Annotated in this window: 218 protein-coding genes, 5 pseudogenes, 3 riboswitches and 1 other annotated feature (2 of these 227 only partly in view); of the genes and pseudogenes, 168 read left to right on the top strand and 55 right to left on the bottom strand. The window is 33.2% G+C overall.

Going from position 1 to position 230,686, the window contains the following annotated elements:
* From JK636_RS02525 to JK636_RS02515, 3 genes are all read left to right on the top strand, one after another.
* On the top strand, positions 1-457 hold the 3' end of the coding sequence (locus tag JK636_RS02525; protein ID WP_202747257.1) for a glutathionylspermidine synthase family protein. Its footprint begins 1,988 nt before the window's first position; 457 of the gene's 2,445 nt are visible here — the last part of the coding sequence; its start codon lies off the left edge, out of view; its stop codon occupies positions 455-457.
* 12 nt (positions 458-469) lie between these two features.
* The gene (locus JK636_RS02520; RefSeq protein WP_202747256.1) at positions 470-1,063 is read left to right on the top strand and encodes a hypothetical protein; all 594 of its coding nucleotides are present in this window, start codon (positions 470-472) and stop codon (positions 1,061-1,063) included.
* A 244-nt stretch (positions 1,064-1,307) separates the two neighbouring features.
* Positions 1,308-2,318 carry a WG repeat-containing protein gene (locus tag JK636_RS02515; RefSeq protein ID WP_202747255.1) on the top strand — a complete coding sequence of 337 codons (1,011 nt, stop codon included), beginning with the start codon at positions 1,308-1,310 and terminating at the stop codon, positions 2,316-2,318.
* 91 nt (positions 2,319-2,409) lie between these two features.
* Here the strand turns inward: JK636_RS02515 and JK636_RS02510 are convergent, their stop codons facing one another.
* The 3 genes from JK636_RS02510 to JK636_RS02500 form a co-directional block, all read right to left on the bottom strand.
* A complete protein-coding gene (locus JK636_RS02510) occupies positions 2,410-3,702 on the bottom strand; it encodes a PHP domain-containing protein (protein WP_202747254.1) in 1,293 nt (430 codons plus the stop codon).
* Between the two features lie 139 nt (positions 3,703-3,841).
* Positions 3,842-5,074 (bottom strand): MFS transporter, encoded by a 1,233-nt coding sequence (locus JK636_RS02505; protein WP_202747253.1) that lies wholly within the window; start codon positions 5,072-5,074, stop codon positions 3,842-3,844.
* A 241-nt stretch (positions 5,075-5,315) separates the two neighbouring features.
* The gene (locus JK636_RS02500; protein ID WP_202747252.1) at positions 5,316-6,080 is read right to left on the bottom strand and encodes a DeoR/GlpR family DNA-binding transcription regulator; all 765 of its coding nucleotides are present in this window, start codon (positions 6,078-6,080) and stop codon (positions 5,316-5,318) included.
* Between the two features lie 191 nt (positions 6,081-6,271).
* On the opposite strand from JK636_RS02500, the gene JK636_RS02495 reads away from it, so the two are divergent.
* Positions 6,272-6,535 carry a hypothetical protein gene (locus tag JK636_RS02495; protein ID WP_202747251.1) on the top strand — a complete coding sequence of 88 codons (264 nt, stop codon included), beginning with the start codon at positions 6,272-6,274 and terminating at the stop codon, positions 6,533-6,535.
* Positions 6,536-6,592: 57 nt separating this feature from the next.
* Here JK636_RS02495 and JK636_RS02490 read toward each other — a convergent pair whose 3' ends face one another.
* The gene (locus JK636_RS02490; protein WP_202747250.1) at positions 6,593-8,968 is read right to left on the bottom strand and encodes an AraC family transcriptional regulator; all 2,376 of its coding nucleotides are present in this window, start codon (positions 8,966-8,968) and stop codon (positions 6,593-6,595) included.
* Between the two features lie 310 nt (positions 8,969-9,278).
* Between JK636_RS02490 and JK636_RS02485 the strand changes: the two genes are divergently transcribed.
* From JK636_RS02485 to JK636_RS02450, 8 genes are all read left to right on the top strand, one after another.
* Complete coding sequence (locus JK636_RS02485) at positions 9,279-10,265, top strand: ABC transporter permease (protein WP_202747249.1); 987 nt, start codon at positions 9,279-9,281, stop codon at positions 10,263-10,265.
* A gap of 12 nt (positions 10,266-10,277) precedes the next feature.
* Positions 10,278-11,165: a carbohydrate ABC transporter permease gene (locus tag JK636_RS02480; RefSeq protein WP_202747248.1), complete on the top strand. Its 888-nt coding sequence runs from the start codon at positions 10,278-10,280 to the stop codon at positions 11,163-11,165.
* A 57-nt stretch (positions 11,166-11,222) separates the two neighbouring features.
* Positions 11,223-12,764 carry an ABC transporter substrate-binding protein gene (locus tag JK636_RS02475; protein ID WP_202747247.1) on the top strand — a complete coding sequence of 514 codons (1,542 nt, stop codon included), beginning with the start codon at positions 11,223-11,225 and terminating at the stop codon, positions 12,762-12,764.
* A 136-nt stretch (positions 12,765-12,900) separates the two neighbouring features.
* Complete coding sequence (locus JK636_RS02470) at positions 12,901-14,178, top strand: Gfo/Idh/MocA family protein (RefSeq protein WP_202747246.1); 1,278 nt, start codon at positions 12,901-12,903, stop codon at positions 14,176-14,178.
* Between the two features lie 347 nt (positions 14,179-14,525).
* A complete protein-coding gene (gene gnpA, locus JK636_RS02465) occupies positions 14,526-16,706 on the top strand; it encodes a 1,3-beta-galactosyl-N-acetylhexosamine phosphorylase (RefSeq protein WP_274601581.1) in 2,181 nt (726 codons plus the stop codon).
* Between the two features lie 88 nt (positions 16,707-16,794).
* On the top strand, positions 16,795-19,188 hold the full coding sequence (locus tag JK636_RS02460; RefSeq protein ID WP_202747244.1) for a glycoside hydrolase family 38 N-terminal domain-containing protein: 2,394 nt from the start codon (positions 16,795-16,797) through the stop codon (positions 19,186-19,188).
* 12 nt (positions 19,189-19,200) lie between these two features.
* Positions 19,201-21,501 carry a YyaL domain-containing protein gene (locus JK636_RS02455; protein ID WP_202747243.1) on the top strand — a complete coding sequence of 767 codons (2,301 nt, stop codon included), beginning with the start codon at positions 19,201-19,203 and terminating at the stop codon, positions 21,499-21,501.
* 11 nt (positions 21,502-21,512) lie between these two features.
* Positions 21,513-23,015: a GH39 family glycosyl hydrolase gene (locus tag JK636_RS02450; RefSeq protein WP_202747242.1), complete on the top strand. Its 1,503-nt coding sequence runs from the start codon at positions 21,513-21,515 to the stop codon at positions 23,013-23,015.
* Positions 23,016-23,336: 321 nt separating this feature from the next.
* Here JK636_RS02450 and JK636_RS02445 read toward each other — a convergent pair whose 3' ends face one another.
* Positions 23,337-26,138, bottom strand: a complete 2,802-nt coding sequence (locus JK636_RS02445) for a glycoside hydrolase family 2 TIM barrel-domain containing protein (protein ID WP_202747241.1) — start codon at positions 26,136-26,138, stop codon at positions 23,337-23,339.
* 344 nt (positions 26,139-26,482) lie between these two features.
* On the opposite strand from JK636_RS02445, the gene JK636_RS02440 reads away from it, so the two are divergent.
* From JK636_RS02440 to JK636_RS02375, 14 genes are all read left to right on the top strand, one after another.
* A complete protein-coding gene (locus tag JK636_RS02440) occupies positions 26,483-27,328 on the top strand; it encodes an AraC family transcriptional regulator (protein ID WP_202747240.1) in 846 nt (281 codons plus the stop codon).
* A gap of 256 nt (positions 27,329-27,584) precedes the next feature.
* Positions 27,585-28,904 carry a xylose isomerase gene (gene xylA / locus JK636_RS02435; protein WP_202747239.1) on the top strand — a complete coding sequence of 440 codons (1,320 nt, stop codon included), beginning with the start codon at positions 27,585-27,587 and terminating at the stop codon, positions 28,902-28,904.
* A gap of 62 nt (positions 28,905-28,966) precedes the next feature.
* Positions 28,967-30,127, top strand: coding sequence for an ROK family transcriptional regulator (locus tag JK636_RS02430; RefSeq protein WP_202747238.1), 1,161 nt, complete (start codon positions 28,967-28,969; stop codon positions 30,125-30,127).
* 28 nt (positions 30,128-30,155) lie between these two features.
* Positions 30,156-31,643: a xylulokinase gene (xylB, locus tag JK636_RS02425; RefSeq protein WP_202747237.1), complete on the top strand. Its 1,488-nt coding sequence runs from the start codon at positions 30,156-30,158 to the stop codon at positions 31,641-31,643.
* Positions 31,644-31,747: 104 nt separating this feature from the next.
* Positions 31,748-34,030 (top strand): glycosyl hydrolase family 95 catalytic domain-containing protein, encoded by a 2,283-nt coding sequence (locus JK636_RS02420; RefSeq protein WP_202747236.1) that lies wholly within the window; start codon positions 31,748-31,750, stop codon positions 34,028-34,030.
* Positions 34,031-34,173: 143 nt separating this feature from the next.
* The gene (locus JK636_RS02415; RefSeq protein ID WP_202747235.1) at positions 34,174-35,178 is read left to right on the top strand and encodes a LacI family DNA-binding transcriptional regulator; all 1,005 of its coding nucleotides are present in this window, start codon (positions 34,174-34,176) and stop codon (positions 35,176-35,178) included.
* Positions 35,179-35,318: 140 nt separating this feature from the next.
* Positions 35,319-35,744, top strand: coding sequence for an RbsD/FucU family protein (locus JK636_RS02410; RefSeq protein ID WP_202747234.1), 426 nt, complete (start codon positions 35,319-35,321; stop codon positions 35,742-35,744).
* 16 nt (positions 35,745-35,760) lie between these two features.
* Positions 35,761-37,554, top strand: a complete 1,794-nt coding sequence (locus JK636_RS02405) for an L-fucose isomerase (protein WP_202747233.1) — start codon at positions 35,761-35,763, stop codon at positions 37,552-37,554.
* The gene (locus tag JK636_RS02400; RefSeq protein WP_338025713.1) at positions 37,514-39,040 is read left to right on the top strand and encodes a rhamnulokinase; all 1,527 of its coding nucleotides are present in this window, start codon (positions 37,514-37,516) and stop codon (positions 39,038-39,040) included. The genes JK636_RS02405 and JK636_RS02400 overlap by 41 nt, the downstream gene beginning before the upstream one ends.
* A gap of 258 nt (positions 39,041-39,298) precedes the next feature.
* Positions 39,299-39,994 carry a class II aldolase/adducin family protein gene (locus JK636_RS02395; protein ID WP_202747232.1) on the top strand — a complete coding sequence of 232 codons (696 nt, stop codon included), beginning with the start codon at positions 39,299-39,301 and terminating at the stop codon, positions 39,992-39,994.
* 255 nt (positions 39,995-40,249) lie between these two features.
* The gene (locus tag JK636_RS02390) at positions 40,250-41,638 is read left to right on the top strand and encodes an NAD(P)/FAD-dependent oxidoreductase (protein WP_202747231.1); all 1,389 of its coding nucleotides are present in this window, start codon (positions 40,250-40,252) and stop codon (positions 41,636-41,638) included.
* A gap of 1 nt (position 41,639) precedes the next feature.
* On the top strand, positions 41,640-42,926 hold the full coding sequence (locus tag JK636_RS02385; protein ID WP_202747230.1) for an adenylosuccinate synthase: 1,287 nt from the start codon (positions 41,640-41,642) through the stop codon (positions 42,924-42,926).
* Between the two features lie 14 nt (positions 42,927-42,940).
* Positions 42,941-44,371, top strand: a complete 1,431-nt coding sequence (purB, locus tag JK636_RS02380; RefSeq protein WP_202747229.1) for an adenylosuccinate lyase — start codon at positions 42,941-42,943, stop codon at positions 44,369-44,371.
* A 46-nt stretch (positions 44,372-44,417) separates the two neighbouring features.
* Positions 44,418-44,593, top strand: a riboswitch (cobalamin riboswitch).
* Positions 44,594-44,785: 192 nt separating this feature from the next.
* Entirely contained in the window at positions 44,786-45,640 is an 855-nt protein-coding gene (locus JK636_RS02375; RefSeq protein WP_202747228.1) for a YitT family protein, read from the top strand.
* Positions 45,641-45,702: 62 nt separating this feature from the next.
* Here the strand turns inward: JK636_RS02375 and JK636_RS02370 are convergent, their stop codons facing one another.
* Positions 45,703-46,161, bottom strand: coding sequence for a spore coat protein (locus JK636_RS02370; protein WP_021655937.1), 459 nt, complete (start codon positions 46,159-46,161; stop codon positions 45,703-45,705).
* 895 nt (positions 46,162-47,056) lie between these two features.
* Here JK636_RS02370 and JK636_RS02365 point away from each other — a divergent pair.
* The 3 genes from JK636_RS02365 (at position 47,057) to JK636_RS02355 (ending at position 49,952) form a co-directional block, all read left to right on the top strand.
* Complete coding sequence (locus JK636_RS02365; RefSeq protein ID WP_202747227.1) at positions 47,057-48,814, top strand: bifunctional 3'-5' exonuclease/DNA polymerase; 1,758 nt, start codon at positions 47,057-47,059, stop codon at positions 48,812-48,814.
* 19 nt (positions 48,815-48,833) lie between these two features.
* Complete coding sequence (locus JK636_RS02360) at positions 48,834-49,250, top strand: acyl-CoA thioesterase (RefSeq protein ID WP_202747226.1); 417 nt, start codon at positions 48,834-48,836, stop codon at positions 49,248-49,250.
* A 150-nt stretch (positions 49,251-49,400) separates the two neighbouring features.
* Positions 49,401-49,952 carry a manganese efflux pump MntP gene (locus JK636_RS02355; RefSeq protein WP_202747225.1) on the top strand — a complete coding sequence of 184 codons (552 nt, stop codon included), beginning with the start codon at positions 49,401-49,403 and terminating at the stop codon, positions 49,950-49,952.
* 137 nt (positions 49,953-50,089) lie between these two features.
* Here JK636_RS02355 and JK636_RS02350 read toward each other — a convergent pair whose 3' ends face one another.
* Positions 50,090-51,040, bottom strand: a complete 951-nt coding sequence (locus JK636_RS02350; RefSeq protein WP_202747224.1) for a TRM11 family SAM-dependent methyltransferase — start codon at positions 51,038-51,040, stop codon at positions 50,090-50,092.
* 375 nt (positions 51,041-51,415) lie between these two features.
* On the opposite strand from JK636_RS02350, the pseudogene JK636_RS02345 reads away from it, so the two are divergent.
* From JK636_RS02345 to JK636_RS02300, 10 genes and pseudogenes are all read left to right on the top strand, one after another.
* Positions 51,416-51,724 (top strand): annotated as a pseudogene (locus JK636_RS02345) (glycine radical domain-containing protein); the annotation flags it as partial.
* A gap of 439 nt (positions 51,725-52,163) precedes the next feature.
* Positions 52,164-53,180, top strand: coding sequence for a LacI family DNA-binding transcriptional regulator (locus JK636_RS02340; RefSeq protein ID WP_202747223.1), 1,017 nt, complete (start codon positions 52,164-52,166; stop codon positions 53,178-53,180).
* Positions 53,181-53,264: 84 nt separating this feature from the next.
* Positions 53,265-54,980 (top strand): ABC transporter substrate-binding protein, encoded by a 1,716-nt coding sequence (locus JK636_RS02335; RefSeq protein ID WP_202747222.1) that lies wholly within the window; start codon positions 53,265-53,267, stop codon positions 54,978-54,980.
* Between the two features lie 114 nt (positions 54,981-55,094).
* Positions 55,095-56,093, top strand: a complete 999-nt coding sequence (locus JK636_RS02330; protein ID WP_202747221.1) for an ABC transporter permease — start codon at positions 55,095-55,097, stop codon at positions 56,091-56,093.
* Positions 56,094-56,194: 101 nt separating this feature from the next.
* A complete protein-coding gene (locus tag JK636_RS02325) occupies positions 56,195-57,148 on the top strand; it encodes an ABC transporter permease (protein ID WP_202747220.1) in 954 nt (317 codons plus the stop codon).
* Between the two features lie 2 nt (positions 57,149-57,150).
* Positions 57,151-58,116, top strand: a complete 966-nt coding sequence (locus JK636_RS02320) for an ABC transporter ATP-binding protein (protein WP_202747219.1) — start codon at positions 57,151-57,153, stop codon at positions 58,114-58,116.
* 13 nt (positions 58,117-58,129) lie between these two features.
* The gene (locus tag JK636_RS02315) at positions 58,130-59,119 is read left to right on the top strand and encodes an ABC transporter ATP-binding protein (protein ID WP_202747218.1); all 990 of its coding nucleotides are present in this window, start codon (positions 58,130-58,132) and stop codon (positions 59,117-59,119) included.
* A gap of 208 nt (positions 59,120-59,327) precedes the next feature.
* The gene (locus tag JK636_RS02310) at positions 59,328-62,081 is read left to right on the top strand and encodes a glycoside hydrolase family 3 protein (RefSeq protein WP_202747217.1); all 2,754 of its coding nucleotides are present in this window, start codon (positions 59,328-59,330) and stop codon (positions 62,079-62,081) included.
* Positions 62,082-62,279: 198 nt separating this feature from the next.
* Entirely contained in the window at positions 62,280-63,026 is a 747-nt protein-coding gene (locus JK636_RS02305) for a DUF434 domain-containing protein (RefSeq protein WP_202747216.1), read from the top strand.
* Positions 63,027-63,100: 74 nt separating this feature from the next.
* The gene (locus JK636_RS02300) at positions 63,101-64,102 is read left to right on the top strand and encodes a M42 family metallopeptidase (RefSeq protein WP_202747215.1); all 1,002 of its coding nucleotides are present in this window, start codon (positions 63,101-63,103) and stop codon (positions 64,100-64,102) included.
* A 72-nt stretch (positions 64,103-64,174) separates the two neighbouring features.
* Here the strand turns inward: JK636_RS02300 and JK636_RS02295 are convergent, their stop codons facing one another.
* A complete protein-coding gene (locus JK636_RS02295) occupies positions 64,175-64,732 on the bottom strand; it encodes a nitroreductase family protein (protein WP_202747214.1) in 558 nt (185 codons plus the stop codon).
* A 144-nt stretch (positions 64,733-64,876) separates the two neighbouring features.
* Here JK636_RS02295 and JK636_RS02290 point away from each other — a divergent pair, with 144 nt between their 5' ends.
* A complete protein-coding gene (locus tag JK636_RS02290; protein ID WP_202747213.1) occupies positions 64,877-65,359 on the top strand; it encodes a staygreen family protein in 483 nt (160 codons plus the stop codon).
* Between the two features lie 78 nt (positions 65,360-65,437).
* Here the strand turns inward: JK636_RS02290 and JK636_RS02285 are convergent, their stop codons facing one another.
* Both JK636_RS02285 and JK636_RS02280 read right to left on the bottom strand, forming a co-directional pair.
* Positions 65,438-66,610, bottom strand: a complete 1,173-nt coding sequence (locus tag JK636_RS02285; RefSeq protein WP_202747212.1) for a TraB/GumN family protein — start codon at positions 66,608-66,610, stop codon at positions 65,438-65,440.
* A gap of 160 nt (positions 66,611-66,770) precedes the next feature.
* Positions 66,771-67,868, bottom strand: coding sequence for a GerMN domain-containing protein (locus tag JK636_RS02280; protein ID WP_202747211.1), 1,098 nt, complete (start codon positions 67,866-67,868; stop codon positions 66,771-66,773).
* Between the two features lie 127 nt (positions 67,869-67,995).
* Between JK636_RS02280 and JK636_RS02275 the strand changes: the two genes are divergently transcribed.
* The 11 genes from JK636_RS02275 to JK636_RS02225 all read left to right on the top strand — a co-directional run bounded on the left by JK636_RS02275 (position 67,996) and on the right by JK636_RS02225 (position 75,448).
* Positions 67,996-69,021 (top strand): homoserine dehydrogenase, encoded by a 1,026-nt coding sequence (locus tag JK636_RS02275; RefSeq protein ID WP_202747210.1) that lies wholly within the window; start codon positions 67,996-67,998, stop codon positions 69,019-69,021.
* A gap of 21 nt (positions 69,022-69,042) precedes the next feature.
* A complete protein-coding gene (locus JK636_RS02270) occupies positions 69,043-70,014 on the top strand; it encodes an alpha/beta fold hydrolase (protein ID WP_202747209.1) in 972 nt (323 codons plus the stop codon).
* A 131-nt stretch (positions 70,015-70,145) separates the two neighbouring features.
* Positions 70,146-70,436, top strand: a complete 291-nt coding sequence (locus JK636_RS02265; protein ID WP_202747208.1) for a YciI family protein — start codon at positions 70,146-70,148, stop codon at positions 70,434-70,436.
* A 358-nt stretch (positions 70,437-70,794) separates the two neighbouring features.
* On the top strand, positions 70,795-71,310 hold the full coding sequence (locus tag JK636_RS02260) for a GNAT family N-acetyltransferase (RefSeq protein WP_202747207.1): 516 nt from the start codon (positions 70,795-70,797) through the stop codon (positions 71,308-71,310).
* Positions 71,311-71,383: 73 nt separating this feature from the next.
* Entirely contained in the window at positions 71,384-71,746 is a 363-nt protein-coding gene (locus JK636_RS02255) for a DUF550 domain-containing protein (protein ID WP_202747206.1), read from the top strand.
* A gap of 82 nt (positions 71,747-71,828) precedes the next feature.
* A complete protein-coding gene (locus JK636_RS02250) occupies positions 71,829-72,581 on the top strand; it encodes a methyltransferase domain-containing protein (protein ID WP_202747205.1) in 753 nt (250 codons plus the stop codon).
* A 63-nt stretch (positions 72,582-72,644) separates the two neighbouring features.
* A complete protein-coding gene (locus JK636_RS02245; RefSeq protein ID WP_202747204.1) occupies positions 72,645-73,232 on the top strand; it encodes a GrpB family protein in 588 nt (195 codons plus the stop codon).
* Between the two features lie 179 nt (positions 73,233-73,411).
* Positions 73,412-74,170: a DUF4304 domain-containing protein gene (locus tag JK636_RS02240; protein ID WP_202747203.1), complete on the top strand. Its 759-nt coding sequence runs from the start codon at positions 73,412-73,414 to the stop codon at positions 74,168-74,170.
* A gap of 74 nt (positions 74,171-74,244) precedes the next feature.
* On the top strand, positions 74,245-74,787 hold the full coding sequence (locus JK636_RS02235) for a GNAT family N-acetyltransferase (RefSeq protein ID WP_202747202.1): 543 nt from the start codon (positions 74,245-74,247) through the stop codon (positions 74,785-74,787).
* A gap of 99 nt (positions 74,788-74,886) precedes the next feature.
* Entirely contained in the window at positions 74,887-75,075 is a 189-nt protein-coding gene (locus JK636_RS02230; RefSeq protein WP_202747201.1) for a hypothetical protein, read from the top strand.
* Between the two features lie 85 nt (positions 75,076-75,160).
* Positions 75,161-75,448: a YciI family protein gene (locus tag JK636_RS02225; RefSeq protein WP_202747200.1), complete on the top strand. Its 288-nt coding sequence runs from the start codon at positions 75,161-75,163 to the stop codon at positions 75,446-75,448.
* A gap of 72 nt (positions 75,449-75,520) precedes the next feature.
* Here the strand turns inward: JK636_RS02225 and JK636_RS02220 are convergent, their stop codons facing one another.
* The gene (locus JK636_RS02220) at positions 75,521-76,861 is read right to left on the bottom strand and encodes a metallophosphoesterase (RefSeq protein WP_202747199.1); all 1,341 of its coding nucleotides are present in this window, start codon (positions 76,859-76,861) and stop codon (positions 75,521-75,523) included.
* A gap of 153 nt (positions 76,862-77,014) precedes the next feature.
* Between JK636_RS02220 and JK636_RS02215 the strand changes: the two genes are divergently transcribed.
* The 8 genes from JK636_RS02215 (at position 77,015) to JK636_RS02180 (ending at position 82,999) form a co-directional block, all read left to right on the top strand.
* Positions 77,015-77,413, top strand: a complete 399-nt coding sequence (locus JK636_RS02215) for a hypothetical protein (protein WP_202747198.1) — start codon at positions 77,015-77,017, stop codon at positions 77,411-77,413.
* Positions 77,414-77,660: 247 nt separating this feature from the next.
* Positions 77,661-77,755, top strand: a riboswitch (guanidine-I (ykkC/yxkD leader).
* A gap of 207 nt (positions 77,756-77,962) precedes the next feature.
* Entirely contained in the window at positions 77,963-78,670 is a 708-nt protein-coding gene (locus JK636_RS02210) for a B3/B4 domain-containing protein (protein ID WP_202747197.1), read from the top strand.
* Between the two features lie 17 nt (positions 78,671-78,687).
* A complete protein-coding gene (locus JK636_RS02205; protein WP_202747196.1) occupies positions 78,688-79,374 on the top strand; it encodes a radical SAM protein in 687 nt (228 codons plus the stop codon).
* A gap of 81 nt (positions 79,375-79,455) precedes the next feature.
* Positions 79,456-79,659 (top strand): GNAT family N-acetyltransferase, encoded by a 204-nt coding sequence (locus JK636_RS02200; protein WP_243428090.1) that lies wholly within the window; start codon positions 79,456-79,458, stop codon positions 79,657-79,659.
* Positions 79,660-79,890: 231 nt separating this feature from the next.
* Positions 79,891-80,520 (top strand): TVP38/TMEM64 family protein, encoded by a 630-nt coding sequence (locus JK636_RS02195; RefSeq protein ID WP_202747195.1) that lies wholly within the window; start codon positions 79,891-79,893, stop codon positions 80,518-80,520.
* Positions 80,521-80,646: 126 nt separating this feature from the next.
* On the top strand, positions 80,647-81,207 hold the full coding sequence (locus tag JK636_RS02190; protein WP_202747194.1) for a class I SAM-dependent methyltransferase: 561 nt from the start codon (positions 80,647-80,649) through the stop codon (positions 81,205-81,207).
* A gap of 17 nt (positions 81,208-81,224) precedes the next feature.
* Positions 81,225-81,911: a response regulator transcription factor gene (locus JK636_RS02185; protein WP_202747193.1), complete on the top strand. Its 687-nt coding sequence runs from the start codon at positions 81,225-81,227 to the stop codon at positions 81,909-81,911.
* The gene (locus JK636_RS02180) at positions 81,908-82,999 is read left to right on the top strand and encodes a HAMP domain-containing sensor histidine kinase (protein WP_202747192.1); all 1,092 of its coding nucleotides are present in this window, start codon (positions 81,908-81,910) and stop codon (positions 82,997-82,999) included. Before JK636_RS02185 ends, JK636_RS02180 begins: the two co-directional genes overlap by 4 nt.
* Positions 83,000-83,061: 62 nt before the next feature.
* Here the strand turns inward: JK636_RS02180 and JK636_RS02175 are convergent, their stop codons facing one another.
* Genes JK636_RS02175 through JK636_RS02165 form a run of 3 tightly spaced genes read right to left on the bottom strand, consistent with a single transcriptional unit; the run spans position 83,062 to position 85,787 of the window.
* The gene (locus JK636_RS02175) at positions 83,062-83,307 is read right to left on the bottom strand and encodes a hypothetical protein (protein ID WP_202747191.1); all 246 of its coding nucleotides are present in this window, start codon (positions 83,305-83,307) and stop codon (positions 83,062-83,064) included.
* Positions 83,297-84,535: an MFS transporter gene (locus tag JK636_RS02170; protein ID WP_202747190.1), complete on the bottom strand. Its 1,239-nt coding sequence runs from the start codon at positions 84,533-84,535 to the stop codon at positions 83,297-83,299. Before JK636_RS02170 ends, JK636_RS02175 begins: the two co-directional genes overlap by 11 nt.
* Before the next feature lie 4 nt (positions 84,536-84,539).
* Entirely contained in the window at positions 84,540-85,787 is a 1,248-nt protein-coding gene (locus JK636_RS02165) for a glycosyltransferase (RefSeq protein WP_202747189.1), read from the bottom strand.
* Between the two features lie 146 nt (positions 85,788-85,933).
* Here JK636_RS02165 and JK636_RS02160 point away from each other — a divergent pair, with 146 nt between their 5' ends.
* Positions 85,934-86,497: a TetR/AcrR family transcriptional regulator gene (locus JK636_RS02160; protein ID WP_202747188.1), complete on the top strand. Its 564-nt coding sequence runs from the start codon at positions 85,934-85,936 to the stop codon at positions 86,495-86,497.
* Positions 86,498-86,790: 293 nt separating this feature from the next.
* Positions 86,791-86,949: riboswitch (yybP-ykoY riboswitch) on the top strand.
* Positions 86,950-87,073: 124 nt separating this feature from the next.
* Complete coding sequence (locus JK636_RS02155; RefSeq protein WP_202747187.1) at positions 87,074-87,805, top strand: TMEM165/GDT1 family protein; 732 nt, start codon at positions 87,074-87,076, stop codon at positions 87,803-87,805.
* Positions 87,806-87,853: 48 nt separating this feature from the next.
* Here JK636_RS02155 and JK636_RS02150 read toward each other — a convergent pair whose 3' ends face one another.
* A complete protein-coding gene (locus JK636_RS02150) occupies positions 87,854-88,309 on the bottom strand; it encodes an acetylglutamate kinase (RefSeq protein ID WP_202747186.1) in 456 nt (151 codons plus the stop codon).
* 310 nt (positions 88,310-88,619) lie between these two features.
* On the opposite strand from JK636_RS02150, the gene JK636_RS23510 reads away from it, so the two are divergent.
* On the top strand, positions 88,620-88,859 hold the full coding sequence (locus JK636_RS23510; RefSeq protein WP_338025721.1) for an FAD-dependent oxidoreductase: 240 nt from the start codon (positions 88,620-88,622) through the stop codon (positions 88,857-88,859).
* A gap of 105 nt (positions 88,860-88,964) precedes the next feature.
* A pseudogene (locus tag JK636_RS23505) lies at positions 88,965-89,213 on the top strand (Rieske 2Fe-2S domain-containing protein); the annotation flags it as partial.
* Between the two features lie 63 nt (positions 89,214-89,276).
* Here the strand turns inward: JK636_RS23505 and JK636_RS02140 are convergent.
* Positions 89,277-89,552, bottom strand: a complete 276-nt coding sequence (locus JK636_RS02140; protein ID WP_202747185.1) for a YmaF family protein — start codon at positions 89,550-89,552, stop codon at positions 89,277-89,279.
* Positions 89,553-89,757: 205 nt separating this feature from the next.
* Between JK636_RS02140 and JK636_RS02135 the strand changes: the two genes are divergently transcribed.
* Together JK636_RS02135 and JK636_RS24095 are read left to right on the top strand one after the other, a co-directional pair.
* Positions 89,758-90,186 (top strand): LSm family protein, encoded by a 429-nt coding sequence (locus JK636_RS02135; RefSeq protein ID WP_202747184.1) that lies wholly within the window; start codon positions 89,758-89,760, stop codon positions 90,184-90,186.
* 166 nt (positions 90,187-90,352) lie between these two features.
* A complete protein-coding gene (locus JK636_RS24095) occupies positions 90,353-90,469 on the top strand; it encodes a DUF1540 domain-containing protein (RefSeq protein WP_202747183.1) in 117 nt (38 codons plus the stop codon).
* A 40-nt stretch (positions 90,470-90,509) separates the two neighbouring features.
* Here the strand turns inward: JK636_RS24095 and JK636_RS02125 are convergent, their stop codons facing one another.
* Positions 90,510-90,845, bottom strand: coding sequence for a YnfA family protein (locus JK636_RS02125; protein WP_202747182.1), 336 nt, complete (start codon positions 90,843-90,845; stop codon positions 90,510-90,512).
* 128 nt (positions 90,846-90,973) lie between these two features.
* Positions 90,974-91,221: a binding site (T-box leader), on the top strand.
* Between the two features lie 100 nt (positions 91,222-91,321).
* On the opposite strand from JK636_RS02125, the gene JK636_RS02120 reads away from it, so the two are divergent.
* The 12 genes from JK636_RS02120 to JK636_RS02065 all read left to right on the top strand — a co-directional run bounded on the left by JK636_RS02120 (position 91,322) and on the right by JK636_RS02065 (position 104,629).
* Positions 91,322-92,467: a trans-sulfuration enzyme family protein gene (locus tag JK636_RS02120; RefSeq protein WP_202747181.1), complete on the top strand. Its 1,146-nt coding sequence runs from the start codon at positions 91,322-91,324 to the stop codon at positions 92,465-92,467.
* A 21-nt stretch (positions 92,468-92,488) separates the two neighbouring features.
* Positions 92,489-93,307, top strand: coding sequence for an amino acid ABC transporter substrate-binding protein (locus tag JK636_RS02115; RefSeq protein WP_202747180.1), 819 nt, complete (start codon positions 92,489-92,491; stop codon positions 93,305-93,307).
* A 12-nt stretch (positions 93,308-93,319) separates the two neighbouring features.
* Positions 93,320-94,003, top strand: coding sequence for an amino acid ABC transporter permease (locus tag JK636_RS02110; protein ID WP_202747179.1), 684 nt, complete (start codon positions 93,320-93,322; stop codon positions 94,001-94,003).
* Positions 94,004-94,101: 98 nt separating this feature from the next.
* Positions 94,102-94,842: an ATP-binding cassette domain-containing protein gene (locus JK636_RS02105; RefSeq protein WP_202747178.1), complete on the top strand. Its 741-nt coding sequence runs from the start codon at positions 94,102-94,104 to the stop codon at positions 94,840-94,842.
* A gap of 188 nt (positions 94,843-95,030) precedes the next feature.
* Positions 95,031-95,963, top strand: a complete 933-nt coding sequence (locus tag JK636_RS02100; protein ID WP_202747177.1) for a DUF2935 domain-containing protein — start codon at positions 95,031-95,033, stop codon at positions 95,961-95,963.
* A 326-nt stretch (positions 95,964-96,289) separates the two neighbouring features.
* Positions 96,290-98,902 (top strand): phosphoenolpyruvate synthase, encoded by a 2,613-nt coding sequence (gene ppsA / locus JK636_RS02095; protein WP_202747176.1) that lies wholly within the window; start codon positions 96,290-96,292, stop codon positions 98,900-98,902.
* 300 nt (positions 98,903-99,202) lie between these two features.
* On the top strand, positions 99,203-99,415 hold the full coding sequence (locus JK636_RS02090; RefSeq protein WP_202747175.1) for a hypothetical protein: 213 nt from the start codon (positions 99,203-99,205) through the stop codon (positions 99,413-99,415).
* A 296-nt stretch (positions 99,416-99,711) separates the two neighbouring features.
* A complete protein-coding gene (locus JK636_RS02085) occupies positions 99,712-100,392 on the top strand; it encodes a response regulator transcription factor (protein WP_202747174.1) in 681 nt (226 codons plus the stop codon).
* Positions 100,373-101,782, top strand: coding sequence for a HAMP domain-containing sensor histidine kinase (locus JK636_RS02080; RefSeq protein WP_202747173.1), 1,410 nt, complete (start codon positions 100,373-100,375; stop codon positions 101,780-101,782). The genes JK636_RS02085 and JK636_RS02080 overlap by 20 nt, the downstream gene beginning before the upstream one ends.
* Positions 101,783-102,014: 232 nt before the next feature.
* Entirely contained in the window at positions 102,015-102,587 is a 573-nt protein-coding gene (locus JK636_RS02075) for an undecaprenyl-diphosphatase (RefSeq protein ID WP_202747172.1), read from the top strand.
* Between the two features lie 20 nt (positions 102,588-102,607).
* Positions 102,608-103,009: a hypothetical protein gene (locus JK636_RS02070; RefSeq protein WP_202747171.1), complete on the top strand. Its 402-nt coding sequence runs from the start codon at positions 102,608-102,610 to the stop codon at positions 103,007-103,009.
* A 345-nt stretch (positions 103,010-103,354) separates the two neighbouring features.
* On the top strand, positions 103,355-104,629 hold the full coding sequence (locus JK636_RS02065; protein ID WP_202747170.1) for a VTT domain-containing protein: 1,275 nt from the start codon (positions 103,355-103,357) through the stop codon (positions 104,627-104,629).
* A 76-nt stretch (positions 104,630-104,705) separates the two neighbouring features.
* Here the strand turns inward: JK636_RS02065 and JK636_RS02060 are convergent, their stop codons facing one another.
* Positions 104,706-105,149, bottom strand: coding sequence for a helix-turn-helix domain-containing protein (locus JK636_RS02060; protein WP_202747169.1), 444 nt, complete (start codon positions 105,147-105,149; stop codon positions 104,706-104,708).
* Between the two features lie 202 nt (positions 105,150-105,351).
* Here JK636_RS02060 and JK636_RS02055 point away from each other — a divergent pair, with 202 nt between their 5' ends.
* The 6 genes from JK636_RS02055 (at position 105,352) to nagZ (ending at position 112,066) form a co-directional block, all read left to right on the top strand.
* Complete coding sequence (locus JK636_RS02055; RefSeq protein ID WP_202747168.1) at positions 105,352-107,097, top strand: ABC transporter ATP-binding protein; 1,746 nt, start codon at positions 105,352-105,354, stop codon at positions 107,095-107,097.
* Positions 107,087-108,832 carry an ABC transporter ATP-binding protein gene (locus JK636_RS02050; protein WP_202747167.1) on the top strand — a complete coding sequence of 582 codons (1,746 nt, stop codon included), beginning with the start codon at positions 107,087-107,089 and terminating at the stop codon, positions 108,830-108,832. The genes JK636_RS02055 and JK636_RS02050 overlap by 11 nt, the downstream gene beginning before the upstream one ends.
* Positions 108,833-109,067: 235 nt before the next feature.
* Positions 109,068-109,484 (top strand): SRPBCC family protein, encoded by a 417-nt coding sequence (locus tag JK636_RS02045; protein WP_202747166.1) that lies wholly within the window; start codon positions 109,068-109,070, stop codon positions 109,482-109,484.
* 218 nt (positions 109,485-109,702) lie between these two features.
* Positions 109,703-110,200, top strand: a complete 498-nt coding sequence (locus JK636_RS02040; protein ID WP_202747165.1) for a helix-turn-helix domain-containing protein — start codon at positions 109,703-109,705, stop codon at positions 110,198-110,200.
* Positions 110,197-110,562: a DUF4180 domain-containing protein gene (locus tag JK636_RS02035; protein ID WP_202747164.1), complete on the top strand. Its 366-nt coding sequence runs from the start codon at positions 110,197-110,199 to the stop codon at positions 110,560-110,562. Before JK636_RS02040 ends, JK636_RS02035 begins: the two co-directional genes overlap by 4 nt.
* Before the next feature lie 151 nt (positions 110,563-110,713).
* Entirely contained in the window at positions 110,714-112,066 is a 1,353-nt protein-coding gene (nagZ, locus tag JK636_RS02030) for a beta-N-acetylhexosaminidase (protein WP_243428088.1), read from the top strand.
* Positions 112,067-112,240: 174 nt separating this feature from the next.
* Here the strand turns inward: nagZ and JK636_RS02025 are convergent, their stop codons facing one another.
* The gene (locus tag JK636_RS02025; RefSeq protein WP_202747163.1) at positions 112,241-112,978 is read right to left on the bottom strand and encodes an alpha/beta hydrolase fold domain-containing protein; all 738 of its coding nucleotides are present in this window, start codon (positions 112,976-112,978) and stop codon (positions 112,241-112,243) included.
* Between the two features lie 262 nt (positions 112,979-113,240).
* On the opposite strand from JK636_RS02025, the gene JK636_RS02020 reads away from it, so the two are divergent.
* The 6 genes and pseudogenes from JK636_RS02020 to JK636_RS02000 all read left to right on the top strand — a co-directional run bounded on the left by JK636_RS02020 (position 113,241) and on the right by JK636_RS02000 (position 116,911).
* Entirely contained in the window at positions 113,241-113,714 is a 474-nt protein-coding gene (locus JK636_RS02020) for a flavodoxin (protein WP_202747162.1), read from the top strand.
* A gap of 104 nt (positions 113,715-113,818) precedes the next feature.
* On the top strand, positions 113,819-114,694 hold the full coding sequence (locus JK636_RS02015) for an AraC family transcriptional regulator (protein WP_202747161.1): 876 nt from the start codon (positions 113,819-113,821) through the stop codon (positions 114,692-114,694).
* A gap of 282 nt (positions 114,695-114,976) precedes the next feature.
* Entirely contained in the window at positions 114,977-115,108 is a 132-nt protein-coding gene (locus JK636_RS24200; RefSeq protein WP_274601580.1) for a thioredoxin domain-containing protein, read from the top strand.
* Between the two features lie 12 nt (positions 115,109-115,120).
* A pseudogene (locus JK636_RS02010) lies at positions 115,121-115,438 on the top strand (peroxiredoxin family protein); the annotation flags it as partial.
* Positions 115,439-115,551: 113 nt separating this feature from the next.
* Positions 115,552-115,917, top strand: coding sequence for a MarR family winged helix-turn-helix transcriptional regulator (locus tag JK636_RS02005; protein WP_243428087.1), 366 nt, complete (start codon positions 115,552-115,554; stop codon positions 115,915-115,917).
* A gap of 109 nt (positions 115,918-116,026) precedes the next feature.
* A complete protein-coding gene (locus JK636_RS02000) occupies positions 116,027-116,911 on the top strand; it encodes a VIT1/CCC1 transporter family protein (RefSeq protein WP_202747159.1) in 885 nt (294 codons plus the stop codon).
* 502 nt (positions 116,912-117,413) lie between these two features.
* Here JK636_RS02000 and JK636_RS01995 read toward each other — a convergent pair.
* The 9 genes from JK636_RS01995 to JK636_RS01955 form a co-directional block, all read right to left on the bottom strand.
* Positions 117,414-117,737, bottom strand: coding sequence for a hypothetical protein (locus JK636_RS01995; RefSeq protein ID WP_202747158.1), 324 nt, complete (start codon positions 117,735-117,737; stop codon positions 117,414-117,416).
* Positions 117,738-117,948: 211 nt separating this feature from the next.
* On the bottom strand, positions 117,949-118,377 hold the full coding sequence (locus tag JK636_RS01990; RefSeq protein ID WP_202747157.1) for a GNAT family N-acetyltransferase: 429 nt from the start codon (positions 118,375-118,377) through the stop codon (positions 117,949-117,951).
* Between the two features lie 151 nt (positions 118,378-118,528).
* Entirely contained in the window at positions 118,529-119,032 is a 504-nt protein-coding gene (locus JK636_RS01985; RefSeq protein ID WP_207751677.1) for an NUDIX hydrolase, read from the bottom strand.
* Positions 119,033-119,182: 150 nt separating this feature from the next.
* Complete coding sequence (locus tag JK636_RS01980; protein WP_202747156.1) at positions 119,183-119,596, bottom strand: hypothetical protein; 414 nt, start codon at positions 119,594-119,596, stop codon at positions 119,183-119,185.
* A gap of 640 nt (positions 119,597-120,236) precedes the next feature.
* A complete protein-coding gene (locus JK636_RS01975) occupies positions 120,237-120,629 on the bottom strand; it encodes a VOC family protein (RefSeq protein WP_202747155.1) in 393 nt (130 codons plus the stop codon).
* 60 nt (positions 120,630-120,689) lie between these two features.
* Positions 120,690-121,439 (bottom strand): DUF5694 domain-containing protein, encoded by a 750-nt coding sequence (locus tag JK636_RS01970; protein WP_202747154.1) that lies wholly within the window; start codon positions 121,437-121,439, stop codon positions 120,690-120,692.
* A 418-nt stretch (positions 121,440-121,857) separates the two neighbouring features.
* Positions 121,858-123,501 carry a hydroxylamine reductase gene (gene hcp / locus JK636_RS01965; protein WP_202747153.1) on the bottom strand — a complete coding sequence of 548 codons (1,644 nt, stop codon included), beginning with the start codon at positions 123,499-123,501 and terminating at the stop codon, positions 121,858-121,860.
* Positions 123,502-123,592: 91 nt separating this feature from the next.
* Positions 123,593-123,958: a hypothetical protein gene (locus JK636_RS01960; RefSeq protein WP_202747152.1), complete on the bottom strand. Its 366-nt coding sequence runs from the start codon at positions 123,956-123,958 to the stop codon at positions 123,593-123,595.
* Between the two features lie 61 nt (positions 123,959-124,019).
* Complete coding sequence (locus tag JK636_RS01955) at positions 124,020-124,502, bottom strand: putative immunity protein (protein ID WP_202747151.1); 483 nt, start codon at positions 124,500-124,502, stop codon at positions 124,020-124,022.
* Positions 124,503-124,710: 208 nt separating this feature from the next.
* Between JK636_RS01955 and JK636_RS01950 the strand changes: the two genes are divergently transcribed.
* The 5 genes from JK636_RS01950 (at position 124,711) to JK636_RS01930 (ending at position 130,201) form a co-directional block, all read left to right on the top strand.
* The gene (locus tag JK636_RS01950; protein ID WP_202747150.1) at positions 124,711-125,430 is read left to right on the top strand and encodes a MerR family transcriptional regulator; all 720 of its coding nucleotides are present in this window, start codon (positions 124,711-124,713) and stop codon (positions 125,428-125,430) included.
* Between the two features lie 429 nt (positions 125,431-125,859).
* Positions 125,860-126,963 (top strand): diguanylate cyclase, encoded by a 1,104-nt coding sequence (locus tag JK636_RS01945; protein WP_202747149.1) that lies wholly within the window; start codon positions 125,860-125,862, stop codon positions 126,961-126,963.
* Between the two features lie 624 nt (positions 126,964-127,587).
* The gene (locus JK636_RS01940; protein WP_202747148.1) at positions 127,588-128,169 is read left to right on the top strand and encodes a TetR/AcrR family transcriptional regulator; all 582 of its coding nucleotides are present in this window, start codon (positions 127,588-127,590) and stop codon (positions 128,167-128,169) included.
* Positions 128,170-128,232: 63 nt separating this feature from the next.
* Entirely contained in the window at positions 128,233-129,519 is a 1,287-nt protein-coding gene (locus tag JK636_RS01935; protein WP_202747147.1) for a hypothetical protein, read from the top strand.
* A gap of 19 nt (positions 129,520-129,538) precedes the next feature.
* Positions 129,539-130,201, top strand: coding sequence for a DUF6320 domain-containing protein (locus JK636_RS01930; RefSeq protein ID WP_202747146.1), 663 nt, complete (start codon positions 129,539-129,541; stop codon positions 130,199-130,201).
* 396 nt (positions 130,202-130,597) lie between these two features.
* Here the strand turns inward: JK636_RS01930 and JK636_RS01925 are convergent, their stop codons facing one another.
* On the bottom strand, positions 130,598-130,933 hold the full coding sequence (locus JK636_RS01925; protein ID WP_202747145.1) for a winged helix-turn-helix transcriptional regulator: 336 nt from the start codon (positions 130,931-130,933) through the stop codon (positions 130,598-130,600).
* A 146-nt stretch (positions 130,934-131,079) separates the two neighbouring features.
* On the opposite strand from JK636_RS01925, the gene namA reads away from it, so the two are divergent.
* Both namA and JK636_RS01915 read left to right on the top strand, forming a co-directional pair.
* Positions 131,080-132,096: an NADPH dehydrogenase NamA gene (gene namA / locus JK636_RS01920; RefSeq protein ID WP_202747144.1), complete on the top strand. Its 1,017-nt coding sequence runs from the start codon at positions 131,080-131,082 to the stop codon at positions 132,094-132,096.
* Positions 132,097-132,491: 395 nt separating this feature from the next.
* A complete protein-coding gene (locus JK636_RS01915; RefSeq protein WP_202747143.1) occupies positions 132,492-133,604 on the top strand; it encodes a helix-turn-helix transcriptional regulator in 1,113 nt (370 codons plus the stop codon).
* 272 nt (positions 133,605-133,876) lie between these two features.
* Here the strand turns inward: JK636_RS01915 and JK636_RS01910 are convergent, their stop codons facing one another.
* Positions 133,877-134,338: a purine-nucleoside phosphorylase gene (locus JK636_RS01910; protein WP_243428086.1), complete on the bottom strand. Its 462-nt coding sequence runs from the start codon at positions 134,336-134,338 to the stop codon at positions 133,877-133,879.
* Positions 134,339-134,453: 115 nt separating this feature from the next.
* On the opposite strand from JK636_RS01910, the gene JK636_RS01905 reads away from it, so the two are divergent.
* From JK636_RS01905 to JK636_RS01895, 3 genes are all read left to right on the top strand, one after another.
* The gene (locus JK636_RS01905) at positions 134,454-134,819 is read left to right on the top strand and encodes a hypothetical protein (RefSeq protein WP_202747142.1); all 366 of its coding nucleotides are present in this window, start codon (positions 134,454-134,456) and stop codon (positions 134,817-134,819) included.
* Between the two features lie 255 nt (positions 134,820-135,074).
* Entirely contained in the window at positions 135,075-136,775 is a 1,701-nt protein-coding gene (locus JK636_RS01900; protein WP_202747141.1) for an MFS transporter, read from the top strand.
* A gap of 370 nt (positions 136,776-137,145) precedes the next feature.
* Positions 137,146-137,514: an HsmA family protein gene (locus JK636_RS01895; protein ID WP_202747140.1), complete on the top strand. Its 369-nt coding sequence runs from the start codon at positions 137,146-137,148 to the stop codon at positions 137,512-137,514.
* 79 nt (positions 137,515-137,593) lie between these two features.
* Here JK636_RS01895 and JK636_RS01890 read toward each other — a convergent pair whose 3' ends face one another.
* On the bottom strand, positions 137,594-138,004 hold the full coding sequence (locus tag JK636_RS01890; protein WP_202747139.1) for a hypothetical protein: 411 nt from the start codon (positions 138,002-138,004) through the stop codon (positions 137,594-137,596).
* A 297-nt stretch (positions 138,005-138,301) separates the two neighbouring features.
* Between JK636_RS01890 and JK636_RS01885 the strand changes: the two genes are divergently transcribed.
* From JK636_RS01885 to JK636_RS01870, 4 genes are all read left to right on the top strand, one after another.
* Positions 138,302-139,213 (top strand): PhzF family isomerase, encoded by a 912-nt coding sequence (locus JK636_RS01885; protein ID WP_202747138.1) that lies wholly within the window; start codon positions 138,302-138,304, stop codon positions 139,211-139,213.
* 23 nt (positions 139,214-139,236) lie between these two features.
* Entirely contained in the window at positions 139,237-139,602 is a 366-nt protein-coding gene (locus tag JK636_RS01880; RefSeq protein WP_202747137.1) for a ribosomal maturation YjgA family protein, read from the top strand.
* Positions 139,603-139,666: 64 nt separating this feature from the next.
* The gene (locus JK636_RS01875; protein WP_202747136.1) at positions 139,667-140,017 is read left to right on the top strand and encodes a DUF2200 domain-containing protein; all 351 of its coding nucleotides are present in this window, start codon (positions 139,667-139,669) and stop codon (positions 140,015-140,017) included.
* A gap of 542 nt (positions 140,018-140,559) precedes the next feature.
* A complete protein-coding gene (locus JK636_RS01870; RefSeq protein ID WP_202747135.1) occupies positions 140,560-141,543 on the top strand; it encodes a phosphotransferase enzyme family protein in 984 nt (327 codons plus the stop codon).
* 85 nt (positions 141,544-141,628) lie between these two features.
* On the opposite strand, the gene JK636_RS01865 is transcribed toward JK636_RS01870, so the two are convergent.
* Both JK636_RS01865 and JK636_RS01860 read right to left on the bottom strand, forming a co-directional pair.
* Positions 141,629-142,204, bottom strand: a complete 576-nt coding sequence (locus JK636_RS01865; RefSeq protein WP_202747134.1) for a DJ-1/PfpI family protein — start codon at positions 142,202-142,204, stop codon at positions 141,629-141,631.
* Between the two features lie 16 nt (positions 142,205-142,220).
* Entirely contained in the window at positions 142,221-142,409 is a 189-nt protein-coding gene (locus JK636_RS01860) for a DUF2087 domain-containing protein (RefSeq protein ID WP_338025720.1), read from the bottom strand.
* A 321-nt stretch (positions 142,410-142,730) separates the two neighbouring features.
* Between JK636_RS01860 and JK636_RS01855 the strand changes: the two genes are divergently transcribed.
* From JK636_RS01855 to JK636_RS01825, 7 genes are all read left to right on the top strand, one after another.
* Positions 142,731-144,020 (top strand): ABC transporter substrate-binding protein, encoded by a 1,290-nt coding sequence (locus tag JK636_RS01855; protein WP_202747133.1) that lies wholly within the window; start codon positions 142,731-142,733, stop codon positions 144,018-144,020.
* Positions 144,021-144,032: 12 nt separating this feature from the next.
* Positions 144,033-144,950 carry a carbohydrate ABC transporter permease gene (locus JK636_RS01850; protein ID WP_202747132.1) on the top strand — a complete coding sequence of 306 codons (918 nt, stop codon included), beginning with the start codon at positions 144,033-144,035 and terminating at the stop codon, positions 144,948-144,950.
* A 13-nt stretch (positions 144,951-144,963) separates the two neighbouring features.
* The gene (locus JK636_RS01845; RefSeq protein WP_202747131.1) at positions 144,964-145,818 is read left to right on the top strand and encodes a carbohydrate ABC transporter permease; all 855 of its coding nucleotides are present in this window, start codon (positions 144,964-144,966) and stop codon (positions 145,816-145,818) included.
* A 98-nt stretch (positions 145,819-145,916) separates the two neighbouring features.
* Positions 145,917-147,680 carry an FAD-dependent oxidoreductase gene (locus JK636_RS01840; RefSeq protein ID WP_202747130.1) on the top strand — a complete coding sequence of 588 codons (1,764 nt, stop codon included), beginning with the start codon at positions 145,917-145,919 and terminating at the stop codon, positions 147,678-147,680.
* A 136-nt stretch (positions 147,681-147,816) separates the two neighbouring features.
* Entirely contained in the window at positions 147,817-149,028 is a 1,212-nt protein-coding gene (locus JK636_RS01835; protein WP_202747129.1) for a response regulator transcription factor, read from the top strand.
* A gap of 8 nt (positions 149,029-149,036) precedes the next feature.
* Positions 149,037-150,845 carry a cache domain-containing sensor histidine kinase gene (locus tag JK636_RS01830; RefSeq protein ID WP_202747128.1) on the top strand — a complete coding sequence of 603 codons (1,809 nt, stop codon included), beginning with the start codon at positions 149,037-149,039 and terminating at the stop codon, positions 150,843-150,845.
* A 65-nt stretch (positions 150,846-150,910) separates the two neighbouring features.
* The gene (locus JK636_RS01825) at positions 150,911-154,879 is read left to right on the top strand and encodes an OmpL47-type beta-barrel domain-containing protein (protein WP_202747127.1); all 3,969 of its coding nucleotides are present in this window, start codon (positions 150,911-150,913) and stop codon (positions 154,877-154,879) included.
* Between the two features lie 76 nt (positions 154,880-154,955).
* Here the strand turns inward: JK636_RS01825 and JK636_RS01820 are convergent, their stop codons facing one another.
* Entirely contained in the window at positions 154,956-155,252 is a 297-nt protein-coding gene (locus JK636_RS01820) for a hypothetical protein (RefSeq protein ID WP_202747126.1), read from the bottom strand.
* 224 nt (positions 155,253-155,476) lie between these two features.
* On the opposite strand from JK636_RS01820, the gene JK636_RS01815 reads away from it, so the two are divergent.
* The 17 genes from JK636_RS01815 (at position 155,477) to JK636_RS01735 (ending at position 166,811) form a co-directional block, all read left to right on the top strand.
* Entirely contained in the window at positions 155,477-155,797 is a 321-nt protein-coding gene (locus tag JK636_RS01815; protein WP_202747125.1) for a LytTR family DNA-binding domain-containing protein, read from the top strand.
* Between the two features lie 215 nt (positions 155,798-156,012).
* The gene (locus JK636_RS01810) at positions 156,013-156,519 is read left to right on the top strand and encodes a cysteine hydrolase family protein (protein ID WP_202747124.1); all 507 of its coding nucleotides are present in this window, start codon (positions 156,013-156,015) and stop codon (positions 156,517-156,519) included.
* A gap of 89 nt (positions 156,520-156,608) precedes the next feature.
* Positions 156,609-156,800 carry a hypothetical protein gene (locus JK636_RS01805; RefSeq protein WP_202747123.1) on the top strand — a complete coding sequence of 64 codons (192 nt, stop codon included), beginning with the start codon at positions 156,609-156,611 and terminating at the stop codon, positions 156,798-156,800.
* Between the two features lie 94 nt (positions 156,801-156,894).
* A complete protein-coding gene (locus JK636_RS01800; protein ID WP_202747122.1) occupies positions 156,895-157,068 on the top strand; it encodes a hypothetical protein in 174 nt (57 codons plus the stop codon).
* A gap of 150 nt (positions 157,069-157,218) precedes the next feature.
* Entirely contained in the window at positions 157,219-157,701 is a 483-nt protein-coding gene (locus tag JK636_RS01795) for a MarR family winged helix-turn-helix transcriptional regulator (RefSeq protein WP_202747121.1), read from the top strand.
* Positions 157,702-157,874: 173 nt separating this feature from the next.
* The gene (locus JK636_RS01790) at positions 157,875-159,050 is read left to right on the top strand and encodes an ArsA family ATPase (RefSeq protein WP_202747120.1); all 1,176 of its coding nucleotides are present in this window, start codon (positions 157,875-157,877) and stop codon (positions 159,048-159,050) included.
* Positions 159,043-159,255, top strand: coding sequence for a hypothetical protein (locus JK636_RS01785; RefSeq protein ID WP_202747119.1), 213 nt, complete (start codon positions 159,043-159,045; stop codon positions 159,253-159,255). The genes JK636_RS01790 and JK636_RS01785 overlap by 8 nt, the downstream gene beginning before the upstream one ends.
* A 464-nt stretch (positions 159,256-159,719) precedes the next feature.
* A complete protein-coding gene (locus tag JK636_RS01780) occupies positions 159,720-160,361 on the top strand; it encodes a lactate utilization protein (RefSeq protein ID WP_202747118.1) in 642 nt (213 codons plus the stop codon).
* Positions 160,362-160,533: 172 nt separating this feature from the next.
* The gene (locus JK636_RS01775; protein ID WP_202747117.1) at positions 160,534-161,106 is read left to right on the top strand and encodes a bifunctional transcriptional activator/DNA repair enzyme AdaA; all 573 of its coding nucleotides are present in this window, start codon (positions 160,534-160,536) and stop codon (positions 161,104-161,106) included.
* Positions 161,093-162,010: a DNA-3-methyladenine glycosylase family protein gene (locus JK636_RS01770; RefSeq protein ID WP_202747116.1), complete on the top strand. Its 918-nt coding sequence runs from the start codon at positions 161,093-161,095 to the stop codon at positions 162,008-162,010. The genes JK636_RS01775 and JK636_RS01770 overlap by 14 nt, the downstream gene beginning before the upstream one ends.
* The gene (locus JK636_RS01765) at positions 161,994-162,518 is read left to right on the top strand and encodes a methylated-DNA--[protein]-cysteine S-methyltransferase (protein WP_202747115.1); all 525 of its coding nucleotides are present in this window, start codon (positions 161,994-161,996) and stop codon (positions 162,516-162,518) included. The genes JK636_RS01770 and JK636_RS01765 overlap by 17 nt, the downstream gene beginning before the upstream one ends.
* Positions 162,519-162,775: 257 nt before the next feature.
* Complete coding sequence (locus tag JK636_RS01760) at positions 162,776-163,522, top strand: nitroreductase family protein (RefSeq protein WP_202747114.1); 747 nt, start codon at positions 162,776-162,778, stop codon at positions 163,520-163,522.
* A gap of 221 nt (positions 163,523-163,743) precedes the next feature.
* On the top strand, positions 163,744-165,039 hold the full coding sequence (locus JK636_RS01755) for a hemolysin family protein (RefSeq protein WP_202747113.1): 1,296 nt from the start codon (positions 163,744-163,746) through the stop codon (positions 165,037-165,039).
* A gap of 254 nt (positions 165,040-165,293) precedes the next feature.
* Positions 165,294-165,557, top strand: coding sequence for a hypothetical protein (locus tag JK636_RS01750; protein WP_202747112.1), 264 nt, complete (start codon positions 165,294-165,296; stop codon positions 165,555-165,557).
* 154 nt (positions 165,558-165,711) lie between these two features.
* On the top strand, positions 165,712-166,080 hold the full coding sequence (locus JK636_RS01745; protein WP_202747111.1) for a DUF1801 domain-containing protein: 369 nt from the start codon (positions 165,712-165,714) through the stop codon (positions 166,078-166,080).
* A 96-nt stretch (positions 166,081-166,176) separates the two neighbouring features.
* The gene (locus tag JK636_RS01740) at positions 166,177-166,383 is read left to right on the top strand and encodes a hypothetical protein (RefSeq protein WP_202747110.1); all 207 of its coding nucleotides are present in this window, start codon (positions 166,177-166,179) and stop codon (positions 166,381-166,383) included.
* A gap of 98 nt (positions 166,384-166,481) precedes the next feature.
* A complete protein-coding gene (locus JK636_RS01735; RefSeq protein WP_202747109.1) occupies positions 166,482-166,811 on the top strand; it encodes a DUF1801 domain-containing protein in 330 nt (109 codons plus the stop codon).
* Between the two features lie 224 nt (positions 166,812-167,035).
* On the opposite strand, the gene gnd is transcribed toward JK636_RS01735, so the two are convergent.
* From gnd to JK636_RS01715, 4 genes are all read right to left on the bottom strand, one after another.
* Positions 167,036-167,938 carry a phosphogluconate dehydrogenase (NAD(+)-dependent, decarboxylating) gene (gene gnd, locus JK636_RS01730; RefSeq protein WP_202747108.1) on the bottom strand — a complete coding sequence of 301 codons (903 nt, stop codon included), beginning with the start codon at positions 167,936-167,938 and terminating at the stop codon, positions 167,036-167,038.
* Between the two features lie 215 nt (positions 167,939-168,153).
* A complete protein-coding gene (locus JK636_RS01725; protein ID WP_202747107.1) occupies positions 168,154-169,467 on the bottom strand; it encodes a gluconate:H+ symporter in 1,314 nt (437 codons plus the stop codon).
* Positions 169,468-169,566: 99 nt separating this feature from the next.
* Complete coding sequence (gene gntK / locus JK636_RS01720; RefSeq protein ID WP_202747106.1) at positions 169,567-171,096, bottom strand: gluconokinase; 1,530 nt, start codon at positions 171,094-171,096, stop codon at positions 169,567-169,569.
* 262 nt (positions 171,097-171,358) lie between these two features.
* A complete protein-coding gene (locus tag JK636_RS01715) occupies positions 171,359-172,213 on the bottom strand; it encodes a MurR/RpiR family transcriptional regulator (protein WP_202747105.1) in 855 nt (284 codons plus the stop codon).
* Positions 172,214-172,487: 274 nt separating this feature from the next.
* On the opposite strand from JK636_RS01715, the gene JK636_RS01710 reads away from it, so the two are divergent.
* On the top strand, positions 172,488-173,504 hold the full coding sequence (locus tag JK636_RS01710; protein WP_202747104.1) for an ROK family protein: 1,017 nt from the start codon (positions 172,488-172,490) through the stop codon (positions 173,502-173,504).
* Positions 173,495-174,691: an MFS transporter gene (locus JK636_RS01705; protein ID WP_202747103.1), complete on the top strand. Its 1,197-nt coding sequence runs from the start codon at positions 173,495-173,497 to the stop codon at positions 174,689-174,691. The genes JK636_RS01710 and JK636_RS01705 overlap by 10 nt, the downstream gene beginning before the upstream one ends.
* Before the next feature lie 82 nt (positions 174,692-174,773).
* Here JK636_RS01705 and JK636_RS01700 read toward each other — a convergent pair whose 3' ends face one another.
* The gene (locus JK636_RS01700; RefSeq protein ID WP_202747102.1) at positions 174,774-176,087 is read right to left on the bottom strand and encodes an APC family permease; all 1,314 of its coding nucleotides are present in this window, start codon (positions 176,085-176,087) and stop codon (positions 174,774-174,776) included.
* A gap of 323 nt (positions 176,088-176,410) precedes the next feature.
* On the opposite strand from JK636_RS01700, the gene JK636_RS01695 reads away from it, so the two are divergent.
* Together JK636_RS01695 and JK636_RS01690 are read left to right on the top strand one after the other, a co-directional pair.
* Entirely contained in the window at positions 176,411-177,025 is a 615-nt protein-coding gene (locus tag JK636_RS01695) for a class I SAM-dependent methyltransferase (protein ID WP_202747101.1), read from the top strand.
* 196 nt (positions 177,026-177,221) lie between these two features.
* Positions 177,222-177,653, top strand: a complete 432-nt coding sequence (locus tag JK636_RS01690) for a YhfM domain-containing protein (protein ID WP_202747100.1) — start codon at positions 177,222-177,224, stop codon at positions 177,651-177,653.
* A 159-nt stretch (positions 177,654-177,812) separates the two neighbouring features.
* On the opposite strand, the gene JK636_RS01685 is transcribed toward JK636_RS01690, so the two are convergent.
* Entirely contained in the window at positions 177,813-178,184 is a 372-nt protein-coding gene (locus JK636_RS01685; protein WP_202747099.1) for a pyridoxamine 5'-phosphate oxidase family protein, read from the bottom strand.
* 159 nt (positions 178,185-178,343) lie between these two features.
* Between JK636_RS01685 and JK636_RS01680 the strand changes: the two genes are divergently transcribed.
* The 4 genes from JK636_RS01680 to JK636_RS01665 all read left to right on the top strand — a co-directional run bounded on the left by JK636_RS01680 (position 178,344) and on the right by JK636_RS01665 (position 180,950).
* Positions 178,344-179,255: a nitroreductase family protein gene (locus JK636_RS01680; protein ID WP_202747098.1), complete on the top strand. Its 912-nt coding sequence runs from the start codon at positions 178,344-178,346 to the stop codon at positions 179,253-179,255.
* Positions 179,256-179,606: 351 nt separating this feature from the next.
* On the top strand, positions 179,607-179,771 hold the full coding sequence (locus JK636_RS01675) for a hypothetical protein (RefSeq protein ID WP_202747097.1): 165 nt from the start codon (positions 179,607-179,609) through the stop codon (positions 179,769-179,771).
* Positions 179,772-179,955: 184 nt separating this feature from the next.
* Positions 179,956-180,417 (top strand): DUF6241 domain-containing protein, encoded by a 462-nt coding sequence (locus JK636_RS01670; protein WP_202747096.1) that lies wholly within the window; start codon positions 179,956-179,958, stop codon positions 180,415-180,417.
* 161 nt (positions 180,418-180,578) lie between these two features.
* Positions 180,579-180,950 (top strand): phage holin family protein, encoded by a 372-nt coding sequence (locus JK636_RS01665; RefSeq protein WP_202747095.1) that lies wholly within the window; start codon positions 180,579-180,581, stop codon positions 180,948-180,950.
* 59 nt (positions 180,951-181,009) lie between these two features.
* Here JK636_RS01665 and JK636_RS01660 read toward each other — a convergent pair whose 3' ends face one another.
* Entirely contained in the window at positions 181,010-181,681 is a 672-nt protein-coding gene (locus tag JK636_RS01660) for a helix-turn-helix domain-containing protein (protein ID WP_202747094.1), read from the bottom strand.
* A gap of 194 nt (positions 181,682-181,875) precedes the next feature.
* On the opposite strand from JK636_RS01660, the gene JK636_RS01655 reads away from it, so the two are divergent.
* The 3 genes from JK636_RS01655 to JK636_RS01645 all read left to right on the top strand — a co-directional run bounded on the left by JK636_RS01655 (position 181,876) and on the right by JK636_RS01645 (position 186,906).
* Positions 181,876-183,603, top strand: a complete 1,728-nt coding sequence (locus JK636_RS01655; RefSeq protein WP_202747093.1) for an alpha-glycosidase — start codon at positions 181,876-181,878, stop codon at positions 183,601-183,603.
* A 338-nt stretch (positions 183,604-183,941) separates the two neighbouring features.
* A complete protein-coding gene (locus JK636_RS01650; RefSeq protein WP_207751675.1) occupies positions 183,942-185,072 on the top strand; it encodes a ribose-phosphate pyrophosphokinase in 1,131 nt (376 codons plus the stop codon).
* 238 nt (positions 185,073-185,310) lie between these two features.
* Positions 185,311-186,906, top strand: coding sequence for a M1 family metallopeptidase (locus JK636_RS01645; protein ID WP_202747092.1), 1,596 nt, complete (start codon positions 185,311-185,313; stop codon positions 186,904-186,906).
* Between the two features lie 106 nt (positions 186,907-187,012).
* On the opposite strand, the gene JK636_RS01640 is transcribed toward JK636_RS01645, so the two are convergent.
* Together JK636_RS01640 and JK636_RS01635 are read right to left on the bottom strand one after the other, a co-directional pair.
* Positions 187,013-187,429 carry a YsnF/AvaK domain-containing protein gene (locus tag JK636_RS01640; protein ID WP_202747091.1) on the bottom strand — a complete coding sequence of 139 codons (417 nt, stop codon included), beginning with the start codon at positions 187,427-187,429 and terminating at the stop codon, positions 187,013-187,015.
* A gap of 81 nt (positions 187,430-187,510) precedes the next feature.
* Positions 187,511-188,011: a YsnF/AvaK domain-containing protein gene (locus JK636_RS01635; RefSeq protein WP_202747090.1), complete on the bottom strand. Its 501-nt coding sequence runs from the start codon at positions 188,009-188,011 to the stop codon at positions 187,511-187,513.
* 259 nt (positions 188,012-188,270) lie between these two features.
* Between JK636_RS01635 and JK636_RS01630 the strand changes: the two genes are divergently transcribed.
* Positions 188,271-188,693, top strand: a complete 423-nt coding sequence (locus tag JK636_RS01630) for a cytidine deaminase (RefSeq protein ID WP_202747089.1) — start codon at positions 188,271-188,273, stop codon at positions 188,691-188,693.
* A 92-nt stretch (positions 188,694-188,785) separates the two neighbouring features.
* Positions 188,786-189,793: an MYG1 family protein gene (locus tag JK636_RS01625; protein WP_338025719.1), complete on the top strand. Its 1,008-nt coding sequence runs from the start codon at positions 188,786-188,788 to the stop codon at positions 189,791-189,793.
* A 64-nt stretch (positions 189,794-189,857) separates the two neighbouring features.
* Here JK636_RS01625 and JK636_RS01620 read toward each other — a convergent pair whose 3' ends face one another.
* Complete coding sequence (locus JK636_RS01620) at positions 189,858-190,547, bottom strand: YetF domain-containing protein (protein WP_202747088.1); 690 nt, start codon at positions 190,545-190,547, stop codon at positions 189,858-189,860.
* An 83-nt stretch (positions 190,548-190,630) separates the two neighbouring features.
* Entirely contained in the window at positions 190,631-191,518 is an 888-nt protein-coding gene (locus tag JK636_RS01615; RefSeq protein ID WP_202747087.1) for a 2-oxo acid dehydrogenase subunit E2, read from the bottom strand.
* Positions 191,519-191,983: 465 nt separating this feature from the next.
* Here JK636_RS01615 and JK636_RS01610 point away from each other — a divergent pair, with 465 nt between their 5' ends.
* The 16 genes from JK636_RS01610 to JK636_RS01535 all read left to right on the top strand — a co-directional run bounded on the left by JK636_RS01610 (position 191,984) and on the right by JK636_RS01535 (position 209,386).
* The gene (locus tag JK636_RS01610; protein WP_202747086.1) at positions 191,984-193,378 is read left to right on the top strand and encodes a PTS mannitol transporter subunit IIBC; all 1,395 of its coding nucleotides are present in this window, start codon (positions 191,984-191,986) and stop codon (positions 193,376-193,378) included.
* Positions 193,379-193,557: 179 nt separating this feature from the next.
* Positions 193,558-195,654, top strand: coding sequence for a BglG family transcription antiterminator (locus JK636_RS01605; RefSeq protein ID WP_202747085.1), 2,097 nt, complete (start codon positions 193,558-193,560; stop codon positions 195,652-195,654).
* Between the two features lie 37 nt (positions 195,655-195,691).
* Positions 195,692-196,174, top strand: a complete 483-nt coding sequence (locus tag JK636_RS01600; protein WP_202747084.1) for a PTS mannitol transporter subunit IIA — start codon at positions 195,692-195,694, stop codon at positions 196,172-196,174.
* Between the two features lie 15 nt (positions 196,175-196,189).
* Positions 196,190-197,122, top strand: coding sequence for a 1-phosphofructokinase (gene pfkB / locus JK636_RS01595; RefSeq protein ID WP_202747083.1), 933 nt, complete (start codon positions 196,190-196,192; stop codon positions 197,120-197,122).
* Between the two features lie 20 nt (positions 197,123-197,142).
* Complete coding sequence (locus tag JK636_RS01590) at positions 197,143-198,399, top strand: zinc-binding dehydrogenase (RefSeq protein ID WP_202747082.1); 1,257 nt, start codon at positions 197,143-197,145, stop codon at positions 198,397-198,399.
* 200 nt (positions 198,400-198,599) lie between these two features.
* Entirely contained in the window at positions 198,600-199,601 is a 1,002-nt protein-coding gene (locus JK636_RS01585; protein ID WP_202747081.1) for an ABC transporter ATP-binding protein, read from the top strand.
* Complete coding sequence (locus JK636_RS01580; protein ID WP_202747080.1) at positions 199,585-200,382, top strand: ABC transporter permease; 798 nt, start codon at positions 199,585-199,587, stop codon at positions 200,380-200,382. The genes JK636_RS01585 and JK636_RS01580 overlap by 17 nt, the downstream gene beginning before the upstream one ends.
* Complete coding sequence (locus JK636_RS01575) at positions 200,366-201,163, top strand: ABC transporter permease (RefSeq protein WP_202747079.1); 798 nt, start codon at positions 200,366-200,368, stop codon at positions 201,161-201,163. The genes JK636_RS01580 and JK636_RS01575 overlap by 17 nt, the downstream gene beginning before the upstream one ends.
* A 69-nt stretch (positions 201,164-201,232) precedes the next feature.
* On the top strand, positions 201,233-202,126 hold the full coding sequence (locus tag JK636_RS01570) for a GNAT family N-acetyltransferase (RefSeq protein WP_202747078.1): 894 nt from the start codon (positions 201,233-201,235) through the stop codon (positions 202,124-202,126).
* Between the two features lie 160 nt (positions 202,127-202,286).
* Positions 202,287-203,033, top strand: coding sequence for a MerR family transcriptional regulator (locus JK636_RS01565; protein WP_202747077.1), 747 nt, complete (start codon positions 202,287-202,289; stop codon positions 203,031-203,033).
* A gap of 182 nt (positions 203,034-203,215) precedes the next feature.
* On the top strand, positions 203,216-203,671 hold the full coding sequence (locus JK636_RS01560) for a GNAT family N-acetyltransferase (RefSeq protein WP_202747076.1): 456 nt from the start codon (positions 203,216-203,218) through the stop codon (positions 203,669-203,671).
* A 63-nt stretch (positions 203,672-203,734) separates the two neighbouring features.
* On the top strand, positions 203,735-204,298 hold the full coding sequence (locus JK636_RS01555) for a GNAT family N-acetyltransferase (protein ID WP_202747075.1): 564 nt from the start codon (positions 203,735-203,737) through the stop codon (positions 204,296-204,298).
* A 199-nt stretch (positions 204,299-204,497) separates the two neighbouring features.
* On the top strand, positions 204,498-205,079 hold the full coding sequence (locus JK636_RS23755) for a TetR/AcrR family transcriptional regulator (protein WP_202747074.1): 582 nt from the start codon (positions 204,498-204,500) through the stop codon (positions 205,077-205,079).
* A gap of 80 nt (positions 205,080-205,159) precedes the next feature.
* The gene (locus tag JK636_RS01545) at positions 205,160-206,872 is read left to right on the top strand and encodes a methyl-accepting chemotaxis protein (RefSeq protein WP_202747073.1); all 1,713 of its coding nucleotides are present in this window, start codon (positions 205,160-205,162) and stop codon (positions 206,870-206,872) included.
* A 157-nt stretch (positions 206,873-207,029) separates the two neighbouring features.
* On the top strand, positions 207,030-208,541 hold the full coding sequence (gene wsfD / locus JK636_RS01540) for a glycan biosynthesis hexose transferase WsfD (protein WP_207751674.1): 1,512 nt from the start codon (positions 207,030-207,032) through the stop codon (positions 208,539-208,541).
* Positions 208,542-208,606: 65 nt separating this feature from the next.
* Positions 208,607-209,386 carry a Cof-type HAD-IIB family hydrolase gene (locus tag JK636_RS01535; protein WP_202747072.1) on the top strand — a complete coding sequence of 260 codons (780 nt, stop codon included), beginning with the start codon at positions 208,607-208,609 and terminating at the stop codon, positions 209,384-209,386.
* A 62-nt stretch (positions 209,387-209,448) separates the two neighbouring features.
* Here the strand turns inward: JK636_RS01535 and JK636_RS01530 are convergent, their stop codons facing one another.
* Positions 209,449-210,186, bottom strand: coding sequence for an MBL fold metallo-hydrolase (locus JK636_RS01530; RefSeq protein WP_202747071.1), 738 nt, complete (start codon positions 210,184-210,186; stop codon positions 209,449-209,451).
* 384 nt (positions 210,187-210,570) lie between these two features.
* Here JK636_RS01530 and JK636_RS01525 point away from each other — a divergent pair, with 384 nt between their 5' ends.
* The 6 genes from JK636_RS01525 to JK636_RS01500 all read left to right on the top strand — a co-directional run bounded on the left by JK636_RS01525 (position 210,571) and on the right by JK636_RS01500 (position 218,729).
* The gene (locus tag JK636_RS01525) at positions 210,571-210,972 is read left to right on the top strand and encodes a hypothetical protein (protein ID WP_202747070.1); all 402 of its coding nucleotides are present in this window, start codon (positions 210,571-210,573) and stop codon (positions 210,970-210,972) included.
* A gap of 238 nt (positions 210,973-211,210) precedes the next feature.
* On the top strand, positions 211,211-213,355 hold the full coding sequence (locus JK636_RS01520; RefSeq protein ID WP_202747069.1) for a sensor domain-containing protein: 2,145 nt from the start codon (positions 211,211-211,213) through the stop codon (positions 213,353-213,355).
* Between the two features lie 210 nt (positions 213,356-213,565).
* The gene (locus JK636_RS01515) at positions 213,566-214,633 is read left to right on the top strand and encodes an HD-GYP domain-containing protein (protein ID WP_202747068.1); all 1,068 of its coding nucleotides are present in this window, start codon (positions 213,566-213,568) and stop codon (positions 214,631-214,633) included.
* Positions 214,634-214,832: 199 nt separating this feature from the next.
* Complete coding sequence (locus tag JK636_RS01510) at positions 214,833-215,831, top strand: YhdH/YhfP family quinone oxidoreductase (RefSeq protein ID WP_202747067.1); 999 nt, start codon at positions 214,833-214,835, stop codon at positions 215,829-215,831.
* A 24-nt stretch (positions 215,832-215,855) separates the two neighbouring features.
* On the top strand, positions 215,856-217,316 hold the full coding sequence (locus JK636_RS01505) for an MDR family MFS transporter (protein WP_202747066.1): 1,461 nt from the start codon (positions 215,856-215,858) through the stop codon (positions 217,314-217,316).
* Positions 217,317-217,883: 567 nt separating this feature from the next.
* Positions 217,884-218,729: a PLL family lectin gene (locus JK636_RS01500; RefSeq protein WP_476727378.1), complete on the top strand. Its 846-nt coding sequence runs from the start codon at positions 217,884-217,886 to the stop codon at positions 218,727-218,729.
* A gap of 43 nt (positions 218,730-218,772) precedes the next feature.
* On the opposite strand, the pseudogene JK636_RS23490 reads toward JK636_RS01500, so the two are convergent.
* A pseudogene (locus tag JK636_RS23490) lies at positions 218,773-218,963 on the bottom strand (hypothetical protein); the annotation flags it as partial.
* A gap of 173 nt (positions 218,964-219,136) precedes the next feature.
* Between JK636_RS23490 and JK636_RS01495 the strand changes: the two are divergent.
* Complete coding sequence (locus JK636_RS01495) at positions 219,137-219,844, top strand: HAD family hydrolase (RefSeq protein ID WP_202747064.1); 708 nt, start codon at positions 219,137-219,139, stop codon at positions 219,842-219,844.
* Between the two features lie 177 nt (positions 219,845-220,021).
* Here JK636_RS01495 and JK636_RS23485 read toward each other — a convergent pair whose 3' ends face one another.
* Together JK636_RS23485 and JK636_RS01490 are read right to left on the bottom strand one after the other, a co-directional pair.
* Positions 220,022-220,243, bottom strand: a complete 222-nt coding sequence (locus tag JK636_RS23485) for a peptidoglycan-binding domain-containing protein (RefSeq protein ID WP_243428099.1) — start codon at positions 220,241-220,243, stop codon at positions 220,022-220,024.
* A 105-nt stretch (positions 220,244-220,348) separates the two neighbouring features.
* Positions 220,349-221,931 (bottom strand): annotated as a pseudogene (locus tag JK636_RS01490) (SpoIID/LytB domain-containing protein); the annotation flags it as partial.
* Positions 221,932-222,592: 661 nt separating this feature from the next.
* Between JK636_RS01490 and JK636_RS01480 the strand changes: the two are divergent.
* Positions 222,593-223,027, top strand: a complete 435-nt coding sequence (locus JK636_RS01480; RefSeq protein ID WP_202747062.1) for a hypothetical protein — start codon at positions 222,593-222,595, stop codon at positions 223,025-223,027.
* Between the two features lie 98 nt (positions 223,028-223,125).
* Here JK636_RS01480 and JK636_RS01475 read toward each other — a convergent pair whose 3' ends face one another.
* The 4 genes from JK636_RS01475 to JK636_RS01460 are packed head-to-tail and all read right to left on the bottom strand — an operon-like array spanning position 223,126 to position 226,326.
* The gene (locus JK636_RS01475; protein WP_202747061.1) at positions 223,126-223,887 is read right to left on the bottom strand and encodes an ABC transporter permease; all 762 of its coding nucleotides are present in this window, start codon (positions 223,885-223,887) and stop codon (positions 223,126-223,128) included.
* Positions 223,884-224,618 (bottom strand): ABC transporter ATP-binding protein, encoded by a 735-nt coding sequence (locus tag JK636_RS01470; RefSeq protein ID WP_202747060.1) that lies wholly within the window; start codon positions 224,616-224,618, stop codon positions 223,884-223,886. Before JK636_RS01470 ends, JK636_RS01475 begins: the two co-directional genes overlap by 4 nt.
* Positions 224,619-224,629: 11 nt before the next feature.
* Positions 224,630-225,556, bottom strand: coding sequence for an ABC transporter substrate-binding protein (locus JK636_RS01465; RefSeq protein WP_202747059.1), 927 nt, complete (start codon positions 225,554-225,556; stop codon positions 224,630-224,632).
* Positions 225,557-225,576: 20 nt separating this feature from the next.
* Positions 225,577-226,326, bottom strand: coding sequence for a polysaccharide deacetylase family protein (locus tag JK636_RS01460; RefSeq protein WP_202747058.1), 750 nt, complete (start codon positions 226,324-226,326; stop codon positions 225,577-225,579).
* Between the two features lie 142 nt (positions 226,327-226,468).
* Between JK636_RS01460 and JK636_RS01455 the strand changes: the two genes are divergently transcribed.
* The 3 genes from JK636_RS01455 (at position 226,469) to JK636_RS01445 (ending at position 228,250) form a co-directional block, all read left to right on the top strand.
* Positions 226,469-226,648 carry a DUF4177 domain-containing protein gene (locus tag JK636_RS01455; protein WP_202747057.1) on the top strand — a complete coding sequence of 60 codons (180 nt, stop codon included), beginning with the start codon at positions 226,469-226,471 and terminating at the stop codon, positions 226,646-226,648.
* Between the two features lie 36 nt (positions 226,649-226,684).
* On the top strand, positions 226,685-227,188 hold the full coding sequence (locus JK636_RS01450) for an endonuclease V (protein ID WP_202747056.1): 504 nt from the start codon (positions 226,685-226,687) through the stop codon (positions 227,186-227,188).
* Between the two features lie 159 nt (positions 227,189-227,347).
* Entirely contained in the window at positions 227,348-228,250 is a 903-nt protein-coding gene (locus JK636_RS01445; protein WP_202747055.1) for a DMT family transporter, read from the top strand.
* 89 nt (positions 228,251-228,339) lie between these two features.
* On the opposite strand, the gene JK636_RS01440 is transcribed toward JK636_RS01445, so the two are convergent.
* Complete coding sequence (locus JK636_RS01440; RefSeq protein WP_202747054.1) at positions 228,340-229,410, bottom strand: toxic anion resistance protein; 1,071 nt, start codon at positions 229,408-229,410, stop codon at positions 228,340-228,342.
* A gap of 32 nt (positions 229,411-229,442) precedes the next feature.
* A complete protein-coding gene (locus JK636_RS01435) occupies positions 229,443-230,387 on the bottom strand; it encodes a YceG family protein (protein WP_202747053.1) in 945 nt (314 codons plus the stop codon).
* 295 nt (positions 230,388-230,682) lie between these two features.
* Between JK636_RS01435 and JK636_RS01430 the strand changes: the two genes are divergently transcribed.
* On the top strand, positions 230,683-230,686 hold the beginning of the coding sequence (locus tag JK636_RS01430) for a L,D-transpeptidase family protein (protein WP_202747052.1). Its footprint extends 1,376 nt past the window's final position; 4 of the gene's 1,380 nt are visible here — the first part of the coding sequence; the start codon lies at positions 230,683-230,685; its stop codon lies off the right edge, out of view.

Here is a 230,686-nt window from a genome sequence, read left to right as displayed (position 1 = left end):
AGCGCTTAAAAATACACTGTCCATAAATCCGACTCATACTATTATTTCACAGTCAAAGGCTTTTTTTGCAGTTATGTATGAGTTTTTAAATCAAGGTTTCTATAATGAAGAGGAAAGCCGTCTTATAACAAAATATATACCAAAGACTTCGCTTGATGTAGAAAAGCTTGAAACTTATGATTATATTGTAAAGCCCATACTTTCAAGAGAAGGAAGAGGCATAGATTTAGCTTTTGAGCTTAAGGACATACCGGACGAAAATCATATATATCAGGGAAGAGTTCATACTCTTAATGTTGACTATACTGTTCATGATAATATAGATAAGTTTCAGGATGTATTATATCCTATTTTTGGAGCTTATGTAACGGGAACTGAATTTGCGGGAATATATACAAGGCTTGGCAAGTTCGTAACACAAAACTTATGTATTTATACTCCTGCATTTATAGAATAGAGGGGGATTTTTTTGAAAGGGAAATATTATAAAGGTACAAGAAATGGTTATTATCCTAATGCATTAAAGGAAAGTAGTCCCAGAAATGATTATTATCCTAACACCCTAAAGCAAAACAGTCCTAAAAAAAGAAGTAAGACTGTAAAAAAGAATAATAATAAGATCTCATTAGCCTTTGCGGGATTTTTTCTGTTTATTATTGCAATGTTTTCAGTTGGTGCGTTATCCAGTTGTCAAAAGGTAATACACGTAGAGGCGTTAGAAGGCTACACTCAAACCGGAGAAGAATTTATGGAGGAGGCTAATTTAGTAAATCTAGATGGCTATTATGCAGGAACCGGCACTTTGAATAATATAGTTCATGTAAGGTTCCAGGCTGAAAAGGACGGACAGACTTCAGATACTATTGATGCTACTAAAAAGTTTTTTAATATAGTGTATACAGATGAAGCACAAAATTCTCAGTATAAAAATCTTGAAGGCAAGGTTAGAGCATTTAAAAGAACTTATAAAAAGGATCAGGATGTTAAGACTCATTACTACTATATAATTTATTCAAGCAAGGATAAGATTAAGGATGTGGGTGAGCTTAGCTTGGGAGATTAGTTTTAAAGCTGCTTGTATTAAAATGATACGGGCAGCTTCAATTTTGCTAAAAGTTTGACCTTTTAATCAATGATAATGTATTATTGTCATAGGACTTAAATATAGAAAGAATAATATATAAGACAGCAAGGTATGCTAAAAATATATTATATAACAACTTAAGGTGTTGAAGTCCTAAATGGACCTTAATGGGTTAATGAGGGGCTTAAACTACCTATTGTTTCAACTGAAAGGAGAATTTTAAATGGCTGATAATAAAAGTTTATATCCAATAAAGCTTAATGGAAAATATGGATATATTGATAACACAGGGAAAATAGTTATAGAACCAAAGTTTGAATATGGTGAGGAATTCTATGGAGAACTGGCTGTTATAGGAATTGGAGACAATTTTGGTTTTACAGACAAAGCAGGCAGCATAGTTAGTTCAGAGGAATTTCAGGATGTATTTGAGTACAGTGAAGGTTACACAGTTGTTGAGCTTAACGGTAAAAAAGGCTTTGTAGATGAGAAGGGTAACCTAAAAATAAAAGCAGTATATGATGAGGCTAATGGTTTTGCGGAAGATCTTGCTGCTGTACAAATAGGCTATAAGTGGGGATTTATAAATAAAGAAGGCAGCATTGTTATAGAGCCGGAGTATTTAGCTGCTTATGATTTCAGCGAAGGTTTAGCTCTAGTACAGCTTGGCGGCAAGCTTGGATACATAGATAAAAACGGAAAAATAGTTATAGAACCTGAATATGATTATGCACATGGTTTCAGTGAAGGAATGGCGGCTGTTCAGGTAAATGGAAATTATGGTTATATAAATAATAAAGGAGAAATGGTGATAAAGCCTAAGTACTCTTTAGTTAATGATTTCAGCGAAGGTTTAGCAGCAGTTGAATTGAACAATAAATATGGATATATAAATGCTTCAGGAAAAACTGTTATAGAATTTAAGTACGATTGGGCAGACAGCTTCTATGAAGGTCTTGCAGCTGTTGCTATAGAAGATAAATATGGTTTTATTAATAAAGAAGGTAAAGAAGTTATAGCTGTAAAATATGATAATGTTGACGTTGTAAGTGAAGGTTTAATATCTGTTGAAGTTAACGGCAAATGGGGCTTTATAGACATGGAAGAAAACTTTGTTATAAATCCTGTTTTTGATGAAGTATCTAAGTTTATAGATGGAGCTTCTAAAGTTTTATTTGAAAATAGAACAAGATATATTGATAAAAAAGGGGAGTATATCTGGAAGGTTGAATAGTTTAAGAATAGGGAACGTAAATAGATTTGAATTTACACAGATCTATCCACGTTCCCTACGGGTGGTCTTGACTGACCACTTTTTTTATAATCTAAATAACCCCAAAATATTTCTTTATTAGTTTATCACATCTGCCGCTTAATTTTTCTAATGCTTCCTTGCTTCCGTCTCTCTTTAAGTGATATTCTTTCATTAATCTTCCTTCTTCTATGCATATTTCATCATGAATTGGGAAGTAGTTTTCCATTAAAAATCTTGTGTAATTTACTAAACGTAATGAGCCATAAACTCTATAAGATTCTCCTTTTGGTGAATCAACAGCTACACTATATAAATCTTTTATAGATTTTATAATCTCATTTTTTTCATTTTTATGTGCAAATACTATTGTTTTAGCTATATCAAACCATGTAGCATTTATAGTTCCATGTGAATCACTGTTACCCAGTATTGGAATTCTATTTTTTTGTGTTATCATAATATCGTTATATAGAGCTACTTGCATATTATTTTCGTGCACGGTTTGTCCACCTAATAACTCAAATGCATCACATACTCCATTATTTAATATCTCTCTTGACATTTCTGGAGTAACATTATATGTATTTGAAATCCAGAACGGATGGCAGAACACTGAAAGCCCATTGGCCTCTCTTATTTTGTTGGATACCCATACGCACGCAGCATATATAAATCTATCTACATCTTTTGGAAGTTCTGTTAGAGTTTCCATTATTTCATTTACTTCTTTTCTATATTTTTTCTCGTCTGCTCTGTATATATCATTAACACTATACTCTGAACCAAAGTTAATAATATGAACATAGTTATCGGGAGAATGTACTTCTTCACCATTTACTATATTCAAATCAATTTTAACATCTTTAAATGAATTAATAGCTTCAACAGATGGATTATATTGTCCATGATCTGTTTGTGAAAAGAAGTCATAGCCTTGTTTTCTATAATTACATGCTACTATAGCAGGAGATTCTTTTCCGTCAGACCTGCAGCTATGAACATGAAGATCTCCCTTTAAAGGTATTCTTTCATATAAATCTTGCTCTACAGCATAAACTGATAATTGAAGAATCCCTTTGTCACCAAGGACTAAGTTATCTTTTTTGTATAAACGAATATAATATTCCTGCTCTTTCTTAAACTCGTATTCAAATACAAGTTTATTATCATAATTCTTAGTATCAATAGTGTTTTCCATTGTAAATTCATGATTCATTATTTGGTTTACTGGAACAATCTTAACTATATAATTTTCCCCAGTAAAATTATATTTTTCATCTAGTGTTTCAATAGTAATCACTGTTTTCTTTTTAGTTAACAGCACCTTTGGATAAATATCATAGCATTGTAACTCAGTTCTCATTATTACATCCTCCTAGAAATATTAGTTGGTTTTTAAACAGTCTATTGAATTGATTCCAGTACTACTGGCATTTTTTAACAAATACTAGCTAGTTCATAGGGCTTCTTATAAACTCATCATTTTTATGGATTACGATATTTTATTTATCACTATTCATTAGACTAATGAATAGTGATATGAAGCCTGCTAGTGATACGCCTATCCAAAAGATTAAAATACCATTCCATCCCCACCAATCCACTATAAAACCAGTTAGGGCAGCTGCAAGGCCTGAGGCAACATATGAACAAAAATCAAGAAAACCGGCAATAGCAGAAACTCTATTATATTTAGCAAATTTCATAGGGACGATACCTAATAGCAGAGTGTTAGCACCATACATCATTGAAGAAATCAATCCTAGAAGTAGTACAGCTAGAATAATACTAATTCCACCTAGTTTAACCAATAGAAAAACTAATACCATACTAAATGAAAAAAGGATAATTACTGGGATTTTTTCTTCGTTTTTAAATATTTTATTAAGCCATCCCGCAGCAAGTATTCCAAAAAAATTCATAATAGGAATAAACATAATTAAACCAACAGTGGATTTCATATCTATTTTATGGGTTTCCATTAAAAAGGTTGGGCCCCATAGTCCGATACCATCTTTGATAATTCCCTGAGCAAAGCAGGCTATAACTATTAGCCATAGCTTTGATTTATTAATAATAGTTAACAAAGATTCTGAGTTTTTACTAGATTTAACAACAGTACTGCTTATTTGGTCATTAGGCGACTGAAGCCCCACATCATTAGGATGATCCCTAATACATAAATACCATATACAAGAATAGACAAGTATCACTGAGCCTGGCAACCAAAAGGCCCATTGCCAACTGGAATGTGAAATTATTGCCCCGGAAAGTCCCCAGGATAATAAGTACCCTCCAACCATAGATGTTGATATAGCTACTGCTGTACTGCTTCGTTTTTCCTCTGGCAGCCAATGTGATAATGTCTTTACCATTGGTCCCCAAATCATTGACTGAAAATATCCATTGATTGACCACAATAAACACATTATTATTAGACTTGCAGAAAATCCAAAAAGAATATTAGAAACAGCCGTTACAAATAATCCTATAAACATAAATTTTCTACTACTTATTTTATCACCTATATATCCATTAATTAATTGCCCGGCGCCGTAAATCCAAAAAAATAAACTGCCAATAATACCTATCTGAGCTTTGCTCAAATTTAGAGAATTTTGTATTGCAGGAATAGCTACTGAGATATTTACTCTCCCAAAGTATATAGATGCATAGGCTATCCAGCATAATACAAAAATCTTACGCTGCCATTTTTTTATGGCACATGTTGTCATAATAGTTGTACCTCCATTTTATGTGTTATGCTTATAAAATAATACGTATTATATGCAATGTCAAGTAATAATGATTTGTATTGTGTATTCTTGTGGATTTTAACAAAAATAAAAGCATAATATAGTTAAACTTTTCTAGCAATTTTTGGTTTTATTAAAAAATATAAAATAAAATGCAGTAATATCTTGTATATAATACATACAAAATCACTGCATCTGTATAATTGAATTTAAATTTGCTCTATTTATTTACAATAGTAACTCCATGTTTCTTATATTTATCTAATAAACAGGGCTCTAATTTAGAATCTGTTATCACAATTTCAGCTTTATCTAAATCGCATACTTTCATTAGTGCTGATTTTTCAAATTTATTGCTAGTTGTTATTAATATTGCTTTGTTTGATGATTCAATCATTCTTTTTTGAATTTGAATTTCATCAAATCTATAGTCCGTAAAGCCAGCTTCTAAAGAAATACCACTTACTCCAATAAATGTTGTATCTATGTGGAACTTAGAAATATTATCTTGAGCTAAATCACCAACAAGACAAAACTCATCACTTTTATAAATTCCTCCACAGAGTATAACTGTAAATTTATTCATATCCGATAACTCAGCGGCTATGGATATGGAATTAGTAACTATGGTAAGTTTTTGAAAATTGTTCTTTATTGCCCGTGCGATTTCAAAGGTTGTAGTGCCCTCATTTAATGCAATTGATTGGCCATTAGTAATATAACGCATAGCAATATTAGCAATTTCTTGCTTTTCTTCTATGTTCTCATATTTCCTTATGTTTAAAACTGGCGCTTTTATATTAATCTTTTCTAAGACTGCACCGCCATAAACTCTCTTAAGGCAGCCCTCAGCTTCTAGATATTCTAAATCTCTTCTAACAGTTTCAATGGATACACCGAAGAGCTGAGTAAGGTCAGAAACCTTTACTGAATGGTTTCTTTCTAGTAAATCTATTATTTTTTTATATCTGTCTTGAGCTAACAAAAGCTTCACCTCAATATTCATATAGGATTATGTATAAAATTGAAACTATAAAAATTATATAGTATTTTTATAAAAAATTCCATAATATTGCACAAAATTAGTAATAACAACATATATAATCCGCATTTAACTCGTAAATTAGTGTGCTGGGGACAGTTCACAATTTTTGGCTTTTGATCTTGGGGCAAGTAGTGGATGTGCTATTATCGGGTAGTTTAAGAGAAAAGATTTTAAATCCTTTCAAAGACTTTGAAAAAGTAACAGAAAAGGCTGGAATTTATAAGACCTACATGACAGCTACAGAGTTAAAGGGTGAAACTAAAGTAAATGTACAAAATAATGCTTATTTGGATGAAATGATAGATATTTACAATGAGGTCAAATTCTCAAGCTGCCAAGCAGGAGAGAATCAATTGGAATTAGTTAAAAAAGTGTTTGATAATATAAAAAAGTAGTTATAAAAACATAAGCGATAAATAATTGTCAATATGACAAATTATTTATCGCTTATTTTATTTTGATTTTTTTTGTGATGTTTCTAATTTATAATTAGTCAATGATACTCCAAAGTATTTTTTGAAGGTTGTATAGAAATAGTTGGATCTTTCCAGACCTACCCTTTCTAAAATTTCATTTATTGGCAAATTGGTATTATCCAAGAAATATTTGACTTTCTCCATTCTTACATTAAGTATGTATTCTGAAACTGACTTTCTTGTTATTTCTTTGAATAACCTGCCAATATACACAGACGACATATTAAGTCTTTCTGAAATACTGTTTAAGCATAGGTTTTTGTCATGATAATTCTCGTTAATAACATCAATAATATTTTTTGCAATTATATTCGATTTATTGCATTTAATCGTATCTTCTGCATTTGTAATTTCCGAAAATATGTTTATAAATGTCTGGTTGATTTCATCAAGTGTTTCGTAACTGCTTACCTCACTAAAAAATTTAGTAAAAACATTAGAAAAACTTCCGTGGTTATTTTCAATTAAATTATTTGTAGTATTATAGATTGAAAAAATTAAGTATATTATAGAAGCCATAATATTATCATAGGAATAGTTTGATATAGTTGATATGATATCATAATACGCTTCTTTCGCACGTTCTATATTACCAAGCTTTAAAGAATCAAGAATTATTTTTTCTTTGGATGAAGGAAATTTGAAATTATCAGTAAGAATATCCTTCAAAACTGCCGGGGTAATAATAGAAGCATGTCCGTATTTTAACCTATACATAGAAATATTTAAAGTATTATTATATACATAAGTAATAGTATTTTTTTCGTGTGATATATATCCTAATGTAGCAGATAATGATAAATGAAGATACTTTATTACATATTCCTGAATTTCCAAAACTAAAGTCTTAAGATTATCATATATAGATTCAGTCATTTCCCCACTTTCATTAATATTTATAATAATGGCAAAGTGATCAGTGCCCATATCTACAACTTCACAGGTATAGCGTTTAGATATCATTTCATAGGCTATATTTAAAGTTCCATACTTGTATAATGACCTATCTTTTTCATCGAATTCTTCCATAAATTTTTTATAGTGGTCAAGCTTCAATATGGAGATAAGAATATCATTTTCAAAATCGAGCGAAATTCCAAGCTCATCTATTTTATTAGAAGTATCGCTTTTAGACAGAGATTCATTTCCAATTAAGAGTTTTTTCAAATAATCATTTTTTAAACTTTCAATATTATTATTTTGGAGACTTTCCAGCTTATTAGCTTTATCAAATATTTTAATAAAGGTGTTGGAAATGAAGTTTAGCTCATCCATATTATTTTCTGATGCACTTAAATTAATAAAATTCTTCTTTATATTATTTGTAAGAGCATTAATAGGAAAATATAGCCTTTTTGACGCTATAATGGAAAATAGAAGTCCTAAAATTAAAACCATAATACAAAATAAGACAGTAACTAATTTGAGTTTATCAATGCTTGAAAAAACAGATGAATATGGAGTCATGCTAATAAATTTCCATTTGAGCGAACTTGAAGATACATAGGAAAATATGTATTTTTTCCTATTAATAGTTTGAATAAATGATCCGGATGGTGTTTTAGAAGATAAGATATGTTTAATGTAATCTTCGTTGGATATATTTTTCATAAAGTCTTCGCTTTTTGAATGGTTTATTACTAAACCATCTTCATTAATAACAAATAACTCACAGTCCTTGCTGGTAAAACCATCATTTAAGGATAACATTGTATTTCTTAGCCAATCTGAATTTATATTTAAAATGATGGCCCCCCGTGTTTCGTCAGAACTTGCATCGTTATCTTGCATTTTATAAGTATATGTATTAGTAAAATCCGTAGATTTTTCATGATAGGCTGCAGGAGTGGGACACTTTCGGGGAAAAGGCACAAGTTCAGAAGTTTTGTTTTGCTTGTCGTTTTTTATCATATTTACAATTTCTTGATCATAAAAATCAGAGCTTTTATAAAAGGCGCCTGTATCAGTAGAGATAAAGGTATCAAGCTTCCTATTGTAAATATAAAGTGAATGTATATATAAGTTAGGGACAGTTAATGCATCCAAAGTACGACTAGTATTTCCTAAGGATATTAAGTCTTCTGCATCACTGTTCATAAATGCTTTAGTATAATTATTTAAATAAACAGATTTACAAAAGCTGTTTGCCATATTGTCCATGTATGTTGAACTATAGCTTATTTGAGAGAGATATCTAGTGTTTGAACTTTCAAGAATTTTCATAGCTGAATTTGAATAATAAAAATATAGGGTAAACGATATCAGCAATATTAATACAGATATGCTAATGAAAAAATATATTAACAATCTTTTATAGAAGCCAAAGTTTTTTGATATATTTCTAATTATCAACATTATCCCCCTAACCCATTAGTAATCTAATTGAATTCATTATATCATGGGAAAAAGTAAAAATAAATATAAGACATGGCAGGCAAATATGGCATTAAAATGGAAGCAAGTCAAGTGTTTTCAATGGGTATTAGGGGATAATTCAATAAGGTAATATGTAATTTTTAGAGAAAAGTATTAAATTTGTAGATTGATATTTGATGTTTTTGAAGATTTATATTGTTTTTATTGTTTGCTCAATTTAAAGCACATGCTACTATATTTTTAGATTTAGATGACAAAATACATTACATGAAAGGATAGAGTAAAAATGAATAGTTTGGCTAAAGTAAACGTACCCAAAAATAAAAGAAAGTTTTCACATCATCTTTTACCTCATGGATTATTTAAAGAACTTTCTAAGAATAAAGCATTTTATTTAATGATGCTTCCGGGACTTCTATTTATATTAGTAATGTACTATTTACCGATGCTTGGTGTTGTAATCGCTTTTAAAGACTACAATCCTAGAGATGGAATATTCGGAAGCAAGTGGGTAGGTTTTAAAAATTTTGAGTTCTTTTTCAAATCACAATCAGTAGCTACTGTTACGTTTAACACCTTGTTTTACAATATTATATTTATAGTTGTAGGACTTGGATTGGCAGTTTTGGTAGCAATAATGCTCAATGAAATTAGAAACAAATTTTTTTCTTCTTTATATAAGAGCATAATTCTTTTTCCTTACCTTATATCATGGGTAGTAGCTGGATATTTGCTGTTTTCATTTTTGAGTGTGGATAGAGGATTAATAAATCATGTTCTTCAGTTCTTTGGATTGCAGCCTATTCAATGGTACATGGAGCCTTCTTACTGGAGATTTATTATACCGCTTTCTTATATGTGGAAAAATGTTGGTTATCTGTCTGTAATATTTTTTGCAGCTATTACAGGTATTTCATCTGATTACTACGAAGCAGCTGAAATGGATGGAGCAACTGGCCTTCAGAAAACATTCAAGATAACTATACCACTAATCGCTCCTATAGTAATTACTATGTTCCTTTTACAAGCAGGTAAAATATTCTATGGTGGAGTGGGAGACTGGGGACTGTTTTATAACCTTCCAAAAGATTCAGGAACATTATATAGTACAACCGATGTAATCGATACCTATATTTTTAGGTCATTAAGACAATTGAATGATGCAGGTATGACTGCAGCAATTGGTTTATATCAGTCCATAGTTGGATTTGTACTTGTAGTGCTTACTAATTGGCTTGCCAAAAAGTATGATCCTGACAGCGCTTTGTATTAGGAGGAAAGATATATGAGAAGTTTGAAGAGCAGAAAAAAGTTTAGTATTGCAAATGTTATTATAAATTTAGTTTTTATTATAGCTTGTATATTCTGTATTTTACCTTTACTGTTGGTACTTTCTGTTTCTCTGTCTAATGAAAATTCGATTTATAAAAATGGATATCATCTTATTCCACAAGTATTCAGTTTTAAGGCATATGAATTTATTTTTTCAGGAAATTCTCCAGTTTTGAATGCATATTTGATTACAACTATAGTAACTGTTGTAGGAACATTTATTCATTTATATATAACATCAATGTTAGCTTATGGACTTTCAAGAAAAGAAGTGAAATATAATAAGGGACTTTCATTTTTCGTATTTTTCTGCCTGTTATTTTCTGGAGGAATGCTTCCTTGGTATATATTGATAACAAAATATTTGCATATGAAAGATACGATAATTGTTTTAATTTTTCCATACCTTGTGTCATCAGTTAATGTATTAATTATGAAAAACTTCTTTAAAGGAGTACCAAATTCCATTATAGAAGCAGCAAGAATTGATGGCTCCAGTGAGTATAATACATTTTTAAAGATAATTATGCCAATTTCGAAACCTGTATTTGCAACTATTGGTTTATTTGTAGCTGTTTTCTATTGGAATGACTGGATGACATGTTCCCTTTTTATCAATAATAATAAATTGTACGATCTTCAGTTTCTTCTACAATCAATTATGAATAATATTGCTTACCTGCAGGGAAATCCTATGCTTGAAAAGGTTGGTACAAACCTTCCCGATGAAACAGCTAGAATGGCTACGTGTATTCTTGCAATAGCACCTATAATAATAGCGTATCCCTTCATCCAAAAGTATTTTGAAAAGGGACTTACAATTGGCGCAGTAAAAGAGTAACGGACTATTACCAGAGAAATCTGGATTAGTAATATAACAAATCTAGGGGGAATAATAATGAAAAGCATTAAAAGACTTATGGGGCTTGCTATGGCATCCGTAATGGTGTCATCAACTTTATTGACAGGGTGTAACTCAGCAAGCAAAACTTCAGGCGATGCAAAAGACACTGATAAAGAGGTGGAACTCAGCTTTTATTTTCCAAACACACCTCAAAAGGATCTTCAGGGCGTGCAAGACGCTTTAAACAAATTAGTTAAGCCGAAAATAAACGCAACAATTAAGCTTAATCTTGTTGATTGGAGCGCTTATGATCAAAAAATGAGCATGATGGTTGGTGCTGGTGAATCCTTTGATTTATGCTTTACATCTGCTTGGACAAATAACTATTTTCAGAATGCTGGAAAAGGAGCATACAAGGATCTAACACCACTTATTGATAAATATGCTCCTAAGACTAAAGCTTTAGTACCTGATACTTTCTGGAAATCAGTTCAAGTTAATGGGAAAACCTATGCGGTACCAAACTTCCAACAGAACGCTGCCGGATATGGATATTCTGTTCAAAAGCCTATTGCAGACAAATACAAATTTGACTGGAAAAATGCAAAAAGTTGGAACGATTTAACACCGCTTCTTGAACAAGTAAAAAAGGGGACAAATTTAATACCTTTTGAATATGCTAAGAAGAGTGATCCATTTATATCAGGGACAACCATGTATGGTATGGAAGCGCTTGGTGATTCTAAAACTCCAGGATGGATATATTTAAATGATAAGGACCTTAAGGTAGTTAATCAATATGATACACAAGAGTTTAAAAATTATATTAAGACTATGAGAGATTGGTATCAAAAAGGATATATAAGAAAAGATGCAGCAACCTTAAATGATACTATGGCTGATAGAAAGGCTGGTAAATATGCGACTCAGTGGGCACAAATTGATAGTGGAACTACAGATTATGAAAAGTTAGGTTTGCCTTTCCAAGGTAGAATGTTTGGACCTTCAGGTGTTGAATCTTACGATCAAAAGTTTGTAGAACCAATGCTTACAACTGATAAAGCAACATCATCACTTTTAGCAATATCAGCTAATTCTAAAAACCCTGAGAGAGCTATGAAGTTTATTGAACTTCTTAACACAGATAAAGAAGTTTACAATACTCTATGCTGGGGAGTAGAGGGCAAGAATTATAATAAGGTTGGCGATAACAGAATTGAAACTCTTAAAGATGGTGGATATCAGCTTTGGTCTGCATGGGAGTTTGGATATATGGGTAACTCATATTATGATGAGAGCTGGCCAAAAGGTGTAGAAAAAGACGACAAAGGTAATAAGATATGGATAGATTTAAATAAGAATGCAAAAGGATCACCAGCATTAGGATTTGTATTTAGTATGGATAAAGTAAAGACAGAAGTTGCAAATTGTAATGGTGTACTTGACGAATTTTACTATGCACTTAGCTCAGGTTCCGTTGATCCAGACAAGTATCAGCCTGAATTAGTTGCAAAGCTTAAGACTGCTGGTTTAGATAAAATATTAGCAGAAAAGCAAGCACAATTAGATACTTGGAAAAAAGTTAACGGTAAATAATTTATTCTAATATATTAATGAACTATGTATAGTCTTCATTTAAAAGGACATAGAGGCCATTTAAATTGGAGACTATACTGTTTTAAACAATAAAAACCTAAGAAAAAATATTTTAGCAATAGGATGGAGGATCTAAATGAAAAAAGTTACAGCAGTTTTATTAGGAGCAGGACAAAGAGGTGCGGGAGCTTACGCTCCATATGCAATTAAGTTTCCTGAGGAACTTCAGTTTGTTGCAGTTGCTGAACCGGATAAGGAAAGAAGAGAAGAATTTAAAAGGTTACATAAAATTGAGGATAGGTATTGTTTTGAAAGTTGGGAAGAGCTAATGGAACAGCCTAAGCTGGCTGATGCCATATTAATATGTACCCAGGACAGGATGCATTATGAGCCTACAATTAAAGCACTTGAAAAAGGATATCATGTACTGCTAGAAAAGCCTATGTCCTATGATGCAATGGAATGTGTTTCAATGGGAGAATACGCAAAAAAATACAACAGGGTATTCTCAATATGTCATGTGCTAAGGTATACTCCATTTTTTAGAACCATTAAAAAATTATTGGAGGATGGAAGAATTGGAAAGCTTATGTCAATACAGCAAATAGAAAATGTTGCTTACTGGCACCAAGCACATAGTTTTGTAAGAGGAAATTGGAGAAATTCAAAAGAATCCAGCCCTATGATTTTGGCAAAATCCTGTCATGATATGGATATTATATTATGGTTAGTTGGAGAAAATTGCAGCAAGATTTCTTCCTTCGGCTCATTAGGTCATTTCAAAAAAGAAGAGGCACCAGCTGGAGCACCTCTAAGATGTCTTGATGGATGTCCTGCAGAGAAGGAATGTCCTTACTATGCTCCTAAAATATATATTGACTGGATAGATAATTGGCAGGCTGATGTTATAAGAAAGGTTGTTAGCATTGATACGAGTGAGGAAGCATTACTTAAAGCACTAAAAGAAGGACCTTATGGACGATGTGTTTATCACTGCGACAATGATGTTGTTGATCACCAAGTAGTAAATATGGAGTTTGAAAATGGAGTAACTGCAGTATTTACTATGTGTGCCTTTACATATGAAGGCGGGAGATCAATAAAGCTCATGGGTACAAAAGGACAAATTAGATGTGACTTGGATAAAAATGTGATTGAAGTTAGAAGCTTTGTAACTGGAAAAAGGGAAGATATAAATTTAGACGTTAGTGCAGATGGTCACGGCGGCGGTGATTTAGGTATAATGAGAGACTTTGTAGAGCTTGTTAGGAATGAAGGAAAAGTGGAAGGCGTGACTTCAGCAAGTGTATCGGTTCAAAGTCATATAATGTCTTTAGCTGCAGAGAGATCTAGATTAGAGAATAAAATAATTAATGTTCAAGATTACATAAATGAACTTAAAAAAGAAAAGTAAAAAGTAAATTCCATTGAATAGAAAAGCAAGGAAGTATTGCATTGAAAGCTTCATCTCAAGGGCTTAGTGAGTGTGAAGTTTTGATAGAAACTAAATTATAAAAAAAGGAAAAAATACTTCGTATACTATAATAAAAAATAGTCATAATGCAAAGAGTAGCGGGATCATACTACCACTTTTTGCATTATATTTATATTTTAAAGAAAAGTATTAATTTTGAAGTGTACATTCTTTAACATTTATAGAAATGTAATTTTATAAATGTTTTTATCATATGGGCATCATGCTACCATAAGGCTATCCAATTATTTTAATAATAAATAAGATTATTTGAAAGGATGAGTTATTTGAAAGGAAACTGTAAAAAGTTAAAAGGTCAAGTTACGCTGCCTACTGAAATAGGCATGGATAAAGAAATTGCAATGCTTTATGATAAATGGGGCTGCGATGCAGTAAGAGATTGTGATGGCACAAAGCTTCCGGATGAAATAAAAAAGTTAGCTGAAAAAGTGTATTCTACATTTTTTCCTACAAGAGGAGATCAAGCTTGGGCAACTGAGCATAAAGATCAAGCTCAAGAATTATATCTTATGTCAGAGTACAATACTGCTGCAGCAGATACATTAGAAATAGATATAATGGCAGGATATTTTGATCAGCAGTTTCAAATTGATACTGTGCATGACCCTAAGGAGTGGTGGGAGGTTATAGATCGAACAACAGGAGAGATAATTGATCCTTCGTGTTGGGAGTTTGACAAGTCAACGGGAAAGGTAATAATCAGTAATACTAAAAAGTATCATAACTACACTGTAGGCTTCCTTGTATATATGGTTTGGGATCCTACACAAATGTTTAACCATATTACAAATAATTGGGGCGACAGACCTCATGAGATATCAAGTGATATATGCCATGAAGAAACCAGAAAAAATATGCTTAAATATCTTGAGGACTGGCTTAATGAGCATCCAGATACGGATGTAGTAAGATTCACTACTTTTTTCTATCACTTTACCCTTATTTATAACCAACTTGGTATGCCTAAGTTTTTTGACTGGTTTGGTTACGGTTCCAGTATAAGTCCTATAGCAATGGAGAAATTCGAAGAGGTAAAAGGCTATAAGTTAAGACCAGAAGATATTATTGATGAAGGTTATTACAACAATCCTTTCAGGATTCCATCAAAGCATTTTCTTGACTATATGGATTATCAGCAGGCTTTTGTGGCTGCTGCAGCAAAAGAGTGTGCGGATATAGCACATAGGCATGGAAAAGAAGCTATGATGTTTTTAGGAGATAATTGGATTGGTACTGAACCCTTTGGTAAGCATTTCAAGAAGATTGGCCTTGATGCAGTAGTAGGGTCCGTTTCCTATGGAGCACAAATAAGAATGCTTTCAGAGATACCAGGACTTAAATACACAGAGGCTAGATTTATGCCTTACTTCTTTCCAGATGTATTCTTTGAAGGTGGCGATCCTTTAAAGGAGCTTAATTTTTCTTGGCTAGCAGGAAGAAGGGCAATTGCAAGGAAACCTGTGGACAGGATGGGATATGGTGGTTATCCATCGCTTGCGTTGAAGTTCCCAGAGTTTGTAGAAAGAGTAGGTAAAATATGTGATGAGTTTAGAGAAATCTACTCAAATATAGATGGAGATAAGCCATACAGCGCACCTTTCAAGGTGGCGGTATTAAATTGCTGGGGTAAACTGCGTGCCTGGTATGCAGGCTGTGCAGGCCGTGCTTCAGGCTATAAGGCAATATATTCAAGTGGACAGGTAGAAGAAAGTTTATGCGGTATGCCTTTTGAAGTTGAGTATATAAGCTTTGATGATATAAAAGAAAATGGAATACCTGAAGATATTGGAGTAATAATCAATGTAGGTGCAGCAAATACTGCATGGAGCGGTGGCGCAAACTGGCTTGATGAAACAGTAGTTTCAAGAATAAGGGAATTTGTTCATAATGGCGGAGGATTTATTGGCATAGGTGAACCTACTGCATGTCAGCATCAAGGAAAGTACTTTCAATTATCTGACATACTTGGAGTGGAGAGAGAGTTAGGATATTACCTTAATTATCCTAGATATGGCCAGTTGAGTACTGAAGAGCATTTTATAATGAAGGATGTAACAACAAATAAAATTAGCTTTGGTGAAGAAATACCATGGGTCTACGGAAATGGAAAGGATGAAAAAATACTTTCTATGAGCGGAGATTATGTTCAGGTTGCGGCAAATTCATATGGTAAAGGGCGCTCGGCATATTTTTCAGGTTTTGAATATGAACCAGAAAACAACAGGCTTCTCCTTAGAGCTATTTATTGGGTAGCAGGAAAAGAAAATGAGATGGAAAAATGGTATTCCTCAAATATAAATACTGAATGTCATGCATACTTAAGTTCAGGAAAATTTATGGTTTTGAATAATTCCTATGAAAGCCAGGACACAGTAATTTACTATGGAGACAATGATAGCATGAATATTAAGCTAGAGCCAATGGAGTGCAGATGGTTTGAGATATAGTGAGACCAGAGGTAAGATGGGTAAAAGGTTTATAAATCTATATGATGAAGAATATATTTAATGGAATAAGGAGGTAAGAAGCTAAATTATGCTAGGCAGAAAATGGACTTTTTATATATTGCACCATTCACATACAGATATAGGTTATACAGATTTACAAGAAAGAATAGTTTACAACCACATTGACTATATTAGAACCGCGGTAAATATTGCAAAAGAAGGACACAAAGTTGGGACAATTGATAAAAGTTTCAAATGGAACTGTGAAACTTACTACTGTGTAGAAAGATTCTTAGAAGAAGCAACAGAAGAAGAGAAACAAGATTTTTATTCAATGATTAAATCAAACAATATAGGGTTATCAGCAACTTATCTTAATTTTACCGACTTAGTAGATAAAAAAGTGCTTAATAAAAGAACAAAAGAAATGGTTCAGCACTTTAAAGCACAAGGTATAGATATTAAATCAGCTATGAATGCAGATGTTAATGGCATATCTTTAGGAACCCTTGATGTGCTTTTAGATAATGGAATAGAGTTCTTATTTACAAACATTCATACACATCATGGAATGTATCCACTTTATCAAAATCAAAAGCCTTACTACTGGGAAAATAAAGAAGGAAAAAGACTTTTAGTATTTAGTGGAGAGCATTATAACTTAGGTAATGCCTTTGGTTTAATTGATAATGATAATTTTAATCCTATGACAGAAAATTACTTTGGTAAAAATACAAAGCCATTAACCCATCTTGAAAGGCTTAAAGAAAATATAGTTAAGTACTTAACATCCTGTGAAGAAAATGGCTATAACTATAACTTTATCCCTGCTTGTGTATCAGGAATATTTTGTGACAATGCACCACCAAATACAGATATTATAAGAACCATTGCAGCATTTAATGAAGCTTATGGCGATGAAATACATTTAGAAATGGTAACCCTTCAAGAATTTTATGATAATATTAAAAACCAGGTAAAAGATGTACCTGTTTACAAAGGTGACCTCAATGATTGGTGGGCAAATGGTGTAGGAAGTACACCTTATGGGGTTAAACACTATAAAGACGCTCAAAGAATGTACCATTTATGTGAAAAACTAGATAATCAAAATATGGTAAGTAAAAAGACCTTAATGAGAGAAGCAGAAGATAATTTGCTTTTATATGCAGAACATACCTGGGGACATTCAGCTACCATTACAAATCCTTATGATACTATGGTGCAAAACTTAGATATTAGAAAAACAAGCTATGCCTCTAAAGCACATGAAGCCTCCGCTAAAAATTTAAACCGTATCATGCATAGCAGGGGAGATAAACTTAGGTATTATAATTTAAACGGTAAAGTAAAAGCAATCAACGTATCTGATAAAAAAGGCAAAAAAGTTGTGGAATTCTATATAGAAGCATGGGAATACAAGGGAGAAGTAAAAGTAATTTGTGAAACAACAGGGCGAGAAATAAAGACTCAAATATCTTCACATCCAAGGGGTGTGCTTATAAGCTTCGTAGATACCTTTGAGGCTAATGAAGAAAAAGTATACATATATGAACAGGCAGCTGCAAAAATAGAAACAGCTAACCTAAGAGTAGCTCATGCTGGTGCAGAAAGAATAAAGGATATAGTGAACAACTATGATTCAAAAAGCTATAAACTACCTTACCAAATAGAAAATGACTATTTCAAAATAGCTTATGAAATAGGTAAAGGTGTAACATCTTTCTACAATAAAGTAGATAATGTAGAAATGTTAAAAGAAGGAGATGCTAGATTCTTTACTCCTATATATGAAAATACTAAAATTAGAACAAATGTTTATGAAGAAAGAAGAATTTTAGGAAGAAATATAAGAGGGCTTCATTCGAAAAAATACATAGGTCAATTAGTAGAAGTAAAACTCATTAATAATGGTGAAATATTTACCACAATAGAACTTATTTATGAACTCAAAGGTACCTATTTTAGCTCTGTAGTTATCAAACTTTATAACACACTTCCTAAATTAGAATTTAAATATAAAATAGCTAAAACGTTATCTACAGATATTGAAAGCATTTATCTTCCATTAACATTGAATGATCTTGATGCAGCATTATATATAGATAAGAGTGACGCCATTATGCGCCCAGGTATTGATCAAATACCAGGTACTTGTATGGAATATTATCTTGTAGATAATGGTTTGGTTTATGAATCAAAAGAAAATACTATTTTGATTCAAACAAAAGATGCACCGCTTATATATATGGGAGAATTAAAACATCATCCAATAATACTTTGTGATAATAAAGAAGAAAACAATAAAAGAGATGTTTACTCTTGGATTATGAATAATACATGGGAAACAAATTTCAAAATGGATTTATCAGGTATCGTAGAGTTCAATTATACACTAGACCTTATTAGAACAACAGATATAGAGAAAAGCTTTAAAACAATGAAGGATGAAGGTTATGGTATTGTAACTTTTATGATATAGGAGGAAGGGAAAATGTCAAATTTATATTTAGAAAAATTAGTGAAGAATAATTCAAGTCTAAGCATCAGTATAACAAAATATGATGGTTCACATCCAATACAGTGTTATGAAAGCACTTTATGTGAATTGGATGAAACCCATAAGGTTTGTTTTTTAGATTCATGTTGGAATATTAGTTATATGTTTACTGAGGTATCCAATAATAAAGAGGCAATAGATGGAGAAATTACTTTTAAGCTAATAAAAGGTCATTTAGAGCAATCAAATATGTCTGTAAATATTGCCGTAGATAACTGGTCAAAAGAAAACTATGTATTGATTCCCGCCGCAGTATATAACGGAAATAGATTTAAATCCGTAGAGCAAGCATATCCTCCCATGCTTACAAAGGAAGAGGATATAGGAGTTAATATTCCTATTACAATAACCGATGTACCAAGGTTGAATATTGGTAGTGGAATGTCAAGGATAGACCTCCGTGCTGGTGATATGGCTACTCCTGCTATAGGTTTTCATGCAGCAAGTATGAAGAGAGGATTTTTTCTCCTAAGCAATCAGGAGACTTTCTTAGGAGATTCAGGAATCTCAATAGAGGAAAATGAAGATAGAACTAAGGCTGTAATATCACTTTCAGCTCCCGCAGTTAGAAAAGATTATAAGTATGGAATGTGTACCACTAAAAAAATATCTGATGACAGAGGATACGACTTCCATGAAAATGATGAAATTACTTTAAGGTTCAGGTTATATTTTTTTGATTGTGCTGATATTCTTGAGCTGTTTAAATATTTTATTAATATAAGAAAGGACTTAACTGGAAAGGTTTCATTGCACAATGAAATACCTTTCTCAAGTGCCTGGGATATACAACATAGAAAGTATAACAAGGATAATTGGCAGAAAGAATTTGAGTTTTATAGAGTGTCAACGGCTGACTGTATATTTGGACAGTGGCAGACAGGATGGGTAGGAGGAGGAATGAACTCCTTTCCATTGTTATTTGAAGGAAATGAACTTTCAACAGAACGGTCTATAAAAAATTTAGATTTTGCTTTCAGAAAAGCTCAAGCACCTTCTGGACTATTTTACGGAATTGTTTACGAGGGAAAGCCTTATGGAGATGGGTTTAATAATCAAGAGAACCAGTCAACTGTACTTTTCAGAAAAAATGCTGACGTAGTATATTTTATCACTAAGCAGCTTATGCTGATGGATAGGAAAGGGTTTGAAAGCAGAATTTCAGATTCATGGAAGGATGGACTTAAAAAAGCTTGTGACGCTTTTGTTCGCTTGTGGAATAATTATGGTCAATTCGGTCAATTTGTTGATATTGAAAAGGAAGAAATTGTTATAGGTGGAACTGCCAGTGCAGGAATTGCACCAGCAGCCCTTGCCTTAGCAGGTCAATATTTAAAAAATGATATATATTTAAAAGCTGCAAAAGAATCTGCTCAGTATTTTTATGATAATTTCACAAAAATAGGAATTACAAATGGCGCTCCAGGAGAAATATGCCAGTGTCCTGATAGTGAAGCAGCTTTTGCCCTTCTTGAATCCTATATAGTACTTTACGAAACAACAGGAGAGAAAAAATGGATAAGTATGGCAGAAGCTGCAGCTAACCAGTGCGCTACATGGTGCATGTCCTATGACTATAGATTCCCTGAAGGTTCTCCTTTTGGAAAGTTAGAAAGACATTCTGCAGGAGCAGTTTGGGCAAATGTACAAAACAAGCATGCTGCGCCAGGTATTTGTACTTTGTCGGGAGATTCACTATTTAAGCTGTTTAGAGCCACAGGAAACTATTTGTATTTAGAGCTTTTACAGGAAATAGCCCATAATATCTCACAGCATTTGTCTAGAGAAGACAAGCCATTAAGGATTTCTTGGTACTTTGACAATGATGAGTATAATGGTGATGCCAGTGGTAATGGTAAGTATATACCTAGCGGCTGGATGAATGAAAGAGTTAATACAAGTGATTGGGAAGGGAAGGGAAATATCGGTGCTATACCTGGTGGTTCATGTTGGTGTGAGGTTTCTAATATGCTGACCTATGTGGAAGTACCAGGTGTATATATTCAGAAAGACACTGGATTCGTTTGTGTTATCGACCATATTGAAGCAAAAGTGGTTGAAAATAGTGAGCAAAGATTAGTTGTTGAATTAAAGAACCCTACTAAATTTTCAGCGGAAGTAAAAGTGCTGGTAGAGAATACTTGGGATATGGAGAAAGTATTGGGACAGAATGCAATGATTAATTGCCAAAGGATAATTCTTAAGCCGTATTCAAGTGGAACCTTAGTGTTTTAGTGGAGGATAAAATGACAAAAATATCTTTTAATGCAAATCAAACTGGAGAAGTTTTTGCTCCATATTGGCACAAAGTTATTTGTGCTGGACGGGCAGCAGAAGGTTTAAGAGAAGCTTGGAGAAATCAATTTAAGGAACTGCAAAAGGAAATTGGATTTGAATATATAAGGTTCCATGGACTTTTACATGAGGATATCATGATTTATCGTGAGAATAAGGACGGAAACCCAATATATAACTGGCAATATGTTGATGAACTCTTTGATTTCTTGCTTGAAAATAAAATTCGTCCAATTGTAGAATTAGGGTTTATGCCTTACGATTTGGCATCTGGTGAAAAGTATCAGTTTTGGTGGAAGGGAAATATAACTCCTCCAAAAGATTACGATAAGTGGATAAATCTAATAAAGGAATTAGTGAAACACTTTATAAATAGATATGGAATATCTGAAGTTTTAAAATGGTATTTTGAAGTTTGGAATGAACCCAACGATAATTTTTGGGCTTCTACCTTAGAAGAGTATTGCAAAATGTATGAATATACAGTTAATGCAATTAAATCCATAAATAATAACATAAAGGTAGGGGGGCCAGCAGCTCCTGGTCATGCCACTGATGGGTTTTCTGATATTGTTGATAATTTTATAACTTACTGCGACAAAAACAATGTGACCGTTGATTTTATATCAACCCATCCATATCCCAACAGCTGGCCATTAGATACAGAGGGAAATTGTGTTACAGCGTATAGAGATGAGAATAGCTTACGTACAGACTTAAGCTGGTTGAAAGAACGACTTGAAAAATCATCTTATAAAAATGCAGAAATTCATCTTACTGAGTGGAACTCATCTCCAAGTCCTAGAGATTTGGTACATGATACTGCTTTTATGGCGCCTTTTATTATACAAAATAATTTAAAAAACATTGGTCTTGTAGACTCATTAGGCTTTTGGACCTTTACAGATATTTTTGAGGAGAATGCCGCTGGATCTACAATATTTCATGGTGGTTTTGGTTTAATTAATTTTCAAGGCTTAAAAAAGCCCTCATATTATGGATATTGGTTTTTATCTAAATTAGGTGATGAAAGGCTGACCTGGGGAGACAATTATTTTGTAACCAGAAAAGAGAATAAAATACAAATACTTATATGGAATTACTGTCATTATGAAGAAACTTTTGCAACTGGTGACACAACTGGCTTAACTCAGTATGAACGGTATTCAATATTTAAAGAAAAAAATATCTCTGTGGAGATATCCGTAGATGGACTTGAGGGTGATTACAGGGTGATAAGCTACGCATTTGGAAGAGAAAATGGATCTATATTTGATATCTGGCGTAATAATGGAGCGCCAGCTAGTCCTACTAGTGAGGAATTGGAGATTTTAAAGAAAAATAATGGACCTAAGGGCTCAATAAAGTATATTAAAAATGCGAAAGCTTTCAACAGACAGTTTTTATTAAAGCCACATGATGTTTTCCTAATTGAACTTCATAAACAGCTTTAACATAAGCGGTAAATAACTAAGTACTTTATCTGTTATTTACCGCTTATGTTATCAATGAGCAAATCAAAATCTTATAATAGGTTGCAATTTAAATAATATATTACCATATAGCCCCAAGAATATATTATTCCGTTTAGAATGGAAAAGGCCATTGAGCTGATAGAAAACCAAGCCCTTTCTATAGGTGATATATCACATTCCGTAGGCTACAAGAATCAGCTGATTTTTCTAAAGCATTTAAAGAGGTAGCACAATAAATTCAAATAGAGTTGGATGCAGAGGAAGTATGGCTACTTATAAATCACTTCAAAAACAGTTTAACTACAATTTGCTAATAGAAAATTTAAAACTTATATACTTTTCCTTAAGTCTATATTGTTCTAAAAGCTCCGGACCACAGCTATTTGAACCAATACCTGAGTTTTTGTAATCTATACGCAATATAGTGTTTTCATTTTCTTTTAGCTCATTTGTATGCATAGCTTTTGTAAGCATTTCTGAAGCATAATTTGATACATTAAATTCAAATTCCTTATTTGTTGAAAACTTCAAGCCTACAATTTCAATAATTTTTGTTTTTATATGATTTCCGTGCTCCTGTGGAACAATGTATGGTACATATTCTTCTTTAGCACTACTCTCATACATGCCTATTTTTGAATGATGACACATATCTATATAGTTTTCAGAAGGTCCCATTCCAAAATATTTAAACCTTTTATTTTTCTTTGGAATCTGAAATTCGAAACCTAATCGTGGTAAGTAGACACAGTCTTCCTTTACTTTTCCTTCAAATTCAACCTGGATTTCTCCATTTGATAAAATAGTGAATATATTATTAAATCTTAGAAAAGGTGAACGTGAAATTCCAGCAAGACTACCCTCTACTATAATTCTATTGCCTTCAAGTCTGCAATCGTACACTTTAGAAAACATTTTATTGAAATTTTGCCCGCACCACTGATGTTTTACATTTCTATCGTTATCTGTGGGAGCACGCCAGACAGTCAATTTTGTTATAGCTGCTAGTTTTTCTTCGCCATCTATCACTATACTCTCAAAATTTCCATAATGCTTGTTAAATGTATACAAAAAGTTTGTGCCAATTATTTTTATGCTTTCTTTTTCATCAATAAACTGCAGTTCACCTGCTGAATAATTTTCCTGACTTTGAATATTCACATCTAAAGCATGCTGCTCCATAGCAACCTCATATTTTCCGAGCAGGCTTATATCGAGATAACATCCTAGCTTACAGCTTTCTGGCAAGATAAAATCAAGCTCATATACTTTTGTCTCATGAGGTTCAATATCACAAACTAAATTTCCACTTTTAATAACATCTCCGTCACAGACAATCTTCCAAAGCAATGTATATTCCTTTAAATTTGTAAAATCATAAAGATTTTTTACTGTTAGCTTATTGCCTTCAATGCATGTTTTTATATATTGATAAGCAGCTTTTACTTCTAAAGAACCAGCTTTAAAGCTTCTATCAGCAAAAACCAGTCCATCACAACAGAAGTTATGGTCGTGGGTTGCCTCTCCAAAGTCGCCGCCATATTTATATACTCCATCCACTTCAACGGTATGATCAGCCCATTCCCATACACAGCCGCCTATCAATTTAGGATATTGGTATATTTTCTGCCAGTAATCCCATACGTCACCTGGGCCATTTCCCATGGAATGAGAATACTCACATAAGAAGAATGGTCTCATATCATTATTTTTAGCAAATTTTTCCATATCTTCAATGCCGGTATACATTCTTGATACTACATCAACACCACATTTATCATTTATTAAACCTGATCCTTCATAATGTGCAAGTCTTGATTTGTCTCTGTTTTTGGTCCAAGCGATCATTTCATCATGATTGCTGCCATAGCCACTTTCATTCCCCATAGACCACATTATAATACAAGGATGGTTTTTGTCTCTTTCCACCATTCTCTGAACTCTTTCCAGAAAAGCATTTTTCCATTGCTTTTGTCCGCATATCCAATCTTCATTATCAATATCATATTCATAGCCTGTGTTTCTTGATGTAAAGCCATGAATTTCAATATCTGTCTCATCTACTACATAAAATCCCAATTCATCGCATAAATTAAAAAATTCTGGAGTTGGTGGATAGTGGGAAGTTCTAATACAGTTTATATTCAATTCTTTCATTTTTAGAAGCTCAGCTCTCATGTGCTCATAAGGTGTATAGTGACCTAAGTTTGGATGGGTATCATGCCTATTAATTCCCTTCAATTTTACTGAAATACCATTGATAAGCAGTTCGCCTTTTCCAGATACACCTATTTCTCGCATACCTACTTTAAAAGGAATATATTCACTACAGCTCTTTACTATAACTGTATATAAATGAGGTTTTTCTGCATTCCACAAAATAGGGTTATCTAAAGAAGTTATTTTATTTTTACCATCATAAATAACAAAATCTTTTTCAGAAACAAATATATTCTTATTGGTTACAGTAATTTCAATATCCCTTGCGCTTTCTTTATCCCTGGAAAGCAGATATACATCTCTGAAGATTCCCGACAAACGGAAAAAATCCTGATCTTCCAAATAACTACCAGCACACCATTTTAACACCTTAACTGTCAACTTATTATTGCCTTCATTTACAAATTGAGAAATATTAAATTCACTTTGCAGATGGGAACCTTGACTGTGACCCACATATTTATCGTTTACATATAGATAAAAACAAGAATTCACACCTTCAAATACAATATAAGTATCTCTATTTATCCATTGGGTATCAAGGTTAAAATCTACAGCGTATACTCCGCAGGGATTATCATCCGGTACATATGGCGGGTCAACGGGATAAGGATAATTAACATTGGTATAATAAGGTTTATCATATCCATGCATCTGCCAGTTAGAAGGAACAGGAATCTTGTCCCATTTAGTGATTATATCTGGTACATCGATATCTCTTTCAAAATAAGCAAAATCCCACTGACCATTTAACAGTTTATAATATTTTGAATCGTATTTATTCCCCTCAATGGCTTTTTCCAAGGTATCATAGGGAATATAGTAGGACCTTTGAGGTTCTCTATTTTCTGAAATTAAATTTAAATTTTCGTAACTTCTCATTTTTTCACTCCTCAAATAATTTTATTAATTATAATACTACTACTGTACTATTTTTTTTTAATACATTAAATTGACTAAAATATGCACAAAATGATATAAACTTCTGGACAACTTGCTTAAGATTATAGATAATAATTAAAATGGTATTTAGCATTTTTTATTTAGATATAAAGGTTAAAGCCCTAAATGGGCTTTAACGGGCAGCCTGTGAGGTAAAAGTTCTATATGAATTTTTACGGGTAACTTGTGAGCGGAAGCGAACATCTTAAGTTACCCAGTGCCTGAAGGGGAGCGAACAAGCTCAGGCTGCCTAGTGTTTCCAGTGAAAGGAGAAATATATAATTATGAAAATAGTATCTGCCTATTTTATAAAAGATGATGGAAACTTGGTGAATACACAAAATGATATAGCAATCAATAGTTGTGGAAGATATGAACTTATCAATCTAAAAGAGGTTAAAACCTTTAGACCTGATGGTAGAGATGATTTTCAGTTACTATACATAGCAAAAGGAAGTGCTAATTTTTGTATTAATGGAAAAGAACAGGTGGCAAAGGAAGGCGCTGTAATTATTTATTATCCGGGTGAGGATCAAAACTATTACTACAATATTGAAGATTGTCCCATTGTTTATTGGATTCATTTTTCCGGATTTGATGTAATAAAGATATTAGAAGAAAATAATTTATCTAATGGCAATATTTTTTTTATAGGAATAAATAATTCTCTAACATTAATTTTTGATAAGATAATTAAGGAATTGCAACTAACTCGAATGAATTATTTCCAAATATGCAATCTGTTTACAAAAGAATTAATGACCTTGATCGGCAGATACCTAATAGAATCTGGCTCTGATTTCCATAAACAAAATAAAATTTTAGAAGCTGCTATTGATTATTTTAACGAAGATTTTAATAAATCTATCAATATAAAAGAATATGCAGACAGATGCAATATAAGTTGCTGCTGGTTTATACGCAGCTTTAAAAATTACACTGGAACTACGCCTGCACAATATATTATTAATATAAGAATGGATAAGGCTAAAAGTTTATTAAACAGTAAATCTTTTACTGTAAGTGAAGTAGCAAATATAATTGGATATGATAATCCCTTATATTTTAGTAGAATATTTAAGAAAAATGTTGGAATAGCACCTACAGATTATTGTATGCTCAGAAAATAGGAAGCATATAATTTTATTAACAACGCTAGAGGACTGAATCCTGTATTGAACAGGGCTCAGTCCATTTAATTTGTACATATACATTTGTTGTTATAGTTAGATGCAAGCTTACACAGTCTTCGAAAAATTGATATATAGAATCTAGAGTAAATCCGTCTTAAATAAATTATTAAAATACTTTTTAAAACTACTTGAAAAAGTATTGGGTAAGGAATACAATTAAATTATAGTAAGTAAAAGGGATGGTGGAAATAAAATGACAGAGCACTTTACGAATATATCAAAAATTAAATATGAAGGTAAGGATTCAAAGAATCCTTTAGCTTTCAAGTACTATAATCCAGAAGAAATAGTAGGCGGTAAAACTATGAAGGAGCAGCTTAGATTTACCATGTCCTACTGGCATACATTGACTGGTGAAGGACAAGATCCTTTTGGTGTTGGAACCATGGAAAGACCTTGGACTGGTGAAAAAGATGCTATGAAGCTAGCTAAAATTAGAATGGAAGCAGCTTTTGAATTTATGGATAAGTTAGGAATAGATTATTTTGCTTTCCACGATAGAGATATTGCACCAGAGGGAAAAGACCTCGCTGAAACCAACAAGAATCTTGATGAAATAGTAGCTTACTGCAAAGAATTAATGGAAAGATATAATAAAAAGTTACTTTGGGGAACTGCTAATATGTTCTCTAATCCAAGATTTGTACATGGTGCAGCTACAACCTGTAATGCAGATGTATATGCTTATGCCGGTGCACAGGTAAAAAAGGCTCTTGAGATTACTAAAGAGCTTGGCGGAGAAAATTATGTATTTTGGGGTGGAAGAGAAGGCTATGAAACACTATTAAATACAGATATGAAGCTTGAACAGGATAATCTGGCTAGATTCTTCCACATGGCTGTAGACTATGCTAAGAAAATTGATTTTACTGGACAATTCTTAATTGAGCCAAAACCAAAGGAGCCAACAAAGCATCAATATGATTTTGATGTAGCTACTGTTATGGCTTTCTTAAAGAAATATGATTTGGATAAATATTTTAAAGTTAATATCGAGGCGAATCATGCTACTCTTGCAGGACATACCTTCCAGCATGAAGTTGCATTAGCTAGAATCAATGGAATATTAGGAAGTCTAGACATTAATCAAGGAGATATGCTGCTTGGATGGGATACGGATCAGTTTCCAACAAATATATATGATGCAACACTTCTTATGTATGAAGTCTTTAAAAATGGAGGCATAGCTCCAGGAGGTCTTAATTTTGATGCTAAGGTAAGAAGAGCATCCTTTGAAGCTGAAGATTTATTCTTAGGATATATAGCTGGTATGGACACTCTTGCTAAGGGGCTAAAGGTTGCTCATAAGCTTTTACAAGGTGGAGAATTAGAAAAGTTTGTAGAAGACAGATATAAGAGTTTCACAGAAGGCATAGGCAAGGATATAGTAGAAGGAAAGACAAACTTTGAAGCCTTGGAGCAGTATGCATTAAATAATAGCTGCATAAAAAATAAGTCAGGAAGACAAGAAATGTTAGAAGCTATATTAAATCAATATATATTCAATGAATAATGGTGTAATATAATGTAGAGGCAGAAAATTGCCTCTACATTATATTTAAAAGTGGTGAAAATATGCAAGTAATAGAGAATAGTGATATAAAAACTAATAATAAAAAGAGAATAATTAAGCTTCTAGCTAAGGAAAGAGAACTTACTAAGCTTGAAATATCAAGAAAACTTGATATAAGTGTTCCTACTGTGACAACAATAGTAGGGGAACTTATTGAAGAAGGCATGGTTCTTGAAGCAGGAATGGCAACCTCAACAGGAGGAAGAAAGCCTGTTATAATAAGATTTTTGCCTAATTCTAGATTTAGCATAGGCTTAGAGTTAGGAAAAGAATATGCTAGAGCTGTGCTCACAGACTTAGATGGTAAGATTATTGAAGATAAAAGAAAAGCTTTGGACGTTATAAATGAAGATGAAGTTTTAGATAAGATGAAATGCTTAATTAAAGAAATGTTCGAGAGTAATGAAAATATAAATGGAAAGCTTTTGGGAATAGGATTTTCTCTGCCTGGAATTGTAAATGAAGCAGAGTTAAAACTTGAAATTGCAACTAATTTTAAGCTAAAGAATCTATATTTTAAAGAATTTCAGGATTATTTTAATGTACCTATTTATTTAGAAAATGAAGCTAATGCCGGAGCATTAGGAGAATCTAAGTTAGGTGTTGCAAAAGATCTTACCAATTTAATCTATGTATCTATTACTGAGGGTGTAGGCGCGGGAATTTTAATCAATGAAAGCATGTATAAGGGAAAAGGTATGCGTGCAGGTGAGATAGGTCACATGACTATATATAAAAATGGAAGAGCATGTAATTGTGGTAAAAGAGGATGCTTTGAGACCTATGCATCTAATAGAGCTCTTATTAATGACTATTACGAAGTTACAAATATAAAAACTTCAAATATAGGAGAAATTATCGAGAAATTCCAAAGAGGAGATTCCTCAGCGGCTAAGGTTATCGAAGCATACATTGAAGATTTAGCAGAAGGAATAGGAAATTTAAATTTTATTTTTAATCCAGATTATATAGTAATAGGCGGAGAGATTAGTAAGTATTCTGAAGTATTTCAAAGTAAGCTTGTAGCTAAAATTTTTAATAATAACCAATTTTATAATGAAGGTGATGTAGAAATATTATTTTCTGCATTAGGAAGTGATTCTAATATATTGGGAGCAGCGCTAATACCTATTTTAAAAAATTTTGGGTTCGGAAAAATATAGTATTTTCACTGGTTATGGAGGTGGGAAAATGAATTTTTTAGGAATTGATTTAGGTACGTCCTCAGTAAAAATAATTGTGATGGATGAAGAAGGAAAGGTAATTGCCAGCTTGTCTAAGGAGTATCCAGTATTTTATCCAGAACAAGGATGGGCAGAGCAAAATCCAGAGGATTGGTGGAATGCAACAAAAGAGGGGATAAAAGAACTAATTGAAAAGAAACAAATAAATGGAAAAACTATAAAATCCATTGGTTTTAGCGGACAGATGCATGGACTAGTTACATTAGATGAAAATGATAAGGTATTAATGCCTGCAATACTTTGGTGTGACCAGAGAACGGGCGAGGAATGTGAGTATATTACAGAAGTAGTAGGCAAGGATAAGCTTTCTAAATATACAGGAAATAAGGCATTAACAGGTTTTACAGCGCCTAAGATATTATGGATTAAGAAGCATAGACAAGAAGTGTATTCTAAAGTTAGCCATATACTGCTTCCTAAGGATTACATAAGGTTTAAATTAACTGGGGAGTATGCTACAGATGTATCCGATGCTTCTGGAACACTTCTTTTTGATGTGGAAAATAGAGTATGGTCTAAAGAAATGTTGAATGCTTTAAAAATCTCTGAAGACTTGCTGCCAAAATGCTATGAATCATCACAGGTAACTGGAAGTATTTCTAAGGAAGCAGCCCTAGAGACTGGACTTGAGGAAGGAACTCTTGTAGTAGGCGGCGCAGGAGATCAGGCTGCAGGAGCCGTTGGTACTGGAACTGTTGAAAGTGGAATTATTTCCGTTGCAATGGGAACCTCAGGTGTTGTTTTTGCTTCTCAAAAAGAATATGCTGTGGATAGCGAAAATAGATTACATTCTTTCTGTCATGCCAATGATGAATGGCATGTGATGGGAGTTATGTTATCTGCAGCTTCATGCTTAAAATGGTGGGTAGAAGCTGTAAATAAAGGCAATTCAAAGACATTTGACGAATTATTATATGAAGCTGAGAAGATACCGGCAGGCAGCGAAGGATTAATATTCTTACCTTATCTGATGGGAGAAAGAACACCCTATAGTGACCCTTACGCAAAAGGATGTTTTATAGGACTTAATATAACTCATACTAGGGCTCATATGACTAGGGCTATTTTAGAAGGAGTAGCTTTTGGACTTAAAGATTCTTTAGAGCTTGTTAGAAACTTAAATATTCCTATTAATGAAGTAAGAGTTAGTGGTGGTGGAGCTAAGAGCAAGCTTTGGAGACAAATACTTGCGGATATATTTGAGACAAGAATAGATATGATAAATTCAGTGGATGGACCATCCTATGGAGCGGCTATACTTGCTGCAGTAGGAGCAGGAAAATTTGATTCTGTAAATGAAGCTTGTAGTAAGTTGATTAAAGTTACAGAAAGTGTTTATCCAAATAAAATGAATATAGATAAATATGAAAGAATGTATAGGGTATATAGTAGTCTATATAGTAGGCTTAAGGATACATTTAACGAAATATCATAGTAAGATAAAAGGCTATTGGAATTCTCCCATAGCCTTTTATAGATTATTTTTTGCAACTTGAATTCCAAAAATGTTGATAAGAATAAGATATAAGGGGGAGAAAAATGGAATTATTGAATATTGAAATACCTGACAAAAGGCATGATTTATTTTTTGAGAACCCTATAATGAATTGGGATGAAGCGCTGCCATTGGGAAACGGACTTATAGGATGTCTTTTATGGGGAGACGGTAATCCTATTAGCTTAAGCCTTGACAGAGGGGATTTATGGGATACAACACCAGCCCCTGAAACTCTTGATACAGATTTTACATATAAAGAGTTGATAAGATTAGTGAAAAATCAAGATGAGGAAGGAATAAGAAAAAAATTTGATGACTGTTATTCAAGGGTAACGCCTACAAAAATTCCTGCAGGCAAGCTTGAGATAAATTATGGAGCAGCTGCTGATAGGGTAAAAAGCTGCCTATCACTTGAAAGTGCATTGGCTGAAGTAAAACTGTATTTTGGAGCAAAATGTTCTCAAATAAAAACATTTCTTCATGCATCAAAAGCATTTGGATATATAGTTATAACTGGAGATGCAGTAATGCCAGAGGTGAAAATTACAGCACCAAAGTTTGGTGTAAGAAAAGAAAATGAAATAGATAATATACTTTCTGAAAAAGGGATATCAAATAGTTCTCTTAAACAGCTTAAGTATCCTCCAGTAGAATGGGAAGAAGAAGATTCTCTTAATTGGTTTGTACAGAAGACTAATGAAGGACTAGAGTATGGTATAGTTCTAGCACAGAAGAAAGTGGAAGACAGACTTGAATTGTGCTATTACATTGCCTCAAATAATGATTCTACCAAGGACTGGCTGGAGGAAGCAAAAAACAGGGTGATAAATGCATTGAAAAATGGGTTTGATAAAAACTTTAAAGAACATGCTGGATGGTGGGAAAATTATTGGCAAAAGAGTTCCATTTTCTTGCCTGATAAAGAATTTGAAAAACAATGGTATTTAACAAATTATCTTTTTGGATCATGTTCGAGAAAAGGGGCACCGCCAATGCCGCTGCAGGGCGTATGGACTGCTGATAATAGACAGCTTCCCCCATGGAAGGGGGATTATCATAATGACCTTAACACTCAGATGAGCTATTATCATTATTTTAAAGCAAATCACATGGAAGAAGGAGAAAGCTTTATTGATTTTTTATGGAACCTTGTGCCTCAAGCACGAAAATTTGCAAAGACATTCTTTGATGCTCCCGGGCTTTGCTTGCCTTCTGTAATGAGTATTGATGGTAAGGCTTTAGGAGGCTGGCCAATGTACAGCATAAATCTTACAAATCAAATTTGGCTATGTCAGTCCTTTGAAAAGCATTGGAGATTTACTGGAGATGATGAGTTCTTAGGAGAAAAGGCCTATCCCTATTTCAAAGAGACAGCTCTTTGTATACTGAGATGGCTTGAGAGCGATAAAGACGATAAATTGATATTGCCATTGTCTAGTTCTCCAGAATTACATGATGACAGCCTTAAGGCTTGGCTCACTCCAAATAGTAATTACGATTTGGCTCTGCTTAAATACCTATTTAAGACTCTTTATGAAATGTCTAGTATACTAAATAACGATGACATAAAAAAGTGGCAGGAAATAGTTAACAGATTACCTGGACTTGCAGTAAATGAACATAATGTATTGATGTTAAGCCCGAATGAATCACTTACTAAAAGCCATAGACATTTTTCACATGCAATGGCTATACATCCTCTTTATCTCATGGACTATAACGGATGTGATAGAGACAAACAGATTATCGATGCTACAGTAGAAGATCTTGAAGTATTGGGTACAGGCTGTTGGGTAGGATTTTCATTCACATGGATGTCGGAGCTTTATGCGGTTCAAGGCAATGGAGAGGGCGCTGCTTATCAGTTAAAACTTTTTTGGGAGAATCTTTGTTCACAGAATGGATTTCATCTGAACGGTGATTTTAAAAGGCGAGGAATATCTTCTTTTCACTACAGACCTTTTACCCTGGAAGCCAATATGTGTGCAGCGGATGCATTGCAGGAAATGCTTTTGCAGACAAATAGCGGAGTAATTAGAGTGTTTCCTGCAGTTCCTGATGCATGGAAAAAGGAAGGTGTTTCATTCAGAAATTTTAGAGGTGAAAATGGAGTTTTAATTTCTTCTGAAATGAAGAATGAAGAGGTTAAACATATAAAGCTGAAAGTTGAAAAATCAGGCGATTTACAGATAATGAATTCATTTGGAAAAGATAAAGTTATTGTAATAAATTCTTTAGAAAAACAGATTATTGATTGTAGAGCAGGAGATATATTTAATATCAGTGTTAAAAAGGGTGAAGAATATACAGTAATAAAAAGTTAATTTTCAATGATTTTAAAATACTGTTTTATGAGAAAATAAAGTGCATATAGTTTCAAGAGAATCATAAAAATAGTATTGACTATAGAAAAATAAAGCAATACTATAGAATTAGAGCGAAACGTTTTGTGAATGTAGGTGAATATATGGCAGCGACGATAAAAGATGTAGCTAAGTACACAGGGTTATCTATTGCTACGATATCTAAATTTATTAATGGCGGAAATGTTCTTGAAAAGAATAGAATGGTCATCGAAGAGGCTATAAAAACTCTTGATTTTAAAGTAAATGAATTGGCCAGGGGATTAAAAACAAGTAAAACGAAGACTATAGGTATTTTAATACCATCTCTTGAAAACATATTTTGTACTAGTGTTGTATCCAGCATAGAGAATATACTTCTTCAGTATGGTTACAGTACCATTATATGCGATTATAGAGATGATGCTATATTAGAAAAAAAGAAACTAGAGTTCTTAATGAATAAAATGGTAGACGGACTTATTATTATGCCTTTGGGTGAAAATAATGGTTATATTAAAGAGGTATCAGAAAAGGGAATTCCTATTGTTTCAATAGATAGAATATTAAAGTCAATAAATTGCGATATGGTCTTAGTGGACAATTTAAATGCTTCTTATGATGCAGTAGAACATCTTATTGTAAAAGGACATAAAAGAATAGGGATAATATGTGGACCTGAGGAAGTGTATACTGCACAGGAAAGACTAAAGGGATATCTAAGGGTACATGAGGATTATTCTATGGAAGTAGATGATCAGCTGATAAAGCATGGAGATTACAAGCTGGAAAGTGGGTACGAGATTTTGATGGAGTTTTTAGACATGGATAATCCACCTACGGCAGTTTATGTAACAAATTATGATATGACCCTAGGAGCAATTATAGCAATCAATGAAAAAAATATTGTAATTCCAGAGGAACTTTCTATAATTGGATTTGATAATCTTCAAATGGCTAGAATTTTTAAACCTGCGCTATCTATAGTAGTGCAGCCTATGAAGGAAATTGGAGAAACAGCAGCAAGTGTTTTACTGAAAAGACTTGCTGGGGACTTAAGCGGGTTTCCGCATATAGATAGATTGAAAGCTGAAGTTGAATTTAAAGATTCTGTAAAAGCTTTAATTTAAATTTAAAGATATGTATACAATTTGCGTTTTTATTTTCACATAATGAATGATAAAAACGCATACCTATAAATGTAAAGCTAAACGTTTAGCTTTATATATAAATAAATAGGCAAAACGTTAAAATAAAAGGAGGTTGAAGAATGTTAAAGCATATTCCAAAGATTATATCGCCAGATTTAATGAAAATCATGATGGAGATGGGACATGGAGATGAAATCGTTATTGCGGATGGAAACTTTCCGGCTGCAGCTTGTACAAAGAGATTAGTTAGATGTGACGGGCATAATGTTCCAGAACTTCTGGATGCAATTCTAGAGTTTTTCCCACTAGACCCTTATACTCAAAAGCCTGTTTCTTTAATGCAGGTGGTTCCTGGAGATACAGTTCAGCCTACTATATGGGAGGAATATAAGGAAATAGTTAAAAATCATGATGAAAAGGCTGCTGAATTTGAATTTATAGAGAGATTTGAATTTTATGAAAGAGCAAAAAATGCATATGCAGTTATAGCAACAAGTGAAGCTGCTTTATATGCAAATATTATATTAAAAAAAGGTGTAGTATAGGAGGGGAAATTTAAAAATGAGTAACAGATTAAATGGAAGTTTACCTAAGGTAGGAATTAGACCTATTATTGATGGCCGCAGAAAAGGTGTAAGAGAATCTTTAGAACAACAAACAATGAATATGGCAAGAGCCGTAGAAGAACTTATAAAAGAAAATTTAAGATATCCAAGTGGAGAAGTGGTTGAATGTGTTATAGCAGATACTACTATAGGCGGTGTTGCAGAAGCAGCAAGATGCGCAGAAAAATTTTCAAGAGAAGGGGTAGGTTTAACCATTAGTGTAACTCCTTGCTGGTGCTATGGTACAGAAACAACAGATATGGATCCGCATATGCCAAAGGCGATCTGGGGTTTCAATGGTACAGAAAGACCAGGTGCAGTTTATTTAGCAGCAGCCCTTGCTGGACACAGTCAAAAAGGATTACCTGCCTTTGGAATCTATGGCACAGATGTAAAGGATACAGATGATAATAAAATTCCAGAGGATGTAAAGGTTAAGCTTTTACAATTTGCAAGAGCAGGACTTGCTGTTGCAATGATGAAGGGAAAGTCTTATTTATCCTTAGGAAATGTTTCAATGGGGATTGCGGGTTCAATAGTAGATTCAAGCTTCTTCCAAAAATATCTTGGAATGAGAAATGAATATGTAGATATGTCAGAGTTTATAAGAAGAATTGAAGAAGGCATTTATGATAAGGAAGAATATGAAAGAGCTTTAAAATGGACAAAGGAAAATTGCAAAGAAGGAAAAGACATTAATAAAGCAGAGTACATAAAAACAAAAGAACAAAAGGATAGAGATTGGGAAACTGTTGTAAAAATGACCCTGATAGCAAGAGATTTAATGATTGGAAATCCAAAGCTTGCAGAAATGGGCTTTGTTGAAGAAAGTGAAGGTCATAATGCTATAGCAGCAGGCTTCCAAGGACAGAGACATTGGACTGATCATTTTCCAAATGGAGACTTTATGGAGGCTATGCTTTGCTCATCCTTTGACTGGAATGGAATAAGAGAAGCCTTTGTTTTAGCTACTGAAAATGACAGCTTAAATGGAGCATCTATGCTGTTTGGGCATCTATTAACTAATACTGCTCAAATTTTCTCGGATGTAAGAACCTATTGGAGTCCAGAAGCAGTAAAACGAGTATCGGGAAAAGAGCTAGAAGGACATGCAAAGAATGGAATTATACATTTAATTAATTCAGGAGCAACTACTTTAGATGCAACAGGACAGCAATGTAAAGATGGTAAGCCTGCAATGAAGCCGTTTTGGGAAATTACAGAAGAAGAAATGAAAAAATGTCTGGATGCTACAGAATGGGATGCAGCAGAATATGAATACTTTAGAGGGGGCGGATTCTCTTCCTGTTTCTTATCTAAAGGAAATATGCCTGTAACTATGTCAAGAGTAAATATCATTGACGGATTAGGGCCAGTGCTTCAAATAGCAGAAGGATATACAGTAGATCTGCCAGAGGATGTACATGCTGCCTTAGATAAACGTACAAGTCCATCATGGCCAACAACTTGGTTTGCACCAGTATTAACAGGTAAAGGTGCATTTACAGATGTGTATTCCGTAATGAACAATTGGGGAGCAAATCATGGTGCCATAAGTTATGGACATATAGGTTCAGACTTAATAACTCTCGCTTCTATGCTTAGGATTCCAGTATGCATGCATAATGTTTCTGAAGATAGAATATTTAGACCAAGTACATGGAACGCATTTGGAACAATGGATAGAGAAGGAGCGGATTTTAGAGCTTGTGAAAACTTTGGACCTCTTTATGGAAGAAAGAGGGGATAAGATGGGTGCTGGGGACAGTTTGCAATTTTTGGCCTTTGATCTTGGAGCAAGTAGTGGGCGTGCTTTTGTCGGGGAGTTTAAAGATAATAGACTTACATTAAAAGAAATACATAGGTTTCTAAATGAACCGGTTATGTTTTCAAAGCATCTTCAATGGGATATATTAAGGCTTTGTCATGAAATAAAGCAAGGAATATTAAAGTGTAAAAACCAGGGCTACAATATAGAAAGTATAGGAGTAGATACCTGGGGTGTGGATTTTGGACTCTTAGATGAAGATGGAGAACTAATGAGCAACCCATATCATTATAGGGATGATAGAACTCAGGACATTATGGAAAAATGCTTTGAATACATAAAAAAAGAGGAATTGTTCAAGGAAACAGGACTTCAATTTGCGCCTTATAATACAATTTATCAGCTGCTATCCATGATAGAAAATGAAGATAAAAAACTTTATAACGCAAAGACACTTTTGCTTATGCCGGATTTAATTAACTATATGTTAACTGGAGAAAAGGTATCAGAGTTTACAGAAGTTACAACTACTCAGCTATATAGCTATAAAAATTCTTATTGGAACGAGGAAACCTTAGAAAAATTAAATATTCCTAAATATATATTTACCTCAATTATTAAGCCAGGAGAACAAGTCGGGATATTAAGAGAAAGCATTTGCAAGGAGCTCGGAATATCGCCAATTAAGGTAATTGCAGTAGGAGGCCATGATACCGCTTCAGCAGCAGCTGCAGTTCCTGGACTTGGAGAAAATCATGTGTTCATAAGCAGTGGCACGTGGTCTTTGCTTGGAATAGAAAATGATAAGCCTATTATCAATGAAAAAGTATTTCAATATAACTTTACAAATGAAGGCGGCGTAAACGACAAAGTTTTATTGCTAAAAAACATAATGGGGCTTTGGATACTTCAAGAGTGTAAAAGGGCTTGGGAAAGGGAAGGTAAGAACATAGGGTTTAGTGATATGGTTCAATTGGCGGAAGCTGAAGCAGGGGGACGGTGTTTTATAGACCCGGACAATGATTTGTTTTATGCGCCGGGAAATATGCCTGAAAGAGTAAGAGAATTCTGCAGAAATACAAATCAATTTGTGCCTGAAACCATTGGCGAAATCGTAAGATGTGTAGAGGAAAGTCTTGCTTTAAAATACAGATGGGCAATCGAAAAGCTGGAAGAAATAACTTCGAGGAAGATAGATACAATTCATATGGTTGGAGGCGGAATACAGGATAAACTATTGTGTCAGTTAACTGCGAATGTTACAGGAAAAGAAGTTATAGCTGGACCGGTAGAAGCAACAGCTATTGGAAACATAATTGTGCAGGCACAGGCGGTTGGTATAATTAAAAACATTGCCCACGGAAAAGAAATTATAATAAATTCCTTTGAGATTATAGAGTATAAGCCATTAGATAATGAAAAATATACAGTTAATTATGAGAAGTTTTTAAAAATAATAAATAAGTAAATGACCTTTAAGGAGGTAAAAGTCCTAAATGGACTTTTACGGGCAACCTGCGAGTGAAGGCGAGCGTGCTTAGGTTGCCCCGTGGTACAAGACAAAGTCCTAAATGGACTTTTACGGGCAACCTGCGAGTGAAGGCGAGCGTGCTTAGGTTGCCCCGTGGTCCAAGACAAAGTCCTAAATGGACTTTTACGAGTAATTTTCGAGCGGAGCGAGAGTTTTAAATTACTCAGTGCTTCCGATTAAAAGGAGGAAAGAAAAATGAGTTTTGAAGATGAAATTAAACAGCAGATCTGTGAAATTGGAAAAAGAATTTATATGAATGGATTTGTTGCAGCAAATGATGGAAATATAACTGTAAGAATAAGCGATAATGAAATTTTAGCAACTCCAACAGGAGTTAGTAAGGGGTTTATGACTCCTGATATGATATGCAAAGTTAATTTAAAGGGAGAAGTAATATCTGCAAATGACAAGTACAAACCTTCTTCAGAAATTAAAATGCATTTAAGAGTTTATGAAAAGAGAGCAGATGTTAAGTCAGTAGTACATGCGCATCCGCCTTATGCTACAAGCTTTGCTATAGCTGGGATACCACTTGATAAAGCAATTATGCCAGAGGCAGTTATATCCTTAGGCAGTGTTCCAATAGCGGAATACGGAGCTCCTTCAACTAATGAAATACCTGATGCTGTTGAAAAATATCTGCAGCATTATGATGCAGTATTACTCGAAAATCATGGAGCACTAAGCTACGGTGCTGATTTAATAACTGCATATTATAAAATGGAGTCACTTGAGTTTTATGCTAAGCTGACAGCTATTTCAACTCAGTTAGGTGGAGCAAGGGAATTGAATAAAGAGCAGGTCGCTAAACTATATGAACTAAGAAAACATTATGGATTAACTGGAAGACATCCAGCTGATTCATGTGAAAATGATCCTCATGATAATTGATTGAGTATATAATTAAATAGTTGTTAAAAAACAGGAAAACTGTGTTGAAATTAACGCAGTTTTTCTGTTTTTAGACATTATTTTAAACTACATCTTTGTAGAATTATTCTGGTTTTTACTTTTATAAAAATAAATATACGAACAATATTGTTAACTTAAAATTAATATTCGTATTTTATATTGACTGGTAAAATCTACTCTGTTAATATTAATGAGTAGTTAAATGACATACTTAATGGTGTGGAGGGGATTTTAATGAAATATGATGTGGCTATTGTTGGAGCAGGGGCTAGCGGAATATTCGCAGCTTATGAGATGGTCAAGTTAAATCCGAACATTAAAATTATTATGATTGAAAAAGGAAATGCTCTTGAGAAAAGGACATGTCCTATAGATGGGAACAAGATAAAGACCTGTATACACTGCAAGACCTGCAATATAATGAATGGCTACGGAGGAGCGGGAAGCCTCTCTGACGGAAAGTATAATATAACAAATAACTTTGGTGGAGATTTATATAAATATGTAGGCTATGAAGAAGCTATGAATCTTATGTATTATGTGGATGAGGTTTTGTGCAGCATGGGCGGAGCAGAAGCTAAATTATATTCAACTGCTGCTTCAAAACTTAAAAGTGAAGCTTTAAAATATGATTTACACCTTTTAGATGCTAAGGTAAGGCACTTAGGAACAGATAGAAATTTAGTTATTTTGGATAACATATATAAATTTTTAAAGGATAAGCTAGATATAGTATTTAATACTGAAGTTCAAGATATAAGTAACACGAATAAAGAATTTGTTGTTTACACAAAAAATAATGAGTACGTGTGCGATAATCTGATACTTGCTACAGGACGATCAGGATCAAAATGGATTTCTTCAGTTTGTGAAAGACTTGGAGTAAAGACAGAAAGCAGCAGAGTAGATATAGGAGTGAGAGTAGAGCTTCCAGCTGCTGTTTTTGAACATATAACAAGTGATGTGTATGAAAGTAAAATAGTTTATAGGACTAAGAAGTACTCTGATTTTGTAAGAACCTTCTGTATGAATCCTCATGGAGAAGTAGTAAGTGAGAATACTAATGGCATAGTTACTGTTAATGGACACAGCTACTCAAATCCAGAACTTCATACTGAAAATACAAACTTTGCACTATTAGTATCAAATAATTTTACAGAGCCCTTTAGGAACAGCAATGAATATGGAGAATCCATAGCAAGGCTCAGCAACATGCTTGGAGGCGGTGTTTTGGTTCAAAGGTTTGGAGATCTAGTAAGCGGCAGAAGAACTAATGAACACAGAATGTCTAAGAGTTTTACAAGACCTACTTTGAAAGCTACTCCTGGTGATTTAAGCCTAGTATTGCCTAAAAGACAGTTAGACGATATTATAGAAATGATTTATGCTTTAGATAAAATAGCACCTGGAACAGCTAATGAAGATACTCTTTTATATGGAGTTGAGGTTAAGTTCTACAACTCAAAAGTTGAAGTAGATAATAACTTAGAATCTAAAATAAAAGGCTTATATGTTTTAGGTGATGGTTCAGGAGTTACTCATTCTTTATCCCAAGCTTCGGCAAGTGGAGTTTATGTGGGAAGAATAGTAGCCAATAAATTTGAAGAAAAAGGAGATAATTAATATGTCAGCATTCGTAGTTTTAGGAGCACAATGGGGAGATGAAGGAAAGGGCAAGATGACAGATTTTCTTGCTGAAGAAGCTAATGTAGTTGTAAGATTTCAAGGCGGAAACAATGCAGGGCATACTGTTGAGGTTGGTGATAAGCAATATAAGCTTCACTTGATTCCTTCAGGAGTATTGTATGAAGATAAACTTAATGTAATAGGTAACGGTGTAGTGCTAGATCCTAAAGCTTTCTTTGAAGAAGTAGGGTATTTGGAAGATTTGGGCGTTAAAATAACTCCTGAGAAATTAATAGTAAGCGATAGAGCACAGCTTATTATGCCTTATCATAAGCTTTTAGATAAGTTAAAGGAAAAGGCAAGAGGCAAAAATGATATAGGAACAACAGGAAAAGGTATTGGACCATGCTATACAGATAAGGCAGAAAGAAGCGGGATTAGAGTCTGCGATCTTATGCATAAAGAAGTTTTTAAAGAAAAGCTCCAAGAGAATATAAGACTTAAAAATGAAATTATAACTAAGGTTTATGAAGAAGAACCTTTAAACTTTGACGAGATTTATAATGAATACATAGCATATGGCGAAAGATTAAGACCATTTGTTCAGGATGCTTCTGTAAGAGTATATGATGAGATTAAAAATAACAGTAAGGTTTTATTTGAAGGAGCACAAGGTATGCTTCTTGATATAGATTATGGAACTTATCCTTATGTAACTTCCTCAAATACTATTGCAGGCGGTGCTTCTGCCGGAGCAGGCATAGGACCTACAATGATAACCGGTGCTGTAGGTATTGCAAAAGCTTATACAACAAGAGTAGGTAAAGGACCATTTCCAACAGAGCTTGAAGATGCAACAGGTGAATGGATAAGAGAAAAAGGAAAAGAGTTCGGCGTTACAACAGGTAGAGCAAGACGCTGCGGATGGCTTGACCTTGTTATACTTAAGACTTCAGCTAGAGTTTCAGGACTTACAAGTCTTGTAGTAACAAAGATTGATACTTTAGCAGGACTTGATAAGTTAAAAGTCTGCACAGGTTATAAGTTTGAAGATAAAGTTATTGATTACTTCCCAGCAAGCCTTGAAGATTTAGCAAAGTGTGAGCCTGTTTATGAAGAGTTCGACGGCTGGGACGATAGCGTTGCAGATGCAAGAATCTATGAGGAACTTCCTGAAAATGCAAAGAAGTACCTAAAGAAGATAGAAGAATTCACTGGAGTGCAAATAGGAATAGTTTCAGTAGGACCAAGAAGAGATCAAACTATAGTGGTTCATGAAATATAATGGAGGCTGTTATAATGAGAGATTTATATAGTACACCTTTAAACAGCAGGTATGCTTCAAAGGAAATGTCTTATTTGTTTTCTGAGGAAATGAAGTTTAAAACTTGGAGAAAGCTTTGGGTGGCTTTAGCTGAGGGTGAAAAAGAGCTTGGACTCAATATTACGGAAGAACAGCTTGAAGAATTAAAGGCTAATGTAGACAACATAAACTATGAAACAGCTGAGCAGAGGGAAAAAGAAACAAGGCATGATGTTATGAGCCATGTTTATGCTTACGGAGTTCAGTGCCCTAAGGCTAAAGGAATAATACACCTTGGGGCTACAAGCTGTTATGTAGGAGACAATACGGATTTAATAATAATGAAGGAAGGTCTTCTTCTTATCAGAAAAAAATTAATTAATACAATAAACGCTTTAGCTGCCTTTGCATTAAAGTATAAGAGTGTTCCAACTTTAGGGTTTACTCATTTTCAGCCTGCACAGCTGACTACAGTAGGCAAAAGAGCAACTCTATGGATGCAGGACTTAGTACTTGATCTTGAAAACTTAGATTACGTTATAGAAACGCTGAGATTTAGAGGAGTTAAGGGAACTACAGGAACACAGGCAAGCTTCATGGAGTTATTTGATGGAGATGAAAATAAAATAAAGCAGCTTGATAAGTTTGTTACAGAAAAAATGGGCTTTAAGGAAAGCTATGCGGTAACAGGGCAGACCTATCCTAGAAAGGTTGACTCTATAGTTTTAAATACATTATCTGAAATTGCTCAAAGTGCTTATAAATTCAGTAATGACTTAAGACTTCTTCAAAGCATGAAGGAGGTAGAAGAGCCTTTTGAAAAAAATCAGATAGGTTCCTCAGCTATGGCTTATAAGAGAAATCCAATGAGGTCTGAAAGAATAAGTGCTTTGGCAAGACATGTAATAGTTAATGCCTTAAATCCTGCTATAACTGCATCTACTCAGTGGTTTGAAAGAACTCTGGATGATTCGGCAAATAAGAGACTTTCTGTGGCAGAAGCATTTTTAGTTTTAGATGGAGTTTTAAATCTTTATATAAACGTAGCAAGCAATCTTGTTGTATATGAGAAAGTAATAGCAGCACATGTTAATAACGAACTTCCTTTTATGGCAACTGAAAATATCTTAATGGAAGCAGTTAAGCAAGGCGGAGACAGACAGGAGCTTCATGAAAGGATAAGGGTTCATTCTATGGAGGCTGCTAAAAGGGTAAAAGAACAGGGTTTAAGTAATGATCTTCTTGATAGAATAATAGCTGATGATGCTTTTTCTATGAGCAGAGAAGAGATTCTTTCAATTATGGAAGCAGAGAATTTTATTGGGAGAGCACCAGGACAGGTGGAAGATTTTATAAATGATATAATAAAACCAGTCCTTGAGAAAAATAGAGATTTATTAAACGTTAGTGTTTCTATAAATGTTTAAAAAAGTAGTGCTATAACAAAAGAATTGTATTATAATAATAATGAAACTGAATATAAACAGTTTAGGTGCCCTAAAAGGGATAATAGGGAAAGTGGTGAAAATCCATTACAGCCCCCGCTACTGTAGACGGCAACGAAGCTAATTCCACTGGACTTGTCTGGGAAGGATGGCAGAGGTTATAAGCCGTGAGTCAGGAGACCTGCCTAGTACTGTATGTAAAACTTCGGAGGGAAGTTTAAACAGATGTGCATTGATAATAAAACAGTATTTTTGTCGTGCAATTATGTAATTACAAGGTATCTCCGTTAAAGGAGGTACCTTTTTATTTAGTCTTGCAAAAGGAGGATAGCTTGAATCTAATTTTATGCTAAGCGGGGGTAGTTATATTTCAAAACAATGATTTGGAGGAGAACAATGTTTAAAGATAACTATCAAAGGTTTAAAAAAATCACTATTATTTTACTTGGAAGCTTAATCTATTCAATAGCAATCAATGCTTTTATAGTACCCCATAGATTATTGAGCGGAGGTGCAGCTGGGATAGGAATACTTCTTCAGTATGTTTTTAATATTCCATCAGGCTATTGGGTATTTATTATTAATTTGCCAATATTCATCATAGGCTATAAGCTTGTAAACAAGGAATTTATTTTTTACAGCTTCATTGGAATGATATCTATGTCTTTATTTTTAGTATTAACGAAAAATGTCTTTAGTTTTCTAAAGGTTGAGGATATATTTATATCCACTTTGCTTGGCGCAGTAGTAAGCGGCATTGGAATGGGTATAATCTTCAGGATCGGAGCTTCTCAGGGAGGAACAGATATAATAGCGGTTATTATCAGAAGAAATAAAGGTACAGAAATGTCTACCTTGTATTTTATGATAAACAGCATAATAGTGGGATGCGGTATTTTTGTATCAAGTTTGACTATCACAGTATATACCTTGATTTTAATGTATATTAAGTCCATTGTTATAAATAAAGTTATCAATTCCTTTAATAAAAAACAGATACTTATGGTTATAACTTCAGAAGAAGAGGCGGTTTCAAAGGCTATAATGACTCAGTTGGGAAGGGGAACTACCTATCTATATGGAGAAGGTGCCTACACTGGAATTCAAAGAAAGATTATTTATTGTGCAGTTCTTGAAAACCAGATAAATAAAGTCAGAAGTATAATTCAGCAGATTGATGCTTCTGCAATGGTATCAATTATAGAAACTGTAGATGTTCAAGGCAATGGATTTCCAAGACCGGCCTTATAAGAGCAGAGGGTGCCGCAAAACACTTAAACTTACAAGGTGTTTTGCGGCACTTCCTTTTTTGATTAGGAGGGGTTATACCAGCCTCTAGACTGCATTTCTTTGAACAAGGTTTCAGCATGCCCCTGTTCTTCCTGCTGAATGTGCTGAAGCTGTTTTCTAATTTGAGGATCAACAGACTCTAATACTGCAGTGTTGTATGATCCGGATACATGCTTTTCAGTTGACAGTGCATCATTCAAAAGTTGTGCATCTGTTATCCCAAGGTTTGGCTGCATATTGGACAAATCACCTTGAGGTTTTACATAGCTTTCAAACATATTATATGTGTTTTCTCCATTGCTGCTTAACATGTTTTTAAGAGTTTGGGCATGCTGATGTTCTTTGCTCGCAAGATCAGTAAACACCTGTTTTATCTTTTGGTCAGAAGCCATTGCAGAGTACTGCTCATACTTTCTTATACATAGATATTCAGCATTTAAGTTGTCTTCTATCAAAGTCTTTTCTTTGTTTGTTAAAGGCATAGTGACGTCCCCTTTCGTTAATATATCGGATATAGTATTAGTAAAATATATAAATAATATAAGTATATTGCCAAATAAATTGCCGCAGGGCTTTGCGTGGAAAATAATATATAATCCTAGTGATTACTTTGCTACTGTTCTAAGGTTCGTGAAGCCATAAAACTAAGAGCCTCTAGGAATTCGCTTTAACTTTTGCTATCTTTAAAGCAAGCCTAGAATACTTTTGCATTATATATAGTTTGAACATTAAAAAGTTTGGCGCTGTCTAATAATAGTGTTAATATAAGTATGTTCTTTGATATTGTAGAAAGCAAATCAACTGCAAACCAGCATGACTGCAGTAAATATTTAAATATTTTTATAGGTTTATGTTTAAATATATGAATGATAAAAATGCCATTACTAGCTTTTAATAAGGACCTAAATTTTAATTATAAAAACAATCATTGAGTAAATGGTATAGATAGATAATTATAATTGCGTATAAAAGCTACATATGCTGGGTGTAAAGACCGAGAGTAGGTGTAGAAAATAATATTTTAATTTGATTGATAACTTTGCCCATGTTCTTGGCGAAGTAATGCTGAAAAGCTTAGGGCCTCTTCTCTGAGCAAGCTAAAAGTATTTTAAGTTTACTAAAGATTTTTTAAAGCCTGCAGCTATTAAAGTAACAAGAAGTCAAAGCGAATTTATAGAGGCTCTTAGCCTTTCGGTATTGCAAGCCTTAGAACATACGCAAAGGAATCATAAAGTAAAATATTATTTTCTACACAAGGCTCTAAGGTCTTTACGCCACAGCCTGCGGACATTTTAGTTCACAATTTTATTAAATGGTTTAATTAATATAAAAGTGATATAATTGATAATAAATATTACTTAAACTAAAGGTGATTTAATGGATATAAATAACTTGGATTACATATATGTAGAGAATGAAGAAAAGCTTGATGAAGTATTAAGCTATATAAGAGAAGCAAAAGTCCTTGGTGTTGACACAGAAACAACAGGTCTTGATCCTATAAATGATAGAATAAGATTATTGCAAATAGCCTGTACAGATAAGCCGGCAGTTGTTATTGATATGTTTAAGCTGAAAGAAGATGTGCTTTATAAGCTAAAAAATGTGTTTGACTCGTCAAGTGTTAAGGTGTTTCAAAACGCTAAATTTGATGTGGAGTTTCTTACAGCTAATGGCTTTAAATTCAGCGGGGCTATCTTTGATACTATGCTTGCTTCACAGATTATTGGAGACAGAAAGCTTCAAAGACACGGGCTTGGTGCTTTGGCAGCTTATTATTTAGATATAAATCTTCCAAAGGAAGAGCAAAAGAGTGATTTTACAGGAGCTCTTAGAAAAGAGCAGATAGAATATGCTGCAAAGGATGCGGTTATACTGCTTCCTTTGAGAGAAAAGCTTATTGAAGAAATAAAAAGATACAGGCTTATTGAGATTTGCAAGTTAGAATTTGATTGTGTATTTGCTGTTGCTGATATGGAGCTTAGCGGAATAAAGCTTCATAAGGAAAAATGGAATAAGCTTTTTGAAAAATATGATGCTCAGCTAAAAGAGCTTAGAACAAAGCTGAATGCAGAGCTTGGCTCGCAAGGCATGCAGACTAGTATGTTTGGTGAAGAAACCAGTGTAGATATAAATTTAGACAGCCAATCCCATGTTATAAAAGCTTTAGCTAAAAAGGGTATACAGTTAAATACAACCTCTCATGCAGAGCTCGTGGAATATAAAGATAAGCATGAAGTTATAAAGCAGCTTATAGATTATAGAAGAGTATCAAAGGCTCTTCAAGGCTTTTTAATTCCTATGGCTCAATATATAAACAAAACAACTGGAAGAATTCACTCAAGCTACAGGCAGATAGGTGCAGGCTCCGGCAGGTTTTCCTGCGGAGAGCCAAATGTTCAGCAGATTCCAAGAGGAAAAGAATTTAGGGAATGCTTTGTGCCTGAGGATGGATACAAATTTATTATCGCAGATTACTCACAAATTGAGCTTAGAGTAGCAGCAGAAATTGCGCAGGATAAGACTATGATAGAGGCCTATAAAAGTGGTGAAGACTTACATTCGTTGACCGCAGCTTTGGTTGCTAATAAAGACATAAAGGATGTAACAAAGGCTGAGAGACAGTCTGCAAAAGCTATTAACTTTGGGCTCATATATGCTATGGGTGCAAAGGGACTTCAGGGATATGCCAAAACTGTTTATGGAGTTGATATGACTTTAGAGCAGGCTGAAATATTTAGAGAAAGATTTTTTGATGCCTATAAAGGAATAGCAAATTGGCACATAAGAATGAAGAGGGCTTCGGATATAACTGAAGTAAGAACCTTAGCAGGAAGACGCTGCACTTTTGAAGGTGAAGCTGCAATAACAACCCTTCTAAATACTCCCGTTCAAGGTACTGCTGCTGATATTGCAAAGAAGGCTTTAGGAATGCTTGTGCCCGCAGCTAGAGAATTAAAAGGTCATATTGTTTGTACAGTTCACGATGAAATACTACTCGAAGTACCAGAGAATTTAGCTGAGGAAGCAGCTCTTAAGCTTAAAGCTGCAATGGAGAAGGCAGGAGAATATTATTTAAAACAGGTACCTGTTATAGCAGAGACAACTATAGCAGATTCTTGGGCAGAAAAATAGATTGAAAGAAGGCTTTAAAATGTATAAAAGTACAACAGAATTAAAGGTTAGATACGCTGAAACTGATCAGATGGGAATAGTACATCATTCAAATTATTATGTTTACTTTGAAGCAGCAAGAGAAGATTTTATACTTGGTGCAGGAATTTCCTATAAAGAAATTGAAGATAGGGGTATTATGATGCCGCTTGTAGAAACCCAGTGCAGATATATTGAGGGAGCTAAATATGCCGATGAGCTTATTATAGAAACTTCGCTTCAGGAGCTAAGTCCTGTTAAGGTTGTTTTGGAATACAAGGTTATAAGAGTTGAGGATGGAAGACTAATTTCAAAAGGTAAAACTATTCAGACCTTTGTAGACAGCAGAAGCTTTAAAATAGTGAACTTAAAGAGATACAATACTGATTTATGGGAAAGGTTTGAAAGACTTAAGTAATATTTTATGGAGTAACGAACCAAAATAAATAAGCTTCATATAATGTACCAAAAGATTATACCCCGGAAAAATAAGTGTACTTAATTATTTAAGTATCTGAAGAACTTTAGTTTTTCAGATTATCTTAATAATAGGGGGAGGGTAGATTATATGAAGCTTATATACTTATTCTTCATAGCTTTTATCAATAGTATTGATAACATAGGAATAGGAATAGCTTATAGTATAGCCGGGGTTAGAGTACAGCTTTCAAAAAATATGCTTATTTCCTTCTTGGCCTTCGCTGTTTCTTTTGTTTCTTCACTTACAGGAGTTATAGTATCAAAATATATTGGAGACGACACTGCAGCTATTATCAGCATGCTTCTTCTTGCAGGAATGGGAATTAGAATGATATATGAAGCCTTTCATGATTCAGAGGATGAAGGTAAAATAAACAGCATAAAAGTCATTGGATATAAAGAAGCCTTTCTCGTAGGATTGGTTTTAGCTCTTGATGATGTTCCAAGCTCTATAAGCTCAGGACTCGTTGGATATGATGCCTTTATGGTGTCCATGCCTTACTTTGTAATTAGCTTTTTAATATTCTTTTTAGGAAACTATGGCATTAAATTTTTTACTAAGCTTAAAATCGGCAGAAAGGCCAACATAATTGCCGGCTTTCTAATGATAATAATGGGTATATCACAGTTATTTGGTTAAAAGATAAGGGGTAGGTGAAAAACAGCTAAACTTAGCGTGTTATTTGAATACGTAGAAATATCTGCGAAGCGAAAGTTTCATAGAATTCAAATAACACGCGGTAGGTTTAAGCTGTTTTTCACCAACCCATATTTTATTTATGCACAAATATTGATAATTCTTTTAAAGGTGCCTTTTGCAGCACAGAACTTATCTACTAAGGTAAAGCCGCAGTCTTTAATATGAGCTTCCATATCCTCAAGGGTAATAAAGATTGCTCTATCAGCTATTCTGCGGGTAGTTTTCATTATGGATAGCTGGTCGTTTAAAGTTGTAGCACTGAAGAGTCCATAGGGTAGATCAACAATTGCACAATCGAACCTTTCTGTTAAGGTATGCATGTCCTTATTTTCTATAACAGTTTCATAATTAAAAAATTCAAGATTTTTATTTGCATTTTCTGCTATATATTTGTTTAGTTCATAGCCTTTAATATTCAAACCCATCGAGAGAGCCTCAATAACAACTGTACCTATTCCGCAGCAGGGGTCTACTAACTTTGAATTCAGATCATTTGAAGCTGCTATATTTGCTAAGCTTCTGGCAAGTCTGACATCCAGTGCATTGCAGTAAGAGTAGGGTTTATTGTTATGTTCCTTCCAGGCGGAATTATTATTTTCAAGCTCGCCGAAAATCCACATATTATCAATCTTAGTTATTCCTAAAAGCACTTCAGGATTGTGCACATCAGCAAAGCCATTGATATTATAGCCAATTAGATATTCTGTTTTTTTTCTTTCTTCAAAAGGGATGTTGTTATCTTCATGGTTGATATAGCATACTTTAAATTTTTCATAAGATAAATTATTATGAAGGATTTGCTGTACTATATTATCTAAACTATTAGCTTTATATATTACTGATATGCATTGCTTTAAAAAAGCGCTTCGAGATGGACTTATATAAGTCCTTGAGAAAAAGAATTTATTATCAGTAACAGTGTTAAAAAGATACCTCATTTCTGCTTTGCAAAGACTTTCTTCAAAAAGTTTGTATTTTATAGTATAAAAGTAAAGCTCATTATCCTCTGAGAGTGTTGATTGGAGCATAACTTTTCCTCCTGTATTTCTCATAGGTCCATAACAATTATCAATTATTATGCCTCTTTAAATCATATTGCTTGGAAAAAAACTCAATTATAAGTTTAGTTTACTCCTAACCATATTAAGTTACTAGAAGTCTTATGAATATTAATAAAAAGTTTATTAATATTTCCTTGGAAGTTATGATGATTATTTACAAATATTAAATAGTAAGCTATTATTAATATGAAAAGATAATTAATATGTATCTACTAATCGTTATTACTGAAAGGATGGATGAAGATGGATATGAAAATGCTTGTAGAAGAAGTAAACGAAAATTTAGAGTTAGTAAAAGGATTAATGGAAAAGGGATATGAACCAAAGTTTCAATTAACTGAAGATGAAGAAGGTTCACATTTAGAAATAACAGCAGTACATAAAGATGCAGTAAAAAATGAAGGCACAACTGTCGCAAGTGAAGATAGAGTAAATAATTTAGTTTCCATATTAGACGGATATTTTGGACAAGGTGGACATCACTTAAATGTTAATGTTCTAAAGAGGGAAACTTTAATGGATGCTGTTGAACACCCTGAAAAGTACCCGACTCTAACAATCAGAGTAAGTGGATATGCAGTTAACTTTAATAGACTTACAAAGAATCAGCAGTTAGAAGTTATTAATAGAACTTTCCATGAGAACATGTAGTTTTATAAAATTTAAAATAGAAAGTTATACTCAAAATACAGGGTTTAGTAGATTAAAACCCTGTATTTTTTATTTTTGTATGAATATGTTTAACAGGTGCTTTATTGAGAACAACTGGATTATTTTATATTAAAATATACAAACTTACAAATATTTCGAAAACGTTTAAGAAAAATTGTGTTCATACTATCATAAATTTAGATTATGGATAGTAAGATATAGTGAATATATGTAAATTTGATTTGAGCTCCTAAGAGATTAAGAAAAACATAAATGTTCATTAGTATAATCTTACAATTATAATGTTGTTTAATTGTAGAGTTTATCAAGAGAGTTGAAGTTACATTTACATTAATAAAGAAAAAGACAAGTAAACAATATTTTTTTAGTATCTTACTAAATCGATTTAGTAAATCTGCACTTAGGAGAGTTGAGAAAAATGATTTCTATAAGGGACGTAGCTAGTCGCTGCGGTGTATCTACTGCTACTGTGAGCAAAGCTTTAAATGGTTATAGTGATATAAGTAAAGATACAAAAGAAAAAGTATTAAAGGCTGCAGAAGAGCTGGGGTATTTTCCTAACTCTGTAGCAAGAACGTTAAAAACAAATAAATCCAATAATATCGGCGTGCTTTTTAATGACGGTACGCATAGCGGGCTTACCCATGATTATTTTTCAGGAATATTAGAATCCTTTAAGGTGGGTGTAGAAAAAAGAGGATATGATGTAACTTTTATAAATAATAATATTGGCGATAAAAAGATGAATTACTTAGAGCATTGCAGATACAGAGGGGTTGATGGGATTTTCATTGCCTGTGTAGATTTTAATTCACCAGCAGTAATGCAATTGGTAAGCAGTGAGCTTCCTGTTGTAACTTTAGATCATAAATTTAATAATAGATCCGCTATTATTTCTGATAATATATTAGGAATTCATGATCTTGTTTCATATATTTACAGCCAGGGACATAGAAAAATTGCTTTTATTCATGGAGAGTCTACATCTGTTACACAAAGTCGTCTTATAAGTTTTTATAGAACTATAGAGGAGTATGGGCTAAATATCCCTGAGGAGTATGTAAGACAAGGAATATATCATAGAGCTGATGCGACTGCGAAAATAACAAAAGAGCTGCTAGATCTTTCAGACAGGCCGACATGTATAATATTTCCTGACGACTTTTCGGCTATAGGAGGTATCAATATGATACATGAAAGAGGATTAAGTATTACTAAGGATATTTCTGTGGCTGGTTATGATGGAATACTTCTTTCAAAGGTACTAAGTCCAGAACTGACTACATATAAACAAGATACGGAGGCACTTGGTCAAAAATCAGCAGAAAAATTGATAAGTCATATTGAAAAACCAAAAACAACTTTGCCGGAGACAATTATGGTAAAAGGACAGCTTTTAACGGGTGAGTCAGTAGGACAACTAAAAAATTATTGATTTAAACATTCATGCATTAGGAAAGGTTATGATTATTATTTGTATTAAAACCGCAAGGTTTTAAAATAAAAAGGGGGTATATCTATGAAAAAAGCTATTTCAATTTTGATTGCTATTGCTTTAACAGCTTCTTTAGCTGGATGCAGCAGCAAGACAAAGCCAAACAATACTAATACAGACACTAAAAAAGAACCTGCTGTTCTTACTTCGCTTATGGAAATGAATGACGGTTGGGTGAGAAACTTCAACCCATTTGTTACTAACGTTTATCAATTTGAACAAGGCTTCATGTATGAGCCGCTAGTTGTTTTCGACAGCTACAACAATAACAAGGAACATATGTGGCTTGCTGAAAGCATTACATCAGAGCCAGACAACAAAACACTTACTGTAAAGGTAAGAAAAGGCGTAAAGTGGAGTGATGGTCAAGACCTTACTGCTAAAGATGTTGCCTTCTCCTTCACTTATTCAAAGGATCACCCTGAAATCGATAGAAACGGTGACTGGGGAGAAAAAGGAAAAATTGAATCTGTTAAAATTGTAGACGATTACACTGTACAAATTATTATGAAGGTTGCTAATCGTTTTGCTAGAAACTCAGTGTTCTTCCAAAAATGGATAGTACCAGAACATATTTTTGCAAAAGTAACTGACCCTGCCACTTATGTATTACAGGATCCTGTTGTTACAGGTGCATTCTCAGTAGTTAAGTCTTTTGCATCAGAAATGGTTGTTTTAGATAGAAACCCAAACTACTGGCAAAAAGATAAGCTCTTTGTTGATGAGCTTAGAATTCCTCAGTACAATGGAAATGATGCTGGTCTAGCATTACTTCAAGGTGGAACTATTGACTGGGCTCACTTATTTATACCAGATGCTGAAAAGAACTATGTACAAGGAGATTCACACCGCAAGTTCTGGTATGGAATGAATGACTCCGTACGTATTTCCTTCAACTATATGACAAAAAACAAGGATAACCTTAAGGCTTTCAACAATGCAGACTTCAAGAGAGCTATGTCCATGGCAGTTGACAGAAGTACTATAATTGACTCAGCAGTTTATGGATATCTTTCAAAAGAAATTCCTACAAATACAGGATTACCACCAGCTTTATTCGGATATAAGGATGCTACAGCACAAGCTGAAATGGCTAAGTACACTAAGTTTGATATAGATGGAGCCAAAGCATTACTTGCTAAAGCAGGCTTTAAAGATACAAACGGTGACGGATTTGTAGAAAATCCAGATGGATCAAAGATTGCTTTTGAAATCATATCACCTGCAGGCTGGAGTGACTGGAATGATGGTGCTGCAATAGCTGCACAAGGACTTCAAAAAGCAGGCATAAATGCTAAAGCAAAAGCTCTTGACCTTTCTCTAGTTACTGAAACTTGGAAAACAGGAAACCATGACGTTCTTTATACCGCTTATGGAAGTTCACCAGATATATGGAAGTACTACTTTGATACAATCGGCGATTCCTCCAGAGTTCTAACTTCAACTTGGTGGTCAACTTGCCAAAATAACTATGTTAACAAGGAAATGAGCGACTTAATTGCTAAAATGCCAAGTGCATCTGACGCAGAGTTAAAAGAAATAACTAGCAAAGTTGAACAGTTCTTTGCACAAAACATGATTAATATTCCAATACTTCACAATGGTAACTGGTTTGTTTACAACGACAGCAGATTTACTGGCTGGGCAACAAAGGAAAATCCAAAGTTCAACCCTGCAAACTGCAACCACGACTCAAAACTTTTACAGCTTATGGATTTAAGACCAGTAGAAAAGAAATAAGGCAATATGAATATATTTTTACAAAGGTGTGGCATGGCTTTCATGCCACACTTTATTACAAACAACGGTCAATTGAGCGTTAGAAGGTAGTTGACCGGGAGCTGGAGGAAAGTGATGAAGTATATTTTAAAAAGATTAGGTTTTTATTTAGTAGCTTTTTTTGGAGCGGTGTCTCTGAACTTTTTTCTCCCTCGTATGATGCCGGGTAATCCTGTTCAAATGTATATATCAACCCTTTATCAATCAGGAGGGAAAATAGATGCTAGTACCATTGCTGCTATAGAGAAATTGTTTGGTTACAATCAAAAAGAGCCACTTCTCTTAAGTTTCTTTCATTATATTATTAGTATATTTAAAGGTGATTGGGGAGTTTCTTTTACCTATTATCCTCAAACAGTTTTAGATTCAGTTCAACGTGGACTAAGATGGACAGTGTTCCTTATGGGAACAGCAATGATTCTCGGATTTATAATAAATACACTTCTTGGTATTCTTGCTGCCTGGAGACGTGGACGCAGAATGGATACAACCTTAACTGTAGGTGGACAAATACTGGCCAATATTCCTTCTGTGGTTGTCGCCATTGTTTTAAGCTTTGCCCTTGGATTTACGGGCATATTTCCTAGAAGCTATGCAGTTACTCCCTTATTTACACCGCAAAATAGTTTTGAATATATAAAGGACGTTGCTTACCATGCTTTTCTGCCGGTACTTTCAATTCTTATTACTGGACTTGGTGGAATCATGGGCATGAGAGCTAACATGATTAATCAACTTGGTGAAGATTATATCGTTATGGGAATTGCCAAAGGCGTGCCAGATAGAAAAATAATGTTCGGCTATGGTGCTAAAAATGCGCTTCTGCCCGTTGTTACATCTCTTGCAATGCAGATAGGGTTCCTACTAGGAGGTTCACTAATTATAGAGCAGGTTTTCAATTACCCTGGTCTGGGAAAGGTTATGGTAAATGCCATTAATCGAAGGGATTATCCTCTAATGCAGGGAATACTCTTAATGACTACAGTATTAATGCTTACTGCCAATTTTCTTGCTGATATAAGTATAACCTTCTTAGATCCTAGAATTAGAAGACAGGGTGCAGGTAAGAACTAATGAAGGGAGGTAAAAGTCCTAAATGGACTTTTACGAGCAATTAGCGAGCGGGAGCGAGTAATCTTTAATTGCTCAGTGCTTCCGACTATAAGGAGGAAGTTATGAAAAGAATATGGAACAGTAAACTAGTGAGCTTTTTTAGAAACAGCCCTAAGACAACCATTGGAGCTTTGCTGATTATAATAATATTGTTTCTTACTATAGGGGCGGGGCTGTTTACCACTCATGATCCAACACATAGATATATAGGAGAATATCACAGCAGACCTTCAGCTACCCACATTTTGGGTACTACTCAATTAGGTAACGATGTTTTCTCCCAAACCTTATATGGTGGACGAAAATCAATCACAGTTGGTATTTTTGCCGGTGCAATTACAGTTTTTTTAGGTTTATTTTTCGGTATCAGCTCCGGATACTTCGGAGGAGTGTATGACAGCATTATGACTACAATCATTAATATTTTAATGATTATACCAAACATAGTACTGCTTTTAATAATTGCTTCTCTCTTAGGAGGAGTATCACCAGTACTAATCTGTATCATAATAGGATTGACCTCTTGGCCTTGGAATGCACGTGTGCTGCGTGCTCAGACCATGAGTATACGCAATAGAGAATTTATATATTCTGCTGAAACCATGGGAGAAACAAAACTAAGAATCATGTTTGTAGAAATTATGCCAAATATGCTTTCCATGATAAGTTCAGCATTTGTTAGTACATTAATTTATGCTATTATGGCTCAAGCTACGTTAGAGTTTATAGGCTTTGGAGATCCGCTTTCAGTTACCTGGGGCACTATGCTATATAATGCGCAGAAATCAGGAGCTTTGACAGCTGGCATGTGGTGGGAATTACTTGGACCTATTTCCGGAATTGTTATATTCGGAGCAGGCCTTACTCTTATTAACTTCTCTATTGATGAAGTTTCAAACCCTAAACTTAGAGCTCAAAGAATTATGAGAGCCTATTATAGAATTAAGAAAAAGCAGCGAAAGCTAAAAAATATAAATCTTGATAATACAAAAATACAGGAAGGAAAGAGTATGTAAATATGGGTAATTTGCTTACAGTAGAAAATCTTTGTGTTGATTATGTGACAGGAGATGGAGGCTATATAAGAGCTGTTGATAATGTGAGCTTTTCTATAGCAGAAGGTCAAAGTCTTGGGCTGGCCGGAGAGTCTGGCTGCGGCAAGAGTACCATTGCATACTCCCTTATGAGACTGCATAGACCTCCTGCACTAATATCAGGCGGCTCTATTCGTATAGATGGCCAAGATATATTAGCTATGTCAGAACAGGAACTTCAGCTGTTTAGATGGAATGACATAAGCATGGTATTCCAGTCAGCTATGAATTGCCTTAATCCTGTAGTTACTATGGAAAAACAGTTCTTTGAAATATTTAAATATCATGGTATTACTGATAATAAAAAGATTGCTCGAAAAAAGGCAGAAGAGCTTTTATCAATTGTAGGCATTCCTGCAGAAAGGTTAAAGGACTATCCCCATCAGTTTTCAGGAGGCATGCGTCAGCGAGCGGTTATAGCTATGGCCTTGGCACTTAAACCAAAGCTTTTAATATTAGATGAGCCTACTACTGCTCTTGATACAGTAGTACAAAGAGATATTTTAAAACGTATTTATGAGCTTAAAGAACAATTTAAGTTCTCTATTTTATTTATTACACATGATATAAGCCTTATGATGGAGTTCTGTGACACAATAGCCATAATGTATGCAGGTAAAATTGTTGAGCAGGCACCTGCTTATAAGATTTTGCATAATCCCAGCCATCCATACACTTATGGCTTAAAAAACTCCTTCCCTTCCTTAAAGGGAGAAATTAAGTATATGGAAGGAATACCGGGAACGCCTCTAGATTTAAAGTGTATTCCTAAGGGGTGCAGATTTCAGGAGCGTTGCTTCAGAGCATGTAAGGAATGCTCTGTAAAGGAACCTGAATTTACTCGTAATAAAGAGTCGTTCTTCTATTGCCACAATCCATTACAATTGTAGTATGAGGTGTGATATGAAAGAAGAGAAACAACCGATATTTAGTGTTAAAAATGTTGTTATGGACTTTAAAGTGGGCGGAAAAGGATTTTTCTCAGCTAAGAAAACTTTACGTGCTTTAAATGATATATCTTTTGACTTGTATAAAGGTGAGGCATTAGCTATTGTTGGAGAATCCGGCTGTGGAAAGTCTACTATCTGCAGAGTTGCAATGAGATTTTACAATCCAACCTCCGGAACTATGAACTTTGAAAATAATAATATTCATAAGCTTAAGGGAGATGGACTAAAAATCTATCGTCAGAAATCTCAAATGATTTTTCAAGATCCTTTCTCCTCGCTTAATCCTTTGCATAATATTTACTATCATTTGGAGAGACCGCTTAAGCTGTATCATCCCTCTAATAAGAAAACTATGAAGGAAAAGATGGATGAATACTTAACTATGGTTGGATTAGTTCCTCCTGAGGAACAGGGAAGCAAGAACCCGTACCAGCTTTCCGGAGGTCAAAGACAAAGGGCATACCTTGCAAGAATTTTAGCTGTAGGTGCTGAAGTGATTTTTGCGGACGAGCCAACCTCTATGCTTGATGTGTCAATTCGTCTAGGTATTTTAAACCTAATGAACAAATTAAAAACTGAAAATGGAAAATCATTTATTTATATTACTCACGATATAGCAACTGCAAGATATTTTGCTGATAGAATTATAGTTTTATATGCAGGACATATGGTAGAATGGGGAGAGGTAAATAAAGTTATTCTTAATCCCAAGCATCCATATACAAAGCTTCTCATTGCGGCAGCTCCAGATCCTGAAAGAGAAGAAGCAGTGGAACTTCCTGTGTTAAAAGACGAAGAATCGGAAGTTACGGTCTGGACGCCGGAAAGCAAAGGATGTCCGTTTAGAAGCCGATGTCCTGTTGCTGAAGAAAGATGTTCAAGGGAATTTCCAGAAGCGAGAGAGGTTAGTGAAGGACAATTTATACGATGCTTTCACCAATAAGCACACAGTTATAGGTTATGTTAATTAAATAAATACCTGTTAGTAATGGACTTTAGCGGGTAGTTTGCGAATGGAATGAGCGCTCTTAAACTACCCAGTGATCCGAGTTAAGGAGGCTAAAGTCCTAAATGGACTTTGGCGGGTAGTTTGCGAGTGGAACGAGCGCTCTTAAACTACCCAGTAATCCGAGTTAAAGGAGGATAAAATTATGCATTATCAATTTGATTGGGAAAAATACTCAGATATAGCAAGGCAGGCAGCAGCAGAGGGATGTGTATTGCTTAAAAATGACAATAATACTCTTCCTATAAATAAAGGCGAAACTGTATCTGTCTTTGGAAGAATACAATTTGATTATTATTATAGCGGAACAGGCTCGGGAGGAATGGTGAATCCACCTTATGTGGTTTCAATTTTAGATGCTTTAAAAGCTAGCGGGGATATCACTATAAATCAAGAGCTGCTTAGTGTATATGAAGCATGGACTAAAGAAAATCCTTTTGATATGGGTAAGGGCTGGGCGCAGGAACCATGGTGCCAAAAAGAAATGCCGCTTACTAAGGAGCTTGTAGATAAAGCGTCAAGGCAGTCTGATATAGCAGTAGTAATCATTGGACGAACTGCAGGCGAAGATAAAGACAACAGCGCTGAGAAAGGAAGCTATTTACTTTCGAATGAAGAAGACAAAATGCTAGAGCTTGTTTGCGGCACTTTCTCGAGAGTTGTAGTTTTATTAAACGTAGGAAATGTAATAGATATGGAGTGGACCGTTAAATATAATCCCCAGGCAATACTTTATGTGTGGCAGGGTGGCTGCGAGGGAGGAAATGGTGTTTGCGATATTCTTACGGGAAAAAGTAACCCATCGGGGAAGTTAGTTGATACCATTGCATGTAATATATTAGATTATCCAGCCATTGATAACTTTGGAGATAGTGAAAGAAATTATTATAAAGAAGATATATATGTAGGTTATCGATATTTTGAAACTGCTGCTAAAGAAAAGGTTAGATATCCTTTTGGATACGGACTTTCTTATACAACCTTTGAATATTTCTCAGACTCTTATAAAGTGATAGAGGATACAATAAACTTCAATGTTACTGTTACAAACACAGGAAATGTTCCAGGAAAACAAGTAATTCAAGTTTATGTTTGTCCTCCACAGGGTCTTCTTGGAAAGCCTGTTAGAAATCTTGTAAGATTTGCAAAGACTGAATTATTAAAGCCAGGAGAAAGTGAAACAATTTCGTTTAAGGTTTTGTTAAAGGAGCTTGCCTCCTATGATGATTCGGGATTAACAAATAACAAGTCCTGTTATGTATTAGAGGAAGGACTATATGAAATATATGTTGGCTTTGATGTAAGAAATACATCCTTAGCAGGCAGTTATACTTTAGAAAAATTAATGGTTATAGAGGAATTGCAGGAGGCCCTTGCACCTACTCATACCTTTAATAGGTTAAAACCCTCTCAAGACATCAATGGAAGTTACAATATGACAGAAGAGGAAGTTCCTATAAGAACAATAAATTTAAAAGAAAGATTAAATTATAAAGGCAGCAGCGTTGATTCTTTTACAGATGATAAAGGATACAAATTAAAGGATGTTTATGAGGAAAAAGTTTCGCTACCTGGGTTTTTAGGTCAGTTAACTGATCATGATTTAGTTTGCATGAGCAGAGGAGAAGGTATGTGTTCCCCAAAGGTTACCCCTGGAACAGCCGGAGCTTTTGGAGGAATAACTGATAAGCTAAAGTACTTTGGTATTCCGGCTGCTTGCTGTGCCGATGGACCATCAGGCATACGTATGGATGATGGAAGTAAAGCTTTTAGTTTGCCTAACGGAACAGCTCTTGCCTGCAGCTTCAATGTAGATTTAATAGAAAAGCTGTTTGAAATGGTGGGAATGGAACTTAGAAAAAATAAGGTTGATACAATTTTAGGACCGGGAATGAATATACATCGCTGCGTGCTGAATGGAAGAAATTTTGAATATTTTTCAGAAGACCCATATGTTACAGGAAAGATAGCGGCAGCCGAACTTAAGGGTATGCATAAATATGGTGCCACAGGAACTATAAAACACTTTGCCTGCAACAATCAGGAATTCAAGCGTACAGAAATAGATTCAATTGTATCTGAAAGAGCTCTTAGAGAGATTTACTTAAAAGGTTTTGAAATAGCTGTAAAAGAGGGAGGAGCATATAGTGTTATGACTTCCTATGGGGCTATAAATGGTATTTGGACAGCAGGAAATTTTGATTTGTTAAACACTGTTCTTCGTAGTGAGTGGAAATTTAATGGAATTGTCATGACTGACTGGTGGGCTAAAATGAATGATGAGGGGGGGCCTGCATCCTCTCAAAATACCGCAGCTATGATACGTGCTCAAAATGATTTGTTTATGGTAACTGCAAATCCTGAGGCTAACAGTAATCAAGATAATGCAGAGGAAGAGCTTAAAAAGGGGAATATTTCTCGTGGACAGCTTGTAAGAAATGCACTTAATATTTGCGGCTTTGTTTTGAATTCTCCCGCAATGAAACGCTTTATAGGGGAAGAACAAAATTGGTCAGAGTTAAATGCATACAAAGAAAGAGAAAGCATAGAAAATATTATTGAAAGCGGCATAGTAAAAGAACAACTTGAGTTAGAGGTCTCTAATATTAAAACCGAAAAAAGCAGCTCAGTTATATTTGATATTAAAACTCCTCAAAAGGGAGAGTACAGTATAAAGTTCAAAATGAAATCGGATGCCGGTGAAGTGTCACAAATGCCTTTATCAATATTTATAAATAATCATATAATCGAAACTATTACTATAAACGGAACTAACGGTAAAGTTATCGAAAGAGAAGTAAACTTTTATGCGGCTACAAATATTAACAATTATATAAAGCTGTATTTTGGTGAAAGCGGGATAGAAATAATTGAGGCGAAGGTTTGCAAGAACTTTTAAAGTTTTTATCAAACCTTGCGTAAAAAGAGGACGCGGGAAAGGTATGTAATATATGGCCTTTTCAGCGTCTTTTCCCTTTTCTATATTTAGAAAAGTTTTATATGCAATATCTTTCTGACTTTGTATAATTTTTATGAACCTAAGTATAATAAAAATATTGTTGTGAGCCTAAGAGAAGTTTAAGGAGCTATGCTTATTATGACTGAAGAAATTAAGGAAGCTGGTAAGAGTACAAGACGAGGCTTCGATGCAGAGGATTATAAATGGTTTAGAGATAATCAAGTGGATAGACTTAAGACAGCACAGGAAGAAGTAAAGTGGCTTCTAGACAGAGGTTATAAAATGAGTTCTATAATTGAGCTTGCAGGGGGACATTATCAGTTTTCAGCAAGGCAGAGAACTGCACTTTTAAGAGGAACTGCCTCAGAGGCTCAAAGCACTCAAAGAAGTTCTAAGCTTATAAGTTTTTCAGAAGCTAAGGATGGCTGCATTTATATAGACGGTTTTAACTTAATAATAACTCTTGAGGTTGCCTTGTCTAATAGTGTATTAATACTTGGCAATGATGGATGTATTAGAGATTTGGCAGGGCTTAGGGGGACCTATAAAATTATTGATAAAACCGAAAAAGCTTTAGCTTTAATTATGATGGAACTTAAAAAGCTTAATATCCTTAAGGCAAGCTTTTATTTGGACGCTCCTGTTTCAAATTCAGGAAGATTAAAATCAAAAATACTAGAGTATGCAGAAAAGTGGAAAGTTCCTGTAGAGGTTATACTTGTGCCAAATGCTGATCCTATATTGGAGAGCATGGAGAGAGTAGTTACAAGCGATTCTGTAATACTTGATAAATGTGAAAGCTGGCTAAATTTATCAAGAGGAATAATTGAAAATTATATTGATAATGCTTGGATAATAGATCTAAATAGTAGTTTGCAAAAATAATAAGTAGATGTTAATATATAAAAAAGACTGAAATTTGTGTAAATTTCAATTATTGACTTAAAGGGGGAATTAGTATGCTACTAAAAGAACTTACTCAAGCTTTTGGAGTGAGTGGATATGAGAAAGAAATAAGAGAGGTTATAAAGTCTGCAGTAAAGGATTATGCAGATGAGATAACAGTAGATGCTATCGGAAACTTAATTGTTCTTAAAAAAGGTACAGGAGAAAATAAGAAAAAAATAATGGCAGCTGCTCATATGGATGAAATAGGCTTCCAGGTTATGAAAATTGAGGACAAGGGTTTCATAAAGGTAAGAGGTCTTGGAGGAATTCCTGTCGGAGCAAGTGTCATGAATAGAGTTAAATTCAGAAACGGCACTATGGGCGTTTTCTCAAGCACCGTGAAAATTGATGAAATAAAGAATGATATCAAAAAATTATACATAGATATCGGAGCCCAATCTAAGGAAGAAGCAGAGAAGTATGTTAAGGTTGGAGACGTAGCTTCCTACGATGGACAATATGTTGAGTTAAAGGACAATAACGTTATAGCTAAGGCTTTAGATGACAGAATTGGCTGCTATATAATGATTGAGGCGCTTAAGAAATTAAATAATCCATACAACGATGTATATTTTGTATTTACAGTTCAAGAAGAGGTTGGACTTAGAGGTGCAACTGTGGCTGCTGAAAGAGTAAAACCTGATTTAGGAATAGCTCTGGATGTTACTGTAGCATTTGATTATCCAAACTCAGGAGAAGGAAGTAATACCTTAGGAGGAGGAGTTGCTATAAAAATATCTGACGGCTCAGTTTTATGCGATGAGTATTTAGTTGATGAAATGATAAAATGTGCAGAGGAAAGCAGTATAAAATATCAGCGTGATATTATTGATGCAGGCGGAACAGACGCTGGTGCAATCAACAGATCTTATTTCGGTGTAAAAGCCTCCGGAATATCTGTAGCAACAAGATATGTTCATGGTCCAAACTGCTTTGTAAACATGAAAGATACCGAAGCCTGCATAGAATTATTAAGCAAATATGTAGATAGAGAATTTATGTTTGAAGAATAATATAAAAAGGGGCTGATGCAAAACAGCTTAAGCTTGCTGAGTTTAGCTGTTTTGTGCAGTCCCTTTTGTTTTTTATCTAAGTATAGTTACTGTTCCTTCTTTTCTTGGAGCTTTCGAGCTGTCTGCTGCTTTATTTCCAAAGGCTGCAGAACAGTAAGGTGCGAAGCCTTCTGGAATTTGAAGCTCTTCCTTTAATGCTTTTCCTTCTTCAGTACCAAGAAGGTTAATTACAGCATGAATCCAGCAGGAACCAATATTCATAGCTTCTGCAGCTAAAAACATATTTTCCATAGCTAAAGCACAGTCAACCTGAGGTGCAACAGCCTTTTCATCACCTGAAATAATAATAAAGGTAGGTGCATTATAAAGTACGCTGAAGTTTTCATCCTTTGCTCTTTCAGCGAACATTTTATTACCTGACTTTATCATGATTTCCTTGCAGGCCTTGTTTATTTTATGTAATAGTTCTTTGTTTTGAATAATAGTAAAATGCCAGCACTGCTCATTAATAGCACTAGGAGCGAATTTTCCGGCTTCTATTATTGTTTGAAGTTCCTCTTCTTTAAGCTGGTCTTCTTTGTAAGCTCTTATACTTCTTCTATTTAATATAGTGTTCATGGTTTCATTCATAGTAATCACGCTCCATATATTTAATTTAGTTTCAATAATATTATATCTAAATTAAAGAAATTTAAAAATAAATTAAACAAAAGCTTAACAGCCTTCATATACTAATTATGAATATTTTATAATTAATATAAGAAGGTGGATTGCTTGGCTAGGCTTAATCCTGAAAAATTATATGTAGATTTTGCACCGGGGGTGACTCGTACAGATCCTATAATGGGAAGAAGCTATACTTTAACTCATTCAGACACAACAGGAGATTTATTTCTTACAGTAGGGCTTGTTTTTGACTACAGTAAAATAACTTCAATGAGAGATGAAGTATTAGGGAGATGGAATATCTATTACAATCAATATGCCTGCTATATATACTTATATGTAGATGGTGAAATGGGAGGGGCAGCAGCTTCGGCGGCTAGAAACATGATTTTCAGACGAGAACTTCCGCTAGCACTTGAGGCTATAAGGTATGGAGACAGAGAATTCTTCTATGCTCATCCAACGCTTAATAATGCTCCAATAATTGTTTATTTCTTTTCAGCCTTTCCTCAGTATAATAAGGTTGAAAACTGGGGTGTCTTTGCTGATTATGATGGTGTGATTCCTGATGACAGTGGGTATGAAGAATAGGCTGTAACAAAAATTGTGTCTTAATAGTTTTAACAGCTCCCTGTCTGCTTGATGGGAGCTGTTCAGAGCTTAATATAGTTATTTGTCCTTAAGATATATCACATATTGGTAATTATCTACGATAGTTCCATTAACAATTCCAAATACGTTATTGGTAAAAATATCCTCGTTTTGTTTCATATAAGGCGAACCTTTGCCGTTTAATTTAAATATGGAGAATCTATTTTGAGCTAGCTTTTGTGCCTGAGTTATCAGTTCCATGCGGTTAGAAGGTGCAATAGGTATAGATAGTACCTTAAAACTATTATTCTTCTCTAACATCTTTGCGAGAGTATAGAAAGCATTGCCGTTGCTTAAGATATCTTCTCTGAAGATATGATCAGCTCCAAATTGTCCGTAATATTTTCCTTTTGGATTTTGGCTATATATTCTCATAAAATTATCATAAATTAAGTCGTCTCTATTCGGGTCTTGGATTTGTGCATATTTAGATGTATTAATCATACTGTCTATGTTGTTTTTGAAGTCATTAAAGTTATTATCAAAAAAGGCTTTGTAAGATATCTTATTAGAATTTATATCATCGTTTAAAGCTTTAAAAATATTAATTGCTTCCTTATCATCAGTGATTTTACCATCAGCTATTTTTTTGAATTCAGTCAGTTTATCCGATATATCTTTAGATGGCTCTTTAGAAGGTATTAAACCAGACATTTCTTTTATTGTATAGTCACCTATAAAATCTACATCTATGCCAAAGGCTTGTATCTTTTTGTCCTTAGGCAAGCTTTTATTATATTCATAAAGTTCTTGCCAGAATTTATAGTAGTCATCTCCGGCAAATTTGGGATTACGCTGCTTAACTGAATTAAAGGCATCTTTTAGAAGCACCTCGTCGCCATTTTGAATGTATTTATTTAATTTAGAAATTACACTATACTGCATCTCGCATATTAAATAGTTAACTCCATCCGTTTTGTTTAGATATTTTAACATTTCAAGGTTAATTGTTTCATTCCCAGGAATTGCATGAAATTCTCCAGTGAATAAAATATCATATTTATTACTATCATCAATTATTTTAAGTGCAGAACTTATACCTTTTTCAGTAAAGTCTACAGTTTTATAGTTATTATTAAGATAAGCATCGGCTGACTTAACCTTTCTGGAATTAATAGATATTATTATGCCTAACAAGGTAATAGTAATAGCAGCAAAAATATAAATAATACTTTTCTTTTTAATATCCATTTTACACCCCTATTTATATTGTTTTTAAGTCAAGCTGTTAATATTATATGTCCATAAATTCATAATCTTTACGCCAATTTTTTAATCTAAATAAAAAGAGCGCAAAGATTTTTAAATTTGCACTCTTAATATAAATCCATTAAATCAAGGTATCCAGTTTTTATTTTTTAAGCTCAGTAATCCCTTTCGTACTAACGTTAAAAGTTTCTCCCTTTTTCATAACTATATGACCTGAGCTGTAAGGCTCATTTTCTGTAGTAATATAAACCTTGTCGACTTTATAATAATCTCCTAAAGTATTTGTTATACACTTAAGAAGCATAGCTTCAAAGCCGGAACCAGCATTCATTTCACTGACAAGCTCCTTTGAAAAATCTACGTATACAACATTATTATTTAAATAAAGACTTTTAATTTTGACGTTTGGACCCAATACTTTTTGAGTATCTTTGATTGGAGCCTCCTTTAAGTTTTTCTCAATTAGTGCTTTAGTAATATCATTTGTATTGAAAGTCAGTTTTTTTGTAACATAATAAATCTTATCTCCTGTGCTGTCAGGATAGTAGAATTTTACGTTTTTAGTTAGCGGGGAGTTTTCTTGAAGCTTGCTTAGACTTGATGTTACTTCAAGGCCATTTGAGGTATAAACAGTTTTGACTAAACCTGTATTTAAAGCATAGTAAGAAATATCCTTAAAGCCATCTCCCTCTGTAGTTATCTCGAGTGCTTTGTATATTCCCGAAGGTGTCTTAACCTCTAAATCCACATTAGAAATATATCTTTTTTTGCCTTTTGCAGAGGTCCAAGCAGTTCCTTTAACTAAAGGTTCCTTTAAAAGTATGTCTTCCTTAGCTGCCTGCTTTGAAGTGAAATCTTCTCTAAAGTAGGTTTCTTCTCTAGTAAAAATATTTTTGAGAATGCCATCTTTGTTTTCAAGAACACGAACTGTTTCAGTACCTCCATTGTTAGTTCTAAGCTGTATACGGTTATTTTTTAAATAGTCTACTGTTGTCCAATAAGAAGCATATTCATTTCCAATGCCCTGAAATTCATATCTTACATTTTCTTTAAATGGATAGTAATCCTTTATAGTATAGGTTGAAGTACTTTCTTTTGTGTCTTTAGATATTCCATCAGAATTTTGACTTTGCTCAGAACCTGTATTTGGCTTAGGATTAGTTATATTTTTTAAGCTTGAGCATCCGCTGGTCAGCATAAAGATAGCTGTAAGCATTATGACACAGATGTTTTTTTTCATTTTTATCCCTCGCTTTCTATTTACTTAATAAATAATATGATTATTATTTTCAATTATTGTATCTTATTGATATCCACTTATAAAAAAAGTTATACTTGAAATATAGAAACAAAAAGGAGATAAACTCATGAAAACACTAAAAATAGCCATGATTGGTTTTGGAAATGCAGGAAGAGCTTTTGGAAAGATTGTTTTAAAAAAGCAGGAAGAAATAAAAAATATATTTGATTATGAAATTAGGGTTACTGCTGTTGTGACGGCAACCAGAGGAAACCTGGTAAATAGAGATGGTATAGATTTAAAAAAGGCGATAGAGGATATAGAGTCTAATGGACACTTTAACTATAAAAGCTGCAGCAATTTAAGTAGTGAAGATATAATTAAAACAGCGGATTATGATGTGCTTGTTGAGATTACACCTCTTAATATTTTCACAGGCCAGCCTGCTATTGATAATATAAGAGCTGCCTTTAACAGAAAAAAGCATGTAATAACTGCAAACAAAGGGCCAATAGCTTGGGCATATAGAGAACTTAAAAATTATGCAGACAGGCAGGGTGTGAAGTTTCTTCATGAAACAACTGTTATGGATGGAACTCCTGTATTTAATTTGGTGGAAGAAACACTGCCTATGTGTAAGATAGAAGGTTTTAGAGGGATTCTAAACACAACAACTAATTTTGTGCTGGAAGAGATGGCAAGTGGAAAAAGCTTTGAACAAGCTATCGCTGAAGGTAAGCAAAGAGGCTTTGTAGAAGCAGATCCATCATTGGATATCGAGGGCTTTGATGCAGCTGCTAAAACTGCGGCACTAATAAATGTACTTATGGATGGAAATATAACTCCTTTAGATATAAAAAGGGAAGGAATACAGAATGTTGTTAAGGAAGATATTATAAAAGCTTCAGAAAGCGGCAGGGTAATAAAGCTTATTTGCGAGGCCTACTATAAAGACAATAGGGTTCTTGGAGAAGTAAAACCTGTACTTATTGATAAAAATGATGTCTTTGCCAGTGTAAAGGAAACTTCTTCGATACTGTCCATAAAAACTGAACTTATGGGTGAAGTAACAGTAATCGAAAGTGATCCTGAAATAGAGCAGACAGGCTATGGACTTTTTAGTGATTTGATTAGGCTTATCAGAAAGATTTAGATTTTTTAGGAGATAATTTTAATGAAAAAGATATTAAAATCAAAGCCATTTATTATATTGCTTGCTCTGGTTAGCTTATCAAGTATCGGAGCTATTTGGCAAAGTTTGATGGTAAGCAGTGAAAAGAATAAATACACTGCGGTTGGTAACTTTGTTGATGTTGGTGCTTATAATGCTCATTATTACACTAAAGGAAGTGGAAATACTACCTTTGTTTTCATATCAGGTGCCGGAACTCCATGTACTTATACTGATTATTACTATCTGCAAAATGAATTAAGTAAATATGGTCAAACTATATCTTTTGACCATGCTGGTCTTGGATGGAGTTCTAAAACAAATACAAAGAGGGATATTGACAATCTTACAGATGAGTTATCAATTATTATTAACAAGTTAGCTAAGGATAATAAAGTGATATTGATAGCTCACTCATTAGGATCAATGGAAGCAATCAGATATACTCAAAGAAATCCTGAAAGAGTATTAGGAATAATATTTCTAGATGGAGGAAGCCCTGAGTTTTATAGCAAGGATTCTGAATTAAAATCTTTTGCTCTTAATCGTACATTGGCTGCCTCTCGCTTTACAGGAGTGGATAGGCTTCTTGGTGAGTGTGGCGTTTTGCTTCCAATCTATGGTGAAAGTACCCGATATAAAAATCTACCTGAATCTGTGAGACAAATTGACAAAGTAATGTATTATAAATGCATAGGCAGTTATTCTAATTTTGAAAATATCAAATATATTAATGAAAATGCAGAAAAAGTTTTATCTGCAAAGCGATTAGGCAATATTCCAATATTACTTTTATCCTCTGATAGTGGAAGTTCGTGGAAAGAAGCGCAGGATAAATTAGCAAAGTGGTCTGACAATAGTGAACAGATAACCATAGACAATGCGGTTCACTATCTATATTGGTCCAATACTAAGGATGTAATTAAATATATTGATACTTTTTTAAGCAAGCTTTCTATTCACATAGGGGTATAGGATCAATTTTACTCCCTTAAATATTAAAATTTGAAGACTACTTATTTTCAGATTTATTATCAAGATTAGCAGCATAACATTTACTACGTGATTTATGGAAATTAAAAATTATTTTCAGGAGGAGAATACCGATGTTTATATTAATGTTAAAGTATATAAAGCCGCTGGAAGAGGTGGATAGAGAATTGAAACCACACATAAATTATTTGGAAAAATATTATTCATTGGAAAAGTTTATTTGCTCTGGCAGAAGAAACCCCAGAGTAGGAGGAGTAATTCTTTGTAGTGCAAAGGATATGGAGGAGGTTCAAGCGATAATTAAAGAAGATCCATTCTATATAAATGAAATCGCAGAATATGAAATTGTTGAGTTTTTACCTACCAAATATGCTGATGGATTTGAGCGGTTTTTAAATAAATAAAACCATTAACATAAGATTTGTAAATAAGCTGTAAAATTAAAGAAAATAGTATATAATTAGAGTAGTTAAAAGAAAGATATTCTGGAAAAAATAAGAGAACGTTACAGAAAATGATGGGGACATTGTTAAGGCTGACTGATGATAAGTTGGCTTTTTTATATTAGTGTATAAACTATTACTAACTAATTTCAAAGAAAAAATTATAGATTGAGTACTTTCAATTAATTATTCAGTTGCTTGAATAATAGAACAAGAATTTATATGGGTCTTAAAAGATTATTATGAAAGGTTTCTTATTTTAGGACTCAGACGTAAAATGTTTTAAACTAATTTAGTATTTAGTGAAGGTGGCAAAATAATGTTAAAGTTAGTAAAACCAGATAAAAAATATGAGAAACAATATAAAGATATGATGGATGAATGGCACAACTTTGGCGAGAAGATTGTGCCTTATAGCATACGAAGATTGGATTACAAAAATTTTGATAAATATTTGTATGGATTTGAGGAAGAGAAAAATGGATTTTTATATGGTGGTATTCCCGCAACTACATTATGGGCATATGATGATGACCGTGATATTATTGTTGGAGCCGTAAATATCAGACATTGGCTAAATGAAGAACTTCTAAGAAATGGGGGGCATATAGGCGATGGTATTAGGCCATCAGAGAGAAAAAAGGGCTACGCCACCAAGATGATAGCCTTAGCATTAGAAGAATGTATAAAACTGAATATTAATAGAGTTCTTATGGTTTGTTATAGGGATAATATAGGTTCAGCCAAAAGTATAATCAATAATGGAGGTGTTCTCGAAAATGAAATTATGAATGAGGATGGAACTATTGACCAACGGTATTGGATTGAATTATAGATATAGATTTAAATTGGGTCATTCTGTTTTTAAAATATAACTCATTAATTGAGAGAAAATATTGAGGTGTATTATGTCAGATTTAAAATTATCAGAGATTATGTCAATGCAGCAGGAATTACAAGAAAAATACAAAGGAAAATGGACTCCTCTTTCCGTAGAAAGTGGGCGGAGCTGCTTGTTATGGATGATTGAAGAAATGGGTGAGGCTATAGCAATTATTAAAAAACGCGGTGAACGGGCTATAATGAATGATTCTGAAGTGAGACAAGCTTTTGTGGAGGAATTAGTAGATGTAATGATGTTTTATAGTGATGCCTTGGCTTGTTATGGAATAACCTCAAACGAATTGTCTGAAGCATTTATAAAAAAGCACTTAAAAAATATGGGGCGTGATTTTCTGACTGAACATAAGGATTATTTAAATGATAAATAGCTCTTATGGCAGGGAGGCTTTTTATGTATCCTTAGTAAATAATGCAAGATAACAATTATTCATATTAGTGGGAGGGATTATTTTGGATTTTAGAAAGGTTTTTAATAGCATTCCTGAGGAATTTGATAAATGGAGAACTCGTTATTGTGATGAAGTTTTTACAGATATTATAGAATACTCAAAGCTTGATTGTGGAAAAACAGCTCTTGAAATCGGCCCAGGAACAGGACAGGCTACAGAACCAATATTGAAAACAGAATGTTCTTATTTAGCAATTGAGCTTGGTGAAGATCTTGCAAAATATACGAAGAATAAATTCAGTTCATATGATAATTTTCATATTGTAAATGCTGATTTTGAAACATATGATTTTGGAGATCAGAAATTCGATTTGGTTTATTCGGCTGCGACAATTCAGTGGATACCGGAAGAAATTGGTTTCCCAAAGGTTTATAACTTATTAAAAAGCAATGGAACCTTTGCAATGATGTTCACTCAGACAGATGGAAAAAGCGCTAATGAGCCTTTATATATGAAGATACAGGAAGTATACTCCAAATATTTTCATCCAGAAACAGAATATACGCAAAAGTTAAATTACAACAATACTAAAAAATATGGCTTTACTGATTTTGAGTGCCGTCATTATAACAAAACAAGAGAACTTAATGCTGATGAGTATGTTTCATGGATAAGTACACATGCTGATCATATAACTCTACAGGAGCCATATAAATCAGAATTTTATGCAGGAATAAGAGATGCTATTTTGAGTTTTGGTAACAATATAACTCTTCATGATACGATAGTTTTATATTTGGCAAGGAAGCCATAAATTTGCGGTGTAAGTATAATATGAAGTTAAGTTAGTTTACAATTTTATCTGATGGAGGCATATATGGGAAAGGAATTGTCAGAAATGACACTAGAAGAACTGTGGAAGTTATTCCCTATCATTTTAAAAGAACATAATAAAGATTACAAAGATTGGTATGAAATTGAGAAAGAAAGACTTTTAAGTTTTCTTAATAAGAAGAATATTATACGTATAAATCATATAGGAAGTAGTGCGGTTGAAGGGTTGATATCTAAACCGACAGTAGACATTTTATTAGAAATAGATGATCAAACTGATATTGAGCAATTGACAAATACAATAATTGAGAATGGTTGGATATTGATGTCATCTCGAAAAAAACCAAATATGCAGCTCTCATTTAATAAAGGGTACACAAAAGAAGGGTTTGCTGAAAAAGTGTATCACTTACATGTTCGCTATAACGATGATTGGAATGAATTATATTTTAGGGATTATCTTATAGAGCACAAAGAAGTTGCTGATGAATATGGCAAACTTAAATTGGGACTGATAGGAAAATATGAGCATGACAGAGACGGATATACAGACGCTAAATCTGATTTTATTTTGAAATATACAAAAAAGGCAAAAGAAAAATATGGTGAAAGGTATAACCCAATAAAATAAACACAATATTCATTTATGTTTACTAGATAATAAAAATATTAAGCACTGCATTATTCAGTGATGAATTTTGGAGTGTTTTTAGTTTATATTTTAAGTAGAATACGAAGAAAAAGAATATTAGTTAGTGGAATTAAAGGATTTGGATGTTTGACTAATAAAGTAGAGGAGAGTGATTAAATATGGATGGTTTTTTTTATGGCAGTCCTTATCTTGACAGTCTTTCTGAAAAATATCATTATGCACATATGCTGCATGAAACCTTTGATAACGTTATTGTTCCAGGATTTAAAGGAAGAGGCTTCAGAAAGAATGGAAATACTTTTTACCGCGAGCGGGATGGTCTTATAGAAGTATGTTATGTTAAGTTTTCAAGAGATAATACCAGAGTTCATGCCAGGTTTTGGTTACAAGTAGAAATTGCTATACCATCATTATACGATTCGCTAGGCAAAAAGTACGATAAGAAATGGGAGGCAACTATATTTAGTATAGATCCTGATTCACTTATCGGTTGGGAGAATGGTTTGGGTGATTTTCATTATCCTCTCTATTTGTTAGATTTATGGAACAGTAGGTTGCTTCCTGTTTCCCTAACTGAAACAAAGAAAGATGAGAAGAAAGAGTTATTAAAAGACAAACTCGATAGCAGATATAATAAGCAGACTGGGGAAGGATTTAACGAGATTATCTCTTCTGATATTGAAAATGTTATAATCAAGTTTTTTAGCACAATTCCAAGTGCTGAAAAATTATTAGAGCATATAGATAATGATGAGCCTGATAGCTTTGCAGAGGGATGGATGATGTTTAATGCAGCAACCCTTTATCACAATTATGGAGATAAGGAAAAGGCGAGAAAGATATTAAAAAGACTGCAAAATGGTTTTTTAAAAGAAAGAGTTGAAGAATATATTAATCATGCAGGAATTATTTTGTAGTTTATAGAAATACATAAAGATAAGCTATGACGAAAAATCATTACTGTATTTTTGCATATGGGAGGCAAATTAATATGGATATTATGGGCAGTAAAATATATCTTAGATATTTAAAAGATACTGATGTACAAGCATTACTTGATTTGAATTTAAGGAACACGGAGTTTTTTCAAAAATATTCACCGATTCATAATGATAACTTTTATACATTTGAGGCACAAAGAAAGTCTATTAGTGATATGGCAGAACAAAGAGAAAAAGACAGACAATATTGCTTTGGTATATTTACAAAAGACAGCAATGAACTAATAGGCGATGTGAGCTTGTTTCAAATATTTCGTGGAGCACTTGAAAGCTGTTTAATTGGTTATTCATTAGATAAACAACATAATGGAAAGGGATATGCAACGGAAGCAGTCTCTTTAGCAGTAAAGTTTGCATTTGATGAGTTAAAATTGCATCGAATTGAGGCTGGTGTTATGCTAACAAACATTGGTTCTATGAGAGTCTTGGAGAAGGTGGGATTTCATAAAGAGGGTATAGCACAGAAGAATGTAAAAATAAATGGTCAATGGGAAGACCATCAAATACTTGCAATTATATCTGATAAAAATTAATTGACAGACATACTATTTAATTTCTTATGCCTATGACAAAGTGATACTTTTATAAATGAACTTCACTATTGATGATAAAAAGAAGAAAGGAAAATTGTGATGAAGATAATTAAAAATCCAAGTTATGATGAGCTGCCTAAGGAAGAAGAATTAGGAAAACCGTTCGCAGGAATGGGGGGACTTGACGTATTGCTGTTTGCCATATTACTAATCCCGATGGTAATTATTCCTTTGTTACCTTTGTTTGCAGGCGTTCTTAAAATAATAATGAATCTAATAAGAAAATGAGGAATGAAGGCCTTTGATTTTGTTAAATAAAAAATATTGATGAGAAATGTTCTTATATTATCTCATAAATAAAGGAGGCAGGTCTATGAAGAAAGGTGATAAACTATTTGTAAGAATTGATTATAAGAACCCGGATTTAAACTCCTCACCTAAAGATTTTCAAGAGCATGTAGAGTATTTAAATACAATAGCCAGCGAAAGATATTTTGTTGGCGGGGGGTTCAATAATACAAAAGGCGGTATGATAATATATGAAGCAAAGGACATTAAAGAGGCAAAAGCAATTGCAGAAAATGATCCTTTAATAAAAAGAAACTTCTTCACGTATGAGCTGTATGAATGGGAATTATTTATCCTATCTAAAAGTAATTAAAGGTATAAATTAGGGACTGCATTAAAACAACTATGCAATAGGTTTAAGTTGTTTTGCTGCAGCCCTTTATTTTTAATTATCTATATGAAGCTTATTATCATCTGTGTCATTGTCATAAACTATGCTTAAGGCATATCGGCTTGAAAAGCCTGAATTATCAGAGATTAAAAGCTTGAAGCCTTCTGAATTTACTACATCCTTTGAGTTTAAATACTCTGTGCCTGAAAAATATCTGAGATTAAGGAGCCTTGTGGTTTCGGCCATTAACTTTATTTGTTCATCAGTGTAGGCGTCCGCCATTAAAAGATTGCTGTAGGTTCTTGCGTAGGATCTTTGGCCAAAGGATTTTTCAGAATAGCTGCTGAAGTTTAGAAGATTTGGATCCTTTATTCCTGATTCCTTAGCATAGCCTTCTACATCAACCTTCGAAGTGCTGTAGTCAATTCCAGATTTCTTTGAATATTTAATAACTCCATATTGCTGAGGATATACAGCAAGAGAGCTTGTTACTATATCGTACATAGTGTCATTATCTTTTTTAGTTGAGCTTATATCCTGAATATGAATATGACCGCTTAAAAATAAATTTATTCCCATGCTGTGAAACTGGTCTAAAGCTTTTTCATTATCGTTTAAAGTGAAGCCCTCTCTGACAACATCGCTGTGGTTAAGCATATTGTGATGCATAACTGTTATTATTTTTGCACCTTTTTCATTAGCCATGTCGCTGCATTTTTTTATCCATTCAAAGGTCTCGCTGCTTATTCTTCCATCCAGTTGTGGAGAGCCTTTCTTTATATTATCCTTGTATTGAGCTGTGTCCAGCATTAAAAGCCATACATCCTCTGAGGGCTCGGCAAGATAGCTTAGGGTATTTTTATCTCTTGAAACAGCCTCCCCGTAGCCAAAGTCCTTATAAATACTGCTAAAGTCCTTATCTGATATATAATCTGTCTTTAATTGATCCTCGCCTTTAAAAGCTCTTGCATAGGGGTTAAATATATCATGGTTTCCCGGAATAACATAAATAGAAGTACCTGATTTTTCAATTGCTTTTAGTTTTTCTGCCAACGAAAGATGGCTTTTCTTTTCTCCATTGGTAGTTAAATCACCGCTTATAATCAAAACGTCAGGCTTTTTCTTTTTTATATCATTAGTAAAAGCATTAACTATATCATCAATATAACCAACCTCTTTTCCGTCACCGCTCTTAACAAATTGTTGAAAAGCCTCGCCGTTATCAGTTAAATCGTTAGATAAATAGTGAATGTCTGTTGTAACAAAAAAGGTCACATCACTGCCTGATTTTATTTTGTGTGAAAGAAGTGAAGCTGAACTCATCTTATCACAGGCTGTGAAGCTTAAAGTAAGTGCAATAATTAATATATATGATAAGCTTTTTTTTATTTTCATTATAACCTCCAGATGTATATTTATGTATGATAATTATAGCACAAAAGCTGTATATTGGTTCATGATTTAATTTTAGAAAATATATTGTATGAAGGATGATATTTAAATGTATGGATGAATATATAATAAAAGGGATATTAAGGAGATGTTAATATGAGATATGCAACGAAAGATAATCTTAAAATGTCTATAATATTAATCGTAGCAGCATTAATATTATTTTCTGTAATATATTATACTTGTGCACCTCCAAAGATTACAGGAATGATAACATCTGACACAAAAATTATTGATAACAGATACCTAGAAACAAAAAAATCAGAAGGATACAGCGGAGAGGACATTGCTGTTAAAATTTATAATGGTAAAGAGCAATACTTAATGGTGTATAGAGGTCCTAGCCTTACTGAATGCAGATATGATATGAATAAAAAAGATTTTGACAGCCTGCAGGTTGATAAAAGATACTGGTTTTCTGTCAAGCTCTATAAAAAGAATAACACAGACAGTGGAAAGGTAGAGCGTATGTATACTGAAAACCCTGTTAGATGAAAAATTGATAATAAAAATCCTGTCGCGATATATTCTTATCATGATAAGAATATATCGCGACAAGTTTTTTACTAAAGATATTTTAAATAAAAGTATTAAAAATTATTTGAGCTGCTCATATATGATTCTTATGTTTGATATGTATTAGAGTTGATTACATGTTGTAAGATTTTATATTGATTTAAAGGTTATGTTATGCTAAAATGCATATATAAATTGCAATTTATAATCATAAAATACTTAATAGAGTTTAGTTTTCTAGGGTTCCGCAGTTATAACTGGCAGGTCCGAGAGAAAACGCACAAAGAATTGTGTACACGGAAGGATAAAAGCCTGGGAGATATTTTTATAATATTTCTTTAGGCTTTTTTTATTTTATTTCTTTGGAAGCAGCAGTTATTATCTCTAAATAAATAGAATAAAAAACAACTATATAATTACACTATAAAGAAGGTAAATGTCTAAATAAATGACCTTTTACGAGTAGTTTACGAGCGGGAGCGAGTGGTCTAAACTACTCAGTGCTTCCGACTAAAAGGAGGAATTCTAATGAAAAAATTTATTATCGAGGATGATCTTTGGAGTTTGTTTCCCAATGCAAAAATTGGGGTTATCGTTTGTAAAGGCATAGATAATTCTATAAAAGACAAAGACAAATACGCTGAAATGATTTTAGAAGCAGAAAAAGAAGCGTTAAAGCATTTGCCGAGTGAGGAATTTAGCAGCAACTCTGTAATAAAAGTATGGAGAGAAGCCTTTCAAAAGTTTAAAACGAAGAAAGGTGCAAGGTCATCCATTGAGGCATTATTAAAACGAATTTATAATGGAAATCATTTAGGAACCATTAATCCGCTTGTTGATATTTATAATTCTATTTCATTAAAATATGCATTGCCATGCGGTGGTGAGAATATAGATAAATTTGCTGGTGATATCAGGCTCACCAAGGCTGTTGGAAACGAAGATTTTATTACATTAGGAACTGATAAAAGCGAGCCTCCATATGAAGGTGAGATAGTATATAAAGATAATGATGGAGCAATTTGCAGGTGCTTTAATTGGCGTGAAGCGGTAAGAACAATGCTCACTGAAGATACAACTAATGCTTTTTTATGCATTGAGTTAATAGATGAAAACAGAGTGACAGAATTTGAAAATGCATTAAAAGAATTAGCAGAAAAAGTAGAAAATAATTTAGGTGGAACAAGCAAAGTTTCAATTTTAGATATTAATAATAAAGAAGTAGTAATAGAGTAACTTAGGAGGTTAGATGGATGGGTGGTTTTAATTATAAAGATATTTATATTGAGGATGGCAAAAGAGTGTTGGAGGTAAACATTCTGCCTGAAAAGTATTGTAATTTTGACTGTATATTTTGCCCTATTGGAAGATCTCAAAATAAGGTAGATACGCAACAGCCTTTTGATGATATGGATAATTCATTAAACGAATTAGAAAATATGATAGAAGATAATAAGGCAGAATTAGTTTATATTAATTCAAAGGGTGAAGCCTTTGTAAACAGCAGAATTGATGATATTATTGCTCTTATTAAAAGCAAGGGATTACTTGTAAGACTATTATCTAATGGATATTTGTTAGGTAGAGATGAATATATACGAATAGCCAATAAGTGTGATGAAGTCATTGGAGAGATAAAAGCCATTTCAGAAGGGGATTTTCAGAAAGTACAAAGACCAATTGAAGGCTATACACTAGAAGAGTATATTTCAAATATGGTTTCATTCAATAAACAATATAAAGGCAAATTTATTTTAGAGGTAACAATTATCAAAGGCTACAATGACACAGAAGAAGCTGTTAATAAGATAAAAGATGTTATTAATAAATTATGTCCTGACAAGGTTATTGTTGAAAGAATGGATGATGAAAAATTTAAGAAAAAGCTTGGTGTATCAGATGAAAGGTTTGATGAAATTTTAATGCAATTGGAGAGATAAAGATTATGGACAATTTAGTAATCAAAGAATGCAGTTTAAACGACATAGAAAAAGTTAAATATATATGTGAAAAAACCTTTTATGAGACCTTTTCTGGCGAGAATAAAAAAGGCTATAGAAATTGGCAAAATCAATAACCTCAACTATATTTGGCTGGGCGTATGGGAGCACAACGTAGCTGCAATAAGATTTTACGAAAAGCAAGGGTTTGTGAAATTTGATACTCATATTTTTAAGCTTGGTGATGATGAGCAGACAGATAATTTGATGAAGCTTATGATCTAGTACTCGTTTATATTCTTAATCAACAACTATATATTCGTATGTAAGAAAGCATGCTAATTACTCAAAAAATTAGCATGCTTTTTTTATACCTATAAAAATATTAAGAATTCTTAAGATTTTTCGTAACCTTTATTTAATATCTAACCTCTACAATAAAATACATAATGCTTAAACGGCAACATTACATGAAAGATTTCATTATAAATATAATTACAAGAATAGGGGTGCATTATGAATAAGTTATTTAAAGGTATAGTCTTTTTATTTTGGCTGGCAATTTTATTTGTGTTCTTTAAGTATCAGCTATATTCAAATGGAATAGTTAAAATAACAGGGTTTTTACAGATATATCCTAAGTACAGTACCTTACTGTTTTTAACCATTGCTTCATTTAGAATTTTTACCCTCGTACCATGTACTGTTTTTATAATTATTGCGGGGATATTATTTAATCCTGTGAAGGCATTTATTTTAGTTACAATAGCAAATTTGCTGAGCGAAGTTTTACTATTCTTCTTTGTTAAAGCCACAATTGGCATGGGTTATCAGGAAAAGATAATAAACAAGTATCCTAAAGTATACAATTTAATTCAAAGAAATAATGTTAAAATTCTGGCTTTGGGGGTTTCCTCTCCTGTGGTGCCTTCAGACATTGTATGCTTCTTTTCCGTATTAACAGGTATTCCTTTAAATAAGTATGCTTTAACTATATTTATTGCTGATACACCAATCATATTGCTGTATACCTTTTTAGGGATAAGCATGAAATATTCTTTATATGTATTCATAATCACTCTAATCATCATAGTTTCAATCAGCTATATGAATTATAAGAAGTGGAATAGTCAGATTAATTTATAAAAATGTTAAGAATTCTTAAGAACTTTATACAGAGATTCTTAAGTTTTGAGCTTTATACTAAGACCGTAAGATAACTTATATAAGCAGGCAGAATTAATATCTTAAAAAATAAGGGGGAGCCTTAGTATGAAAATGATAAAGTTTCTAATAGAATATTTTAAGTCACCGAGAACTGTAGGAGCTGTAGCACCTAGCTCAGAAAAATTAGCTGAGAAAATGGTAAAGGATATTGATTTTGAAAATGCAAAATGCATAGTTGAATACGGACCTGGCACAGGAGTTTTCACAGACAAGCTTATAGAAGGGAAAAAGCAGGATACAATACTGCTGCTCTTAGAGTATAATAAAGAGTTTTGTGAACAACTAGAGAAGAGATATAGGGGACAGGATAGCATTATCCTAATAAATGATTCCGCTGAAAATGTAGATAAATATTTAAAAGAATATAATATCAGTAAAGCAGACTGTGTAGTTTCTGGGTTACCTTTTGCAAGCCTGCCAAAAAATGTTTCTAATAAAATACTAAGAAAAACAAAAAGTATATTAAAGAAAGATGGATTATTTATAACTTTCCAGTACACTCTTTTAAAGAAGGAATTTATTGCAGGCTTTTTTAAGAAAATAGATTTAGAAAGAGTGATGCTTAATGTTCCGCCGGCTTATGTTTTAAAATGTCAAAATTCATAAAAGGAAGGAATAACTTTATGCCAAACAAAATTCTAATAGTTGATGATGATAATGAAATAAGAAAAATTACAGGAATATATTTAGAAAATGAAGGCTATGAGGTATTAAAGGCAGAAAATGGAGAACAAGCGCTTAAGATTATAGCTGAGAATGATATTGATCTTGTTCTTCTAGATATCATGATGCCGGTTATGAATGGAATAGAAGCCTGCATGAAAATTAGAGAAGATAATATCATGCCTATTATATTTCTATCTGCAAAATCAGAAGATCTCGATAAAATTCAAGGCTTGGCATCAGGTGCTGATGATTATATAACAAAGCCTTTTAATGCTATGGAGCTTCTCGCAAGAGTTAAGTCGCAGCTTAGAAGGTATACAAGATATTCGACTCCTCAAAATGCAGCCAAGAATATAATCGAAGTTGGAAATTTAACTATAAATACTGATACGAGACAGGTACTTGTAGGAGATAAAGAAATAAGGCTCACACCAAAGGAATTTGATATACTGGAGCTTCTTGCAAGAAACAAAGGAATAGTTTTCAGCATAGAAAAGATTTATGAAAGGGTATGGGGAGAGGAGTTTTATAAATCAGATAATACAATAATGGTTCATATAACAAAGATAAGAGAGAAGATTGAAGAAGATCCCAAAAAGCCTGTATATATTAAGACAGTTTGGGGAGTTGGGTATAAGATATGAAAGCAACTATATTTACAAGGAAAATCAGCCTTGAACTTATATTATCAATAGTGGTCTCTCTCTTTTTTGCATTTTTATCAGTATATTTATTTTCTGGATATATTGTTAAACCTTACGTTTCAGCAAGAGCCAACTCTATAGGAATGATGGAGTATAATATTATTGCTACTATTATCTTTGCAATAGGGATTTCAGCTTTTTTAGTTGTATTTTTATTGCTAGTTAACAATAAAATTAAATATATCAAGTATATCTCTGAACAGGTTGGTAAAATTGCAAATGAAGAACTAGGTTTATCTCTGAAAGTGCGGGGCAGTGATGAATTAGCTGAACTGTGCAAAAGTATTAATTCTATGTCTAAACAATTAAAAGATAAATTTGAACAGGAAAGAGAGATAGAAAATGCAAAAACTGAGTTAATAACAAATGTTTCTCATGATTTAAGAACTCCTCTTACTGCAATAATAGGATACTTGGACATCCTAAAAAGCGAGAAATATAAAAGCAGAGAGGAAGAGAAGGAATATTTAACTTCAACGTACAATCTTTCTATAAAGCTAAAAAGGCTTATTGATGAATTATTTGAATACACAAAGCTTTCTAGTGGCGGTATTAAGTTACAGGTTCAAGAAGTTAACTTGAGCACTATACTTATTCAAATGCTGGGAGAGTATACTCCGGTGTTTGAATCTAAGGGTTTAAGAATTGTAACGGATATTGATGAAGAGATTCCTGTTAAAATTGATATTGAAAAAATAGTAAGGGTTTTTGATAATGTTTTAAGCAACGCAGAAAAATACAGCGTTAAACCATCGGATATAGGTATTAGAGCAGAAAACAAAGAGGGTGCTGCTCATATTTCAATTTCTAATAAGAGTGAACATATAGAACAGGATAAGTTAAATAAAATGTTCGATAAATTTTACAGAGTTGATGTTTCGAGATCCAGTAGTATTGAAGGCTCAGGACTAGGACTTGCAATCTCAAAGAAAATCATTGAGCTTCATGGAGGACAAATTTGGGCAGAGTGCGATGGTGATGTGATAAAAATGCATATTAGCTTGAACACTAGTGATCAAATTGAGTAAAAGAAAAATTTAAGAAATTCTTATGCTCCCCATGATTCAGAGGAGCATACTTACTCATTATACTATCTTACTGATTTATTTTGGATGACTACTATAACCAAAACTATTATTGGTATGGTTGTGAGATACTTAAAAAACGGTACAAGGCTGTAGATAGAATTAATAAATGCCTGAGTTCCTGCTGCAAATGAGATTCCTCCAAGCATTTGAAATATAACATATAGGAGGCCAACTATAGTTAAAACAACAAAAGGAGAAACTGCTAAAAAAATCATACCTGAAATAGCTTTCAAAGCGTTATTTTTCATTTACTATAACCTCGCTGTTCAATGGGGTATCAAATTCTCTAGTTAGAAAATAACATAGAAGGCCTACAAAGATCATAACTATTCCTGCACAAATCATCCAGTTGATTACACCTATAATTTCTGAAATAGGACCTGCAATGAATATTCCTACAGGGGCTGCGAAGCTCATAACGCTTGTAACGAGAGAAATAACTTTGCCTAAGTTTTCTGCCGGCACGGTTCTTTGAATATAGGAAGTAAAGGGAATGTTGAAACCCATGCCCGTTGTACCCATGACGAATACTACTATACAAAATATCCAAAATAAACTTGCTGGCAAGATACCACCAATTAGGGAGCAGATACCTAGTAAACCAGTAGAAAGTGAAATCATTAAAAACTGCTTTTTGAGCCCCCCTGTAAAACCAATAATCATTGCTGCAATAAGCATACCAGTTGAAAAGAGGGTTTGTACAAGTCCATTGTGCCAGGCCGTCCCATTAAAATACCACTTAACCATAAGAGGAAGCAGAGTTCCTATTGGAACGAAAATGATGGTAGATATAATCATAGGGACAGAAAGTCTAAGCAGTGCTTTGTTAGATTTAAAAGCGCTTATACCTAGCTTCATGTCTTGAATTATGCTCAGTTTATCTCCCTGGCTAGCTGTATTATTTAGGAATTTTACGGTGGATAAGGTTGTTACAGCAAAGGCAGCTCCAAAAACATCTACAAGCATTGCATATTGAAGGGACGTTATGCTCATTAAAAATGCACTAAGCATAGGCCCAACTATAGAGCAGGCTGAGTTTATCATTTGTCCGAACCCACCTGCTTTTGTAAGCTCAGATTGAGGTACTAGATTTGGAATAGCAGCTTGAAGTGCCGGCTTATGAAAGGTTTCCCCCAAAGCCCTGATAAATAGAACTATATAAACGAATATAATTGATTTAATACCTATAATAAATAAGATTCCTAGAATAAGGCTTGAAAGTGCTACAGCACTATCAGCTATAATCATTATTTTTTTACGGTTAAACCTGTCAATCCAAACCCCTGCAAACAGTCCAATAACCGCTTGTGGCAGAAGGCCTATGACGCTGGCGATTGTCAAGGAAAGGGCTGAACCCGTTTCCATGGTAATCCACCAAATTATTGAGAACTGCACAGCGCTTGAACTCAATAGGGAAAATGCCTGACCTATATAAATTGTAAAAAATGATTTTTTCCAACTCTTAGCTTTCTCCATATCATTACCTCTCAAGACACTTTACAATAGTTTTTGCACATTCTTCAGCCCCATTTTCCTTAGCTATATCTTTGCCAAGGGTTTTGGCATTTGTAATGATTTTATCAGTTATAGCAAACTTGATTGCTTCGGCAAGCTTGTCTGAAGTTAGTTCCTTTCTAGGAATAGGTTTTGCACCAACCCCTAGGTCATAAGCCCTGTGAGCCCATGCAAACTGATCATTGGAAAAAGGTATAATGATGTTTGGAACTCCAGCCTTAAACCCTGCTGCAGTTGTACCAGCCCCACCGTGATGGCATACTGCGGAAACCCTTTCAAACAGCCATGTATGTGGAATGCTGTTAATTGCAATAATGTTTTTAGGAAGATCTTTTGGTTTTCCCATGCCGCAGATAATACCGCGTTTTCCGCTTTTTTTAATCGCTTCTACTGCTATTTCTGACAAACCCTCATTCTGTTCTAAGGATGTCATACTTCCAAAGCCTATATATACAGGCTTTTCACCAGCATTTAAGAAATCTTCAAGCTCTTTTGGTGGAGTGTAGTCACAAGACTCTTCAACAAACCAATAGCCCCTTTGGTGAATATTTTCATTCCAGTCCTCTGGTCTTTTGAAAACAAAGTTACTGCAGGATACAATAGCAGGGTGTTTTTTATCTGTATGTCTCTCAAAAGGGCAGCTAAAATTGTCTGGTATTTCCCCAAAGTTCTTCTTCCAAAAACCTTTTACAGAACTCTTTGAAGCCATCCACAGCATTCCCTGAATCATAGAGTAGCTTATCTTTTTAGTTAGAGAATTGGATTTTGTTTTTCCGTACATTATTACAGATAAGTATTCTTTTGTTTTATGCATTGGAAAAGGAGAAGCCAAAACAGAAGGTATACCGAATTTTTCTGCTGCAAAATAGCCAACTGTGCAGCCTGGGTGATATATAATAAGTTCGCTTCCTTCGCACGCGGAATAGTAATCATTTACCATGTAGATGCCATATTCCTTCATCTTATTGAAGGTTAACATCATTTTCATAGGATTATCAGAGGAGCCAGCAGCCTTTAGTAGTTTCGGATCAACCTTTAGTGTTTCAATATCTGCCTTTATAGGATACACATCAATTCCATAGCTGCGAATTAAGCCTTCAACGCTTTTACTTGCAGTGATACGAACTTCCTTTCCTAGTTTTTTTAACTGTTGTGCAAGTGCAATATATGGTTGAAAATCACCTCGTGAACCTGAACAAAGAATTGTAATCATATTTTTAAACCTCCCGAGAATTTTTCAAATTATAGTAGGTCTTGTGTAAACCAACAACCTGTTGTATGATTATAGTATAGTAATAATTAAGCTTAGCATCAACCGACAATAAAACGATAAATGTCGGATTCGGGAGTGATGTGAAAATGAAGAAACGACCAGAAATTACAGAACAGACTAAACAAAACCTACTTGATGCATTTTGGTCTTTATACTGCGAAAATAGAATTGAAAAAGTTACTATTAAGGATATTACAAATAAAGCGGGGTATAATAGAGGCACCTTCTATGAGTATTTCGAAGATGTGTATGATGTTTTGGAGCATATTGAAAATTCATTGATACCTACCCTTGATGAGCTTCCCCCTGTATTCACACCAAACATAACCTTGGGAATGCCCCTGGAACAATTTTTCGAGCTTTACAAACAAAACAGCAAATATTACTCTGTATTGCTTGGAGAAAAAGGAGACCCATCTTTCGCAGGAAAATTAAAAAATACAATCAAGCCGATAATAATGCAGGTTTTCGAAGATATGCCCAATGTTGATAAAAGAGAATTGGATTATATTTTAGAGTATACTCTGTCTGCCATGATTGGCATCATGAGCTACTGGTTTACACAGGAAGATGCTATTCCAAATGATAAATTACATGAATTGATAAAAAGGCTTACGGAACAAGGAATTATGAAACAATTGCCTTTATAAAGCGTAGTATCAGTTAAAAACCTAGGCTTATATCTGTGTATAGTATAAAGTGTAAGAGATTTAAGACTCTTTATTCTAAGCCAAGCCTTACACCATTTGTAAAAGTATAGAAAATAAAAGATTACTGCAGATTGATGTTTATTATCAATTGAAAATAAGTTATCAGTATATTTAATATTCTATTACAGCTAAAATAAAGCTATAGAAGCATTTTTGTAAGAGTATTCATTAAGTTTGTAATATCAATTGACAAAAATGAATAGTATATAATATAATTTTAATGTAAATTAAATAACTTCGTTAAAAGGGAGTAGCTGCCTTGAAAAAAGGTGATAAAGTCAACATACTGACCTTTGGTCTGGCTTTATCGTAACTAATTTAGTTAAGTGAGACTTTTAACACAATGCTTTCATTGTGTTAGAAGTCTTTTTTGATGCTGTAAATGAAGTATCAAGTAAGGCTTTTAGCAGGATGTTATATTGTGCTGAAAGTCTTTATTTATTTTAAAAATAAATATTTGAGTTAAGGAGGGGGAGTTGGCTTAGAACTGAAATTATTTAATTGGGAGGATGACAAATGGCATCATTTATTAAGGCATTATTATTGGTGGTAGTTGCGGAAATGGGGGATAAGACGCAGCTTCTTGCAATGGCTATGGCCAGCAAATACAAGGTTAAGCAAGTAATGATGGGTGTTCTAATTGCAACTATTTTGAATCACGCATTAGCAGTTGCAGTAGGAAGTTATTTAGGTAATGTAATACCTATGGATATAGTAAAGATTGTTGCGGCAGTTGCCTTCTTAGTTTTTGGTCTTTGGACAATTCGTGGAGATAAACTAGATGATGAAGAAGAGAAAAAAGTAAAGTTTGGGCCTATAGTAACAGTAGCTATTGCCTTCTTTATGGCTGAAATGGGAGATAAAACCCAGCTTATGACTATAAGTATAGCTGCGGAAAATTCAAAGCCCCTTTTAATACTTATGGGAACAACAGCAGGTATGCTTGTGGCAGACGGCATAGGTGTTATAGGCGGAGCTTGGATGTGCAGACATATACCTGAAATATATATTAAATGGGTAGCAGGAATAATATTTATGTTTTTTGGAGCGTTAACTTTATATAAATCAGTGCCTGCAGCATTTTTAACTCCGGTTTATATAATTTTGTTCCTTGTAGCTCTGGGAGTACTTATTTATTTGTTTGGAGTAAAGTTTGCTTACTATGGTCAGGTATGCGATATAGCACTGTCTGGGCAGGAAGTTTCTGCTGATAAGGAAAAGAGCTGTTCTTCTGAAACAGTTAATTAATAACTAAAAGGACAGACGATTTGAATTATCGTTTGTCCTTTATATGTTTTATTTGAATTTTTGCGGAAATTGCTTAACAATTCCATGTATCATTATATCAGCTATTTCTAAGGCTTGGCTTTCAAGCTCATCATAAGTAGAGGTCTCTGCTGAGTAATTCTTAGTAAGTAAATTAACAGCTTCTGATTTTACTAGTCCAAGGTGTGTACGATACATCCTTTTCCAATCTTCCGCGGACCAATAAGGATTTATGCTGCCAACGAAGGTGGCAATTTCATCACCGTTTGCATACCATTTTTTCTCGATTTCGGCAGCAGCCGCATTGTCTCCAGCTTTAGCTGCGTTCACAAGCTGTGCGGCAATTATTAGGTGCTTTCTTATTAAATCTCTAAGCCTCGAGTCAGCCCTATCCCCATAGTACACTCTAAACACATTTCCAAAGTCTTTAGGATTTTGAAGAAGTCTGTTAGTAACGAAATTCACATCTGGAAGATCAAATACCATGCTGACAATGGTAGCTCTTGTCCATACAGTATGCTGTTCCTAAAGTTCACGTATTTTGTTTGATAACTTTAATTGAGGATTAGTTATTCTTGATGAAGTGAAATCATTTCTTATAAGGTAGTGTCTGTATAAGGGACAGATAAAATTAGTCCCGCAGTACTAAGGTGCCTAAAAACTAGGGTAAACATAAGGATTGTCATCATTGTATTGGGGTTTTGCTTCATATAAATACATAACTATCACCACTTTTTATGACTTTATTACTATATTATGTTTGAGGTGTTGTTAATGCTACTGACAGAAAAATAATATATGTAAATATGATAATCTAGGCAAGTTTGCTAAAGAAACCTTTGATCTACAGGGCATATTATATAGATGGTGTACTCAAGACTATGTAACAGTAGATAATGTACCTTATGTTGGATATCTAACTTCTAATACTTCAAAATTATTTGTTGCAACTGGATTTGGAAAGTGGGGAATGACCAATAACACAGCTGCAGCAAAGATAATTACTGACCTAATAATTAAAGGAGAAAGTCCATAGGCTCCAGTATACGATCCTTTCAGGTAACTTAGAAGTTGCAGAAAATCTTGTGGGAGGCAAGCTCTATCCAGCTCCTAAAGATGTTGAAATAAAAATGGTGAAGCAAAAATTGTAACTATGGATGGACAAAAGGTTGGAGCTTATCGTGATGAGCAGGGAGAGCTTCATGTTGTAGATATAACTTGTACACATATAGGCTGTGAACTAACTTGGAACAAAGCAGAAAAAACTTGGGATTGCCCTTGTCACGGTTCAAGGTTTACTTATGATGGTGACAATGTAGAAGGTCCTGCATTTCTTCCGTTAAAGCATTTAGGAGAAGGAAAAAACGAGAAGGATCCTAATATATTTTAATGGTTAGGCCTCTTGAAAATTAAGAGGCCAAAATTCTTTTGGATTAGGAAGGAAGTAGGTAATCTAATCTACACTGGTTTTATCTTTCATAAAATGATAATGCTGCTCGGTTATATAGGTCGGGCCAGAAATAAAATGAATATGACCGCCAGGCACCTGATAATTCGGACTTGTTTGCATTGCATAATAGTGTCTGTGGCCATCAGCAAAATCTGTATAGCCTACTATATAATGAATATGTGGTACTCCAGTTTGGGCTGCAGAGGTTTCGCCATCATATCTATGACTATGGCCATCGGTGACTGTAGTATAGCCTGAATAGTGATGAGTATGATACATTTTTTCACTCCTTTAATATTGCTCATACTTATATAGTATGTGATATATATTTTTGATTGTGCTTAGATAATTGAGTATAATCGTTGCACTGAAGTATATTTTTAAATGGAAGTATACCAATAAAATAGTGTCAAAATGGGATAAGTGTCATAATATATAGCGAGCCAAAGTGCTCAACATATATATGGAAAGGGAGGAAATGAATATGCCAAATGGACTTAACTTTGCGAATGATTTAGCTCGTCACATAGGACAAACTGTTACTATATTTACAACTAGTGGTGGAGAATCTGGAAGGGGTTTTACCGGCGTTCTAGCTTCTGTAAATGATAGATTTGTTAGGTTAATAACTCAGCTAGGATCAGCACCTGGATGCGCACTGGGAAACTGCTGCGATGAGAGACACGAAAGACGCAGTTTTAACAGAAACGAGGAATTTGGAGAAGAAAATTTCCAAAACGAGAATCTTCAAGGTATAGAAGAGTTTAATAGAAGAGACAGAGATAGAGATAGAGATAGAGATAGAGAAAGAAATAGATTTGACTGCTCTGGTCGTACTCTTGGCTCAATAGTTGATATTCCAATTGATAGAATTGCTTCCTTTGTCCATAATGCAGTAGGCAGCGGCTGGTAAAAGAATAAGACCAGGAGAGAGTATCTGTAATCTCCTCGGCATGCCCAGACTCAGTCTATTTTGAGGCGAAAACTCATCCTTATTAAATAAGTGCACTAAGTAGGGAGCTAATCGCAAAAGTTCGATTGGCTCCATTTTATTAGATACATGACAGTGACATTATAGGATGGGAGTAGAAAAAACGGATTACCAAGATCAAGGAATTAAATGTATTGTAAATACTTGCTACCATTATATGTCTGGTGATCACTGTTCGGAAGCGATGATAGAGGTCCACCTTTAACTATCTCTGCAATATCAGTAATGTTTGCAGTGGTGAGCATTCAACATCTTGGGGCATACATTATAATAATAACACCAATTAATGCAATCCATTCTCCAATTAAGTCAAATCTATCAGGTAGTACATTATCCACTTTCCAGCCACGTAAAAATGAAAGAGCAATAAATATTCCACTATAAGTTGCATAAACTCTTCCGAAGTTTGTATTTGGAGGCTGAAATGTTGGAATAATTCCATATAGGATTAATACTACTGCTCCAGCAATTCCGTACCAAATGCTTTTACCAGCACGCAGCCATATCCAAACAAGATATCCTCCTCCTATTTCAAATATACCCGCTAAAATAAGGTAAAATGGCGATTTTATTATTTTCATATGTATAGTCCACTTTATGTAATGAGTTTATTTCGAGTGTTATACGGGTAAAATTACCATAGTAAAAATATCGAAAATAATGTTGACAAAAGTACTCATGTATTTTATGATAGTAACGTGATGAAAATAAAAATGCTGAGATAAGAAATAGTAGCATAGGCTAAACTGACAGAGAGAAATCCCCTTGGCTGAAAGGGATTTTGAGTGTAAACTGTGTGAATGCGTCTTTGAGCACTGCCTCGAAAAATAGTAGACGGCAGCGTGTACGCGCGTTAAAGCGTTAGGGTATGAATGTACCTGAGTGAATGAGATAACATGATGATTTTTTGTCGTGTTAATTAGAGTGGAACCGCAGAATATAACTTCTGCCTCTATGTATTTAGAGGCAGGAGTTTTTTGTTTTTAATCCGGATTTTTCATTTTCATCTTATGTAATAAATCAAATTCTATATACAGAAAAAACAGGGAGGTCGGATATGAAAATTGAATCGCTATTAATTCATGGAGGAGTAGATGGAGACAAGCATACTGGTGCGGTAAACGTGCCGATATATCAAACTTCTACCTACAAGCAGCCTAAATTTGGAGTTAATACAGGTTATGAATATTCTAGAACAGGGAATCCAACAAGAGAAGCTCTGGAAAAGCTCATTTCAGATTTAGAGGGGGGATATGCAGGATTTGCATTTGGTTCAGGAATGGCGGCAACAACAGCAGTATTATCATTGTTTAAGTCAGGAGATAAAATCCTTATTCCAAATAACTTGTACGGTGGAACCTTTAGAGTGATAGACAAGGTGTTTAAGCATTTTGGTATAGGCTATGAAGTAGTTAATACTTTAGATTTAGATGAAGTAAGAAATGCAGTAGATGATGCTGTAAAAGCTATTTTTATAGAAAGTCCTACAAATCCTTTAATGGATATAACAGATATTAAAGAAATAGCTAAGATAGCTAAGGAAAACAACCTTTACACAATAGTTGACAACACTTTTATGACCCCATATCTTCAAAAACCAATTTCTTTGGGAGCGGATATAGTCATTCACAGTGCAACCAAATATCTAGGAGGTCATAGTGATATAGTTTCAGGGCTTGTTGTTGTAAATAGCCAAGAATTAGCTGAAAGACTTCATTTTATACAAAACTCTACAGGAGGAGTACTAGCACCATTCGATTCCTTCCTGCTCATAAGAGGAATTAAGACCTTGGCAGTTAGAATGGACAGGCATAATTTAAATGCTAAGATAGTTGCTGAATTTTTAAGTACCAGAGAGGAAATAGAGAAAATCCATTATCCAGGCTTTGAGAGTCACCCTGGTCATGAAATACAAAAATCTCAGGCTAAAGGCTTTGGAGGTATGATTTCCTTTGTACTTAGGGAAGGCTATGATTATAAGAGCTTTCTTGAAAGCCTTGAATTGATAACATTTGGAGAAAGCCTTGGAGGGGTAGAATCCCTTGTATGCCACCCAGCTTCCATGACTCATGCGGCTTTACCTTATGAGCTAAGACAAAAGGTTGGTATAGTAGATAATTTAATTAGACTGTCAGTAGGCATTGAAAGTGCTGAAGACATAATAGAAGATATTAAAAATGCTTTAGAGCAAAACAATAAATAATTTTAAAGGAGAGAAATTAAGATGAAAAAGAGAAATATATTTTTAAGTGCTGTATTAGCTATAACTTTAGTTGCAGGTTTTACAGGATGCTCTGCAAAAAATAATGGGTCTAACAACGCAGGTACAACTGCACCAAAAAATTTACTTGAAACAGTAAAGAGCCAGGGTAAAATTCTTGTTGGAACAGAAGGAACCTATGCACCATTTACCTTCCATGACAAAGACGGAAAGCTAACTGGATTTGATGTGGAAATAACTCAGGAGGTTGCAAAGCGTCTAGGGGTTAAAGCCGAGTTTGTTGAAACAAAGTGGGATGGAATGTTTGCAGGGCTTGATGCTAAGAGATTTGACATGATTGCAAATGAAGTTGGAATAAAGCCAGAGAGAAAAGAAAAATATGATTTTTCTGACCCATACATTTCTTCAAGAGGAGTACTTGTGGTAGCTAAGGACAACAATAGCATTACAAAATTTGAAGATTTAAAAGGTAAGAAGGCTGCACAATCAATGACAAGCAACTATGCTGATATAGCTAGAACTAATGGAGCAGAAATAGTAAATTCAGAAGGATTTAATCAATCTATAGATTTATTATTAGCTAAGAGAGCGGATGCTACTATAAATGATAGTTTATCCTATTATGATCTATTAAAGCAAAAGCCAGATGCAGGAGTAAAGATAGCTGCTCAGCAAGACAATGCAAGCTCCAGTGGATTAATGTTTAGAAAAGATAGCAAGGAATTAGTGGATGCAGTCAACAAGGCTCTAGCTGATATAAAAGCAGATGGAACTTATAAAACAATTTCTGAGAGATGGTTTGGTGTTGACGTATCCAAATAATGTGGTGATAATATGAATTTTGATGATAGAACTTTAAGACTAATACAAATAGCATTGGACTCCTTTTGGCCAATGCTTAAGGCTGGCATTGCCTTTACTGTTCCAGTAGCGTTGATTTCCTTTGCACTAGGCCTGGTTGTTGGTCTAATGACTGCACTTGCAAGGATATCAAAGGTTAAACCTCTTATTTCACTTGCTAAATTTTATGTATGGATAATAAGGGGAACTCCACTATTAGTACAGTTGTTTATTATTTTTTACGGCTTGGCCAAAGTTAATATAATTCTAGATCCACTGCCTGCAGCAATTATAGGCTTTACAATAAATGTAGGGGCATACAGCTCAGAAGTTATAAGAGCTGCAATACTATCAATACCAAAGGGACAGTGGGAGGCAGCTTCTTCTATTGGTATGACGCATACTCAAACATTAAAAAGAATTGTTCTACCTCAGGCTGCCAGGGTATCAATACCTCCGCTTTTTAATTCCTTTATAAGTCTTATAAAGGATACTTCTCTCGCAGCCTCAATTACACTTACAGAAATGTTTCAAGTGGCGCAAAGAGTTACAGCGGCCACCTATGAACCGCTTTTATTGTACGTTGAAGTAGCATTTATATACTTGATATTCTGTACAATTTTAAGTGCTGTACAAGGCAGAGTAGAAAAAAAGCTTGATAGATTTGTAGCTAGATAGGGAGGTAACAGTCCTAAATGGACTGTTACGGGTAGTTTGCGAGTGGAAACTAGCATGCTTAAACTACCCAGTGTTTCCTACAAAAGGAGGAAAAAGAAGTGATATCAGTTAAAGGTTTATATAAAAGCTTTGGAGAAAATACTATATTAAAGAATATTGATTTAGAAGTGGCAAAAGGGGAAACTACAGTTATAATAGGGCCTTCAGGTTCAGGCAAGACAACTCTTTTAAGATGCATGAACCTGCTTGAAACTCCTGACTGCGGAACCATAAAGATAGGACAGAATGAATTGAATATTGATGGAAAATCAAAATTAAAGCAAACAGATATTATTGCTTTAAGAAAGAACACTGGAATGGTGTTTCAGGGTTTTCATCTTTTCCCGCACAAAACCGCATTAGAAAATATTATTGAAGGTCAGATTACAGTTTTAAAAAGATCAAAGCAGGAGGCATATGGCAAAGCAGTGGCACTGCTTGAAAAAGTTGGCCTCTCAAATAAAAAAGACAGCTATCCTCATGAGCTCTCAGGAGGTCAGCAGCAAAGAGTTGCTATAGCACGTGCTATGGCAATGGAACCTGAAGTATTGCTTTTTGATGAACCTACTTCAGCCTTAGATCCAGAACTGGCAGCTGAGGTTATAAAAGTAATGAAAGATCTCTCCAATGAGGGAATGACAATGGTGGTAGTTACACATAAGATGAGTTTTGCAAAGGAAGCTGCTCATAGAGTAATTTTTATGGATCAAGGAGTAATTGTTGAAGAAGGTACCCCTGAGCAAGTTTTTGAGAATACTAATAATGAACGATTGAAACAGTTTTTAAGCATGATAGATTAAATTAGAAAACAGGCTGACCATAGTTGCTTATTGTGGTTAGCCTGTTTTTATTTGCGGCTAACAATATTAGATTAGATTGTATAGAACTTGTAATAAGAAAAATATCGGAGTTTTAGATCATATTACAGTAATATAATATTCTGCGCAGTCATATTATATTATGATATTTAAATATTTGGGGGTTTGGGATGTTATCAAACAATGAATTTGTAAGACAATCCTTGGAACTAAACTTATTCTTTATGAGAATAGCTAAAGAGCACTCTATTTTCTTAGAGGCAGGCTTTACTCCTAGAGACCAGCAGTTTATTGAACAATCTGAAATGCTAAAGAATATATTCAGTCAGCTGCTTGTAGAAACTATTAATATGTCAGATGGGATAATCAGTCCGGAAGTTGCAAATTCAGGTGAATTAGTGACAGATTTGACTTTAGCTGCAGAAAGAGAAACGCAATTTTATACTAACATAAAAATTGATCCAAACATAACTAGAATGGAGGCAGCTCTTGCAGAAAGCAGTCCAGGTAATATTACTATGAATACAGTAAGGATGGTAGAAGATTTAAATAACAGAGCTATTAGAGCTGCACAGCAGATAGCAGGCTTTAAAAGCAATCTTCTTCAAAATGTTTTATCCTGCAGAATGTTTACAACAAATTATCCGCTGCTTATTGATCATATTTTAAGAGAAGCTAAATTCTATTTAAGAATGCTTACTATGCTTCAAAAAAGAGAAGAATTTGATATAGCAAGAGAGGCTGCCTATCAGGAAACTTTCTGGAACAGAATTATGGCTGAACACTCTAAGTTTATAAGAGGACTATTAGATCCTACTGAAGAGAAATTGTTTGATACTGCTAATGACTTTGGAAAGAAGTTTGATGAACTTACTCTTGAAGCAAAAAATCTGTCCAAGGATATGGGGTTGCTACCAGAGGTAACAGATAGGAGCCTTAAGAATACTGTAGATATTCGTAATTTTAAGAGGCAGGGTACTGAAGGATTAATACAGTGTCAAATTAGGTCCATTGCATTCCCGCTTTTGGGAGACCATGTGGTCAGAGAGGCAAATCATTATATAAGAATGCTGAAGGATTTTAAAAAAGGCAAGGTAGAATAAATATAATTAAAAAATAGATAACTTTAATCAGGGAATTAAATGCTGATAATACAGCTCGTTATCAATGATAGAAGTTTAACATAAAAATTAAGTATATTGAAAAGGTCAGCCAATAATATGTATAAGCATTGGCTGACCTTTTGTTTATATAAAGAAGTTATTAGATTTCAACTATCTGAGAATATAATCTCCCCCACTATTATTATATCATATATAATTTTTAAATTACAGGCTTATAATCTGCGTCTTTTGTGTGTATCATAGGAACAGAAATAACTCTACAGAGAATTGCTTCAACTATACCTAAAAAAGAAAGGGGAATATGTATGAATCCATACGTGCTTAGCTTTCAGGAGATTGACAAAACAAAGCTTTCCATAGTTGGTGGGAAAGGTGCCAACCTAGGGGAGTTATCCAAGGTTAATGGTGTCCTAGTGCCGGAGGGTTTTTGTGTTACTACAGAGGTATACAAAAAGATAACTGAAAATAATCAGGAGTTTAATGCTTTATTAGATCAATTATCTAAGTTTAGATTAGAAGATAGAGAAAAAGTTGCTCAAGTCAGCAAAAAAATTCGTAATGTTATCGAAAGAATATCTATTCCTAGGAATATAGAAGAAGAGATTGTAGGCTATCTCACAAAGTTTGGAGAAAGTGCTTCCTATGCCGTGCGTTCTAGCGCAACAGCAGAGGATTTGCCGACAGCTTCTTTTGCAGGCCAGCAGGATACCTACTTGAACATTATCGGAACAGAGGCAATTTTAAAGCATATCAGCAAGTGCTGGGCATCACTGTTTACAGAAAGGGCAGTAACTTACCGTATTCAAAACGGTTTTGATCACCGTAAAGTTCATTTGTCTGTGGTCGTCCAAAAGATGGTTTTTCCTGAGGTGTCAGGAATTTTATTTACTGCTGATCCCATAACTTCTAATAGGAAGGTGTTATCCATTGATGCAAGCTTCGGACTTGGTGAGGCTTTGGTTTCAGGCCTTGTGAATGCTGATAATTATAAAGTGCAGAGTGGCAAGGTTATCCATAAGAGAATCTCCACAAAGAAGTTGGCTATTTATGCCGTAGATAAAGGCGGTACTGAAAAAAGGGAGATTGATCCAAAGATGCAGACTAAGCAAGCACTAACAGATGAGCAGATTTTGACCCTCACTCATATGGGCCGAAATATTGAAAAACATTTCGGCTGCCCTCAGGATATCGAATGGTGTTTGGCTCATGATACATTTTATATTGTCCAGAGCCGCCCAATCACTACTTTATTCCCCATACCTGAAGTAAATAATGAGGAAAAACACGTTTATTTATCTGTTGGACATCAACAAATGATGACAGATCCCTTGAAACCATTGGGAATGTCTTTAATGGAGTTAATATCTTTTGGCCACAGAACTAAAGCTGGCGGATGGTTATTTGTTGATGTGACACAAATGATAGCTTCACCTGACAGCAGAAAAATGTTATTAAACAACATGGGGCAGCATGATCCTCTCATGGAAGACGCACTTATGACAATAATAGAGCGTGATTTCATAAAATGTTTATCAAATGATAAAGAGGAACAGAGCTTAGGTAATAGCAATAAAGTTAGGACGCCTGCAAATTCGGAGGTACAAATAGACTTTGACCCTTCAATCGTTTCTGATCTGATTAAGAAAAGTCAAAGCTCCATAGAAAAGTTAAAACAAAATATTCAAGGGAAATCAGGAGCAGATTTAATAGATTTTATATTCGAAGATATAGAGGAGTTAAAGAGCATCTTATTTAACCCGCAAAGTACAGCTGTATTTATGGCTGCTATAAATGCTTCATACTGGATCAATGAAAAAATGAAGGAGTGGCTGGGTGAGAAAAACGCAGCAGATACCCTTTCACAATCTGTACCAAACAATATTACTTCGGAAATGGGCTTGGCGTTAATGGATGTATCAGATGTGATTCGTCCTTATCCAGAAGTAATTAATTATTTGCAGCATGTAAAAGACGATAATTTTTTAGAGGAACTTGTTAAGTTTGATGGCGGGCGAGAAGTTCACGATGCAATCCTATCTTATCTTGACAAATATGGGATGCGATGCAGTGGAGAAATTGATATTACTAGACCTCGCTTCAGTGAAAAACCAACTACACTTGTTCCTATGATTCTAAGCAATATCAAAAATTTTGAGCCTAATGCCGGCAATAGAAAATTTGAGCAAGGGCGACAGGAAGCTTTGAAAAAGGAAGAAGAGTTATTAGAACGGTTAAAGCAGTTACCGGATGGTGAACAAAAGGCCAAAGAGACAAAACGAATGATTGACCTAATCCGAAATTTCATCGGCTATCGGGAATATCCCAAATACGGTATGGTTAGCCGCTACTTTGTTTACAAACAGGCATTGCTTAAAGAAGCTGATCGACTGGTAAAAAATAAGGTTATTCATGAAAAAGAAGATATATATTATCTAACTTTTGAAGAACTTCGTGAAGTTATGCGTAGAAATAAACCAGATTATCAAATCATAAACAAGAGAAAAGAGGAGTACAGATTATATGAAAAGCTAACTCCACCGCGTGTTATTACTTCTGATGGTGAAATTATAATAGGTAAATACAAACGAGAAAATCTACTGGAGGGCGCTATACCAGGTCTGCCTGTTTCTTCAGGAAGTTTTGAAGGAAGAGCACGTGTCATTTTAAACATGGAAGACGCTGATTTAGAATATGGAGATATATTAGTCACATCCTTTACTGACCCTAGCTGGACACCATTGTTCGTATCCATAAAAGGCCTGGTTACTGAAGTTGGTGGGCTGATGACCCATGGTGCAGTAATCGCACGAGAATATGGTCTGCCAGCAGTTGTAGGAGTAGAAAATGCTACCAAACTGATAAAAGATGGTCAGAGGATTCGGGTGAACGGAACAGAAGGGTATGTAGAAATACTATAATTTAATTTTCCAATGCATTTCTTAAATTAATTATAAAACAGAAAGTATAAAAGTAAATTTCAAAACACCTCCTTAATCTTAGGGGGTGTGCCTTTATGTTAAATGGTAATTCCACGTAACAGTATCATTATTCTATCAAAACAATGTGGAGAGCGTTGCAAGGATAGAGACAAAATAGGTTAATAACCATGGAATAGAGAAATCTATTCTTTTTTTATTCTCATATTTTAAAGAACGACTGAATACAAGCAAGTTGGTGAAAACCTGATAACAGCCTTGTATGAGGATTATGTTGAAGCAATGTATCAAAATAATAATGATGATATGAGACAGTTAAATTATGGGATGACATATTTAACTGATGAAGAAGTAGAGCAGCTAGGAGAACTTATTAGTGTATTTAGCATGGTTGAAGGCTTAAAGAAATTAAGAGGGTTTTTAAAGGATTGCTGTAAAAAGCGCTCATTTACTATAATATACCTTTCATATACTTCTGATAAAAATTTCAACTGACTTTTTCATTTATTTCACCTCGAACTGAATTATATACCAAGTTATTATTTTCAACTTCCCTCAGACTGATTTAGTTTGAGGGAAGTTTTTGTCAGGATGTCTTATTACCATCGCGATAAGAAGATATCTTCTTATCAAGAAATCTCTGAATCAAGATATCATTTAATCAGATTTTAACCTTAATACTGGATAATATAATATAATAAAAACAGGTAATATATTTAAAGTTATTGGAAGATATTATATAGTAGTTTATAGTGGGCAAAGGCTCACTATTTTCATATGGAGGTGGAAACTTGAGGGGCTTTAAAATTCTTTTAGTGGAAGATGAAGTACAGATGTCAATGGTTATAGAGATGGAGCTTACGCATGAAGGCTATGAGGTAGATATCGCATATGATGGAATGGGAGCGCTTCGAAAAGCAGAAATCACAGAATATAAATTAATACTGCTTGATATAATGATACCAAGTTTAAATGGAGTAGAAGTATGTAAAAGAATAAGGGAGTTTTCCGATGTACCTATTATAATGCTTACAGCAAAAGGTGAAATAAATGATAAGGTTTTGGGTCTGGATGCAGGTGCGAATGATTATTTGACAAAGCCCTTTGCAATAGAGGAGCTGCTTGCAAGAATACGCGTATATGAAAGAAACAAGTCTGTAAAAGATGACAAGGATGTAATAAAAGTCAGGGATGTTGTTATGGATAATAAAACGCATAAGGTATGGAGAGCAGGCAGAGAAATTGAACTCACAAAAAAGGAGTATGATATTCTTGAACTCTTTCTAATAAATAAAAATATAGTGCTGACAAGAGAGAAGGTTATAGAAAAGGTTTGGGGATATGATTTTATAGGCGATACTAAAAATGTTGATGTATTTATTCGGTATTTAAGAAGCAAGATCGACGATGATTTTGAAGATAAGCTTATTACTACCGTTAGAGGTGTAGGATATGTCATTGAAGAAAATTAAAGGTATATTGAAAAGTATTAAAAGTACAAGAATTTCTATAAAGCTGACAGTAATATATGCAGTTATGTTTTCTTTGGTCCTGCTTTTATTAAACGCATCAATTTTGTTTGGGGTAAAATACTATCTTTACAACCAGGCAAATAAACAGATTGAAGATATGCAGACAATAATGTCTAATAAGCTCTCATCCCAAAATGGGCAGGCAGATTTGGAAAGTAAAGAGCTTTTTTCTGATGTTCCTCCTAGAGAAAGTATATCTATAAGGATAGTCGATGAGTATGGAAAGATATTAAACTCAACATCAGGATTTGACAATAGGTTTAAACTGCCTAATGACAATGGAAAAAAACTAAAAAATAATGCAAGGCACCAGGAAGATAAAGAAAGACATTTGGTTTACAAAAATGTTCAAGTGCAAAACAAGAGTTTTGGCACAGTTCTTATGCAGATAGTGAAGGACATGCACAATGAGTATGATTTTATGAAAATACTGTTTGCTGTTATGGCTGTGGCTGATTTTATCGGCATTATAGCAGCAATTATACTTGGCTATATGGTTGGTAAAAGGATGTTAAAGCCTATAGACTATATAACTAAAACTGCAGAAAACATTAGTATAAACAATTTAAAGGAAAGAATAGAGGTAAAGGGGCCTGATGATGAGCTTAAAGTGCTTGCAAATACCTTTAACAAAATGATAGACAGACTTCAGGATGCCTTTAACAGGCAAACACAGTTTGTGTCAGATGCTTCTCATGAGCTAAGAACCCCAATAGCTGTTATTCAAGGCTATGCTAATTTATTGGATAGATGGGGAAAGGATGACAGGACTGCTCTTGAAAAATCAATCTATGGTATTAAATTAGAGGCTGGAAATATGGCTAATCTCATTGAAAAACTGCTTTTCCTTGCTAAGGGGGAGAGCGGCCAAAAAGTAGTTGAGAAGAAAGAATTCTATCTAAATGAGCTTATAGATGAAGTTGTAAAAGAAAGCATGCTTATTGAAGAAAGTCATAAAATAACAAACAGCAGTAATGTCAAGGTTAAGATTCTGGCTGACTATAAGATGATAAAGCAGTTGCTTAGAATATTTATTGAAAACAGCTTGAAATTTACTCCCGAGGAAGGAACAATTGATATAAGCTCTGAGGCAAATGGCAAGGAAGTTAAAATATCTGTAAGAGATAATGGTATTGGAATTCCTAAAGATGAAATAGAAAAAATATTTGATAGATTCTATACTGTTGATAAATCAAGATCTAAAGAACTAGGGGGCACTGGTATTGGGTTATCTATCGCAAAGTGGATAGTTAACATGCATCAGGGAACCATTGACGTGGAAAGCCAAGAAGGAAAATGGACAAAAATTACGGTAACCTTTAAGCTGTAAAAGTAACAAAAAAGATGTCTCACAACACATTATGAGGCATCTTTTTTTATTTTTAAAGCAGGCATTTTATTTAAATATAAAAAATAATTCGCAAAAGATATTATGTTAATTTAATTTGATTTTAATCTTGGTGATGGATAATGAACATAGTAACTAATATACATTACTTCGATGCAGGTTTATTACAAATGTGGCAGTACTTTTTAGCAATATATTATAGGAGGATTTCGAGATGAATATGGAGCTTTTTAGATTAATAAACAACCTTGCATATAAAAATACTTTGATAGATAGCATAATGGTAGTATTTTCAAAGTATGTACCTTACGTATTTATGATGATAGTTGCAGTAGTTTATTTACTTGGTATTTTGCAGAAGAATTCAGAATACAGAAAAGCTGCTTTTAGCACTTTTATTTTTACGATTATCAATTTAATCCTAAGCTTTCTTATTGGAAGTATATATTACGTGGATAGACCATTTGTTCATAACAAAGTGAACCTATTGGTACCGCACACTTCAGATGCTTCCTTTCCAAGTGATCATGCTACAGGAACAATGAGTATAGCCTTAGGACTTAAAATTAATAAAAAAGCATTAAACATAATCTTAACCATACTTTCTCTCATAGTTGGCTTTTCAAGAGTATATGTTGGCAATCATTATCCTTTAGATGTCATTGGTGCATATGCAATTGTTGCTCTAACCAATTATATATATAACCTTAAGTTAAGAGCCAAGATTGAGAGTATATATGAGGCCGTTGAAGAAAAGGCTTCGGCTAGATTAGGAATTGAGAAATAAATTGAAAGGGGATATGTATAATGAAAGAAAAAATCAATGCTTTTTTAAAAAGCGAAAAACTAAAGAAGGTTTTTAACAAGAAAACAGTCATAGGTGCAATAGTAATATTAGTACTGGCAGCAGCTCTAAGAATTGGATTTTCGCTAATTTTTGAGGTGGAGGGTACCGTTAATAAGGTGGAGGGCAGCAGGATTACAGTAGCCAATTTCCTTTCTACCAAAACAGTAGATATTGCTAATTTTCAGGCTTCGCTAGGTACAGTACAAGTTGGTGACAGAATAAAAATAATGAAGAACCTTTCCGGAGATATCATAAGTGTGAGAGATAGAAATATTTCAAATGCAGATGGAAAAGGAAATTTCCGTGAGAATGGCAGACATGGTTTTAAGGGCAAAGGTGAGCGTAATTCAAGAAAAGGTTAGAGATTTTAATAGTAAAGCAAGCTGGTTAGAGATATTAGGTAATCGTCTTAACCAGCTTGCTTTATTTGCAAGTATATTTGTTTTAAGTGCTATTTGTGAAGTTTTTATTATTTCTCTAAGAATTTCTAATCAAATTTTAATTTTGAATACTTATAATAGAAAATGAAGAAGCAAATTTTAATTATAAATAATCCAATAATATAGTACATGTTTAATTTATTTGTTTTTATGATTTGGGGTATCGGATTAGTTTGGAGAACGGTAATAAATTGATTTAATTAAATAGGGTAATAATAAAGAGGAAAGCCATACTTTGAATAAATTAGAACTATGGAAGTGTGTAATATGAATTTAATTATAGATTTATTTAATCATTACGGATATTTGGTATTATTAATCAGTTTAACATTGGAACTTATAGCTTTCCCTTTGCCTGGAGAAGCATTAATGACATATTGCGGCTATATTGTTTATACTAATAAAATGAATTGGACAGTTAGTATTTTGGTTGCCGCTTCTGGAGCAATAACGGGTATTACTATATCGTATCTTATTGGAAAAATACTGGGCGTAGGTTTTTTTGAGAAATATGGACATTTTGTTCATTTAGATAAAAAAAGAATTGAAAAGATTTCAATATGGTTTCAAAGTTATGGTAGTAAGTTATTAATTATAGCATATTTCATTCCAGGAGTAAGGCATGTTACCGGGTATTTTTCAGGTATCACAAATATATCATATAGGAAGTTTTCTGTGTATGCCTACTCTGGTGCATTAGTATGGACTTTTACATTTATTAGTTTGGGGAAGGTTCTTGGGGCAAACTGGGAGAAATATCATAGTTTAATGACAAGGTATCTAGTGATAGCAGGATTGATAACTGCTGCAATAATAATTATTATTTATTTTTACAGAAATTATAAACAAAAGATACTCGAATGGCTTATAAGTACTCTACAGAATAGCATAAGGATATTTAATTCTCTTGGAAAGATAAAAATATTATTTGCCGGAATAGCGGCCACATTTTTAGTATTTTCGGTTCTTGTAATAGGTATTATTCAAGATTACCTAGCAAATGAATTTGGACAATTTGATGAAGTAATTAAGTATTTAGTTACACATATTTTTGATGAAAGCTGGATGTATTTCATGAGAATTTTTAATAGTTTGTCAAATAATTATGCACTATTAGTAGTGATACTTTTGACAATGCTATGGATCAGCATTAAAGGAAGCAATAAATTATATGAAATAAGGTTTTTAATAATTTCTTATCTGGGTGCCGAAGGTTTGGGCATTCTATTGAAGAATGTTTTTCATAGATTAGGCCCATCAGGAATTATATATACTTTCCCAAGTAATGAAGTTCTGATCTCTATAGTAATTTATGGATTTATGGTATATTTGATAATAAAACAAAGCAAAAAAACTTGGATAAAAACTATTATAACAGTTGCATATTTTATTCTTTGTTTTTTTGTAGGATTAAGTTTTGTTTATTTCAATATACAATATCCAAGTGACATTGCTGCGGGCTTTGAATTTGGTATGGTATGGCTAAGTCTGTCAATTATTCTATTAGAGATTTATAGGATACTGCCTAAACTTAGAAATTAGAATCATACAACCTAATTTTAGACAATGAAAATTGTGGTTGAAATAAGTAAATATACCCCTAAAATAAGGGGAATATTTACTTCTCCTTTGAAGTGAGCCTATGTTCCTCTCTCAGCGGCCAGTACAATTTAAATGCCAATTTTTCTACTTCTCTTTTTTGCTTGTAACTAACCCTAAGAGTAATATTGTCAGGGACATCAATTCCCTCTGGAACGTCCTTTAACAAGGCGTTGATACTTTTATTTATCTTAATATTTGATGCCTCATTTATAATACTTTCCAGCATAACATTATAATTGCCGATCTTGTCTTTAATCACTTCATAGGAATCTTCTTTGTTTGTGTATTCATATGAGTCTCCGGATGCAATCCAATCCATAAGAGCAGACTTGCTGAATCTCCATTCCCTGCCTATCTTTCTGGCAGGTATATGCTCTTCCCTTAACAATTTTATTAATGTTCTTTCTCCAACTCCTAAAAAATTGCAGGCCTGTTCTAAATTTAAAATATCATTATCCACTTGCTTTCCTCCGTTTTTATATTATAAGGGACTTGGTAATTAACGTTAGTTATCTATTTATTTAAATTATATTCTAATTAGCAGCGCTGGTCAATTGGATATGTAATAAAGCTGTATTATAGCATAATTTTAAATGAATATAATGTATAGATGGTTGTATTTTGATACATATAGCGGTATCATTATTTTAGGGGGTGACATCATGTCAAAATTAAAGATTGAACCTATGAAGAAGCCTGATAGAATTATAAACTATTGGAAGAAAGAAAAGTTTGTTGTAGCGTGCATTATTATTTTTGGATTATCCTTCAATAGTTCCATCGTTTTAGGCCCAATATATCAAGGAAAGCTTATTGATTCTATAGCTTATGGGAAGGACATGTCCTCTGTAATAATACTTGCAGTTACGTATATTGTTCTTATTGGAATTATTCAGTTTCTAAGATATTTTAAGAGATTTTACATAAGGCGGTTTGCTAACAGCACCAGTTCAACTATGAGACTTATGATATACAATAATATAATGCATAAAAGTACTGCAGAGCTGGATAATGAAAATACGGGTAACCTTATGACAAGAGCTATTTCTGATGTGGACTTGTGCGTTGAAGGAATGCGAAAGTTTACTACTGAAGTGTTTGATACAGGTGTGCTTATGATATCCTATCTTGTATCAATGCTTGTGTACGATATAAAAATAACCTTACTTTCTATCATTTTTATTCCGGTTGCCATGGCAATTGCTGAAAAATTAAAAGGAATTATATATAAGTATTCTAAGGATTATCGAAAGAAAAGCAGTGAGGTTGCTGATATTACTTACGATACAATTGAAAATTTCATGCTCTATCGTGTAACCGGTATGGAGGGTAAAAATAGGACAAAGTATAATGATGAGCTGGAGGATTTACAAAACAAAGCCATCAAAGCTGATATATTAGAAAATTCCATGCAGCCTGTATATAATGTCATCGCTATGCTTGGAATAATTATGGTGATTTATTTTGGAGGTACAAAGGTTATTAATGGCGGCTGGACTGTAGGAGCTTTTTCTACTTATGTTGCTATGTTTACAGCTATGGCTGTTAAGGCGAGCAAGGCGGCAAAGCTGTTTAATTCTGTGCAAAAATCTCAGGTTTCCTGGAAGCGTATTAAGCCATATCTTGCAGAATATAAAACTAAAGATAATTCTTTTAATATAAATAATGACGATACATCACTTTCAGTTAAAAATCTTAGTTTCTCATATGAAGAAGGCAAAGAAAACATAATTGAAGATATCAATTTTGAGGCTGAAGCAGGAGAAATTATAGGCGTAACAGGCTCTATTGCCTCCGGAAAATCTACACTTGGAGTGGCTTTACTAGGCTTATATCCTTATATAGGCAGTATTAAAATTGATGGTAAAGAACTTAGTGCTTATTCGGAATATGAAAAAAGCAAGATGATTTCTTACTTAGGTCATAGATCCCAGCTGATTTCTGATACTATATACAATAATATAACTTTGGGAAGCAATACAGATATAAACTCTGTTTTAGAGGATGTTTGCTTTGATACAGATTTGATGAGAATGCCAAATGGACAAGATACCTTAGTTGGTAACAGTGGCATAAAATTAAGCGGAGGTCAGCAGGCAAGGATAGCACTTGCAAGGGCTCTTCTTAACAAAAATAAAATTATAATATTAGATGATCCATTTTCGGCAGTTGATATGAAGACAGAAGAAAAGATTATTGAAAACCTAAGAAACAACTACAAAGATAGTTTGATTATTCTAATTTCCCATCGCTTGGCTATTTTTAATAGGATAAATAAGATATTATTATTAAAAAGTGATAAGACGGCTGATTTCGGTACACATGAAGAACTCATGAGAGAATCTGAACTTTACGCCACTATATATAACTTACAATGCACAGAGGAGGGGGACGGTTATGAAGAATAGCTTAATAAAAAGGTCAATAGCCAAAGTAATTAGAAATAATATTGGATTAAGCATATTGTTAGTGTTTGTTATCTGTGGAGTTGTAGTTACAAGCTTAATTCCTCCTCAAATCTTAAAATATATAGTTGATAATAATCTTGTACCAAAAAGATATGATAAATTACTTACACTAGCTGCTTCCTATATTGGAGTGATATTGTTTGTGGGAATATTTGATTTTGTAAAAGAAGCTATTCTTGCAATCCTGGGACAAAAAATCACAAAAGAGATAAGAATTGAAATGATGGAAAAGCTTGAAAGAATTAATGCAGTATTCTTTTCAGCAAATAGCTCGGGGACAGTGGTTTCAAGATTTACAAATGATGTTGACGCAATCAATTCGTTATTTACAAGCGGTATTATAGGAATGATGGTTGACTGCTTTAAGCTTATAGGTATTGTAATATCAATTTGGACCTTTAGCAGCAAGCTTGGAATTGTAACCATACTCTTAATGCCTGCTATTTATGGCTTAACAAGACTTTTTCAAAAAAGAATGCTTAAATCACAGATTGAAAATCGAATACTTATTGGTAAGGTAAATAATCATATTTCAGAGAGTTTGAAAAACATACAAATGATTAAATCCTACAGCAAGGAAAGCTACATGGAAGAGAACTACAAGAGATATTTGCTTGATAATTATAAAACAATAGAGAAAGTAAATTTTTATGATTCCATATACTCGCCATTGATTCAGCTTACTCGGGCTGTAGTTATAGCTTTCATCGTAGTGTTGTCCTCTAAGCAGCTGAACTTTTTAGGTATATCCCTTGGTATGGTTGCAGCATCAATTGAACTAATATCCAACTTGTTTACACCCATTGAGAACCTTGGTATGGAGCTTCAAGATATTCAGCAGGCCGTATCAGGTATTAGGAGAGTAAATGATTTTTACAGTGAATCCGAAGACGATCCTAAGCAACATAAACTAAAGGCACAGAACATTATACCAAATCGTGAAGCTGTTAAACTATCCTTTAATTATATTACCTTTCAATATGAAGAAGGCATTAATGTTCTTCAAAATATTGACCTTAGCTTAAAACCAAATGAGAAGGTTACTTTCGTAGGAAGAACAGGAGTAGGAAAAACCACGTTATTCAAACTTATAATGGGGCTTTTAAAACCAACAAAGGGCAACATAACAATAAATGGAGTGGATGTTTACGACATACCAAACTCTGAAAAACGTAAGGTCTTTGGGTATGTTGATCAAAACTTTCATATAATAAAAGGTACTGTAGCGGATCAAATAAGTTTACAAGATGAGAGCATTACGAGAAAGCAAATTGAAAAGGCGATAGATTTTGTAGGACTTACTGAATATGTAGAAGCCATGAAAAAGGGCCTTGATACTGAAGTAGTTAGCGATAATCTTTTTTCTCAAGGACAAAAACAACTTTTAGCCATAGCAAGGGCTATTGTAACAAATCCGCCTATACTTTTATTGGATGAGATTACAGCAAACCTTGATTCAATCACAGAAGAGAAAATAGTATCGGTACTTGAGAAAACAAGTGAGTCACACACAATATTGTCCATATCTCATCGCTTATCTTCAATGATTGCAAGCGACACTGTAGTTATATTAGAACACGGAAGAGTTAAGAATTCCGGCTCGCCTGAAGTGCTTCTGGAAAGTGATGATTGGTATCGAAGCCATATTGCACTTGAGAAACTAACATGGAGTTAAAATATAAATAGAGCTATATGCCCCCTGATTTAGGGGGTTATTTTTATATATAACTTCCATGACGATATTAAGTATTATTAGAAAGTAATTAGTATTTACATAATTATTTTGTTCTAGTATAATAATATAAAAATATGAATAAATTTACACATTCTTCGCTAATTTAGTTTTAAGTCTTAGAAATATTAAAAATAGTCTTGAAGAAAGTAAATTTTAATCAAACAGGAGGATAATGATGAATAATAAGCAAATATTGACTATAAAAACAACAGTTAATGCACCTATAGAGGCAGTATGGAAATATTGGACTGAACCAGACCACATAAAAAAATGGAGCAATGCCTCAGAGGATTGGCATACAACAAGCGCAAAGAATGATTTAAGAGTTGGAGGCATATTCCTTAATAGAATGGAAGCTAAAGATGGCAGCTTTGGATTTGATTTTGGCGGAACTTATGATGAAGTTGAATTATATAAGGTTATTGCTTATACTTTAGGTGATGGAAGAAAAGTTAAGATTAATTTTACAGATAAGGAAAGCTTAACAGAGATAATAGAAACTTTCGAAGCTGAAAGCGCTAATTCACTCGAAATGCAACAAAGCGGATGGCAAGCAATATTGGATAACTTTAAAAAATATGCAGAAAAATAAAACCTTGAAAGGCAGCTCAATAAGAGCTGCTTTTTTATATTCAGTATGCTTGCTGAGCTGGCAGATTAAAAGAAATATATTGACTTAGAAATAAACAATAGTACCAATAAAGTATAATAAGGTATATTAAACTACAATAAAGTATAATAAAAAATTGACTTGGATAATGAAGTTGCGTATAATGAGAATAAATTATAGAGTTGAAAGGATAATTTACTATGGAAGGTAAGTTTTATAATATTGATCAAGTTGCAGAGATATTAGGTATGCACCATAAGACAATTAGAAAATTTATCGCTGAAGGAAAACTTGGCGCAAGCAAGGTTGGAAAGCAGTGGAGAATTTCTAGTCAGGATTTGAATGCCTTCATGGAACAAAAGGTTAGTGCTGATAATAAACAAGTGGAAGCAGATGAGGAAATAAAAATTTCTGCAAATGAAACAAATTCTAGAGTTATAAGACCTAAAATAAATGTCTCAACTGTGATAGAAGTGAATGAATTAGGCAAAGAACAGTATATGCGAATATCAAATACCCTGATTGCTGTCATGAACAGTAAAGATCCAAGCCTAGGCAATTCAACGATAAATATGAAATATAATGAAAGAGAAGACAGACTAAAAATTATGCTGTGGGGAACAATGAAATTCACTGAAGAAATGTTGAGCATAATTTCTCTGCTTACGGACTGTCTTAATGAAGGGGGAAAATCATGAATATAAATGTCATACAAAACGCTAAATTTCAAATTGCTGTTGTTAACAGCCAAGAGGTATTGATTACCGATGTCCAGTCTGCTTTGGATTTAATGGCTACTATAAATTACGAGACAGGCTGCTATAGAATAATTTTAAGCAAATCAGCAATAGTTGAGGAATTTTTTGACTTAAAGACTAGGCTGGCCGGAGAAATTTTGCAGAAGTTCGTTAATTATAACGTTAAACTTGCAATTGTAGGAGATTTTTCTGTTTATTCAAGTAAAAGTTTAAAAGATTTTATTTATGAGAGCAACAAGGGCAGGCATATATTTTTTGTTTCTGATGAAAATCAGGGAATTGAAAAGTTGAGTGTGGACTAATGAAGCCTGAAAATGCTGTCCTCCTTTTCTATCAGAACTTACATTGAGTCTGGTTTTTTTAAAAGTTTTAGATATTTTATTTAAAATAGAATAAACTTAATATAGAGCACTATTAATATGATGGATGATGCTTCGGAAAGGAGTATTAAATATGAAAAATCAGCAGACGGCGAGTAAAATTCTAAAACGTGTATCAAGATTAATAATCCCGGTTGTTGCATTACTAATGCTTATGGGATGTGGAAGGCTTAATCTGAAAGGTACTGACCAGTCCAATACTCCGCCAATAAAAGAAGTGCCCAATAAATTTGAGCCCTCTGATAGTAATGCATCATCAAACCAAAATCAGAACCAGCAAGAAGGTAAGCCTAGTGATAATACAAGTAATGCACCGACGAATGTCGATAAAATTTCTGAGCAGGTAAGTAAAATGACCTTGGATGAAAAAGTTGGCCAAATGGTGATTTCCGGAGTAGATGGATATACAAACGACACGCATTCAAGCGAGTTAATTACTAAATATCATGTCGGAGGCTTCATACTACTTGGACAGAATGTGAAAGATACAAATCAGGTTCTAAATCTACTTAATTCTTTAAAGGATACAAACAAAAAATCCGGCAGCAGCATACCTCTGTTTCTTGGAGTTGACCAGGAGGGAGGAAGGATAGACAGGATGTCGCCCAGCTTTGAAAAATTTCCGACAAATAAAGCTATAGGACAAATAAACAATAGCACATTCTCAAATTCTATCGGGAAAGCAATCGGGCAGGAAGTAAAAAGTTTTGGCTTCAATCTTGATTTTGCACCTGTACTTGATATAAACAGTAATCCTAAAAATCCTATCATAGGTGACAGATCCTTTGGCGCTACTTCTCAAGTTGTAACAAAGCTTGGAATTGAAACTATGAAAGGAATTCGTTCAGAAAATGTGATACCAGTAGTAAAGCATTTTCCAGGACACGGTGATACTTCAGTGGATTCTCATACAGGGCTTCCAATAGTAAATAATGACCTTGCAAGACTGAAAAGCTTTGAACTTGTTCCATTTGCTGAAGCAATAAAGAATAATGTTGATATGATGATGGTTGCTCATATTTTATTTCCAAAGATAGATTCCAAGTATCCAGCAACCATGTCTAAAACTATCATAACTGATGTTCTGAAAAACAGCATGAAATACAAGGGACTTATAATTACTGATGACATGACTATGGGAGCAATAACAAGTAATTATAATATCGGTGAGGCAGCTGTAAGGTCTGTAAATGCAGGAAGCAACATTATATTGGTTTGTCACGACTTCGATAAAGAGGTTCAGGTAATTGAAAAAATCAAAGCAGCAGTTAAGGACGGAACAATATCTCAAGAAACAATAAACAGCAGTGTGTATAAAATACTGCAGCTTAAGCAGAAATACCAAATTGCAGATAAGAGTATTAATACAGTAGATGTGAAAAGTATAAATAGTTTAATTAAGAAAACTGTGAATAGCTATAAATAAAAATTGAAGAATGAAAATTCCATTTTAGACTCATGGAGGCGGCGGATTTAGCTAAACTGAAGTAAGAGCATGTGAATATGGCTTATAGATAGTTTAGAAAATAAAGAATTCACACACCCAGTAACAAGGTGTGTGATATCCGGACTGCCTCCTATAATTTTCTGGGTCCTTGATTTACTTATTTGCATTAAATATGAAATCAGAAATAATATCACCTATTGGATAAGAGCAATGGGTGCAGCCTTTCATTAACTTGAAGTCTATCTTTGACATATCGTAATTATATTGTTCCATTGTTTTAAGGAGCAGTTTTGTCTGCTCAAAGCGGTTTGCTATGTCATTTTCAGCTGTGATAAACAGCTGATTACTTTGATAAGATGAATCAATATCATGATCAACAAAATATATAGGAGCAGCTTCATCTATTCTTACAAGTCTGGAATCCAAACCTCTTTCACGCAGTACATTAAAGTGAACAGTGGGCTGACCGGCATCAAAAATCCATCCGGTGATGCTGTTCGGTGAGATACCATATTTACCAAGATAACGACTGTCAAAATAATTCATCAGGGCTAAATATGCGCCTGCTGAAGAACCACCTACAAAAATTTCACTAAATAACTTATTTGTTTCACCATATTTCTTTACAAAGTTTATCGCATTTGCAGCATCTTCAATAAATTCAGGGTACTTTGCATCTGGATACATCCTATATTCAACAGAGACCAAAGCTATTTTTTGTGAAGTTAGGTTTTTCAAATCCTCGGAAACGTCTTTGTTTCCTCCCTCAATACCACCTCCATGAAAGAAAATAAATACCGGGCAAGGAGAATCAGTGTCCGGTAAGTACATGTCCAAAGAACAACTGCTTGGGTGAGTTTCATCATAAACTATATTTAATAATTCCTTCATCATTGTACCTCCTGAAGTTTGCATTGTTTTATTTCAGGACCTGCTGAAGCATCAATCCTATTAATGATCATCCCTATAAAGCTATTATATAACTTTACTACTATACTTTACATGGGCATATTTGTCATATGTTAAGGGTCTTTTATCAATTGCTGAGATGGGCATACAATAGATTGATTTATACTTGACTATCACGTAAGGTCATAGTGTATTATTTATAAATAATACGATAAATATGATCTTACGAGAGGAAGTAATATGCATGAACAACACACTGATTGTTTATTATTCGCTTTTTCAAAATACAGCAAATTTAGCCTTGGAAATAGCGGTTCAGACCGATGGTTCGCTGAGAGAATTAATTCCTGATAAAAATTACTCCTTTGACTATAATACTGCAGTTAAAGAAGTAAGAAATCAAATTGCTCGAGGATTTTGTCCAAAGCTGATATCTGGGAATGAGCCAATAGATGATTATGAAACAATATTTATAGGTTCCCCTAATTGGTTTAAGACATTAGCTCCACCGGTTATGAGCTTCCTTACAAAACATGATTTTACAGGCAAAACAATAATCCCATTTTGTACTCATGGAGGAGGCGGCTTTGGCCAAATTGAAAATGATATAGCAAGAGAGTGCTCAAAATCCAATATTCTTCCGGGTATAGCCGTAAATGGGACTGCTTCGCCGGAAGAGGTAACAAGTTGGCTTAAGGCAATTGGATATAGTCAATAATATACTTATTACGTAATGAATATACACCCTGCACAATAGGGCAAGAAATGTAGGATGAATAGTTTCAGTTTCTGCTATTCTATTGATGAAAGGAGGTCATAAAAATGGATTCACTTAAAAGAATGAACGAAGCGCTTGGTTATATTGAAGATAATCTTAATAATGATATTGACCTAAAAGAAATTGGGAGGATAGCTTTGTGTTCAGAATATCATTTTCAAAGGATGTTCTCTTTTCTTTCTGGTGTTACGCTATCAGAGTACATTAGACGCAGACGACTTACCCTTGCAGCATTTGAAATTAGTAAGAGTAATATAAGAGTCATTGATGTTGCGGTGAAATATGGATATAGATCAGCGGACTCTTTTACAAGGGCTTTCCAAGGGCTGCATGGAATAACTCCTTCTGAAGCCAGAAACAATGGCCAATCTCTAAAAGCGTATCCAAGAATGACCTTCCAATTATCAATAAAGGGAGGAAATGAAATGAACTATAGAATCGAAGAAAAAGAAGCCTTCAGCATAGCTGGTATTAAGAAGAGGGTTCCTATTATTTTCAGTGGAGTAAACCCGGAGATTTCTGAAATGTGGAAAAGCTTAAACAGCGAGAAAATTAGTAAACTTAAGGAGCTATCTAATGTAGAGCCTATAGGGCTGCTTAGTGCATCTACTAACTTTTCCGAAGGCAGAATGGAAGAAAAGGGAGAGCTTGATCATTATATCGGTGTAGCAACAAATAAGGAATGTTCAAGTGATTTATCAGAGCTTAGAGTTGCAGCTTCAATGTGGGCTGTATTTGAAGCAGTGGGTCCATTTCCAGATACACTTCAGGATGTCTGGGGACGCATTTATTCTGAGTGGTTTCCATCTTCAAATTATGAAATATCAGAAGGACCGGAAATTTTATGGAACGAAAACAAGGATATTGCTTCACCAAATTTCAGAAGTGAGATATGGATACCGGTTATTAAAAAGGAATAGGATGAGAAGAAAGCACATTGATAATCTTATCAGTGTGTTTTCTTTTTTTATCAAAAGCTTTGACGATATAACTAGTTATTCACAATAAAATTATTGACAAGGTTATGTTATGAATATATAATTGATTTATGTAAATTTAATTGTACACAATTAAATTTTAGACAACTAATAATTAAATGCATAATATACTCAAGCTATAAATTAATTGTGCCTATGGATATAAAGGCATAGTATAAAAAATAATGTAAAAATAAAATAAAATTAAATTGAGGAGTTGAAAAGGTGGAGAATATAGAATTAAACAAAGAAGCACCTGATTTTGAAATTGAGGATTTTAAAGGGGAAAAGTTTAAGCTTTCTAATTTCAAAGGAAAGAGCAATGTATTACTTGTGCTTAATAGAGGGTTTGTTTGACCGTTTTGCAGAAAGCATATGATGCAGTTGCATCAAGATTATGATAAATTTGTTGAAAAGGATACTGTAATAGTATCGATAGGACCTGAAAATGCAAAGAGCTTCAAATCTTTTTGGGAAGAAAATGAATTTAAGTTCTATGGTATTCCTGATGATAAACATTCCATACTTAAACTGTATGATCAAAAGATAAAGCTACTCAAGCTTGGACGAATGCCGGCACAGATGCTTATAGATAAGGATGGCGCATTAAGGTATGTACACTACGGAAACTCTATGAAGGACATTCCTGAAAATGATGAAATACTTGAGCTTATTGATAGACTTTAAAGAGTAATTTTGCAATTAATTAAACTAAATTAGATTTGTATAAATTATTAATGGAGCATATGAATATGAATAAATACGATAAAATTAAATTGGAAAATCAAATCTGATTCCCATTGTATGCCTTATCAAGAGAAATTATTAAATTATATAAGCCGATACTTGATAAATATGATCTTACGTACACTCAGTATATAACTATGCTGGTTATGTGGGAAGAAGAGCAAGTTATCTTTAAGGAGTTAGGAAAAGGGCTGCATCTGGATTCCGGCACTCTTACCCCTGTAGTAAAAAGATTAGAAGCTATGGGACTTGTGACTAAATACAGAAATAAAGAGGATGATAGAGTAGTTACTGTTGAATCAACTGAGAAAGGCAAACTGCTTAAAGAGGATATCCTTGAAGTTCCAGACGAAATATACTGTAAATTCAAGGGTGATGATGAAAAACTTATTGCCTTTAAAAACAGCTTGATGAACTAATGGGTTTGATAGAAGAATAAATTAGAATTTAACTAAGGATATTACTCTATTCCTATAAAGTATATCCTTGTTTTATATTACATTATATTTGATTAATGGAGGTATTTATATGATTGATGGTAGTTTAATAGAAACCTTAAAGAGGCTGCAGGTAGCTGAAATAACTGAGAGACTAACATATTTAAAAATTGCAAAATATATTAAAAACGATGCAAATAGAGCTACACTGCTTAAAATAGCTGATGAAGAAAAGAAACATTATGATATTTGGAAGAAGTATACTGGAGTGGATATGCCCGCTTCAAAGCTGCAAGTGTTTTACTATTCCTTTATGGCTAAGCTTTTTGGATTTACCTTTGCAATTAAATTGATGGAGAAAATGTTAAATAGCAAACATTTATATGATAGTAAAACTCAACAAATTTTACTTGAACAGGTACCTGAGACTCTTTCAGTGTTCAATGATGAAATTGAACATGAAAAAGAACTGATAAATTTGCTAGATGAAGAGCGTCTTCAATACGTTGGATCAATGGTGCTTGGATTAAATGATGCCTTGGTTGAGTTTACTGGAAGCCTTGCGGGCTACACTTTTGCAATGCAGAGCAACAAGCTAATATCTCTTGCGGGGCTTATTACGGGAATTTCAGCTACCTTATCTATGTCAGCCTCAGAGTTTTTATCCTCGCGTTCAGAAGGAGATAAAAGTTCCCTAAAAGCTGCTACTTATACAGGTATTGCCTATTTTATTACTGTAGTCTTATTAATACTTCCTTATCTTATACTTCCTGAAAAATCTTATGGATTGGCGCTAGGAATTATGCTAATTATGGTTATAGTAATTATTGCAGCCTTTAATTATTATATTTCCATTGCAAAAGACCTCTCTTTTAAAAAGCAGTTTGGAGAAATGGCTGGCATTAGTTTATCTGTTGCAGCAGTTTCTTTTGTAATAGGATTACTGGTAAAAAAATTCTTAGGTATTGATATTTAATAAAAAGGACTGGCTCATAACTTAACCTACGAATTAGGTTCAAGATATGAGCCAGTCCTTTATTTTAAAGTTATCGCGATATCTTCTTATCTAGATAAGAAGATATCGCGATAAGGCTTAGTATACTAAGTTTAAGCTTAAGTAACTTAACAGATACGTCTAACAATGCTGTCATTTGATAGATAATCTTCAATTACAACACAAAGAGAGCAAAATTCTATTTGCTGCTAATTTCTTTCCTACTCATAAAAAGATAGAATAATATCATCAATTTTATTGGAGAAGAAATGCCCATAATAATAGACTGAACAAGGCTTCCAAATCCATATTTAGATTTAGTAAATACATCAATAACAAACAAAACAATAAATATTATAATAAGTAATGTTTTTCTTCTGGTAAAAAATTTTATTTTTTTCTAAATTAAATAATACAGAACAAATGACTATAATTGAAATAGTCAGTCCTATGAGAAAGCAATAAACATGAGTGTACTCCAATCTTATATGTTTAATATTTTTATTACGCTTCTTATCGAACTAATAATTGGTACTAATAAGATTAATCCACTTATTATAACTGCACTTATTGATAGATTCCTCTTATAACCTTTTCGAGTAATTGCAATAATACCAAGTACAAAACTAACCAAAGATATAGCAAACATAAAATTCATTATAAAATAAGAAATAACCAAACCTTTATTTAAGCCTGTCTCTATTGGCGACGACAAGTCTATGATTGTTTGAATAATAACATAGATGATAGGAATAAATGAGAGTATAAAAGATACTATTCCAAGTTTTGAATGTTTAAGTTTTTCCACAGTATACCTCCGCTGCAAGTACTCATAATAAAATACAAGTGTGTAATAATTATTATTATATTCACATCATTCACTATAAATTTGAACTTGCTCATATTTCATATCAATATTATAACTTAATCAATAGATGACCACCAATATATTTTCCGAAGAAAAAACATAAATATCGGCTTATCACTTAGAGTATTTCGTCATATAAGCATGTTGCAAATTAGATTATTCTCCCACCATATCTCATCGTGTTTATTCCACTAGGTACTTTCTCAAAGCCAAGTTTTTTATAAAACTCAACATTTTTATCTTTGCAATATAGTTCAATTCTCTCTACTCCAATAAAATCTTTATTGTTTAATATGCTATTGATTATCAGTTTTCCAAACTTTAAACCTCTATATTCCTTTGAAACTATTACATCATAGATAAAGGCTCTATAAATAAAATCTGATAAAACCCTTGCAAAAGCAATTATTTTACCATTGCTTGAATCTATAATTGCGATTATCCAACTATTTTCAAGCATCTTCTTTACATCATCTATTTGTCTATTTTCAGACCAATTTTCTCGTTTGAAATTTTCTAGTAAGTTCAATATTTGCACTTCAGAAAGACTGTAGATGAATTCATATTTAATTGTTTCCATAACTATAATACCCCCATTAACATTATTATTTTTATATATAAGATATTTTGCTAGTTGCTTTGATATGTGATAAATAAGCATACTTGTTGTTAATAAATCGACATTAAATAAGTACATAAGAAAATGAATTAAAAAGAGAAAAATGTTATGCTTACTTTATACTGGTTTTAGCGATATATTTACGAAGGGAATTTATGTGCATAGGGTAAAACTTTTCAGGATTTGTTTTAAGAATGGCTTCTACTTCTGATAATAATGCCCATCTGATATTAATTGTTTCATTTGTTTGCTTTAGTAATTCGCCTTCTGCATGGCATATAAATGTTTGTAAAATTATAGAATATCCACCTGATAAGTTTTGGGTAGAGCAAAATGGCAAGTAACTAATTGTTTCATATCCACTGTCAAATGAACATACTTTTGCTTCTTCTCCTTCTATTTCAGTTATATTTAATCCGGTTTCTTCCCAAACTTCACGTCTTAAGGCATCAAAAATATTTTCGTATTCTCGTATCTTTCCTGCTGGAAGTTCAATCATTCCTGTTTCGATATCATCATTATTCTTGTTTCTATCTTGAATTAAAATATATCTTTTATCATTACTTACTTTTTCAATTATTGCTCCTACTGCTGGTTTAGCAAAAACTTCTATCATTCTTATCTCCTCCAAATTTCCTTTATATTTTTCTTGCAATTCATGATGCATTGTTTTAATAATTTTAATCTGAATTAAAACACATCAAACCAATAAATTATAATATGGCTAATTAACCTGTAAATAGAATTAAGGAATATATAAGAAAACCTACATTGAAGTAATGCCTATCATAAACAAATATAAACAAATCGAATAGACGCCCATTATTAAAGATATAACTGGAAAAATAATAAATTTACTATCCCTGTACTTAAAAAAGTGTAAAGCAAATACAAATAAAATTAGAGTAAATACAATAGTCCAATTCTTAAAAAGCATAAATTGAAATCCTATTATTCCAATTAGTGCAACGCTGAAAATTGTGATTATTGGCGTCCTTATTTTTTTATTTGCTCTAAAGAATAGAATTCCAAATAAAGTAGCTAGTAAAGCCGAACATATCCAAACAATACTTATTATGTTAGTCGGATAACTTGAAAGTTTTTCATTGAAAAATAAATATAAAACTGTTGACTGTATAGTTATCATTATAAGAACGGCAATTGATATAAACTTTTTCATCTGATATACCCCCATAATCATTCATCATGGTTAATAACAACCATCGTATATGTAAGTATATACCATTTATTATTGTTTTTCAATAAATTTATATTTAAATACAATATAGAACTGGATCTTTTAGATGAATTGTGGGATATTAGGCATATAACATGAATTTAGAGATAACTGTTTCATCTTTAATTACTATTTCAAACAAAAACACCGCGAAATTCAATCATGAATAATGCAGTGCTTAAAATAATTACTTCTGTATTTCTTATTTAAAAAAACTTCCAAGATCAATATATAGAATTAATGCTGTTATCACAGAAATAGAATATCCTATCATAAATGTATATTTTCCAAATGCCAAATGATTAGTATTCTTACTTTTTATTTCTTTTATATGAAATAATATATCTTTAAAAATTATAATAACCCACGATATTGCTATAATTAGACATAGTATTTGATATATAAGTTCATATTTAAGACTGTCACTCAAGAAATCTACGTTTATCCATATTGACGAACCAATGAAAATACTTTTACATATAAATATAGCTTTATTTTTCATAAATTCCCACAGTACGACCAATACTTAAAATTTTTGTCTCGTGCAGATTTTTTCTTCAAAGTGTGGATTTATTTCTCAACACTATCCTTTGCATATACAGAAGGGATGTCCGGCAGGATCAATCATAACCGTCCAGTCATCAGAAAACTGAACAGGTGCAATAGTAGCCCCGCAGTCAATAGCATGATGGATAGCTTTTTTTACGTCTGACACAGCAAAGTCAAAATGAATGCTTTTCTGCTGTTCATTAGTGGTATCCGGCCAAACAGGAGCTTTATAGCCAGCTTCTTCTTGGAATAACAAGAAAGGATATATTCCCGGTTTTTTTACGGATATCCATTCCGGATTATCGGCATGCTTTTGCCATCCCAATAAATTAGCATAAAAGTCCGCTAATGCATTTGCATCTTTGCAATCAATTACTATAGTGCAAATCCTGATGCTAAAATCTTTATCATTTTTTGTTTCACTCATTAATTTTCCTCCCCAAGTTTAAACAGATTTATAATTTTTAACGATTTTCATCAATGCAATTTACAGATAGTCTAAGGGATCTACAAACTCAAACTCACTATAATCCTTTATGAAATCTCGAAGTATTTTACAGTGTCCAGCTCCATACAAAACTAGAATTCTGTCTTCAGGCTTAGTTATGTTCTGTAAATTTGCAAAGATATAAAGATTTCTTTTATACCATTCTGTCAATGTATTTACTCCATAATAAGTATATCCAGCACCTATTTGGTTTAGATACAAGTACAAATCGCTGTGTTCAGTTTCAATGCGGGCAGGATCATTTAGATGCCTTAAAATTTCGTTAACTGTGTGCTTTTGCATAAATTCATTTTCAGATAATCCATATTCATTAGCTCTATTAATAAATTTACCATATAAACTTGGACAATTTTTCTCGGCATATTCAAAAACATCTTCGGGCAAGTCTACAGGAACATCTACAGGATATATTTTGTTGTGATTTAATTTATGTGCTAACCTAAAGGCTATTTGAACAATCTCATTTCTATGACCGATTACTTCATTAGCCTCAACAGAACTGTTTACGCAAAAATGAGAGTATGCTTTATTTAATTCTTCTTCCTTTTGTATCTTTGCTTCAACTGAAATTTTATTGGGCTTAAACTCCATTAGTTTTTGTATAACTTCATTAATCTCACTTTGTTTTTTAGCTGTAGTAATATCTTCAGGATCAAAATCTATTAAATGTTTTCCCCCTTTGTCAAAGTGGTAAGTCCCTAATATAAGTATCTTTGCTTTTTCCCCCATAATACCCCTCCATTATAGTTTGGTTAATTTGTTATATAAGAAAATTGCAAAGCAAACGCTTTTTTATATTAAACACGGAAGATACGGGGAACACTGAAGACGAGGAAGGGGATATTTTATGAAAGACTCTCCTCTGTGTCTTCTGCGTTCTCTTTCATTTCTCCGCGTTTAATAATTCTCTTACTTCGTAAGCTTTTACAATCGTATAATAACAATGCTCATCCCATTCTTATAAATTTCAATCTACTCATGTTTCATATCAATATTATAACTCAGTCAATCAATAAATACCAATATTTTCAAATGTTTATAAAAAATGCTGTATACCTAAACTCTAGATATACAGCATTTAAAACTTATTGACAAACAACTTCAACTATAAATTAAGTTTACATATTGTTTATCTATATTTATTTGCCTACTTTAATGATTCTTCCAAGTCATGCTGTGCATTGCTTATTGGCTTCAAGTCAAAATTATCTATCAAATATTGAAGCACATTTGGAGAAAGGAAAGCTGGCAAACTAGGTCCTAGATACATTCCTTTAATCCCTAAGGATAATAATGCGAGCAGATCTGCAACTGCCTTTTGCTCGTACCAGGATAGAACGATTGTAAGAGGCAATGAATTTACATCAGTATTGAATGCGTCTGCAAGTGCAGTAGCTATTCTAACTGCTGAATAAGCATCGTTGCATTGTCCTACATCTAGAAGTCTTGGCAGGCCTGCAACTGTACCAAAGTTTAGTTTGTTGAATCTATACTTACCGCAGGCTAAAGTTAGAATTACACAATCCTCTGGAACATTTTCTGCAAACTCAGTATAATAATTTCTTCCTGGCTTTGCACCATCGCAGCCTCCTATTAAGAAGAAGTGTCTTATCTTTCCATCCTTCACTGCATTTACTATAGCCTCTGCATTAGATAGAGTTGCATGATGACCAAAACCTACAAGTATTTCTTTCACCTCTTCGTCAGCTTCAAAACCGCCAAGCTCAAGAGCTTTATTTATCATCTCAGAAAAATCTTTTGTTCCATCTTCTAATGTTTTGATATGCTGTATACCATCCCAGCCTACTACATTGGTTGAAAATATCCTATCCCTATAAGAATCCTTTGGCTTCATCATACAATTTGTAGTCATTAATATGCAGCCTGGTATACCGTCAAACTCCTTTTGCTGATTTTGCCATGCTGAGCCAAAGTTTCCGACAAGGTGCTTATACTTCTTAAGTTCAGGATAACCATGTGATGGGAGCATTTCACCGTGGGTGTAGATGTTGATACCCTTGCCCTCTGTTTGCTCTAAAAGCATTTCTAAGTCTCTTAGATCATGACCTGATATTATAATAAATGGTCCTTTTTTAACATTAACATTTACTTTTTGAGGTGATGGATTACTGTATGTAGTAGTATTTGCTTTATCCAAAATTTGCATAACCTCTACACTTGCATTTCCTACCTTCATAGTTACGTCTATTAGCTGCTCTACAGATAAAGAATCATCTGTTGTTGCTTCTAATCCTAAAAAGTAGAAGTTATCCACCTTATCGTTTGAAAAACCAATAAATCTTGCTTGGTGTCCGTAGGCACTTACACCTTTTAAGCCATACACTATGGTTGATCTTAAAGAACGGATGTCTTCGTTTAAGGTTTGATCATACATAATTCCTGCTTTAACTGCATCCTTTAACATCTCTTCTTTAGTCTCGCTTAAGTTGTAAATGGCTGCTTCAGGATAATTTCCTTCCGGAGCCTGCTCTCTTAAAGCTTCCTTTATTTTTTGTGACTGCTTAAGTAAAGTTAAATGAACCTCTGGATCAAAGTTTACATTCGTTAAGGTTGTAAATAAGGAGTTCTCTATGAATTTAACAATTTCCTTATCAAGTGCCTTTCCTTGTTCAATTAATGGCTTAGCATAGCAGGAAATTCCCTTTAATTGATAAATTAATAAGTCTTGAAGGTTTGCAATTTCTGGTGTCTTTCCACACACTCCAACTCTTGTGCAGCCTTTACCTCCTACAGTTTGTTCACACTGATAACAAAACATTAAATTTTCCATTTAATCAGCTCCTTTAATATATGCTTTTATATAATATTCGATATTAATTAATATATTCCTGTAAATTTATGCAATATTCTAAAAATATAAATTAATCCCTTTTACTAATTTCATCTGTTATTAATGATTTTGAAATACACATAGCTTTTATTATGTTCTTAAGGCGAGTATGCTGAGCGGTACCTTCAACAAATTTTAGCTGCGCTTTTTCACATTTGCGGATAACTGAAGATACAGGGGGGAGTGCTTCTGACAATTCTTGTTTTGTATATTTATCTATAATATCCTCATCTGTTATTAATGACTTTGAAATATACAGAGCTTTTATTCTATTCTTAAGAAGTGTATGTTGCGAGGTACCTTCAGCAAATTTGGGCTGCATTTTTTCACAGTTATTAATGGTTGAAGATACAAGCCGTAGTGCTTCAGATAATTCCTCTATTGTATGTTTTCCCATAGAAATTCCTCCTTTTAGTCGGAAGCACTGAGTAATTTAAAACTCTCGCTCCGCTCGAAAATTAGACACTTTTCATCAATTCAATTTGAAGCTCTCTTTCTTTCCTAACTTCATCCAAATCATTGGGGTACATTAAATTTATCAAAGTGATTGCGTAATCTGAAGCAATTAAGGCGTGCCACTTAACATGAGGAGTAGCAGCAACCTGACCCATGGTTCTTAATACCTTTACTCTAATAGGATCTTTTTCTTCACGAGCAAGTGTATGCATCTTAAATGCAACGTTTCGTGCATCCTGGAATTTCACTTTTCCCTCCTGCCACTTTAGGTTTATTTCAAAGCATTCAGCAATGTCACCGCTTTTCTCAATTTTGCTTATTTCTAAAATATGTTCAGCTAATAGTAAACTATACCTAGACATTTGTTTATGTGATTTACTCTCACTAATGTCTATTAGCCTTAATTTTAATTCTGGAATATCATCAATTTTTCTTATTATACCCACACAACTCATATAGCTATGTCCATCTTTATGTTTTCCCACAATAATCCTCCTATAAATTAGTTTTAATTATATAGAGTAAATGTTACAATTCAATTATATAACATTAATGCACTTATAAACTTTTATTAATTGAGTATAGCAAAAGTAAGAGATTATGATTAAAAACATTATAACGATATTTAATCTTTTTAGTGAAGGCATTTAAAATCCTAGATTGCCAAAAGTTTCGACGAAAAGGAAGAATAAAATGGAGTATAAACCTATAGATATAGCTAGAAAATTAAATATTAGTACGTCAACACTTAGAATATATGAGGATATGGGAATTATCCCATCTGTTAAAAGAACGGGTTCGGGATATAGGATTTTTACACAAATTCATCTTGATTATTTTATATGCATTAGAAAGATGGTAAAAGGATATAGCTTAGAATTTACTGGAGATCTGTTGAAGGAGCATATAAAGGGGAATACCGACAAAGCATTATGGATGATTACTAAATCTCAGGCTGATTTATATGCTGAAAAAATGAGATTGGAGAAAGTTGGGATAAATCTTATAAAAAATCTAGATTATAAAAGTAAAAACATAAAAAAAGATAAAAAAAATTTATTGACCATAAAAGAAATAAGCAAAATTACAGACGTAAGTATCACAACAATACGCTACTGGGAAACTATTGGATTAATTTCATCGGTTAGAGGGGATACCAATAACTATAGATTATTTAATGAAGATCAAATTAAAGTAATACTAATTATTCATGCCCTAAAGTACTCCTTAAAAATAAAGCATAATTATTATAATATGGAAATGTTAAAAAAAGAACTTAAAGAATTTATATACAATGAACCAAATACAAGGGACTTAATAGAAAATATAAACCTTTATCTAGACAAGGTAAATTTAGAGATGATTAAAGCTATATCGGTGTTTTATGAACTAATAAGCAAAGATTATGGTTAGATATAAATTAATATTTGTTAGGTATTAAGCGAATAATTATTGTGTAGCAATAGTAAAAATGATGAAATAACTGAACCTAGAAGAAGAAGTTCTTCTAGGTATTTCTATTGAAAAAATTACCAACAAATAAATAAACAAAAAAATCAAATAATAGACAAATGAATGTCATAATATTTCATATTAATAGCATTGTGAAGCTATCATAGTTGATGATATAATCTGTATAACATATGTATCAGATGAAGTCCAAACATGAATATAATAACTGATAATATTATATATGCAAGTATTTAAATTATAAATTGCATAAAGTAACTTGGAGGCACTTTGCTTATGATACGTGTGACTATTAGTAAATTTGTATAGAAGTTGATTTTCCAGAAATGAAATTTGCAAAAGAAGTTAAGTAGTCATGGGGGTGAACAACAAATGAACTTAGGTCACGAGATAAAGAAAAGATTATCTATATTCAAAAATTTTTATGATGTGATAAGAGTTATGGATCCTATAAACAAAACATCATACATAATTACTGAAAATGAAGTGCAGGAAGTAAATTATACTTGTTACTGTATGTGGAATAGGAGCAATGCTTGTGATAACTGTGTTTCTATGAGAGCATTAACTGAGCAGGATACATTCATAAAAATGGAGCATGTCAATGAAAAGGTTATGCTGATCACAGCAACATCCGTAGAAATCGAAGGAAACACTTATATTGTAGAGATATTAAAAGATATTACTAAAAACAGTACTGTGAATAATATATTTGATAAAAATCGTGGGGTTGTAGAGGAGCTGATTAGTTCTGTAAATGAAAGGGCGGTTAGAGATGAGTTAACTGGATTGTATAATCGAAGATATATAAATGAAAGACTGCCAATTGATCTGAACTATAGTAAATTAAACAATTCTCCATTATCAATTATAATGGCAGATATTGATTTTTTTAAGAAAGTTAATGACAAGTATGGCCACTTAGCTGGTGATAGAGTACTTAAAGAATATTCAGATCTAATATTGAACTCAATAAGAAGCAATAGCCATTGGGCATCCAGATTTGGAGGAGAGGAATTTCTAATTGTACTAAATAATGCGAATTTAAAAAATGCTTATGATATAGCCGAAGAAATTAGGATAAAGGTAGAAAATACTGTTTTTCAATTCGAGGGTCAAAGGATTAGTATTACTTCAAGCTTCGGAGTATATTGTACTCAAGACTATAATATTGAAGTTTCGCAGCTGCTATCTAAAGCTGATGATAATCTATATGAAGCTAAATTTTCAGGCAGGAACAGAACTGTGGCAAAAGAAGGAAACGTACAACAGCATATTAATATTGACGAGAGAACTAACATTGAAAATAAAAATCTGAAGCTACTCAGAATTAAGAATCAAATAGATGAATTAAGAGAAACACTAAACGAAGCATGTTGTACTATTGATGAAGGTAAATCCAATCCAGACAGATTATTTATTAGCGAGTGCTTGGATGAGCTAATAGTAGAATACATGAAGGAATTTAATTCTTGAGTAAAAACTCATCCATGGAGTTTCTAATTTAGTAATTAATGCATTATAGTTTTGCACAACGATTAAATGTATTGCCTTCTTAAATTATATTTACTCAGTTGTTTGAGTTGAATTTATTTTTGCTTGTGGCGATTTAATTTACAGTACTGTATTTAAAGATAAGAAATTATGGGCCTTTGAATGTGACTTTTTAGTGCCATCAATAAATGAACTGCTTGTTATATTCACCATATTTTTTTCTACCACTTTATTATTTTTATTTAGATTTCCTAAAGGAATCTGGAAACAGATAAAGTATATAGTTTTTTAGATAGCGCTTTATTTAGCTATAGAAATATTTACAACTTCAATAGGAATGCAGAAGGATAGTCATGGATGGAATCTGTGGTGGTCATTGTTTCATAATTCTATCCAGTTCCCTTTATTAATATCGCACCATAAAAATCCTATCTTAGCTTGGATAATAGCCTTTATAGATTTCAAATAAACTCATTGGTTTAACTTTTTAAATAGAATAGTCCAGCCATTGTTGACTAAAAGTAAATTGCAAGTTATAATAATCACATGATTTAATCAATTGATTAAATCATGTGATTATTATTTTTGACGAATTGAGGTGTAAGTATGGAACTTTCTACAAGACAAAAGATAGTATTAGCTACTATCGAGTGTATTGAAAAGGAAGGAATTAATGCTGTAACAATAAGAAGTATTGGCAAAGAAGCTAATGTAAACAGTGCATCTATTAACTATTATTTTGGTTCGAAAGAGAAGCTTATAGAAGAAGTTTTTGATTACATTCAGAAAGATTTTATGATGGATTTTACCGAAATTATTAATAAGGATATAGATTTAAGAAAAATAGTAGAAGAATTGCTTCTATATATTATACAGGGTACTATTAAGTATCCAAATATTGTGAAGGCGGTATTGTACGAGCCGTTTTTTAATAATAATTATAATGGCGTTTTTATTAATAAGATAAATGCTTTGTGTAAGGAGCTCTGCATAAAATTAAATAAACAGCATAATGCAAATGAAGACAATAATAAAATAGCTGTCATTCAGTTAACAGCATCAAGCCTTTTTATGGGAATCTTTCCGTGTATTTTTAAAGATTTTGCGAATATAGACCTTAGAGATGAAAATGTGTTAAAAGAGTATATAAAAAGACTATCAGATATTTTTATAAATGCAATTAGCTAAAATATCATCTCCTAATTTGGTATTGAGAATATTAGGGGATTTTGTATAAAGGAGGTAAGTATTATGGAAGGAACATGGTATAAATTAGACAATGCAGCAAAAATATATCCTGCTATAAGAGAGGAAAATTGGGCTCCAATCTTTCGAATTGATGCTATTTTAAAGGATGAAGTAAATCCGGAGGTTCTTCAATCAGCACTTATAATGACTTACAAGAGGTTTCCAACCTTTGCTGTTAATATTATGAAGGGGCTTTTCTGGTATTATTTTGAACCAAATGAATCTGAACCTAGAGTAAGACTTGAAGATACCTATCCTACTTCACCTTTTTCAGATCGAAAGGATGGAGGTTATTTGTTTAGAGTCTTATACTACAAGCATAGAATATCTCTAGAAATATTCCATTCTATTACTGATGGGTTCGGAGCAACTATTTTTTTAAAGACGCTGCTTTTTAATTATTTTACTCTGCTAAATGGAAGAGAGCCTATAGATAATTCTCTTGATTTAGAGAGATATGGAATTTTGTATCACAAAGATTTATCAACGCCTGATGAAACAGCCGATTCCTTTCAACATTATGCGCTTGCTAACAATGAAATGAGTTTGAAAGAAAATACAGCATTTAAGATTCCGGGAACAAGAATAAAGGAAAACACATTAAAAGCTCTTCATGTTCTAGTTGATGTGAAAGACTTATATAGACTTTCTAAGGAATTTGATTCTACAATTACTGAATTTTTAACAGCTCTTTTTATCTATGCCATACTCGATGCTAAAGTTTATAGCTCAAGTGAAAAGAAACCTATTAAAATATCAGTACCAATTAATCTTAGAAAGAGATTTCCATCCAAAACCTTGCGTAACTTTTCTTCATATATAAATGTGGAATTTACCCCTGAAGGAAGTGTCGAAATGATAACTCTTAAGGATATATGTCAAGTTGTTAGTAAACAAATTCGAGATGGTGTGGATATAAATACTTTAAGAAGTAAATTCAGCGGCAACGTACAAACAGAAAAAAATATAGTTATGAGAATAGCCCCCCTGGTCTTAAAAAATATAGTTTTGAAGACTGGATTTTCATTATTTGGGGAACGTATTACAACTTCCACTTTGTCTAATGGTGGAAATATTGAGTTGCCAAAAGGTATGGTTGATATGGTAGAAAGGTTTGATTTTCTTATTGGTGCTCCGAAACAAAATGCCTTCAACTGTGCAGTAATAAGCTTTGAAGATACAATCAGTATTTCATTCTCTAGTATCATAGTAGAAAATACTGTACCTAAAAAATTTGTTGATTTCTTAACTGGGAGAGGGCTTAAGGTTAATATAGAAGCTAATTATTAATGGAAAGGAGGTGCAGGCTTTGAAGTGTGAGAACTGTAAAATTGAAACTAATAATATAACTAATAATTGTCCCTTATGTGGAAAATATCTATTTGAAAATGATAGTGAATACAAAGATGTGTATCCAAGGTTAGGTGAAAAGCCTTTAAAAGAAAGGGGTAAATTGTTTAAGTGGTTATTATTTTCAACATTTATTTATACCATATTTATTTTTGGACTAAATCTTATTACCCCCCACAAATATTACTGGAGCATAATACCTATTTTTGCTGTTTGGATGCTATGGATACTATTTGGAGTACCAATAATAAAGGGTAAACTAGCCCCGTTAATGATGATTTTTGACAATGTTATTATAAGTATTTTACTAATAGCCATTGACACTACGTTCTCATTAAAAGGATGGACTTTGAGCTATATTGGTCCATTTGTGCCATTAGCTACTGCTTTCATAATTACAATAATAGTAGTGTGTTTAAAAACAACCTGGAAAGAATTCTACTCTTTCCAAATGACAATTGCAGCTGTATGCTGCCTGCCCATTGTTATTAAGTTGTTATATAGCTTTAAGCTCTGGCCGAGTATAGTTTCAGCTCTATACGGAATAGTTACTATTTTAGCTATGATAATATTTGGAGACAAGAAGTTTAAATATGAAGCTAAAAAGAGACTGCATTTTTAGGTTTCAAGTTATAAGATTTATGTATAAGTTTCATATGAAGAAACTTTATATATACGAGAAAAATTGCTAAAAGGTAAGATGAAATATTAAAATATAGCAAAAAACTCTCCCATAGATTGAAAAATCTATAAATTAATCTATATTGAACATGGTACCGCAACAATTTCAGATTTTTCTGGAATGCCACCTAAGAAAATAGAATTTTAGTGTAAATAATAATGTCAGTTATTTCTTATAACTGACATTATTATTTATTATGATTATATTTAGAATAGAAATTCTTTATAGATAGTATTGGTTTCTTCATATTTTCCATAGTATAACATAGATGTGCGAGGTTGTTATATACATCATAAATATTTTTGGAAATATTAAAATACAGCATAAGATTTTCAGTTATTCTATAATTGTTAGACCCCACTTCTTCAATTCTATAAATGCAGTTTCTAAACTTTTACCTTTTTCAGTTAACTCATATTCGACTTTTGGAGGTATTTCTGGATAAACGATTCTATTAACCAACCCGAATTTCTCTAATTCACGTAGTCTAAGGGATAGAGTTTTGGGGCTTATTCCATCTAAAGAACGCAACAAATCCCCAAATCTTATTGTTCCATCTATCAATAAATCTCTTATTATTAGAAATGTCCATTTACTACCTATGATATCTATTGCTGCCTCAATAGGGCATTTTTCATTAGGATTTCCTCGTTCAAGTTTGATTTCTGACATAAATAAAAACTCCTTTCAGACATTGATTTCTCACAATACTTACTTTTTTGAAATTATATGAAAAAAATATCACTACTTTTCAAAGTATAGTATAGATAATATAATGACAATAAGCAAGAAATTTAAATAAAAAGGAGATAATAATCATGAAAACTTTAAAAAATTATACTTTAAAAAATATAAACTTAAAGAACAGAATTGTTATGCCACCTATGTGTATGTATTCTTCTGACGAGACTGGTATAACAAATGATTTTCACTACACTCATTATGTTACCAGAGCTATTGGAGGAGTAGGTCTTATAATAGTTGAATCTACAGGAGTTGTTGAAAATGGAAGGACAACTGACAGTGATTTGGGAATTTGGGATGATAAGCATATAGAAGGGCTAAGAAAAATTGTTGATGGTGTAAAAAAACATGGTACTAAAATTGCAATACAACTAAATCACGGTGGAAGAAAATATACAGGAACAGCTAGTCAAGCTGTAGCTCCAAGTGCAGTTAAATTTGATGAAAAAAGTACACTGCCAAAGAAATTAACTAAAGATGATATTAAAGAAATTGTATTAAAATTTAAAGAAGCTGCAGAAAGAGCAGACAAAGCAGGATTTGATGCTATAGAAATACACGGTGCACATGGTTATCTTATACATCAATTTTTATCACCATTATCAAACTTAAGACAAGATGAATACGGTGGAGATATAAAAAATAGAACAAGATTTCTTAAAGAAATATTACAGGCTGTGACGGAAGTATGGCCAAAAGAGAAAGCAATTTTCCTTAGAGTATCAGCTTATGATTATAAAGATGGCGGAATAACACTAAATGACATGATTGAAATCGTAAATGAAATAAAAGAGTATATTGATATAGTACATGTAAGCACTGGGGGGTTAATTCCAGCAGAAATAAATGTATATCCAGGATACCAAGTAAATTTTTCAAGTGCAATTAAAGAAAAATGTAACGTTCCTACAATAGCAGTTGGATTAATTACAGATACTAATATGGCTGAAGAAATAATATCGAATGATAGAGCAGATTTAGTTGCAGTTGGCAGGGAACTTTTAAGAAATCCATACTTTGTATTAAATGAAGCAAAAATTAGAAACTTAGATTTTGAGTATCCAGAACAATATAAAGGTGCTTTCAAATAGTATTTTGAAGTTAAAAAGCCTACTTTATACCTGTTACGGAGAGCAGTACAATAAATAATGGAATTTTGTAGCCTTAGGCATTTAAGTTGATTGCCTGAGGCTATTTATATGCATATAAAAACTCTATAACAAGTAATGCTATAATTACAAAATATGTTATACTTAAAAGGTGAAATAACCTTAACCATTGATACTAATTGGTTAAGGTTTTCTTTATATGTAAAAAATTATACTATAATTAAAATTTTTTAAAAAGTAATCAATAAAACAGAGAGGTAATATTTAAATATAGGATAAAAGATAACCTAGTATATTATTAAATGTATAATCACAACCAATATCATAAAATAATGCTAGAGAGAAAATATAATTAGGGTACTAAGGCGGTGAGGTGTATGAGAAAAACTAATATTCAAGATATTATTATTTATATTGAGGATAATATAACCCATGAAATTTCATTAAATGATATAGCTAAAATAGTTAATTATTCACCATACTATTGTTCAGCTTGTTTTCGTAACTATATTGGAACTTCAATAAAAAGTTATATCTTAAAGAGGAGATTGCAACGTGCAGCGGAGGATTTGTGTTTGAATCAATTAAGAGTTATTGATATTGCATATAAATATTGTTACTCATCTCAAGAAGCTTTTTCACGTGCATTTTTAGGTTCGTATGGTATTTCACCATACGAATATAGAAAAAAACAGTTGCCAATTTCAAAATATTATGCAAAGAATAGTTCTAATTGTGGAAATAATAAGGATGGATGTAGTATGAAAAATGAAGTCATTTACAATATTCAAGAAGAAATATCTGAAAAATATCAAGCAAATGTATTACATATATTAAATGGTAGTTGCATGATGGATGAGTTTGAAAAAAATAGATGGGTTAACGAAAAATTTACCTATATTCCATTCAATGAAGCGATGTGTTGGGGCGAGGCAGATGAAGAGATATTCTCAGATTCATTTATTGAAAAAAGAGTACAGTCACTTAACACAACAATAGAACAGTATAGGAGTATAGTATTGAACCCATTAGAACCATTATTAAAGAATAGGTTTGATACTATAGTTTTATGGTTTGGTGACGATATGTTTTGTCAAATTAATATGCTAACCATACTGGGTTATTTAGAGCAATGTAATTTTGAGGGAGATGTATTATTCTGTATGACAAATGAAATTACAGATGAAATGCTGCCAGATGCCTATGAAGTTGATATAAAAGGAAGCTTACAAAAATATAAAAGTATAGTTTGTAAGAAAGAGATGACAACTGAAAAATTGATGCCTGTAATGTATCAAGCTGTATCATTATATTTAAACTACAGGTCTAAAAATAGTGAGATCAATCGTTATATTATGAAAAATATAAGCAAAGAAAACAGTGAGCTTGTTGTTGATTTATTAAAAACATTCCCACAGTATGGGCTAGGAGATTTACAATATGAAATGTTAATTAAGAATCTTAGAATAGATAGTTGTACTTTAGAATAATACCATATTTATATGCAATATATACTTAAAAATAAAATTATACGACTAAAAAATGAGCTCTATATAAAAAAGGAAAGCTTAGTGCTATTAACACAAAGCTTTCCTAGAACATTAATTTTATAGCCTTAGATGAAGTGAAACCTTTTTATCTAATTCTAAATTGTTATATATTTTCTATTATATTAGCTACCCATCTGCATAAATTAGCTGATGCATTTTCAGCTATTGATTTTGCTTTATTTATCAATTCTAATTTATAAGGCTCGGACATGTCAGGATATCTTATCCCCAAACCTTTTATCATCGACGCCAATTAATGGATTGTCAACGAATAGATTTATAAAATCTTTTATAAGCATTAATGTGCCAGGCTTAAAATCAGTGTCTATTCCTCCGCAGGCATTAGTTACCATTAGCTTTTCTATATCTAATTGCTGCATTACGTATACAGGATAAGTAACCTCTTTCATTGTATACCCTTCATAATAGTGAAATCGCCACTGCATTGCTAGCACATCTGAACCTTTTATTTTCCCAAATACTAATCTGCCTTCATGACCTTCCACAGTTGATTGAGGAAAGTTTGGAATATCTTTATAATTTATATATTCTTTAGATTCAAATACATCTACTAAGTTACCTAATCCTGAACTAAGAATAACTGCAACCTTTAGGTTGAAGTTAGTAATTATATCTCTTATATACTTTGCAGACTCTGCAACTTTATCATACATATTGTTCAGTTTAGTACCTCCCTTAATTTTTAAGCTTAATTTATCATAGAGTAATGGCAAAGTTCTTTTGATAGGTTTCTATAATGCAGTTAAAATAATCGGGGATATTGGATTTATGAAATTAGAACCGGCTAATTCAAATATTCAGGTTATAGAAGATAGTTACTGCATGGCAGTTTCTTTTCAAAAGGTTAGAGAATACTTACTAGATGATGCTAAATTTCTGCGTTTTACTTGTGAGTCTTTAAGCCAAAAGTTAACTAGGTTATCTAAAAATAGTTCCATAAACCTCCTTTATCCTTTGGAAAATAGATTGACAAGTTATATTTTAGATACAGGAACAAGAGTTGATGGAACAAATACATTAATATTTGATGAAAATCTGACTGAAATAACAAAGCTGATGAGCACTAGTTACAGACATTTTTTAAGGACGTTAAAGCCACTTTGTGAAAATGGTGTTATTAAAAAGAAAAAATAAATAGATTATAATTTTATGGTTGACAAGAAGATATAATTATCATATACTGAACATAGTTCATTTGGAAAGCCAACGAAAAAGTATTGTCTGGAATAAATAAAAATCAAAAATAATTTATACCAAATAAATCATATCCTTACGGATATGATTTATTAAAGGCTTTGAATGAACAGCGTTCATTAGAGAGATTTTTATGTAAAACCATTTAGCTAATACTTTTCAAATCAAAAGGAAATAATTTTAGGAGGTGAAAAAATGAAAAATAATAAAAAGATATTACTGATTATGTTTTTGTTTGGTATTTTTATTGGATCTCTTGATTCAGGCATAATTTCTCCGGCGAGGACGGTTATAGCAAATTCCTTAGCTGTTTCTCAAAATAACAGTGTATGGATGATTACTATTTATACTTTAGTTTACGCAGTGTCTATGCCTATTTCCGGTAAATTGTCTGACAGATATGGCAAGAAGAAGTTGTTTACTGTAAGTATTTTTATCTTTGGATTAGGATCGCTTTTATGCGGCCTGTCAAATTATTTCACCAGTTATCCTATGCTTCTAATCTCTAGAGCTATACAGGCTTTAGGGGGAGGCGGAATAATGCCTATTGCAACAGCTTATATAGGAGAGAGCTTTCCAAAGGAAAGAAGAGGCAGCGCTCTTGGAATTGTAGGCGGAGTTTATGGTATTTCAAATGTACTTGGACCTACAGTAGGCTCTGCAATACTTGGTGCTGCAGGCTCTTCAAATTGGGGACTTTTGTTTTTAGTTAATGTACCTATAGTTATAATTGTAATAGCAATATCTATCTTAATTAAAGATGGTGCTGAAGTAAAACCTTCAAAGAAAATGGACTTAAGCGGAGGAACAGTTGCAAGCTTATTGATTCTATCAATTATGTATGCACTGACTAACTTTGATTTCCATGACTTTGCTAAAAGTGTTTCTTCAATAAATGTATATCCGTTTTTAATTTCATTTATTGTGCTTCTTCCTGTGTTCATAGTCATTGAGAAAAAGGCTGAAGACCCAATAATAAACCTGAAGTATTTTACAAGCCGCGAAATAGCACTTACTCTTATGCTTGCCTTCATAAGCGGTATTGGACTTATGGGAATAGTATTTATTCCGCAGTTCGCTGAAAATGTTCTAAAGCTAAAGACAGGCTCCGGCGGCTATTTAGTAACCTTGATGGCTGTTTTTACTGGAGTGGCAGCACCGCTTGGAGGAAAGCTTATAGATAAATTCTCTGCAAAATTTATCTTAGTTCTAGGTTTTTCATGTACAGCTATTGGAGCCTTAATTTTAGCATTAATAGTTGTAAAGTTTTCTTCTATCTTTATATTAATAGCAGGACTAGCTCTTATGGGACTTGGCATGGGCTTTACCATGGGAACGCCGCTTAACTACTTAATACAGACTAATGTGCCTGAGGATGAAACTGCTTCTGCTCAGTCTACACTATCTCTAATAAGATCCATCGGAGTTGCTATCTCTCCAAACATTCTTATTAATTTTATATCCGATGCTGCTAAAAACCTTCAAGGCAATTTAATGGCTGTAATGCCTAAGATACCCATGGGACCAAATGCACCAGCACAAAGCCTTACAGGCAAGGGTGTATCCCCTGAAGCTTTGGCAGGAATTCAAAATGCTGATGTAACAACTATAGTTGACAGCTTAAAGAAATTTTCAGCATCTATGATTGATTCAATGGCACCAGGCATAAAGCAGTCTATGGCAGGAAAGCTTCCTAAAGGTGTTTCTCCTGATGTGGCTGTTGTGAATATGAAGATGGATTATTTAAAACAGGTGGATTCTTCAAAAGCTTTACTGGAAACAACTTTTCAAAATACTTTAAACAGCGGGTTTAGCAAGCTATTTATAGCAGCAGCTGTGATAGCTTTAATAGGTTTAATTTTATCAATAATGCTTAAAAACAAAAAAGTAAAATAATTAATTGAATTTAGGAGATTGAAGTCCTAAATAGACTTCAACGAGTAATTAGCGAGCGGAAGTGAGCAATCTTTAATTGCTCAGTGCTTCCGACTATAAGGAGGTAAAAGTCCTAAATGGACTTTTACGAGCAATTAGCGAGCGGAAGTGAGCAATCTTTAATTGCTCAGTGCTTCCGACTATAAGGAGGTAAAAGTCCTAAATGGACTTTTACGAGTAATTAGCGAGCGGAAGTGAGCAATCTTTAATTGCTCAGTGTTTCCGACTATAAGGAGGTAAAAGTCCTAAATGGACTTTTACGAGCAATTAGCGAGCGGAAGTGAGCAATCTTTAATTGCTCAGTGCTTCCGACTATAAGGAGGAATTTATTATGTTAATTTCTGCAATAATAACAATCACATTAGCTCTTGTATTTTACACAATAGGTGTATGGAGTGAAAAAGTTCAAGGGGAGCTAAAAAGGTGGCACTTAGCTATATTTTATATAGGGTTAATATTTGACACCACTGGAACAACAATAATGAGCAAGATTGCATCAGGCGGCTTCAAACTTAATTTTCACGGAATTACAGGCTTGCTTGCAATTTTACTAATGCTGTTTCATGCAGTTTGGGCAACTGTAGTATTAGTTAAGAATGATGCGAAAGCTAAAGCAAACTTCCATAAATTAAGTATTGTTGTTTGGATTATATGGCTTATACCTTTTATTTCAGGTGCAATATTTGGAATGGCAAGATAAAAAAGGTTTTTTAAAATAACATTATCGCGATATCTTCTTAAGTAGATAAGAAGATATCGCGACAAAACTCTGAAGAAAATCAATTATTCTTTTCGCTGAAAATATAATTGTAGTAATAATTAATTGCATCATCAATTATTGTGTTAAGATAAATATTTAAATCAGAATGCTTGGCTTTGATCTCATTGAGCTTTCTTATTGTTGAAGGTCTGAATTGATAGCCGCGTTTTATTGAATATGTTTCTCCATCGACAGCAGGGGTTAAGCCTCTTGGTGAAGATGAAAAAATATTAGCTTTAGTTTCAGAAGTACTGCTTGCTTTAACAGGTTGCTCCTTAAAAAATGCTTTGCTATCTAAACTTGGAGCATCAAAATTAAAAGACACAAGGGCTTTTCCAAAATCAACATTACCTTCAAAAAAACCATTCTCATCATCATCATTCATATCAAGACTTTCAACCTTTGAACTAAAATTTCTTTTTGAATTCACATTATCATCTCCTATCTAAAATTTTCATATTAAAATAATTAAAGCTTGGATACCTTGCCTGTTATGATAAAAAGTTTAATTCTATATATAAATACACATCTTCTTTCGTATATTTATAACAAATTGAAACAAAAGGAGAAGATAAATGTGCATACAGGTCGCAAGTATCTGATTGCCAATTTCGTACTTGTGTGAAGATTCAAGGAAAACTATAATTAAAATATAATATCTAGATACTATTTGTCATAAATAAAAATAGAGGCTAATCTATAATTTAATATAGTTAGGAGAAAAATCATGACAAGAAAATATAGTTTGTATCAAATTGATTCTTTTACAAAAGAGAAATTTGCAGGGAACCCAGCAGGGGTAATAACGAATGCAGATGGCCTAACTGATTATGAAATGCAGAAAATTGCCAGAGAACTTAACAACTCAGAGACTGCTTTTATATTTTCTTCAGATAGCAATGAGTATGATGTTCATGTACGCTTTTTTAGTCCAACAAAAGAGGTGCCCATTTGCGGACATGCTACCATTGCTGCCCATTATGCGCGTGCTGTTGAAAATAATTTTGGTACTACAACGGTTTATCATAAAACGGGTGCCGGTATTTTGCCGGTTAATATAATAAAGGAAAATGACGATTACAAAATTGTTATGACCCAGGGAAAAATTGAATTTGGCAGTATTATTGATGGAACAAACAAAGAAAAACTTTTGGATGCCCTTAATATAAAACATAATGATTTACTGGAAAACTATGAAATTCAGATAGTGTCAACGGGTCACTCTAAGGTTATGATCGGTATAAAAAGTATTGAAACTTTAAATGCATTGCAGCCGAATTACGATGCGCTTTCTAAGCTGAGCAAGGATATTGAATGTAATGGATATTATGTTTTTACAGTGGATGCTGAGAATAAGGATATTTTAGTACATGGGAGAATGTTTGCACCTGCAATTGGTATCAATGAAGATCCTGTAACCGGCAACGCAAATGGCCCTTTAGGTGCATATCTTGTTCATCACAAGCTTGTTCGCCATGATAATTCTATATTTAAATTCAAAGCTAAGCAGGGTAAAGCCATAAAGCGCCCAGGAATTATTGAAGTTGAAGTTAAAATTGAAAATAAAGAGCCTGTAGAAGTTAAGATTTCTGGAAGTGCAGTAATTGCATTCAAATCGGAGCTAACCATAGAAGATTGAATTGACAAAGGGGAAAAAATTTTATGAAAATCAATATTAAATACATGGTGTGGTTTATTATTTTATTTATAACAGAAGTAATTATTGCACTTTTTATAAAAGATAAGATTATCAGGCCATATATTGGAGATATTTTGGTTGTTATTTTAATGTACACATTTATAAAAGCCTTTATAAAAACACCAATAACATATTTACCCTTATACTTGTTTTTATTTGCTTCAATGGTAGAAGTGATACAGTATTTTCATATTCTAAATCTGATTCATCTGCAAAACAATAAAGTAGTTTCAACAATTGCAGGTTCTTCATTTGATATAAAAGATATTATATGTTATTTAGTTGGAAGTATAATTTCTTTTGTATGGGATAAGAGGGCGGCAAGTTAACTTTCGTTTGCTACGACTATTTTTAGTGATATAATAAAGAAAATCACATAAGCGAGGGTGTATAATGAGTAAACATAATGTCTATAAAATGAGTGTAGCAAGTGTCTATCCCCTTTTAGTTGCGAAGGCGGAGAAAAAAGGACGTACAAAATCAGAAGTGGATGAAATCATCCGTTGGTTGACAGGATATAGTCAGGAAGAGTTAGAAGCACAGCTTAAAAAACAGACAGACTATGAGAACTTCTTTGCTGAAGCTCCTAAGCTGAATCCTTCGAGGGCATTGATCAAAGGTGTGATCTGCGGTGTTAGAGTGGAAGATATTGAAGAACCAATTATGCGGGAAATTCGCTATTTGGATAAGCTAATCGATGAACTGGCAAAGGGAAAAGCTATGGATAAGATTTTGCGGAAATAATAATTTTATATTCATTGCTAACATTGCATTTTTAGTAACCATATGGTATATTACGGTTAAGGTTTAATGGTAGATTTTAGGCGAAAGGAGTGAATTTTTTTATGCAAAAGTTATATGAGGTGATTTTAAAATAATTGCATATGGGTTCAAAAGGATTTTTTACGAGTACTTAGTATACTCTTTATTTAGTGTGCCTTTTGAACAATTTTGATTTAACCTTTCGACCTTAATAGTTAGTATTAGAATTCACGGTACAGGTTATCGTGTATTTTTTTATGTCCGAATATTAGGTATACCACAGTAGGTTAATCTTGCTGTGGTATTTTTATATACTTTTTATATCAATAGTTTTAACAAATGAATTTAGGATAATGATAATTCATAACTTCGTATAACTTTATTTCAAACTCAAATTAATCTTTAAAATTATATACAATGTAAAAGTTCTAGTGCATTAATGCATGGACTTTATTGCATTGTATATATCTTTCTATAGAAAAGGAGATTTCAATAGTAAACCAATAAGGAAAGAGGTTATATGGATGTTAAAATTAAAATATTTATTTGATAATAAAGATTTAGCTCAAATGATACTCAAAAATTGGGAGTATGATTATGATGACCCTAACCTTTTAAAGTATTATAGAATTTCATCAAATGCAGTTTATTGGTGTAAGAATCAAGGTGAAGCTTTTTTTCTTAGATTTACACCTGCTGAAGAAAAGCCAATGGAAAAAATACTTGCTGAACTTGAATTTTTGAGCTATTTAAGGGATAATGGCTATCCTGCAGTTGACACTATATTATCTAAAGCCGGCAATGAACTTGAAGTAGTAGACACACCTTGGGGAACATTCTATGCTGTTGCATTTAAAAAAGCATCCGGTAAACAAATAGCAGAAATGTCACTTACAAAGGATTTAATCTTTGGCTTAGGTAAAGCCTTAGGAAGATTGCATAAACTAAGCAGTGAATTCAGCCCGGTAAATAATAAACGTAATGACTGGAAAGAAGCAGCGTGCTGGATGGAAGATGTATTATCAAACTTTCCAAATGAAACTGCTGCTAAAAACGAGTTATCTATACTTAGAACTTATTTTTCAAGACTACCGGCAACAAAAGAGAACTTTGGACTTGTACATTATGATTTTGAGCCTGACAACGTATTTTATAATGAACTCACAGAAACCTATAATCCTATAGACTTTGATGATGCCATGTATCATTGGTATGCATTGGATATCGAGCAATCATTAGATAGCATAAAAGAAGATATGCCGGAAGATCAAGTAGAATCTTCGGTAAATGAGTTTATTAGGGGTTACCGCTTGGAGTACGCTGTTTCTGATGAAATGCTAGAATTATTGCCTGTTTTCAGAAGATATGTTAATTTATTTGGATATGTTCGAATACTTCGCTCTGCAGAAGAAAAGTGGAACAACGAACCTGATTGGATGGAAAGTTTAAGAATTAAATTAGAGAATTTATTAAATAAGAGAAAAGATACATTTGCAATGCCAATTTAATTTATTATAGAAAGAGTGTATATAGGGGCTTTATGCATTTGGCCTATTACACTCTCTACTTTTCTAAATTATACTTTCTTATCTATCATATGCCTTTAATGACCTTTGTAAAGGCGTTTTTATCTTCTTCATCATCAAATCCACCAAACCAATCAACTATTTCAATTGCAAAATCAATGAATGCAGTACCTTGGGCTGTTATAATATTGCTGTCTCTAATTACTCTATCTAAAATAAAATTCTGTCTTGGGAAGGGATCCTCCTCCATAAAATCCTTCTTATGTGTTTCTGTCCAGTTAACAATTGATGTAGTATAGCTTACACTATCCAAAACCCCAGCTTTGGCTAAAAATCTTGGACCTGCGCAAATAGCTCCTAATAGATTACCCTTGGAATTTATGTTTTGAATAAGCTCTATTAATTCTGGCCTTATTTCACCATTCCAACCACCTGGAATTATTAGCCCGTCAGCATCTTCCTCCAAGACATTTTTTATTAGTTTTGAAGGCTTATAAATAACCCCTGATTTACTTCTTATTAATTTGTCCTCATAGGAAATAGTTACTATTTCCATAGATAAATCTGCTCCTAACAAGTGAGTAATAAACGTTATTTCAAAATCTGCCATATCATCATATATAAACACAAAAATTCTTTTCATTAAAATCCCCCCATTTTTATATGCTTTCCCCTTCTTTATTTACCAACTTATAAATATTATTATGCCTTTCTAATATATTAAATGCAATCATTTCTCTTCTAATAGTACAAAAGTCATCATGGAAATCAGCAATAATTATATTAACTTCTTTTTCTGATAATAGTTCTACATACAAAGGGCTTTCCTTCAGGTTGCTTATTATCAACAATCTTGATTTATCTGACAAATATTTAAATATTTTAATGCTATCCTTCTTAATTTATATCTTCACGTAAACCCTATTGAAATGCTTTTGAAATAAGTTTTTAACCTCCTCTGCTGTTTTTTAGTTATAGATAATAAAACATGACTTTGAAGATAAAAAAGTATACTTTTTATTTTTAAAAGTATATTTTTTTGTATTATGTTAAAATTGCAGTACCAAGTTAGAAAAGTAGTACCATTTAATTTGGCTAAGTAAACATTTACAATAAGCTTAGTCAAGTGATTAGGGCTTATAAATATATAAAGCTTATGGAGGGGTAAAATGAAAAAAGTTAAAATTTTAGTTTCAGGTCTTTTAGTACTTAGCATGCTTGCTGGTGTTGGTTGTTCAAGTAAGACAAATGAAGCAAGCAATAAGCCGGCAGAAAAGACTAAGTTAGTTTGGGCAGGCTGGACAGGCGAAGAAGAAGCAAATAAAGGAATAATAAAGGATATGATAAGCACTTATAATACTTCAACGGATAAGGCTGAGATTTCCTGGGTAGGATGGCCTTGGGCTAATACACTTCAGCAGCTCATAATAAGAACTCAAAGTAATCAAGACCTCGATGTAGCTCAGGTTGATATGGCTTGGCTATCAACACTCGCAAAGATGGATGTGCTAGTGGACTTAAATGAGGTATTAGGTGCAGACTGGATGAAGGAAAATGTTTCAGAAGCAGCTTTAAAGTCTGGTAATATAGGCGGAAAGCAGCTTGCAGTGCCTTGGACTCAAGCATCTATAGGTATGGTTTATAATCCTACAATACTAAAGAATGCAGGAGTTACTAAGGTTCCTGAGACTGTAGATGAATTTGAAGCGGCTCTTAAGAAGATAAAAGAATACGACAAAAACATAATTCCTTACGCAGCTGCAACTAAAGAAGCTGGAAGTATATCAAAGGATGTTAATGCTTGGTTTTGGACTTTTGGTGGTCAATATATAAGTGAAGATGGAAAAGTTGCTATAAATAGCGAGGCAAACGAAAAAGCTTTAACTTGGTATAAAGGGTTAAAAGATAAAGGCTATATAGCAATGGATTTAACAAGATTTGATGCAAGACAGTTATTTGCTCAAAACAAAGTTGCTTTCTATGATGACGCAATACTAGCAAGAGGTATCGCTAAGAGTAACGGTGTTGCTGCAGATAAGTTAGATGCTACAATACAACCTATGGCAAGACCAGTTTTAAAGGCAGGAGATAAGCCACAGTCTACATTATGGGGACATCAATTAGTTATATTTAAAAGCGCTAAAGATAAAGCAAAGGCTGGAGACTTTATAAAATATTTGATTAGTAAAGATACTTCATTAAAATATTTTGATGCTACAGGCTCAGTTCCAGTAATAAAATCGGCTATCAATGATGATAAAGTTAAAAATAACAAGTGGTCAAGTGAATGGCTAAAAATAACAGAAACAGGTAAGAAGGCTGAAACTCAAAAGTATGAGAATGACAGCCAGTTAGCAACTATAGTTACTGAAGAAATTCAAAATACTTTACTCGGAACAAAAACTCCTAAGAAGGCATTGGAGGATGCTCAAAACAGACTTCAACAGAACATCAACTAAAGGGGTGACTATATGCAATCAAATTTATTTGTAAAAAATAAAACTGATGAACAAATAAAAAAGAATAGACTAACAGACAGCCAATTTGGCTTTCTGTTAGTACTTCCAGCTATAATTGTATTTTCTATAATAGTTTTATATCCCTTTGTATCATCAGTTTCACATAGCTTTTATAAGGCTGGGATGCTAACTACACAAAAGAGCTTTATTGGATTAGATAACTTCAGGAAGATTCTTTCTGATCCTAACTTCACCAAAATACTTATAAATACGTTTATATTTGTTTTTGGAACCACTCTTTTGTCCTTTGTGCTTGGATTTATATGGGCAATAGTGCTAAACCAAGGCTTCAGAGGATCAGAAATTTTAAGAGGTATTACTCTTGTTAATTGGATAATACCTGGAACAGCTATAGGTTTTTTATGGATGTGGATATTCCACGGCCAATTTGGAGTTTTAAACTATGTACTGAGAAGTACGGGATTAATAAAAGAAAATATTACATGGCTTGCGGATCCAAAGTTTTCAATGATGGCGGTTATAATAGCAAGAACCTGGCAGTACATGCCTTGGTTTATGGCTCTTCTCATAGGTGGATTAAAAGGAATATCCTATGATATTGTTGAAGCGGCAAGAATAGATGGTGCAACAAACTTTAAAGTGTTTACTAAAATAGTTCTTCCATCTATGAAAAATATAATATTCTTTATTTTACTTTTAGGTATTATAGCAGGACTTCAGCACTTTGATATTATATGGGTTATGACTACAGGAGGACCAGGAATATCAACAACTACACTATCAGTAGAAGTATACAGAACTGCATTCCAAAACTGGAACTTGGGGAGAGCATCTGCAATGGGAACCATATGGGTTGCCATATTATCAGTATTTATGTTCTTATACCTAAAAATGCAGGGAGAAAAGTAAAGGAGGGACTACTATGCCAGAAAATAAGTTGTTTGACAGTAAAAGCACAGGGTTTAAGATTTTCTTTACGATTTCCTTAGTTGTAGTAGGATTATTTGTACTGTTCCCACTGTACTGGATAATCATAACTGCCTTAAAGCCTGCAAAGGATGCGTTCAATGTTAACCCAAGTATAATTCCTGCTCATATAACTTTTGAAAATTTCAAACAGGTAATTACAGATAAAAGAATATTAACATACCTTAAAAACAGTTTGTTTGTATCTTTTCTCAGTTCATTTATAACTACAGCGCTATGCACTTATGCAGGTTACAGTTTTTCGAAGTTTCGTTACAGAGGAAGAAAGTCCTTCATGATGCTTGTAATGACAGCGCAGATGTTTCCTTTTGCGGTGCTGCTCCTTACAATCTACACTGTAATGCGTCGGTTTAACCTGTTGGATAATTATATATCACTAATTTTATCTTTTGTAACCTTTACCTTGCCAATGGGGACTCTTACACTAAAATCCTATTTTGATGAAATTCCCGATTCCTTAATAGAATCAGGCAACATTGATGGGGCCTCAAGAATGACTATAATGCATAAGATTATATTTCCACTTGTAGTGCCTGGGATAATATCTACTGCAATATATGGATTTGTATGGAGTTGGAATGACCTTTTATATTCATTGACTCTTGTTACTTCAGCGTCAAAAAGAACCTTAGCACCAGGGCTATCACTAACTTATATGGGAGAATTCCAAAACAACTGGTCTAATATGATGGCGGCTTCAATATTTGTATCCATACCTGTGGCGCTCATTTTCATATTCCTGCAAAGATACTTTATTCAAGGAATCACTTCTGGTTCAGTAAAAGGTTAAAATTGCGAGGTACAAGATCTAAATGATCTTGTACGGGTAGTTTGCGAGTGTGAACGAGCGTTATAAACTAACCAGTGTTTTGACTGAAAGGAGAAAAAATGGATAAGAAAAATAAAATTAAGGATTATGAAGTAATAGTCATTGGAGGAGGTATGGCTGGTGTATGTGCAGCCATAGCCAGTGCCAGAGAAGGAGCAAAAACTGCTCTTGTAAACAATAGGCCTGTACTAGGAGGCAATGCAAGCTCTGAAATAAGAATGCATATATGCGGGGCAGATTATCATGGTTTTAGGCAAAATGCCAGAGAGACCGGAATAATAGAAGAAATTTTATTAGACAACAAAAGAGTCAATAGAAGCAACTCTTTTTCAATATTAGATACAATACTATGGGAAAAAACAAGATTTCAAGAAAACCTTGATTTATATTTAAATACTCATATTACAAGCTTAATTAAAGAGGAAGATAAAATTGTAAGTGTTATCGGAGAACAATTAACTACAGAAAAAGTGTTTCAGCTTAATGGACAAGTGTTTATAGATGCTACAGGTGATGGTACTATTGCCTATTTATCTGGAGCTGAATACATGTCTGGAAGGGAAGGTAAAAAAGTATTTGGAGAAAAATATGCTCCAGATGAGCCGGATAATCATACTATGGGGAACACTTTGCTGTTTACAGCTATAGATATGGGTAAAAAAGTAGACTTTGTAAAACCAGAGTGGGCTAATACTTATAAAGAGGAAGATTTGGCCTACAGAGAACATCATGAAATAAACAGCGGATATTGGTGGATTGAAATTGGTGGAGATAATCTGGAGGTTATACAGGATGGAGAGCAAATAAGAGATGAACTCTTAAAGGCTGTATATGGTGTATGGGATCATATCAAAAACTCAGGACATCACAACGCAGATAATTTTGCTCTTGACTGGGTAGGCTTTTTGCCAGGAAAAAGAGAAAGCAGAAGAATAGTTGGAGATTATATTCTTAGGGAACAGGATCTGTTTGCAGGAAGAATATTTGAAGATGCCATTGCTTATGGCGGGTGGCCTATGGATATGCATACTGTAGGAGGAATAAGAACAAGAAGAGAACCAAATGATTTTATTATGATGGAAGATTTATATACAATACCCTACAGATCAATATACTCAAAGAATATTGGCAATCTAATGCTGGCAGGAAGAGATATAAGCGCTTCTCACATGGCATTTGGCTCTACAAGGGTTATGGCAACCTGTGCTGTTATCGGTCAGGCCGCCGGAACTGCAGCTGCTATGTGCACTGAGAAAAAGATTTTACCAAGAGGGCTTAATGAGCATATCAGTGAGCTTCAGCAGAAACTTATGAAGGACGATTGCTTTATACCAGGCTTTAAAAATGAAGATAAAGATGACCAAGCGTTATCTGCAAAGGTAAGCGCTTCAAGTTTCCTGGAAAACTGTGAACCAGAAAATATAATAAATGGATGCCCAAGAACGGTTAAAGATCAAATCAATGCTTGGATAGCTAAAAGCAGTGACAAGGCTCCATGGATTGAACTAGCTTTTCAAAATAGGGTTTCACCTAAGGAAATACGAATAAAATTTGATTCTAATCTTTCAAAAGAGATAATGGTTTCCATGACTCACAGCGTAAGAGAGCGCCAGCAGGAAGGTACTCCTAAAGAAATTGTAAAAGATTATGATATAGAATTTTATGATAAGGAAATACTGGTAGGTAAGAGAGAGATTAGAGATAATCATAGAAGACTCAGCTGTACTATGGTGGATAACATCAGCTGTGACAAGATTAGGGTTAAGCCGTTGAGTACATGGGGAGCTGAGCAGATTAGCATTTATGAGATTAGAGTGTATTAAGCAATTGAGAATGGACGATTGACAATTGTCCATTCTCAATTGTCAATTAAACCAGTTCTGCAGGATTTTGAAGCATTACGAAGAATACTATAAGGTAACGTCTATAAATAAAATTAGAAGAAGTCTGGTGATGTGTATGTATAATCTTGTTATAGCAGATGATGAAAAGAATATTAGGGAAGGCTTGAGCCGTTTTGTTGATTGGGCTGAGCTGGGCTTTAATGTTGTAATGAAATGCGAAGATGGTGATGAAGTAATAGATTATATAAATGCCATGTCAGTAGATGTTGTGCTTTGCGACATTAGAATGAGCAGAAAATCAGGGCTGGACGTAGCTAAATATATATTTGAAAACTCTCTTAATATAAAAGTGATTTTAATGAGTGGATATCAGGAGTTTGAATATGCTAAGAAAGCTTTGGAGTATAATGTTGTTTCTTATATAGTAAAGCCAATTGAACTTGAGGAGATTAAAAATAAATTTACAAAGGTTAAAAATGACCTTGATCGTGTGAAAGATATAAATGAAAAGCTCCAACAGGAAAAGCAAAAGGCTGCAGAGCCTCAAAAAATAATATTAAAGAAAGAGGGCGCAATATACAAGGATGTATATGAATTGCTCGAAGAAACAAGAGTAGAAGCAGAGAATAATAAAAGTGCTCAACATGACTACAAGGCTCTTATAGAGCAGCAGTCTCATTTAATAGAATATTTCTTGGAGTTTAATAAGACGTGTATTTATAATACCTTTAAAGATATATCAAGTAAAATAGTAAATATGCCTTTTAATTCTGGACTGAAGTTTTTAGATAACACTTTGGTGCTTTTGTTAAATAGAATATCCACTTCTTACGTAGGACTCACTATTAAAAACGATTTAAAAGATGAAATGAAAAATATCAACAAAGCTGTAAGCTACAAAGATGCACTTCAGAGTTTTGAAAAGTGGATAGATTCAGCTGTTAATGCCATCGAAGAAAATAACAGCAGCAATACTGAACTTATTATTAAAAGAGCTAATAAATATATCGAAGAAAACTATATGGATGATTTAACCCTGGAAAAGGTAGCAGAAGTTGTTTTTCTGAGCCCTGTGTACCTAAGCAAGGTTTATAAGAAAAAGATGGGTATTAACTTTATTGATTATGTTACAAAGACAAGGATAGAGAGATCCAAGGAACTGTTAAGCAATAAAAACCTAAAGGTTTATGAGATATCAAATCTTGTAGGCTATAAAAATCTGAAGTATTTTTATAAGATTTTTAAAAACTATACTGGCTATACTCCAAATACTTATAGAGAAATGCTTATGAAACGCAGGTCAACTAATTACAAAGAAGATAAATAGGTGTTATTATGGGGAAATTCAAGAGCTTAAATATATGGAAGTATATAAAGGAATATAGATTTAACAGTATTTTGGTTAAGTATTTTATAACTATAAATCTCTTTATAACTCTGCCTTTATTTTTGTCTGTATTTTTAGCTTTCAATTATTTAAATAACATCTACAAGGATCAGATGATGAGTGCAAATCTTGCTGCGCTTTCCAGGACAAAGGACAGCATAGATATGATAAGCAGACAGGTGGAGACTACTCTTTTAAGTATGGCTACAGACCTTGAGGTAGAAAACATATTAAGATACAGCAGCAAAAACTATGATGAAAAAAATTCTGATATGCTTAGAAGCATAAATAGTATAGAAAAAGCTATGAATACCTATGTGTATTACGGAGATTTCATCAATTCTATATGTATTTATGCAGAAAAAAGCAATTATAAGATCGTTAGCAGCAATCTGGACTATGCGAATTGGAAGTACAGCGACACTCTCGAAAAAGAATTTAAACAAAACAAAGGTAAGACCTATTGGACCTCAGTGCTTCCTGAGAAGAATACCATATCCTTCTTTAGGGCCATTCCTTTATACTCAAGCGAGAAAAAAGGAGTAGTTGCAGTGAGCATTGATATTGATAGAATTAATAAGCTCATAAATCAGAACAAAGATGTTACTATTAAAGATTTCTATATACTTAACAACAATTCAATTGTATTCAATAAGGACAAGAGTTTGCTGGGTAAAGATATAAGCAGCGTAAAGCCTCTTCAGGGTATAGGTGTGTCAAAATTAGGAAAAGGAAGCACAATAACCATAGAGGGAAAAGAATACTTCATAAATAATATCAAATCTGACTACAATGACTGGAGTTTTGTAGCTTTGGTAAGCACCAAAGACAATAAATTTAAGGTAAACAGAATCAGAGATTTAATGATTGGATTTTTGGTCTTCAGCATTAGTATAGTACTTATTATTTCATTTCTTATAGCAGTTAAGCTTTTTACTCCAATAGAAGAGATAATTGGAATACTTGAAAAGAAAAATCTCAATGACACTAAAGTTTACAGTAAGACAAAGATAAATGAACTTAAAATCATATCTAGAGGCTTGGAAAGCTCAATAAGCGACGTACAGCAGCTTAAGGAAGAACTTAATAATAGGATGAGCCTTTTAAAAAAGGCAAGATCTATAGCTCTTCAGTCTCAGATTAATTCACACTTCCTGTTTAATACTTTAGAGAATATAAAGTGGAAGGTTATGGAGTTTACTAATGGTGAAAATGAAGGAAGCCATATGATTTCCAATCTTTCAAAGCTTCTCAGAATAGGTCTTGATACAAAGGAATATATGAATACATTAAGAAACGAGCTTGAGCATGTAAGAATTTACTTAGAGATACAAAAGGTGAGATATGAGGACAAGTTCCAGGTTGTGTATGATATTGAGGAAGAAACTCTGGAAGCAGTACTTCCAAAGATAACTCTACAGCCAATTGTAGAAAATGCAATCTATCATGGAATAAAACCAACCAATAAAAAATGCACTTTGACAATAAAATCCTATATTTCAGAGGACAGGGTTTTAATAGAGATTAATGATGACGGAACAGGGATTGAAGAAGAGAAGTGCAGCTTGATTAATAACGAACTTCAGACGGAATATATAAAGGAAGAAAACCATATTGGAATAAAGAATGTTAACCAAAGGATAAAGCTTAGTTTTGGTGAAAACTACGGTATAGAGATAAAAAGCAGGGTTAATAATGGAACTAGTATAATTATAGCAATACCTTCAGCTGCTAAAAATAATTCTGATAATATTTGATGATTTTTGATGATATCCATATTAACCATAAGACAGGGTATATATGTATTATGGAGGGATAGATAATGAAGAAAAAAATAAAAATACTCAGCACTGCTATGGCATTTATAATGCTTTTCGTATCAGTGCTTTCAACCATGCCTGTAAAGGCGTTGACAGCAGAAAGTATGGTGAATGAAGACAGTAATTACATTATCATTAATAAAGCAAACTACAAGATTGTAATAACTAAAGAAGGTTTTAAATATGCATTTAAGGGTCCAGATGGTACAGTGATAGCAGATGCTCATAAAGTATCAGGGCTTCGGTTTACAGCACCAGGCGGTACTGATCTTTACGATGCAAAAACAACATCACTAGTAGCTTATAACGATAAAGAAGTGCATATGATGGTTACCAACAGCAATGGCAACGAAGCGGATGTTTATATATATCCTAATGAAAGCTTTGCGAAATACAAGATAGTTCCAAGAGTACAGACGGGAGACAACTCAGGTGGCACTGAACCGGTAGCGGAAAGTGTTTATATAGGTACAAACAATGCAGGAGAAGGGCTTACCTGGACTGGAGACAAGTCTTGGACAGACTATTCTGTTGAAGGCAGGGTAAAAGCATCAAATTCAGTTATTGGCTCCAGTGCATCAGGATTGTTATTCAGATATAAAGATGTTAATAATTACTACCACCTAAGGCTAAATTCTGGCGGGAAATTGGAGCTTTTTAAAAAAGAGAATGGGATTACTACCTTTTTGAAGCAATTAGATGAAAAAATCAACAAGGATACTTGGTATAGGTTAAAAGCTGAAATTGAAGGTAATACAATTAAGTGTTACTTAAATGATATTGAAAAGATTAATATTACTGATAGCGGTTCAGGACTCACAAGCGGTGCAATTGGTCTGAGAACTTATAAAGATGCCTGCAGTTTTGATGATGTTGCTGTAAAATCTGATTCGAAGATACTCTTAAGCGATGATTTTCAAAACGGTGGCAGTGCTTCGTGGAATAAAGTAAGCGGTTCTTGGGCAATTAATACATCTACCATTATTAAATCTACTAAGGTAATAATAGATGCAAGGACAGCTCCTATGGCGCTAGTATATGGATTAGGCGACCAAGGAGGTTACGGAAGCAGCACAAATGTATTTGGAATATCAGATTCTGACTTCCATGACACTGATAATGCAAAGCGTTTTGAATCCAACTTTGCTGTATTCCCTTCTCAGAAGTTTGCTGAGGTTTTATTTGAGGATGGAAAGAAAAGAGTAATCATCAACTCTGATGAAAATACCCTTGGAGCTGCAAATGTAGATAATGTGAGCAAATTATATTATTTTATAGGCAGCATGGAACAAATATATAAGGATTACAAGGACGCAAGAATAAATGAGGGATATCCTGATTATAAGCCTAAGTATGAATTCTTTGAAGTTGGATATGAGGCATTTGGATCACTTGGCTGGAACACTTATCAGCAATCTGCTACGAATGATTTAAAGAGTTACATAGATAAAGGCTACAACCTGAAATGGGGTGTCATAGGATCAGGATTCTGGAAGGGTGATAGAAACAAGGATAATCAGGGGTGCACAACAAGTTTTGGCATATGGGATGATACCTATGATTCCTCAGGCAGAACTGATGGGCTGCCAAACCCAAGATATCCTGATGTACAAGGCTTAAAGCAGTTTTTTAATAGTAATGGCATAAAACTTATGCTGGGACTAAGGACTAATTTTAAAGCGACAGCAGCAGATGGCGGTAATTATAATCCTTCTAATGATGGAAGCTTTCCGTTAGATGGCCTGAAAAACGGATATTTCATGAAGGATTCCTCAGGTAAGACTAGTACCTTTAGTGTCAATTTCCCTAAGGGGAAAGTCTATCTACTGGATAATAAGAATCCAGAAGCTGTGAACTGGTATAAATCCCTTGTGGATACTTGGGGGGTAGACGGGTTTAAGGAAGATACTATGCTCGGTGATGGAAGTCAGCTTTATAATGATGCAAAGGCTAATGAAACAAATGGCAAGCTTATGGGAAGTGGATACTATGTAATGGTAAGAAATTCTTCATATTCAGTACCGGGAGACATCATAAGACTCGAAGATACCCAGTATGGCTCTGACCAGGATAGGCCAGTTATAAATGGACTTAACTATGCTGCAAGCGCCGCTCCTAATTTTTACCCTGATATAGTTGCAGGTAAATACTTACCCAATACTTTAACTGCTGACCAAAAAGAGTATTTTGTAAGGAATGCAATGTTTGCAGCTGTTAGTCCTGCAATGTCAATGGGGCTTGGTCCGTGGAAAATGAACAATACACAATATGAGGCAATAGTAAAGAAGGCTGCAGATTGGCACTCTAAGTTTGCACCATATATTTATAGTGCAGCGGTTGACAGCTTTAATACAGGATATCCTTATACAATGACCCCACTGCCTATCGCATTTTCATCTGATGCCAATACCTACAATCTTGCTAACAAGACAACTAAACAATATGAGTGGATGCTTGGGCCATCAATGATTGTAACACCGTTATATGGCAGTGACTACGCAAGTGCAGCCTCAAGAGATATTTACTTGCCTGAAGGTAAATGGATGGACTTTGAGACCGGAGAAGTCTATTACGGGCCAAAAGTTTTAAAGAATTTTAGCCTCCCAAAGGATAAAATGCCTGTATTTATTGGTGGAAAAGGAACGGTTGTATTACAGGATTCACAAGTAAACAAATTCTATGCGAAGGTGTATCCTATTGCCAACAATGGTTCGCAGTATAAATATACTTATATCGATGGAAGTACCACTTCCACAATAACCAATGATAATATAGGCTGGAATCCAAGCAATATGGTAATTATAGATGTTACAGCTAATACAAATGTGGAATTTAATTACGAAGAAAAGACGGGCTCTTTTAAGTTCCAATTGACACCAGGGCATGATTATAAACTTATAGGTGGCAGCCCAATTTCTGTAAAAGCTCCTTATAACAATCAAATAATAAAGGAACTTCCGTTTACAATATCCGGTACTAGTGCTAAGACAAGCAATATAAATCTTACAATTGGAGAGCAAAGTGTTCAGGTTAAAACAGTAGAGGATGGAAGTTGGAATTATGAGATAAAAGATATAGCCGATGGAAAGTATACTATAAAAGCAGCTGCGGAATCCTACTATGGCAAGGCAGAAGAAGCTTTAGATATAACAGTTGACAGAACGTCCCCAACTACAAAAGCAGAGATTAAGGGAACAAAAGGAGAGGGATGGTATCAATCAGATATATCTATATTGTTAAGTGCTGAAGATAATGTATCGGGAGTAGCTAGCACGGAGTATAAATTAGGGGGAAGCGGAGACTGGATAGACTACACGAAGCCCATATCTATAACAGAAGAAGGAACTCACGAAATACAGTATCGTTCTATAGATAAGGCAGGTAATATAGAAGAAGCCAAAACAGAAACTATAAGAATAGATAAAAGCAAACCTACATTTATGTTGATAGCCGATGGAAAACAGCTAGGCGAAGGCAGCTCATTTGAAGACTCACAACCATTTATCTTTAAGGTTGAAGATAACCTTTCAGGTGTTTCTGAAGCTAAAATAAATATTGGCGGGGAGACTTATAACATAAACAAAGGTGAACAGCTTGTAAATATAGATATGGCAGGAAAAACTGGATATTTTTCTGCAAGTATTACTATTAGAGACTATGCTGGTAATTCCTTTGAAACAGTATTACCGTTTAATGTTAAAACAAGCATTGAATCAATGAAAGTATTAATTGATAGGTATAAAAAGTCAAATGAATTAGGTGGACCACTGTTAGAACAGCTTAGCAACAGCCTTAACCAAGCGCAGCACCAGATTGATAAAAGGCGACCTGATCAGGCCGCAAAACACATGGAAGGTTTCATAAAACATCTTAGCAACGAAGCATTAAGAAACCAAGCACAGGATAAAGTAAGGACAGTTTTAAATGCTGATGCTCATTTTATAATTGATAGTCTGTTAAGGGGAAAATAGCATAAAAATACTAAAGCCGCAGGATTTTAACTTCCTGTGGCTTTTTTGCATATAAGTAAATTTACTTAAGCCTTCATTAGCTTACAGCGCAAACTTGATTTCTTCCATTCTGCTTAGCTTTGTAGAGTCTAATGTCTGCAATATTAAATAACTCACTAAAATTTAATTCTTTTAAAGACAAATTATTTGTAACTCCTATGCAATAAAATGAAGCTCCTAAGTATATATAGGCAGTTAAAATTGATTTATAATTCTTAAGTTCTATTCCAGCTTCAAGAAGGGTATAACAATTCTCAATAGTTTCTTTATATTTACCTTCAACTCGCAGCATCGTAGCCTTTTGCTGCAATGATATCAAATCTTCTTTTGTCATAGTTGTAACCCCCATTTAAGTTGCACAGTTTATACATTGATTAACAGCTTGTATTTTCTATTTTATTATAGCGTGTGTTAAAGTTCAACAGATTGAGTAACTATGGGGGTGATTTTTGTGGAAACATCATAGATAAAACTATGATGAAGTATATGGTAGTTTTTAGGCTCTACCTGATATAATATAAATTGTGAGAGTAAAATTAGATTTAAAGTGGTGAGAGCATGAAGATATCAATTGAGGAAATCAGTATGGAACTTGATGAAGAGATTATAATCAGGTGTCATGAGGTGAATGATGGCATACTGAAATTGATAAGTAAATTAAAAAAAGAAAAAGCAGTGATTCTTGGCTATGATGAATGTAATATACACAGGCTGCATATTGCGGATGTGTATTATTTTGAGGCAGTAGATAATAAAGTATTTATCTATTGTAAGGACAAGGTGTTTGAGTCGAGGCAGAAGCTTTATGAAATTGTATTGCAATTCTTTAACTGTTATCTTAAGAATGAGGGAAGTTTTCATCCTGAAGATAAATATTAAAATATAAATATTCAAATCAATAATTTATAAAAATCTATTCTACATGTGTTGCGGGGAACTGTAGTATAAGTAAACGAGACTTATAGCCTTAGCTATTGATAATACGGGGTTAGGCTATTTTTTTTTTTGCATAAAAAATCACATTATAGCTGCACTATATATTACAGAATATGGTATAATATAAATTTAAATAAAGCTAACTAGGAGGTTATAAAATGAAAAAAGCTCTTATAGTTATTGACATACAAAACGACTATTTTGAATATGGAAAATTTCCGCTATGGAATACTGAAAATACTTTAAATAATGTGGAAAAAGCTATTGAAAAGGCGAATGACAATAATATACCTGTAATTTTAATTCAGCATATTGCAGATGGCAGCTCATCATTTTTTAATGAAGGTACGGAAGGAGCAGAAATTCATTCAAGGATATTAAAGGCGGCTTCAAATGCAAAGAAAGTAATAAAGAAATTTGCAGACAGCTTTTATGAGACAAACCTAGAGAAAGTATTATCACAGCTTGGAGTAGAAGAAATTCTTGTATGTGGAATGATGACACAAAATTGTATTGTGTTCACTGCCATTTCTAAAGAAGCAGAAAAATATAGTGTAAAGATACTATCTGATTGCTGCACAACTGTAAATGAAGCAGTACACAAAATTGCACTCAAAGGAGTTTCAACACGTGTAGAGCTATTGAATTATAATGAGGCTATATAAAAAGATGCTAAATTAAATAAAAAGCTGGACTCGAGAGGCGTAAGCCTTTAATGAGGATTTGACTAGCTATAAGACAAAGCGGTGAGGTTGTGAAAAATTTTAATATAATGAGAACTGTATGTATAGATGTAGCATTAGTGCTTTTAATAACTCTTATAGTAAGTGTATTTCTAAAAAAGCCTATTATAGTACCTATTATTGAAGGAACCGTGTGCATTCTTTCTCTCATTGGCGCTTACAGTTTTAATAAAAAGATCTCAAGTAGTGAGAACTTAAGTTAATAGCACATACTATAGGTTAACAAAAATGATGCTGCTCTTATGAGAATGGAGCATCTTTTTATTTGTTCTTAATTTCAATTATCGCGATAAAACTTTGAAAAAATTAATTGTCCTTTTCGCTAGAAATATAGTTGTAGTAATAATTAATTGCAGCATCAAAGTTAAAAGAAGCAATGAAGCTGATAATGAACTCGCAGAAACCTATAATCCTATAGACTTTGATGATGCCATGTATCATTGGTATGCATTGTCAAGAATAGTTCTATGACCATTGAAGGAAATAGTACTTCTCACAATACATTTATGCTGCCAACAATATTTTTTATAAACTCATGCATAGTATATTGACATAAAAAATATAGAGGAGTATTATATAATTAATATATTTCGAGAGACGAAGTGTTTGGCGGAGGAAGTAATGTTTGATTTAGATAATATTGTAGATATGCTGATTGACAATAGCAAGAAATTATTTTTTCCTAGTGAATGGATTAACCTTGATATAAAATTTTCAAAAATTGAGATTTTTACGCTGTTGTTTCTTGATAAAAATAAAGAAGCAACAATGACAGAACTAGTAGAATACATTAATTCTCCAATGAGTACAGCAACAGGTATAATAGATAGACTTGTAAGGAATGGATATATTGATAGGGGTAGGAGTGAAACTGACAGAAGGATAGTTGTATTAAAACTTACTGACGCTGGCTCAGAATTAATTACAAATTTTAAAAATTTGATATCATCGTATTTGAAGATGGTTATTGACGAACTAACAGAAGAAGAACAGCAGTTTTTGATAAACATAGTTTTTAAAATTATAAATAAATTACAATCTCAAATATCCGATACTAAGGATGACAATAACAAAACAACTATAAAGAAAATAAATATTGAATAGTTGCCCAGAGTGGGCATTTTTCAAAAGAAATACTTCGGTTATCGTAATATTTGACATAAGTAATAAAAATAAAAATGGAGGTTGAAGTCCTAAATGGACTTCAACGAGCAATTTTCGAGCGGAAGCGAGAGTTTTTAATTGTTCAGTGCTTCCGACAATAAGGAGGAATTATCATGAGAATAATACTATATACAGGAAAAGGTGGAGTTGGAAAAACAAGCATTGCTGCAGCCACAGCTTTGGAAAGTGCCAAACAAGGGATGAAAACTCTTGTTGTAAGCACTGATCCTGCTCACAGTCTTGGAGACTCTTTGGATATAAAATTATCTAATGAACCTCAAGAAATAAGTCAAAATCTTTGGGCACAAGAAATAGATGCAATACATGAGGTGGAAGAAGGTTGGGGGAAGGTTCAAAAATATTTAACTGAACTTTTCACATCAAAAACTGTAAAAGATATTACAACACAAGAGCTCACTGTTTTTCCTGGTATGGAGGATCTGCTAAGTCTTCTAAGAATACTAAAGTATTATAAGGAAGGCAGATTTGACACTATAATTATAGATTGCGCACCAACAGGAGAGACACTTGCATTATTAAGTTTCCCTGAAATGCTGAGATGGTGGATGGAAAAGTTATTTCCTATAAAGAAAAAGGCTATAAAGGTTGCCGGTCCAATTGCTGAGACTATGTTAAAGATACCAATGCCTTCTTCACAAGTTCTTGATGAAATTGACAATATGTATTATCAGCTTGATGAAATGAAAAAAATATTTTCTGATAGAGATATAACCAGCATAAGAATTGTTGTTAATCCTGAAAAGATGGTTATTAAGGAAGCACAAAGAAGTTTTACCTATCTCAATATTTATGATTTTAATGTGGATGCAATTGTAGTTAATAGAGTTATTCCGGACAATGTAACAGACAGCTATTTTAAGGTCTGGAAGGATATTCAGAAAAAGTATAGAGAAAGTATAATTGAAAGTTTTTCGCCATTACCAATATATTATGCTCCATTATTTGAAAATGAGGTTGTAGGAATGCAGATGCTTAATAGAATGGCAGAGGCAGTTTTTAAAAATGAAAATCCAGTTGAAATAAAATTTAATGGAAGGTCGCAAGCAGTTTCTAAAGAAGGAGAGGATTATATTTTAGCCATAAATATGCCTTTTCTAAATAAAGAGGAGCTCTCACTAAACCAAAAGGGCGATGAACTTATTATTAAGGCTGGAAGCATAAAAAGAAATATCACTCTTCCAAGAACACTTTTAAATCTATCAATAAAATCAGCTAAGTTTGAAAATGAAGTATTAAAGATAAGATTTGGAAGTGACAAAAATGAATGAAGCGTTAATTAAAAATATAATTAAATATAAATTAACTAAAGCTGATAAAATATTGAATCAGCTGCCACAAGAAATGTCAGATAACTTAAGAAACTTAAGCAAGATAGTACTAAAAAGTATTAATGAAAGCTCTCAAGAAATCAAAGATGAACCTGTAAACAAGAGCAAAGAAAAAGATGGCCTTAAAAATATTGGAATAGAATAAAGCAGTCATTGTTTGAAAACAATTAGGATATTATCGCGATATCTTCTTATAAAGATAAGAAGATATCGCGATAATACTTTGAAATCAACTATTCTTTCGCTGAAAATATAATTTTGATAATTGATTGCGTGATCATTAATTTTAAGTTGTTAAAAAAGAGGTCAGCTGATCTTTTGCTTCGTCGTATAGGAAAAATATGAATTAATTACTCATTGCTCATAATCCAACTTTTGTCTTCTAAATCTACTGAATTTCAAAGTATTAATAGCAATCTTATAAGCTCATCTGCATTGTAAAAATGTGTACTTGTTTGAAGATTCAATAAAAACTATAATTAATACATGAAAGAATGTTTGTACCTGATTTAATAAAAAGATATTAAATGCTATCTGATTGGAAGTATAATTTCACTTATTACGTTAAGAAAGAGTAGAAGTTTAGTACTAGAAAGGAAATATATTTAGATGGATAACAATGCTTTATGGTACAGAGAAAAACAAATTGAAAGAACTATAAATAATTTAAGAAAACGCAATATGGCGGGATTTTTTGTTAATGATGATATGGAATTAAAAGTGCTTTTAAAAGAACTTATAGCTGAAAATTCTGTAGTAGGGGTAGGCGACTCGATGAGCCTCTTTGAAACAGGTGTTAAAGATTTTCTTCGTGAAGAGAAGTTTAACTTTTTAGATAAGTACAGAGAAGGTATTACAAGTGAAGAAAAAAAGCAAATATATATTGAAAATTTTTCTGCCGATACCTTTATGTGCAGTACAAATGCCTTAACAGAAGATGGAGAACTCTATAATATTGATGGTAATGGAAGCAGAGTTGCACCAATGCTTTATGGACCTAAACAGGTTATTTTAGTAGCCGGAATAAACAAAATAGTTAAGGACATTGAAGAAGCTGAAAAAAGGGTTAGAAGCTATTCTGCTCCCATTGATGCTAAAAGACTAGGCAAAAACACTCCATGCACAACCTTGGGTTATTGTGTAGACTGCAAAAGTCCTAATAGAATATGCAATGATTTTACAATCATTAGAGGACAATTTATTAAAGATAGAATAAAAGTAATTATTGTTGGAAAGCAGTTAGGATATTAATAATTTAGTTTTCAGTTTATTAAATAGATTACATAGATTTTTAGGTGAAGCACAATATAACTTTACTTTTTATTTTAGTCTTAGACCATAAGAGCAAGAATGAGGACGAATTGGAGATAGATTGATTGTTAAAATGAATCCAACAAACATTAATGTGAAAGGACGATGGGTTATGGAGACCAAAATCAATCTTTCCTTTGAAGAGATGTGGGAGAAGATTATGGCTTGTGATAGCAAATATGATGGTTTGTTTTTTACAGCAGTGAAGACAACGAAAATATACTGCCGTCCTTCCTGCAAATCAAGGAAGCCTAAAAAGATAAATGTGGAGTTTTATAATGATATGAATGCGGCTCAGGAAGCTGGCTATCGTCCCTGTAAAAGATGTCAGCCTGAAATCGAAGAATCCCCCAGTGCTAAGATTGTTAAGAATGTAATCAGCTTTTTAGTAAATCATTATAATCAAAACTTAAAATTAAAAGATATATCCGATCAAGTTGGTGTAAGCCCTTATTATTTGGAACGCTTATTTAAACAAGAAACCTCTGAGACGCCGCGTAGTTATTTGGAAAAAATACGCATTGATAAAGCGTCACACCTACTTAAAAGTACAGATTTGACGAACCTTGAGATTTGCTATGAGGTTGGATTTCAGAGTACCTCTAATTTTTATAAAGCCTTCCGAAGCCTGAAAAACTGTTCGCCCAGCCAATATCGAAAGGAGCTTCAAAATGAATTGGATTGATCATGAAGCCTATATAGAACTCTTTCCTCCAAAGGAATTTAATTTTGAAGAGTGTTTAATCTTCTTAGGAAGATCTGATATTGAAGTGCTTCACCAGATTAAAGGCGGCTTTTTGTATAAACTAATAAAGGTGAAGGAATCTTTGATTTTATGCAAAATTAGGTGCACCACTAATTCAATAAAGGTTGAATTTCCAATGAATAATCCATCTGCTAACGAGCGTAAAAAAGCAGGGGAGTATATTTGGGAATGGTTTGACTTAAAACAGAATTTAGATGAATTTTATCAAGTAGCCAATGAAGATGAAATATTAAAGTTACTCGTCCACAAATACTATGGCTTACGGATTATGTGTATTCCTGATTTATTTGAGGCTTTGGTGTGGGCAATTATAGGACAGCAGATTAACTTAGTCTTTGCTTACACTTTAAAGAAGAGATTTGTTGAGCAGTTTGGCGAGTTTATACCCTTTGAAGGAGAAAGATTTTGGCTATTTCCTTCCTTTGAAATTATTGCAGCCTTAGAGGTAGAGGATTTAAAGAAACTTCAATTTACCACCAGAAAGGCTGAATATATCATTGGTATTGCTAAGGATATGAAAAGTGGGAAATTAACTAAGGAAATGTTGCGTGAGAAACATGATTATCATGAGGTGCATAAATTATTAATGTCCATAAGGGGCATAGGAGCATGGACAGCGGATTATGTTATGATGAAAAGTTTACACCAAACATCCGCATTCCCAATTGCGGATGTGGGCCTTCATAATGCCTTAAAGAATTTGCTAGGACTTAAGGGGAAGCCCACTATAGAAGAAATAAAGGAATATGCAGCAAACTGGGAAGGTTGGCAGGCATATGCTACATTTTATCTTTGGAGGACGTTATATGATAAAGAAATATAAATTAGACTATGAATCACCAATTGGCATAATAGAAATAATCGGCACTGAGGAGGCCATCACTTCTATACTATTTTCTGAAGAAAGCAAAAAGAAGAATTTATTACAGGCTGAAACCCCTAAAGCGTTAATTCAGTGCTACAAAGAGCTTGACGAATATTTTAAGGGCTGCCGTAAGGATTTTACTTTCGCATATCAATTTGAAGGAACTGACTTTCAAAAAACAGTATGGAACGCTTTAACGAAAATACCTTATGGCAAAACGGGATCCTATAAGAATATAGCTCTTTCTATAGAAAATGAAAAAGCCGTTAGAGCAGTAGGCAGTGCAAATGGCAAAAATAAATTAAGCATTGTGATTCCTTGTCACCGAATTATCGGCTCCACAGGAAAATTAACCGGCTATGCTGGCGGGTTATGGAGGAAGGAATGGCTCCTTAAGCATGAAAGAGATTTTAAAAGGGACATTACTATTTTTGTTCAACATAATAATGGTCTACGGCATATTTAAATGAACTTACAATAAAATCAAGTGCCTTTTTACTTACCCCTGCTTTATATTATATTTAAATATTCATTATTTCAATAATCACTTGAAATCAATTTCTTATAAATTTCATTAAAAGTAAGTTTTAATGGCGTCTATATAAAGTAATTTGCTATATAAAAAATCCAACCCCAAAATTTTAAACCCATGATTGTTTTTCATTTTAAAGCATTGTATGATTGTCTCAGGCATCGGTGTACTAAAAAATAGGAGAATGATTAATGGTGATAGATAAAGAATACTATGAAATGATTTTTAAGAGAAAATCTTTTAGGAAATTTAACGACACCCTCAGGCTCTCTAATGATGAACTACGTGATATTAATGAAAAAATTAATACTTTAGTAGCGCTTGTGGACGGTATAGATATTAAATATCGTATTGTGAAAAGGGAAGAAACTACCTGCAAACGAGGGGAGTATTGCCTGCTTATTTATAGCGAAGAAAAAGAGAAGTTTTTATTAAATATTGGATATATGTTTGAACAATTGGATTTGTATTTAGCTTCTAAAGATATTGGAGTATGTTGGTACGGAATGGGAAAAACTCAAGAGTCACAATATGAAAACCTGAAATTTGTCATTATGATGTCTATTGGAAAAGGTGAGCCTAACGAATTTAGAAGAGATTATAGAAAATCCAAAAGAAAAGAAACAGAAGAGATTTGGAGCGGCATTTCAGGTTTTGAGACAATAGCAGAGGTTGTAAAATATGCTCCAAGTGCATGCAATACACAGCCTTGGAGAGTTAATTCTGAAAAGGATAAATTGAAAATATACAGAACAACAACGATTAAATCTATTATGCCTAAGGACAAAGTACCATTTTACAATTCAATTGACATGGGGATTTTTTTGTATTTTTTAGAATTAGCTCTGCTGCATAACCAGATTACTTTTCAGAGAGTTCTTTGTGAGGAAGAGGATAAAGCCGAGTTAATACCTATTGCTATATATAATTTATTTTAACAAAAAATATCAATCAAATAAGTTAACTCACGAAAGCAATTTTCGTGAGTTATTTTATATTTAAATTTGAACCTGAGATTATGCTTTTCTATTAACATTTACAAATTATTTGCTTTTCAATATATCCTACAAATATGATATAATCTAAGATGACTAATTTTATAATATTCTGTAACTATAAACGAGAACCTTGCTATAACTTGAGGAGGAGCTATTTATACATGATTATCTTAATAAATATTCTTATTGTATTTTTACTTGTATTTATGAATGGTTTTTTTGTTGCAACAGAATTTGCAATGGTAAAGGTTAGAAAGTCTAGAATAGAAACATTGGTACTTGAAGGAGACAAAAGTGCAAAAAATACTTTAAAGGTTGTTAATGGCCTAAATTCATACTTATCTGCATGTCAGCTAGGAATAACATTAGCATCTTTAGGTCTAGGATGGGTTGGAGAACCTGCAGTTTCAGATATGCTTATGCCTTTATTTAATTTATTTCACCTTCCTGAAAGTGCAGTACACTCAATTTCATTTGTTTTAGGTTTTGCACTTATAACAGGATTTCATATTGTGCTGGGAGAGCTGGCACCAAAGTCATTGGCTATTATTAGTGCAGAGAAGATAGCTATGTATACAGCGCTGCCTCTCATATTGTTTTATAAATTAACCTACCCTATAATGTGGGCTTTCAATCACAGCACTAACTTAGTTTTAAAGATTTTTGGAATTTCTCAGGTTGATGAACATGAAGCAGCTCATACAGATGAGGAAATAAAGCTTTTAGTTGAAGATAGCTATAAGCATGGCTTAATAGATAAAACTGAATTAACCTTTGTAGATAATATATTTGACTTTTCCGAAACAACTGTAAAAGAAGTAATGATACCTCGTACTGATATGTCATGCATATATTTGGAGGATTCTTTTGATGAGATAATAGCATATGCGTTAGAGGAGCAGCTGACAAGATATCCAGTTTGCAAGGAAAGCAAAGATAATATTGTTGGATTTATTCACATTAAGGATTTATATAAGCAGAAGATTGAGGGAAATACTCAAAACATACAAGATATTATTCGTGAGGTTAAGTTTGTTCCAAAGTCAATGTCCATAAGCGAACTTTTAAAGGTGTTTAAAAAAGAAAAAGCTCAAATGGCTATAGTTATTGATGAATATGGAGGAACCTCAGGATTAGTAACTAATGAAGATATACTAGAAGAAATTGTTGGTGAGATTCAGGACGAGTTTGATGAAGAAGGCGACGAAATTATTAAAACAGAAGAAGGAAATTATATTGTAGAAGGAAAGCTTATTCTTGAAGATGTTAATGAATTATTAAATACAGATATTGAATCAGAAAACATTGATACTATTGGAGGATGGATTTATTCTCAGCTGTCATCCTATCCGCAGATTAATGATAAAGTAGTTTTTGAAAATTACGAGTTTGTTATATTAAAATGTGATAGGAAGAGAATTAGTAAAGTTCTTATTAAAGATATATCAGAAAATTAATGAAAGCCCTGTTAGTTTTAAAAAGAACTAGCGGGGTTTTTTAATCCATTGTGATATCAAGAAAAGAAGATATCACGACAAAGTTTAATAAATTAAGTGCGCTTTTTAAATGAAAAAGCAAAAACAGAACATGAATTCGTATTTTCTATTGACCACGAACTTATGTTCTGATATAATTTACCTGTAAATAAAATACATGGCAGTCATAACAATTAATAATTGCTATGGATTTAGTAGGAATACAGGAGGCAATTATGAAAATTCTTGCGAAGCCCGTTGACATGGTGTGCTGGTTTGAAAAAACAGGCGTGCCTCATCCGATTAGATTCAAGATTACAAGCGAAGATGAAAGCGAAAAGGTAATAAAAGTTGATAAGGTCTTTGCCGTAGACAAGGAAAGATTGGTTGGGAATGATATGCTTGTTTTTAAATGCCAAAGTGTAATCAACAACACACAAAAAATATTCGAACTAAAATATGAGCTTCGAACCTGTAGATGGATTTTATTTAAAATGTAAATTATAATTGTTAATCAAATAAAGAAAGCCTCTGTCTGTCCCTCTTTGAAAAAAATCAAAGATTGGAAGACAGAGGCTTTTGCTTTGTATTTATCTGTAGATTATAATTAATATTATACTTATAAAGTTTTTATATAATATGGAGGAAAAGTTCATGGGTTTAGCTTCAATTGATGACTATATTAGTAGTTTAGATGAGAATAGAAAAGAGTGCATTTGTGATTTTGTTGCTTTCATGAAAACAGAATTTCCGGGAATCACACCTAGAATCTGTTTTGCAATGCCAATGTGGTGGATAGGTATGAAAATGTACGATGGTTATGTAGGTATCTCCACAGCAAAAAAACACTATTCGATACATTTCCACGATGAAGAATATATTTCAGATATGAAAAAGTCCTTGCTAAGTTGTAGATTTGGAAAGAGATGTATTAATATCAAATATGATGATGAACAATCTATATCTGTCGTTAAACAAAACGTAAAGGATTATTTCAACAGCAAATTATCAGGAAAGTTTTAGTATATATTTTTTAAAAGGCCGAAGTAGTTATACATATAGAATGGTTTCATCTATGTAAACTATTGTTTATCTAACAAAAAGAAAGAAGAGGTTTATATGAAGTTTAATAAAAAGTTGATGATAGATTTATTAATATTAATTGTTCCAATAATTATTATGCTTTTACTTATGCCGATTTTACCTGATAAAATCTCTATTCACAGAAGTATTACCGGCACAAGAAGTTATATTGATAAGAAGTATTCTTTTATTTTAGGAATACTTCCATTTGTAATATATAAGTTAAAATATGATAAAAAATAGTATTTTGGATGGTTTTATATTGTTCAATAATTGAGTAATAAAGATTAATTATTATAATATGTAGGCACAAATAAATCATAGAAGTGGGGAACTAAAAAATGAAAGAGGATATATATACTTATTTAGAGAAGTTTGAAGAACAAACAAAGCAAAGATTTTGCGATTTACATAAACTTATTTATGAAAGTACTTCCAGTAACATTGATGAAAAATTGTGGGCTAAACTACCTTCATTTTATGTAAATGATAATTTCGTTCGACTTATTCCTTTTAAAGACCATATTAATATTGTGGCAAAATCAGTAGTTTTTCATAAGGATGAATTGTTAGGATATAAAATAACACCTAAAGGTATGCTGCAAATTTTTCACAATCAACAGGTTCCATGTGAATTATTAAAAACAATATTTAGAGAAAGCTTTGAATAAGGTTGGCTCATAAAACTTTTTAATAGTGAACCAGCGTATTAGATAGATACTTATAAAAGGAGATATAATAATGAAGTATGAATATAAAAAACATGAAAAATAAATTTATATTTCTGTTTTCTTATCGCGATATCTTCTTATCCAGATATCGCGATAAAGCTTTTATACATCACTATTTTTCAGGCTGAAAAGTTGATTGTAGTAAGAGTTAATGCCTAACTTTATTAATTCTTCGTTGCATCAACTGCATGACCGCCGAATTCATTTCTAAGAGCAGCTACGACTTTTCCTGTAAAGGTGTCGTCCTGAAGGGATCGGTATCTCATCATAAGAGACATTGCTATAACAGGAGTAGGAACCCCTAGGTCAAGTGCAGTCTCAACAGTCCATTTTCCTTCGCCGGAAGAGTACATTGTGCCTTTAATATTATCTAGATTTTTATCTTTATTAAAAGCTGATTCTGTGAGCTCCATAAGCCAGCTTCTAATAACTGAACCGTTGTTCCAAACTTTAGCAACTTTTTCATAATCTATATCAAAATCACTTTTTTCCAAAACCTCAAAACCTTCAGCAATGGCTTGCATCATACCGTATTCTATACCGTTATGTACCATTTTAGTAAAGTGGCCGCTGCCTGGTTTTCCAACATGAAGGTATCCATTTTCTACAGAAATATCTTTAAAAATTTGTTCGCAGTATTTAACTGCTCCATTTTCTCCGCCTATCATTGTGCAGGCTCCCTGCAGAGCTCCGGAAGTTCCGCCGCTTGTTCCGCAATCAATAAAATCAATTTGCTTTTCCTTTAAAAGCTCATATCTTTTGATAGAGTCTTTATAATTTGAGTTTCCTCCGTCGATTATTATGTCGTTAGGTTCTAGATAATTGACTAATTCATTTATAACTGAGTCTACTATTTCCCCAGCTGGAACCATAAGCCATATTACACGTCTTTTTGACATTTTTTCTACCATAGCCTTTAAGCTGTAGGCACCCTCAGCACCTTCACTTATTATATTGTCCACATTTTCTTTAAGAGTATCATAGGCAAAAACAGAGTGCTTATTTCCTAGTAAATTTAATGCTATATTATAACCCATTTTTCCGAGTCCAACTATTCCTATATTCATTTCATTTCCTCCGTTCATTGTAGCACTGAGCAATTTATATGGATTCCCAAGCAAGTATTCTATTAAAGCTATATGATTTTGCTTGGTTAAAATATAAATGGGCTGTCCTAGAAACAGGTAAACCTTGAGTGTTATTTAAATACCTCGAAATGTCTGATTCAAACAACACAGCAGTTTAATATGCTTAGGACAGACCGCTTACATGAATTTTAAAACTAAATTATAACACTTGCTATTAAAACAAGTACCAATCCCATTACGGATATTAAGGTTTCAAGTACTGACCAGGATTTTAAGGTTTCAGGTATTGAAAGATTAAAGTATTCTTTAAATATCCAGAATCCAGGGTCATTAACATGTGAGAATATTAAGCTTCCTGCACCGGTTGCCAAAACCATAAGCTCAGGGCTTACGTGGCCCATGCCTATCAGCGGTGCTGCAATTCCAGCTGCTGTCATACCAGCCACTGTAGCTGATCCAAGAGCTATTCTTAGTACTGCTGCTATAAGCCAAGCTAAAATAAGCGGTGAAAGGTGTGAACCTGTCATTAATACTTTAATATACTTGTCAACTCCGCTGTCTACAAGTACTTGTTTGAATGCTCCGCCGCCGCCGATTATTAACATTATCATCGCTATTGAGGCTATGGCTTCAGTTAAGGTCTTGTTGATTTCAGGCATCTTCTTTCCTTTGTTAAGTCCAAAAGTAAATAAAGCAATAATTACTGCAATCAATAATGCGATTGTTGGATCGCCAAGGAAAGTTACAAAAGGAATAAGTGCTGATTTTGGAGCTGAAATTGTTATAATCGCTCTTAGAGCCATTAATATAACAGGTACTAAAGCAGTAAATATGCTTACGCCGAACCCAGGCATTTCTTCTTCTGTAAAAGTCTTTGGATTATAAAGGTTTGTTGGAATAGGATGCTCCATTTTCTTTAAGAATAATGTAAATACAGGTCCTGCTACAATAACAGTAGGAATAGCGATAATTATACCGTAAAGTAAAGTCTTAGCTATATCAGCTTTGTAAACTCCGGCTATTGCTGTTGGTCCTGGATGTGGAGGTAAAAATCCATGAGTAACTGATAAAGCAGCAGCCATAGGTACTCCTATATAAAGTAATGGCAATTCAGCTTCAGCAGCTATAGAAAATACTAGAGGTATAAGAAGTACGAAACCTATTTCATAAAATAATGCTATACCAACTACAAATCCAGTAATAACAACTGCCCATTGAATTCTCTTTTTACCAAATTTCTTGATAAGTGTTGTAGCTATTCTTGAAGCTGCTCCGCTGTCAGCCATCATCTTTCCGAGCATAGCTCCAAAACCAAGAATAAGTGCCAAGCTTCCTAGAGTACCGCCAACTCCGCCGGTTATAGAGCTTACAACCTTAGGAAGAGGCATTCCCTCTAAAATACCAACCGCAAGAGCAACAAGAATTAAAGAAACAAAACCGTTAAGTTTAAAGCCAATCATTAATATTAATAATAAAATAACACCAATACCGACAACTACTAATGGCATAAGTAAATTCCTCCTTTTAGTCAGAAGCACTGAGTAGTTTAGACCACTCGCTCCCGCTCATAAACTAGTCATTAAAGCCCATTTAGAGCTTTAACCTCCTTAATTTTCTTCTTGAATTAAACTGATATTATAAAATTCATCCTTGAGCTTTCCGTAAAGTCTTTCGTATACTGCAAAGTTTTTCATGTAAGCCTTATGATTCTTTGCATCAGGCTCAAAAGTCTTTGATATAGGTACTAGTTTTTCTACTTCTTCTACTTTATTTATAATTCCTAGTGATTTCATTCCTAGTACAGCTGCACCAAGACATGAGCTTTCATAGCTTTCAGCAATTACTACTTTTTTATTAAATACATCGGCAAGCATTTGTACCCAAAGCTCAGAGCGTACAAAACCGCCTGTTGCGTAGATTGTGTCTATTTCCCCAGTTGTTTCTTGAAGAGCTTTTCCAACGCTATATACCCCATATATCACCCCTTCTAATAATGCTCTTAAGAAATGTTCTCTTTTATGCTTTATATTAATTCCAAAGTATACACCTTTGGAATAAGCATCCCAATGAGGAGCTCTTTCACCCAAAAGATAAGGCAGGAATATAAGTCCGTCTGACCCTGGAGCTACCTTTGCTGCTTCATCAGTCATAATTTCATAAGTATCGATATTAAGCTTTTTAGCTGCTTCTAATTCCAATGGAGAGAAGTTGTCTCTGAACCATCTGAAAACTATTCCGCCGTTATTTACAGGTCCGCCAAGAACATAATGCTCTTCGCTTAGAATGTAGCTGAAGATTCTTTCAGACTCATCATTTTTGGCCTTATCAGAAATAATCCTTATAGCTCCGCTTGTTCCTATGGTAACTGCAGCGTCACCCTTTTTAATTGCATTTGCACCAAGGTTTGCAAGACAGCCATCGCTTGCACCGACAACAAAAGGTGTATCTATAGATATATTCATGTAGGTTGCATATTCCTTGTTTAAACCTTTAATGCTGTAGGTTGTTGAAACAGGAATAGACAATTTGTCTTCAGTAATACCAACCAAGTCTAAAGCGGTTTTATTCCATTTTAAATCGTATATATCAAATAGACCTGTTGCAGAAGCTATAGAATGGTCTACTATGTATTCACCAAAGAACTTGAAGAATACATATTCTTTTATAGATATAAATTTATAGGTTTTGTTAAATATATCAGGCATATTGTCTCTAAGCCAGCAAAGCTTGCAAAGAGGGGACATAGGATGAATAGGTGTACCTGTCCTCATATAGATTTCATGACCTTCAATGCTGGTTTTAATCTTATCAGCATAGTCTTTGCTTCTGGTATCAGCCCATATAATGCAATCTGTTAAAGGCTTTCCGTCTTTATCCATAGCTATAACACTATGCATTGCACTGCTGAAGGAAATTCCTAAAAGCTCGTTGCCTTTTGTGTTATTATCGGAAACTACACCTTTAATAGACTCAACAACAGCATTAAGCATTTCAACAGGACTTTGTTCGCTCCACGAAGGTTCAGGATTGTAAATAGGATATAAAATATTTTGCTTAGAAATAACGTTTCCATCTAAATCGAAAGCAATTGACTTTGTGCTGGTTGTACCAATATCAACCCCAATAATGTATTTCATAATAGCCCTCCCTTTTATAAAACGTTTACAAACATAGTATTGTAAAGGTATAGGATAACCTATACAAAGATGTGAAAAAATATTAATTTATAAAAATTATTTTCTTTATTAATACTTTATGCTTGTACATAAGTTGAATATGAAAAAAATTTTCTTTGTTTATATTATAGCATGTTGATTTTTAAAATCAAGAAAAAAATTTTCCACATAAAAAATCAGCATCTATACAATGCAAAAGTTCTTACATTGTATAGATGCTGATTTAAAATCTTTTAAGAGCGATACCTTTTCTCATATCCTCAAGACTTTTAAGGGTTTCTGTTTTTCTCTTTATAGCTACCCCTACATAAAGGCAGTCGATAATGGCTAAGGAGGTAATTCTTGATTCCATTGCCTCGCTTCTAAACATGGATTCATTTCCGTAGCATACCAGTGTTATATCAGAAACTTTTGATATAGGAGATTTTGCATTACTTGTAATTGAAATGATTTTTATGTTCTTTTGCCTTGCAAGATTTATAGTCTCAATCAATTCTTTGTTGCTTCCTGAATTTGAAAAAGCAATTATAACATCATTTTCGTTAGACATAGAGGCATACATAGCCTGCCAGTGAGAGTCAGAGGCAGAAACACAGTTTAAGCCAGTTCTAAGAAATTTATGATGAGCATCCTGTGCTATGATTCCTGAACCTCCCATTCCGAAGAACATAATTCTTTGAGCCTTTAAAATCATTGACACTGCAGCCTCAAGATCTGAGCTTTTATTTATTTTAAAGGTATTTTCAATACTGTATATATTTGAAGCCATTATTTTGTGCATTAAGATATACATATCATCATTTTCTTTTATTTCTTCATAAATATTTTCAATAGGCTCAACTATAGCAGCAGCTAAATTTATCTTTAAATCTTGATAGCCTTTATAGCCGAGCTTATTGCACAGTCTGAAAACTGTTGTTTCACTGGCGCTGCTGTTGTCTGCAAGCTCTGTTATTGAAATATGTATTATTTCCTTTGGGTTTTCAAGTATATATTTAGCTACTTTCTTTTCTGCTGTATTTAATGAAGTATAAGTCTCTTTTATTCTATCTAAACAACCTTTATTATCATCTTGCATAGAATTTCTCCTTCTTTATCAATGATTATAATCATAATTATATTGTAGTCTTATTTAAGATACAATATTGCTCGGTATTTATTTTTGCAGAATATATATTATGTATATTTAAAAAATTAGTAAAGTGAAATTGATATGAGATTTGTAAAGAAACTTTAAGCATGGTTTGACAAATAATGTATTTTAGCCTAAACTTAATATAGCGACTTAATAAAGTTACTGTATTAAGTAATGCTATAGCATTTAAAGAGAGTAAAATCAGGAGGCTGACTAATTGTTAAAGGCAAACCGAACTCAGATGAAAGAGATAAATAAGAATATCTTAAGACAAGTTTTAAAAGAGAGTAGAAAAGCTACAAAGCCTGAATTAGCTGCATTAACAGAATTAAGTGTTGTTACAGTTAATGCTCTAATAAGTGAAATGGTTACTGCAGGAGAAGTGATAGAAGGGGAGGAAGTTCCATCTAATGGTGGGAGGCCATCTAAGCAATATGTTTATAATGGAAACTATAGAAAAGCAATAATTATTTATGGATACGAAGATGATAATCAAGATTTGTTTCACATGCTGGTTATTAACTCTTTTGGAGAGTGCTTAGAACGCAAAAAAGAATATTATGCAAATGTTGTTACAGATAGTTTTGATAAGTGGATAGAGACAGCCTTTAAAACATATGAAAATATTTCGGAAATAGTATTTGGCCTTCCGGGAGCAGAGGAAAATGGGATAATTTATGTACATGATTATCCAGGTATTATCGGAGATAAATTTTTATCTTATTATCAAGAAAAATACCAAGCTCCAGTTTTTTATGAAAATGACATCAATGCTACCGTATGTGGATTCTATATGCGCCAAAATACTGAAACAGTTCAAACGGTGGTGGGGCTTTATTATCCACGTGTGTATGGACCGGGAGCAGGCGTTGTAATAAAAGGAGAGATATATAGAGGATGTAAAAATTTTGCCGGAGAAGTTGGATGGATACCTTTAAGTCCATCTTGGAATGAAGTAGATTATAATAATTCTGAAGAAGTAGTTCTTATGCTTAGTCAAATTGTAGTTGTGTACAGTTGTGTTTTAGCTCCGGAACGTATTATGTTTTATGGAGACTTTTTGACAGAAGAGATTTTAAAAGAGCTAATATCGAGAGTTCAAAAGCTTCTTAATGGAAATTTTTTGCCGAACATTGAATTTGAAAAGAACATTGAAAAAGACTTTGAATACGGAATGGTTCGTATAGCACTTAGTAGGTTGGAAAGAAATGGGGGAGTTAAAGAATGGTATTAACAGTTTTATTAATTATAATTTATATAGCATTTATTAGTCTTGGGCTGCCGGATTCGCTTTTAGGCTCAGCTTGGCCGTCTATGTATCCAAGCATGGGGGTGCCAATTTCTTATGCCGGGATTGTTTCAATGATTATAGCTGGAGGAACTATTATATCCAGTTTATTTAGCGATAAGGTTATCAGGAAATTTGGAACCGGTTTAGTTACCTGCATCAGTGTATTGATGACAGCAGCGGCATTATTAGGCTTTTCCATAAGCAACAAGTTTTTTCAGCTTTGTCTGTTTGCAGTTCCATTAGGACTTGGAGCTGGTTCAGTAGACGCTGCACTCAATAACTTTGTAGCGCTAAAATATAAAGCAAAACATATGAGCTGGCTTCATTGCTTTTGGGGTGTTGGAGCTATGACAGGACCAATTATTATGTCATATTGTTTAGAGCGAGGAGCTATCTTTCAGTTAGGCTATCGTATTGTTGCGATTATTCAGTTTAGCCTGGTCGCTATATTAATTATTACCTTGCCATTTTGGAAGAAGGCAGTACCAAATAATAATACTCAGCTTGGCAGTGAACAAGAACAAGAGCATAAAATAATAAGTAAAAAGGAGCTTTTAAAGCTTCCTGGAGCAAAACCTGCATTGATAGCCTTCTTCTGCTACTGTTCTATAGAAGGAACAACAGGTCTATGGGGAAGCAGCTTTGCAGTTATGACCCAAGGAATTCAAGCAGAAACAGCTGCAAAATGGGCATCACTTTTTTATTTTGGTATCACTTTTGGCAGGTTCTTGTCAGGCTTTATTACACTCAAGTTGAGCAATAGACAAATGATTAGGTTGGGAGAAGTTTTAATTGGGGCAGGTATAATTTTGATTATGCTTCCTTTTGGGAAAGTTACATCACTAATAGGCTTTATAATGACAGGAATAGGCTGTGCACCAATATATCCAAGTATGCTGCACGAAACTCCTAAGAACTTTGGGGCAGAATATTCTCAATCAATTATGGGAGTACAAATGGCATGTGCCTACATAGGAAGCACCTTTATGCCGCCTCTATTTGGTATTTTGGCATCGCATATAGGATATTCACTTATGCCTTTCTACACAGGCGGTATACTTGTGCTTATGTTTATAATGGTAGAGATGCTAAATAAGCGTGTAGATGCTAAGAAAGAACTTTTGTCATAGAAATATGATTAGCGGAAGCGGCAGATAGGATTTTTATAAAGAAACACATAAATCCGTTTGCAGCTTCCGCTTTTGATCTTTCTTAACTCTTTTTATTTTTTAGATAGTAATATACCGGTAGTCCCAATAAAGTTATAACTGTACCAAAAACAGCATAGGAAATGTTAGTTATCAATGTGCTTATAATTATATAAATACTTCCTACTATTCCTATAAGGGGTACTACAGGATACAAAGGAACTCTATAAGAGGTTTTTATGTGCTTAAACTTTTTTCTCAATATAAAGATTCCAGCTATGGCCATTGTGAAGAATATCCATAATATAAACATTACCAGGTCAGTAAGCGTGTTAAAGGAACCTGACAAAACATACAAAGATGCCAATACAACTACAAGTATGAAAGAATTGATTGGTGTTTGAAGTTTTTTATTTAGACTTCCTAAAGCATCTGAGAAAGGAAGTTGCTTGTCTTGAGCCATAGCAAAAGGTATACGCACTCCGGTCATCATATAACCATTTAATGCACCAAAAATTGAAATAGCTATTCCTGCAGAAATAAATTTAGCACCTACACTTCCAAACAGTACTGTGGCAGCATCTGAAGCTGGTTTGCCTGAATTTATAATAGCATCAACAGGCATAATTTTTATTAGTGCAATATTTATCAAGGTATAAACAACTATAACTAAGGATAGACCTAGTATTATTGATCTTGGCAAATCCTTTTTAGGATTCTTCAATTCTCCTGCCATATTTCCGATACTGACCCAGCCGTCATAGGCCCAAAGGGTACCTAGTATAGCTGCCCCCAAACCTTTAAAGGCTGACTGTCCTCCTGTATTAAGTACAATTCCCTTAGCTGTTCCATTCATGAAGCCCAATATAATTATCACTGCTATAGGTACAAGCTTGGCTATTGTTGCAACAACTTGTATTTTCCCTCCAAGCTTTGTAGATATAATATTCATTGCAGCTATAAAAAATAAGAAGAATATAGCTAACAGCTGCTGCTGAGTATGGTTTAAATCTATAAAGGAAGTTAACTGGGTAGCTAGTATAATAGCTTGTGCAGCAACAGAGCCGGGAACATATACTACAGTTTGTACCCATCCAAATAAAAATGCCCACTTATCTCCGTACAGTTCTTTTAGATAAATAAATACACCACCAGTTTTAGGTATAGCAACTGCGATTTCTGCAATAGTAAGTCCAGAGGCTACAGTAATAAGTCCTCCTATGACCCAAGCCATAATTCCCATAATAGGTGAGCCTGCATTCTTAAAAACTATAGCTGGTTTAAAGAAAATTCCTGATCCAATAACCATTCCTATAACTATTGTTATAGATGCTAATAATCCAAGCTCTTTTTTTAATTTAGTACTGGATTGTTCCATATTCATCAACTCCTATTCAGTATTAATATGATTGCTTATTATGAAATTTTTCCGTCACTGTATTATATTCGATGAAGGATTTTAATATCCTTCTAAATTGATAAATTATTCACAATATTTTGCTTTTGTTTTTAACTGAAGAATTAATGATAATTAAAAGTGATAGCCGTAAATATACAAATAATATTTCATACTTTGTCTTAAATAAAAGCTGTAAAAGATGTATTAAATAGGATAAGATTAAGATAAGCGTGGTAGAAAAATTTTGAAAAGAAATACGGAAATTAAATATAGACAAAAATAATTAGGAGGTTATTTAAATTATGGATACAAATATAGTGAAATTAAATTTAAAAGAATTTTATAACCAAGAAGCTGAATTAAGAAATATATCTGAAAAACAAGAATGGAAGAAGAGTCAAAGAGATCAATTTTTAAGTTATGTAAAGTCAGAGAATAAAAACTCCTTATTGGAAATAGGGGCTGGTACAGGCAATGATAGTCAATTCTTTATGAATTGGGGATTAAGTGTTATAGCTATTGATTTATCTAGTAAAATGATTAGATTGTGTAAGGAAAAAGGCATTGAAGCGTATGAACTGGATTTTTATAATATCTCAAATTTAAATAAAAAATTTGATTGTATATGGTCTATGAATAGCCTTTTGCACGTGCCCAAAACTGATTTACCTAAAGTTTTGAATGAAATTAATTCGGTACTTAATGAAAAAGGATTATTCTATATGGGGGTATATGGAGGCGAGGATTCAGAAAGAGAGTTTGTAAATGAAGTTGCAAATACTCCACGCTTTTTCTCATCATACTCTGAAGGTAAGCTTAAAGAAGTGTTAAGTGAGGTTTTCGATATAATTGAATTTGAACAGATTGATGTTGGCAGAAATATGGATTTTCAAGCTGTAATTATGAGAAAGAAGTGATTTTAATGATATTAAATTACAGCATTTTAAGGAGGCTGCAGAAAAAATGCAGGAATAATTTCAGACACATGCTATAAGTGAATATATAAGACAACAAAGAATATGATATATTTAGAAGTTGGAGTATTCTTTTAAATAAACTAATTGAAATACTACATCGTATTACAAGTAAAGTAAAAGTTCTGGGGGAGTAAGCTTGAAAATAAATAAAATTATTATAGTCTTTATTGCCATATTTTTAATTTTATTAGTTGGGTATTTAATTAATATTGAGAATGATGGAGATAAAATAGTAGTTGAAAAACAAGTCATTGGATCAGATAAATATAAGCTTTACTATGAGATTACCGATAGCAAAGAAGTTAAAGATGTAAAGACTATTCTTAAGAGAATTAACTGGGAAAATGCAAAAGTAAGTATGGCGTATCCTCCTCAATATAAATTTCATTTTGAACATATTGGAGAAGATCAGAAAGCAAAAGAACTTATTTATGAATTATGGATAAGTCCCAATAAAGATAAGATAGAGCTCGTTATAGATAATGAAGGAAAGTATATTCAATTAAGCAAAAAAGATTCCGAAGAGTTGTTTAAGATAATTACTTGTAAAAGTTTGGGTGATGATTAACAAGGTATTATAACTATAGAAACTAACATTATACTAGAAATAGATAAGTGGGAGTGTTTTGCAGCATCCCCATATATCTAGATTTAAGACGGATTTTTTTATATACCAATATTCTTAAAAGCAAATATAATTTTCATGCTGATATTAATAACGAAATAATTAAAGTGTTTGAGTAGCAGAATCAACCTTAACTTCAACTGCTGCTCGTGACCAAGGAAATTTGCTTTTCACTTCTTCAAAGGCAGTCCCTTCTTTTATGAAGGCTGCAGTGCCGCTTATTAAAAATCCGGTACCCATTGAATGAAAGCCTTGAACTTCACGGCTGCCTAAGGTCATAAGCACTTTATTATTCTTATTAACATTAGCTTCAGTAACTTTCATAGTTCCTGCAGGAAATATTATTTTTCCATCCTCAGAAATCTTTAAGTAGCTATTCCATGTATTAACTATATGGGGCTCATTTTCACCTTGTGTTACGATGGACACCACACCTTCATGATTTAAAACCTCTAACATTTTTTTAGGAAACATTTTTTATCCTCCTTTATCAATTATCCTAAGTATATTTTGCTCAATAAAAATTATATTACTTAAAAATTTTAGATTCTATGACATTTGTTACGGAAGCAGCTTTTGTTTTTAAATTACTTGTAAAAATACAATTTATTAAATAAGAGGGAGTGGGAACTTATGGCGTTAAAAACAGGAAGATTTTACGAATGCGCTAAGGTTGAAATAGATAGAGATAGATGCAATGTTTGTGGGCTATGTACTAAGGTATGCAAGGGAGCACCATTATTTATTGAGGATAAAATGGTTAAAGTAGATCATAATCGAGTGTTTGGATGTATTGCATGCGGACAATGCATGGCGGTATGCCCAAATAAAGCAATAAAGGTCAACGGAAGAGATATGACTCCGGATGATGTTATTGAGATGCCTAATAATGAAAGCATAGCTGATTATGAAAGTATAAAATCATTAATGATATCACGCAGAAGTGTGAGAGATTACAATGAACAAAAGATTGAAAGCGAGATTATACAAAAAATATTGGAGGCTGCATCAACTGCACCTAATGGTCTCGGAAGTTCTGACGTTGAAGTTATGGTATTAGACAATAAAGAAAAGGTTCAAGAATTTACTTTGGATTTAGTTAATGTGCTTAAAAAGAACAAATGGCTTTTTTCACCTGCTATGCTTAAGATTTATAGACCTTTTATGGGTAAAGAAAATTATGACTCGCTTAAATCCTTTGCAGCAACTGCTCTTGATACATTTATAAATAAATATGATGAAGGAATAAACTGGTTAACTTACTCTGCACCATTAGCAATGTTCTTTCATGCATCCAAGTATGCTGATCCTGCTGATCCTTATGTTGCTGCAACTTATGCAATGATTGGAGCACAAGCATTAGGACTTGGAAGCTGCATGCTGGGTACACCGAATATTTTATTAAACATTTTTGGAAAAACAATAAAACAAAAATATGAAATACCATTAAAAAATAAAAACGGCATAATGGTTATTTTTGGATACCCTAGTATAAAATATAGCTTTGCATTGAAAAGAAGGTTTGCAAATATTAAATTTCATTAATTTAACTCCTTGTGCTAGTTCAGCTAACTATGCTCCGATATATAAAATATGTTCCAAGAACTGTTCACTTCGCAAAGAAATTCTAAGTGAAGGAATAGCCATAAAACTAAGTGTTTTCGTTAAACTCATACCTCAAACAAACGAACAACACTAAAGTTTTATACCTATTCCTTCACTAAGAACTTCTAGTTGCTTGCTCAATGTTCTTTCTACATATTTTATATATCTATGCAGGTTAGCTGAACTAGCACAACCCGTTAAGTTATATCTTAAAATATAAAATTGAAATATATATTTTGATTTTTAATGGGAAATATAAATGTAAAGTTACAAAGATAAAGGAGATTTAATATGGATAAAAATAATGCAAAAAATAAAAAAGAAGTAATTAGAGGCAGAATAAAAGGAACAAGTGCTTTTGATATAGAGCAAGCTGATGAGATAAGTGAGATATCTTGGTCAAATAATGATTATGACCATTCTAAAGACAACAATAGCTGCCAGCCTGGCAAATAATTTAAATTATTTTTATTAAGTTGAATACTTTACCATTAACTAGACAAAATTCTTTATATAGGAAGTAATAATCTAATTACATTGAGCTGTCCCATAAGTCCTTGAAGATTAGACGTTTTGGGACAGCTCAATGAAAAGATTATTAATACTTTCTATATGGAATAAATATTTTAGGGAGATAGTTATGGTAAAGTTAAATTTTTTAAAAAAGATAAATATAAGAAATGGTAAGCTTATTTGCTGCAGTATTTTTGGAGCTGCTGCATTATTTTCTATTTCTTTTAATTTTGGAGAGAGACTTTATGTTAAACAAAATAATATACCTGATACAGCAGTTTTTAATTCAGGTCAACTAGCACAAGTAGATTTTAAGGATGAAATAATTATTTATGATGAAATGCATAGAATGGCTAACAGCAAGCTTTCATCAGATCACAAAGATAAAAGCGGCAAACTTGAAATAAACAGTAAGCAGCTTGAAGCAGTGAGAGAAATAGTCAAGCAGATGAATTATCCAGATAAAAACTATATATTTGAAGTTATTGATAGATGGGATAAAGGTAATTTTGATTATATTGGTGATGAGCATAATTATTTTTGGATAAGGCTTGGAGGCAATGCAGGACCAGCGGCAGAGGCTCATTAAGATTAGAGTAAAAATTTGCATATAGAATTCATACATAAGATTTCAAGTTACTTAGAATAATAAGTTATATAAACCAACTATATAGCTTCAATTTGTAAACTGCTACTATAAAAGCTTAGGCAGATTTACTTTGAAAGCTATAAAATCAAGGAGGTATTTTTATGGAAGACAGAAGAAGAGATGACAATGACGGTTTTGGTATAGGTCATTTCATAACAAGAATAATTGTTTCAGCAATAGTTTTAGCTATAGTAGCATTTTTAACACCAGGTTTCACTATTAATGGGATATGGACACTACTCATAGCTGCTGTAGTAATAGCTGGATTAGATTATCTAATACAAAAGTTTACAGGCTTTAATGCAAGCCCATTTGGAAGAGGACTTACAGGCTTTATAGTTTCTGCAGCTATTATATACCTTACAAGCTACATTGTTACAGGCTTTCGTGTTGGATTAATAAGTGCACTGATAGCAGCACTTCTTATAGGAGTAATTGATTCTTTCCTCCCAGGCGGAAAGAGAGTTATGTAAGTAGTTTGTTAAATAAGAGAGTCTTAAGTCATCATGATTTAAGACTCTTTTAAATTGAATTATAAATAATGGCTGTTTCTAAATTCTGTAGGAGTAACTCCGACAAGTTCTTTAAAGGCTTTTGTAAAATGACTTTGATCATAAAAGCCAAGTAGTGAAGCTATTTCTAGAATACTGCTTGTAGAATTTAGCAGCAGAGTTTTTGCTCTTTCAACCTTTATTTTTTTTGCATATTGCATAATAGTAACACCCATATGTTTCTTAAAACAATCTGAAGCATATCCTTTGGATATATTAAGGCTTTTGGCAAGAGCCTCAACAGTTGTATGAGCCTCTATATTAATGTGCAGATATTGAAGCATTTTATTAACTATAAAACTGTCAGTAACCTCGGCGTCGTAAATTAATAAATCCAGATATGCTGAAGCAATTTCAACTTCAAAAATTTGAAGCTCTTTTATAGTTGAAGCCTTTGATATTTTCCTATAAAACTTGTTATAAAGAAGATGAAGATTCTGAGCATAAGTGCCTTTTGTAAGAATTTCTCTTATGTAAACTGCATTCCATATAAATAAGTCTATTTTCTTATTTTCAAAAGAAACCTCGTCTTCTATTTCTTCTAATTGTTTATTCTTTATTAAATCAATGATTATCTGCTTTGAATTTGATTCAATTAAAGTAGATATTGTAGGATTAAAAAAATATTTATCTGATATAAAATCTAAATCCAAAATTCAGCCTCCTTTATAAGGATACAAAACTACTCTCTAAAATTAATCTAACATTATAAAAATATACGGTCAATACATAACTCACATAATTTATATACAAAAAATATTAATACAGTACAAGACTTAAATTTTCACTTTGATATAATACGAAGCATAAAGACCAAAATAATAATAAAAATAAACAGGAGGCAATTATGAATAAACATGCCGTATACCATGTAGTAGATGTACCCTACGCTTACGCAAAGGACAAGGATACCTTAACCGTTAGAATAAGAACTGCTAGAAATGACGTTAAAGTTTGCAAGGTTTATTATAAATGCAGATATGATTGGACAAATCCTTTTGAAGTACAGGAAATGAAGTTAATGTCTCAGTCGGAATTATTTGATTATTATGAAGCAGATATAAAGGTAGAAAAGAATAGATATAGATATTTCTTTGAACTTTTAGATAATGAAGGAAACAACATATATTTTGATGATAGGGGATTTAGAGGAGAGGTAGAAAAACCAGAAGCTACAGGCTTCCAATTTGCTTATATCGGTGAAGCTGATGTTTATGAAGAAGTAAAGTGGCTTCAGGAGGCGGTAGTTTATCAAGTTTTCCCTGATCGTTTTTATAATGGAGACAAGGCTAACGACCCTGAAAATACTGAAAAGTGGGGAGGAGAGATAACTCAAAAATCTATGTTTGGCGGAGATCTTCAAGGTATTATTGAAAAACTAGATTATTTAAAGGAATTAGGAATAACTCTTTTATATTTGACTCCAGTATTTAAATCTACCTCAAATCATAAGTACAATACTGCAGATTATTTTGATATAGATACTCAGTTTGGAACTATTGAGACTGCTAAAGAGCTTGTAGTGGGATGTCATGAAAGAGGAATAAAGATAGTATTTGATGCTGTATTTAATCATTCCGGAAGTGATTTCTTCGCCTTTGAAGACCTTTTAAAGAACCAGGAAAACTCAAAGTATAAGGATTGGTATTTCCCATATGAATATCCTGTAAGCCTTGAAAAGATTAACTACTATACTTTTGCAAATGGTGCTGCCTATATGCCAAAGCTCAACACCGCAAATGAAGAGGTTAAGGAATATCTTCTTAAGGTAGGAGAGTATTGGGTAAAGGAAATCGGAATAGATGGCTGGAGACTTGATGTTTGCGATGAGGTTGACCATCAATTCTGGAAAGCCTTTAGAAAAAGAGTTAAGGCAGTAAACAAAGAGGCTGTTATAATTGGAGAAATAATGCACGAAGCTTCTTCCTTCTTAAGAGGGGATGAATTGGATACTATAATGAATTATCCTTTTAAAGGCGCTATGGTTGATTTCTTTGCAGTGAGAAAGATAAATGAAGTACAGTTTGACAATATACTTACAATGAATAGAACAATATATATGGACAGTGTTATAAAGCAGATGTGGAATTTATTTGACAGCCATGATACTAAGAGATTTTTAACAGAGTGCGATGGTGATGTAGAAAAAATGAAGCTTGCTATTGCCTTCCAGTTCTCCTACATGGGTGTTCCTTATATCTATTATGGCGATGAAGTTGGAATGGCTGGCGGTGATGACCCTCAGTGCAGAGGCTGCATGGTTTGGGATAAGGAAAAGCAAAACACAGAGCTTTTAGAGCTTTATAAAAAACTTATAGCTGTAAGACATGAAAATAAAGCATTAGTTCATGGAGAATACAAGGAAATATACCTAAGAAATAATGTGGTAATTTTTGAAAGAAGCTTAGAAGATGAAACAATCATCGTAGCTATAAATAATAATGATGAAGCTGTAAAGGCTGTAGTAGAAGTTTCGGCAGAAACTATAGATCTTGTTTCAGGAAAAGCTGTTTCAATAGAAAATGAACTGCAGTTAGATAAGATGGAGTTTAAAATCTTAAAGGTAATAAGATAAATTAATAAAAGGTCTGCTAAGGGAAGTTTCATGACTTCCCTTAATTTAATTTTATGTGATATTCTACAAAAATACTTTTTATTTAAATAAAAGCAGAAAAGTGTCGTATTTTGGGTTGTATTATTCGTCATAATTCATTACAATAATAATTGATGAAAAGGTTTTGAAAAAGGAGGTTGAAGTCCTAAATGGACTTCAACGGGTAATCTTCGAGGCTAAGGTCCTAAATGGACTTTAGCGGGTAACTTATGAGCGAAGCGAATATCTTAAGTTACCCAGTGCCCAAAGGGAGCGAGTGCTCCAGATTACCCAGTGTTTCGACTGAAAGGAGAAAAATTATGACTTATGATTTAATTAATAAGATGCCCTATGGTCAGCTTGGTATTATAGCCTTAGAGAGCTGTAAAGAAATAGGAGCTAAAATAGATAAATACCTTGTAGAAAAAAGAAAAGAGAGCAATGAAGAAGGTCCTGACAGCTATCTTATTTGCACAGATGCTGTAAGATTTTCAAATGGTGAGGGTAAGGTTAAGCTTGGAGAGACAGTAAGAGGCAAGGATATATACATATTGTGCGATGTAGGAAATTACAGTTGCACTTATGATATGTATGGCTTTACTCATCATATGGGACCGGATGAGCATTTTCAGGATATTAAAAGAGTTGTATCTGCTATAGGCGGTAAGGCAAGAAGAGTAACTGTTATAATGCCTATAATATACGAAGGAAGGCAGCATAAGAGAAAGAGCAGGGAGTCTCTTGACTGTGCTTTGGCCCTTCAAGAGCTTGAAAGATTAGGAGTAAAGGATATATATACCTTTGACGTTCATGATCCAAATGTTCAAAATGCGATTCCTTTATTAACCTTTGAAAACTTATATCCTACTTATGACATTGTTAAGTCCTTTATAAATAATGAGGATATCGAAATTGATAAGTCTAAAATGATAACCATAAGCCCAGACACAGGAGCTATGGACAGAGCAATTTATTACTCAAGTGTTTTAGGACTTGATATTGGACTATTTTATAAAAGAAGAGATTACACAACTGTTGTAAAAGGAAAAAATCCTATAATACAGCATGAATATATAGGAAGAAATGTGGAAGGCATGGATGTTTTAATTGTTGATGACATGATTGCATCCGGTGAGTCTGTTTTTGATATAGTCAAGGAACTAAAGGGTAGAAAAGCCAAAAGAATATTTGTTGCAACTACCTTTGCATTATTTACAGAAGGTGTTAATAAATTTAATGAGTTTTATGAAAATGGACTTATAGACAGAGTTTATTCTACAAACTTAACCTATGTTCCCAAAGAGGCTAGAGAAGCTGAGTGGTTTAAGGCAGTAGATATGTCTGAGTTTATCTCTACAGTGATAGATTATGTTAATAAAGATAAATCAATAAGCCCTCTAGTTGATACAACCTGGAATATTAAAGAACTTGTAAATCAATCTGTTTTATAATTTCAAATGCAAGAGGAACTTTCACATAGTATTTTATTTGAAAGTTCCTTTTTATATTATGGAGGTTAATATGGCTGTTTATTTTTATGAAATGGAAGAGGAAAAGTAATTTCATAAAGCAAAGCTATTGAAGAGTACATGTTGTAATTGGTATAATTTAGCAAGGGGATGTTTTATTTGTAGTATTAGTGCATGATTAAAGCATATAAATAAAAAAAGATTATATTAGGGGGGCAATATGAAAAATAAAAAATCATTTATAATTTTAGGTGTTGTAGTGTTTTTTATAATAAGTTACTATGCGTATGGCCGTATTAGTTTAGCAAGAGAAAAGAAAATTTCTCGGGCTAATTTAGTTAATGAAAATATAACAACACAAGAAAAAGAAGAAAAAAACAGTGTAGGATTTAATGGGGAAAGAAGCTTATATAATCTGGATATAGCATTAAACACAGATAATAAAACAGTAAAAGGTCATGAAGAAGTAAAGTTTAAGAACAAATATAGTAAAGGTCTTAAGGAAATAGTTTTTCATCTTTATCCTGATTCCTATAACTCAGCTGAAACAATGCCTTCAATAGGCACTACTGTAAAGAAGGTAAGCAAAGATGAATTAGGAGATATCAAGATTAATTCTGTAATTGTAAATGGTGAGAATCTGAGATATGCAGAAGATAATCAGGTTTTAAAGTTTCTGCTTAATAAAGAGCTCAAACCTAATGAAGTTATAGATATAGCAATAGATTTTACTTTAAAAATACCTAAAGGGAATGACAGGCTCGCTTATCAAAATGAGCAGTATTCACTTACAAACTGGTATCCAATACTTTCAATTTATGATGAAAAGGCTGGCAGTTGGGACGAGACACCATTTTATCCTGTAGGAGAATCAAATTATAGTGACTGCTCAGACTATAAGGTTTCTGTAACAGTGCCTAAGGGTATCGTTGCTGCAACAACAGGAGTTAAGGTTTCAGATAAAGAAGAAGGGTCACAAAGCAAGTTAGGCTTTGAAGCTTCAAATAACAGGGATTTTGTTTTATTTTTAAGTAAAAGATACAAGCTGTTGTCAAAAGAGGTTGATGGCATTAGAGTAAATAGCTTCTATGTATCAGAGGAGACAACAGCTAAAAGAATGTTAGACCTTGCCTGCGAATCTTTAAGTTTTTATAATAAAACCTTTGGAAAATATCCTTATCCGGAATATGACGTTGTAGAAACTTATTTGCAGGGTGGGGCGATGGAATATCCAACTGTAACTCAAATGGGACCATATAATTATTTAAAGCCAGAATATAAAGAAAACAGTCTTACCTTTTTAGATGAAGCTGTAGTTCATGAAACTGGACATCAATGGTGGTTTTCAACAGTTGGAAATAATGAATTTAGAGAGCCTGTGCTGGATGAATCTTTCACTGCGTATTCAACAGCCTTATTCTTTGAAAATAAGTTTGGAGAATACACTCCAATGGGAGTGAAGGGAGCCTTTTTGACTAGGTCTATAAAAGGTGATGGACCAATTTACAGACCAACAGATAAGTTTGATTGGCAAAACTTCTCAAAGGTAGTTTATACTTTAGGTCCAATAGCTTTAGAAGACTTAAGACAAAAAGCAGGGCAGGAAAAGTTCATAGATATTTTCAAAACTTATTATGACAGATACAAATTTAAAAATGCGACCTTTGATGGTTTCTTAGAGGTTGTGAAGGAAAAATGCGGAAGTGAAACAAGCGACTATGTAAGAAATGCTTTTACTTCAAGTAATTATTCTATGGATAAAATGGTTTTAAGCCCTGAGGAGATGAAAAAAGTTCAGAATAAAGCAGGAAGATAAGAAGATATCGCGATAAGAAGATATCAAGATATACAAAAAAGGGCCGTTTCAAAAAATGTTAAATCTATCACGTTTGGTTTAACAGTTTTGAGGCAGCCTCTTTTATTTATTCAAGGGAAGTATCAGGAAGATCCTTGGTTTCTTTATCAACAACAGTTGTAAAACCAGAGGTCTCTACATTTAGTTTTTCTTTTTTTAGAGTTTCAGTAATACATTTATTATCCTGATATTCGTTGATATAATAAGAAACTTCTTCAAGTATTACATGGTATTTTATTATTTCAAAACTTTCTTCGCTGATAGGTATTCTTATAGTTTCTGTTTTGCTTGAGGAGTTTTCTGCAAGAGGAATAGTTTCTATAACAAGTTCCACTCTTTCAACAGGAACTTTTATAGTTTCCTCTCTAGTTACAGTTTCCTTATGCATTTTAACATCTGCAGTTTTAATCCATTCTTTTGATATATCTAATTTTTCTTCGTGAAGCTTAAGTTTTTCATCAAAGGATGTTATATCTTGTGACATGATTTTTCCTCCATAAGTGAGTAAAACACCTTTCAAACTAAAATCATAATTTGAAAGGTGCTTCTTAGTTTAGAAATAATGTTATTGGAAGCTGTCAGGTGAATTATTATCTTCAGAAACGACTTCCACATCACCATTTTTATTTATTTTAGCTTCTTCTCTTTTTAAAGTTTCATTTATTTCTTTATTGTTTTCAATTTCACGCTTGTAAGCGGAAACTTCTTCAGTAACTACAGTATGCTTGTCAACATTAACCTTCTCTTCGCTTACTGGTATTCTTATAGTTTCTTTATCATCAGAACTTATTTCAGAGCTTACTTCAGCATCGCAGGATTTGCTGCTATTTACTGGTCGTCTTTCTATTACAACTTCTTCATGGGTAACAGGAACATTAACAGTCTGTTGGTCTTCAACGATTTCCTTGCTAAGTGTAACTTCTCCAGTCTGTATCTTATCTTTATTTATATCTAGTTCTTCCTTATGAAGCTTTAAAGTTCCTTCATTTGAAGTTTTTGAATTATTATTGTTGTTATCGCTATCCTGATTATCTGTATCACTAAAAAGTTTATCAAGTATACTCATACAAGCGCCTCCTCAAAATTAATATCATCACAATTCTATAGTTCCCTCATAAACTATCAATATCCTATTAATAATTTGGAAGGTTAATCAATGAAAGGTAAAATAAATTATTTAAGCTGTTGGTCTGATTTATAATAATAGAAGCATTACAAAATAATATCAGAATATATTTACATATTTGTGCAACGGTGATATAATAGATTTCCCTAACTTAATTGTAATATATTAGAAATTTTCAAGAAAGGCTTGTGATTAAACTATGATAGATGCAAGAGAATTAATAGAAAAGGCATTTGAAGCTCAGAAGTTTTGTTATACTCCTTACTCTAATTTCAATGTAGGAGCGGCTCTTCTTTGTGCTGATGGAACAATATATCAAGGCTGCAATATAGAAAATGCTGCATTTACACCAACAAACTGTGCAGAAAGAACAGCTTTCTTTAAAGCAATTTCTGAAGGGAAAAAAGAATTCACTGCTATTGCAGTAGTAGGAAATAAAGAAGGAGTAAAGGCGGGAGAAGGAGATTTCTGTGCACCTTGTGCAGTATGCAGACAAGTTATGGCGGAGTTTTGTGATTTAAAAACTTTTAAGATAATTATTGCAAAAAGTACAGAGGAATACTTAGAACGAACATTAGAAGAACTTCTTCCTTTAGCATTTACCGGAAAAAATTTAAAATAAAATTATTTGTGATAATAAATACTTTTAATACCGTATTATTCAGAATGAATTTTACGGTATTTTTACGCAGTATAGTTTATTAGAACTTATGCATTATATATAGTATAGTATTAGAAGACAAAGTAATTAAAGGAGCTGGTAGTATATATACAGAAAAAGAATTTAAAAAAGTTGGGACTCATGATGGTAGATTTCATGCAGATGAAGTTATCGCAACAGCTATTTTAAAAGAAATATTTGAAGTAGAGCTTACAAGAACAAGAAATGAGGATATTTTAAGCAAGATAGATATTGTTTATGATGTTGGCGGCGGAGAGCTTGACCATCACGGGAATAATAAGGTTTATAGAGAAGATGGAACTCCGTATGCCGCCTGTGGACTTATATGGAATAAGTTTGGGAAAGAAGTAATAAAGTTTAAGGACCCAAAGCTTGATGAAAATGAGGTTGAGTCTGTATTTAGCTATATTGACAGAAACTTTATTGAGGGTGTGGATGCTTTGGACAACGGTATATGGATAGATAAGACAGATATACCTTTAGTGCATATGAGTTCAATAATTTCAGGATTTAATCCACTTTGGAATTCAGATAAAGACGAGAATGAAGCTTTTAATGAGGCTGTGGAGTTTTCAGGAGCAATACTAAGAAACACGCTGAATCAGAGATTTTCTGTTTTAAAATCAAAAGAACAAGTTGTTAGAGCTTTTAAAAAGAGAAAAAATCCACAGCTTTTAGTTTTAGACAGATATTGTCCTTATTCTGAAGCGCTAAGAGAAGCAGATGAAAAGAGAGAAGTACTTTTTGTAATATATCCAAGAAAAGACAGCTATGCAATGCAGTCTGTGAGAGGGGAAAATAGCCAAGATAAAAAGAAGCTGCCTAAGGAGTGGGCTGGACTTAGGGATGAGGAACTGGCCTCTGTAACAGGAGTTTCTGATGCGGTATTCTGCCATACTGGAAGGTTTATTGCGGTAGCGCAATCCTTAGAAGGTATTATGAAACTAGCTGAATTGGCAGTTAATTATAAAGAAGATGAAGAGTCAAAGCCAAAAGGTATTTTTGAGTTAATAAAAAATATGTTCAAAAAAACAAAATAATCAACAGGAAAATAAAAACTATCCACAAAATTTATAGAGTAAAATATAAATTTGTGGATAGTTTTTATTTGTTTGTATTATTTAAACAGGTATATACTATGCCGGAGCTGTCAGCCTGTGCTAATAAAACTTCGGAAATATCTTTAATATCTCTCTTTAGAAGCTGTTCCTTAACCCATTGTTCTGTTAGATTATACCTATACAATTCTGCTCTTATCAGCTTTCCGTCTTTTATTACTAGTATAGGGAGCTCCTTAGGTGCAGTTTGTATGTTTAAATCACTGAGAGTTACCGGACTTCTTTCAGATTTTTGCATTACACTGAAACAGCGTGTAGGCTCTAATATTACATATTCTACCTCCGAAAGGTTGAATATGCCTTCTGCTCTAAGCAAACTAGCAAGCTCATTCATAGTAAGCCTAGCCTTCTTCAAGTTATTCTTTAATATCTCACCTTTGCTTATAACGATTATAGGCTGTCCATTTATGAATCTTCTAACCCTGTCGCTTTTCAAACATAAATAGGATAATAGCATTTGCATTATAATAACAGTGACTATGCCGTAAAGAAAAGTTATGTAGGCCTGCTCAGGTCTTGTAATTGCCCTGCCGCCCATACTTCCTACGAGTACCCCAAGCACATAATCCTTGAAAGTAAATTGAGTTAGCTGCCTAGGTCCCATAGAACGAAAAAACAGCAAAAGCATAAGAAAAGTTATAACTCCTCTAAAAACAATAGTCATAAATAATGACACCGGTAGTCACATCCTTAAGTTAATTTCATAGTAAAGAATTTCACAAAATTTAATGTGTACAAATTGCCTTTTATTTATGCGACTTATTCATATACTGCAGCATCTTTAAATAATCTATCAGGTGATGTTTCAAGCCTTTCAGGGTTTTCAATAAGTTTCTTAAAAAGCTTAAAGGCACTTGCGTAATAGTATCCGTCAACAATTCTCTCATCTGCCACTACCTTCAGGTTAACAAATTTCCTCTCAATAATTTTGTTATCAATATCAAAAGCTTTTTCCTTTTGCTTTGAGCCAAAGGCCATAAAAACAGAGGTGGTTCCAAAGTCATATATATGATGGTAAACAGGCTGTATGCCTAAGGAACCCAAATCGGTAATAAATACGCTTGTATGAAAGGGGCTTACCTTATTAATTACCTTTGGCATAAGACCAAAATAATCAAGTTTCGTTAATATCCATATTAAAAATTTTATAAAAAAGCCTGGACACATTGTAAAAATACGAGCAGTTTTATCTGCATCGTTTTTCATATCTGCTTTTTTATTTTCCTCAAGTGCTGAGTTAACCTTGAAGACAATGTGATTCAATGTATCTGCCGGTTCAAAGTTAAGCTTTAAAGTAGTTTCTTCTCCTTCATCGCTTAACTGCTTTTTTATTGCTATGGAAATAAGAATTTCATCTCGAGCATAAATTTTTTGACCGGCTATAAATCTATTAAGATGGGGCTTTTGAGATAGAGTTCTTACCATAGCTGCTATAATAATATGTAAAAACTTTATATCACGAGTTCCTGCTCTTCTTTTTTCTTTGAGAAATTCTTCAACTTTATCCATATATATTTTATCATCAAAGAAAACCTGAGAATCAGATCGTGTTCTCATTATGTACGGTATAAGCTTAAAGAAAGGATCAATTTTTCTTAAAAGTCTTCCGTCATATCTGTCCCCAAAACGCTTTTTATATTTTGACATGCGATTTCCCCCTATAAAGTGTTGAATAATAAACAAAAAAATAAATAATGATGATGTCTTAATTAATGTATATTCTCTTTTGTTAAGACTGTAGACTTATTTGTAAATATATTTATTTTTGATATTTTGCATTATTTAGAGTCTGGCGTAATTGTGAATATAGAAATCACCTTATGTTGGTTTAGAGTAGTATTTTTCGTTATTAAACATCAATTTAAGATGGAAGTTTCAATGGAGATCTTACTTGAAGAGAAGCGAGTTCGGCATAAGTAAATTGATACAATTTTCTGTAATATGAAAAGTGACTATTTAATTTTGTCACTATGTATTGCAGACTTATCCATAATATCTTAAGATTGAATGAAAACGTTTAGTAAACTATAATTTAATTAACGTAATGAAAAAGGATTTCTGCAGAAACTCTATTATAATATTACGAAAATAATTATTTAGGGGGAAAGGCTAATGTCAAATCTTCAAACAAATGCTAGTGTTAAAACTGGCAGAAATGCACAAGCAGGTATACAAAGATTTGGACGTTTCCTAAGTGGAATGGTAATGCCTAACATAGGCGCCTTCATAGCTTGGGGATTAATAACGGCATTATTTATTTCTACAGGCTGGAAACCAAATGCATATTTATCAAAGTTAGTAGATCCGATGATAAAATATTTATTACCTCTTTTGATAGGTTATACAGGCGGTAAGATGGTTCACGGTACTAGAGGAGGAGTTCTTGGAGCAATAGCAACTATGGGCGTAATTGTTGGCGCAGAAGTGCCAATGTTCTTAGGAGCAATGATAATGGGGCCTCTAGCCGGTTATATTATAAAGAAATTTGACCAGGTTGTAGATGGAAAAATCCCAGCAGGCTTTGAAATGCTCGTTAATAACTTTTCTGCAGGAATTATAGGTGGTTTACTTACATTACTTGCTTATTCAGGAATTGGACCAGTAGTTCAAGGATTAAACAATGTGCTTAAAGCAGGTGTTGAGGGAATAGTAAATGCAGGTTTGCTACCGTTAGCATCCATATTTATAGAGCCAGGTAAAATATTATTCTTAAACAATGCTATTAATCATGGGATATTAGGCCCAATTGGAATACAACAAGCTAAAGACGTAGGAAAATCAATATTCTTCCTATTAGAGACAAACCCAGGACCAGGACTTGGTATATTGGTTGCATATTGGGTATTCTCAAAAGGAATGGTAAAACAGTCAGCACCAGGAGCTATCATAATTCATTTCTTAGGTGGAATTCATGAGATATATTTCCCATATGTTCTTATGAACCCAGTATTAATACTTGCTGTTATAGCTGGTGGAGCAAGTGGAGTATTAACTTTTACAATTTTTGGAGCAGGCTTAGTTGCAACTCCATCACCAGGAAGTATATTTGCACTACTTGCAATGACTCCAAAAGGCGGATATATTGGAGTGCTTGCAGGAGTAATAGTGTCAACGGTAGTATCCTTCTTGGTAGCTTCGTATTTTGTTAAGAGAAGTGCTGATAAGATGAATGATACAGAGCTTGCTGAAGCACAAGATAAAGTAAAAGAACTTAAAAATGTATCAGCTAAGAAAAATATAAGCAAAATAATATTTGCCTGCGATGCTGGTATGGGTTCAAGTGCAATGGGAGCTACTACTTTAAGAAACAAGCTTAAAAAAGCTGGTCTTAATATTGAAGTTGTTCACTGTGCGGTAGACGAAATACCTTTTGACTCGGAAATTGTTATTACTCACGAAAGTTTAGCTGAAAGAGCAAGAAGCAAAGCTCCGAATGCTGAGCATATATCAATAAAAAATTTCATGAACAGCCCGGAATATGATGCTTTAGTAAAGAGATTGTCATAAAAGTAGAGGACACAGTAAACTGTGTAATGAAGAATTAAGAATGAAGAATGGAGAGTTAAAGGAGGTTTCGCAAGAGAAACTTTGAATTAATTAATTGAAAATCCCCCAAGGAATTTTCTGCCTTCAATTCTCCATTCTTCATTACCTCATTCCTCATTCAATAATAAGGTGGTATAAAAATGAGTCAAATAAAAATCACTTTAAGACAGAAGGAAATATTAGAAAAAATCTGCAGCGAATATAAGTATATAACAATCTCAAAAATTGCAGAGGGGCTGAGCATTAGTGCAAGAACTGTATTAAGAGAATTACCTAACATAGACAAATGGCTTGAGCCATATAATTGCTGCTTAGATAAAAAGTCCGGACTAGGAATAAGATTAAACGGAAGTATGGAAGCCAGAAGGGATGTATTAGATAATCTGGAAGAAGAAAAAGAATTAAAAAGCTATACGCCTAAGGAAAGGCAAATAATCATAATAAGTGAACTTTTACAAAACAGAGAGCCGGTAAAAATATATAGCTTTACAAAACTCCTTAAGGTAACAGAAGGAACTGTAAGCAATGATTTGGATAAAATCGAAGAATGGCTTTTAAAATATAATTTAAAATTGATTAGAAAACCAGGTTTAGGTGTTTATATAGAAGGACAGGAAGATTCGATTAGAAGAGCGATAATAAATTTATTTTATGAAAATATTGATGAAAGTCAGCTTGTAGATTTGATAAAAGAAAATATAACAATGCTTGATAAGGAGTATAAAGCCTTAGATAAAGATACTAAAAATAGACTGCTAAATTTAATAGACAAAGGTACAGTTAAAAAACTTGAAGCTTTGATATTTGAACTTGAGAAGGTTTTAGGTTATAGATTTGCAGACAATGCCTTTATAGGCCTTTTAGTTCATCTAACTTTAGCTATTCAAAGAATAATAAAAAATGAAAAAATAAGCATGGACAAAAAATATTTATCGAAGCTTAAAAAGTATGAAGAATATAAAATAGCTGAAGAACTGGCTAAGAAAATATCGCAAACCTTTAATATAGAAATACCAGAAGATGAAGTTGGATATGTAACTATGCATATTAGAGGTTCAAGAGGTCTTGAGGCTTCATCAAATAATGATTTAGATGTCCAGAGTATAGCAAAAGAAGTTATTAAAACCGCAGAAGCAGAAACAGGGATTTTTCTTCAGCAGAATGAAAGACTTTATGAAGGCTTAGTAAATCATCTTGGACCAGTTATTAATCGAATGAAGATGAATATGGATATTAGAAATCCACTTTTAGATGAGATAAAGGAATTCTATCCTAAGCTCTTCAAATTAGCCTCCAAATGTTCCAAGGTAGTAGAAAAATATATAGGAATGAAAATGCCGGAATCAGAAATTGCTTATATTGCAATGCATCTTGGAGCTGCGATTGAAAAAAGAGGATCGTATGGCAAGAGAAGTTATAGAACTGTAATTGTATGCACTACAGGAATTGGAACTTCAGTTCTTTTAGCTGCAAGGATAGAAAAGGAGTATGAAAATATAGAGATTGTGGAGGTTGCGTCTACATTACATCTTAATCAAGACTATTTGATAGGCAAGTCCATAGATTTTATCATTTCAACGGTAAATATAAAGTTTTCTAAGCTGCCTGTTGTAGTAGTTAATCCGCTGCTCTTCGAAAAAGATAAGCAAAATATCAGTGAATTCATACATTCCTTAAAAGATAAAGCTAGAAACTACTCGGAACCTAATGTGAAGTCCGTGAGTCTGAAGGAAAAGCTCTCAAAACAAAAGCTTTATACTGATGCAATACTTCAGCTTTTAAATAACTTTTTTATTTTTGAAAAAGAAGAAATTAGAAGTGTTGAAGAAATAATTGAAATAGTAAGTGGTATTGCAGTTGATGAGGAGAATAAGACAAATATTAAGCTGTCATTAAAAGAAAGAGAAGAAAAGGGAAGTACAATACTTACTGGGCTTAATTCAATTTTACTTCATTGCAGGACAAAAGGAGTAGAAGAGTTATATTTTGGAGCGGTAAGAATAAAACAGGGTTTGTCTTTGGTAAATGCAGAAGATGAAAAGGAAAATATAAGGCTCGCAATAATTATGCTTGCACCAGATAATTGCAATAAAGAATATATAGAGGCCATAAGCTTTATAAGTACAAAGTTTATTGAAGAACCTGAGTTTATAGAAGCTTTGCTGATTAATTCAAGGGATGATTTATACATGAGGCTTAACGAGATATTAGATGAATTTTATAGAATGAAAAAGTAGTTCAAAAAAATAGCTTGATTTAAAAAGGAGATTAGATATGAGCTTTGGTTTTTTTTCTAGTTTCAGAAACAAAAATAAAAAGTCAGAAGAAAATGAGGTTTTATCGAAAAATAATATAAAGGTAGGATTAAAAGCTGTAGATAAGTATGAGGCAATTAAAATGGCTGGAAGGCTTTTGGCTGAAAGTGGATATGTTGATGAAAATTATATTGATGCCATGATTCAAAGGGAAGATGATCTGAGCACATATATGGGAAATGGAGTTGCTATTCCTCACGGTGTTGGCAGGGCAAAAGAATTTATAAAAAAGTCAGGTTTAGTTGTTCTGCAGTTTCCTGAGGGGATAGATTTTGGTGGGGAGAATGCCTACCTTGTCATTGGAATAGCAGGTGTTGGAGACGAGCACCTAAATATATTATCTAATATAGCAACTATAATAGGAGAAGATGAAAATACTGTAAGTATCTTAAGGGACACTGAGGATGTTGATTATATTTACAAAACTTTTACGGAGTTTTAGATTGGAGGCATAAAATTGATAAGAACAATAACTCTAAATCCTGCGGTAGATAAAACTGTGGAGATTGATAACTTTAAAGTAGGAAATGTAAACAGAGTGTCCACTCAAAGAGTTGATGCAGGGGGAAAAGGTATCAATGTATCAAAGGTAATCAAAAGCCTAGGCGGAGAAAGCAAAGCACTGGGAGTATTAGCAGGTAGAAATGGCCAGTTTATTAAAAGCTATTTAGATTCGATAGAAATTGATAATAAATTCGTTTTTGTAAATGGTGAGACAAGAACAAATCTTAAGGTTATAGATAAAATTAATGGTACTAACACAGATATAAATGAAACTGGTACTTTTGTATCAGAGGAAGACCTACGAAAAGTTGAGTTAAGCATATTTGAGGATTTGTCCCAAGGTTTAATTGTAATATTTTCAGGCAGCGTTCCTCAAGGAATACCAAAGAATATTTATGGAAAGTGGATAAATAAAGCAAAGGGGCTTGGAATAAAGACAATACTTGATGCTGATGGGGAGCTTTTAAAAGAAGGGATAGAGGCGGGGCCTTATATGATAAAGCCAAACATTCATGAACTGGAAAAGCTTTTTAATAAGAAGCTTGAAAGCACCGAGGCTGTGATTGAGGCGGCAAAATGCCTTTTTAACTATGGAATTAATGAAGTAGTTGTTTCCTTAGGTGGAGACGGAGCACTGTTTATAAATAAGAAAGAGACAATACTTGCCCATGGATTAAATGTACAAGTTAAAAGCACAGTAGGGGCAGGGGATTCGATGGTAGCTGCATTGGCATATTCAATGGAGAAAGGCTATAAGTTAGAAGAAACAGTTATACTTTCAGTAGCAACAAGCGCAGCCAATGTTATGACTTCGGGTACGCAGCCTGCTGATATTAATGAAATATCAAGACTTATGAAGGATGTAAAATTCGAATATATAAAATGATTAGAAAGGCGGTAATAGATATGAAAACTAGAGCAGTAAGATTATACGGATCAAATGATTTAAGATTAGAGGAATTTGAACTTCCTGAAATAAAAGATGATGAAATATTAGTTGAAGTAGTTTCAGACAGCATATGTATGTCTAGTTATAAATGTGCAATATTAGGTGAAAATCATAAAAGGGTGCCGAAGGACGTACATGAAAATCCGATAATAATCGGACATGAATTTGCAGGAAACATAGTTAAGGTGGGAAAGAAGTGGCAGAATCAATTCAAGCCTGGAACTAAGTTTGCTCAGCAGCCCGCTCTTAACTACAAGGGGAGCATGGCTTCACCAGGATATTCATACATGTACTTTGGAGGAGATGCAACTTATATAGTTATCCCTCAAGAAGTTATGGAAATAGGCTGCCTTTTAAATTATGAGGGAGATGCTTACTACGAAGCTTCTTTAGCAGAACCGATGTCCTGTATTATAGGAGCCTTCCATGCAAATTATCATACTGAGATGGGAAAATACGTACATCACATGGGAATTAAAGAAGGCGGAAAGATGGCCATACTTGCCGGAGCCGGTCCTATGGGACTTGGAGCTATTGATTACGCTCTTCACTGTGATAGAAGACCAAGCCTTTTAGTAGTTACTGATGTTGATGATAGAAGACTTGAAAGAGCAGAGCAAATTTTTAGCAAGGAAGAAGCAAAGGAGTGCGGTATTGAGCTTATCTTTGTAAACACTAAAAATATTGAGAATGCAGAAGAATATCTATTAAATATAACAAGTGGTACAGGCTATGACGATGTGTTCGCCTTTGCACCTGTTAAAGCAGTTGTAGAGCAGGCAGATAGAATACTTGGAAGAGATGGTTGCCTTAATTTCTTTGCAGGCCCAACAGATACTAAGTTCTCCGGAGAAATAAATTACTACAATGTTCACTATGCTGCAACTCACATTATGGGGACTACCGGCGGAAATACGGATGACTTAATAGAATCTTTAAAGCTGACTGAGCAGAAAAAGATTAACCCTGCAGTTATGGTAACTCATATAGGAGGACTTAATTGTGTTGCAGAAACTACTCTAAGTCTTCCAAAGATACCTGGAGGAAAGAAGCTTATCTATACTCACATAGATATGGATTTGACTGCTATTGAAGACTTTGAAGAAAAGGGAAAGGAAAATCCACACTTTGCTGCTTTGGCTGAGATAGTTAAGAGAAACAAAGGATTGTGGTGTGTAGAAGCTGAGAAATATTTGCTCGAAAATTGGAAATAAACTGTTTACACAAATTAACAATCGTATTATAATATTAACAATAAGAGAGTGTATCTAGGGTTCCGGTCAATAGATGTCAGGTCCGAGCGGTACAGGATTTCAATCTACACTTTTAGGAAAAAAGCCTAAAGGACGAGTCTCTATAAAGAGATTTGTTCTTAGGCTTTATTTTTTTATCTTTATTTAAAGGGGGCGATGTGATGAGCATCATAAAAGTTCAAAATCTTTATAAAAATTTTAAAGTAAAGACTAAAGAGGAAGGTTTGAAGGGGAGTATTAGATCTATAATTTCACCAAGTTATAGAGAGATTGAAGCGGTGAATAACATTTCCTTTGAAGTTGAGAAGGGAGAGATATTGGCTTTTATTGGCCCTAATGGAGCAGGCAAGTCTACTACTATTAAAATGCTTACAGGGATTCTGCATCAAACCTCAGGAAACATTGAGGTTTTAGGTTTGAACCCGTCTACCCAGAGAAAGCAGCTGTCTTTTAGAATAGGAACAGTTTTTGGGCAAAAGTCGCAGCTTTGGTTTCACCTGCCGCCTCTAGACAGCTTCAATCTGCTTGGTAATATATATGAAATGGATAAGGCAAAGCTTAAAAACAGAATAGAATTTTTAAAGGAAACCTTTGAAATAGGAGAGTTAATGGATGTGCCTGTAAGAAAGCTTTCCTTAGGGCAGAGAATACGGTGTGAAATAGCAGCTTCAATACTTCACGAGCCTGAAATAATATTTTTAGATGAGCCTACTATAGGACTCGATGTAGTTGTTAAGCAGAAAATAAGAGAACTTATATTAAGGCTTAATAAGGAAGAAAAGACAACGATATTTTTAACCTCTCATGATGCCGGGGATATTGAGCAGCTATGCAAGCGAGCAATAATTATTAATCATGGTCAGGTAGTTTTGAATGAAAGCATAAAAAGTCTTAAATATGATTACCTAAACAAAAAGGAAATAAGTATTAAATATAATCAGGAGATTAAGGTAGATGATCCTAATATAAATGTTGTTAAAAGAAAAGGCAGTGCCTTAAAGGTTCAGGTTGATACTTCAAAGCAGGATATAGAAGAGGTTTTAACGGAACTGATTAAATATGGAAAGGTTGATGATATAACCATTTCTGAACCGCCTTTAGAAGAGATAATATCATATATCTATCAGCAGAAAAGGGGGGCTGTATATGAAATCAATTCGTAAATATATGGAGGTTTCAAAGATAACAATGTCAAACAGCCTCGTATACTTTTGGAACTTTCTAAGCAAAAATTTGTTTTTTGTATTTATCATGTTCATATATCTTATGCTTTGGAGAAATATATACGGACAAAAGGGTGGAACAATTGGTGGATTATCAATAAATAAAATGATTTGGTATCTTGTTGTTACAGAGCTTGTTACTCTTTCAAGAACAGATATACATTCGCAGGTTAACGAGGATGTTAAAACAGGAAATATAGCTTACCTTTTAAATAAACCCTACAATTACGTGTTGTACTGCTTTTCTTATTTTGTAGGTGAAATAGGCATTAAACTTGTAACCAATGCAATAGCAGGTATTGTGGTTGGTCTTGTTTATGTTGGGCCATTGGAAAACTTTAATTTTATTTATTTTCCGCTAATTATGCTTTCAATATTAGCAGGTTGCACAATAAACTTTTTTATTTATATAATATTGGCTTTAACTTCCTTTTGGTTTGAGGAAAACAGTGCTTTTTTCTGGATCTATTCTAAGCTTGTGTTTACTTTAGGGGGAATGCTTATGCCTATAGACATGTTTCCAAACTGGCTGCAAAGCGTAGCTAAATATATGCCTTTTGCTTACGTAACTTATGTGCCTTCAAAGCTTGCAGTGGATTTTTCCTTAACTAGCTTTTTAAGTCAGTTTTCAGTGCAGCTAATTTATTTGGGTGTATTTTTTACTTTAGCAATGGCTTTATATAGAAAGGGGGCAAGGAATCTAAATGTTAATGGAGGTTAAAAAGGCTTTTAAATTAATGGGTTATTATTTTAGATTTAATATATCCTCTGTCATGGAATATAGAGTTAGTTTTCTTATTCAAAGCTTTGGTATGGTTATAAATAATGCTGCTTTTATATTCTTTTGGTGGATATTGTTTAACAATGTTAACAGCATCGGAGGCTACGGCTTTAAAGATGTAATGCTTTTGTGGGCTTTATCTTCTTCAGCTTATGGTTTATGCTTTGTTATCTTTGGGAATGTAGGGCAGATTACAAGAATGATACTAAACGGGGAGCTGGACACGTATCTGCTTCAGCCTAAAGATCCTCTTATTAATATACTTTGCTCTAAAACTATAGTGTCAGCTTGGGGAGATACCTTGTATGGAATAGTATTGTTTTTCCTAGTAAAAGGCTTTGATATTAAAGGCTTTCTGCTGTTTTTATTATTCTGCGTAACAGCTAGTATAATGTTTGCTTCTGTGCTTGTAACTATACATGCTTTAAGCTTTTACGCTGGCAATGTAGAGGGGTTGGCTCAGCTTACTACGGAATTTTTAATAAGCTTCAGCATATATCCTGAAGGAATATTCAAGGGAGGTCTTAAGTATATACTTTATAGTTTGATTCCGGCAGGCTTTATGGTATATATACCGTCAAGAGTCATAAATGAATTTAATCCTGTGCTGTTTTTAGAGGTCATGGGAGCGGCTCTTATCTGGATAGGGATTGCTTATTCTATGTTTTATAAGGGGCTTAAAAAATACGAATCAGGGAATTTGATAATTAATAAACTGTAAATATATGGAGGAAATTTTGGATTTTTATAGAATTATAATATATACAACTAAATTTATGGGGGAGAGATTATGAGGATAGAAGCTTTAAAAAATGAGAGAGTTCAAGAATTCATAGATTACTGTAAAAAATATCGAAGAGAGGTTGATGAATCTTTTCTTTATGATGAAGATTTAGAAGGATTTACACCTGATTTAGAAAATCCCACATATATAATTGTGGATGATGGGGATAAGATAACAGCTGCAGCATCACTAATTGTGGATGATTATATGAAAAAAGGAAAGAAAGGGAGATTTAGAATATTTCATTCAAGCTCACAGCAATTAGAGCATTATAAAATGCTTCTTAGGAGTATACTAAATCACACAGAAGGGCTGGATAAGATAATGGTTTTTTCATCAATTATAAATAAAGAATTTACAAGCACATTGGAGAAGTTAAACTTTAATGCAGAGAGATATTCTTTTTTTCTGCTAAGAGAAAGTTTAGATATACCAGAGGTTGTTTTGCCTAAAGGATATATAATAAGGTCTTTTCAAAGAGGAAGAGATGAAGAAATCTGGTGTGAAGTAAGAAATTCAAGCTTTGCAAAGCTTCTTGGAAGCGAAACGCCGCAAACTCCTGAAATGATTTCAAAGATGAATTCCGGAAAGGATTATGTAGAAGGCGGAGCTATGATTCTTTACGATGGAAATAAGGCTGTAGGGGTGGTAAGAGCATCTAAGGATGAGTACGAAGATTTACCTGCTTTAAATATAGGACCTCTTGCTATAATACCTGAATACCAGGGAAAAGGATTAGGAAAAATTTTATTAAGAGCTGCTCTTGCCTTTGCAGGTAAGAGCGGATATTCCAGAACCGTGCTTTGCGTAAATGCAGAAAATGATAGAGCAAAAGCTTTATATCTTCAGGAAGGTTTTAAGCAGGTTGAAGCAGTTGCGTGTTATAAATATGATATTTAATTATTACTGCCGAGTGCTGAATTTATTATAAATCAGCACTCGGTACTTTTTTAAATAAAAATTTGAAATACGTGTTGACTCTTACCTTAGAGGAGACATTATTATATAAATGTAATCAAGAAATGTGCGCACAGATAAGATTATTAATGAGGTGAAAATTATGTTATATACTGTTAAAGATGTTGCAAAGCTGTCAGGTGTCACAATAAAAGCGCTGCATCATTACCACAAAATAGGACTTCTTGAGCCCTGCCATATAAGTGAAGCTGGCTATCGATTATATGGAGAAAATGAACTTGAAAGATTGCAGCAGATATTGTTTTATCGTGAACTTGAATTTTCACTTAGTGATGTTAAAAAAGCTTTAGAGAATGAGCCTAATAGAATTGAATGTTTAATTAAACAGCAAGAGATGATTATATCTAGAAGAAAAAGAATGGATGACCTGTTAAAAACAATAAAAACATCTATAGAAAGCAGTATGAAAGGAGAAATTATGGATAAATCAGAAATGTTTAAAGGATTAAATAAAGAACAATGGGAAGGTGCGCTTTCAGAGCAAAGAGAATATATAAAAGATAAATACAAACATGACATACTTGAGAACAACGAAATAGAAGTACAAAGCATGAATGAAAAAGCAGCAGAGGCTCAAGATTTTCTTAATTATATAAAAGAAGCTTTAGTTAATAAGTGGAAGAGCGATGATGAAAGACTTCAGAAGAGAGTGAGAGAGCATATTGCATTCTTAAATAAATCTGGGATAAATATTGATGCACAAGGATTTGTTCAGCAGACACGATTCTTTTTACAAGATGATTTTCACAGAGAAATGCTGGAAAATATGCAGATTGGATTAGGTTATTATCTCTGCATGGCTGCAGAAGTATATTCAAATAACATATAGATGAATACACTTACAGACCTAAACCGATGTGTCAGAGGCTTAGGTCTGTTTTTCTATTATATTAGACTATATTAAATAAAAGTGCTGAAGCAATACATATCAATTATAGTAAGTATTGTAAGATTATTATATAATAGAATCAATTCGTAATTGAGAAAAATTGAGTATAAGGATGGGGTAATGTGATATACAGATTAGCAACAGAAAGTGATGTTTCAATGCTTTCAGAAATGAGATGGGAACATGAATATGAAGAAGAAGGAAAATTCAATATTTCTAAAGAAGATTTTATTAAAGAATGTAATTTGTTTTTAGTTGATGGCCTTAAAAGCGGCAGTTGGGAATATTGGATTGCAGAAGAAAACAATAAAGTTATTTCTAATGTTTACATAAATAGAATAAGAAAAGTGCCCAAGCCACAAAAACTATTTGCAGAGATAGGTTATGTAACAAATGTTCACACAAAGGCTGAATTTAGAAATGAAGGAATAGGAACAGAACTTTTGAAAAAAGTAAAACAATGGGCTATAAATAATAAAATTGAATTATTATTTGTTTGGCCAAGCCAAAGATCAGTAGCCTTCTATGAACGGCAGGGATTTTCCAGTAGCAATGAAATAATGGAACTGGAAATGTAATTAATAATAGATCATATAATCTATAAAGTTTTTACTTAATGGAAAGGGGAGAATTTATACTATATGAAATTAGAGGGAAATAATATTTATATTAGGTTTTTAGAAGAAAGCGATGCAGAAGCAGTATTAGATCTACAATTAAGAAATAAGGAGTTTTTTCAAAAATATGTGTCTACCAGAAACAGTGAGTTCTATACTCTTGAAGTTCAAAGACAGCTTATAGAAAGTAATAATGAACAAAGTAAAAGAGATGAAAAATACTCTTTTGGAATTTTCGAAAAGAATAATGATGCTCTTATAGGAAATATAGCTTTATCAGAAGTATTTCGAGGGCCTCTGCAAAGCTGCTACATTGGATACTATTTAGATTTAGAGTGTAATGGTAAGGGATATATGACTGAAGCTGTTATGCATACAGTAAAGTTTGGTTTTGAAGAGTTAAAGCTGCATAGAATTGAAGCAGGAGTAATGCCTCATAATTTAAGATCTATGCGAGTTTTGGAAAAGGCTGGTTTTGTTAAGGAAGGCATAGCAAGAAAAAATGTAAACATAAATGGAAAATGGGAAGATCATCAGGTGCTTGCTATACTAGATGAGGATTATAAAAATATTAAAGAATTTATATAAATATTTATTTCGAGTACTAAACTTATTAAAAATTTAGTACTCGTTTTTATTTAAAGAACTAAATTTAAATTTACAATTATCGACATGTATCTGTAGTAGAGAATAGAAGTGTTTCAAATTTTCTGCAAACGTTTATTGACTTGCTTGCATTATTTGTATAAAATATAAATAACAACCTAACGATAGGTAGGAGGAAATTATGACGAGAGATAAAATTGTGGAAGAAGCTTTCTTGCTCTTTGCGCAGAAAGGATATGATGGAACAAGCCTAAAGGATATTGCAGAAAAAGTAGGGATAAAAAAACCATCAATTTACGCACATTTTCCAAGTAAGGAAGCGTTATTTTTAGAAGTTTTGGATAAAGAAATTGAAAGATTCTTAATCTATATAAATCATATAGTAGAATATTTTGAAGGTAGGAACGAAGAAGAAAAATTGTTTATATTTGTCGAAAATTGCATTGATTATGTTAAGGAACATGAATATGTAAGCAGCTTTTGGATAGGAATAATGTTTTTCTCTAAATTAAGCTTTTATGATGAAATAAGAAAGAGAGCGCTGAGTTTTAGGGATAGAACTGTTGAAATAGTAAGTGGAATAATAAATGAAGGGTTGCGTAAGGGTATCATAACTCCTAAGCCGATGGAAGAATTAATTTATTCCTTTATGGTTTTTCTTCAAGGAACCTTTTTAACCTCTTATAGAAGTCCTGGATTTTCATCTGAAACTATGAAAAAAGTTTTTAATGTGTATTGGAGAGGCATAACAAGTATAGAATAGGTCAGATTGTTTCAATTATTTGTTTGTTTATGTTATTTAATAAATTAATCAATATTTACTTATGACAAGGGGGATGCGACATGAAATGGTTTGGAAATTTAAAAATAGCACAGAAACTCATATTAAGTTTTTTAGTAGTTGCAGTGTTGGTAGCGGTGAATGGGATTATTAGTATTGTGAATATGTCTAGGATTAATAGTAATGCTATATCCATGTACAATGATAATTTGATGCCGCTGAATGAGGTTAAAACCATCAAGACTAATTTACTTGAAATTAAGAGTGATAGTTTGCTTCTTGTTTATGAAAGAGATAGAGCAAGGATTGCAGACTATGAAAAAGACATCGAAAAGCTGGTAAATGAAGATAATAATCTTATGGCAGCTTATGAAAAGACAAATATGTCTGCAAAGGAAAAGGAACTTTATCCTAAGTTTAAAGAATATCTTCTCCAGTACAGAAAAGATAGAGAAGCAATAATAAAAGCCGTGAATGATAATAATTATAAAGAAGGGGTCAATGCACTAAATTTAGCATCCAAAACTAGAGAAGATATGGAAAATGTTCTAGATGAGCTAGTACAAGCTAATATTAGTAATGCAGAGAATGAAAATAAGTATAATATTTCATTATTCAATTTAACATACAAATTAACGATAGGTATAGTAGTCTTTTGTGTTCTAATCTCTATAGCAATAGGATACGGAATTGCTAAAATGATTTCAAAGAACTTAAACAAAGTATCGGCTTTTGCAGAGGCTATAGGAAATGGAGATTTGACTCATAAAGTAAAAATTGATACTAAGGATGAAATAGGAACTATGGCAAATACCCTTAACATAGCAGCAGATAATATTAGAGAACTAATTTCTGAGATTAATTACAGCACTTCAGAAATAAGTGCTTCAAGTGAAGAATTATCTGCCACTATAGAGGAAATTACTTCAAAGATGAATGTGATAAATGAGTCTTCAATAGAAATATCAAGAGGAACAGAAGAAGTAAGCACTGTTTCAGAAGAAGTAAGCGCCTCCAGCGAGGAGGTTAACTCTACTGTATTTAGTCTAGCAGGGAAGGCAAAAGAAGCAAGCACATCTTTTGATGAAATAGAAAAACGAGCGGTTGAGGTTAAGGGTAAAGCTGAAACAGCAATGCAGTCGGGAATTAAAAAATACACCGAAACTCAGGAGCGAATTAATCAGGCCATTGAAGAAGGGCAAGTTGTACATGAAGTTAAAGTTATGTCTGATACAATAGGAAGTATTGCAGCACAGACAAATTTATTGGCTCTGAATGCAGCAATAGAGGCAGCAAGAGCAGGGGAATCCGGAAGGGGATTTGCCGTTGTCGCAGAAGAGGTTAGAAAACTTGCAGAGCAGTCTTCTGAAACTGTAAGTAATATTCAAAGTATTGTTAGCCAAGTTATGAATGCATTTGACAATTTATCACAAAGCGGCAAGGATATCCTTCAGTTTTTAGTGACTGATGTTGAGCCTACCTATAAGCTTTTAAGCAGTACGGCAGACAGTTATGAGAAGGATTCTGTATATGTAAGTGATATGTCTAAGAATATTTTGGAAAGCACAAAATTGATTTCAGAGTCTATGGAACAAGTAGGAAGTGCATTAGAAACTGTATCAGCAACGGCACAAGAAACAGCTGCAGGCTCCTCGGAAATATTAAATGGGGTCAATGAAACTACTATGGCTATAGAGGAAGTTGCAAAAGCAGCTCAAAGCCAAGCAGAAATGGCAGAGAAGCTAAGTTTAATGGTACATAAATTCAAAATATAGTATAAACAAATTAAATTGATTATTATAAAACGGAAGTCTATATACGGGCTTCTGTTTTAGTTTTTCTATTTTACGATAAAACCACTTCAAGCTTGAAAGATATGTTATATTATTGTCAATAATAGTAAATATATATAGGAGTTTGGAGTGAAATATAATGTGCAGCTTAAATGAGGGGAATTTTACAGATAAGGAAAAGATATTTAGAAAATATATATTTATTATTTTTGTTTTATTAGCAATTATAATTATATCTTATGTGCTTTTTAAATATCCCAGGCCAGGGGTTGCTGATCAGGGGGATTTTAATAGAGTTATGTTTGCTTCAGGGCTTCAGCTTACAGATGAAGATAAAAATAATCCTAATCTTAAAAGATATTTAGACTATATTATTACTGATTATAAGATGCCTGATAAAGGTGTACCAAGAATGTTTGTTGGAATAATAGGAACTACAGTTTCAGTATTTACTACTATAGGAGGTATTATATGCAGAATACTTGGCCGACAGCTATTTAGTACTGAATATCTAGCAGGCGTTTATTGTTTAGTATACTTGTTTTCCATTATCATGATATTAAAATATATAAATATAAAAGGTAAAGTTAAATGTATAATAGTATGCTTATTGACTTTGTTTATATTTTTTGATGGGAATTACCTTGTATGGTTTAATAGCCTATACGGTGAACCTGCTATGATAACAACCTTCATGTTGTATTTGTCATCTTGGATGTATTATATTTACTGCAAAGAAGTTTTAAAAGAAAGCGAAAAAATATTTTCGAAGATTATACTGATTTTTATAGCATCACTTATGTTTATAGGTTCAAAGCTTCAGGTTATTTCTGCCCTGCCTGTTGTATCACTTATGTTTGCTAAGCTTATTTGGGATAATAGAAATATGCTGACTTGGATGAAAAAGAGCATACTTTTAATTCTACTGATAATTCTAGTGGCTTACCCAATAGATATTAGTCTTATTCACAAACCTCTTAGTGAGGATACAAACTATAATTCTGTTTTTTATGGCATACTTAAGGATTCAAAAAATCCAAGACAGGATTTGATAGATTTAGGTCTTAATACCGATATGGTCGTAGAGGCAGGAAAAAACTCATATTCTCCTACAAAGGATTATGTAAAATATATACCTCACACAGAAATTACTGAAAAAGAATTTTACAGCAGAATGAGCAATGGAAAACTGATTAAGTTTTATATAACTCATCCTTTAAGGCTTATACAAGGAATGGAGTACACAGCAGCGCATTCTTTTGATACAAGTACTTATTTGGGAAAATATAAAAGAAGCTATAGTGAAGTACCGATAAGAAAATTCGATAGATTTACGACATGGTCTTCTTTAAGGTTAAAATGCACGCCTAAGAAGCTCGTATTTATAGTTCTAATTTATATTATTATTTTAGCTTCTTCAATACTTATATATTTAAGGAATAGGCTTAATACAGAGGTCAAAGCAAAAATACAGCTTTTTTGGGCAATATTTTTTATAAGTATACTTCAGTTTCCAATGTCTTATATGGGAAATGGTCAGGCAGATACTTCAAAACAGTTATATTTATTTAATTTTACTTTTGACATTATAATCTTTGCTTCCGTTTTATGGTGTTTAAATAATCTTATAAAAAAGAAAATAAAATTATGATATAATTAAGTGAGCAGGGGATAGTTTTATAAACTGTCCCTGATTTTTGTTTACAGGAGGCAGCTATGAAAAAACTATTTGTAACTGATTTGGATGGAACACTTTTAGAAAATCATGTATCTATAACTGAAGAAAACCTTGATTATATCAAAAAGTTAAAAGATTTAAAACACTGCTTTGCTATAGCTACTGGCAGGGCGTATGACCATATAGAAGCTCTGCAGAAACAATATAATCTAGATGTAGATTACTACATACTTTTAAATGGTGCGCTGATTTTAGATAAGCGTGGTAGTGTAATTAATCATCAAACTATACCTATGAGTACTATAGAAGCTATTGTAGAAGAGTTTTATAACGATGACTGGAGAATATACTTTGGAACAGGCTTTAAAAGCTTTAAACTAAATTTTGAGGAAGGAAATTTAGTAAATGCGAACAACATAGTGATTGAAGGTATTGAAGAAATAAAACAAGAGAATATATCTATGTTTGCTATGAACTATAAGAAAGAAGATACAAAGTATGTTGATGAAATGTGCAAAAAAATCAATAATAAATTTGGTGACAAAATTATAGCTTATAGAAATGTAAGCTTCATTGATATAGTACCAGCAGGATGCTCTAAGGGAGATGGAGTGGACTATATAAAGGAGAAAGAAAGGATTCCTAGTGAAAATACCTTTGCCATAGGTGATTCCTGGAATGATGTATCTATGTTTAAGTCCGCACAACATTCTTTTACCTTTAAAAGAGCTGAGAAGGAGCTGCAGTCAAAAGCAAGATATGTTGTTGATACTGTAGCTGAATGTATCGGAAAATATATCTTAGAAGATGCTTCGTAAACTTTAAAAATAAACAAAGAATAGGCTGAGATTATTCATATAATTCTCAGCCTATTCTTTGCTTATTTTTTTACAAGTTCTTTAATGCGTTGTGATACGTTGCCTTCGTACAGGCCTCCGTGATAACAGATAACTGTATTTATGTCATACGATGAAAGTTTCTCTAAAGATTTTATATATAAATCTTGATCATAATTGATAGATTCGGAAGAGGTAACTAGTTCACCGTTTTCTATGCCTAAGCAATCTCCAGCAATAAGTGTTTTGCTTGCTTTATGATAGAGACAAATATGTCCAGGGGTATGTCCTGGTGTGAAAATTACAGTAATTCCGCCGCAGTAGGGCAGTACCTGATTATCAGTTAAAGTTGAATTGATATTTATGTGTAAATTATTATAAAAATTTTTAAAACCCTGGTATATTAATTTCATTTCTTCGGTTAATGATTCAAGCCTTGATTCCAAAAGAGCCAGCTTTACAGGAAGTTTACTTCCTTCAATATATGGAGCTTCCACTTCGTGAACAAGTATATCAATTGGCTTAGAAGCTTCCTTCTTGATACTCATAAGATTGCCAACATGATCAATATCCTGATGTGTAATAATAATACTGTTTAACAAGTTAAAGGATATATTTTCAGCTTTAAAAGCCTGTTTAAGCTGAGCAAGCTGATTTGGGTATCCGGTGTCCACCAAGATAGTAGAGTTTCCGTCTACCAAAATAACAGGATAAATCATATTCTGATTTCCATTAATTTTTACCGGTATTTCTAACATTTTAATTTTATCGGTTATATTCATCCTACACCTCCAAATTTAGTATTGTTGGTATAGAATATTATAACATAACAAGATATAAGATCAATGACATAAAATTTAATCATATCACATAAAAAGATTTTTGTCAATAGTAAATATTTTTATTTTGGATTCTAAAAATCCCACGAAGTTCACAAAATGTCTTGATACTTCTGCAACAATTTGCAGCTATAATTCTAAATATAGAAAACAAACAGGAAGTAGAAGTCCTAAATGGACTTTTAAGAGTAATTTTAGAGGCTAAAGTCCTGAATGGACTTTAGCGGGTAACTTATGAGCGAAGCGAATGTCTTAAGTTACCCTGTGCCCGAAGGGAGCGAGAGTTTTAAATTACTCAGTGCTTCCGACTAAAAGGAGGAATTAAAAATGAATGCAAAATTAAAAAGATTTTTTTCAAAGGAAAATACAAAAGGGTTATTTACTAAAAAGAGGATAGGTGTTATAGCGGTTGTATTAGCTGTAGCAGTATCAGTCGGGGCAGGTTACGTACTAGGTTCTCATGGTAATGGTAGAGGTAATGGAAAAAATGTTAGAGTATCAGATCAAAGACAGGATAGAAATGGAGCACCTATGGGGCAGCAAGGAAGTAATGGAAAGTTTGCACAAGGTAAGAGCAGCAGACAAGGCATAAATGGACAAGGACAAAACCAACAGACACAAGGTAAAAATGGACAAGTGCCAGACGGACAAACACAAAACAATAATAAACAGTCTGGAGCTCCAGGACAAGGTCAAGTTGACGGAACTTCAGGAGCTACTATTAAATAGATTTAATTATATAGAAGACAGCTTAATTATATAAATATCTATATTAAGAACAAACCAAAGAATTCCCCCTATTCTTTGGTTTGTTTTATTGTACGTGTAGTATAGGTTTATAAACGATAAGTGTTTATATAAATTATCTGCAGCCACTTTGATATAAATTCAATATGTGCTATAATTTGTATTACATGGAAGGTTGTTGTCAAGTAACGTAAAAAACACAAAAGAAGAGGTACGGCATATGGGGATAGAGTTAATTAATAATACCTTAAATAATTTAGATATATTTATTATTGTTTGGGATAGAGAAGAAAATATTATCAATTTTAATAAATACAGTGAAAGTATTAGTGGATATTTACAAGAAGAAGTCATAGGGAAAAAGTGGGTAGGCACTTTGTTTGAAAAAGACAGAGGTGCTTATTTTAATATAAAGAAGCAATCCTATGAAAGAAAACTTCAATGCAAAGATGGACAAGAAGTTTATGTATGGTGGAATAATATAGCTTTTCAGGATGAAACAGCAAAATCAGAGAAAGTTATATCTATAGGGATGGACATTACTAAGCAAAAACAAACAGAACAAGAGCTTATGAACAGTTATGAGGAATTGGAAGCAGTTTATGAAGAGCTTGCAGCTACTGAAGAGGAGATAAAACAAAATTATTTCGATTTGCAAAATAAAGAAGAGCAGCTTAGAATCAGCGATGAAAGATATAGGCTGGCACTTGATGGAGCAAGGGATGCCATATGGGATTGGGATATTAAAAGAAATAAAGCCTTTACTTCAAGTAGATGGAGAGAGATGCTTGGGTACACTGAAGAAGATTTGAGAGTAGATCATCTAACCTGGAAGGAGCTTATACATTCTGATGATAAAGAACGTGCATTCAAGGCTCAGAAGGATCATTTAGATGGGAAAACTCCTTTTTATACCAGTGAATATAGACTTAGAATGAAAAATGGTGAATATAAGTGGGTTATGGTTAGAGGAAAAGCACTTCGAGATGAAGAAGGTAATCCTATCCGTATTGCGGGCTCACAGACAGATATTACTGAGAGAAAGAACTTTGAAGAAAAGATTAATTTTATGGCTTATTATGATTCATTAACTGGTCTTAATAATAGAGCAATGCTGGAAATGAGACTAAATAAATCTTTACATGAATCAAAGCAGAATAATCTTAGAGGAGCCGTTTTGTTTCTGGACCTTGATAATTTTAAAAGTGTTAATGATACACATGGACATTCAGCCGGCGATGAAATATTGAAAGGTGTAGCAGCCATATTAAAAACTTTCGAGAATGATAATATAGTTATTTCAAGATTTGGCGGCGATGAATTTGTAATAATGATACATAATATTCAAAGTAATGAGCAGGTAACTAATTTGGCAAAAGATATTGTAAAGTCGGTTAATAAATGCTGGTTAGTTCAAGGAAGAGAATTTTATAGTACAGTAAGTGTTGGAATTGTATTTTATGATAGTAAAAATTGTGATACTCAGAGTATTTTAAGTAATGCAGACTGTGCAATGTACTCTGTCAAAAAGTCCGGAAAAGATAATTATAATGTATTTACCATGGAGATGAATTCAAAGCTCAAGGGGCGAATTGAGATAGAAAACTATCTCAGGCATGCTTTAGAATATAATGAACTTAGTCTTCATTATCAGCCTCAAATTGACCAAAAAACAAAAGAGATTATAGGAGTAGAAGCTTTGATTAGATGGAACCATCCTACTAAGGGCTTAATTCCTCCAAATGATTTTATACCGATAGCCGAGGAAACAGGACTTATAGTATCTATCGGAGATTGGGTTTTAAGAGAAGCTTGCAGACAGAATAAGCTTTGGCAAGATATGGGCTATCATAAGGTTTGTATATCTGTAAATCTTTCTGCCAATCAGTTAAAGCAGCCGGGATTAGTGGAGAAAATAAGAGATGTACTTATTGAAACTGAATTAGAACCTAAATGGCTTTGTCTTGAAATAACAGAAAGTATTGCTATTTCGGATATTGAATTTGCAGTTAAGATGCTTACGGATTTGAAGGAAATAGGAATAAGTATAGCTTTAGATGATTTTGGAACAGGTTTTTCTTCCTTAAGCTATCTTAGGAGACTCCCTATAAATACTATCAAGATAGATAAGTCTTTCGTTGATGAAATTAACGAAAATACTTATGCTGCCGCTATTACTGAAGCTATAATAGTCATGTCTCATAAAATGAATATGAATGTTATTGCAGAAGGTGTAGAAACGAAAATGCAGCATGAGTTTCTTCTTAATGAAAACTGTGATATGGCACAGGGATATCTATTCAGCAGGCCTTTGCCTGCAGGCAGTGTTGAAAGTGTTATGAGAAATAGAATAGTAAGTATTTAAAATGGACTGCTTTACGGAGTTCTCAGCAAGATTATTAATATGGCAAAGACAATAATTTTATTATTATTTTAGGCTTGTCGAAATATTTATCTAAGAAATATGAATAAAGACAAAATAAGACCTGATTAGACAAAGGATATCTGACTCTTTTGTGGAAATTAGTTATTATGTAAGTTACATGATTTCAGCAACTATGGAAGGTGACCAATTATGGACAAGGAAAAGAAACTGTTTTATGTTCATGAGTTAGCCCCAGGTATGATTTTGTCGCAGGATATAAGAGCTAATGGGAAAGTTCTAGTTGCAAAAGGTGCTACCATCACTGACTATGCATTGGAAAAAATCAAAAAGCATTATATTCCAAACTTAATCGAAGTTTATTATGGTGATGAAGATGAATTAAGAAACACAAGTATGTCTCAAAGGACGAAGACTGTTGAAGAAATAGAGGAAAGTCTTAATGAACTTTCTTTTAATGTTGAAGGAATATTTGAGGATATGGATAGCCTGAAATCCTCAGGTATTGAAGAAGTTAGAAAATTTGCTTCAAGAATTCAATCTGAGCTTAAGTCAATAAATTCAGTAATAAAGAATATTGTTCTATATGGAAGCGGTAAAGACACCATATACAGACATGGAGTTAATGTGGCGGCATTAAGTGCAATACTTGGCAGATGGATAGGATTGAGTGAAATTGATCTTAATCTTCTTACTTATTCTGCAGTTTTACATGACTTTGGAAAGATTAAAATTGATAAAGAAATTTTAGATAAACCAAGTAACTTGACTCCGGGCGAATTTAAGGAAATAAGAAATCATCCTACAATAGGATACAAATATATAAAAGAAATACCATACTTAGATCATTCAGTAAGCTACGGAGTACTTATGCATCATGAGAGGATGGACGGCTCGGGATATCCTTTAGGACTTAAGGGAAATCAAATCCATCAGTTTGCAAGGATAATTGCGGTGGCTGATGTATTTGATGCAGTTAATTCAAACAGAGTGTATAAAAAAAGCAAAGGTCCCTTTGAAACTTTGGAGATAATCAAAAAGGAAAGCTTAGGAAGGCTTGATTACGAATATTGCAATATATTTTTAAATCATATTGTAAACTATTACATGGGAGAAACGGTACAGCTTAATACAAATAAGATTTGCAAGATAGTTCAGGTAGATGCAAATAACCTTACAAGACCTCTTTTATTTGATGATAATAATTTTATAGATTTAAAACAATATAAGGATTTATATGTAGAAAGACTAGTTTTGTAGTGTATTTAAGGAGTGGAAGAATTAAGCCACTCCTTTATTTTTTATATATTCTACATAGATTTTAAAGTAAATCTGTTAGTTGAGCTTCTCAAAGACCAGTAGAAGCATCAGGATTTTTGCTCACTCAGACTAGCGATTTACTAATTAAAACTATATAGGTTATAATATATAGGAACATTTTAGAAGGGGAGGGACAACTATGATAAATAAATTTAGAGCTATGGTAGTAAGCGAGATAGAGCCTAAAAAGTATTCTCGAGAGATTAAAGAAAAAGATATGTCAAGTCTTCCAGAAGGTGAAGTTTTAATCAATGTAAAATACTCATCTTTAAATTATAAGGATGCTCTCTCAGCTGTTGGAAATAAAGGAGTAACTAGAAATTATCCTCATACTCCTGGTATAGATGCTGCAGGAATTGTAGTAGAAAGCAGCAGTGACGTTTTTAAAACTGGAGATGAGGTTGTTGTCACAGGCTATGATTTAGGTATGAACACCTCAGGAGGTTTCAGCGAATACATAAGGGTGCCATCAGAGTGGGTTGTTAAGCTGCCTAAAGGACTTACTCTTATGGAGAGCATGATATATGGTACTGCAGGATTTACTGCTGCATTATCTGTTCATAGGCTTATAAACTCAGGAGTAAAGCCTGAGGATGGAGATATATTAGTGACAGGTGCAACAGGTGGTGTTGGAAGTGTTGCGGTAAGTATACTTGATAAGCTTGGTTATAGTGTAATAGCAGGTACAGGAAAACCTGAGGCAAGAGAAATGCTTATTAAGACAGGAGCAAAAGATATAATATTAAGGGAAGAACTTGATGATAAATCAGGAAAGACGCTGCTTAGAGAGAGATGGGCAGGTGTTATTGATACAGTTGGAGGTAATATTTTATCATCTGCACTTAAAGCAACAAAGTATGGAGGAACTGTAACATCCTGCGGTAATGCTGCTTCTTATGAGTTCTCAAGCTCAGTATATCCTTTTATACTTAGAGGAGTATCACTTTTAGGTGTTGACTCTGTTCAATGTCCAAAAGACCTAAGATTAAAACTTTGGAATTTGCTTTCAAATGAGTGGAAGCCTGAGGATTTGGCATTAAATATTGAAGAAGTGTCCTTAAATGGGCTTAATGATAAGATAGATATAATTCTTGCTGGAAAAATGATAGGAAGAGTTCTTGTAAATATTGAACTTTAATGTGCTAGGAAAGAGGATTAATTAATGGATTTAAGAAAAAGAAATATAGTAATTTCGCTTATGGTAGCTATGTTCTTAGGAGCAGTTGAAGGTACAGTTGTAACTACAGCCGTGCCTACAATAGTAAAGGCATTAAATGGCTTTGAACTTATAAGCTGGGTTTTCTCAATATACCTTTTAACTTCAGCTATTTCTACCCCTATATATGGGAAATTGTCAGATTTATATGGAAGAAAGAATATACTTTCCATCGGTATAATTGTATTTATAACAGGAAGCTTTCTCTGCGGAGTATCAGGAAGTATGTATCAGCTTATAATTTTTCGTGCTCTTCAAGGGCTTGGTGCAGGTGCAATATTTACTGTAACCTACACGATAGTTGGTGATATTTTTACACTTTCTGAAAGAGCTAAAGTACAAGGGTGGCTTGGAACTGTTTGGGGGGTAGCAAGTCTTGCAGGTCCGTTTTTAGGAGGTTTTTTAATAGATTATCTTTCCTGGCATTGGATATTTTTTATTAATGTACCTTTTGGAATTCTGTCTATTGTTCTTTTACAGAAAAACCTTGATGAGCATATTATGAAGAAAAAGGTTAAAATAGATTATGCAGGTGCTTTGGTACTTTCCTTTGCAATACTTTTATTTTTATATGGAACCATGTCAAAGGGAGAAGGCAGCAGTGCAGTTTCTGTTAAGACTTTTATTTCTATAGTAGTTACAATAGGTATGTTTATTATTTTTTATTTTATAGAAAAAAGAGTTTCAGAACCCATAATACCTTTTGAAATATTTACTAAAACAAATATCATAGTAAATATAATTAGTTTTTTAATTTCCTCTGTGCTCATAGGTACAGATGTATATATGCCTTTATATATACAAAATATCTTAGGATTTAGTCCTACAATATCAGGACTAGCTATGGCGCCTATGTCACTAGCCTGGACATTATCTTCTGTATTACTGTCAAAGGCAATACCTAAATATGGGGAGAGAGTGGTCACAGCTTTGTCTGTCTTGATTACTCTAATAAGCTGTGTGTTTTTAGTCACGCTTAATTTAAATTCTTCAATTACACTGGTATTAATTTATGCTTTTATAATGGGTCTTGGATTTGGAGGAGCTTTTACTATACTGACAATAGTGGTGCAGTCCTCTGTGGAATATAGTATAAGAGGTGCAGCAACTGCTGCGAACTCTCTTGTTCGAACTATCGGTCAAACTATAGGAGTAAGCATTTTAGGAAGCATAGTTAATTTAAGTATAGTCAGGTATTTTAGTGATATAGGTATAAAAGGAATAAAGCCGGATAATATTTATTCATCTAAAGCAATTAATGTAAATTTATCGGCAGAACATATAAAAGCTTCAATATATTCAGGTGTTCACCTTGTATTTATAATATTAGTTGCTATTTCAGTACTTTGTCTTGCGCTTTCGCTTATTTTGCCAAATAAATTAAAAGAAAATAATATAGAAAGTTAAGATATACAAACGGGCTTATTAAAATAGCCCGTTTATTTTTGTAACAAAAAATTGTTTTCATCATAAGCTGAAATTGATAAGCTATGCAGCGGATCAAGATATATAAGGAGGCTTATAATGTATATTAGTCCATTTACTTATTGTCCCTATTGCTATGAACGAGTTATCTGTCCATTTTCAGAAGAACAGATGAGAAGTTATGATGACTTTGAAGAACTAGATGATTACGAAGAGTATGTAGGCTATGAAAATTCTCTTAGAGCTCCACAGCAGGAAGTAAACAGAATATTACTCTTACTTAACAGGCAAAGACCTGATCTTAGCAGAGGACTTCAAAGATTTGGAGTCAGACCGGTAACTGTTAATTTATACTTTAGAACTGCTATAGCCTATACTCTAGACAATGCTGAAAGATTTAGCGGAAATATAAATCAAAGAACAACAGCAATATTCAATAGCTTCAGAAGAAGCAATGCATGGATTTTTGCTGCACTTCGTTCTGCTGGAGTACCTAATAATGTAATAGATGCAACTTTCAGAGACGTAATAGAGTTTACTTTAAGAAATATGAGACCTGCTCCTGGGCCTGGACCTTCTCCAGGTGGAAGATGGAGCAGATGGGAAGACCTTGGTGGAACTTTAATCTTTGGACCTGCAGCTTCGTCCTGGGCACCAAACAGGCTTGATACCTTTGTAGTTGGAACTGACAGTGCACTTTATCATAAATGGTGGAACGGCTCAAGATGGAGTGATTTTGAGAACCTAGGGGGAAGACTTACATCTGCACCTGCCGCTGTGTCTTGGGGAAACAATAGGATAGATGTTTTTGGTAGAGGAACAGATAATGCTATGTGGCATATATTCTGGAACGGCTCAAGGTGGAGTAACTGGGAAAGTCTTGGCGGAGTTTTAACTTCAGCACCTGCAGTTTCGTCCTGGGCACCAAACAGACTTGATACCTTTGTAAGAGGAGCTGATAATGCGCTTTATCATAAATGGTGGAACGGCTCAAGATGGAGCGATTGGGAAAACCTTGGAGGTGTACTCACTTCATCGCCGGCAGCAGTATCTTGGGGAAATAACAGAATAGATGTATTTGCTAGAGGTCAAAGTAACAGATTATATCATTTATGGTGGGATGGCTCAAGATGGAGCAATTGGGAAGATCTCGGAGGAAACTTAACTTCTGGACCCGCAGCTTCTTCAAGAGCAGCAAATAGGCTTGAGGTATTTGCTAGGGGAAGAAACAATCAACTTATGACAATTACTTGGAACGGTTCAAGATGGAGCAACTGGAGTGATATTGGAGGAAATATAACTTCTGATCCTGCAGCTGTATCTTGGGGACCAAATAGAACAGATGTGTTTGCAAGAGGAACAAATAATGCCTTGTGGCATATTTGGAGAGATTAGTTAAAAGTAAGGGGCAGCTGCTTTAGAACAGCCGCCCCTATTTTTATGAAGCAGCTTTGATGATGTTTTTTTCATCAATACATATCTTTCCATCATTTATCTCAACTATCCTGTCAGTTTTTTCAGCTATTCTTCTATCATGCGTTATTACAATGAAAGTAGTGTTAAATTTTTCATTTATATTCTCATTAAATTATAAATGCTCTCTGTAGACTCTGAATCAAGGTTGCCTGTAAAAAGCCTTCTAGATGCTATAAAATTGATTTTGTAAAAGTTTGCCTAAGATCGTAATTGGTGTGTATGCCTTTTAAAACTATAAAAAGGTATTTGAAGTTACTGATACAGACTACTAAGAATTAGATACAAATGATATTATAGAGTTATTAGATTAAGTGAGGGTGGTTCTAATGTATAAAAACTTTATTTTTGATTTGTATGGTACTTTAGTTGATATTAAAACAAATGAAAGCAGAAAGACATTTTGGGAAAAGCTTGCGCTTTTTTATAGTTACAATGGCGCTGTTTACAGCTATAGTGAGCTTAAAAGGACATATTTGAAAGAGGTTAAGGAAGGATTAAAGGCAAATACTAAGACAAAATACCCCGATATAAAACTGTTGTCGGTATTTGAAAAGCTATATGTGAATAAAGGGGTTAAAATAGAAAAGGGGGCTGTAAACCAAGCAATGAAGCTCTTCAGAGTATTGTCCTTAGAGTATATAAGACTGTATCCTGGGGTAATAGATTTATTAGAAGAGCTAAAAAGCAAGGACAAAAAAATATTTATGCTGTCTAATGGTCAGAGAGAATTTACTGTCCCCGAATTAAGGTTTTTAGGTATTTATGATTATTTTGATGGGCTATACAGCTCCTCTGATATAGAAGTTTGCAAGCCTGATAAAACATTTTTTGATTATCTTGTTGAAAAAGAGGGCTTAAACAGACAAGAAACTATTTTCGTAGGAAATGATGACAAGTGTGATGCTGAAGGCGCTGCTGCATCCTCCCTGGATTGTGTTTATATACATAGCAATCTTTCAAGGAATGTTACAGAAGTTAATAGCAAATATCAAATTTGGGATGGAGATGTAAATAAAATTATTAATTATATATAAGTTTCAGCCTCCCACTGCTTTAACTATCACATCATGTTAATTTAAATAGAAAAAAGATATGAGTGCCTCAAAACAACTAAATTTAGTATGGTATTTGAATGTGTAGAAAATAAGCTATGACAGATTTCAAATATCATGCAATAGATTTAAGTTGTTTTGAGGCATTTTTAATTACTTTTAAAAAGTCAAGTTTTTGATTCCAGCCTTTTGGATGAGTGTATCATTTAAAGTTTTGTAGGTAAGATTTCCTACTATGCCATCAGCAGTCAATCCTCTGCTCTTTTGAAAAGATATAACGGTATCTTTTGTCTGAGAACCAAAGTAGCCGGTTGCTCCGGAAAGAGGATAGCCTAATTTTATCAATGCATTTTGGAGCGAAGCTACATCTTTGCTAGTCATCCCATAGCTCAGAGGAAAAGTTGATAGAATTAAAGGTTTGCTGATTATTGTGATATCAAACTGCTTAATACTATCATAAATTCTTGAGCTTAATCCGTCTTTTTCATAAACTTTAATTGTATAAACACCAGGATTTGATGGTGTAAAGCTGAACTGACTTGATTTACTAAAGCTGTTAGAAGTTAAAAAACTTCCGTTATTATATACCTCGTATTTGTAATTAATATTTGTAGAATCACTAACTGTGCTTATAGAATTAAGTGTTACCATTTTTCCTTCATACAAGTTGCCTGAGGCAGTTACAGAGGCAATAGAAGCTCTCTGAATTACTCCGAAAGTTATTTTTCTAGTAACGTCATATTCATTTTTTGTTATAGGATCAACGGCATAAACATATGCTTCGTAGTTTCCAGATACGGCTGGAATAAAGCTGAAGCTTCTACTTGCATCATAATCTCTTGCAGCTATAATCTGACCATCCTTTACTACAGTATATTTGTACTGTACACCGCTTCCCGAGCCGCCGCTTACTGCAGAACTCAAAGTAACAGTATCCCCTGTAAATACATTCTGAATATCTTTACTGAAGGAAGATAGGGTTAATGGATTATAAATTGAAAATGGAACAACTTTCATATCATCGTAATCTGAAATTGAGAAATTGTCTTTTATATAAATTTCAGCAGTATAGTTTCCGGAATTTAAAGGTACATAATTAAGGTTTGCGGAACTGCTGTAGTCTTGAGTAAATACTATATTAGAATCATTCTTTATAATGAATTTAAATAAATATCCATAACCATTACCGTTTGTTCCTGATGCATTAAAGGAAACGGTATTTCCAAGGTATAAGGAACTGCTACTTTGAGTAATTGAACCTAAAGAAGCCTTAAGTATAAGGTTTTGAATATACGTTCCCTGATAATAGAATTTTAATATTTCATTATAGTTTTGTCCAGCTGAAGCGCGATTTCTAGCTCCTATCTGGCTCATTCCAAGACCATGTCCATTTCCTTTGCCGGAGAAGGTATAGGAACCATTTATTGAGTCATAACTAACAGTATACAAATTACTTGGCAGTCCTAAGAAGGTTCTTGTATTATCTTTTGTAACTGATTTTGTTTGCTCCACACCAGCAGAATCTTTATAGATTATATTTATATTAGATACTCTTCCGCTTGCGAATCTTGTTATTGAACTTAAATCCAAGTTTTCAAAAGTATCTGTTGAAGAAAGATAACGCTTAGAAACTAAAGCTGCTTGTATTTGGGCATTACTATATATTCTATTGACATTTGGCCACGCATCGCTTTCATATGGGTCTGCAACAGATCTTAAATATGGAACGGTGTTACCCCACACATTTTCACTGTTCTCAGAAATACCTCCATGCCACGCAGAATATAGAGTTTCTACAAGCTTATCGTTATATAAAAGTACTTCACCGCGTGTTTGGTTAACTGCATTTATAACATTTTGATAGCTTGAGTTATACCCTTTATAAACCTGATAGCTTGCTGTATCATCGAAATCATAGCCTTTTGATGCTTCATAGCCTATTCTTGATAAAGCATAGTTTCTTGCTGCTATAGTCTGAGCCTTAAAGCCTCAAGAGGAAAATTATTAGCCATTTCATAACCTATGACACCCTTTAAATAATCTTCTATATAGATATTATTGATGGGCATGAGCTTTCCGTTAAGAACTTTTATAAGAAAAGAACCCATATATTTATTTGATACTGTGCCTGAGGTCATAGTTATCAAATTAGAATTGCTGCTTGGAACTAAGTTAACTTGATTTAATGTTGTTCCATTTAATAAAATGCTTGTCCCATCGGTCGTTAAACTTAATATTGATCCGGAAGGATAGACTTTACCGTTAAAAGTATAATCTCCACTTAATGCCATGCTTATAGAAGCGGCTGACATACTTACAAGCCCAATTTTTAAATCATTAAAATAAGAATTGTTTTGATAAGCAGAAACCTTTTGCGTAATAGCTAAAGGAAGCATTGTAATAACTAGGAACAATGATGTAAAAAAGGCTGTATATTTTTTAAACACAAACTACTCCCCCCTTAAATTTTGGTATAATAAAGTTTGATGCTTTATTTATCGAAGGCTTCATTATAAAGCTATAGAGCAAAAACGTCAGTATGTACTAGTGAATTAGATGCAAGTATGGCTTATTTATCCTTAATATATAAAATTAGTTGACAACTATCAAAATAATGGATATATCTATGCTATAGAGGTAAAATAAAATGCATGTGTTATTTGTAGAAGAAGTTTATAAGCAGTGAACTGCTTTTTACTTATACACTAAATATTACAGGGAGGATAAAGTATGTACGTACTATTTGGGAACAATGTTGTAGATAGCAAGGAAATGAAAGAAGCTATTGAAAATAATTCAGAGTTTAAAGTTGTTAAGGACATGAGTAAAGGCTCTAAGAGAGAAGATATATTAGCTTATAACTTAAGTATAAGTTTAGATGTCTTAAATGATATTATGAAAGAAGAAGATGAATTTGATATAAATGAGCTTTCCGAAGGTGAGCTTACAGAAGATGATATTTTCGATGAGTATCTTAATTTGGCAGAAGAAATTGCCACAGAGCTTGAAGAAGTTGTTCCAGAAGAATCTATCCTTGATATCAGAGCATATAAATGGGATAAATCTGATAATGACATAAAGCTGGTTATAGCTATTGCTCATGAAGACTTAGGTGAATCTAAGCTTGGAAATGCAATGAGAACACTTTTAACACAAGTAGAATAAACGATCTTGAAGTAAAAAAACTGCTTTAAAGATTGAAGTGCACCTCCAAATGTTATAAAAAAATAACATTTGGAGGTGCACTTTTTTATGAGTAAAAATTATTCATTGTCTATATAAATCCACGGACATAACTTCTTTTCTATAAAATCAATAAATTTAAAAACTAAAAGTCCCATAAGGCTCAAAGCCAGTATGCCTGCAAACATATCTACATATTTAATCATTGACCATGTATTCATTATGAAATAGCCAATTCCATAGGTAGCTGCAAAGTTCTCTGCGAAAAACAGTACAGATATGCTTATGCCTATACTTACTCTAAGTGAGGAAATAAGCTTTGGGAGTACAGCAGGAATAACTAAATTTTTATATATTTGAACTTTGCTAAGTCCTAGAGATTCCATTGAGAAAAAAAGCTGAGTGTCAATTTCCTTAACACCATCTCTGGCCCCGAGCATTATTTGAAACACTATTATTGTCATAATGAGTATAATTTTAGATACATTTCCAAGTCCAAATAAGAGCATTAGAACTGGAAGAAAAGCTATCTTTGGAATAGGATAAAGTATATATACAACAGGAGATATAACAGAATCCATTCTTTTACTCATACCAAGCATAAGTCCTAGTGGCACTCCAATAAGCATAGATATTAAAAGTGCAGCAATAAGTCTAAATAAGCTTGCGCTAATATGAAGGAGTAAATCTTTTTTTAGCAGTATAAAGAAAGCAATTATGGTTTCATGAGGAGTTGGTACAATAGCAGAATTCACTATAAAGTGAAGCAAGTACCAAAGCACAATTACAATAAGAGAGGCATATAGAGTTTTTAAATATTTAAGTTTTTCTAAAAATTTCATAATTTATCACTCTCGTTAAGCTGCTTTCTAACTTCTAGGCAGATTTTATAATAATTAGGGCTAAGTCTTATGTTTTCATCCCCGAAGTAAGGATTATCAATAATATTTTTTATGCGTCCTTTTTCCATAACAACAATCCTTTGGCCTAGGAAAACCGCTTCTTCTATACTGTGCGTTACCATAATTAAGGTTATTTTTCTTTCTTTATAGATATTGAGAATCAAGTCTTGAAGATGTTCTCTATTTATAGCATCTAGAGCAGAAGAAGCTTCATCTAAAAGCAGCAAGTCGGGCTGAAGTACCAAAGTTCTTGCTATAGCAGCTCTCTGCTTTTGACCTCCGCTGAGCTGGGAGGGGAATTTATTTTTAAATTCAACAATATTTAATTCTTTAAGTATTGAATTTACCTTTGCTTCAATTTGTGTACTGCTTATACCTCTAGCTTTAAGCCCTAAAGCTGTATTCTCATAAACAGTTTTCCATGGAAGAAGCCCTACATTTTGGAGTATCAATCCGGTTTCTTTTCTTATACCTGACAGTTCCTTTTTATCAATTTTAACAGTACCGTTATAATTAGAAAGAAGCCCTGCTAATATATAAAGCAGGGTTGTTTTTCCACAGCCTGAAGGACCTATTATAGCACAGGTTGAATTTTGAGCTATATTTAATTTTATATTTTTAAGTACTTCTTCTTTTCCATAATTAAAGCTTAAATTATTAACTTCAATCATTATTTAATCCTCTACTTGATAAATTTAAAATCACTTACATCCTCAAACTTATAGTCTTTCTTGATCATGTTCTTGCTTTTAGTCCATTCTAAGACATTTTTAAAAGTTTCGCTTGATATTTCCTGAGCCTTTTCATAGGTCTTTCCGTTAGCACTTAAATATGGAACTATGGCATCTGGGAAAGTGTATTTAGTAAGCACTGAGCCATATTCTTTAGCATCAGTTTTATTTATATACTCAACAGCTTCATTATAAGCCTTGTAGAAGTTTTTAACTGTATTAGGCTGTTTTGATAATACATCGTTATTAAACAATATAGTTCCGGCTTTTAGCTTATATTCTTTAGAAGTAGCTAAAACCTTTGCTCCTTGTGAAGCTAAAAGAGTCGCCTGAGGCTCTGTAAATATAACACCGTCAATTTTGTTTGATAGAAGAGCTTCAAAACGTGCCTGGAAACTTGGAATTACAACAGTTTCATATTTAATATTATTCTTTTTAGCCATCTCATCCATTATATATTCAAGTACAAAGTTTGGAACAATAGACACTTTCTTATTATTTAGTTTTTCAAAACTGTCTATGCCTGACTTTGGTGAAGTTAACAGCTTGAAATCTTCATTTATATCAGAAGTTATTTTCATCTTAAAGCCGCCTTCGTTTAGAGAAAGGGCAGTCATGGTGTCTGCAATTATTCCATCTAATTTATTAGCTTGTACAGCTATATTTCTATCATTTGGTGAAGTGAAGGTAGTAATATCTACATTTATTCCTTCCTTCTCAAAGAATCCTTTTTCCTTTGCAACAATTATTGGAATAGCTGATTCTGCTGGAAGTATTCCAAATCTTATGTTTTTGTTTTCCTCTGTTTTCTTTGTACATCCAGATAATAATCCTATTGAAAGTAGTGCTGCTAAAGTTAATGATAATATTTTTTTCATTTGTATCTCCTTTGAATGTTTTATTTTTTTTCAAACATGCTTGTGAATTTATCTATATCAATGTTTATAAGAACTCCGTTTCTATGAAGCTGAAATGGATTTGTAGTTTTGGCGTTTTTACCAGGCTCTGAAGTAAAACCAAGTTTAAAATCAGCTTCCTTCAGTCTTTTAATAACCTCCTCATTATAGCCGCCAAAAGGATAAGCAAAAGCTCCCTTAGTGCTGACAAAATCTTCACATTCATTAAGATCTTTGAAAAAGCTTTCCTTATCGACACTCTGAACAGTAGTTGCATTTGCATCTCTTGTATGCATTGACTTAGTGTGATTTGAAAATTCAAAAATATCGCTTATTTCCTTAAGTTCTTTTTTAGACATGCATACAGAGGAAACAGTAGAATACTCCTGCTCTTTTTCAAAAATCCAGTCAAGAACTACAAAACCAACAGCGTTAAAATTATACTTCTTTAAAATTGGATAAGCATATATGTAAATAGATTTGTACATATCGTCAAAGGTTAGAAGAACTGATTTTTCAGGCAACTCCTTACCATTGTAATAGTAATCAATGATTTCCTTAAGGCTTAGAGTTTTATAGCCATTGTCATAAAAATATTTCATCTGTTTTTCAAACTCATCAAGATAAGCAAATAAAACACATGGAAGTACATCATCATAATCTTGATTAACCTTTATGTGTGAGGGATTATCAAGATTGAAGTCTTCTCTTTTAATTATTTCATGATACATTAGTACATTAAATCCACTCATAATTTCATCTCCTATTGTTCGTCTATAACAATCCTATACTACAAAAATAAGTATGTCAAATTAATAACAATACAGAAAAAGCTTTTACATAATATGGTATACTATTAAAGTATATATTTTTCAAAATAGGGGGTAAAACTATATGTATGAGTATAAATATGTAGAGTGTTCCATGGGCGGAATTTTTACCGGAGACAATCATCAGGAGCTTATTAATGAGTATGCAAAGCAAGGCTGGAGATTTGTTCAGATAGTGCCTTTATATTACACTATGGAAGGCAGAGCAAAGAACTTTGAGATTATCTTTGAAAGAGAAGTGTAAATTCTAATAAGCAGTTTTTCTGTTAAAGGAGTTATTATGAAAGGTATCACTGCTGCATGTTTTGATGTATATTATCACGAAGATTATGCTAAATCCTGCTGTGTTGTATTTAAAAAAGAAGAAGGGGAAGTGATCCTTTCTGACTATAGTGTAATAGTACGAGGAGTAGAGGAATATATTCCAGGGCAGTTTTACAAAAGAGAGCTTCCATGTATACTTAATGTATTTAACAAGGTGAAGGAAGATGTGGATTTACTGATAACAGATAGCTTTGTATGGCTAAACAGTGGGAAAAAGGGACTTGGGGCTCATTTATATAAGGCGCTAAGCTACAAAATTCCAGTTATAGGAGTAGCCAAGACTCACTTTAAAGATGCCGAAAATTATGAGGAAATTTACAGAGGAGAAAGCCATAGTCCCTTATACGTGAGTTCAGTTGGTATAGAGTTAGGAACTGCAGCAGAATTTATTAAAAATTTAGATGGAGATAATAGAATTCCATGGGTATTAAAACTAGTGGATAAGCTTTCAAGGGAGTAATATGATATAATAAAATTGCTGTTTTTAGATAGAAGATTTTTCAACAAGGCATATTGATGATAGGAGGTTGAGGTCCTAAATGGACTTTAACGGGTAGTCTGCGAATGGAACGAGCAAGGTCAGACTATCCAGCGTTTCGACTGAAAGGAGAAAGACAAAATGAATAACAAAAGATTAGGTGCCGATATGCTGTTATTGCTTACTGCAGCTATATGGGGATTTGCATTTGTTGCACAAAGAGTAGGCTCTCAATATGTAGGTGCTCTTACTTTTAATGGAATAAGATTTGCTCTTGGAAGTATTTCACTTATACCTTTAATTATTTACTTTGATAAAAGAAAGAAAAGAGAAGGTATTGATGAGAATAATAATTATGTAAGTACTAGAAGGTCAATTTTATATGGTGTACTTGCCGGTACTGCCCTTTATACAGGAGCAACACTGCAGCAAACCGGACTTATTTATACAACTGCTGGAAAGGCAGGCTTTATTACAGGCCTTTATATAGTTTTAGTACCAGTTATGGGGATATTTTTAAAGCATAAAATTGAAAAAAGTTCATGGGTTGGAGTAGCATTTGCAGTTGTTGGACTTTATCTATTAAGTGTAAATGAAAATTTCACTATAGGTTATGGTGATTTGCTTGAAGTTATAGGAGCTGTATTTTGGGCTATACATATTTTGATAATAGATTATTTTTCTAATAAGATGGATGCTCTAAAACTATCTTGCATTCAGTTCGCAACTTGTTCAATTTTAAGTTTAGCGACAGCTTTAATTTTTGAAAAGATTACTATAAGCGGCATATCCCATGCATTAATTCCAATACTCTATGGAGGTTTTTTATCCGTTGGCATAGCATATACTCTTCAAGTAGTTGCTCAAAAGAATGCCAAGCCATCTCATGCTGCTCTTATATTAAGTATGGAATCAGTATTTGGGGCTATAGGAGGTGCTGTTGTACTTCGAGAAACTATGAGTGGCAGGGGATATATTGGCTGTGCACTTATACTTGGAGGAATATTTGTATCTCAGATTAAAACTTTCTTACCAAGTAAATAAAGTAACTACATAATGTAGTAAGGCTTTTGCATTGTATATAGTAAAAACTAAGGGGCTGTTTTGTAGACAGCCCCTTAGTTATAATTTTATTATTTAATTTTTTGTATGAATTCAATCTGCATTTCATTAATCTTTTTACTGCTTTCTTCTCTAAGTTTTCTATTCTCTTCCTCAATTTTTCTTGTTTCATTTATGCCATCAACAATAGTTTTCCAGGTGTTTTCTAAGGTTTCTATCTTTATAGAAGAATTTCCTGAAAGCTTTGCTATTTCAATGCTTTGATTTTTTATATTTTCTGCATTTTTTAGCAAAAGCTCATTAGTGGTTTTATCAAGTGCTACCATAGATTCTGCTATAAGATTCTGCCTCTTCAGAGTAACTGCCTGAATCATTCCATTTTTGAAGATTGGTATAGTTATGACAAACGCCGAATGAATCTTACCAATAAGCTTAAAATTACTTCTTTGAATAATTCGTATCTGAGGAGCTGTCTGCATGGAAACTATCTTAGCAAGCTCTAAGTTATGCACTCTTATTTTCATCATTTCAATAGCGTTATTGATAGTTTGAAGATTCAGGTTTGCCTCTGCATCGCCGGACATCGCCAAGGCTTCATATTTAGGGAGTTCTGTTTCTTCAAGTCTTTTAACGATTAGGTTTCCGGCTATAGTATATTTTTCGAGCTTTTTATAATACTCAAGATTTTGTGCAAACATTTCTTCTAGCATATCATTAGTTTTCGTAAGTTCATTTTTATAAACAGTTATCTCTTTATAAATTTTATCTATTTCTTTACCTAAGGTCTGATATTTACTTAATAATTTTTCAACAGCTTTTTTGCTGTCTCTAAATATTCTGGAAATAAAGCCTCCTTTAGCTTCACTTAAGATCTCTTCTTTATCAAATCTAGTCATAAGGTTTGAAAGTTCTCTAAGCATAATGCTTGAGCCTTCTATATTGCTTCCTTTTATGGAATGAAGAATTTTATCTGCAAATTTTGAAACTTCTTCTGCCGGACCGTTGCCAAATTCCATGATTGAATTAAGATTATTAATTTCAACTGTATTTGTAAGTGCTTTAACTTCAGAAGAATCTTCTAAGTTTTTTTTGATTTCTTCCATTCGGAGTTGAAGTTCATGTTTTTCATCAGTATAATCCATTTTAATACTTTCTCCTTTATAACCTTTATAATTTAAAATAATGTCCAAGAACTATAATTTAGGTTAAAAGCTACTTCATCAAGCCTGTGTATATCATAGTAGCTTTCCTTTATAAAATCTTCTATATCATTAAACCCTGCTGGGTTATAAATTATCACATCTGCTCCAAGGCTGTTTATAAATGTCAGCTTAACTACATCTTCGAAAGTTACCTTTGAGAATTTGCTTCCATTGTTGTAAACAACCAGTTTAGGTACATAAAAAGGATAGTCAAATTTTGAGAGAAGTCTGATTAGAGGTTCGTCGATATCGTTTAAAATATTAAAAACCTTCATCTTGGCTAACTCAAAGCTTTTAGTATTTGTATTTAAATTAATATTAATATCAAAGTTTTGAAGGAAGTCTGTCACGGTGTCTAATAAACCTTTTTTAGGCTCAGTACTCCAAAGCTCGTAATTCTTAAATCTTGATAGAGAGCAAAAATCTATAATTCTATCAGCTATAAGGTTTTGGACAGAAGTTCTCAGCTGCCTGTATTTCCAAAATTGTGAAGATAGCAGCTTTTTCTTATCAATATAACCTGAGGAGTCAAGTACTGAATAATAAGATCTATTTGTAAGTTTTGAAGGTTTTGCTCTAAAAAGGGGAAAGGACGGAAAAAATAAAGTGTTGGGAGTTTTCCTAAGCAATTTAATTTCTTTTCTATATTGTCTTTTACTCGTGTGAACTCCACTTATCTTTGCAAATATGTTAGTAATATATATATGATTATCTTCTACCTTAAAACCTGGTCTGAACATTGCTTGATGAGTTCCCCATATATAAATTTCCTCATAGGTGCTTTTCAAGGTGCATATATTCACTTCATAATCTGCAAACTGCCAAGGTTTAAAGAAATAAGAATCCTCTTTATATATTTTGTCTCCTACCTCAGAGCTTGCTTTATAAGCGTCAGTTTCTATTCTATCCTTACTCATAAGTATCTCCCTATTTAAGACTCAATTCATAGTGTTATTCTTTGTATATATATTATATCAAAAAAATAACACTTGGAGAATAAAACTTTATATAGAGCAATATGAACAAATCAGTGCTTGGAAATATAAGGATAAAATGATATTATATAAAATATGGGCAAGTTCGAATTTATTATTAAAAATATACTGGTTTTAAATATATGGGTTAATACATAGAATGAAATGTAGGCTTTGCTTAAGAAAAAAATATGAGCTATAAATTTTCTGCTGCTATGAAGGGGATGGTATTAAGAAAATGG

Origin of the sequence: Clostridium rhizosphaerae, assembly GCF_016765585.1 — a bacterium.
In the GTDB taxonomy this organism is placed as follows: domain Bacteria; phylum Bacillota; class Clostridia; order Clostridiales; family Clostridiaceae; genus Clostridium_AT; species Clostridium_AT rhizosphaerae.
This window is presented reverse-complemented; position numbering and strand designations above follow the sequence as displayed.

What these genes read in the sequence shown, in the direction of transcription:
- JK636_RS02515 (WP_202747255.1), top strand. Translation starts at nt 1,308, where the DNA reads ATGGCTGATAATAAAAGTTTATATCCAATAAAGCTTAATGGAAAATAT.
- JK636_RS02510 (WP_202747254.1), bottom strand. Translation starts at nt 3,702, where the DNA reads ATGAGAACTGAGTTACAATGCTATGATATTTATCCAAAGGTGCTGTTA.
- JK636_RS02505 (WP_202747253.1), bottom strand. Translation starts at nt 5,074, where the DNA reads ATGACAACATGTGCCATAAAAAAATGGCAGCGTAAGATTTTTGTATTA.
- JK636_RS02485 (WP_202747249.1), top strand. Translation starts at nt 9,279, where the DNA reads ATGAATAGTTTGGCTAAAGTAAACGTACCCAAAAATAAAAGAAAGTTT.
- JK636_RS02480 (WP_202747248.1), top strand. Translation starts at nt 10,278, where the DNA reads ATGAGAAGTTTGAAGAGCAGAAAAAAGTTTAGTATTGCAAATGTTATT.
- JK636_RS02475 (WP_202747247.1), top strand. Translation starts at nt 11,223, where the DNA reads ATGAAAAGCATTAAAAGACTTATGGGGCTTGCTATGGCATCCGTAATG.
- JK636_RS02470 (WP_202747246.1), top strand. Translation starts at nt 12,901, where the DNA reads ATGAAAAAAGTTACAGCAGTTTTATTAGGAGCAGGACAAAGAGGTGCG.
- JK636_RS02460 (WP_202747244.1), top strand. Translation starts at nt 16,795, where the DNA reads ATGCTAGGCAGAAAATGGACTTTTTATATATTGCACCATTCACATACA.
- JK636_RS02455 (WP_202747243.1), top strand. Translation starts at nt 19,201, where the DNA reads ATGTCAAATTTATATTTAGAAAAATTAGTGAAGAATAATTCAAGTCTA.
- JK636_RS02450 (WP_202747242.1), top strand. Translation starts at nt 21,513, where the DNA reads ATGACAAAAATATCTTTTAATGCAAATCAAACTGGAGAAGTTTTTGCT.
- JK636_RS02445 (WP_202747241.1), bottom strand. Translation starts at nt 26,138, where the DNA reads ATGAGAAGTTACGAAAATTTAAATTTAATTTCAGAAAATAGAGAACCT.
- JK636_RS02440 (WP_202747240.1), top strand. Translation starts at nt 26,483, where the DNA reads ATGAAAATAGTATCTGCCTATTTTATAAAAGATGATGGAAACTTGGTG.
- xylA (WP_202747239.1), top strand. Translation starts at nt 27,585, where the DNA reads ATGACAGAGCACTTTACGAATATATCAAAAATTAAATATGAAGGTAAG.
- JK636_RS02430 (WP_202747238.1), top strand. Translation starts at nt 28,967, where the DNA reads ATGCAAGTAATAGAGAATAGTGATATAAAAACTAATAATAAAAAGAGA.
- xylB (WP_202747237.1), top strand. Translation starts at nt 30,156, where the DNA reads ATGAATTTTTTAGGAATTGATTTAGGTACGTCCTCAGTAAAAATAATT.
- JK636_RS02420 (WP_202747236.1), top strand. Translation starts at nt 31,748, where the DNA reads ATGGAATTATTGAATATTGAAATACCTGACAAAAGGCATGATTTATTT.
- JK636_RS02415 (WP_202747235.1), top strand. Translation starts at nt 34,174, where the DNA reads ATGGCAGCGACGATAAAAGATGTAGCTAAGTACACAGGGTTATCTATT.
- JK636_RS02410 (WP_202747234.1), top strand. Translation starts at nt 35,319, where the DNA reads ATGTTAAAGCATATTCCAAAGATTATATCGCCAGATTTAATGAAAATC.
- JK636_RS02405 (WP_202747233.1), top strand. Translation starts at nt 35,761, where the DNA reads ATGAGTAACAGATTAAATGGAAGTTTACCTAAGGTAGGAATTAGACCT.
- JK636_RS02395 (WP_202747232.1), top strand. Translation starts at nt 39,299, where the DNA reads ATGAGTTTTGAAGATGAAATTAAACAGCAGATCTGTGAAATTGGAAAA.
- JK636_RS02390 (WP_202747231.1), top strand. Translation starts at nt 40,250, where the DNA reads ATGAAATATGATGTGGCTATTGTTGGAGCAGGGGCTAGCGGAATATTC.
- JK636_RS02385 (WP_202747230.1), top strand. Translation starts at nt 41,640, where the DNA reads ATGTCAGCATTCGTAGTTTTAGGAGCACAATGGGGAGATGAAGGAAAG.
- purB (WP_202747229.1), top strand. Translation starts at nt 42,941, where the DNA reads ATGAGAGATTTATATAGTACACCTTTAAACAGCAGGTATGCTTCAAAG.
- JK636_RS02375 (WP_202747228.1), top strand. Translation starts at nt 44,786, where the DNA reads ATGTTTAAAGATAACTATCAAAGGTTTAAAAAAATCACTATTATTTTA.
- JK636_RS02370 (WP_021655937.1), bottom strand. Translation starts at nt 46,161, where the DNA reads ATGCCTTTAACAAACAAAGAAAAGACTTTGATAGAAGACAACTTAAAT.
- JK636_RS02365 (WP_202747227.1), top strand. Translation starts at nt 47,057, where the DNA reads ATGGATATAAATAACTTGGATTACATATATGTAGAGAATGAAGAAAAG.
- JK636_RS02360 (WP_202747226.1), top strand. Translation starts at nt 48,834, where the DNA reads ATGTATAAAAGTACAACAGAATTAAAGGTTAGATACGCTGAAACTGAT.
- JK636_RS02355 (WP_202747225.1), top strand. Translation starts at nt 49,401, where the DNA reads ATGAAGCTTATATACTTATTCTTCATAGCTTTTATCAATAGTATTGAT.
- JK636_RS02350 (WP_202747224.1), bottom strand. Translation starts at nt 51,040, where the DNA reads ATGCTCCAATCAACACTCTCAGAGGATAATGAGCTTTACTTTTATACT.
- JK636_RS02340 (WP_202747223.1), top strand. Translation starts at nt 52,164, where the DNA reads ATGATTTCTATAAGGGACGTAGCTAGTCGCTGCGGTGTATCTACTGCT.
- JK636_RS02335 (WP_202747222.1), top strand. Translation starts at nt 53,265, where the DNA reads ATGAAAAAAGCTATTTCAATTTTGATTGCTATTGCTTTAACAGCTTCT.
- JK636_RS02330 (WP_202747221.1), top strand. Translation starts at nt 55,095, where the DNA reads ATGAAGTATATTTTAAAAAGATTAGGTTTTTATTTAGTAGCTTTTTTT.
- JK636_RS02325 (WP_202747220.1), top strand. Translation starts at nt 56,195, where the DNA reads ATGAAAAGAATATGGAACAGTAAACTAGTGAGCTTTTTTAGAAACAGC.
- JK636_RS02320 (WP_202747219.1), top strand. Translation starts at nt 57,151, where the DNA reads ATGGGTAATTTGCTTACAGTAGAAAATCTTTGTGTTGATTATGTGACA.
- JK636_RS02315 (WP_202747218.1), top strand. Translation starts at nt 58,130, where the DNA reads ATGAAAGAAGAGAAACAACCGATATTTAGTGTTAAAAATGTTGTTATG.
- JK636_RS02310 (WP_202747217.1), top strand. Translation starts at nt 59,328, where the DNA reads ATGCATTATCAATTTGATTGGGAAAAATACTCAGATATAGCAAGGCAG.
- JK636_RS02305 (WP_202747216.1), top strand. Translation starts at nt 62,280, where the DNA reads ATGACTGAAGAAATTAAGGAAGCTGGTAAGAGTACAAGACGAGGCTTC.
- JK636_RS02300 (WP_202747215.1), top strand. Translation starts at nt 63,101, where the DNA reads ATGCTACTAAAAGAACTTACTCAAGCTTTTGGAGTGAGTGGATATGAG.
- JK636_RS02295 (WP_202747214.1), bottom strand. Translation starts at nt 64,732, where the DNA reads ATGAATGAAACCATGAACACTATATTAAATAGAAGAAGTATAAGAGCT.
- JK636_RS02285 (WP_202747212.1), bottom strand. Translation starts at nt 66,610, where the DNA reads ATGGATATTAAAAAGAAAAGTATTATTTATATTTTTGCTGCTATTACT.
- JK636_RS02280 (WP_202747211.1), bottom strand. Translation starts at nt 67,868, where the DNA reads ATGAAAAAAAACATCTGTGTCATAATGCTTACAGCTATCTTTATGCTG.
- JK636_RS02275 (WP_202747210.1), top strand. Translation starts at nt 67,996, where the DNA reads ATGAAAACACTAAAAATAGCCATGATTGGTTTTGGAAATGCAGGAAGA.
- JK636_RS02270 (WP_202747209.1), top strand. Translation starts at nt 69,043, where the DNA reads ATGAAAAAGATATTAAAATCAAAGCCATTTATTATATTGCTTGCTCTG.
- JK636_RS02265 (WP_202747208.1), top strand. Translation starts at nt 70,146, where the DNA reads ATGTTTATATTAATGTTAAAGTATATAAAGCCGCTGGAAGAGGTGGAT.
- JK636_RS02260 (WP_202747207.1), top strand. Translation starts at nt 70,795, where the DNA reads ATGTTAAAGTTAGTAAAACCAGATAAAAAATATGAGAAACAATATAAA.
- JK636_RS02255 (WP_202747206.1), top strand. Translation starts at nt 71,384, where the DNA reads ATGTCAGATTTAAAATTATCAGAGATTATGTCAATGCAGCAGGAATTA.
- JK636_RS02245 (WP_202747204.1), top strand. Translation starts at nt 72,645, where the DNA reads ATGGGAAAGGAATTGTCAGAAATGACACTAGAAGAACTGTGGAAGTTA.
- JK636_RS02240 (WP_202747203.1), top strand. Translation starts at nt 73,412, where the DNA reads ATGGATGGTTTTTTTTATGGCAGTCCTTATCTTGACAGTCTTTCTGAA.
- JK636_RS02235 (WP_202747202.1), top strand. Translation starts at nt 74,245, where the DNA reads ATGGATATTATGGGCAGTAAAATATATCTTAGATATTTAAAAGATACT.
- JK636_RS02230 (WP_202747201.1), top strand. Translation starts at nt 74,887, where the DNA reads ATGAAGATAATTAAAAATCCAAGTTATGATGAGCTGCCTAAGGAAGAA.
- JK636_RS02225 (WP_202747200.1), top strand. Translation starts at nt 75,161, where the DNA reads ATGAAGAAAGGTGATAAACTATTTGTAAGAATTGATTATAAGAACCCG.
- JK636_RS02220 (WP_202747199.1), bottom strand. Translation starts at nt 76,861, where the DNA reads ATGAAAATAAAAAAAAGCTTATCATATATATTAATTATTGCACTTACT.
- JK636_RS02215 (WP_202747198.1), top strand. Translation starts at nt 77,015, where the DNA reads ATGAGATATGCAACGAAAGATAATCTTAAAATGTCTATAATATTAATC.
- JK636_RS02210 (WP_202747197.1), top strand. Translation starts at nt 77,963, where the DNA reads ATGAAAAAATTTATTATCGAGGATGATCTTTGGAGTTTGTTTCCCAAT.
- JK636_RS02205 (WP_202747196.1), top strand. Translation starts at nt 78,688, where the DNA reads ATGGGTGGTTTTAATTATAAAGATATTTATATTGAGGATGGCAAAAGA.
- JK636_RS02200 (WP_243428090.1), top strand. Translation starts at nt 79,456, where the DNA reads ATGAGACCTTTTCTGGCGAGAATAAAAAAGGCTATAGAAATTGGCAAA.
- JK636_RS02195 (WP_202747195.1), top strand. Translation starts at nt 79,891, where the DNA reads ATGAATAAGTTATTTAAAGGTATAGTCTTTTTATTTTGGCTGGCAATT.
- JK636_RS02190 (WP_202747194.1), top strand. Translation starts at nt 80,647, where the DNA reads ATGAAAATGATAAAGTTTCTAATAGAATATTTTAAGTCACCGAGAACT.
- JK636_RS02185 (WP_202747193.1), top strand. Translation starts at nt 81,225, where the DNA reads ATGCCAAACAAAATTCTAATAGTTGATGATGATAATGAAATAAGAAAA.
- JK636_RS02180 (WP_202747192.1), top strand. Translation starts at nt 81,908, where the DNA reads ATGAAAGCAACTATATTTACAAGGAAAATCAGCCTTGAACTTATATTA.
- JK636_RS02175 (WP_202747191.1), bottom strand. Translation starts at nt 83,307, where the DNA reads ATGAAAAATAACGCTTTGAAAGCTATTTCAGGTATGATTTTTTTAGCA.
- JK636_RS02170 (WP_202747190.1), bottom strand. Translation starts at nt 84,535, where the DNA reads ATGGAGAAAGCTAAGAGTTGGAAAAAATCATTTTTTACAATTTATATA.
- JK636_RS02165 (WP_202747189.1), bottom strand. Translation starts at nt 85,787, where the DNA reads ATGATTACAATTCTTTGTTCAGGTTCACGAGGTGATTTTCAACCATAT.
- JK636_RS02160 (WP_202747188.1), top strand. Translation starts at nt 85,934, where the DNA reads ATGAAGAAACGACCAGAAATTACAGAACAGACTAAACAAAACCTACTT.
- JK636_RS02155 (WP_202747187.1), top strand. Translation starts at nt 87,074, where the DNA reads ATGGCATCATTTATTAAGGCATTATTATTGGTGGTAGTTGCGGAAATG.
- JK636_RS02150 (WP_202747186.1), bottom strand. Translation starts at nt 88,309, where the DNA reads ATGGTATTTGATCTTCCAGATGTGAATTTCGTTACTAACAGACTTCTT.
- JK636_RS02140 (WP_202747185.1), bottom strand. Translation starts at nt 89,552, where the DNA reads ATGTATCATACTCATCACTATTCAGGCTATACTACAGTCACCGATGGC.
- JK636_RS02135 (WP_202747184.1), top strand. Translation starts at nt 89,758, where the DNA reads ATGCCAAATGGACTTAACTTTGCGAATGATTTAGCTCGTCACATAGGA.
- JK636_RS24095 (WP_202747183.1), top strand. Translation starts at nt 90,353, where the DNA reads ATGGGAGTAGAAAAAACGGATTACCAAGATCAAGGAATTAAATGTATT.
- JK636_RS02125 (WP_202747182.1), bottom strand. Translation starts at nt 90,845, where the DNA reads ATGAAAATAATAAAATCGCCATTTTACCTTATTTTAGCGGGTATATTT.
- JK636_RS02120 (WP_202747181.1), top strand. Translation starts at nt 91,322, where the DNA reads ATGAAAATTGAATCGCTATTAATTCATGGAGGAGTAGATGGAGACAAG.
- JK636_RS02115 (WP_202747180.1), top strand. Translation starts at nt 92,489, where the DNA reads ATGAAAAAGAGAAATATATTTTTAAGTGCTGTATTAGCTATAACTTTA.
- JK636_RS02110 (WP_202747179.1), top strand. Translation starts at nt 93,320, where the DNA reads ATGAATTTTGATGATAGAACTTTAAGACTAATACAAATAGCATTGGAC.
- JK636_RS02100 (WP_202747177.1), top strand. Translation starts at nt 95,031, where the DNA reads ATGTTATCAAACAATGAATTTGTAAGACAATCCTTGGAACTAAACTTA.
- ppsA (WP_202747176.1), top strand. Translation starts at nt 96,290, where the DNA reads ATGAATCCATACGTGCTTAGCTTTCAGGAGATTGACAAAACAAAGCTT.
- JK636_RS02090 (WP_202747175.1), top strand. Translation starts at nt 99,203, where the DNA reads ATGTATCAAAATAATAATGATGATATGAGACAGTTAAATTATGGGATG.
- JK636_RS02080 (WP_202747173.1), top strand. Translation starts at nt 100,373, where the DNA reads ATGTCATTGAAGAAAATTAAAGGTATATTGAAAAGTATTAAAAGTACA.
- JK636_RS02075 (WP_202747172.1), top strand. Translation starts at nt 102,015, where the DNA reads ATGAATATGGAGCTTTTTAGATTAATAAACAACCTTGCATATAAAAAT.
- JK636_RS02070 (WP_202747171.1), top strand. Translation starts at nt 102,608, where the DNA reads ATGAAAGAAAAAATCAATGCTTTTTTAAAAAGCGAAAAACTAAAGAAG.
- JK636_RS02065 (WP_202747170.1), top strand. Translation starts at nt 103,355, where the DNA reads ATGAATTTAATTATAGATTTATTTAATCATTACGGATATTTGGTATTA.
- JK636_RS02055 (WP_202747168.1), top strand. Translation starts at nt 105,352, where the DNA reads ATGTCAAAATTAAAGATTGAACCTATGAAGAAGCCTGATAGAATTATA.
- JK636_RS02050 (WP_202747167.1), top strand. Translation starts at nt 107,087, where the DNA reads ATGAAGAATAGCTTAATAAAAAGGTCAATAGCCAAAGTAATTAGAAAT.
- JK636_RS02045 (WP_202747166.1), top strand. Translation starts at nt 109,068, where the DNA reads ATGAATAATAAGCAAATATTGACTATAAAAACAACAGTTAATGCACCT.
- JK636_RS02040 (WP_202747165.1), top strand. Translation starts at nt 109,703, where the DNA reads ATGGAAGGTAAGTTTTATAATATTGATCAAGTTGCAGAGATATTAGGT.
- JK636_RS02035 (WP_202747164.1), top strand. Translation starts at nt 110,197, where the DNA reads ATGAATATAAATGTCATACAAAACGCTAAATTTCAAATTGCTGTTGTT.
- nagZ (WP_243428088.1), top strand. Translation starts at nt 110,714, where the DNA reads ATGAAAAATCAGCAGACGGCGAGTAAAATTCTAAAACGTGTATCAAGA.
- JK636_RS02025 (WP_202747163.1), bottom strand. Translation starts at nt 112,978, where the DNA reads ATGAAGGAATTATTAAATATAGTTTATGATGAAACTCACCCAAGCAGT.
- JK636_RS02020 (WP_202747162.1), top strand. Translation starts at nt 113,241, where the DNA reads ATGAACAACACACTGATTGTTTATTATTCGCTTTTTCAAAATACAGCA.
- JK636_RS02015 (WP_202747161.1), top strand. Translation starts at nt 113,819, where the DNA reads ATGGATTCACTTAAAAGAATGAACGAAGCGCTTGGTTATATTGAAGAT.
- JK636_RS02000 (WP_202747159.1), top strand. Translation starts at nt 116,027, where the DNA reads ATGATTGATGGTAGTTTAATAGAAACCTTAAAGAGGCTGCAGGTAGCT.
- JK636_RS01990 (WP_202747157.1), bottom strand. Translation starts at nt 118,377, where the DNA reads ATGGAAACAATTAAATATGAATTCATCTACAGTCTTTCTGAAGTGCAA.
- JK636_RS01985 (WP_207751677.1), bottom strand. Translation starts at nt 119,032, where the DNA reads ATGATAGAAGTTTTTGCTAAACCAGCAGTAGGAGCAATAATTGAAAAA.
- JK636_RS01980 (WP_202747156.1), bottom strand. Translation starts at nt 119,596, where the DNA reads ATGAAAAAGTTTATATCAATTGCCGTTCTTATAATGATAACTATACAG.
- JK636_RS01975 (WP_202747155.1), bottom strand. Translation starts at nt 120,629, where the DNA reads ATGAGTGAAACAAAAAATGATAAAGATTTTAGCATCAGGATTTGCACT.
- JK636_RS01970 (WP_202747154.1), bottom strand. Translation starts at nt 121,439, where the DNA reads ATGGGGGAAAAAGCAAAGATACTTATATTAGGGACTTACCACTTTGAC.
- hcp (WP_202747153.1), bottom strand. Translation starts at nt 123,501, where the DNA reads ATGGAAAATTTAATGTTTTGTTATCAGTGTGAACAAACTGTAGGAGGT.
- JK636_RS01960 (WP_202747152.1), bottom strand. Translation starts at nt 123,958, where the DNA reads ATGGGAAAACATACAATAGAGGAATTATCTGAAGCACTACGGCTTGTA.
- JK636_RS01950 (WP_202747150.1), top strand. Translation starts at nt 124,711, where the DNA reads ATGGAGTATAAACCTATAGATATAGCTAGAAAATTAAATATTAGTACG.
- JK636_RS01945 (WP_202747149.1), top strand. Translation starts at nt 125,860, where the DNA reads ATGAACTTAGGTCACGAGATAAAGAAAAGATTATCTATATTCAAAAAT.
- JK636_RS01940 (WP_202747148.1), top strand. Translation starts at nt 127,588, where the DNA reads ATGGAACTTTCTACAAGACAAAAGATAGTATTAGCTACTATCGAGTGT.
- JK636_RS01935 (WP_202747147.1), top strand. Translation starts at nt 128,233, where the DNA reads ATGGAAGGAACATGGTATAAATTAGACAATGCAGCAAAAATATATCCT.
- JK636_RS01925 (WP_202747145.1), bottom strand. Translation starts at nt 130,933, where the DNA reads ATGTCAGAAATCAAACTTGAACGAGGAAATCCTAATGAAAAATGCCCT.
- namA (WP_202747144.1), top strand. Translation starts at nt 131,080, where the DNA reads ATGAAAACTTTAAAAAATTATACTTTAAAAAATATAAACTTAAAGAAC.
- JK636_RS01915 (WP_202747143.1), top strand. Translation starts at nt 132,492, where the DNA reads ATGAGAAAAACTAATATTCAAGATATTATTATTTATATTGAGGATAAT.
- JK636_RS01910 (WP_243428086.1), bottom strand. Translation starts at nt 134,338, where the DNA reads ATGTATGATAAAGTTGCAGAGTCTGCAAAGTATATAAGAGATATAATT.
- JK636_RS01905 (WP_202747142.1), top strand. Translation starts at nt 134,454, where the DNA reads ATGAAATTAGAACCGGCTAATTCAAATATTCAGGTTATAGAAGATAGT.
- JK636_RS01900 (WP_202747141.1), top strand. Translation starts at nt 135,075, where the DNA reads ATGAAAAATAATAAAAAGATATTACTGATTATGTTTTTGTTTGGTATT.
- JK636_RS01895 (WP_202747140.1), top strand. Translation starts at nt 137,146, where the DNA reads ATGTTAATTTCTGCAATAATAACAATCACATTAGCTCTTGTATTTTAC.
- JK636_RS01885 (WP_202747138.1), top strand. Translation starts at nt 138,302, where the DNA reads ATGACAAGAAAATATAGTTTGTATCAAATTGATTCTTTTACAAAAGAG.
- JK636_RS01880 (WP_202747137.1), top strand. Translation starts at nt 139,237, where the DNA reads ATGAAAATCAATATTAAATACATGGTGTGGTTTATTATTTTATTTATA.
- JK636_RS01875 (WP_202747136.1), top strand. Translation starts at nt 139,667, where the DNA reads ATGAGTAAACATAATGTCTATAAAATGAGTGTAGCAAGTGTCTATCCC.
- JK636_RS01870 (WP_202747135.1), top strand. Translation starts at nt 140,560, where the DNA reads ATGTTAAAATTAAAATATTTATTTGATAATAAAGATTTAGCTCAAATG.
- JK636_RS01865 (WP_202747134.1), bottom strand. Translation starts at nt 142,204, where the DNA reads ATGAAAAGAATTTTTGTGTTTATATATGATGATATGGCAGATTTTGAA.
- JK636_RS01855 (WP_202747133.1), top strand. Translation starts at nt 142,731, where the DNA reads ATGAAAAAAGTTAAAATTTTAGTTTCAGGTCTTTTAGTACTTAGCATG.
- JK636_RS01850 (WP_202747132.1), top strand. Translation starts at nt 144,033, where the DNA reads ATGCAATCAAATTTATTTGTAAAAAATAAAACTGATGAACAAATAAAA.
- JK636_RS01845 (WP_202747131.1), top strand. Translation starts at nt 144,964, where the DNA reads ATGCCAGAAAATAAGTTGTTTGACAGTAAAAGCACAGGGTTTAAGATT.
- JK636_RS01840 (WP_202747130.1), top strand. Translation starts at nt 145,917, where the DNA reads ATGGATAAGAAAAATAAAATTAAGGATTATGAAGTAATAGTCATTGGA.
- JK636_RS01835 (WP_202747129.1), top strand. Translation starts at nt 147,817, where the DNA reads ATGTATAATCTTGTTATAGCAGATGATGAAAAGAATATTAGGGAAGGC.
- JK636_RS01830 (WP_202747128.1), top strand. Translation starts at nt 149,037, where the DNA reads ATGGGGAAATTCAAGAGCTTAAATATATGGAAGTATATAAAGGAATAT.
- JK636_RS01825 (WP_202747127.1), top strand. Translation starts at nt 150,911, where the DNA reads ATGAAGAAAAAAATAAAAATACTCAGCACTGCTATGGCATTTATAATG.
- JK636_RS01820 (WP_202747126.1), bottom strand. Translation starts at nt 155,252, where the DNA reads ATGACAAAAGAAGATTTGATATCATTGCAGCAAAAGGCTACGATGCTG.
- JK636_RS01815 (WP_202747125.1), top strand. Translation starts at nt 155,477, where the DNA reads ATGAAGATATCAATTGAGGAAATCAGTATGGAACTTGATGAAGAGATT.
- JK636_RS01810 (WP_202747124.1), top strand. Translation starts at nt 156,013, where the DNA reads ATGAAAAAAGCTCTTATAGTTATTGACATACAAAACGACTATTTTGAA.
- JK636_RS01795 (WP_202747121.1), top strand. Translation starts at nt 157,219, where the DNA reads ATGTTTGATTTAGATAATATTGTAGATATGCTGATTGACAATAGCAAG.
- JK636_RS01790 (WP_202747120.1), top strand. Translation starts at nt 157,875, where the DNA reads ATGAGAATAATACTATATACAGGAAAAGGTGGAGTTGGAAAAACAAGC.
- JK636_RS01785 (WP_202747119.1), top strand. Translation starts at nt 159,043, where the DNA reads ATGAATGAAGCGTTAATTAAAAATATAATTAAATATAAATTAACTAAA.
- JK636_RS01780 (WP_202747118.1), top strand. Translation starts at nt 159,720, where the DNA reads ATGGATAACAATGCTTTATGGTACAGAGAAAAACAAATTGAAAGAACT.
- JK636_RS01775 (WP_202747117.1), top strand. Translation starts at nt 160,534, where the DNA reads ATGGAGACCAAAATCAATCTTTCCTTTGAAGAGATGTGGGAGAAGATT.
- JK636_RS01770 (WP_202747116.1), top strand. Translation starts at nt 161,093, where the DNA reads ATGAATTGGATTGATCATGAAGCCTATATAGAACTCTTTCCTCCAAAG.
- JK636_RS01765 (WP_202747115.1), top strand. Translation starts at nt 161,994, where the DNA reads ATGATAAAGAAATATAAATTAGACTATGAATCACCAATTGGCATAATA.
- JK636_RS01760 (WP_202747114.1), top strand. Translation starts at nt 162,776, where the DNA reads ATGGTGATAGATAAAGAATACTATGAAATGATTTTTAAGAGAAAATCT.
- JK636_RS01755 (WP_202747113.1), top strand. Translation starts at nt 163,744, where the DNA reads ATGATTATCTTAATAAATATTCTTATTGTATTTTTACTTGTATTTATG.
- JK636_RS01750 (WP_202747112.1), top strand. Translation starts at nt 165,294, where the DNA reads ATGAAAATTCTTGCGAAGCCCGTTGACATGGTGTGCTGGTTTGAAAAA.
- JK636_RS01745 (WP_202747111.1), top strand. Translation starts at nt 165,712, where the DNA reads ATGGGTTTAGCTTCAATTGATGACTATATTAGTAGTTTAGATGAGAAT.
- JK636_RS01740 (WP_202747110.1), top strand. Translation starts at nt 166,177, where the DNA reads ATGAAGTTTAATAAAAAGTTGATGATAGATTTATTAATATTAATTGTT.
- JK636_RS01735 (WP_202747109.1), top strand. Translation starts at nt 166,482, where the DNA reads ATGAAAGAGGATATATATACTTATTTAGAGAAGTTTGAAGAACAAACA.
- gnd (WP_202747108.1), bottom strand. Translation starts at nt 167,938, where the DNA reads ATGAATATAGGAATAGTTGGACTCGGAAAAATGGGTTATAATATAGCA.
- JK636_RS01725 (WP_202747107.1), bottom strand. Translation starts at nt 169,467, where the DNA reads ATGCCATTAGTAGTTGTCGGTATTGGTGTTATTTTATTATTAATATTA.
- gntK (WP_202747106.1), bottom strand. Translation starts at nt 171,096, where the DNA reads ATGAAATACATTATTGGGGTTGATATTGGTACAACCAGCACAAAGTCA.
- JK636_RS01715 (WP_202747105.1), bottom strand. Translation starts at nt 172,213, where the DNA reads ATGCAAGATGATAATAAAGGTTGTTTAGATAGAATAAAAGAGACTTAT.
- JK636_RS01705 (WP_202747103.1), top strand. Translation starts at nt 173,495, where the DNA reads ATGGTATTAACAGTTTTATTAATTATAATTTATATAGCATTTATTAGT.
- JK636_RS01700 (WP_202747102.1), bottom strand. Translation starts at nt 176,087, where the DNA reads ATGGAACAATCCAGTACTAAATTAAAAAAAGAGCTTGGATTATTAGCA.
- JK636_RS01695 (WP_202747101.1), top strand. Translation starts at nt 176,411, where the DNA reads ATGGATACAAATATAGTGAAATTAAATTTAAAAGAATTTTATAACCAA.
- JK636_RS01685 (WP_202747099.1), bottom strand. Translation starts at nt 178,184, where the DNA reads ATGTTTCCTAAAAAAATGTTAGAGGTTTTAAATCATGAAGGTGTGGTG.
- JK636_RS01680 (WP_202747098.1), top strand. Translation starts at nt 178,344, where the DNA reads ATGGCGTTAAAAACAGGAAGATTTTACGAATGCGCTAAGGTTGAAATA.
- JK636_RS01675 (WP_202747097.1), top strand. Translation starts at nt 179,607, where the DNA reads ATGGATAAAAATAATGCAAAAAATAAAAAAGAAGTAATTAGAGGCAGA.
- JK636_RS01670 (WP_202747096.1), top strand. Translation starts at nt 179,956, where the DNA reads ATGGTAAAGTTAAATTTTTTAAAAAAGATAAATATAAGAAATGGTAAG.
- JK636_RS01665 (WP_202747095.1), top strand. Translation starts at nt 180,579, where the DNA reads ATGGAAGACAGAAGAAGAGATGACAATGACGGTTTTGGTATAGGTCAT.
- JK636_RS01655 (WP_202747093.1), top strand. Translation starts at nt 181,876, where the DNA reads ATGAATAAACATGCCGTATACCATGTAGTAGATGTACCCTACGCTTAC.
- JK636_RS01650 (WP_207751675.1), top strand. Translation starts at nt 183,942, where the DNA reads ATGACTTATGATTTAATTAATAAGATGCCCTATGGTCAGCTTGGTATT.
- JK636_RS01645 (WP_202747092.1), top strand. Translation starts at nt 185,311, where the DNA reads ATGAAAAATAAAAAATCATTTATAATTTTAGGTGTTGTAGTGTTTTTT.
- JK636_RS01640 (WP_202747091.1), bottom strand. Translation starts at nt 187,429, where the DNA reads ATGTCACAAGATATAACATCCTTTGATGAAAAACTTAAGCTTCACGAA.
- JK636_RS01635 (WP_202747090.1), bottom strand. Translation starts at nt 188,011, where the DNA reads ATGAGTATACTTGATAAACTTTTTAGTGATACAGATAATCAGGATAGC.
- JK636_RS01630 (WP_202747089.1), top strand. Translation starts at nt 188,271, where the DNA reads ATGATAGATGCAAGAGAATTAATAGAAAAGGCATTTGAAGCTCAGAAG.
- JK636_RS01615 (WP_202747087.1), bottom strand. Translation starts at nt 191,518, where the DNA reads ATGTCAAAATATAAAAAGCGTTTTGGGGACAGATATGACGGAAGACTT.
- JK636_RS01610 (WP_202747086.1), top strand. Translation starts at nt 191,984, where the DNA reads ATGTCAAATCTTCAAACAAATGCTAGTGTTAAAACTGGCAGAAATGCA.
- JK636_RS01605 (WP_202747085.1), top strand. Translation starts at nt 193,558, where the DNA reads ATGAGTCAAATAAAAATCACTTTAAGACAGAAGGAAATATTAGAAAAA.
- JK636_RS01600 (WP_202747084.1), top strand. Translation starts at nt 195,692, where the DNA reads ATGAGCTTTGGTTTTTTTTCTAGTTTCAGAAACAAAAATAAAAAGTCA.
- JK636_RS01590 (WP_202747082.1), top strand. Translation starts at nt 197,143, where the DNA reads ATGAAAACTAGAGCAGTAAGATTATACGGATCAAATGATTTAAGATTA.
- JK636_RS01585 (WP_202747081.1), top strand. Translation starts at nt 198,600, where the DNA reads ATGAGCATCATAAAAGTTCAAAATCTTTATAAAAATTTTAAAGTAAAG.
- JK636_RS01580 (WP_202747080.1), top strand. Translation starts at nt 199,585, where the DNA reads ATGAAATCAATTCGTAAATATATGGAGGTTTCAAAGATAACAATGTCA.
- JK636_RS01575 (WP_202747079.1), top strand. Translation starts at nt 200,366, where the DNA reads ATGTTAATGGAGGTTAAAAAGGCTTTTAAATTAATGGGTTATTATTTT.
- JK636_RS01570 (WP_202747078.1), top strand. Translation starts at nt 201,233, where the DNA reads ATGAGGATAGAAGCTTTAAAAAATGAGAGAGTTCAAGAATTCATAGAT.
- JK636_RS01565 (WP_202747077.1), top strand. Translation starts at nt 202,287, where the DNA reads ATGTTATATACTGTTAAAGATGTTGCAAAGCTGTCAGGTGTCACAATA.
- JK636_RS01555 (WP_202747075.1), top strand. Translation starts at nt 203,735, where the DNA reads ATGAAATTAGAGGGAAATAATATTTATATTAGGTTTTTAGAAGAAAGC.
- JK636_RS23755 (WP_202747074.1), top strand. Translation starts at nt 204,498, where the DNA reads ATGACGAGAGATAAAATTGTGGAAGAAGCTTTCTTGCTCTTTGCGCAG.
- JK636_RS01545 (WP_202747073.1), top strand. Translation starts at nt 205,160, where the DNA reads ATGAAATGGTTTGGAAATTTAAAAATAGCACAGAAACTCATATTAAGT.
- wsfD (WP_207751674.1), top strand. Translation starts at nt 207,030, where the DNA reads ATGTGCAGCTTAAATGAGGGGAATTTTACAGATAAGGAAAAGATATTT.
- JK636_RS01535 (WP_202747072.1), top strand. Translation starts at nt 208,607, where the DNA reads ATGAAAAAACTATTTGTAACTGATTTGGATGGAACACTTTTAGAAAAT.
- JK636_RS01530 (WP_202747071.1), bottom strand. Translation starts at nt 210,186, where the DNA reads ATGAATATAACCGATAAAATTAAAATGTTAGAAATACCGGTAAAAATT.
- JK636_RS01525 (WP_202747070.1), top strand. Translation starts at nt 210,571, where the DNA reads ATGAATGCAAAATTAAAAAGATTTTTTTCAAAGGAAAATACAAAAGGG.
- JK636_RS01520 (WP_202747069.1), top strand. Translation starts at nt 211,211, where the DNA reads ATGGGGATAGAGTTAATTAATAATACCTTAAATAATTTAGATATATTT.
- JK636_RS01515 (WP_202747068.1), top strand. Translation starts at nt 213,566, where the DNA reads ATGGACAAGGAAAAGAAACTGTTTTATGTTCATGAGTTAGCCCCAGGT.
- JK636_RS01510 (WP_202747067.1), top strand. Translation starts at nt 214,833, where the DNA reads ATGATAAATAAATTTAGAGCTATGGTAGTAAGCGAGATAGAGCCTAAA.
- JK636_RS01505 (WP_202747066.1), top strand. Translation starts at nt 215,856, where the DNA reads ATGGATTTAAGAAAAAGAAATATAGTAATTTCGCTTATGGTAGCTATG.
- JK636_RS01500 (WP_476727378.1), top strand. Translation starts at nt 217,884, where the DNA reads ATGAGACCTGCTCCTGGGCCTGGACCTTCTCCAGGTGGAAGATGGAGC.
- JK636_RS01495 (WP_202747064.1), top strand. Translation starts at nt 219,137, where the DNA reads ATGTATAAAAACTTTATTTTTGATTTGTATGGTACTTTAGTTGATATT.
- JK636_RS23485 (WP_243428099.1), bottom strand. Translation starts at nt 220,243, where the DNA reads ATGACTAGCAAAGATGTAGCTTCGCTCCAAAATGCATTGATAAAATTA.
- JK636_RS01480 (WP_202747062.1), top strand. Translation starts at nt 222,593, where the DNA reads ATGTACGTACTATTTGGGAACAATGTTGTAGATAGCAAGGAAATGAAA.
- JK636_RS01475 (WP_202747061.1), bottom strand. Translation starts at nt 223,887, where the DNA reads ATGAAATTTTTAGAAAAACTTAAATATTTAAAAACTCTATATGCCTCT.
- JK636_RS01470 (WP_202747060.1), bottom strand. Translation starts at nt 224,618, where the DNA reads ATGATTGAAGTTAATAATTTAAGCTTTAATTATGGAAAAGAAGAAGTA.
- JK636_RS01465 (WP_202747059.1), bottom strand. Translation starts at nt 225,556, where the DNA reads ATGAAAAAAATATTATCATTAACTTTAGCAGCACTACTTTCAATAGGA.
- JK636_RS01460 (WP_202747058.1), bottom strand. Translation starts at nt 226,326, where the DNA reads ATGAGTGGATTTAATGTACTAATGTATCATGAAATAATTAAAAGAGAA.
- JK636_RS01455 (WP_202747057.1), top strand. Translation starts at nt 226,469, where the DNA reads ATGTATGAGTATAAATATGTAGAGTGTTCCATGGGCGGAATTTTTACC.
- JK636_RS01450 (WP_202747056.1), top strand. Translation starts at nt 226,685, where the DNA reads ATGAAAGGTATCACTGCTGCATGTTTTGATGTATATTATCACGAAGAT.
- JK636_RS01445 (WP_202747055.1), top strand. Translation starts at nt 227,348, where the DNA reads ATGAATAACAAAAGATTAGGTGCCGATATGCTGTTATTGCTTACTGCA.
- JK636_RS01440 (WP_202747054.1), bottom strand. Translation starts at nt 229,410, where the DNA reads ATGGATTATACTGATGAAAAACATGAACTTCAACTCCGAATGGAAGAA.
- JK636_RS01435 (WP_202747053.1), bottom strand. Translation starts at nt 230,387, where the DNA reads ATGAGTAAGGATAGAATAGAAACTGACGCTTATAAAGCAAGCTCTGAG.